The following is a 223,267-nucleotide window of genomic DNA, read 5'->3' on the forward strand; positions in this document are numbered from 1 at the left end:
CCGTGTTTTACAGTGTATTTCGCGTCTCCCTTGCCGACGGGAGCAATCATGGCTTCAAAAAGGCGCCGGATTTCTCTCGGAAAAAATTGCTCGACCCTCGGAAAATATTGCTGGGCCCGGCATGCCGTCGCACTAGGCAATAATTGCCGAGCGGGATATTGATTAACGCAATGGAAATTTTACGTGTGTGGCGCGTTGAGCTTTCGCGCTCTTGCGCGCCGACCACGCTGACGAAACTGACGAAGCTGAATCAGGGACCCCGAGGGGAAAGCCGCCATGCGCTACGATGATTTCCGCCGCAGCGACGACATCGAGGATCGTCGCGACGATGGTGGCGGTGGCGGCGGAGGCGGCGGGTTCGGCCTGCCGATGGGCGGCGGCGGGCTTGGCATCGGCACCATCATCGTGCTCGGCCTGGTCGGCTATGCCTTCGGCATCGATCCGCGCATCCTGATCGGCGGCGCGGAGATCCTCACCGGCGGCGGCCAGGCGCCGTCCTACCAGACCGATCGCCAGTCCTCCAACGCCAAGCGCGGCGCGCCGACCGACGAGATGGGCAGCATGATCTCTGGCATCCTCGGCGAGATCGACGATCGCTGGAGCGAGATCTTCCAGGCCTCGGGCCAATCCTACACCGGTCCGAAGGTCGTGCTGTTCCGCAACGTCACCAATGGCGGCCGCTGCGGCCGCGCAGAGTCGGCGATGGGGCCGTTCTATTGTCCGCCCGACAGGACCATCTTCCTCGACACGGCGTTCTTCCGCGAGGTCGAGACGCGCTTTCGCGGCTGTTCCGGCAAGTCCGCCTGTAACTTCACCACCGCCTACATCATCGCGCACGAGGCCGGTCATCATATCCAGAATCTGCTCGGCATCATTCCGCGCGTGACGCGGCTGCAGCAGCAGGCCGGCAGCAAGGCCGAAGCCAACGCGCTCCAGGTCAAGGTCGAGTTGCAGGCCGACTGCCTGTCCGGCGTCTGGGTCAATCGAGAGGCGAAGAAGCGTCCGAACTTCCTCGAGCCCGGCGACATCGACGCCGCGCTGACCACGGCGAGCGCGATCGGCGACGACACGCTGCAGCGCCAGGCCACGGGCCGTGTGGTACCCGACTCCTTCACGCACGGCTCCGCGGCGCAACGCAAGCAATGGTTCATGACCGGCTACCAGCAGGGCACGGTCCAGGCCTGCAACACGTTCGGCGGCGGGCAGATGTAGTCTTTCTCTCCGGAATGCGCGTAGCGTGAACTATGATGCGCAATTGCGCATCGGGTCATCCAGGAGTAGTGGCGTCATCCTGAGGTGCTCGCCTCTTGGCGAGCCTCGAAGGATGGCGGAGCCCGCGGCCCATCCTTCGAGGCGCGTAAGGACGCGCACCTCAAGATGACGGCGGCGGGTGCGAAGCAGGAGTGAAGTCGTGGCCTCGACCGACGAAGCAAAACAGTTCATCCCGCTCAACATCGCGGTGCTCACCGTCTCCGACACGCGTGTGCTTGCGGATGACAAATCCGGTCAGACGCTCGTCGACCGTCTCGCCGAGGCGGGCCATCATCTCGCCGCGCGCGAGATCGTCGCCGACGACGTCGAGGCGATCCGCGCCGTGATCCGCCGCTGGATTGAAGATGCCGGTATTGACGTCGTCATCACCACCGGCGGCACCGGTTTTACCGGACGCGACGTCACGCCGGAGGCGATCGAGCCGCTGTTCGAGAAGCGCATGGACGGTTTCTCGATCGCCTTCCACATGCTGAGCCACGCCAAGATCGGCACGTCGACGATCCAGAGCCGCGCCACCGCGGGCGTCACCGGTGCGACCTACATCTTCTGCCTGCCCGGCTCGCCCGGCGCCTGCCGCGACGGCTGGGACGGCATCCTCAAAGCCCAGCTCGATTACCGCACGCGGCCGTGCAATTTCGTCGAGATCATGCCAAGGCTGGACGAGCATCTGCGCAGGCCAAAGGCGCAGGGCGCGACGGTGTAAAGCGCGGATAGCTCTACAACGTCTTTGCACACATCAGTCTCGTAGGGTGGGCAAAGCGAAGCGTACCCACGACTTCTGTCGCAATTCTGGATCGGTGGGCACGGCGCTAACGCGCCTTTGCCCACCCTACGATTCCAGACTCGCGAAGAGATATCCCTCACCCAAGTGAGCCCGTGTCTGCCAGCAGTGCTGCCCTCTCCCACAAGGGGCGAGGGCACATTCACGCGCATCTCGCTCGTTGCGTGATTGTTACAGATCGCGCTCCCACGTCTCACCCACCAGATCGGCACCGAAGCTGTGGTGCTTCTCTTCCTTTACGAGCTTGAAGCCCGCGCTCTGATAGATGCCGCGGGCGGCGACCAGGATGCTCTGGGTCCACAGCGTCATCCTGCTGTAGCCCCGCTCGCGTGCGCCCTGGATGCATTGCTCGACCAGCGCGCGGCCGACGCCGAGTCCCCGTGCTTGCTTCTCCACCTGCAACAGGCGGAGTTTCGCGATCTCGTCCGTGGCCTTGACCAGAAAGATCGAGCCGACCGGCTCGCCGCCGACTTCCGCGATCCAGCAGTGCTCGCGCGCGGCGTCGTAATTCCTGATGAACTGCGCGCAGATCTCGGCGACCAACGCCTCGTAGCTGATGTCCCAGTTGTAGTCGGCGGCATAGGCGCCAGCTTGCTTGGAGATGACCCAGCCCATGTCACCGACGCGATGGCTGCGCAGCATGAAAGAAGCGGGCTTGCTTCGAGGCGGCTCCAGCACGGCCTCGATGGTCGCCATGGCCTGCGTGAGCCGCGTTGCATCGCCGGCCGAAAGCCGAGCCAGCATTGCCGCGACCTCGCTTTGCGAGCCGAGGTTCAGCTTGGCGAAGGCCTGGCGGCCCTTGGCGGTGAGGCTGAGTTGGTATTGCCTGCGATCTGAGGGCAGGGGCGTTCGCGTGATCAGCCCTTTTTCGTCGAAGTTTTGGACGATGCGGCTGAGATAGCCGGCGTCGAGGCCAAGCTCGTTTCCGATCTCTTTTGCCGCTAGGTCGTCGCGATGCGCGAGTTCATAGAGCACGCGGGCCTCGCTGAGCGAGAACGGGCTCTGTCCAAGATGCTGGTCGAGCACACCGAGCTTGCGGGTATAGAAGCGGTTGAAGGCGCGAACGGCTGCGATCTGGTCGTCGGGACTGTCGATTGGCATGGCTCACCTCGATACTTGCCATTGTCAAATAATTATTTGACTTTGGCAAGTATTGGGGGTTCAGCCGACCATGACGATCCGGCTGCGCATCATGGTCCGCGACGAGCGGCCGAGCCGTCGCAGCAGCCGCGCCTCGGAACGGCGGGCCTCGGGCGGGTAGCCGCCGATCCGGTCGTAATGATCACGCGCGATCAAAAGTCCCTGATCGCCGAAGGGGCCGACGAGCTTGCGCGTCACAGCGCGGAGGAGATCGCGGAATCCGGTATCGGCGTAAGGTGAGCGGGCATAGCGGAAGACCGCCGCACGATCCCGGCCGCTGGTGGCGACGGTGTGGATGAACTGGGTGGTTTCGTCGATCCAGCCGGTTTCCAGCACGGCGCCGGCGGGGAGGAACATGAGCCAGGGCGAACGGGCCTGGAGCGCGCCGGCGGCGAGCGCCGCGCCCTGCGAGGATCCCTCGAAGCCAATGAAGCGGCAGCCGGCGACGTCGGCAACGCGCTCGATGACGCCGTTGCGGGTGCCGTCGACCAGGAGCACTTCCTTGATGACGCCCGCGGCGGCACCGGGTACCAGCGCGGCGAGAGTTGCGACCGCGGTCTGCTCGACGCCTTCGGTCGGAATGATGACGCTCAGCATGATTGAGGCTTCAGTGTCGGCGCTTCGGGAGAAGCGTAGCTTGTTATGATGTTGTCATAAACACGCGGCGCCGCCGAGTGCAACTTTTCGGCGGCGCCCCGGCATGCGATGGTGAACTGCTGGAGCCGTCGCATCCAAATATGTCCCGCATGGGGTGGCGATATTGCCGAATATTTCGGCGCAGGCGCGCCTTGCCGGTACTAATCCGGGGTCCGGCCGCGATATTGCGTGGAGCGCGGGCCGTCCGCAATCCTGCATCCGGAGGATGCGACAGCGGGCGGGCGCGGAAACAGGAAAAACGCGCAGTCCACGATGCTGACGAGGGTCTTGCATGAACGCCGATCAACTTGCCGTTAACGCGCCGGCAGCGTCTCCCAGGCCGGACGCTGCGCCGACCTTGCGGATTCGCGCCGTGATGCTGGGCGAACGCATCAATCCCTCCGGGCTCGAATTGGGTGCGCCGGTCTCATCGACGCCGGCGGCCTTCCGCGTCCACGCCGGCCTTGCCGTGATCTTCCGCTATGGCGTCGTGGTGCTGATCGGCCTGCTTCCTTCGGAGGAGAAGGTGCTGATCGACAGCCTGAAGTCCCGCGTCACCGGCGAGTTCAGCCCCTTCGAGGAGGAGATCGCGCAGGCGCAGCTCTGCAAGGATGAAAGCGCCGAAGCGATCCAGCCGGGCGGGCCGATCTGCCTCGCCAAATTCTCCGACGACCGGCTGCTGCTGATCGCGGACGCGCTCGCCAAGAGCACCTCACTCGCCCGCGACGAGCGCCGAGTCGCCGCGGTCTTCGACGTGATCGAGCCCTTTGCGCGCAAGCTCGCCGAGCAGGGCCGCACGCCGCCGAGGCGCAGGAGCATTCTGCAACTGATCGGCAATGCGCTTCTCGTGCAGCAACGCGTGGCTGGCCGTGTCGCGGTCGCCGAGAAGCCCGACGTGCTCTGGGAGAAGCCCGAGCTCGACCGGCTCTATGCGCGTCTCGAGGACGAGTACGAATTGAAGGAGCGCCTCGACACGCTCGAGCGCAAGCTCACCGCCGTGTCGGAGACCGCCAATGCGCTGACCGACATCATCGACACCCAGCGCTCGCTCCGCCTCGAAATCGCGGTGGTGGTGCTGATCGTGATCGAGGTCGCGATCGGCTGTTTTCAGATATGGTCGGGGACGCATTGAGCGGTGGCGGCGCACCGGTCGTGCCGGCCGGTCTGCGATTGCCATGCGGCGATCTCGGCAAGCTCGGCTTCAGGCCGCGTCCGTATCGTCTCGCCGCGCCCGAGATAAAGCTCTCCCGCGTCGCCCTCGATCGTGATCCATTCGCCTTCGGAGAGTACGGCATCGGCGAGCTCGGCTCGCCCCGCGACCGGATCGATCTTCAGCGCGTGGCAGCCGACCACGCAGGGCTTGCCCATTTGCCGCGCCACCAGGGCCGCGTGCGAAGTGCGCGCGCCGATCGACGTGACGATGCCGGCGGCTAGCGCGAAGCCGGCGATATCGGCCGTGCTGGTATCGGGGCGCAGCAGGATGACCGGCTCGCCCGCCGCCGAAAGCCGTTGGGCGCTTTCGGAAGAGAAGGCTGCACGTCCGATGCCGATGCCGCCGGAGGCGCCGATGCCGGTCGTTGCAGGCCTGCCGGGAGAGGCCAGCCTGGTTTCGGTGAGCGAGTCGAGATCGATCTCGGCAATCCGCGCCAGGGCCTCGTCCTTCGGGATCACGCCTTCATGGACGAGATCGATCGCGATCCGGGCCGCGGCGCGCGGCGTGCGCTTGGCGGTGCGGGTCTGGAGGACCCAGAGCTTGCCGTCCTCGACCGTGAATTCGACGTCCTGGACGTCGGTGAATTCGCGTTCGAGCCGTTTCAGGACCTCGCCGAGCTCCGCTTCGATCCTCGGCAGCTCGCGCGCGATCGCCTCGGCGGAGTCGGGCGTGCGGCGTCCCGAAACGACGTCTTCGCCCTGCGCATCGAGCACGAGATCGATCATCGGGCGGGGCGCACCCGTCGAAGGGTCGCGCGAGAAGGCCACGCCGGCACCGGAGGCAAGCCCGCCATTGCCGAAGACCATCGTCTGCACGGTCACGGCAGTGCCTTCGAGCGCTTCGAGATCCTGGAGCGCCCGATAGGTCTGTGCGCGCTCGCTCGTCCAGGAGCGGTAAACTGCCTCGGCTGCGGCTTCCAACTGCGCGAAGGCGTCCTCGAGCCGGCCGTCGGCGCGGTCCTCGATCAGCGCCTGCTCATCGCCGGCAAGCCGCTCCAGCGCTTCGCTGTCGAGCTCGCGGTCGTTGCCGGCGCATTCGGCGCCGACGAGCTCGGAGATGCGGGCGGCGAATGAGGCGGGCGCGAGCTCGAGCACGGTCTCGCCGAAGCTTTCGAGGAAACGGCGCCGGCAATCCCACGCGAGCCGCGACCGCCCGGTGGCCCGGATCAGGCCGTGCACGGCATCGGGAGTGCAGCCGACATTGAGAACGGTTTCCAGCATGCCGGGCATCGAGCGCGCCGCGCCGGACCGCACGGACACCAGGAGCGGCTGCCTGCGGTCGCCGAAGCGTTTTCCGCTTGCGCTCTCCAGGAAGGCAATTCCTTCCCTCAACCCGTCACGCAAATGCTGCGCGGCGTGGGCGTGGCCGGCGATGATGGCGGCGCAGAGCTTGACTGGCAGCACGAAGGCGGGCGGCACCGGCAGGCCGAGCGCCGCCATCCGGGCGAGGTTGGCCGCCTTGGCGCCGATCTCTTCGGCAGGCCGCAATTCGGTCGCCTCAGCGCCGATACGCACGATATGCATGGAGGCCTCCCTAGGCTGCGAGATCGATCATGATGTGACGGCGGAGCAGATGGCCGAAGGCGGCGAAGCGGTCGGTGGCGCGTTCGATGGCGCGGGCAAGCTCGATCACCGACAGCGCAGTCGCGACGTCGAGGCCGCTGCGAAAGACCAGCGCGGTCGTGGCACGCTCGCAGGTGTCGCCGGCGTGTTCGGCATCGATCAGGCGGGTCACGGCGGCCAGCGCGTCCTCGGAATCGGCGCGCCGTCCTTCCGGCACGTCCATCGCCGCGGCGACGCCGCTTGCGGCGGCTTCGGTCGCAGTCGCAGCCACCGCGCAAAGCTCGGTCAATGATGCCAGCAACGACGGATCGGTTCGCTCCGGCATCAGCGAGGCGATGAATGCGGCCTGCTCCAGTTCGTCGACGGCTTCCTCGGCGCGATCGATCAACTGCCCGATCAGCGGGCGGGCATTGAGGCGGTCGACCTCCTTGCGGCTCTCGAGCGCGATGCGGTCGGCCTTCTGCTCGATCGCGCCACAGCGTTGCGCCAGCCGCTTGCCGTCGCCGGGCTGGCCGGCGCGGAGCACGGCGATATGGCGCGCGATCGCGGCGACGAGATCATGGGCAAGGCCGATCTGACGCAGCACGGCCGCGAGCAGAGCCCCATCGACACGGTCGAGGTGCCGCATCAGATCGGCTTCGATCTGGTCGCGGACCGTCCGGACCGAGCGGCCTGCGAGCAGCGCTTCGGTGGAGGCGCGGAGCGCCGTCTTGAGGAAATCGGCGGCGGCGGCGCGGCCCAGCGCCTGGTCGAGGCGCTCGCCGAAGCCGATCCGCGAGGGCGCGGCGTTGCGGACGGCGGATCCCAGCAGATCGTTGCCGCCGAGCTCGAGGAAGCCGCGATGGCCGATCCGCTGACGCGCCGCCCATTCCAGGATGCGGGCCGCATCGTCCTTGGCGACCCAGGTCCGGAGCAGCTTGCGGGCCTTGTTCCAGTCGATCAGAAAAACCAGCGCGGCGCCGAGGGCCGCGAGGAAGTCGTTGCGATCGGCGGCGTGCCCGGCCTGGTACTGCCCGGTGACGAGATAGAAGGAGTTGTCTTCGCCGAGGCCAGCGGCGGTGTGACGATCGAGCCCGCTCCATGTCGCGTTGAACTCGTCAAACAGCGAGATGAAGAATTTCGCGCGCGCCAGATGCACGTCGGTGTAGGTGACGGTGACGGCATTCTTCTTCACCGCGATCACGACGACGTGGGCGTCCGTTGTGCCGATGTCGTTCTGGATCAGCAGCCGGCCGCCGGCGCGTGTCGCCAGGGTGTCGAGACCGGGATGATTGAACTTGAGGCCGCGTGTCGTATTCAGCCCCTTCATGAAGGCCGTGACTGCGCCGCGGTCTTCGTGGTGCAGGCCGAAGGCATGGGCGCCGTCGAGCGCTTCCTCCGAACAGCTTGCCGCGAGCCTGTTGAGTTGCTTGTGCAGGTCCATGACCAGCCGATGCAGGCTGTCACCGGCCGCCTCGGCCACTCCGGTGAGGCGCACGATGCGCGAGATCTCGATCTCGCTGGTCTCGTCGAGCAGGCCAGCCGCGCGGATCGCGCCGAGCCGCCCGTTCGCCTTTTCGCCGTCACTCGGCGCGCCGGAGCCGACGGCGCGGATCATGGTCGCCGCGTCGTCCGCGATCTCCTGCATCAGCTTCGCAAGATTGGGGGCCGCCAGCCGCCCCTGTCCGGTCAGACGGGCGCCGCCGATCAGCGTTGCGATTCCGGCAGGCGCGATGCCGGCAGTCTGACTTTCGACGGCAAGGTCGCTGGTGGATCGATTGGGATCCTGCGCGTGCTGGGCTGCTGCCTGGAGCGCGCTCATCCGCACCTTGATGCGGTCATTGGCGGCGAGCCCTTCCGCCACCAGCGTCGGCAACAGGATGTCGCCTTGTCCGAGCTCTTCGATGATCTGGGTTTTCATGGTCTGTCCGCACAAGGATTGACGACGTCTCTATGCCGCGAAGTCGCAGCGGCGTCCTTGCGCCAGATCATTCATAAAAATGTCACGCGATATGCGGCGCGCGAAGCAGCGCGGCGCAATGGCGAGCGATCGTGATCTCTTCATTGGTGGGGATGACGAAGGTCTCGACGGCGCCGCCGCCGATCCGCTCGCGTCCCTCATCATTCGCCGCCGCATCGATGCGCAGGCCGAGCCACGCGAGCCGCTCACCGATCGCGCCACGGATCTTCTTCGCATGCTCGCCGATGCCGCCGGTGAAGACCAGACAGTCCAGCCCGCCAAGCGAGTTCGCCATCATCGCGACCTGCTGTGCCGCGCGGAAGGTGAAGAGATCGACTGCGTCGCGCGCCGCAGTCTCGTGGCTCGCGAGCAGTGTGCGCATGTCGGCGGAGAGGCCGGAAACACCGAGCAGGCCCGACTGGTGGTAGAGCAGGTGCTGGACGTCCTCGACCGGCATCTTCTCGTGCTGCTGCAGATAGAGCAGCACGCCGGGATCGATCATGCCGCAGCGCGTGCCCATCACGAGGCCGTCGAGCGGCGTCAGGCCCATCGTGGTGTCGATGCTGCGGCCATCACGCAATGCGCACAGGCTCGCGCCGTTGCCGAGATGGGCGATCACGGTGCGCTTGGCCGCAAGCTCGGGTGCGATCCCGGCGAGGCGGCCCGCGACATATTCGAACGAGAGCCCGTGGAAGCCGTAGCGGCGGATGCCGCGCGCCTCGAAGCGCCTCGGAATGGCGAAGCGGTTCGCCGGCGGCGCCATGCTGTGATGGAAGGCGGTGTCGAAGCAGGCGATCTGCATCAGGTCGGGCTTGATCGTCCTGATGGTGCGGACAGGCACCAGGCAACGCGGCTGGTGCAGCGGTGCCAGCGGTGCGAGTGCTTCCAGCTTTGCAGTGACGTCATCCGTCAATTCGACCGGACCTGAATAGTCCGGACCGCCGTGGACGATGCGGTGGCCGATCACGCGCTGGCGATGGTCGCCAAAACGGTTCTCGATGAAGCCGAGCACCTCAGTGAAGAGATGAACGCTGTCCGCATCCGCCGCCTCCCTCTGCGTCTCGAACAAATGCTCGCCCGCGGGACTCTTCACGACGAGCCGCGGCTTGGCCTCGTGCTCGTCGAGCAGGCCCGTGCAGAGCAGGGCAGGCTCGGCCGCGGAAATATCGAACAGGCCGAACTTGATGCTCGACGATCCCGAATTGAGAACGAGGACCGACGCCGCCATGACGTCAATCCGTCTTGCCCGGCCAGACCCAGTCACGGATCTCCGGCATGTCCTCGCCGTGCTCGCGCACGTAACGCGAATGTTCGATGAGCTTGTCGCGGAACTGCTGCTTCACTTGCGCCGCCTTGATCGCGAGCCCCGGCACGCGCTCGATCGCCTCGATGGCGAGGTGATAGCGATCGAGCCCGTTGAGCACGACCATGTCGAACGGCGTCGTCGTGGTGCCTTCCTCGGCGAAGCCGCGCACATGCAGGCCGGCATGGTTGGTGCGGTTATAGGTGAGACGGTGGATCAGATAGGGATAGCCGTGATAGGCGAAGATGACGGGCTTGCCCGATGTGAACAGGCTGTCGAAGTCGCGATCCGAAAGCCCGTGAGGGTGCTGCTCATTCGGTTGCAGCGTCATCAGGTCGACGACGTTGACGACGCGGATCTTCAGATCCGGCAGCGCCTTGCGCAAGAGATCGACGGCGGCGAGCGTCTCCAGTGTCGGCACGTCGCCGGCGCAGGCCATCACCACATCGGGCTCGCCATCGGTGTCCTCGTTGCCGGCCCAGGTCCAGATCCCGATGCCGGCATCGCAATGCGTGGCCGCGTCCTGCATCGACAGCCATTGCGGCGCCGGCTGCTTGCCGGCGACGATGACGTTGATCCTGTTGTAGGTGCGCAGGCAATGATCGGCGATCCACAGCAGCGTGTTGGCATCCGGCGGGAAGTAGATGCGGACGATGTCGGCCTTCTTGTTGGCGACGAGATCGACGAAGCCGGGATCCTGATGGCTGAAGCCGTTATGGTCCTGGCGCCAGACATGCGAGGTCAGGAGATAATTGAGCGAGGCGATCGGCCGCCGCCACGGCAGATGCCGCGTCACCTTCAGCCATTTGGCATGCTGGTTGAACATGGAATCCACGATGTGGATGAAGGCCTCGTAGCAGGAGAAGAATCCGTGGCGTCCCGTGAGCAGATAGCCTTCGAGCCAGCCCTGGCAGAGATGCTCACTCAGCACCTCCATGACGCGGCCATCCTGCGCGAGATGCACGTCGTAAGGCTCCGTCGGCTCCATCCAGACCCGTTCGGTCGCCTCGAACACGGCGTCCAGCCGGTTTGACGCGGTCTCGTCCGGGCCCATGATGCGGAAATTGCGCTCTTGCGCGTTGAGGCGGATGACGTCGCGCAGGAATTTGCCGAGCTCGCGGGTCGCCTCGCCGGTGACGCTGCCGGGCTCTCGCACGTCCACGGCGAAGCTGCGGAAGTCCGGCAGCTTCAGCTCCTTCTTCAACAGACCGCCATTGGCATGCGGATTGGCGCCCATGCGCCTGACGCCATCGGGCGCCAGCGCCTGAAGCTCGGGGATGAGTGCGCCGCTCCTGTCGAACAGCTTTTCCGGCTCGTAGCTGCGCATCCAGTCTTCGAGAATCTTTAAGTGAGCCGGATTCTCGCGGCAGCCCGCGACGGGCACCTGATGCGCGCGCCAAAAACCTTCGACTTTCTTGCCGTCCACGTCCTTCGGGCCGGTCCAACCCTTCGGGCTGCGCAGCACGATCATCGGCCAGCGCGGCCGCTCGACCATCTTTTGTCCGCCGCGGGCGTGCTGCTGGATCGAGCGGATGCTGGCGAACGCGACGTCGAACGCGTCCGCCATGGTCTGGTGCATCAATTTGGGATCGTCGCCGGCGACGAACAGCGGCTCGTGGCCGAAGCCGCGGAAGAGATCGCGGATCTCGCTGTCAGGCATCCGCCCGAGCACGGTCGGGTTGGCGATCTTGTAGCCATTGAGATGCAGGATCGGCAGCACCGCGCCGTCATGCGCGGGATTGAGGAACTTGTTCGAGTGCCAGGACGCGGCAAGCGGGCCGGTTTCCGCCTCGCCGTCGCCGACGACGCAGGCGACGATCAGGTCGGGGTTGTCGAATGCCGCGCCATAGGCGTGCACCAGCGCGTAGCCGAGCTCGCCGCCTTCGTGGATCGAGCCAGGCGTTTCCGGCGCCGCATGGCTCGGAATGCCGCCGGGAAAGGAGAACTGCCTGAACAGCTTGCGCAATCCGTCCGCATTGCGCGCGATATCGGGATAGATCTCGCTGTAGCTGCCTTCAAGATAGGTGTTGGCCACCATGCCCGGCCCGCCATGGCCGGGTCCGCAAACATAAAGCACGCTGACATCAAGCGCGCGGATGACGCGGTTGAGATGGGCATAGATGAAGTTCAGCCCAGGCGTCGTGCCCCAATGTCCGAGCAGGCGCGGCTTGATGTGCTCGGGCCGCAAGGGCTCGCGCAGCAGCGGATTGTCGAGCAGGTAGATCTGCCCGACGGAGAGGTAGTTCGCGGCGCGCCAGTAGCGGTCGAGGAGGTCGAGGTCGCTGTTCCCCAGAGCCGATTGTTGTTGATTTGTCATGTTGTGCCGACCCTTCACGCAACGATCGTCACCAACCCTGCTCTGGCGGGATCGATCCTTCGGCGCCACCAAACGAAATCGCGAAGTCGGTGATGTTGCGTGAGGTCAAGAACGCCCGCGCAAAGTTTGGGCAGCTCTACTGTGCATGGGGTTGTTTTCACGTTTTTTGTTTGCGTTCTTGATTTGTTCCTATCTCATGCTATCTTGGCTTCATGAGTCCAGCAGCATCCTCTCATGCTCTCAAGCACCCGCCGGTCAAGGCGCCCTCCGAGCCGGCGGGTGCGGACTCTGATTTTCCAGAACTTGGCGTCGCCATCGACCGCGCGCGCAGGCGAGGGCGCGGCGCGCAGTCCAATGCCAGCGGCCGCTATGAGGCGGAGGCACGAATCGCCTTCGACGACGGCTGGCAGAGCCTGGAAGAGCTGCCGCCGTTCAAGACCAGTGTGGCGGTCGACACCTCCCGCAAGGTGATCACCCGGAACGATTCCCCCGATATCGGCTTCGATCGCTCGATCAATCCCTATCGCGGCTGCGAGCACGGCTGCGTCTACTGCTTCGCGCGGCCGACGCACGCCTATCTCGGGCTGTCGCCGGGGCTCGACTTCGAGTCGAAGCTGTTCGTGAAGCCCGAGGCGCCGTCGCTGCTCGAGAAGGAGCTCGCCGCGACCGGCTACGAGCCGCGGATGATCGCGATCGGCACCAACACCGATCCCTATCAGCCGATCGAGCGCGAGCGGAAGATCATGCGCGGCATTCTCGAAGTGCTGGAGCGCGCTGGCCATCCCGTCGGCATCGTTACCAAGTCGGCGCTGGTGGTGCGCGACATCGACATTCTTTCGCGGATGGCCAAGCGCAACCTCGCCAAGGTCGCGATCTCGGTCACCTCGCTCGATCCGAAGCTGGCACGCACCATGGAGCCTAGGGCCTCGACGCCGCCGAAGCGGCTGGAGGCGCTGAAGCAGCTTTCGGAGGTCGGCATTCCCACAACCGTGATGGTCGCGCCCGTCATTCCCGCGCTGAACGATTCCGAGATCGAGCGCATCCTCGATGCCGCCGCCCATGCCGGCGTCAAGGAAGCCTCCTACGTGCTGCTGCGGCTGCCGCTGGAGGTCCGCGATCTCTTCCGCGAATGGCTGATGGCCAACTATCCGGACCGCTATCGCCACGTCTTCACGCTGATCCGCGACATGCGCGGCGGCCGCGACTACGATGCCAAATGGGGCGAGCGGATGAAGGGCACCGGCCCGATGGCCTGGACCATCGGCCGCCGCTTCGAGATCGCCTGCGACAGGCTCGGGCTGAACAAGCGGCGCTCCAAGCTGACCACGGATCATTTTGCCAGGCCGAAGCGGAACGGCGAGCAGCTCGACCTGTTCTGATCGTGAATGGAAGAGGCGCAACATGAGTCAGGAACTCACCGTGCCGGTGCCGCGGCTCACCGTCATCACGCTGGGCGTCAGCGACATCCGCGCCAGCATCGCCTTCTACGACGCGCTCGGCTTTTCGCGCCGGCTGAAGGTCACAGGCGAGGCCGTCGCGTTCTACGATACCGGCGGTCCGGTGCTCGCGCTGTATCCCTGGGACCAGCTCGCGGCTGACGCTGCCTTGCCTGACCAGCCGAGGCCGACGACCTTCCGCGGCGTCACGCTCGCCTGGAACTGTCGCGCGCGTGAGGAGGTCGACGCGGTGCTCGCTTTCGCTGTCGACAAGGGTGCAGCGCTGCTGAAAGCGCCGCACAAGACCCATTACGGCGGCTATTCCGGTTATTTCACTGATCCCGACGGCCATCCCTGGGAAGTCGTGGTTGCACCCGGCATCGAGGTCGGCGAGGACCGGCGGGTGCATCTGGCGGAGTAGGGCGGCGGGCCTGAATAACGGGAATTGTGCGAGGTTCCCGGTTGCGCAGGCGAGGCCTCTTGCGCACGATCCCGGCCATGATTCGGGACAAGTCCGCCAAGAAACCGGCCAAAGACGCGTCGAAAAGCGACGCTGCGGAGAAGCGGGCGCCTGCGAGCGTGGCTAAAGCGTCTGTGGCCAAGGTTGCGAAGGCTCCGGCCGGCAAGAAGGGCGTCATCGCCATCGCTCCACCGAGCTTCCGCCGCGAGCGCGCGCTGATCAAGCGCGGCATCTGGCCGATCGCGGGCTGCGACGAGGCCGGCCGTGGGCCGCTGGCGGGGCCCGTGGTGGCGGCTGCGGTGATCCTCGACCCCGACCGCATTCCGCGCGGCATCGACGATTCCAAGCGCCTGACGGCCGAGGAGCGCGAAAGACTGTTCGACAAGATCTGCGCTACCGCGCAGGTCTCGGTCGCCGTCGCCTCGCGCTCTCGCATCGACCGCGACAATATCCTGCGTGCCTCGCTCTGGGCGCTGAAGCGCGCCGTGGTGGCACTGCCCGAGCAGCCCAGGCATGTCTTCGTCGACGGCCGCGACCGGCTCGACACGGCTTGCGACTGCGAGGCCGTGATCGGCGGCGACGGCATCGTGCTGTCGATCGCCGCGGCCTCGATCGTCGCCAAAGTGACGCGCGACCGCCTGATGTGCGCGCTGGCGCAGGACTGCCCCGGCTACGGCTTCGAGCAGCACAAGGGCTATGCCGTCCCCGAGCATCTCGATGCGCTGAACCGCCTCGGCCCCACAATCCACCACCGCAGCTTCTTCGCCCCCGTCGCCGCCGCCCGCGCCAAGCACATGCCCTGGACCGTCGAGCCGGTGCAGGACCTGTTTGCGGTCACCGAGGTCGAGGTGCAGGTGGAAGCCAGCGTGGAAGCCGGCGCCGCCACCGGTCTCTAGGACTCCGTTCTCGCTGTGGCCTCTTCTCCCGTTCCCCGCAAGCGGCGAGAGGGAGAAGAGAAGTGGACGGGGAGAGAGGGCAGACCGAAGTTGCCACAACGCGCAGCGCGCTTTATCAAAACAAGTGTGAGCGAATAGGGCCGGCTGGACGGGTTGGCTGCATCTTTCGGACGTTGCATGCGGTTTACCTCCCTGGTCATCGAGCTAATTCGCGCCCGGCCGCGGCTGATCGTGTGGATCGCCGTGCTGCTCCAGGCCGCGATGTGGCTGTTCGTGGCGCTGGCGTTCTACCGCAGCCCGCCCGGCACGCTGGCGACGCTGCTGGCGTTCGGCCGCGAATACCAGGTCGGCACTGATCTGGGCCCGCCTTTGCCGGTCTGGCTCGCCGACATCGCCTATCGCGCCGCCGGCGGCCACGTGTTCGGCGTCTATGTGCTCGCCGAGCTCTGCGAGATCGCGACCTTCGTCGCGCTCTATCATCTCTCTCGCGCCGTGGTCGGCTCGCAGCAGGCGGTGCTCGCCGTGCTCCTGACCATGACCGTGCTGGCGTTCTCCTCGTCCGCACTCGACTTCGGCCCGCTGGTGTTGGCGCGGCCGCTCTGGGCGCTACTGCTGCTGCATTCCTGGCAGATCATCGGCCAACGCCGCGGCAATGCCTGGTTCGCCTGGTCGATCGAGGCAGGCCTGCTGCTCCTGACCACGCCCGCAGCGATCTTCCTCCTCCTGCTGCTCGTGGTCTTCGCGATCGCGACCGCCGGCGGCCGCCGCACGCTGCGCGCGCTCGATCCGCTGTTCGCGCTGATCGTCGTTGCCGTGCTGGCGCTGCCCTATGCGGTCTGGCTGATGCGCGCCGAGACGCTGGTCCTGCCGACCTTGCCGCAAGTCGCAGAGCTGAACGCCCGCGCGCTGCACGCGGCCTGGCTGCTCGGCGGGCTCGTGCTCGGGGCGGCGGCGATCCCGGCGCTGAGCTTCCTGAATGCGGGCCTGTTCGTCGCCAAGGGCGAGGATGCGCCGATCATCTACCGTCCGCCGGTCGAGCCGCTCGGGCGCAATTTCGTCTACTTCTTTGCGCTGGCGCCGCCGCTCGGCGCGGTGCTGATCTCGGGCCTGCTCGGGCTCGATGCCGTCGCCGGCGGCGCCGGCGTCGTGCTGGTCATGTCCGGGCTTGCCGTGGTCGTCGTGGCCGGCGATCTCATCGCGATGCGCCGTGCGCGCATGCTGCGCATGGTGTGGGCCGCTGCGGTCGTCGCGCCCGCGATCGGTGTTGTGCTCGCAGTGCTGTTTCTGCCCTGGACGGGCACGGCCGAGATCGCGACCTCGATGCCGGCGCGCGCGATCTCGGATTTCTTCGACGAGAGCTTTGCCCGCCGCACCAATCATCGCCTGCGCGCGGTGGCGGGCGAGACCCAGATTGCGAGCCTGATCACGCTGCATTCGGGACGGCCGCATCTGTTCATCGACGCCCAGCCTGCACGCACGCCGTGGATGAGCCAGGCCAAATTCAGCGAGACCGGCGGCGTCGTGGTCTGGCGCGCCTCCGATACCGCCGGCACCCCGCCGCCGGAAATCCTCGCGCGCTTCCCCGGCATCGTTCCGGAAGTGCCGCGCGCCTTCGAATGGCTGGTGACCGGACGCCAGCAACTGCTGCGCATCGGCTGGGCCATCGTGCGGCCGAAAGGGACGTGAGTTAGGGACGGACTCTTTCCGTCGTCATTGCGAGCGCAGCGAAGCAATCCAGACTTCTGCCGCGGAAAGACTCTGGATTGCTTCGCTGCGCTCGCAATGACGGGGAGGGAGTGTTCCGTCCCTCGCTACCCCGCCAGCACCTTCGCGATCGTGCGCAGGTCCTGCCAGGCCAGCCGCTTGTACGACGGCGAGCGAAGCAGGTACGCCGGATGGAAGGTCGGCAGCGCGCGGATGGTGCGCGCGCCCGTCTCATACTCGAACCAGCGCCCGCGGGTGCGCATGATGCCTTCGCGCGTTCCAAGCAGCGTCTGTGTCGAGGGATTGCCGAGCGTCACTAGCAAGTCGGGATTCACCAGCTCGATCTGGCGCTGAATGAAGGGCAGGCAGATTTGCGTTTCCTGCGGCGTCGGCGTGCGGTTGCCGGGCGGCCGCCAGGGAATGACGTTGGCGATGTAGGCCGTGGTGCGGTTGAGGCCGATCGCGCCGATCATGAGATCCAGCAGCTTGCCGCTGCGCCCGACAAACGGCAGTCCCTCGATGTCCTCGTCGCGGCCCGGCGCCTCGCCGACGAACATGATGCGCGCCTGCGGATTGCCGTCGGCGAACACCAGCCGCGTCGCGGTGTGCTTGAGCGCGCAGCCCTCGAAACCCTGCATCAGCTCGCGCAGCGCCTCGAGCGTCGGCGCGGTGCGCGCGGCGTCCCGGGCCGACGCGATTGCGACGTCGGGCGCAGGCGCGGCCTCGCCACGCATCACCGCCGGCGCGGAGACGGGCCGCGGTGCCTCGACCGGAGGTGCCGCACGCGGGGCCGGCGGCGGAGCATCCAATTCCGCCAGGCGGTCGATCGGTTCCTCCGTGAGCGCGCAATCAACCCCGGCCTCCAGATAGAAGGCGAGAAGCTCTCGGACGGTGGGTGCGGGCTCGGGGATCATTTGGAAAGTCAGGCTTTATATCAGTTTCGGCCGCCTTGCATCCCAGCGGAACGCATTTCCGTGGTTGTCCTGCCCGGAAAAATCGGAAACAAGGGAGCGCAAATGACGAGGAACCGCCTCAAGGGCTGAGATCAGATGAGCACCGAAGAACTTCCCCCGCGCGAATCCATGGAATTCGACGTCGTCATCGTCGGCGCCGGCCCCTCGGGCCTGGCCGCGGCGATCCGGCTGAAGCAGCTCAACGCCGATCTCAACGTTGTCGTGGTGGAGAAGGGCTCCGAGGTCGGTGCGCACATTCTTTCCGGCGCCGTGATCGACCCGGCCGGGCTCGACAAGCTCGTTCCGGACTGGCGCGAGGATGCCGACTGCCCGCTGAAGACGCAGGTCAAGGATGACCGCTTCTACTGGATGACGGCCGGCGGCGCGATCAAGCTGCCGAACTTCATGATGCCGCCGCTGATGCACAACCATCATTGCTATATCGGCTCGCTCGGCAATGTCTGCCGCTGGCTGGCGCGCAAGGCCGAGGCGCTCGGCGTCGAGATCTATCCGGGCTTTGCCGCAGCCGAAGTGCTCTATGACGAACAGGGCGCGGTGAAGGGCATCGCCACCGGCGACATGGGAATCGGCCGCGACGGCAAGCCGAAGGACTCCTTCACCCGCGGCATGGAATTGCTCGGCAAGTACACGCTGTTCGCCGAAGGCGCGCGCGGCAGTCTGACCAAGCAGCTCATCGCCAAGTTCGCGCTGGATTCCAACAGCGAACCCGCGAAGTTCGGCATCGGCCTCAAGGAAGTCTGGCAGATCAATCCGGCCAAGCATCAGAAGGGTTTGATCCAGCATTCGTTCGGCTGGCCGCTCGACCTGCAGACCGGCGGCGGCTCGTTCCTCTATCACTACGACGACAACCTCGTCGCCGTCGGCTTCGTCGTGCATCTCAACTACGACGATCCGTATCTGTCGCCGTTCGACGAGTTCCAACGCTTCAAGACGCATCCCTCGATCCGCGGCACTTTTGAAGGCGCCAAGCGGCTCGCCTATGGCGCGCGCGCCATCACGGAAGGCGGCTATCAGTCGGTGCCGAAGCTCACCTTCCCCGGCGGCGCGCTGGTCGGCTGCGCCGCGGGCTTCGTCAACGTGCCCCGCATCAAGGGTGTGCACAACGCGATGGGTACCGGCATGCTCGCCGCCGAGCATGTCGCGGCCGCGCTCGCCGCCGACCGCGCCAATGACGAGATCGTCGAGTACGAGAACGCGTGGCGGTCCTCGCCGGTCGGCAAGGATCTGTTCCTAGTCCGCAACGTCAAGCCGCTGTGGTCGAAGTTCGGCACCGTGCTCGGTGTCGCGCTCGGCGGCTTCGACATGTGGTGCAACACGCTGTTCGGCACTTCGCTGTTCGGCACGCAGTCGCACGCCAAGCCCGATCGCGCCACGCTCGATCCGGCGAAGCAGCACACCCCGAAGAACTATCCGAAGCCGGACGGCAAGATTTCCTTCGACAAGCTGTCCTCGGTGTTCCTGTCCAACACCAACCATGAGGAGGACCAGCCGGTCCATCTCAAGGTCACGGACATGAATCTCCAAAAGACCTCGGAGCACGATGTGTTCGCCGGTCCCTCGAATCGCTATTGCCCGGCCGGTGTCTACGAATGGGTCGAGGAAGGTTCGAGCCCGCGCTTCCAGATCAACGCCCAGAATTGCGTCCACTGCAAAACCTGCGACGTGAAGGACCCCAACGGTAACATCACCTGGGTTCCCCCCGAGGGCGGCGGCGGCCCGAACTACGAGGCGATGTAAGGGCCCTGAGTCGCAAAGCGTGATCTGGCGCACGTTCACGTGAGAACCGGGCCATGATGGCGGTCCCCGGCCACGATAAGGCCATACTGGCAGCGTCTTGGGGCGCTGGTGGCCGGTCTGGGGCGTGCGGAGGGGATCGCATGCCCGAATCCTTGCGGTGAAGCGCCAAAAGCGGCATTGTCGGCCCGACGGTTCCGGGTCCCGATGCCACCGGCCGCGTTCGCGTGCGATACGGCCTTCTGCTGCAAACCCAGGCACTACCAACTCAAGGCGAGCCCTGATGTTCTCAAATCGTTTCAACCGCTGGACTGTTGCCGCCATCGCCTTCATGGGCACAGCGATCGCGACGGTCCCCGGCGCGGTCCTGGCGCAGACGCCGGACCATCCGTCCGACACGGCGGCGCAATTTCCGACCCGAAACGATCTGAAGTCGCTGACGACCTCCGGCAGCTATCTCGCCGCCCGCCACGCCAGCGTCGAGCGCGACGCGGCCTCGGCCGCCGCATTCTACCGCTCGGCTCTGCGCACTGACCCGAAGAACAACGAGCTGCTCGACCGCGCCTTCATCTCGTCGGTCGCCGACGGCGACATCGACGAGGCGGTCAAGCTCGCCGAACGCATCCTCACCATCGACAAGACCAACCGCGTCGCGCGTCTCGTCGTCGGCGTGCACGATCTCAAGACGAAGAAATACGCGACCGCGCAGACCAACATCAATCAGTCGATCCGCGGGCCGATCACCGATCTCGTCGCCACGCTGCTGTCGGGCTGGGCTGCCTATGGCGCCGGCGATGCCAAGGGCGGTGTCGCCACCATCGACAAGCTGGCAGGTCCGGAATGGTATCCGCTGTTCAAGGATCTCCATGCCGGCATGATCCTCGAGCTCTCCGGCAAGGAGAAGGACGCCGGCACCCGCTTCGAGCGCGCCTACAAGCTCGACGATTCCATGCTGCGCGTCACCGAAGCCTATGCGCGCTGGCTGTCGCGCAACAAGGATTCGGCCGCCGCGACCAATGTCTACCAGGCGTTCGACAAGAAGCTCGCCCGTCATCCGCTGATCCTGGAAGGCCTGCGCGACACCAAGGCGGGCAAGAAGATGCCGCCGCTGGCCGATTCCGCGCAAGCGGGCGCTGCCGAAGCGCTCTACGGCATCGGCGCCACGCTGACCCGCCGCGGCGGCGAGGATCTGGCGCTGGTCTATCTCCAGCTCGCGCTCTATCTCCAGCCGACCCATCCGCTGGCGCTGCTCTCGCTCGCCGATCTCTATGAATCGGTGAAGCGGCCGCAGATGGCGATCAAGGTCTACGAGCGCGTGCCGGCGACCTCGCCGCTCAAGCGCAACGCGCAAATCCAGCTCGCGATCGATCTCGACTCCGCCGACCGCACCGAGGAGGCGATCAAGATCCTCAAGGGCGTCACCACCGACGATGCCAAGGATCTCGAAGCCATCATGGCGCTCGGCAACATCGAGCGCGGCCGCAAGAAGTTCGGCGATTGCGGCGCGACCTATTCGCGGGGCATCGACGTGCTGCCGCCCGGCAACGACAAGGCCAACAGCGTCTGGTATTATTATCGCGGCATTTGCGAGGAGCGCTCCAAGGAGTGGGCCAAGGCCGAAGCCGACATGAAGAAGGCGCTTGAGCTGCAGCCCGACCAGCCGCACGTCCTCAACTATCTCGGCTATTCCTGGATCGACCAGGGTGTGAATCTCGACGAAGGCATGAAGATGATCAAGCGCGCCGTCGAGCAGCGCCCCGACGACGGCTACATCGTCGACTCCCTCGGCTGGGCCTATTACCGCATCGGCAATTACGAAGAGGCGGTGAAGAACCTCGAGCGCGCGATCGACCTCAAGCCCGAGGATCCCACCATCAACGATCACCTCGGCGATGCCTATTGGCGCGTCGGCCGCACGCTGGAAGCCAAGTTCCAGTGGGCGCATGCGCGCGATCTCAAGCCCGAGGCGGAGGAGCTGCCGAAGATCGAGGCCAAGATCGCCAACGGCATGACCGACGACAATTCGAACTCCTCGGCTGCGCAGGCGGAGAAGAAGAAGGACGACGGCAGGGGCGGCTAAGAGTGCGTTTGGGGGCTGATCGCCAATGTCGGCGTTGATTGAAGAGGGGCGCGCGAAGGTCAATTTGAGCCTTCGCGTCGTCGGCCGTCGTGCCGACGGCTATCATGATCTCGAAAGCGTGGTCGCGTTTGCCGACTGCGCCGACCGGCTGACGCTGGAGCCGGGCGGCGAGCTGAAGCTCGCCACCACGGGACCGTTGGCTGCGGCCTGCGGCGATATGGCCGACAATCTCGTGTTCAAGGCGGCCAAGCTTCTGGCCGAAGCCGTGCCGAACCTGAAGCTGGGCGCCTTCGCGCTCGACAAGGTGCTCCCCGTTGCGGCCGGCATCGGTGGCGGCTCGGCCGATGCCGCGGCGGCGCTGCGGCTGCTGGCACGTCTCAACAATCTGTCGCTCGACGATCCGCGCCTTCAGAAGGTCGCGCTCGCGACCGGCGCCGACGTGCCGGTGTGCCTGTTCTCGCGCGCCTGCGACATGACCGGCGTCGGCGAGCAACTGTTGCCGCTGGCGCTGCCGAGCATGCCCTGCGTCATGGTCAATCCGCGCGTGCCTGTTGCGACCAAGGACGTGTTTAAGGAGTTGGGTCTGCGCAACGGCGAGTTGCTGGTCGGTGCCACCTCCGTGCTTGACGCCCCTGCCTGGCCGGACGAGGGCGGATCGATTGCCGATTGGGTCGAAGTGCTCGAAAGCGTCCCCAACGATCTCGAGGCGCCTGCGCTACGTATCGAGCCGGTGATCGGTGAGGTGCTGGAAGCCCTGCGCGACTCCGCCGGCGTCAAGCTCGCCCGCATGTCCGGCTCCGGCGCGACCTGCTTTGCGATCTACGGCGCGCCCGCTGACGCGCATGCCGCCGCCGAAAGGATCCGCAGGGATCACTCCGGCTGGTGGGTGCACGCGGGGACGTTGAGCTAGGCGCTTCTCGGAAGACGGTGCTGTAGTGCCGTAGGGTGGGCAAAGCGAAGCGTGCCCACCATTTCTATCCAACGCAGACAGATGGTGGGCACGGCGCTGTCGCGCCTTTGCCCACCCTGCGGCAGCTAAGCTAGCCGCTGCCGTCCTCGGTCAGCCCCAGAAACCGCCGGATCTCCCCCAGCACCTCGTGCGGCTTGTCATGCTGCAGCCAGTGTCCGGCCCCGGCGATGGTCTCGACGCGCGCGTTCGGAAAATAGCGCTCCAGGCCCGCAGCCCTCGCGCCGGCCAGAAAGCTCTCGCCGGCATTGAGCAGCAGTGTCGGGCAGGCGATGCGCGACCACAGCGCGACGTGATCGTCCGGCCAGAGCCGGTGCGGCGCGCTGGCACGCTGATAGGGATCGAACTTCCAGCTATAGGTGCCGTCCTCGTTTCGCCGCGCGCCGTGGGTGGCAAGATGCAGCGCAAGGTCGCGCGACAGGCGCTTGTTGTGCAGCACCATTTGCGCGGCGGCGTCATCGAGGGTCGCATAGCGGCGCGGCGTGCGGTCGTGCAGCCTGTCGAGCTGGCCGACCCATTTGCCGATGCGCTCATGCGTCGGTGCCTTCGGCGTATCCGGCAACATCGTCACGCCGTCGAGCACGACGAGCTTCGAGACCAGCTCGGGGAATGATCCCGTGAAGATCAGGCTGACCATGCCGCCCATGGAATGGCCGATGAGCGTCACTTGAGGCGCTGCGATGGTGCGGACGAGCTGGGCAAGATCGTAGACATACTCCGTCAGCGCGTAGCTGCCGCCTCTGGTCCAGTCGGAATCGCCGTGACCGCGCAAATCGGGCGCGATCACGTGGAAATGCGGCTGCAGCGACCGGGCGATGACGTCCCAGCTCCGGCAGTGATCGCGGCCGCCATGGACGAGGATGGCGATCGGCGCGTTCCCATTGCCCCAATCGGCATAATGCAGCCGCAGGCCGTGCGATTCATAGAAGCGGCTTTGCGGTGCGCTATCCATTTGCCGGTCGCCGCATCAGTGCGAGGGAGAGACCGAGGCCCGCGATGAAGACGCCGGAGCCCTGGGTCAAACGCCGCACCAGATGCGGCCGTCCGATCAATTGCGTGCGTGTCGCGGAGGCCATCAACACCACGACGACGTCGGCGAGCGTGTTCAACGCCACCGAGATCGCACCGAGCGCGATGAATTGCAGCGTGGGGTTCGATCCCGCGGGATCGAGGAACTGCGGAATGAAGGCGAGGAAGAACGCGGCGGTCTTCGGATTCAGCGCCTCGACCAGCACGCCGTCACGAAACGCGCGCCTGTCGCCGACAGGCTCGCTCTCCAGCGACAACGCGCGGCCCGCGCTGCGGAACGTCTTGATGCCGAGCCAGACCAGATAGAGCGCACCGACAAATTTGACCGCAGCAAACAGCTCGGCGCTGGCAAGGATGATCGCGGAGATGCCGAGGCTGCCCGCCACCACATGAACCATCCCGCCCAGCGCCGTGCCCGCGGTCGACGCAAAGCCGCTGGCGCGCCCCTCCGACAAGGTTCGTGCCGCGACGTAGAAGATGCCAGGGCCGGGAACGGCGGCGATGAGGCAGGCAGCAGTCAGGAACAGCCAGAAATTCGTTTCGATCATGCTGTTTTCGTAACGAAGCCCGTCGCGATTGCAAGGCCTCTGGTTTAGCCCGTCCGGCGGAAGATCACGCTGGCATTGACCCCGCCGAAGCCGAATCCGTTGGAGATGGCATGCTGCATCGGCATCGGCCGCGCGCTGCCGGCGATGATGTCGATGCCGTCTGCGCCCGCATCTGGGTTTTCGAGATTGAGCGTCGGCGGCGCGACCTGGTCGCGCAGGGCGAGGATTGTGAAGATCGCTTCCAGCCCGCCGGCCGCGCCGAGCAGATGGCCGGTGGCCGATTTGGTTGCGCTCACGGCGATGTTCCGGTTGCGGCCGAACAGCGCGGCGATCGCGCCAAGCTCGCTCTCGTCGCCGGCCGGCGTCGAGGTCGCGTGCGCGTTGAGATGCTGCAAATCGGCGGGCGCAAGCTTGGCCTGCCGCAGCGCGATCTCCATGGCGCGGCGGGCGCCGTCGCCATCGGGCGGTCCCGACGTCATGTGGTAGGCATCCGCCGTGGTGCCGTAGCCGACGATCTCGGCGATCGGCGTCGCGCCGCGCGCCAACGCATGCTCGAGATCTTCGATCACCAGGATGCCGGCGCCTTCGCCCATGACAAAGCCGTCGCGGTCGCGATCGAACGGGCGCGAGGCGCGTGCGGGCTCGTCGTTGAAGGAGCTCGACAGCGCGCGGGCCGCGGCGAAGCCGCCGAGGCTGACGATATCGATGCAGGCCTCCGCGCCGCCGCAGATCGCGACGTCGATCTCGCCTGCGCGGATCATGCGGGCGGCATCGCCGATCGCCTGCACGCCGGCGGCGCACGCCGTAACCGGCGTGCCCAGCGCGCCCTTGTAGCCGTATTTGATCGAGACGTGGCCGGCGGCGAGATTGGCGAGAAACGAGGGGATGGTGAATGGCGAGAGCCGCCGTGCGCCGCGATGCTCGGTGATGCGCACCGCCTCCGCCATGGCCGGAAAACCGCCGACGCCGGAGGCAATGATCGTTGCGGTTCTCTCCTGTGCGACTGCGTCCTGCGGCGTCCATTTGGCCTGCGCGACCGCCTCCGCGGTGGCGAGCAGCGCGAACAGGATGAAGCGGTCCATCTTGCGCTGGTCTTTTGGCGCGGCGGCCTGCGCCGGGTCGAAACCGCCCTCGGCGTCATTGGCCTTGTCGGGCACGCGCCCGGCGATGCGCGCCGGCAGCGCCTGCGCCCACTCGGGCAGCGGACGCAGCCCGCTTTGACCGGCCAGCAGCCGGCGCCATGAGAGTTCGACCCCGCAGCCGAGCGGCGACACCGCGCCCATTCCCGTCACGACGATACGACGCATGTCAGTCTCCCACCGGCGCGACGGCCGGGTTCATGGCCTTGAGCGAGGCGAGCCGCGCGCGCATCCCGCGGCTGGCGCGGGGACCCGCGATGACGACCGCATTGGCGAGCGTGATCGGTTGCATATCGGCGGCGTCGACCACGACCGGATCGAACGGGCGAACGTCGCTCCGGTTCGCCAGTAAAATGGCTTCGCCTTTTGGTGCGAGATGCTTGTTGCCCCAGGTGAGCAGCGTAGCGATCACGGGGAAGAAATCCCGCGCCTTCTCCGTCAGCACATATTCGTCGCGCGGCGGCCGTTCCTGATAGCGGCGGCGTACGAACATGCCGCTCGCGGTGAGATGGGCCAGCCGCCGCGACAGGATGTTCGGCGCGATGCCGAGGCTCTGCGAAAACTCGTCGAACTTCGTCGCGCCCTGGAACGCATCGCGCAGGATCAGGATGCTCCACCATTCGCCGACCGTCTCCACGGCGCGGCCGACTGGGCATTCCAGGACGGAAGGGGATTTGGGCTGCATGGCGGGAAGGTAGGTGAGTGACTTGCAAAAAGCAAGTGACTGAGCAACGGCTTCGGTACGAGGGCAGCGGCGGGCCACGTTATGGTAAGGGTGGTGACTACGAGCGTGAATGCGCGTTGGAGAGCGGTGCTCGCGCAGCTTGCTCCGTCATTGCGAGCGCAGCGAAGCAATCCAGATTGTTGGCGCGGAGGGACTCTGGATTGCTTCGCTACGCTCGCAATGACGAGGTGGGAGCCGCGCGCGCAAATCTATCGCCGTCACCCTGAGGTGCTCGCCGCTTCGGCGAGTCTCGAAGGGCGACGGCCGGCTGCAGCTCGGCCGTACATCCTTCGAGGCTCCCCATGGGACGCGTTTGCGTCCCATGCCTCGTGCCTCAGGATGACGGAGCCAGTAACGGTGCGAAAATCAGGAAGAACGTCAGGCGCTCTCGCTCAATGCGACCTTGCCAGGCAGAATGCCACCACCTGCTCCAGCGCGCTCTTCATCGGCGAGGACGGGAACAGCGCGAGTGCGTCGACGGCCATGGCGCCGTAGTGGTGGGCGCGGCTGATCGTGTCCTCCAGCGCGCGGTGCTTGTTCATCAGGCCAATGGCGTGGTCGAGGTCGGAATCGCCGATCTCGCCGCGCTCGAGTGCGCGGATCCAGAAGGCGCGCTCAGTGTCGTTGCCGCGGCGGAAGGCGAGCACGACGGGCAGGGTGATCTTGCCCTCGCGAAAGTCGTCGCCGGTGTTCTTGCCGAGCTTTGCACTTTTGCCGCCATAGTCGAGCACGTCGTCGACGAGCTGGAAGGCGATGCCGAGATTCATGCCGACCGAGCGGCAGGCGGTCTGCTCCGCCTTCGGGCGGTTGGCGATCACGGGGCCGACCTCGCAGGCCGCCGCGAACAGCTCGGCGGTCTTGCCGCGGATCACGGCGAGATATTCGTCCTCGGTGGTCGCGGTGTTCTTGGCGGCGGCGAGCTGCATCACCTCGCCCTCGGCGATGGTGGCGGCGGCGGCGGAGAGGATGTCTAGCGCGCGGAGCGAGCCGACCTCGACCATCATGCGGAAGGCCTGGCCGAGCAGGAAGTCGCCGACCAAGACGCTCGCTTCATTGCCCCAGAGCATGCGCGCCGACAGCTTGCCGCGCCGCATCTCGCTCTCGTCGACGACGTCGTCGTGGAGCAGCGTGGCGGTGTGCATGAACTCGACGGACGCAGCGAGCTTGATGTGGCCGTCGCCGGTGTAGCCGGCGAGGTTGGCCATGGCCAGCGTCAGCATCGGGCGCAGCCGCTTGCCGCCGGAGGAGATGAGGTGGTTGGCGACCTCCGGGATCATGGTGACGTCCGACCCGGTCCTCGACAGGATCGTGGCGTTGACGCGCTCCATATCAGGGGCGACAAGGGCAACCAGCTCTTCGATCGACGCGCCGGGAGTTTCGAAAGGTACGATGACGGCCACGCCGGTCTCCAATATTTGCCCCGGAAGGGCTATTCTGACGGAAAGACAATAGAAACTGGCGGCGGATGCGGCAAGTGCTGCGGAACCATTGACATTTGCCGCTTTTGGCCCCCTTCGGGCAGGAGACCTGCGTTTTGCGTGAACTGGTTCGAACCAACGATATGGTGCTGGTGTCGGCGATCGGCGCGCTGCTCGACGGCGCCAACATCCATCATCTGGTGCTGGACCAGAACATGAGCATCATCGAGGGCTCGCTCGGCATCCTGCCGCGGCGGATCCTGGTCCACGAGGACGATGCCCAGGAGGCCAGGGAACTCCTCACCGAGGCCGGCCTCAGCCACGAACTGCGCGGCGATGATTGAGGTTTTAACAGACATCACCGAGGACGCCTTTCTCGGCGGGCGGCTGCGCTTGATGCAGAAGCGGTCCGGCCATCGCGCCGGCCACGATGCCATCCTGCTCGCGGCGGCGACGGAGGCGCGGGCGGGCAACCGCGTGGTCGATCTCGGCGCCGGCATCGGCGCGGCCGGGCTCGCGCTCGCCCGGCGCGTGCCCGGCATCGGGCTGAGCCTGGTCGAGATCGATCCGGAGCTGGCCGAGCTTGCGCGCGCCAATGCGGCGGCGAATGCGATTGTCGCCGAGACGGTCGTGCTCGACGTCACGGCCGATGCGCAGGCGTTTGCGGCCCATGGCCTCGGGCCCGACAGCGTCGACGTGGTGTTGATGAACCCGCCCTTCAACGATCCGGCGCGACATCGCGGCTCGCCCGATCAGGCGCGCCACACCGCGCATGTCGCAACCGACGAGACTCTGAATGCATGGATACATGCAGCGCGGCGCATCCTCCGATCGAATGGCGCGCTGACCTTGATCTGGCGTGCAGATGGGATCGGCGAGGTTCTGGCAGCGCTGTCACGCGGCTTCGGGAGCCTCGCGATCCTGCCGGTTCACGGTGAAGCGGGCAGGCCCGCGATCCGCGTGCTGGTGCGCGCGGTCAAAGGCGGGCGGGCGCCGACGCGATTGCTGCCGGGCCTCATGCTCAACGACGAGACGAGCGTGCCGAAAAACGGAGTGAAGGATATTCTGGAGGGGCGGGCGGTGTTGCCGCTGGCGGAGTCGTGAAAGCTTACTGGGGAAGCGATTCCGACTGCTGTTCCTGTGGCGTGGTCAGGCGGATCGCCATGAACAGCGCACCGATCAGCAGCATCAGCAGGTAGATTTTCATGGTGTTCTCCGCTGCCCCATTGCAGCCTCTCAACGGAGTTTCTGCAAAACACGTTCCGGGCACTTCCAATGACAGTCGCGTGATAAGAAATGGTTAATCAGAGGTAATGGCATGGCCGAACAATTGAACGATCGTGAGGGTTCCGGCCTGGCCGACAAGCTCATGAAATTTTTGCCGGCCCGCTTCCGGCCCGGCACGGCCGTGGTGCCGGTGGTGCGGCTCTCGGGTGTGATTGGCGCGGTGACACCGCTGCGCCCGGGCATGTCGCTCGCGGGCGTCGCGCGGGTGCTGGAGCGGGCGTTTTCGTACCGGAACGCCAAGGCGGTGGCGCTGGTGATCAATTCGCCCGGCGGCTCGCCGGTGCAGTCGCGCCAGATCTATCTGCGCATCAAGCAGCTCGCGGCGGAGAAGAAACTGCCGGTGCTTGTATTCGTCGAGGACGTCGCGGCCTCAGGCGGCTACATGATCGCCTGCGCCGGCGACGAGATCATCTGCGATCCGTCCTCGATCCTCGGCTCGATCGGTGTGGTCGGCGGCAGCTTCGGCTTCCAGGAGGCGATCAAGCGGCTCGGCATCGAGCGGCGGCTCTACACCGCCGGCGCGCACAAGGCGATGCTTGACCCGTTCCTGCCGGAGAACCCTGACGACGTCGCCAAGCTCAAAGCGCTCCAGCGCGAGATCCACCAGATCTTCATTTCGCTGGTGAAGGAGAGTCGCGGCACGCGGCTGAAGGGCAGCGACGACACGCTGTTCACGGGCGAATACTGGGCCGGCGAGAGTTCGATCGCGCTGGGGCTCGCAGACAGCATCGGCGATCTCCGCTCAACTCTTCGTGCCCGCTATGGCGAGAAGGTTCTCACCCCCGTGATTGCCCAGCCGACCGGGCTGCTGTCCGGCCTTCTCGGGCGGAAATCGCCCGGTGCGGGGCAGCTTTCGGCCATGGAATCAATGGCCGGCCTGCCGGATGAGCTGATCTCGGCGGTCGAAACCCGCGCGATTTGGGCGAAATTCGGGTTCTAGGCGGCACCCTCCCGCGCCATTTCGTCCGGGCGACGCCAATTGCGGCGCAGCCCGGTCTGCGCAAGAATGTGCGTGGGGGCTGAGCACTAGACAAGGATCGACAGATGCCGCCGTTCGTCGCTTTCGCGGGCGTCCTGGGCGGGCTTGCCGTGGTCCGCTGGGCCTACAAGACCGCACTCCGCGTCAATCAGGAGCTGGAGGAGATGCGCCTGTCGCGCGTCGCTGAAGGCGCCCATATGGGGGATATCCAGACGCTGAAACGTGACCCCGTGACCGGAGCTTACCGGCCGGGTTAACTCTCGCCGCGCGCAAGGTGCCGTAGGGTGGGCAAAGCGAAGCGTGCCCACGCATCCTCGCTGTATCGGAAAGATGGTGGGCACGGCGCCAGTACGCCTTTGCCCACCCTACGCCAGTCCCCCAAGCCCCCGAACCCGCCCCCTTTGCCTTGATTCCCACTCCCGCCGTCGATACGGTCCCGCGCGATTCAAAACCCCCGCGAGAGCCTGATCTGACGATGGACGCCTCATTGCCCGCCCATATGCGCCCGGAACGCTCGTTCCAGGGCTTCATCCTCGCGCTCCAGCGGTTCTGGGCCGAGCAGGGCTGCGTGATCCTGCAGCCCTACGACATGGAGATGGGCGCAGGCACCTTCCATCCGGCGACCACGCTGCGCGCGCTCGGGCCCAAGCCGTGGAACGCGGCCTATGTGCAGCCCTCGCGCCGGCCGAAGGATGGCCGCTACGGCGAGAACCCGAACCGGATGCAGCACTACTACCAGTTCCAGGTCATCATGAAGCCGTCGCCGCCGAACCTTCAGGAGCTGTACCTGAAGTCGCTCGCCGCGATCGGCATCGATTCCGCCGTGCACGACATCCGCTTCGTCGAGGACGATTGGGAGAGCCCGACGCTCGGCGCCTGGGGCCTGGGGTGGGAGTGCTGGTGCGACGGCATGGAAGTCAGCCAGTTCACCTATTTCCAGCAGGTCGCGGGCGTTGAATGCGCGCCGGTCGCGGGCGAGCTCACCTACGGGCTCGAGCGCCTCGCGATGTATGTGCAGGGCGTCGATCGCGTCTACGACCTCAATTTTAATGGCCGCGACGGCGATGCCAAGGTCACCTATGGCGACGTCTTCCTGCAGGCCGAGCGGGAATATTCGAAGCACAATTTCGAAGTCGCCGACACCGCGATGCTGTTCGAGCAGTTCAAGATGGCGGAAGCGGCCTGCAAGAAATATCTCGACGCCGGATGGCGCGAAGGCGGCAACCGGAGGCAGCACCTGATGGCGCTGCCGGCCTATGACCAGTGCATCAAGGCGAGCCACGTCTTCAACCTGCTCGATGCGCGCGGCGTGATCTCGGTGACGGAGCGCCAGAGCTACATTTTGCGCGTCCGCGAATTGGCAAAAGCCTGCGGCGAGGCCTGGATCCATACTGAAGCGGGCGGAGCGGCCTGATGCCCGATCTTTTGCTTGAACTGTTCTCGGAAGAAATTCCCGCGCGCATGCAGGCCAAGGCGGCCGACGATCTGCGCCGTCTGGTCACCGACAAGCTCGTCGCCGAAGGCCTCGTCTACGAAGGCGCGAAGGCCTTCGCGACGCCGCGCCGCCTCGCGCTCACCGTGCACGGCATCCCCGCGCGCCAGCCTGACCTCAAGACCGAACGCCGCGGCCCGAAAGTCGGCGCGCCCGATGCGGCCGTACAGGGCTTTCTGAAGGCGACGGGTCTGAAGACGCTGGACGAGGCCAAGATCCAGCGCGACCCCAAGGGTGATTTCTACATCGGCTTGATCGAGAAGCCCGGCCGTGACGCGATCGACGTGCTCGCGGAAATCCTGCCCGTCATCATCCGCACCTTCCCCTGGCCGAAATCGATGCGCTGGGGCGCGCGCTCCGGCAAGCCGGGCTCGCTGAGCTGGGTGCGCCCGCTGCACGCGATCACCGCGACCTTCGGGCTCGAGACGGAAGCGCCCGATGTCGTGAAATTCGAGGTCGACGGCATCGCGACCGGCCAGACCACCTACGGCCATCGCTTCATGGCACCGGATGCGATCAACGTGCGCCGCTTCGAGGACTACGAAGCGAAGCTGAAGGCTGCAAAAGTCATCCTCGATCCGCAGGCGCGCAAGGACATCATCTTCGCCGACGCCAAGGAGCTGACCTTCGCGCAAGGCTTCGAGCTGGTCGAGGATCAGGTGCTGCTCGACGAGGTCTCGGGCCTGGTCGAATGGCCCGTCGTCATGATGGGTTCGTTCGAGCCGGAGTATCTCGCGATCCCCGAAGAGGTGATCCGCGCCACCATCCGCAACAACCAGAAGTGCTTCGTCGTTAGGGATGCCAAGACGGGCAAGCTGACCAACAAGTTCGTCCTCACCGCCAATATCGAGGCACCGGACGGCGGCAAGACCATCGTCGCCGGCAACGAGCGCGTGATCCGTCCGCGTCTGTCGGACGCGAAGTTCTTCTACGAGACGGATCTGAAGACGAAGCTTGAGGATCGTCTGCCGAAGTTCGAGCAGATCGTGTTTCACGAGAAGCTCGGCACGCAGGCTGAGCGCATCGCGCGTATCGAACGTCTCGCTGCCGAGATCGCGCCGCTGGTTGGCGCTGACGTCGCGAAAGCCAAGCGCGCCGCGCAACTTGCAAAGGCGGATCTGCTGACTGAAGTCGTCGGCGAATTCCCCGAGGTTCAGGGTTTGATGGGGAAATACTACGCACTGGCCCAAGGCGAGGATGCTTCCGTCGCTGCCGCCTGCGAGGAACACTATAAGCCTCAGGGACCGAACGATCGAGTGCCGACCGATCCGGTGAGCATTGCGGTGGCGCTCGCCGACAAGATCGATATGCTCGTCGGCTTCTGGGCCATCGACGAGAAGCCGACGGGCAGCAAAGATCCTTATGCCCTTCGTCGGGCAGCGCTGGGTGTGATCCGCATTATCGTGGAGAACGGACTGCGGTTAGAATTGCATGACCTTTTTACGTTGGCTGATATCGAGGTCCTGCTGGATGTCAAAGGGGTGAAGGTCGGTCGGCAACAGGTATCTCTGGACGAACTGGAAAAGGAGGGTTTCCTCTCTCATGAAAGTGCTGTCCGCATGCGTATGAAGTTGGTCGACAAGCTATTTTCTGATGAAGCTTCAGAAAAGGAGGCCGATGAGGCAGTCGGCCGACTGTTCAACCTTCTCGATTTCCACGTGGATCGATTGGAAGCGCAATTCCGCACCACCGTTCGCTCTGACCTAGTGCGAGCCGCTTTGGCGATCCAACTTGAAGATGATTTGGTCCGGATGTCGCGTCGCGTCGAGGCACTCGGAAAATTCCTCGAGTCCGATGACGGCAAGAACCTGCTGGCCGGCACTAAGCGCGCCAGCAACATCCTCTCGATCGAAGAGAAGAAGGACAAGCGCACATTCGACGGCGCGCCGGATGCTGCGCTCTACAGCCTCATTGAGGAGAAGGCGCTGGCCAAGGCAATCGGCGAGGTGAAGGCGGAAGCCAGCGCCGCCGTTGCCAAGGAAGATTTTGCCGCCGCGATGAGCGCGATGGCAAAGCTGCGTCCGCCGGTCGATGCGTTCTTCGACAAGGTTCGCGTCAATGACGACGATGCGAAGGTGCGCGAGAACCGCCTGAAGCTGCTGGGCGAGATCCGCAGTGCCACGCGTGCGGTGGCGGATTTCTCGAAGATCCAGGATTGAGGCGGGATAAAAATGCCCCGCCCGGCGGGGGGAGACCGGGCGGGGCCTGATGTCCGACTACGCGATGCGCGTCAGCCTGATTGATGTGACGCGCCGGACATCGAGTTGAACTCGTATTGAACTAGTCCATCACCTCGACGATCCGCCGCGAGCGCGGCTCGACCAGCACGGTCTCGCCGTTCACGACGGTGTAGCGGTAGGTGGTGGCGCCGAAACGCTGCGGCACGTCATAATAGGTGACGCCGCTTTCGGGTAAGGTGGCGCCGACCACCACGCGATCCGGAATACGGAAGGCCGGCACACGTTGTTCGACGACATAGTCGCGGAAGGCCGGCCGCTGCTCGACCGTGATGGTCGGGCCGCTGTCGACCACGGCGGGTGCGCGTCCCACCGTGACATCGCTTTGCGCCTGCGCCGCAAGGGGCGAGCCGATCGCAACGCAGAGCGCGGCTAGGGCAAGAATCCTGTTCCGCATGGGCAACTCCTTCGAGACGTTTTTCGGGAAGCGCCAGTGGCGCGACCCGTTGCCAATGCTGCGACGCGTGCGATGTTCCGGAAAACAGCCGCCGCATTCGCGGCATTTTCGGGCAGTTTTCGCGAAGCCGGGAACTCGCTCGCCTCTTGGACGTCTCTACCCGCGGAACCCCCTCCGCTATGATCCGCCAGCGATTCGCCTCACCTCCACGGAAAGATAGTTCATGCACATCACCGTCGCCCACATCTCGCCGCTTCTGTCGCTGCTTGCGGGCGTGCTCATTCTGATCATGCCGCGCCTGCTCAACCTGATCGTCGCGATCTTTCTCATCATAAATGGTGCGATCGGACTCGGTTTGTTGAAGTGGCTCCATCTCTAGGCCTTCATTTTCCGGAACTCTTCGACTTGCGCGGGCCTGCTCAAAGTGGTGTAAGGCGCGCGATTTCCCATTCCTCTCGCAGGTTGTGTGCAAGCTATGGCCAAAGCCGCCTCGAAGCCTTCTAAAACTGCAGCGAAATCAAAGCCCTCCGCAAAGGCGAAGGCCGCGCCGGCGGCCCGCAAGGCACTCGCCAAGAGCGCTCCCAAGCCGGTCGTCAAGGCCCCGGCGAAGGCCGCTGCCAAGCCGGTCTCAAAGCCGGCTGCCAAGCCCGCCGCGAAGGCTGCGACCAAGCCGGCTGCGCCGAAGGTTGCCGCCAAGGTCGCTGTGAAGGCTGCACCGGCCAAAGCGGCGCCAGCCGCGGCCAAGGCCGGCAAGTGGGTCTACACATTCGGTGACGGCAAGGCCGAGGGCCGCTCGGAAATGCGCGACCTGCTTGGCGGCAAGGGCGCCAACCTCGCCGAGATGGCCAATCTCGGCCTGCCGGTGCCTCCGGGCTTCACCATCCCGACCTCGGTCTGCACCTATTTCTACGCGCACGACAAGTCCTACCCCAAGGAATTGCAGTCGCAGGTTGAGAAAGCGCTCGACTATGTCGGCAAGTTGACCGGCAAGGTGTTCGGCGATTCGAAGAACCCGCTGCTCGTCTCGGTGCGCTCCGGCGCGCGGGCCTCGATGCCGGGCATGATGGACACCGTGCTCAACCTCGGCCTCAACGACGAGACCGTGGAAGCGCTGTCGGAACTGTCGGGCGACCGCCGCTTCGCCTATGACAGCTATCGCCGCTTCATCACCATGTATTCGGATGTCGTGCTCGGCTTCGAGCATCACCACTTCGAGGAAATCCTCGACACCTTCAAGGACAGCCAGGGCTACACGCTCGACACCGACCTCACCGCCGAGGACTGGGTCGAACTGGTCGGCAAGTACAAGGACGCGGTTGCACGCGAGACCGGCAAGGACTTTCCGCAGGATCCGCACGACCAGCTCTGGGGCGCGATCGGCGCGGTGTTCTCATCCTGGATGAACGCGCGCGCGGTGACCTACCGCAAGCTGCACGACATTCCGGCCGACTGGGGCACCGCGGTCAACGTGCAGGCCATGGTGTTCGGCAACATGGGCGAGACGTCGGCGACCGGCGTTGCGTTCACCCGCAATCCCTCGACCGGGGAGAGCAAGCTCTACGGCGAATTCCTGATCAACGCGCAGGGCGAGGACGTGGTGGCGGGCATCCGCACGCCGCAGGACATCACCGAGGAAGCGCGCAAGGAGTCGGGCTCCGACAAGGCGTCGATGGAATCGGCGATGCCGGAGGCCTTCAAGGAGCTGACGCGGATCTACACGCTGCTCGAGAAGCACTACCGCGACATGCAGGACATGGAGTTCACGGTCGAGCAGGGCAAGCTGTGGATGCTCCAGACCCGCGGCGGCAAGCGCACCGCGAAAGCGGCGCTGCGCATCGCGGTCGAGCTCGCCAATGAAGGCCTGATCACCAAGAAGGAAGCGGTGACGCGGATCGATCCCGCCTCGCTCGACCAGCTCCTGCATCCGACCATCGATCCCGAAGCCAAGCGCGACGTGATCGCGACCGGCCTGCCGGCCTCGCCGGGCGCTGCCTCCGGTGAGATCGTGTTCTCCTCGGACGAAGCGGCCAAGCTTCAGGCCGACGGACGCAAGGTCATCCTGGTCCGCATCGAGACCAGCCCGGAAGACATCCACGGCATGCACGCCGCCGAAGGCATCTTGACCACCCGCGGCGGCATGACCTCGCATGCTGCGGTGGTCGCGCGCGGCATGGGCAAGCCCTGCGTCTCCGGCTGCGGCACCATCCGCGTCGATTACGGCCGCGGCACCATGAGCATCGGCTCGCGCACCTTCAAGACCGGCGACGTCATCACCATCGACGGCTCGCTCGGCCAGGTGCTGGCCGGCCGCATGCCGATGATCGAGCCGGAGCTCTCCGGCGAGTTCGGCACGCTGATGAACTGGGCCGACCAGGTCCGCAAGATCGGCGTGCGCGTCAACGGTGATACGCCCGATGACGCGCGCACCGCGATCAAGTTCGGCGCGGAGGGCATCGGCCTCTGCCGCACCGAGCACATGTTCTTCGAGGAGACGCGCATCCGCACGGTGCGCGAGATGATCCTCTCCGAGGACGAGCAGTCGCGTCGCGCCGCACTCGCAAAATTGCTGCCGATGCAGCGCGCCGACTTCGTCGAGCTGTTCGAGATCATGAAGGGCCTGCCCGTCACGATCCGTCTGCTCGATCCGCCGCTGCACGAGTTCCTGCCGCACACCCATGCCGAGGTCGAGGAAGTGGCGCGTGCCATGAACACCGATCCGCGGCGCCTGGCTGACCGCGCGCGCGAGCTGTCGGAGTTCAATCCGATGCTCGGCTTCCGCGGCTGCCGTATCGCGATCGCCTATCCTGAAATCGCCGAGATGCAGGCGCGTGCGATCTTCGAGGCCGCCGTCGAGGCCGAGAAGCGCACCGGCAAGGCCGTCGGCCTCGAGGTGATGGTCCCGCTGATCGCCACCAAGATGGAGCTCGATCTCGTCAAGGCGCGCATCGATACCACCGCGAAAGCCGTGATGCGCGATACCAACACCAAGCTGACCTATCAGGTCGGCACCATGATCGAGCTGCCGCGCGCCTGCCTGCTCGCGGCCGAGATCGCGGAGAGCGCGGAGTTCTTCTCGTTCGGCACCAACGACCTCACGCAGACCACCTACGGCATCAGCCGCGACGACGCGGCGAGCTTCCTTGGTCCCTACGTGTCGAAGGGTATCCTGTCGGTCGATCCCTTCGTCGCGCTCGACCAGGAAGGCGTCGGCGAGCTGGTCAAGATCGGCGTCGCCCGCGGCCGCAAGACGCGCCCGAAGCTCAAGGTCGGTATCTGCGGCGAGCACGGCGGCGATCCCGCCTCCGTCGCCTTCTGCCACAACATCGGCCTCGACTATGTGTCGTGCTCGCCCTATCGCGTGCCGATCGCACGCCTGGCAGCGGCGCAAGCCGCGCTCGGCAAGGCGATCGCGAGCCAGGCGTAGGCCGAAGTGAAATGTTGAACGCGAAGAGGCGGGGCCAAACCCCGCCTCTTTTCATTTGCACACCGCTCGCGCCGCACCGTCATTGCGAGCGCCACACACTCGCTGTCATCGCCCGGCTTGACCGGGCGATCCAGTACTCCGAGGCGGGAGTGATTGAATCGAGAAGCCGCGGCGTACTGGATTCCCCGCCTTCGCGGGGAATGATAGCGATGATGGGGAAGCGCATCGTGCAGCACCGGGAACCAAACACGCGTCCCGTAGTGGTACGCGCCGTCAAGAGTTCCTTCACCATTCGCATTGACCGATTGTTTACCGCTTCAAATGAGGCGGTATTTACCAATGCGCATCATCGCCCCGTGAAAACACCTGCAATCGCTTGAGTGTGCCGCGCGCGCAACGCCGATTAACGCCCCGGCAACCTAAATTAGATACTTACGATAAAGATCGAATTGCACGGATGTACTGCGGCTCGATCCTTCGAGTGTAAGCGTAGCGTGAGCGTATCGATGTCTGTGTTGCGTAACCATCCGAAGGGCGCGCGGTTCGCGTCCTTCGGAATCGGTCTCTGCATCTTCGCATTGATGCCGAGAGAGACCGGCTATCAGGACATTTCGTCGTTGCTGGCGCGTCAGCCCGGCGTCGCCGAGCGTTGGCAGAAGCAGGTCTTCTCCGCAGCGTCCTCGATCCAGCTCGCCACCTACAGCTTTTCCCGGCCGATCGGCACCTCGGTTCCGCAGAGCGCGATGGTCCGCCTCGCGAGCCTCGACGGCCGCGACATCACCGGTGCGATCGGCCGCAATCCGGCGCTGCAGGCGCCGCCGCGTTACCAGGCCGCCGATTTTCCCAAGGTCGATCGCTCCATGAAGGGTGATCGCCTCGCAAGCGTCACACCCACGCAGGCTCCCGAAACGACCGCGCCATCCGTAGCACCGGAGAATCCCGCGACATCGAACAGCTCGGTGTTCGGCGCCAAGACTGCCGCGCTGCCACAAGCCATGTCGCCGGAGTCCGCGGCCGCGCTCGATCCCGAGCTTGCGGAAGCATTGCGCGCGCCGCCGCTGCCACAATATGCCAATCCGCCGCAAGCCAGTGACGCCGCGCGCGCGTTCGCGGTCGAGCCGCTTGAAGCGCTGAAGCAGGCGACCATTCCGGCCGCGCCGCCGCGCGATCCGTTCCGCGTCAAGACCTCGAGCCTGTTCTTCGGCAGCTCCTCGCTCGGCGGCAGCCTCGAGAGCATCGAAAGCTGGCAGCCCGGCGCCGAGCCGCTGATCGTGACGCCCGACCCTGATCTGAAGGTGACGGCCTCGCTGACGCCGCCGACGGAGGCGATCGCCAAGGACATCGAAAGCGGCGAGAGCGTCGCGCCGAAGGGCGAGGTCAACGCCGACAACCAGCGCGCCAGATCGCCGGCCGAGCGGCTCGCGCTCGACGACAAGTCGCGCGCGAAGTCCGAGAAGTGCCTCGCTGAAGCCGTCTATTTCGAATCGCGCGGCGAGGCCGTGCGCGGCCAGATGGCGGTCGCGCAGGTCGTGATGAACCGCGTGTTCTCCGGCAAATATCCCGACACCGTGTGCGGTGCGGTCTATCAGAACAAGCACCGCCATTTGGCCTGCCAGTTCACCTTCGCCTGCGACAACAATGCCGACGTCATCCGCGAGCCGGAGATGTGGGAGCGCGCCAAGAAGATTTCGAAGGCGATGCTCGACGGCCAGATCTGGTTGCCCGAGGTCGGCAAGTCCACGCACTATCACGCCTACTGGGTCCGCCCGTCCTGGGTCGCCGAGATGAAGAAGATGTACAAGACCGGCGTGCACACCTTCTATCGTCCGCGCGCCTGGGGCGACGGCAGCGAAGAACCGAGCTGGGGCACCCCGGCCCAGACCGCAGCCCTCTCCGCCGAGCTCGCGCAGGAAGCCAAGAGCTCCGCCGAGATGGGTGCGAGCGAGCGAAGGTAGGACTCTTGCCTCACCCCGCAAGAGCGGGGCGAGGGGGGCGACCGCCTCACGTCTCGATATCCAGCGCGCAGTCGAAATTCGGCGCCGAGTGCGTCAATGCGCCCGATGACGCATAGTCGACGCCGGTCGCTGCGATCGCGGCGATCGAGTCCAGCGCGACACCGCCCGACGCCTCCAGCGCAACGCGGCCCTCGTTGATCCTCACCGCCTCGCGCAGCGTTGCAAAGTCCATGTTGTCGAGCAGCACGGCATCGGCGAGCCCGGTGTCGAGCACCTCGCGCAACTGCGCCAGCGTATCGACCTCGATCTCGATCTTGACGAGATGACCGGCATGGGCGCGGGCGCGCTCCAGCACGGGGCGGATACCGCCGGCGACGGCGATGTGATTGTCTTTGATCAGGATCGCATCGTCGAGCCCGAAGCGGTGATTGAAGCCGCCGCCGCAGCGCACCGCGTATTTCTCCAGCGCCCGCAATCCCGGCGTGGTCTTTCGCGTGCAGCAGATCCGCATCTTGGTGCCTTCAGTCCGCGCGACATAGTCGGCCGTGAGCGTCGCGACGCCCGACAGGCGGCCGACGAAATTCAGCGAGGTCCGCTCCGCCGTCAGAATGCCGCGCGCAGGGCCGGAGATCGTCAGCACGTGCTGCCCACGGGCCACGCGCGCGGCGTCGCGGACATGTGCGCGCACCTCGATCTCGGGCGAGAGCTTTTGCAGCGTCGCCAGTGCCAGCGGCAGGCCGGCGATCACGCCGGACTGGCGCGCGACGAGGACGGCCTGCGCCCTGGTCGCTTCCGGGATCGTGGCCAGCGAGGTGATGTCGCCGGCGCGGCCGAGATCCTCGGCAAGCGCGCGCTGCACCGCCTCCTCGATCGCGAGCGGCGACAGGAATGCGTCGGGATGGAGCAGTGAGGTCGGGGTGATCATGGGGTTTCCTTCAGGCGATCATGGGTTGGGCGATGCGGGTGAGCGGACGCTCGCTCAGGCCTGCCGCGACCTCGCGCATTGCGGCGAGTGTGGTCATGGTTCTCTGCCTCAGCGCGGATACATCCGAGGGATGGTCGATGCGGAAATGTGCGCCGCGGCTCTCGCGCCGGCTCCACGCCGCGGCGGCGACGAGCAGGGCCGTCGTTGCCATGTTGCGAAGCGTGATGTTGTCGGCCTCGCGTTCGAGAGCGGCAAAGCTGCGCACGGCTTCCGCGAGCCCGTCGCCGTCGCGGATCACACCGACATGCGCGCTCATCATCGTGCGCAGCCGCTTCACCGCCGCAGCATCCGGTTCGCCGCCGCGCGAGGTCGCCGGCGCGTCGGCAAGCCGGGCAGGCGATGGCATTTCACGTCCGGCGATGTCGTCGGCGATGCGCGCGGCGTAGACCACGGCCTCCAGCAGCGAATTCGAGGCGAGGCGGTTGGCGCCGTGCGCCCCCGTCGACGACACCTCGCCGCCGGCCCAGAGCCCGTCGATCGAGCTGCGGCCGCGCCTGTCCACCGCGATGCCGCCCATGTGGTAATGCGCGGCCGGCGCGATCGGGATCGCCTGCGTTGCGGGATCGAGGCCGGCGGCGATGCAGCTCGCATGCACGGTCGGAAATTTCTCGGCAAAGCGCGCACCCACCGCCTGCCGTGCATCGAGGAAGGCGCCGCGGCCGGCCGCGATCTCGGCGAACACGCCGCGGGCCACGATGTCGCGCGGGGCGAGTTCGGCGAGCGGATGGCGTGCCGTCATGAAGCGCTCGCCATGGCCGTTGATCAGCGTCGCGCCTTCGCCGCGCAGGGCTTCGGTCGCGAGTGGCGCCGGATCGCGCCCGACCATGATGGCGGTCGGATGAAACTGCACGAATTCCGGGTCGGCGATGACGGCGCCGGCGCGCGCGGCGATCGCCAGGCCCGATCCGCTCGCCTCGTGCGGATTGGTCGTGACGGCGTAGAGATGGCCGATGCCGCCGGTCGCGAGCACCACCGCGCGCGCGGCGATCGTCACGGGCTTCGCTGCAAAGTTGCCGGCCTCGCGCAATTGAAGGCCGGTGACGGCGCCGTCCTCGGTGAGCAGCGCCTCGGCGACAAAACCTTCGAGCAGGCGGATCGACGGCGTCCGGCGCACGGCATCGCTCAACGCCGCGATGATCGCGGCACCCGCGCCGTCGCCGCGCACGTGCACGATGCGGCGCGCCGAATGCGCAGCTTCCCGCCCGACGGCGAGCCGGCCTTCGAGGTCGCGATCGAACGGCACGCCATAGGCGAGAAGGTCGTGGATGCGCGGCGCGGCCTCGCGTGCGATGCCAAGCGCAATGGCCTCGTCGACGATGCCGCCGCCGACCTCGATCGTATCCGCGGCATGCGCCTCCGGCGTATCGCCCTCGGCCACGGCGGCTGCGATGCCGCCCTGCGCCCAGGCGGATGAGGCGCCCTGTCCCAGCGGCGCGGCCGAGATCAGCGTCACCGGCCGCGGCGCAAGTTTCAGCGCACAAAACAGTCCGGCGAGACCGCCGCCGACGATGACGACATCGTTGGTCGCGCGGGCGAGGTTGTGGATGTTGTTTGCCATGGCTCGCTCTCAATTCTTCAGATTGATCATCCGCTCGACCGACCGCCTTGCACGTTCGGCCAGTGCAGGATCGATCGTCACTTCCTCGCGAAGCGTCAGCAGGCTCTCCAAGATGTTGGCGAGCGTGATGCGCTTCATGTGCGGGCAGAGATTGCAGGGGCGCAGCATCTCGACGTCGGGGAGTTCGGCCCGTACATTGTCGGCCATCGAGCATTCCGTGATCATCACCAGCCGTCGTGGCCTCCGCTCGCGCACCCAGTTGATCATGTGCGCGGTCGAGCCTGTGAAGTCGGCTTCCGCCAGCACGTCCGGCGGGCATTCGGGATGCGCGATGATCTGCACGGACGGATCCGCCTCGCGAAATTCGCGCAGCTCTGCGCCCGTAAAGCGCTCGTGCACCTCGCAGGCGCCTTTCCAGGCGATGATCTTCACGGCGGTCTTCGAGGCCACGTAGGTCGCCAGATAACGGTCGGGCAAGAAGATCACGCTTGGCGCGTTCAGGCTCTCGACCACCTGCACCGCGTTCGACGAGGTGCAGCAGATGTCGACCTCGGCCTTCACTTCGGCTGAGGTGTTGACGTAGGCGACCACGGGCACGCCGGGAAATTTTTCGCGGAGCAGCCGGACGTCCGCGCCGGTGATGCTGGCGGCGAGCGAGCAGCCGGCGCGCGAGTCGGGGATCAGCACCGTCTTGTCCGGGTTGAGCAGCTTGGAGGTCTCGGCCATGAAGTGCACGCCGCACTGGACGATGATGCCGGCCTTCACCTTGGTGGCCTCGACGGCGAGCTGGAGCGAGTCGCCGCCGATGTCGGCGACACAGTGGAAGATCTCCGGCGCCTGGTAATTGTGCGCGAGGATCACAGCGCCTCGCGCCTGCTTCAGCTCGTTGATCGCGTGAATCGTCGGCGCCATCAGCGGCCACTCGATCGCTGGGATCACGTGCTTGACGCGCTCGTAGAGCGGCGCAGTGGCCTTTGCGACGTCCTCCGTCCATTCCAGCGAGGGCATCGGCAGCGCGGCGGCCGTTAGCGCCGGCGCGGTGCGGGGAGAGGTGGTGATTGGGCCATGCGGCCGGTCCGTAAAGTCGTCGGGGCCGTAAATTCCAGAAATCGGCATCTAAGCCTCCCGTGAATGCTAATTATGCTCTATATGAGTATATATAGAGCCCGAGAAATCCGGCCGAGGAGGGCCGGTGGGTCTTCGCCAAGGCTTATATATACTCAATCTGAGTAAATCAAATATAACATGCCGCGCGGCAAGTCGCCAGCTCCAGTCGCACACATTCCCGTCAAGTCGCGTCTGGCGAGGCTGTGAAGCAATGCAATGCTCCCGTGCCAGCCCTTCGTGGAACGCAGTCATTTTCGGCTTGGGATTTTCATGCAATTGCATTAAACGGCTGGTCTGCGGCTGCCTATTCCGGATCCGCCAACGAGTGATGAGGAGCCCCATGTCGACTCAAGCGTGCGAGCTCGGTCCGGTTTCGCGTTCCTCCACCTGGCGGACGCCGGCGATCATCATTCTCTGCGGCTGCGCGATCGGCATGCTCGGCTTCGGCCCCCGTTCCGCGCTGGGCTTCTTCGTGCAGCCGATGAGCCACGAATTCGCCTGGGGCCGTGACGTGTTCGGTCTCGCCATCGCCGTGCAGAACCTGTTGTGGGGATTGGGCCAGCCGTTCGCCGGCGCGATTGCCGATCGCTTCGGCCTGTTCCGTGTGATGTGCGTCGGCGCTCTGCTCTATGCCGGCGGTCTCTTGCTGATGCGCTATTCCTCGACGCCGCTGTCGCTGAACTTAGGTGCGGGCGTCATGGTCGGCTTTGGTCTTGCCGGCTGCTCGTTCAATCTGGTGCTGTCGGCCTTCACCAAGCTCTTGCCGGCCGAGAAGCGCGGGCTAGCGCTCGGCGCCGGCACCGCGGCGGGCTCGTTCGGGCAATTCCTGTTCGCACCCATTGGGGTGGCGCTGATCGACAATTTCGGCTGGCAGCAAGCGCTCACCGTGTTCGGCTTCCTGATGTTGCTGATCATCCCGCTGTCGCTGGCGCTCTCGACGCCACGGGTCGCAAGCACGGCCGACGTTGCGCCTGCGGATGAGCAAACCATCACCAGGGCGCTCGCCGAAGCCTTCGGCCATCGCTCCTACGTGCTGCTGGTGCTCGGCTTCTTCACCTGCGGCTTCCAGCTCGCCTTCATCACCGTGCATCTGCCGGCGTTCCTGGTCGATCGCGGCATCTCGACGCAAACCGGCGGCTGGGTCATCGCGGCGATCGGCCTGTTCAACATCATCGGTTCCTTGAGCGTCGGCTATCTCCAGAACTCGCTGCCCAAGCGCTACATTCTCTCGACCATCTATTTCACACGCGCGCTTGCGACACTCGCCTTCATCTCGTTCCCGATCACGCCGTTCTCGGCGATCGCGTTCGGTGCGGTCTCCGGCCTGACCTGGCTGTCGACGGTGCCGCCGACCTCCGCGCTGGTGGCGCTGATGTTCGGCACGCGCTGGCTTGCGACGCTGTATGGCTTCGCCTTCGTCAGCCATCAGGTCGGCGGCTTCCTCGGCGTCTTTCTCGGCGGCATCGTGTTCGAAAAGTTCGGTTCCTATACGCCGATCTGGTGGCTCTCGATCCTGTTCGGCGTGCTTTCGGCGCTGATCAATCTTCCGATCGTGGAAAAGCCCGTGGCAAGGGCGGTTGCGCAGCCTGCCTGATCGGCTAAACATCCCCGTCAAACAAGTCAGGGAGTTCAGTCGTGGCCACATTCAAGGCGATCCGGATCGACAAGGCGGACAAGGGCACCACCGCGCAACTGGTGCAGTTCGACGACGCCGAGCTGATGGACGGCGACGTCACCGTCCGCGTGGAATGGTCGACGCTGAACTACAAGGACGGCCTTGCACTGACCGGCAAGGCGCCGGTGGTGCGCCGTTTCCCGATGATCGCCGGCATCGATTTCGCCGGAACCGTCGAATCCTCCGCGCATCCGCAATGGAAGGCGGGCGACAAGGTCGTCTGCACCGGCTGGGGCATGGGCGAGACCCATCTCGGCGCCTACGCGGAAAAGGCGCGGGTGAAGGGCGACTGGCTGGTCGCGCTGCCGCAGGGCCTGTCGGCGCGTGACGCGATGGCGATCGGCACTGCCGGCTTCACCGCAATGCTGTCGGTGCTGGCGCTGGAGAAGCACGGCATCTCACCGAAGAGCGGCCCCGTGGTGGTGACGGGCGCGGCCGGCGGCGTCGGCTCGGTCGCGACCGCCGTGCTGTCGAAGCTCGGCTACCACGTCATCGCCTCGACCGGCCGCGCCTCGGAAGCCGACTATCTGAAGGGGATCGGTGCCGCCGAGGTGATCGATCGCAACGAATTGTCGGCGGCGGCCAAGCCCATTGCCAAGGAGCGCTGGGCGGGCGGCGTCGACAGCGTCGGCTCGACCACGCTGGCGAATCTCCTGTCGATGACGAAGTACGGCGGTGCGATCGCGGCGTGCGGCCTGGCGGCCGGCTTGGACCTGCCGGCTTCTGTCGCACCCTTCATTTTGCGCGGGGTGTGCCTTCTCGGCATCGATTCCGTGATGTGCCCGATCGAGCCGCGGAAGGCTGCCTGGCAGCGCCTCACGTCGGATCTCGATCGGACAAAACTAACTGAAATCACTCATGAAATTTCGCTCGATCAGGTTTCGGAATGGGGCACGAAAATCCTGGCCGGCCAGGTCCGCGGTCGCATCGTGGTAAAAATTGTCTAACGGCGTTCAGACTTTACCAACCAAGCTGCTTCAATGTCGCCATGGTTAGTATGGTAAGCAGCGGGTAAAGAGATAAGGCATAGCCCGCTGCGGGGTTTGGTTCGGAGTAGAGCATGCTTGCGCGTATTGTGTTGGGGGCTGTCACGGCGGCAGTGACGTTTGCGCCGGCCATTGCTGGAAGCATGAACGCCGACGAGGCGCGCCGCTTCGTGGCCGGGAAGGTGTTCGCCTTCACCTGTTTCGACGGCACCCGCGGCGCAGGCCGCATCCTGGACGACCTCGGTGCCGCCGGTGCCGTGCAGTTCTCGGGCGCAGGCCCGGTGAAACATCTCCGCCTGCCCGGCAACACGCTCCAGATCCGCGGCCAGAACGTCTGCGCCTCGATCAAGGGCATTCCGTTCGAGCCCTGCTTCAACCTGGAAAAGACCGACGATCGCAGCTTCCGCGGCTCGGTCTCGGGCATGGGCTTCGCCTATTGCGACTTCCACCATCAGGGCGGCAATCAGATGCTGATGGCGCGCGCCGTCGCGCGTCCGCGTTCGCTGCGCTCCTCGGAGCACACCGGCTCGGTCGCTGCGCCCAACACCGAAGTCGCCGCGCGCGTCGAGACCCCGCGTGTCGAGAGCAGCCGGCTCGAGCCGGTGAAGTCGGAAGCGAAATCGGAACCTGCCAGGACCGAGGCTCCGCTGGAGCTGCGCCGCTCGACCCAGTGAGTTGGCTGCGCCGGACCGCCCGCGCACCTTGTCGTTGAAAGCCCCCGTCGAACGCGAAGCTGCTGTGCCGTAGTCATACGGACGGCGGCCTTCATGCGTTGGTAGCTGTTCGCCTCCAGTTTGCATGACGGCCGGGGGGCGCAAGGGTTTTACGATGTCGTTGTATTTCTTTCGCATCAGTACCGGTCGCTATTCCGGTGCCGCGGACCACCCCTACGAATTCGAGGATCGTGCCGCCGCCTGGACCGAGATGACCGAGGTCTGCGCCAATCTGCTCGGCGGCATCGCGCGCGGCCTGAAGCCGAATGCCGAGTGGCGCATGGAGCTGCTCGACGAAAACAAGAACCCGGTCTTCCGCGTCAGCCTCCTCGGCGAGAGCATTGCGCAACAGGGCGGGGCTCCTATCGCTGCGTGTGATTAACCTGTTAAGCGCGCATTCCGAGCTGGAATCCAAGGGATTTTCGAACGGATCCAGTATTTGCCCGGGAGCCGTGTTAACCAAATCGGAATGGCGAGCGCATATTTTTTGGGCAAGGGCGATCAACGCCGCGGGCGGCCGGCAATGACTCGGTTGCGCAATCCCCAGGGAAGACATGCCCATGTTGAGCCTCGTTCAGAATTTGCGGATCGGAACCAAGCTGGCGATCGCGTCGGCGTTCGGCATCGTCCTGGTCCTCGCCATGATTGCAAGTCAGCTGGTCGGAAACGGCACCGTGCGCCGGTCCAGCCAGGCGGCGTCCGAGCAGCAGGAATTGGCGCGCGACGCAATTGAATCCAAGCTCGCGGCGCGCGGCATGCAGCTTGCCGCGCGCGACATCCGCCTGGCCAACAACACAGCTGACTTGCAGAAAGCGGGCGACGCGCTGGTCGAACGCTCCGGTGACTTGGTGAAGATTGCCGACGCAATGCTCAAGGTCTCGCACGTGCCGGAAAATCGGACGAGGATAGAGAAACTCAAGAGTCTCGCGGCCGACTATCTCAAGGGCGCACAGCAGCTCGCATCCGTGCGCGGCGCAGCTCTGGCCGTCACGGGCGAGGATGCCGCTGCTCGTATCGCCAAGTTCACCGAAGAGGGAGCGCGTCTCGCCCGCGAGGTCACGCTGCCGGTCGCGCGTGAGATGGACCAGGTCGCCAATCAGGTTGCTGATGTGGCCAGGCACAGGAGCGAGGAAGAAATCGCCATCTCCGTTCAGGAGATGGCATCGAGCGAGCGTGTCGGAATGGTGGTCGGTGCGTTCGCCGCATTCGTCCTCGCCGGCTCCTGGCTGATGTCGTTCCTGACCATCGCGCGGCCGATCCGCGCGCTCACGGTGGCGATGGAAAAGCTCGCCGGCGGCGACTTTTCCGTGGTTCTGCCCGGGCTCGGCCGCAAGGACGAGGTCGGCGGCGTCGCTGCGGCGGTCGAGAAATTCAAGGTCGTGTCCGAGCAGAAGGCGCGCGAGGAGGCGGAGGTCAAGAACAGGCAGGATCAGCTTGCCGCTGCGCAGCGCAAGGCCGAGATGCGAAAGCTGGCCGACGGCTTCGAAGCCGCGATCGGTGAGATCGTCGATACCGTGTCATCGGCGGCGACCGAGCTGGAAGCTTCGGCGTCGACGCTTACATCGACTGCGGAGCGCGGGCAGGAGCTCACGACCATGGTTGCGGCCGCCTCCGAAGAGGCGTCCACCAATGTCCAGTCGGTGGCGTCCGCGACCGAGGAGCTATCCTCGTCGATCACCGAGATCAGCCGCCAGGTGCAGCAGTCGGCGCGTGTCGCCAACGAGGCGGTCGGCCAGGCGCGCGTCACGACCGAGCGCATGAGCGAACTCTCGGCAGCGGCAACGCGGATCGGCGACGTGGTCGAGCTGATCAACACCATCGCGGGCCAGACCAACCTTCTCGCACTCAACGCCACGATCGAGGCCGCGCGCGCCGGCGAGGCCGGTCGCGGCTTCGCCGTCGTCGCCTCCGAGGTCAAGGCGCTGGCCGAGCAGACGGCGAAGGCGACCGGCGAGATCGGCCAGCAGATCTCCGGCATTCAGGCGGCGACCAAGGAATCGGTGGGTGCCATTAGCACCATCAGCGATACCATCGAAAAGCTGTCGGAGATTTCTTCCACCATCGCCGCCGCCGTCGAGGAGCAGGGCGCAGCGACGCAGGAGATCTCCCGCAACGTGCAGCAGGCGGCGGAGGGCACCCATCAGGTGTCGTCCAACATCACCGACGTGCAGCGCGGCGCCAGCGAGACCGGCTCGGCGTCCTCGCAGGTGTTGGCCGCGGCGCAGTCGCTGTCCGGCGACAGCAACCGCCTCAAGCTCGAGGTTGGCAAATTCCTCGGTACCGTGCGCGCCGCCTGACGGCGGCCGATCTCACCGCACATCGACCGGCTGCAACCGCCGCGCGAGGACGCACGGCGGTTCGCATGCGTCCGCTGATATCGCGGTGCGAAGGGGTACACGGTTAACTTTCCGGAAAAGCGACGCAGTCATGATCTCCGCGATATTCCGGGTGTCCTGTCACCCTCCCTGTATTGCGTATCGATCCTGTTGGAGCACATTCAATGAGCGGCCCTTCCATTCGCCTCACTCACAAGGTCATGGCGATCGGACTGTTCGGACTGTTGGGTCTCGTCGCCTTCGGCGCGATCTACGAGATCGGCAGCCTTTCACAGGACGCCTCCCGCAGCGTAGCCAACCGGGCGCGTGCGATCGCCGACCTCAACAAGCAGCTGTCGATCGAGATGCTGGAGGCCCGGCGCAACGAGAAGAATTTCCAGCAGCGCCGCAACGAAAGCTACGCCAAGGCGCATGCCGAGCTGATCGGGCCGATCAACCGCGATTTCGACGAGGTGGAGCGGCTGATGGTGGCGGGCGGCATGAGCGCGCTGGCTGACAGGATGAAGCAGGCCCAGGAGGGCTTCAAGCGCTACGCGTCGGATTTCGGCGCATTGGTGGCGGCCGAAACCAGGCTCGGGTTGAATGAGAAGCTCGGGCTGTCCGGCTCGCTCCGCGGCGCCGTGCACGACATCGAATCCAAGCTGAAGGAGATCGACGATCCCAGATCGACGACCTGGATGCTGATGATGCGCCGGCACGAGAAGGACTTCATGCTGCGGCGCGATCCAAAATACATAGCCGAGGTGAAGAAGGCGGGGGTGGAATTCTCCAATGCGATCGAGGTCGTCGCAGTCCCGGAGGCGGTGATGAACGACATCACGGCCAAGCTCCGGAAATACCAGTCCGAGTTCGCGGCCTGGGCCGAGGCCGCACAGCAGATTGCGGCTCTCGACGCTGCCATGATGCGGACGTTCCGCGACATCGAGCCTGTGATGGTCGAGGTGCGGACCGCCGTCGACGCGATGTATGGGCAGGCCGACGCTGCGGAAGCTGCAACGCGCGACGCCGTCCGCTTCCGGATGATGGCTGCCTTCGGCATCACCGTCGTTGTGCTCTCGGTGGTCGGCTTTCTCCTCGGGCGTTCGATCTCGAAGGCGCTGTCCGGCATGGTGGGTGCGATGACGCGGCTCGCGCGCGGCGAGCTCTCGATCTCCATTCCCGGCGTCGGACGTAGGGACGAGATCGGCGAGATGGCCGGTGCGGTCGAGGTGTTCAGGGCCAACATGACCGAGGCCGAGCGGCTGCGCGCGGAGCAGGCTGAGGCGGACGCGCACGGGCGCGAACGGCGCAAGGCCGACATGCAGCGCCTCGCCGACGGCTTTGAAGGTGCGGTCGGCGAGATCATCGACACCGTCTCGTCGGCGGCAACCGAGCTCGAGGCGTCCTCCAACACGCTGACGCTGGCCGCCGAGCGCGGCAACGGGCTCGCCGGCGCGGTGGCGGCGGCCTCGGAGGAGGCGTCCGCGAACGTGCAGTCGGTGTCGTCCGCGAGCGAGGAGATGACGACGTCGATCTCCGAGATCAGCCGCCAGGTGCAGGAATCGGCGCGCGTCGCCGACGTCGCGGTGGAGCAGGCCCAGCGCACCAATGCGCGCGTTGCCGAACTGACCAAGGCGGCGGGCCGCATCGGCGACGTCGTCGAGCTGATCAACACCATCGCCAGCCAGACCAATCTGCTGGCGCTGAATGCCACGATCGAGGCGGCACGGGCGGGCGAGGCCGGCAAGGGCTTTGCGGTGGTTGCAACCGAAGTGAAGGCACTCGCCGAGCAGACCGCGAAGGCGACGGGAGAGATCAGCCAGCACATCGCCGCGATCCAGACGGCGACGCAGGACTCGGTCGGCGCGATCAAGGAGATCGGCGACACCATCGCGCGGATGTCGGAGATTTCATCGACCATCGCGGCGGCGGTGGAAGAGCAGGGCGCCGCGACCCAGGAAATCTCGCGCAACATCCAGCACGCCGCGCACGGTACCTCGGAGGTCTCCGCCAACATCGGCGACGTCCAGCGCGGCGCCGGCGAGACCGGGGCCGCCTCGGCGCAGGTGCATTCGGCCGCGCAATCGCTGTCGCGGGAAAGCACCCGGCTGAAGAGCGAGGTCGCGCGCTTTCTGGAGTCGGTGCGGGCGGCCTGAGGCCGTCAGGCGTCGGGTTCGGACCGCCGTATCGCGGTGCGCCGGTGTGGCGTTGCGCGATGTCTGGTGCATTGCAACGCGTGATTGCAAGGGGATGAGACGGCGGCGACGGCGCGTTCCGCAATTTCACGTAGGCTCCTGTTAACGCCTGTTTGCAATTATGCATCCAATCTTACGGGATAAGAACCAGCCAGCATTGTTGGAATGACTTCCGCCCTGTCGTCCGTCGTGACGATTGCGGCGCGGGTGACTTGTGCGTTGTTAGGTATCAGTGGGATCTGTTGTGATGTCGAAGTTGTCGATCGTCTTCAAGCTTCTGACCGTGTTGTCGATCCTCGTGCTGTCGCTCGCAGGCGTCGGCGTGACGGCAATCGGCACCATGCAGAACATCAATTCTCACACCGTCGAGATCGCGGAGAGCTGGCTGCCGAGCGTGCGTGCGCTCGGTTCGCTGCGTGCCGATATCAACGAGCTGCGCGTCGCGCTGCGCCTGCACCTGATGCAGGAAACCATCGAAGGCAAGGACGCGGCCGAGAAGCGCCTGGCATCGCTGCGCGACCGCATCGAGAAGACCCGCAAGGTCTACGAGCCGCTGATCACCGCTGCCGAGGAGCGGTCGCTCTACGAGCAATGGACCAAGGCGTGGGCCGAGTATCTGAACGGCGTGCAGGACGTGATGGCGCTGTCGCGCAAAAGCGTCGGCAAATTCCCGGCCGATGCCAACGAATTGTTGCAGACCAAGGTCGCGAAGATGGCCCAGGCGGCCGATCCGCTGCTCCAGAAGGGCATCGAGATGAACAATCGCGGCGCTGAAATCGAGACCAAGCAGGCGGCCGACAGCTATGCCATGATCTTCCGCGTGCTGGTCGGCATCATCGTGCTTTCGGTCGTGATCGCGATCGGCGCCGCCTACTATCTCGTGCGCGACGTTTCCCGCGGCATTGCCTCGATCATCCGCCCGATGCAGTCGCTCGGCGAGGGTGACCTTTCGGCCGAGGTGCCGCATCGCGGCGAGAAGACCGAGATCGGTTCGATGGCCGATGCGCTCCAGATCTTCAAGGAAGCGCTGATCGCCAAGAAGGCCGCCGACGAAGCCGCTGCGGCCGACGCCGAGGCCAAGATCGAGCGCGGTCGCCGCGTCGATGCCATCACCCGCAAGTTCGAAGCCATGATCGGCGAGGTCGTCGGGACCGTGTCGTCGGCCTCGACCGAGCTCGAAGCGTCGGCGTCGACGCTGACCAATACGGCGCAGCGCGGTCAGGAGCTCGCGACCGTCGTTGCCGCAGCCTCCGAGGAAGCCTCCACCAACGTGCAGGCGGTTGCGTCCGCCTCGGAGGAGCTGTCGTCCTCGATCACCGAGATCAGCCGTCGCGTGCAGGATTCCGCACGGATGGCCGCCGAGGCTGTCGAGCAGGCCACGCGGACCAATGACCGCGTCAACGCGCTGTCGCAGGCGGCGTCCCGCATCGGCGACGTCGTCGAGCTCATCAACACCATCGCCGGCCAGACCAATTTGCTGGCGCTGAACGCCACCATCGAGGCGGCGCGCGCCGGTGAAGCCGGCCGCGGCTTCGCGGTGGTCGCCTCCGAGGTCAAGGCGTTGGCCGAGCAGACTGCGAAAGCAACCGGCGAGATCGGGGCGCAGGTCGCGGGCATCCAGGCCGCGACGCAGGAATCCGTCAGCGCCATCCAGGAGATCGGCGGCACCATCGAGCGGCTGTCCGAAGTGTCGGCGGCGATCGCGGCTGCCGTCGAGGAACAGGGCGCGGCCACGCAGGAGATCTCGCGCAACGTGCAGCAGGCTTCGGTCGGCACGCAGGAGGTCTCGTCGAACATCACCGACGTGCAGCGCGGTGCGATCGAGACCGGCGAGGCCTCGACCGAGGTCCTGTCGGCGGCGAAATCGCTCGCGACCGACAGCACCCGCCTCAAGGTCGAGGTCGCGCAGTTCCTGGACTCGGTCCGCGCGGCCTGAGCTTTATCCGCCCGTCTGCGGAGCCGGCGGCGGCGTAACCTGCCGCCGGAACAGGATGCGCTGGTAGAGCCAGCCGATCGCGACCAGCACGATGCCGAGGCACATGAAGGACAGTGCGCGGTAGACGCCTGTCAGCGTCGACATGTCGATCACGAAGGCCTTCAGGATCGTCAGCGCGATCACCGCGGCCGACGCCAGCCGTGCCCGCTCGGAATTGACGAGGATGCCGACGCCGAGCAGCACGACGCCGAAGCCGAGCCAGCCGATCGAATAGGTGTATTGCTCCGCGCCCGTGGTGGCGCCGTAGAGCAGGACCGGGCCGTGATAGAAGTGGCGGATCTCCAGCGTCAAATAGGTGAGCGCGAACACCAGTGCACCGCCGGCGATCGTATTCGCGTAGGCGACGGGGCGATGTCCGGCCACCGCATAGGACAGCAGCAGCATCAGCACGGCCGGGAGAGCGTAGCCGAGCAGCAGCAGGTTGAACACGAGACCGCCGACATTGACGCTGGAGAGCAGCCACGGGTTCTCCAGGATCAGGAGGCCGAACACGCTGATCAGCCCGGCAATCGCGGTGAGCGCGACCGCGCCGACATTGTGCACGATGCTGCGGCTGCGCAGCCGCAGCCGCTCCAGCCCGATTGCCATCGCGAGCGTGACGCAGACTTGCAGGGCGAATTCGAGCAGCGAGGGCGGCGACGTCATGCGGCCGCCGGTCGCAAGGTGCCGGATTTCCATGAAGGCGAGCAACGCGGTGAACAGGATCGCGGCGGCCTCGACGACGCGCAGCGGCGGGTCGTCTGCGCGGCGGCGCAGGAAGATGCTCGCTCCCCAGAACGAGGCGGCCGGCAACCCGTAGCCCCACAGCAGCCAGTTGAAGATCGGCGTGGTGCCGACGGCCTCGCCGACGATGCGCGGATCATAGCCGATGCGCGCAGTGACGATTGCGGCGAAGATGGCCGAGAGACGGCGCAGGACCGGGATTGGCCGCTGCAACGAGATCCAGGCGGTGCCGAGTGACATCAGCGCGAGCGCAATGGTGAGCCAGCCTTTTTCGAGCGCAAAGGTCAGCGCCAGCGCCAGTGCGCCGAGCGTGCCGGTCGCGAACAGGGCGGTGGACGTCGCAACGCCCGGCCGGGTCTCGCGGCGCGTGAGCGCTTCGGTCGCAACACCAAAGGCGGCGGCGAGCAGCACGGCAAGGATCGCGAACGGGATCGAGCGGTCGAGATGGGCGATGCGCGCGTAGAGCGCAACGAGGATCGCGATCGGGGTCACGACCGCCGCCGCCGACCACACCACCGGAATGACCGTCGAATTCGAGCGGCCCTGCGCGAGGAAGCCCGCGATGCCGAAGCCCAGGGCGAAGATCGCGGCCAACACCAGATGCAGCGTGACTGAACTGTCGGTCGCGACCGGGCCGACGCCGGGCATCGGGCCGCCCGGCAACACCAGCATATCCGGATTGGCGCTCACGGCCCATTCGGCGAACACGATGAAGACGGTCGCAGCAGCCGCGCCCAGTGCGCCGGTTGCCGCCGGCGCACGCCATGCGACCAGCAGCGTCCCACCGACCAGAAGCGTGAAGGCGATCAGCGCCAGATCCGCATGCGCGCTCGACAGCACGATCAGCATGGCGCCGAACAGATAGGCGCCGAGCGCGCTCGACGACACCGGCTCGATCTCGCCGTCCTCGATGGTCGGGCCGAACATGAAGCCGCAGACGACGAGCAGCGCGGCCAGCACGAAGCCCGCGATGACGTGGAAGGCGTGCGGCGCGACCTGTATCGCCTCGGTATCGAGACCCGGGAAAACCCACAGCACGGCGAAGGCGATGGTGGTGACCGCAAGCCACCGCCACAGCCGGATGCGGGCGAGACCAAAACTCGCGGCCGTGACGATGGCAAGATAAATGTAGAGGGCCCAATAATCCGGCTTGCCGCTGGAGACGAGGATCGGCGTCACGAACGCGCCGACCACGCCGAGGCCGGCGAGTGCGGGGCCGTGCAGCAGTGCGGCGGCCAGCGTGCCCATCGCGACGATGCCGAGCAGCACGAAGGCGGTGGCAGGCACGAGGAAGCCGTAGAGCGCGTAGGCCGCGTAGATGGTCGCGAACGCCACGGCCGTGCCGGCCGCGGTGAGGATCGCGGGGATGTTGGCGATCGGCAGCGCCTGGATGTTGGAGATGCTTTCCTTGCGCCGCGACCATTCGCCGGCCCCCAGCAGCGCGGCTGCGAACAGGCCGCCGAGGAACACGCGCACGCCGGGGCCGACGAGGCCGGCCTCGATCGAATAGCGCACCATGAAGAAGCCGCCGAGCGCGAGCGCAAGGCCGCCGATCCACACCACCCAGCGGGTGCCGAGCCGCTCCTCGAAGCCGGGCTCTCTTAAATCAGCTGCCGGTGCGGGCAGCGGCGGCGGCGCATCGGCCGCGATGCTCGCTGCGAGCGGGGGCGGCGACGCTTCTTCGGTGACGAGCGGAGGCGGCACTGGCGTGGCCTCGGGCGCGAGCGGCGGCGGTTCTGCGGGAGCTGTTGCGGGCGCTTCAGCCTGCAGTTGCGCGGGCAGCAGCGGCGGCGGCTGCACCCGCCGCTGTGCGTGAAACATCTCTTCGAGCGTGTTCAGCTTGCGGCGCAGATCGGCCGCCTGGTTGGAAGCCTTGATCGCGATCAGGAAGGCGATGATCGCAATGATCAACGCAAAGACGTCAAACGGGCCGTCGAACATGAAGCCTCCAGGCAACCGGCGGGCAGGGGCCGGTCGCACAAATCTCAGGATCTAGCGCCGGGAGCGAACGCGCAAGCCCGGCGCGGGTCGTTCCTGGAGCACGTCGCGGCGGAAGCGGTAGAGCGCCGCCGGCCGTCCGCCCGTCTGTGTCGACATCACCCCGGTCGGTTCGACCAGGGCTTCGGTTTCGACCAGGCGGCGGAAATTCTGTTTGTGCAGGTGCCGGCCGGAGATCGCCTCCACCGTATACTGCAATTCGGTGAGTGTGAATTCGGCGGGCAAAAGTTCAAACACCACAGGACGATACTTCAGTTTCGCGCGTAGCCGCGCGATCGCGGTGGCAAGGATCCGCCGGTGGTCGAAGCGCATGGAGGTGCCGAGCGCGGGCAGCGCCTTGCGCGCCAATGCCGCAGGCCGGCCGTCGCGCCGGGCCTCCTCGATCAGCCCGGCCTCGTAGAGCAACTCGTAGCGGTCAAGCACGCGCTCCTCGTCCCAGGGCGCACCGTCGAGGCCGAAATAGAACCGCACGCGATCCTTTCGCGGCAATGCGCGCGTGGTCTCCGGCGTCTCCTGCTCGGCCCAATCGGCCAACGCGGGGATGATGTCGCGGGCGATGATCGCGGGCGGCTCCTCACGCCGATCTTCCCAGGGCAGGAAGCGATACCATGGCTCGAAGCTCGCACCGGTCGCTGCGAGTTCGCCATCGACGGCGCGCGTCAGTGCGAGATAGCCGATCGACACCATGTGCGCGCCGGTGTCGTCGGCCTCGGCATGTCGGCCGCGATCGCCAAAGGTGTAGAGCTGCTCGACATAGCCGAGCCGCAGGCCGGCCTGTTCCTCGACCCAGGCGCGCAGGCCGATCTCGAAGGTGCGATGGCTGAGCGCATCGAACGGGCCGAACGGCAGGCCGGCCAGCCCGTCGCTGCCGCGCGCGGTGAGGATCAGCGGCTCATGATCCTCGATCGCGACGATCGCCGCGGTCAGGCCGATCTCGATCGGCGTCAGCAGCTTGTCGCTCATGCGATGTGGCGCGCAGCGGTCATTCGAGCTCGATCACGAAAGGACGCCCCTCGACCATCATCGCACCCGGGCCCATCTCGTCGAGCGCGCGCAGCATGCGGCCGTTGCGCCCGAGCGCGCGGTCGGCGAGACCGACGATGCGCCGGTTCGGCGAAGCGATGGGAGAGGCGGCGCGGATCTTCCTGGCGATCTCGAACTCGTCGCGATCCGGATTGAGCGCGCATACGGCCGCGAACGCGCTTGCGGTCGAACGGCTGATGCCGGCATAGCAATGCACCACCAGCGGTGCGCTGCGGTCCCAGCCGCGCACGAAATTCAGCACCTGGTCGATATGCGTTTCGGAGGGCGCGACGAAACCGTCCATCTCTTCGGTGATGTCGTCCATCGACACCTTGAGATGGTTGGCCGGCAGCACGGACACCGGCCGCGCCACCTGCTCGACATTGGCCATCACGGTCAGCACATGGCTGGCCCCGGTGAGGCGGACGGTTTCGGGAAGGGCTGCGAGGGAACAGACGTGGATCATGGCGGACCTTTTTGCCGCTGAGTATAGCCGGTGCGATAGGGTGGGCAAAGCGAAGCGTGCCCACCACTTTTGTCGCAGACGCGAGAAGATGGTGGGTACGGCGCAAGAGCGCCTTTGCCCACCCTACGAGACCTACGCAAACACGGCGCCAAACCGTTCGAGAAACTGCTTCTCGGCCCGCGCCGCTGTCCAGGGCGTCAGATAATCGCGCCGGACGCTGTCGGAGAGGCCGGGGTCCTTGCCGAACAGGCGCTTCGCCTCGCTTTCGCTGAAGCCGGCGAGCTCGGTTGCCTCAAGGTAAGCCGCGCCGCGATCGGCGGCCTTGATGGCCTGCGTGATCTCGTCGGAGAGCACCGGCGGCAGGCCGAAGCGGATGTGGATGGCGCCGAGCAGGCGCTTCTCGACCGCCTTGTAGTGGCCGTCGAGCACCGCCTTGAACGGCGAGATCATGTCGCCGATCACATATTCGGGCGCATCGTGCAGCAGCGCGGCGAGCCGCATGCGCTGGTCGACGCGCGGCATCTCGTGCCGCATCACCGTTTCCACCAGCAGCGTGTGCTGCGCGACCGAGAAGATGTGCGCGCCAATGGTCTGTCCGTTCCAGCGCGCCACGCGCGCTAGCCCATGGGCGATGTCGGCGATCTCGATATCGAGCGGGGAGGGATCGAGCAGATCGAGCCGCCGGCCCGACAGCATGCGCTGCCAGGCGCGGGAGGCCGCATCGCGTGCCGTTTTCTTCGCAGTCATTTGGCCTTGAGACGCAGCTTGCGCTGCGTCTTGCCGCAGCTCGCGTGGCAATGGCAGTCGACGAGATGGTCGTTGACCATGCCGGTCGCCTCCATGAAGGCATAGACGATGGTCGGGCCGACGAACTTGAAGCCGCGTGACGACAGATCCTTGGAGATCTGCGCCGACAAGGGCGTCGAGGCGGGCACGCTCGCGGTGGTCTTGAAATGGTTGACCCTGGGCTTTCCGTCCATGAAGTCCCACAGCAGCTTCGAGAAGCCCGGGCCCTTCTCCATGATATCGAGATACGACTTCGCGCTCAGGATCGCGCCGTCGATCTTGGCCTTGTTGCGCACGATGCCGGCATCGTTCATCAGCGCGTGGACTTTCTTGTCGTTGTAGCGCGCGATCTTCTCCGGCTGGAAATCGTCGAAGGCTTTGCGGAAATTGTCGCGCTTGCGCAGGATCGTGATCCAGGACAGGCCGGCCTGGAAGCCGTCGAGGATCAGCTTTTCGTACAGCGCGCGGTCGTCATACTCAGGCACGCCCCATTCGGTGTCGTGATAGGCGACATAGAGCGGATCTTCGCCGGGCCAGGGGCAGCGGGTCTTTCCGTCGGGATGCAGGCGGGGAGCACGGCTCATGCGGTGGGCTGCTTCAAGGGAATGCGGACGACGTCAGGTTCGGCAAGCGTCACGGTGAGGCCGCCGGCGGTGAGCGGCTGGCCGGCATCGAGCGCATCGGCGACGCGGTCGATGCGCACCAGCGCGATGCCCTTGCCTTTCGCCGACGAGCCCATCGTGCCGACCGACTTGTCACCGGCCATGACGCTCACGCCGAGTTCCGGAGAGAGGTCATCGAGCAGCACCTTGACGCTGCGGGTGCGCGCAGTGCCGCGATGCTGCATCCGCGAGACGACCTCCTGGCCGACATAGCAGCCCTTGTCGAAATCGACGCCGGCAAGGCGGTCCATATTGGTCTCGTGCGGGAAGGCATCGCTGTACATGAAATCGAGCCCGCCACGCGGCACGCCGAGCGCGATGCGGTGCGCCTCGTAGTCGGTCACATCGACCAGCTCGGCGCCGATCAGGTCGGTCAGCTTCTGCTTGAGATCTTCGGGGATCAGGATGCGGGTGCCGAGCTCGCCATTGCGCGGGTCAGTGAAGGCGAGGTCCGGTTGCGCCGCAGGCTGGCCGTCCCAGGCCGCGAGCACGCCGAGATCGAGGTTTTCCACCGTGACCTTGGCGCGCAGCTTGTAGAATTTCAGCTTGGTGGCGAGGCCGTCGGCCAGCGCCTTCGGACAGTCGATCAGGAACCCGCCGCCATGGCCGGCGGGCGCTTCCGTGATCAGGAAATCCACGATGATCTTGCCCTGCGGCGTCAGCAGCGCGCCGAATCGCCCCAGGCCCGGCTTGAGCTTGTCGACATCGGTCGTGACGAGGCCGTTGAGGAAGTTGCGCGCATCCTCGCCCGCGACCTTGATCACGCCCCGGTCGGGAAGAAACGCTGATTTCATGCGAAAATCTCTTGCGACATGGTGCTCCGGAACGTAAGCCCGCGAGGCATAAACGACAAGACCTCGAGCCCTGCGCTTGGGGATGAGAGAGGCCTCTAGCCATGACCCAGCGTTTCGATGTGATCCTCAAGGGCGGCACCGTTGTCAACCAGGACGGCGAGGGTGTTCGCGATGTGGGCATCACCAACGGCCGGATCGCCGAGCTGGGCCCGCTGTCGCAAGCTAGCGCCGCGGAAGTGATCGACTGCAAGGGCCTGCACATCCTGCCCGGCGTGATGGACACGCAGGTGCATTTCCGTGAGCCCGGGCTGGAGCAGAAGGAAGACCTCGAGACCGGTTCGCGCAGCGCCGTAATGGGCGGCGTCACGGCGGTGTTCGAGATGCCGAACACCTCGCCGCTCACGGTGACGGAGGCCACTTTCACCGACAAGGTGAAGCGGGCCCATCACCGCATGCATTGCGATTTCGCCTTCTTCATCGGCGGCACCCGCGAGAACGTGCAGGACCTGCCGGTACTCGAACGCGCGCCGGGCTGCGCCGGCGTCAAGGTGTTCATCGGCTCCTCGACTGGCGCGCTCCTGGTGGAGGACGACGAAAGCCTGCGCCGCATTTTTCAAGTGATCCGCCGCCGCGCGGCCTTCCACGCTGAGGACGAGTACCGCCTCAACGAGCGCAAGCCGCTGCGCATCGAAGGTGACACGCGCTCGCATCCGGTCTGGCGCGACGAGACCGCGGCGCTGATGGCGACGCAGCGTCTGGTCAAGCTCGCGCACGAGACCGGCAAGCGCATCCACGTGCTGCACATCTCGACCAAGGAAGAGATCGAGTTCCTGCGCGACCACAAGGGCGTCGCCTCCTGCGAGGCGACGCCGCACCATCTCACGCTGGTCGCGCCCGAATGCTACGAGCGGCTCGGCACGCTCGCGCAGATGAACCCGCCAGTGCGCGGCGCCGATCACCGCGCCGGCATCTGGCGCGGCATCGAGCAAGGCATCATTGACGTGCTCGGCTCCGACCACGCTCCGCACACGCTGGAAGAGAAACAGAAGACCTATCCGGCCTCGCCCTCCGGCATGACCGGCGTGCAGACGCTGGTGCCGCTGATGCTCGACCACGTCAATGCCGGCCGCTTGTCGCTGGCAAGGTTCGTAGATCTCACCAGCGCTGGTCCCGCCCGCCTCTACAACATGGCCTGCAAGGGCCGCATCGCCGCCGGCTACGATGCCGACTTCACCATCGTCGATCTCAAGCGCAGCGAGACCATCACCAACAAATGGGTGGCGTCCAAGGCCGGCTGGACACCCTATGATGGTGTCCGCGTGACGGGCTGGCCCGTCGGTACCTTCATCCGCGGCCGCCGCGTGATGTGGCAGGGCGAGCTGGTGACGGCCTCGCAAGGCGAGCCGGTGCGGTTTCTGGAGACGCTGAAGCAGTAGGGCGGGCGAGTCCAGCTTCTCGCTCCGCTGTCATGCCCCCGCGCAGGCGGGCGCATCCAGTACGCCGCGGCTTCGCGGCTCTATCACCGCCGCTGGTGGAATACTGGATTGCCCGCCTTCGCGGGCAATGACAGTGTGCCACGGTGCGCGAGCTAAAATTGGGAGTGCAGTCAATGTCCCAACCATCACCCCTCATCACCACCGAGCAACTCGCCGCTATCCTCGGCGATCCCAACCTTCGCCTTTACGACTGCACGACCTATAACGAGCCGGTCCCACCCGGCAGCGACGTGCCCTATCGCGCCGTGCCCGGCGACAAGACCTTCGCCGCCGGCCACATCCCGGGCGCCGATTTCCTCGATCTGCAAGGCGAGTTCTCCGACACGTCCGCGCAACAGTTCTTCATGATGCCCGACGTGGCCCAGCTGGAAGCCGCGTTCGGCCGCCACGGCCTCGATGCGGACAAGACGATCGTGCTCTACAGCATCGGCACGATGATGTGGTCGACGCGGTTCTGGTGGATGCTGCGCTCGCTCGGCGTCGATGCACAGGTGCTCGACGGCGGCTTCGACAAATGGAAAGCCGAGGGGCGCTCGATTGAGACCGGAGCACCGAAAGGCTATCCGGCCACGGCCTTCAAGGCCGCGCCGCGCGCGGGCTTCTTCGTCGACAAGACCATCGTGAAGGCGCGGATCGGTGATCCCTCGGCGGTGATCGTCAACGCGCTCGGTCCGCAGTTTCACCAGGGCCTCGAGCCGAGCCGTTACGGCCGGCCCGGCCGCGTGCCCGGCAGCGTCAATGTTCCCGCGGCCACGCTCGCCAAGGCCGACAAGACGCTGACGACGCTTGCGGATGCCGAAGCGAAATTCGCCGCGGCAGGCGTCACGCGCGACAAGAGCGTGATTCTCTATTGCGGCGGCGGCATCTCGGCGACGATCGACCTGCTCATGCTGACGCAGCTCGGCTACGACAAGCTGACGCTGTACGATGCCTCCATGGGCGAGTGGGCGAGGGATCCGGCGCTGCCGATCGAGACGGATTAGGGCCTTTCTTACCTGCCCCTTTCCAGGGGAGAGTAAGAAAGTCGGGAACCTTTTCCCTTGGCCTGCATCCAATGTCCGAACGACGTGAAACGAGCAGGTAACCGCCATGCAACGGACCGCAGCCGGCCTGTCCCCCGGCGCCAAGACCTCTGAAATCCGGACATCGGAAGCCGAGTTGATCGACCGCGCGCGGGGCCGTGACGAGGCCGCGCTGCGCGAGATCATGCAGGCCAACAACCGCAGGCTCTACCGTCTTGCCCGCGGTATCCTGCGCAGCGACACTGAGGCCGAGGACGTGGTGCAGGAAACCTACGTCCGCGCCTTCACCCATCTCGATGGCTTCAGGGGCGAGTCGGGATTGTCGACCTGGCTATCGCGCATCGCCATCAACGAGGCTCTTGGCCGGGCGCGAGGCGCCAGGCCGCATGTCGAGCTCGGCTTGGTGTCCGAAGCGACGCTCGAGGCGCAGATCATTAAATTTCCCGCTTCTCCCGCAGGCGATCCGGAAAGGACCATGGCCCAACGTGAAATCCAGCGCGTCGTCGAGCGCGCCATCGACGAGTTGCCGGATGTCTTCCGCATGGTCTTCGTCGCACGCGTCATGGAGGGGATGAACATCGAGGAGACCGCCGATCTGCTCGGCGTCAAGCCGGAGACTGTGAAGACCCGGCTGCACCGGGCTCGTACCATGCTGCGTGAGAACGTCGAGAAGGAGATCGGCCCGGTGGTGATGGATGCGTTCCCGTTCGCCGGGTGGCGCTGCGAGCGGTTGACCGAAGCCGTGCTGAAACGGCTCGGCGTCGGCGGTTGAATCTTTTCGGGAACGTTTGCGCGAGGATTCCATCCAACACCTGTGAAAGCAACGCCGGCGAACCGTCCGGCAGCACAGGAGTGTCAAACATGTCCACCCGATGGAGCGCGGCGATCGCCGCAGCAATTCTTTTGTCAGGCCCCGCGGTGCTTGGGGGCGCCAGCGGAGCCGACAAGCCCACCGATCCGCAGATCGCGCACACCGCCTACACCGCTGGTGTGATCGACATCAACGCGGCCAAGCAGGCGCAGAAGAAGGCCAAGAGCAAGGACGTGAAGGCGTTTGCCGAGGATATGCTGCGCGACCACGAGGCGGTCAACAAGCAGGCGCTCGCGCTGGTCAAGAAGCTGAACGTCACGCCTGAAGACAACGACACCAGCCGCGCGCTGTCGAAGCAGGCGAGTGACAAGCTGGCCGAGCTCGACAAGCTGAGTGGCGCAGCGTTCGACAAGGCTTATGTCGCCAACGAGGTCGCCTATCACAAGGCGGTCAACGGCGCGCTGGAGACCCAGCTCATTCCGTCCGCCAGTAATGCCGAGCTGAAGAGCCTGCTGCAGACCGGCCTGAAGATTTTCCAGGGCCATCAGCAGCACGCCGAGCATGTCGCGGCCGAACTGAAATAGGGAGCATGCGATGAAGCCGGGACGCCTCGCTTCGATCGCGCCTGCGGTCGTCTTCCTGTCGGTGGTCGTCCCGGTGCGCGCGGCGACCATCGAGATCTCGATGGACAATCTCGTGGTGTCTCCGGCCGAACTATCGGCGAAGGTGGGCGATACCATCGAATGGATCAACAAGGACGTCTTCGCCCACACCGCCACGGCGAAGAACGGCGATTTCGACGTGACGCTGCCGCCGAAGAAGTCGGCCATTTTCGTTCTGAAGAAGGCGGGAACCGTCGATTATTACTGCCGCTTTCATCCCAACATGAGAGCGACGCTCAAGGTCGAACCGTGAGGGAGAAGGGTGTATTCCCGATCGCAACGGGAACATCTCCCGGCCATCGCGAGACTAATGCTTGTCAGCGGGATGCGGCTTCCGTGCGATAAACGCGGCAGACTTCGCGAATTGTTTTCGCCAAGTCATTCATCCGTCAACTGGCCCCGCCTGCGTGGCGGGGTCATTTTCGGAAAAGAGCTTACTGCCTCGAAATGTCGACCGAGAATTCGCCGTTGCGGATACGGCCGGGAAAACCCTCGACGAACTTCGCCACCGCGTCCTCGCCATAGGTGCCGACGAGCTCGGCGAACGCCGCGAACAGGCTCGCCTGCGCCAGGCAGTCGCCGTCGACGCCCTCATGGCGTGCTTCGGCCCAGGCCTCGTTGAGATAGCTCAGTGCGGCCTGTTTCTGCTCGTGATCGGGCAGCGGCGCGCGGTCGGGGGCATAGGAAATCGGCTGGCTCATGAAACTCGATCAGGGCTGGGGCGCGATCCACGGCGATGCGCTGTGCAAGAGGTGTAGCACGCGCATTAACGCCCGCTAGGCCACATCTTTAGGAACGGTTAACGGCTGTGAACAAAGTCGATGACAGAGTTCCAGCGAGCTCAGTTCGCGTAGCGCGCCGTGAGATCGCGCGAGATCTTCGAGCCTTCCTCGATATAGCGGCGGATCGCGACGGTGGCGGCCGGCGTGCAGCTCCGGTAGGTCTGCTGAAAGCCGTTATAGCCGCGGTTGAAGCCGGCGATCATGCGGGTGCGGCGTTCGCCGGAAGGGGTTTCGGCATCGATCAGCGCCTGCATCTCGCTGCGCCATTTGTTGCCCTCGTTGGCCCCGCAGATGCCGCGCAGATAGTGCAGGCCGCCCAAAATCTCCGCCAGCCGCTGCAAATCGGCGTCGAAAGGCGCCGCCACGTCCTGGGCCCTCGTGGGCACGGAGGCGCAGGCGAGAATCAGGGCAAAAATGGCCAGAAATCGCGTGGACATCGGCGGGGTGTATGCCCCGTCGAGGCTGATGACGCAAGGCGGGCGGGTCAGGGGCCAATCAGGCGCGCGGCGGACTGGATGACGTCCTCCAGCCCCCCGGTCAGCTTGAGGTCGCCGAGGCTGCCCAAGGCATCCGGGGCGATCCAGCGGTAATCGTCGAGTTCGTCGTTCAGAACGGGCTCCCTGGCCACCCAGCGAGCGGCAAAGGACATGATCAGATAGTGACCGGCGCCGGCCGTGGCCGGCAGCACCTCGCGCCAGCCGGCAAGGTCCACGATCTCGATGCTGAGGCCGGTTTCCTCGTCGACCTCACGGCTCAGGGCCTGATGCAGCGATTCGCCGAACTCGACCCGGCCGCCCGGCAGCGAATAGAAGCCCTTGGCGGGCGAGCGGGCGCGGCGGGTCAGCAGCACCTTGCCATCGCGAAAAATCGCCGCGCTGACCGCGATCTGGGGACGGGTGGGCTGGACGACCGCAGACATGGCTTCAACGACCCTGGCTCAGTTCGCCATGATGGTGTCGATGTCGGCTTCCGAGCCGCCATTGATGATGCCGCCGCATGCCGCGATCAGCGGCTTGACCCATGCCGTGGCCTGCTCGGCGAGGCGGACGCGGGTGGTGTCTTTCTCGACCTCGCGCATCGCCGATCCGACCGCTGTCAGGATCGAGGTCATGGTGTCGGTGATGTGGTCGAACTGGGCGCGCACATTGGGATCGGCCTTCTCATAGGCCTCGATTGCCAGATCCCGTGCCTTGAAATTCGACGCCGTGAAATGTTCGGCATAGGACAGCGGCGACCAGGTCAAAAAATCTTCCGCGCATTCGGGCATATCAGGAACCATTTCCAGCAGCATCACGGCTTCATTGAAATGGTTGAGATAGTCGGTGGCAAGCCCGGTTCGCGGGTTGATGTTGGCCACGCGCAGCCGTTCGGCCCAGGCTTGCGCCTCGGGGGCCGTCTGTACATGCGTCCGCGCGGATTGCGAGGCCATTGAGCTCATCCGCCGCAGTGTTAACGTTCGGGGTTAAAAGGACCTGAACGGACCCTATATAGACGCCCAAGGATGTGTGGACGCTTTGTCATAACTTCGGCCCCCGCGGCTTTACGGCAACTGTTCGGCTACATCGAGCAGCCGAATTTCCCGTCTCGGTACAATGTCGCCCCGACGCAACCGATTCCGGTCGTATGGAGCGAGAACGGTGCGCGCCATTTCCGCCTGATGCGTTGGGGCCTGCTGCCGGGCTGGGTCAAGGATCCCCGCGGATTTACGTTGTTGATCAACGCCCGCTCGGAGACGGTGCTGGAGAAGCCCGCTTTCAAAAACGCGATTCGCCGGCGCCGCGGCCTGATCCCGGCCGACGGGTATTACGAATGGAAGGCGGAGGGCGGCCGCAAGCAGCCGTTCTTCATCCACCGCGCCGACGGCGAGCCGCTCGGCTTTGCCGCTTTGTTCGAGACCTGGATCGGGCCGAACGGCGAGGAGCTCGATACCGTCGCGATCGTCACCGCGGCGGCTAGCGAGGATCTCGCCGCGCTGCATGACCGCGTGCCGGTCACCATCAGCCCGCGCGATTTCGAACGTTGGCTCGATTGCCGCGGCGACGATGTCGAGGGCGTGCTTTCGCTGATGGCCGCCCCGCGCATCGGCGAATTCGCCTGGCATCCGGTCTCCACCCGCGTCAACCGCGTCGCCAACGACGACGACCAATTGCTGCTGCCGATCAGCGCGGAGGAGATGGAGGCGGAGGCAGAAGCGGCGAAGCCGAAGAAGGTCGCGCGGAAGGTTGCGGCTGGCCCGGCGGATGACGGGCAGGGGTCGTTGTTCTGATCACCGGCGCCGTAGCTGCCGTAGGGTGGGCAAAGCGAAGCGTGCCCACCATTACGCGCCGAAGAAGCGGATGGGTGGTGGGCACGGCGCGTTGCGCCTTTGCCCACCCTACGGCAGCGGGAGTTCTACACAACCTCCCTTGCCCTCAGCGCCGCAATCTCCGCCGCATCGAAACCCAGCTCCCCCAGCACCGCGTCGGTATCTGCGCCCAGCTCCGGCGCCATGCGATCGAGCTTCCCCCCACCATGCGCGAGCTTGAAGCCGCTGCCGGCAAAGCGCAGGCGGCCGTATTGCGTATCCAGCTCCTGGATCGCACCACGTGCCTTCACTTGCGGATGGTCGATCACCTCCTCGACCTTCCAGATGCTGGCGCAGGGCGCGCCGGCGTCCTCCAGGATCGTCTCCCATTCGCGCGCGGGTTTTGCCGCGAGCGCCTCCTCGATGATGGCGCGCAGGGCCGGCTCGTTCTCGTTGCGCGCGAACCAGTCGGCAAAGCGCGGATCTGACAGCGTGTCCTCGCGGCCGAGCGCAGCCATCAGCGCGCGATACTGCTTCTCGTTGTTGACCGCGAGCAGGATGTGGCCGTCGCCGCATTTGAAAAGGTTTGCCGTGGTTCTGCGGCTGACGGCCTGGTTGCCCGAGAGCTGCTGGCGATGGCCGGCGACCGACCAGTCCGCGATCTGGCCGGAGAGAAACGCCATCGTCGCCTCCAGCATGGAGACGTCGATGAGCTGTCCCTTGCCGGTGCGGTCGCGCTGGTACAGTGCGCTCGACACGCCGAACGCAGCCGTCGCGCCGGAGAGCACGTCGCACACTGCAAAGCCCGCGCGTGTCGGTCCCGTTTCGGGATGGCCGGTGATCGCCATGATGCCTGACAGCGCCTGCATCTTGCCGTCATAGCCGGGCCGCAGGCGGTCCGGGCCGGTCTGGCCGAAGCCTGAGACCGCGCAATAGATCAGCTTGGGATTGATCGCGGACAGCACCTGGTAGCCGATGCCGAGCTTGTCCATCACGCCGGGGCGGAAATTCTCCATGACGACGTCGACTTGCGCCGCCAGCTTCTTCACGATCGCGATCGCCTCCGGCTTTTGCAGGTCCATCGTCAGGCTGCGCTTGTTGCCGTTGACGGCCTGGAAGGCCGGCGCGAGGCCACGCTCGGCCCATTCGCGGCTGAGCGGCGTGCGGCGCATGTCCTCGCCCTCGCGCCGCTCGACCTTGATGACGTCCGCGCCGAGCAGCGCGAGCTGGTAGCTCGCATAGGGCCCGGCCAGCACTTGCGTGAAGTCCAGGATCTTCACGCCCTCGAACGGTCGCGTCACGTCGCTCTCCCTCTTGATTATCGTTATTGGAGGACGTCAGGCGGCGCGGTTGCCGCGCGCGATCTCCTTCTGCTTGTCGAATTCGGCGCGGCGGCGCGCCAGCTCGTCCGGCGAGAGCTGCGCGACGTTGTTGTAGTCGAGCTTCCAGGAGGCGTCCTCGCTCCAGCGCAGCGGCGACTGCATCGTGGTCTGCGGCCCGCTAGCGCTCTCAAGCAACCGAAGCGCCAGTTCGAGCGTCTGCGCCTGCGAGGCGACGTCGTGCGGCTTGCCGGCGGAATTGCCGAGCGGGAAGTCGCTGAACAAAAAGCGCGGCACGGCGGCGTGCTCGATGATGTCCTTGGCGCAGCCCATCACCACGGTCGGAATGCCGTTGGCCTCGAGGTGCCGCGCCACCAGCGCGGTGGTCTGGTGGCAGACCGGGCAGTTCGGCACCAACACGGCGGCATCGACCATGTCAGCGACGGCCCGCGCCAGAATCTCCGGCGCGTCGGTGTCGAGCGTGACGCGATGGCTGCGGTTGGTCGGCGCGCCGAAGAAGCGCTGGCTCACCTCGCCGATGCGCCCGGCGGCGCTCGCTTGCAAAAGCTGCGGCAGCGGAAACCAGGTGCCGTTGTCGGTGGCCGTGGTGTGCTTGCGATCGTAGCCGATATGCGAGATGCGCAAATCGTGCGCTTTCGACGTGTCGCCGTCATAGACCTGGTAGAACTTCGCACTGCCGTTATACGCCGCGCCCGGCCCCTGGTCGCCCTTGGTGGGATCGTACGGCGCGGCCGTCGTGATGATCGTCACCCGCGACTGCGCCAGCGTTTTCTTCAGCGGCTGGAACGGCGCCGCGGTGTAGTGCGCCCAGCGATACGCCGTGGTGTAGCCGATCGCCGCGTAATAATCGCGCGTGCGCTGCATGTAGGGGACGGGGGCATCGTAGTCGGGCGCAAAGCCGAATTCGTCGTCGCGCGAAGCGGACATGGGCGCGTCTCCTGGTTCTTGGTTGGGACCAGACTAGAGGTAGTTTTCGCGTTGCTCAACGGGGGGTGGGAAGATGCAGGTCAGAATTGCAGTTGAAGATGGTGCCGCGCGCACGCTGCCACTTACCCTCCCCTGGAGGGCCCTGGAGGGGGAGGGTCGGCTCACATTGAGCGCAGCGAAATGTGAGACGGGGTGGGGTGATTGCTCCACTCGGGCACTGTTCGTTGCGGAGAGACCATCACCCCACCCCGCTCGCGCTTCGCGCGATCGACCCTCCCCCTCCAGGGCAGGGCTATCGCATGTGGCCGAGGAGTTCGAAGAAGAAGGCATCGTTCCAGCCGGCCCGCTTGAGCTTGAGACGCAAGGAGATGGTGCTGTCGGGGTGAGCTCTGGCGACGTTGAGGGCAAGTCGCCTGAGGACGGCAAGGTTGGCAGGACCGTTGTCCTTGCGGTTGCGGGCCAGATCCTCGTCGAGGATGACGTCGAGCGGCCAGTGCAGGCCGTTTTCGATGGTCCAATGGGTGCGAACGATGCGCAAAACCTGTGTGCGACTGTAGTTTTGGCTCATCAGGAAGTAGCGCTCGACAGCTTTGTCCTTGCCGCGCTTGCTGGTGATCCGGGCGACAGCTTTGAGGGCGGGAAAGTTATGTTTCTCGGCCATGTCTTTGACGGGCACGACAAGCGCGCTGCGTCTTTCCTTACGCCCATGGTCTGCATCGGCGGTAGCAACCGGCTTCTTCCCCTTGCGCGCCGCTGCGGCAATCGCGGCCTTGGCGTCAGCCAGCAGGGCGGGCTGGTTCTCCTTCACCGCCAGCACGTAGTCGCCGCCCTGCGTCACGATCTGCTTGGCCATCCCTCGGTGACAATGCAGTGCATCGGCCGTCACGACGCAGCCTTTGAGTTGCAAGAGTTCGAGCAGTTGCAAAGCGCCGGCGGCTTCGTTGTTGTTCGGCGCCAGAACGTTGGCCAGCGCCATGCGCGTCTGCGCTGCCCACGCCGTCACCATCACCGGCGGCATGTGGCTTTTGCCGCTCTCGTAGCCACGCCGCAGCGCCTTGCCGTCCAACGCGATCACGCCTTGCGGCCGTGCAATCTGCGCGCCTTGAGCGAAGGCTTCCATAAAGCGGCGGAATGCCGCCTCGAATGCTTTTGGATCGAGCATGCGGAACACTCGGCTGAACGTGTCATGGCTCGGCAAGCCATGCTTGAGCACCAGCACGTCCTGCCAAAGATAAGCCTTCAGCCGCGCAAACAGCGCCATGTCGGTGCAACTCGTCGCTCCGCACAACGTCGCCATCAGCGCGATGAACAAAAGCTCCGTCAGGTCGTGCAGCGCATTGTCCGCACGCGGGTCGGGCAGGTCTTCGAAGCACTCCGAAAATCGATCCATCGGTCGCCCTCTCCAACTCCGGGAGCCACCTTCAGAATCGATTTCTCTCCAAATCGCAATGCCTTAGAGCCACATGCGATTCCCCTGCCCTCCAGGGGAGGGTGAAGAGCGTCACCTACCTGAACACATGCAGCGCCGCGTATTGCAGCAGCATGATCGCCTTGGCGTCGATGATGCGGCCGTCGGCGATCATCGCCAGCGCCTCGTCGATGGACAGTTCCAGCACCTCGATGTCCTCGCCCTCGTGTTCGAGGCCGCCGCCGTCGCTGACCCGCATGGAAGGCTCGTACTCGGCGACGAAGAAATGCAGCTTCTCGGTCACGGCACCGGGGCTCATGAACGCCTCGAACACTTTCTCGACGTGGTGCAGGCGATAGCCGGTTTCCTCCTCGGCCTCGGCGCGGATGCGGACCTCGGGGGCAGCGTCGTCCAGCACGCCCGCGGCCGCTTCGATCAGCAGATCGTCGTAGCCGCGGATGAACGCCGGCAGGCGGAATTGCTTCACCAGGATCACGCTGCGCCGTGCGCGGTTGTACGGCAGCACGGCGGCGGCGTTGTCGCGCTCATAGGTTTCGCGGTGCTGCGTCTGCCACTCGCCATTGCCGCGCTTGTACTCGAACGTGGTGGTCTTCAGGGGCGTCCAGTTGTCCGAGAGCACGCGGACGTCCTTGATGCGGACGCGGTCGGAAATCGTCATTGCTGTCTTCCGTCGAGCCATTTCTGGAACATCACCGATGTCGATTCCTCGAAACCCAGCGACCCGTAGAACGCGTTGGCCTGCGCATTCCCGCGCCGGACCAGGAGCTGGAGCTTCAGAATGCCCGCCGCGCGCAGCCAGTCCTCGGCTGCCGCCATGACCATCCGGCCATAGCCTCGCTTCTGGCAGTTGGGATCGACGGCGACGTAATAGACCCAGCCGCGATGGCCGTCATGGCCGACCATGATGGTGGCGACGATGGCGCCGCCATCGCGGCCGATCAGGATGGTGGAATTGTCGCGCCGCCGCGCGAGCGCGATGTCGGCATGCGGATCGTTCCAGGGCCGCGTCAGGCCGCAGCGCTGCCACAGTGCGACGACGTTCTCGACGTCGGAATCATTGATCGCGTCGACCTCGAGAGTCTTCACAGCACCTTCCCCGGATTCATGATGCCCTGCGGATCGAGCATCGCCTTGATCGATCGCATCAGCTCGATCGCGGTCTTGTCCTTCACCTCGGGCAGCTCGTCGCGCTTGAGCACGCCGATGCCGTGCTCGGCCGAGATCGAGCCGCCCATGCGCAGCACGATCTCGAACACGACCGCGTTCATCTCGTGCCAGCGTGCCAGAAAGTCCGCGGTGTCGGCGCCGATCGGCTGGCTGACATTGTAGTGCAGATTGCCGTCGCCGAGATGGCCGAACGGCACCGGCCGCGCGCCCGGAATCAGCTTCACCACGGCGGCATCGGCCTCGGCGATGAAGGCGGGCACGGCTGCAACGGGTACGGAGATGTCGTGCTTGATCGAGCCGCCCTCCGGCTTCTGCGCCGCCGACATTTCTTCGCGCAACTTCCAGAAATTATTGCGCTGGGTGAGGTTGGCCGCGATCACGGCATCGTCGACGATCTCCTCTTCCATGGCGCGGGCCAGGATCGTCTCCAGCGGCGTGCGGGCGTCGTCGCTCGGAGAGGACAATTCCATCAGCACGTACCAGGGATGTTTCTGTTGAAGCGGATCGCGCACGTCGATGCCGTGGCGGACCGAGAAATCGACCGCCATCTCCGACAGCAGCTCGAAGCTCGTCAGCGCGTTCGCCGCCTCGCTCTGCGCGATCGTCAGCAGCTTGAGCGCAGCCGCCGGCGAGTTTAGTCCGACGAAGGCGGTCTCGACCGCCCGCGGCTTCGGAAACAGTTTTAGCGTCGCCGCCGTGATGATGCCGAGCGTGCCTTCTGCGCCGATGAAGAGGTTGTGCAGATTGTAGCCGGTGTTGTCCTTCTTCAGCTTCGAGAGAGAATTGAGCACGCGGCCGTCGGCCAGCACCACCTCCAAGCCCAGCGCCATCTCGCGCGCGACGCCATAGGCGAGCGCGGCGGTGCCGCCGGCATTGGTCGAGAGATTCCCCCCGATGGTGCAGCTTCCTTCGGCACCCAGCGAGAGCGGAAACAGCCTGTCCGCGTCGGATGCCTTCGCCTGCGCGATCTGCAGCACCACGCCGGCTTCGACCGTCATGGTGTTCGACGCCGTGTCGACCTCGCGGATCTTGTCCAGCCGCCGCAGCGACACCACGACTTCGCCATTATGCGGCGTCTGCCCGCCGACCAGCCCGGTATTGCCGCCCTGCGGCACCAGCGCGATGTTGTGTGCAGAGGCGAGCTTGCAGATCGCGGAAACTTCGGTCGTCGATCCCGGGCGCAGCACCAGCGGCGAGCGGCCGTGGAACAGGTTGCGCTCCTCGGTGACGTAGGCCTCGATGTCGGCCGCATCGGTGATCGCGTGGCGGTCGCCGACGATCTTGCGGAATTGGTCGAACAGCTCGGGCGCTAGCGGAGGGGTGGCAGGCTTGTCGATGTTCATTCTCGTCTCTACTTCGCTCTTATTCGCTTGCGCATGATCTTGTCGGAAAACCGCGACACACTTTTCGCTAGCGCGGCCTGCCGGGTCCGGATCATGCGCTATCTTGCCACGGCAGCCCGGCGCAGCCGGTCGTTGATCGCTTCGCCCAGGCCTTCCTCGGGAATTGTCATCACAGCAATCGTGCGCGGGCTCTTCGCATCGAGGGCGCGAAGATAGCCGAACAGATTGGCGGCGGCTTCATCGAGATCAGCGGCGAGCGACAAATTCATGACAGCGGCGGCGGCATCCACGCCGGGCAGGCGCGCGGGGCCGAACGCCAGCAGCGCTTCGTCCGGCGCCACCTCGCGCGCGTTGAGCCGCACATGAGCGCGCGGCGCGTAATGCGAGGCCAGCATGCCCGGCGCCAGCGGCTGGCTGTCGTCGCTCTCGGCCTCCACCGGCGGCCGCGCCAGGGGCGCGCCGAGCACGGCCTCGATCCGCTCCCGCGACAGCCCGCCGGGGCGGAGCAGCATCGGCGCGTCGAAGCAGCCGACGATGGTCGATTCGACGCCGACCGTAACAGGCCCGCCGTCGACGATCAGGTCGATCCGCCCGGCAAGGTCGCTTGCGACATGGGCGGCCAGCGTCGGCGAGACATGGCCGGAAATGTTGGCGGACGGCGCCACCACGGCCCCGCCGAAGGCGCGCAGGATGTCTTGCGCCACCGGATGGGCGGGAATGCGGATCGCGACCGTGTCGAGGCCCGCGGTGGCGAGATCGGCCACCGGGCAGCCCTCCGTCTTCGGCACCACCAGCGTCAGCGGCCCCGGCCAGAACGCCTCCGCAAGCCTCTTGGCGCGCGCATCGAACCGGCCGATCGCCTGGGCGGCCGCGAGGCCGGCGACATGGGCGATCAGCGGATTGAAGGCCGGCCGCCCCTTGGCGGCATAGAGATGGGCGATCGCGGCGGCATTGGCGGCGTCCGCGCCGAGCCCGTAGACCGTCTCGGTCGGAAACGCGACCAGCCCCCCGACGGCCAAGGTCCGGGCGGCGGCGTCCGCGCCGGCCTCGCCGGCCGGTAAAATCAGCGTTTCAAGTCCCGTTTTCACAGGGATAAAATTCCTCATGCCGGCCGCTTGCAGTGCGCCGAACCCGCCGCTATAAGCCGCCTTCTTGTCGGAGTGTGGCTCAGCCCGGTAGAGCACTGCGTTCGGGACGCAGGGGTCGCAGGTTCGAATCCTGCCACTCCGACCAATCTTCCAAAAGTCGACGTTTTCCAGAGGCTTGGCGGACCGGCCGCCGGGGCCTCGGGAGCCCTTTCTGCAACGATTTTCGGGGCGGGTCCACGGCCGATTTGGCCGGGCAGGGGCGCTTGCTGCGGCGGCATGGCTGCGATTTCCGGGGGGCTGTCAGTTCAGGCCCTCGATAGAAGAGACCCCTGTTTGGCTCCGGATCCTGCAACCTGTAGCCGACCGGAGTAAGCGGTTAATGCAGGCGGCCATTCAACGCCTTGTTCAAATCGGTTCATTGCCCAGCTCAAATGTCGCCACCACGCCGGCGCTGCGGGAACTGGAAGCTTTGCTCGCCGAGGTGCAGACACCCATTACGGATGATGAGGCAAGGGCACTGGTACGATTGTTTGGGCCAGACGACTGCTTCGGGCTCGCGTGGGCGCTGCTTCATCTAATTGAGACATCTCCCGACTGGCCAATCGAAGATGCACTCGATGGTCTAAACGGAGAATGGATCGACAGGCTAAGAGAGCGCGGCACGAAGTCGCCGCAGTAGAGACACTGGCCGCATTCCAGGCCTTGACGACTACGTCGCCTATCTTCGCGCCACCAGCACGCCCACCAGAAACGCCACCATCAGCGACGGCAGCGGCGCCTCGCGGACCATGTCGCGAACGATGTCCTGCCAGTGCTGTTCCGGGACGAGCTTTGGCGACCTGACCTCCGCCATCGGCGTCATGCCCCACTCCGAGGCGAGCTCGGCAACCTCGCTCGAGGCAAGCCGTACACCATCGCGGACGCGGAAGATGGCGGCGTCGGATCGCTCGCGCGGCGCGAGCGCCATCAGGGTCGCGACGGCCGTGCGCAGCGTCATCTCGCCGTAGCCTTGCAGCCTCACCGATTCCTCGGGGTCGGACGTCATGTGAAATTCCTCACAGCGCCAAATTCTTCAAAGCGCCAAATCCTTCAAAGTGCAAAGTGGCGCGCGATGGTGAAGGCCGCCGTCGCGCACAGGACCAGCGTGGACACCGCGCCGGCCACACCGCGTGCGAGATCGGCTCGCGTCAGGTGCCTGGTCATGATTTTGCTCCATGCTTCCATGGAAATGGCGGTGCGCGGCGTTGGTTCCTCCGCGCGAAGTCGAATCGCTAGGTTCGTAGGATGGGTAGAGCCCTTGCGAAACCCATCACCTTCGTCCCGAATTTGATGGGTTTCGCTTCGCTCTACCCATCCTACAGGCTGTCGAATTGCCAGGACCGGACTACTTCCGCAGCAGTTCGCTCAATGCCGCCGTCGCCTCGGCGCAGCGGATGTCGTCGATCTCGCGTGACAGGCTGAGCGCGCTCGATCTCAGTTCTTCGACCTTCCAGCTCTCCGGATGTTGGCTTTCGAGCTGACCGAGCCGCTTGTTCAGATCGTCCAGTCTCGACTGGAGCTGCGAGACGCTGGCGGTCCCATTCACTTTCCAAACGCGCTGTGCACGCATCGTAGTTCCCTTGGCTTATCTCACGGCGTTGTGAGAGCGGTTCGTGGCCGGAATGGGAGTTTGTTTTGTCCGTCTTCAGTCCGTGGGGAACCGTTGCAGATTGGCAACGAAAGTTCCCGGACATTTGGCGCGCGGTCGGGCGAAAAGGCTTCGGCGAGATCATCGCGTTGCCCGACGGGCAAAACACCTGCAAGGCTGTCAATCCGCACGCGTGAAAATATTCCGCTTTACCGAAATTCGGTTTTGTCGTATGTGTCGCCCATCCCGGCTCATCCTTGAGGGGCGATCTTGTGGTCGTCATTTTCGCGAGCCGGGCTTGCGGTGGACGCGGCAGCGTCGGCACGAGATGGAGCGGGCAGGGCGGGTAGTCCCTGTGAGCCCGAAACCGTGTGCGGACGAACGGCGCTGTCAGGCTTCGTCTCGTCTGTAAGTTTCCGGCTCCGTCGACAGGGCCGGGAAAACTGCGGCGAAATGGCGGGCCGTGCGTACGGCAAAACCGTGTGGTCCTGGCCGTCGTTGCTACGGTCAAGCTTTCGCGGAGGTGTGTGCGAGCCCAACCGGGCGGACAGCATCATCCAATTCGCGAAGGCGAGGGAGGCCAGAGGGAAAGTTCGGCTCCCGGGAGAGCACGGCATAAGCCGTCCGACCATCGCGCAGGGAAGGCCGAGTGATTGGCACCACCTGTATGCTGCTGTGCGGTTTCCTGCGCTACATCTTCGCGCAGCGGACCGCGGGTGCGAGGTCAGCACCCGGCCTTCCCTGCGCCCTCTTGGCTCAAGAGGGGAGAGATGAAGCAAAGCTCGGGCGGAATGCGTCGCGAGGATGCGAAAGCATGTCTGCAAATTCAAATGCGAGCTGGAAGAGCGACGCTGCTGCCTCATACGCCGTCATTGCGAGCGAAGCGAAGCAATCCAGAGTCTTTCTGCAGAGGGATTCTGGATTGCTTCGTCGCAAGGGCTCCTCGCAATGACGATGTGGAGAGGGCGTGGCCCACACGCCGCTCTCGTGCCCCGGACGCAGCGCCGCACCACTACATGCCGCAGCGCGTCCGGGACACGAGACCTGATGACGCCGCTGCCGAACCTTATCCCCATTCACAACTCCGTGTCTTTATTCGGAAACGATCATTCCCTATTATCCCGCAATGCAAAAAACCGCCCGCCGCTCCCCGCCTGCTGCCCAGCCACCCGGCCGTCCCCGGGAGTTCGACATGGACACCGCCCTCGACGGGGCGGTGCGGGTGTTCTGCGAGCGCGGCTATCATGCCACCTCGATCGGAGATCTCACCGCGGCGATGCGGCTTGCCACCGGCAGCGTCTACAAGGCGTTTCGCGACAAGCACGCCGTGTTCGTCGCCGCCTTCGAGCGCTATGCCATGGTGCGCGGGGAGCAGACCCGCAGCGCGGCCGCGCGCGGTGCCAATGGCCGCGAACGCTTGCGTCTGGTGCTCGAGTCCTATGTCGAGCACTCGCAGGGCAACGAAGGGCGCCGCGGCTGCATCGTGGTCGGCAGCGCCGTCGAGCTGTCGGCGGTCGATCCGGTGATCCGCGCCCGCGTCAGCGCCCAGCTCAAGAGCAACGAGAGCTTCATCGCCGGCCTCATCCGCGAAGGCCAGGCCGACGGTTCGATTCCGGACCATGTCGCGGCCGACGACACGGCGCGTCTGATGATCTGCATCACGCAGGGCCTGCGCGTCGTCGGCAAGGCGCGCCTGCCGCTCGACGGGATGCGCCTGGTCGGTGTCGCGATGAAACTGCTCACCTGATTTCTTGCCATATTAGGGAATGATCGTTCCCGATCTTCCAGGAGGCCGCACGTCATGACGATGAATGCCACGATCGAGACCGCGCCCGGGCCGGATGCGGTGTCGCAGCGACTGACCTTCGTGCTGGCCGCGGCCTGTGGCATGGTCGCCGCCAACATCTACTATGCCCAGCCGCTGATCGCCCCGATCAGCGCCGCGCTCGGCCTGTCGCACGCAGCCAGCGGGCTGATCGTCACCATGACGCAGATCGGCTACGGCGTGGGGCTTCTGTTCATCGTGCCGCTCGGCGACCTCGTCGAGAACCGCGCGCTGATCTGCTCCGTCATCATGCTCGGCGCGGCAGCCCTGCTCGCCGCCGCGTTCGCGACGCACGCGCTGCCGTTCCTGATCGCCGCGCTGTTCATCGGGCTCGGCTCGGTCGCGGTGCAGATCATCATTCCCTACGCCGCGCATCTCGCACCTGACGCCATCCGCGGCCGCGTGGTCGGCAACGTCTCGACCGGGTTGATGCTCGGCATCATGCTGGCGCGGCCGGTGTCGAGCTTCGTCACCGCAGCGCTGTCTTGGCACGCGGTGTTCTTCGTCTCGGCCGCGCTGATGATCGTGCTCGCCGCCGTGCTGTGGATGACGCTGCCGAAGCGCAAGCCGGTCGCGCGCATGCATTACGGCACGCTGCTGCTGTCGATGCCGCATCTGGCCCGGACCACGCCGCTGCTGCGGCGCCGTGCGCTCTATCAGGCGAGCCTGTTCGGCGCCTTCACCCTGTTCTGGACGGTGGCGCCGCTTCAGCTCGCGGGCGAATTCGGCTTCTCCCAGCGCGGCATCGCGCTGTTCGCACTGGCCGGTGTCGCCGGCGTGTTCGCAGCCCCGATCGCGGGACGGCTCGCGGACAGTGGCCATAGCCGAATCACGACGCTGGTCGCGATGCTGCTCACCGCCGGCGGATTCCTCGTGACCTATGTCGGCGCGCCCGGCACGATGCTGAACCTCGCTTGCCTGGTCGTCGCCGCGATCGCGATCGATATCGGCGTGCATGGCAATGTCGTGCTCGGCTTCCGCGCCATCTTCGTGCTCGGGCACGAGCACCGCAGCCGCCTCAACGGCCTCTATATGGCGACGTTCTTCGCGGCCGGCGCGGCCGGCTCCGCAATCGGCGCCTTCGCCTTCGCGCTGGGCGGCTGGATGCTGGCATCGGCCATTGGCCTTGCGCTGCCCGTTGCGGGCCTGATCTATGCGGCAACAGAGTAGTGGTACGATTGTGTGCTCTCGCCCGTTTACCAAGCCCTGGATACGAGGCCCCGGACCGTAAGATTTCCGTCTCGCGGTTTCGCGGCGGCTGTAGTACTTTGGTCGCAAGCGGGCCCGGTTAACGGGCGGCAGGGGGAGGCTGATGAGGCGTGCGGGACTGGTTGGCGTACCGCGAGTACGGCCATGGTCGTGGCAGGCATTTCTGCTGGGATTTGTCGTCATCGCGGCGTCGGCCGCGCTTGAAGGCGTCTGCGTCGCGTTCGGCGCAAAGCTCTATTTCGCGGCGTTCCTGCCCGGCCTGTTCGTGCTCGGCCTCGTCGCGGGCGCACCGGCGGCGGCGTTCGCCGCGTTGCTCACCATTCCGCTGGTGTGGTGGGCTTTCATCCCGCCTTTCTTCGAGTTCAATTCCCTGACCAGCGCCAACACGGATTCCATCAACCTGTTCTGCCTGCTCGCCGTGCTGCTGATCGGCCTCGCCGATCTCTGCCGCGAGACGATGGCCATGATCAGCCGCGGCGGGCTGAAGCGGTCGGGCGAGAGCGCGGCAACGAATTCGCAATAAACCGGCCGCGCGCGGGAAGCTGCGTTGCGCCCGCGCAACAGTCCGGCAACCATTCGACAGCTTGCCGCGCGGCGCTAACTTTTCGAAAAAGATTTGGCCGCAGTTTCTCCCCCGGGAATACGAGGGAGTTTTCGACATGAACGGCCAAATCAACGGTCATGCCATCTTTGAGAACGTGCGCCGCTATCGCGGCATCGCATCGCTCTATCGCCAGACCGCTGCATTCCGCCCCGGCCAGCGCTGGTCGCTGCTGGAGCAGGCGAGCGAGTGGGAAGCGCGGGCGCTGTCGGAGCTGGAAGCCTATTTCGCGACGCGCGCGGATTACGCCGGCCCGCTCGCGGCCTGATCGTTAACCATCACGGCACGATGGTGAGATCGGGCGCAGGCACCACGAACTGCCCGCCCCACGTGCGGACCTCCGCCAGCTGGGCGATGACCTCGTCCCTCAGATTCCAGGGCAGGATGAAGACGTAATCGGGCCTCGCCGCGACCAGCGCTGCGGGATCGCGGACCGGCAGATGCGTCCCCGGCAGCAGCAGGCCCTGCTTGTGCGGATTGCGATCCACGGTGAACGGAATCATCTCGCGCGTGACGCCGCAATAATTGAGCAGCGTGTTGCCCTTCGCGGGCGCGCCATAGGCCAGCACCGACTTGCCCGCGCGCCGCGCCGCGCGAAGAAAGTCGCGGATCATCGCGCGCTTCGTCGCAACGCGCTGCTGAAAATCAAGATAGGTCTCGGGCTCGCCAAGCCGCGCCATCGCCTCGCGCCGGCGCAACGTATCGAGCGCGGATGAAGACTTGCGATGCGCAGCGTCCGTGCAGACGTGCAGGCGCAGCGAGCCGCCATGCGTCGGCAACTCCTCCGCATCGAAGACGTGCAGGCCATGCGCGCGAAAAACCGTCTCGAGGGTCGCGAGCGAGAAGTACGACAGATGCTCGTGATAGATCGTGTCGAACTGCACCTGCTCGATCAGCTGTAGCAGATGCGGGAGCTCCAGCGTGATGCGCCCGGTGTCGGGCAGGAGAATGCGCAGGCCCGCGACGAAGTCGTTGATGTCAGGGACGTGCGGCAGCACGTTGTTGGCGACGATCAGGTCGGGGCTGTGGCCTTCGGCGCGGAGGGCTGCGGCGGTATCGCGGCCGAAATAGCAGGTTTGGGTCGTAATGCCCCGGGCGCGTGCAGCGGCCGCAGGTCCGCCGGCTGGCTCGACGCCGAGCACGCGGAGGCCGGCGCGCAGAAAATATTGCAGGAGATAGCCGTCGTTGCTGGCGATCTCGATCACCTCCGATGCCGCGTTGAGGTTGGTACGAACGATCATCTCATTGGCGTAGGCCTCCGCGTGCCGCAGCCAGCTCTCGGAATAGGAGGAGTAGTAGAGATACCGGTCGAAGATGTTCGCCGCCGGCTCGAACTGCGGGAGCTGGACCAGTCCGCAGCCGCGGCAGGCATAGGCGTGCAGCGGATAGGCGGGCTCGAGGGCGTCCGCGCGCTCGGGCGGCACGAAGGAATTCGCCAAAGGCGACAGGCCGAGATCGACGAAGGTTTCGTCGAGCCTCTCGACGCAGAAGCGGCATCGATGCCTGGCCATGGGGGGCGCCTTGTTGTGCCGCTCTGCGTCGGCTGCTAGTGATTCCTCCGGAACCACAGACGTTCCGACATCGCCGTGCGCGATGCAACGAAAAAGCAAATTGCGTTCGGGGAAGGATGGGCGCGAACGGCGCCGCAACGAGGGGGCGCCTGACATGAAGTTCACCCCGTTGAAACTGCCGGGGGTGTTGGAAATCGGGATCGAACCGGAGATCGATGCGCGCGGATTCTTCGCGCGGCTGTTCGACCTTGAGGCCTTCGCGGCGCACGGCCTGCCGACGCATTTCGCGCAGCACAGCCTGTCTCACAACGAACGCGCCGGCACCTTGCGCGGCCTGCACTACCAGGCGGGAGGGCTGGAGGCCAAGCTGGTGCGCTGCGTTGCCGGCCGCGCCTTCGACGTGATCGTCGACCTGCGCCGATCGGGGCCGACCTATGGACAATGGTGTTCGGTCGAGCTCGCTGCCATCAGCCACAATGCCGTGTTCATTCCCGCCGGATGCGCGCACGGCTTCCAGACGCTCGTCGACGGCACCGAGCTGATGTACCAGATCGACGTGGCTTACGACGCGCAAGCCGCGGCCGGCATTCGCTGGGACGATCCGTCGCTGGCGATCGCCTGGCCGCTTGCCGATCCCATTCTGTCCGCGCGCGACCGTGCGCTGCCCTATCTCACATGAAGCGGGTGCTGGTCACAGGCGCGTCCGGATTCATTGGCCGTGCGCTGGTGCCTGTGCTGCTCGATTACGGCTACGAGGTCCACGGCGTTGCGCGCGCGCCGCAGCCGCAGACGGCCGGTGTTGACATGGCACGCGGCCGACCTGCTGACCGATGACGGCCGTGCTCACGTGCTGTCCGCCGCGACGCCGACGCATCTGGTTCATCTCGCCTGGGAAGCGCGGCCAGGGCGTTATCGCGACGACCCCGTCAACCGGCTCTGGGCGGAGGCGAGCATCGACCTGCTTGCACATACGCAAGCAGGCGGTGTCGTCCGGATCCTCGGGATCGGAAGCTGCCTCGAATACGGGCCGCAAACCGGCTTGTGCGATGAAGGCACCAGCGTATGCCGGCCCACGACCCTGTACGGACAAGCCAAGTTCGCTACCGCCGAAGCCTACATCGCGGCCCGGGCGGCCTGGGGCCGCGTGTTTTTCCCGTTCGGCCCGCACGAGCCGGACGCGCGTCTCATCCCATCGCTGATCCGGAGCCTCCGCGCAGGACAGGACTTCGCCTGCTCGCATGGCGCGCAGCTTCGCGACGTCGTCTATGTCGAGGACCTCGCGCAGATGATCGCCGCCGTCCTCGACAGCGAGCTGATCGGCGCAGTCAATCTCGCCAGCGGGGAGCCGCGCAGCCTGCGCAGCGTGGTCGAGCATTTCGCCGATCGCGTGGGTGCACAGCACCTGGTCAGGTTCGGCACCGTCGATGCAACGGGCGTCGACGCCGCGCCGATCATTGCCGCCGATGTTGGCCGCCTCCGCAGCGTGACTGCGGGCGTGCCGGTCATTGGATTTGCGGAGGGCGCTGACCGCGCTCTCGCATGGTGGCTCGATCGCCTGCCGGGGAGGGGGTGACGTGCCGTTGCCTCGCCGTGAGCGCACGGCAAAACAGCACCCGTGGCAATTACGGTGTTGTCTCGCTGCCCGCGTGTGCTAGCAACGCGCCCAGATTTCCTTCAATTGGGCCGGGGCAAGCGATGATCACCTTCAACCGCATCTTCACGACGGAGCGTCTGCTCCAGATCATCGTGATCCTTGCCGCGACCATCGCCATGAAGCTGATGGGGTGAGTATTAGCGGGCTATAGCCCGCTGAACTCGGGCACTTCGGGCAGATAGTTCGAGCCCTCGGAGCCCAGGAAATCGAACATCGCCTGCGCCGGCGGCAGCAGCACCTTGTCGCTGCGGCGGATCACGTACCATTGCCGGACGATCGGCAGGCCGGCAACGTCGAGCACGATGAGGCGGCCCTCTGCGAGCTCATGCGCGACGGTGTGGGCCGAGATGAAGGCGATGCCGAGCCCTGCGATGACCGCCTGCTTGATCGTCTCGTTGCTGCTCATCTCCATGCCGATGATCGGCTCCAGATCCGACTTCTGGAACATGCCCTCCATCAGCGTCCGCGTGCCCGATCCCGGCTCGCGGGTGAGGAAGGTCTCGTGGACGAGGTCGGTGAGGCTGAGGCCTGAATCCTTCTCCAGCCAGTGGCCCTTGCGGGCGACGATGATGTGCGGATTGCGCCCGAGCTGACGGACGTCGACGCTGACGTCGGCCGGTGGCCGACCCATCACCGCGAAATCGAGGTCGTAGCCGTGCATGGCCTCGCGGATGTCCTCGCGGTTGCCGACGGTGAGCTTGATCTCGATCTTCGGATAGCGCTTGGAGAACGCCGCGATCGCATGCGGCACGAAGTACTTCGCGGTCGAGACCGCGCCGAGATGCACCGTGCCGCCGGTCCGCCCTGCGAGCAGGTCGAGCGCGCCCTGGCAGTCCATGATCGCGGCCTCGACGCGCTCGGCCAGGGCCAGAACTTCCCGGCCGGCCTCCGTCAGCAGCATGCCGTCGCCGGTCCGCTGCACCAGCGGCAAGCCTGCAAGGTCCTGAAGTTGGCGGAGCTGCTGGGTCACGGCCGGCTGGGTCAGGCCGAGCTGGCTCGAGGCCGCCGTGACGCTGCCCTTGGCCGAGAGTGCCGCGAGCGAACGAAGCTGCCGGATCGTCAGATGCCGGAGCTGGGCTGCCGCATGGCCGGGGCCATTATAAGAAAATTCTTTGGCGACCATTATGAATAGAAATTTTCCTTATTAAGCCGCCGCTGTCAATCTCCTCGTGCCGGGACCGACCGCACCGACCTCCAGAGGGGAGGGAACTGGATGCGGCGACCGCAAGGGGATGGACGCAGATGACCGGGCAACTCAGGCTGGACGACCACCTTCAACGGTATTCCGAGACGGCGCCGCATGCGCTGGCCGTGGCGGCGGCAGTCGACGCGATTGCGGCAGCGGCGATCGAGATCGCCGACCTCGTCGCCACCGGCGATCTCGCGGACGCCTCCGGCCTGACCACCGGCCGCAACAGCGACGGCGATATCCAGCGCGATCTCGACGTGCAGGCCGACGCCATCCTGCGCCGCTGCCTCGGCAAGCTGCCGATCGCGGCGCTGGCGTCAGAGGAGATGCGCGAGCCGCAGATCGGCGACCGTGCGGCGAAGATCTGCGTTGCGATCGACCCGCTCGACGGCTCGTCCAACATCGACATCAACATGACCGTCGGCACGATCTTCTCGATCCTGCCCGCGCCTGATGATCTCGCTCTCGCCTTCCATCAGCGCGGATCGGTGCAGCTTGCGGCGGGGTTCGTCACCTACGGCCCGCAGACCTCGCTGGTGCTGACGCTCGGCGACGGCGTCGACATCTTCACGCTCGACCGCAAGTCCGGCTGCTTCCGTCTCGCGCGCAGCGGTGCGCAGATCGCCGAGGCGTGCGAGGAATTCGCGATCAATGCGTCGAACCGCCGGCACTGGGAATCCCCGGTGCGTGCCTTCGTCGACGAATGTCTTGCCGGCGTCGAAGGACCGGCCAACCACAATTTCAACATGCGCTGGGTTGGTTCGCTGGTTGCGGAAGCCTATCGCATCCTCACCCGCGGCGGCGTGTTCCTCTATCCCTCGGACGCGCGTCCCGGCTATGGCGACGGCCGCCTGCGCCTCGTCTACGAGGCGCACCCGATGGCTTACATCATCGAGCAGGCCGGCGGCTCCGCCACGACCGGGCGCGACCGCATCCTCGACCTGTCGGCGCAAAGCCTGCATCAGCGCGTGCCGCTCATCATGGGATCGAGCAACGAGGTGCGGCGGGTCGAGGAACTGCACTGCGATCCGCTGCTGGTCGCCAGCGTCTCTGCGCCGCTGTTCGCGCGGCGCGGCTTCTTCCGGTTGTGAGCGAGGCATCCCATGTCCAGGAAGCATCCGATCATCTCCATCACCGGCTCCTCCGGCGCCGGCACCACGTCGGTGAAGAAGACGTTCGAGCAGATATTCTTCCGCGAGAAGGTCAACGCCGCCTATATCGAGGGTGACGCCTTCCATCGCTACGACCGCGCGGAGATGCGCACGCAGATGGCAAAGGAGGCCGAGCGCGGCAACAGGCATTTCAGCCATTTCAGCCCTGAAACGAACCTGTTCGAGGAACTGGAGCGCGCTTTCCGCGACTATGGCGAGACTGGTACCGCGACGACGCGTCATTACGTGCACGACGCCGAGGAATCGGCGCTCCACGGCGTCGCCCCCGGCACCTTTACCGAATGGCAGCGGCTGCCGGAGAATTCGGACCTGCTGTTCTACGAAGGCCTGCACGGCGCCGTCGTCACGGACAAGGTGAATGTCGCGCGCTACGCCGACCTCAAGATCGGTGTCGTGCCCGTCATCAATCTCGAATGGATCCAGAAGCTGCACCGCGACCGCAGCGCGCGGGGCTATTCGACCGAGGCCGTGACCGACACCATCCTGCGGCGAATGCCTGACTACATCCACTACATCTGTCCGCAATTCACCGAGACCGACATCAACTTCCAGCGCGTGCCGACGGTGGACACCTCCAATCCGTTCATCGCGCGCTGGATCCCGACGCCGGACGAATCGATGGTCGTGATCCGCTTCAAGAACCCGCGCGGCATCGATTTTCCCTATCTGCTCTCGATGCTGCCGCACAGCTGGATGTCGCGCGCCAATTCGATCGTGTGTCCCGGTGCGAAGCTCGACCTCGCGATGCAGCTGATCCTGACGCCGCTGATCATGCAGCTCATCGAGCGCAAGCGAAATCTGAAGTGAACAAGGGGAGAAGCCGATGAACATCTCCGTCCACGCCGAAGCCGACCTTACCGCGGTCGCGCACAGCGATCTCGCCAACGCCGTCCGCTTCCTCGCGGTCGATGCCATCGAGACCTCGCAGTCCGGTCATCCCGGCCTGCCCATGGGCATGGCCGACGTCGCGACGGTGCTGTTCTCGCGCTTTCTGAAATTCGACTCGGCTCATCCCAATTGGCCGGACCGCGACCGCTTCGTGCTGTCGGCGGGCCACGGCTCGATGCTGCTCTATGCGCTGCTCCACCTCACCGGCGGTGACGTCAGCCTCGACGACATCAAGGCGTTCCGGCAGTGGGGTTCGAAGACGCCGGGCCACCCCGAATATGGCCACACGCCGGGTGTCGAGACCACGACGGGACCGCTGGGGCAGGGAATTGCGACGGCCGTCGGCATGGCGCTCGCCGAGCGCATGGCCAATGCGCGGCACGGCGACGGCCTCGTCGATCACTTCACCTATGTGATCGCAGGCGACGGCTGCCTGATGGAGGGCATCAGCCAGGAGGCGATCTCGCTCGCCGGCCATCTCGGGCTCGGCCGCCTAATCGTGCTGTTCGACGACAACGGCATCTCGATCGACGGGCCGACGTCGCTTGCGACCTCTGATGACCAGCTCGCGCGATTCGCCGCATCCGGCTGGTCGGTGCGCCGTGTCGACGGACACGATCCCGAAGCAGTCGCGCAGGCGATTGCTGAAGAGCGGGCGAGTACAAAGCCCTCGCTGATTGCCTGTCGCACCATCATCGGCTACGGCGCGCCGGACCGGCAGGGCACCGAGAAGGCGCATGGTGCACCGCTCGGCACTGAGCAGACGGCGGCGGCGCGCCGGACGCTCGGCTGGGACTATCAACCCTTCGTGGTGCCTGTCACGGTCCTGAAGGCGTGGCGGATGATCGGACAGCGCGGACAGGTCGCCCGTCTCGCCTGGCTCGATCGCTACGAATGCGCGACGGCCGCGCAACGCGAGCTGTTCATCGAGGGCAAGGCCGTTGCCCTGCCGGAGGCCTATGCCCAGGCCTCGGCGAAATTGCGCGAGCGCTTTGCCACGGAGCGTCCGAAGCTCGCGACGCGGCAGGCCTCGCAACAGGTGCTCGACGGAATCGCGGGCGCGATTCCTGGATTGATCGGCGGCTCGGCCGACTTGACGCATTCGAACCTGACACACGCCAAGGCGCAGGCTCCGGTCTCACGCGATGCGTTCGCCGGTGACTACATCCACTACGGCATCCGCGAGCACGGCATGGCCGCCGCGATGAATGGCCTCGCGCTGCATGGCGGCTTCATTCCCTATGGCGGCACCTTCCTCGCCTTCTCCGACTACAGCCGGCCGGCGATCCGCCTTGCCGCCTTGATGCGGTTGCGGGTCATCCATGTGATGACGCACGACTCCATCGGTCTCGGCGAGGACGGCCCGACGCACCAGCCGGTCGAGCATCTTGCGGCGCTGCGTGTGATTCCGAATCTGCTCGTGTTCCGCCCCGCAGATGCAGTGGAGACGCTGGAAGCCTGGGACTGCGCGCTGGAGGCCGGAGATCGTCCTTCCGTGCTCTGCCTGTCGCGTCAGGCGCTCCCGACCTTCCGCAGCGACGTGCGCGGCAGGAACCGCGTTGCGCGCGGCGCCTATCTGATCGTCTCGCCCGACGGCGGCCGCGACGTCACGCTGATGGCGACCGGCTCGGAAGTGTCGATTGCGCTGGAAGCGGCCCGGCTGCTTGCGACCGAGCACGTCCGCGCCGCCGTGGTGTCGGCGCCATGCTTCGAACTGTTCGAAGAGCAGCCGGAAGACTATCGCACGGCCGTGCTCGGCACCGCGCCCCGCGTGGGTGTTGAGGCCGCAGTCGCCGGCGATTGGCATCGCTGGATCGGGACCGAGGGCGAGTTCGTCGGCATGCGCGGCTTCGGCGCCTCGGCGCCGGCCCCCGTGCTCTACCGCGAATTCGGCATCACGCCGCAAAGCATTGCGGAAGCCGCCCGCCGGGCGATTGCCCGCGCCGGCAAGCAATAACAGGAGGATTTGTCGTGGCCCGTATCACCCTTCGTCAGCTGCTCGATCACGCCGCCAGTCACGGCTACGCGGTGCCGGCGTTCAACATCAACAACATGGAGCAGGGCATCGCCATCATGCAGGCGGCGGCCGAGGTCGACGCGCCCGTCATCATCCAGGCCTCGCGCGGTGCGCGCAGCTATGCCGGCGATGTCATGCTCTCGCACATGATCGATGCGCTGGAGCGAACCTATCCGGACATTCCGCTCTGCATGCACCAGGACCACGGCAATGACGAGGCGACTTGCGCCTCCGCCATCGCCCATGGCTTCACCTCGGTGATGATGGACGGCTCGCTCAAGGCCGACGCCAAGACCGCGGCCGATTACGATTACAACGTCGCGATCACCCGCCGTGTCGTCGATCTCGCCCATTGGGTCGGTGCTTCCGTGGAAGGCGAGCTCGGCGTGCTCGGCTCGCTCGAACATGGCGGCGGCGAGCAGGAGGACGGCCACGGCGTCGAGGGCAAGGTCAGTCACGACCAGCTCCTCACCGATCCCGACCAGGCGGTCGACTTCGTCCGGGCCACCCAGGTGGACGCACTCGCGATCGCGATGGGGACCTCGCACGGCGCCTACAAGTTCAGCCGCAAGCCGGATGGCGACATCCTGGCGATGCGGGTGGTCGAGGAGATCCATCGCCGGCTGCCGAACACGCATCTGGTCATGCACGGTTCCTCCTCGGTGCCGCAGCCGCTCCAGGATATGTTCAATCAGTTCGGCGGCGAGATGCCGCAGACCTGGGGCGTTCCGGTCGAGGAGATCGTGCGCGGCATCAAGAGCGGCGTGCGCAAGGTCAATATCGACACCGACTGCCGGCTCGCGATGACGGCGGTGTTCCGCAAGGTCGCCGCGCAAACACGCTCCGAGTTCGATCCGCGCAAATTCCTCAAGCCCGCGATGGACGCGATGCGCGACCTCTGCCGCGATCGTTTCGAGCAGTTCGGCACCGCAGGCCACGCCAGCAAGATCAAGGTCGTTCCCTTGAGCGAGATGGCGCGGCGCTACCGCGCCGGCGATCTCGATCCGCGCATCGACGCCCGCGAGCCGGTCGCCGCCTAGTCATTCAGAGAGAGAAGAGCAGGAGAGAGCCATGAATGCACATGCAGGAACCGTCCGCGGCAAGGAACGCTATCGCTCGGGTGTGATGGAATACAAGCGCATGGGCTATTGGGAGCCCGACTACACGCCGAAGGACACCGACGTGATCGCGCTGTTCCGCGTCACGCCACAGGAGGGCGTCGACCCGATCGAGGCTTCGGCCGCGGTCGCCGGCGAATCCTCGACCGCGACCTGGACGGTGGTGTGGACCGATCGTCTGACGGCGGCCGAAAAATATCGCGCCAAGTGCTATCGTGTCGATCCGGTGCCGGGCACGCCAGGCTCGTACTTCGCCTATATCGCCTATGACTTGGACCTGTTCGAGCCGGGCTCGATCGCCAATTTGTCGGCTTCGATCATCGGCAACGTGTTCGGCTTCAAGCCACTGAAGGCGCTCCGTCTGGAGGACATGCGCTTCCCGGTCGCCTATGTGAAGACGTTCCAGGGCCCGGCGACCGGCATCGTGGTCGAGCGCGAGCGCCTCGACAAGTTCGGCCGGCCGCTGCTGGGCGCGACCGTGAAGCCGAAGCTCGGACTTTCGGGGCGTAACTACGGCCGCGTGGTCTACGAGGCGCTGAAGGGCGGACTCGATTTCACCAAGGACGATGAGAACATCAACTCGCAGCCCTTCATGCACTGGCGCGACCGCTTCCTCTACTGCATGGAGGCGGTGAACCGCGCGCAGGCGGCTTCCGGTGAGGTGAAGGGCACATACCTGAACATCACCGCGGGCACGATGGAGGACATGTACGAGCGCGCGGAGTTCGCGAAAGAGCTCGGGTCGTGCATCGTCATGATCGACCTCGTGATCGGCTACACCGCGATCCAGTCCATGGCGAAATGGGCGCGGCGCAACGACATGATCCTGCATCTGCATCGCGCCGGCCACTCGACCTATACGCGGCAGAAGAGCCACGGTGTCTCGTTCCGCGTCATCGCCAAATGGATGCGGCTCGCCGGCGTCGACCACATCCATGCCGGCACCGTGGTCGGCAAGCTCGAGGGCGATCCCAACACCACGCGCGGCTACTACGATGTCTGCCGCGAAGACTTCAACCCCACCAAGCTCGAGCACGGCCTGTTCTTCGACCAGAACTGGGCGAGCCTGAACAAGATGATGCCGGTCGCCTCAGGCGGCATCCATGCCGGCCAGATGCACCAGCTGCTCGATCTGCTCGGCGAGGACGTCGTGTTGCAATTCGGCGGCGGCACCATCGGCCATCCCATGGGGATCGCAGCCGGTGCAATCGCCAACCGCGTCGCGCTGGAGGCGATGATCCTGGCCCGCAACGAGGGCCGCGATTACGTCCATGAAGGCCCGGAGATCCTGGCCAGGGCCGCCGAGACCTGCACGCCGCTGAAGGCAGCGCTCGAGGTCTGGAAGGACGTCACCTTCAACTATGAGTCCACCGACACGCCGGACTTCGTGCCGACCGCGCTGGAAACCGTTTGAGGAGACATGAGATGAAACTGACCCAGGGCTGCTTCTCGTTCCTGCCGGATCTGACCGACGACCAGATCACGAAACAGGTGCAGTATTGCCTCACCAATGGCTGGGCGGTGAACATCGAGTTCACCGACGATCCGCATCCCCGCAACACCTATTGGGAGATGTGGGGCCTGCCGATGTTCGACCTCCAGGACGCCGCCGGCGTCATGATGGAGCTCGCCGAATGCCGCAGGGTGTACGGCGACCGCTACATCCGCATCAGCGGTTTCGATTCCAGCCATGGCTGGGAGTCGGTGCGGATCTCCTTCATCGTCAACCGTCCGCCGCAGGAGGCCGAGTTCGAGTTGGTGCGCCAGGAGGTCGGTGGCCGTGCCATCCGCTACACCACTATGCGCAAGCCGGTCGCGCACGCATCGACCTAAGCCATTCTCCTCCGCGCGGAGCACTCCCTGCTCCGTTTCCTTGGCGGACCACTGCTTCGCCGCATCCCCCCGCGGCGAAGCTCTTTTCTTCGAGGTGCCCATGCTGGATGTTCCCCACGCGATGACCTCTGAAAGCAGCGAGCCCCATTTCGACCTCCGCAAGGAGGCCGAGGCGGCCGGGATCACCGATACGCTGCAACAGCTCGAGCAGGAGCTGATTGGCCTGAAGCCGGTCAAGAACCGCGTGCGCCAGATCGCCTCGCTGCTGCTGATCGAGCGCATCCGGCAGCGTGCGGGACTGGCATCGGCGCCGCCGACGCTGCACATGTCGTTCACCGGCAACCCCGGCACCGGCAAGACCACGGTGGCGTTGCGCATGGCAAAAATCCTGCACGGGCTCGGCTTCGTTCGGCGCGGGCAGGTGATCTCGGTGACGCGCGACGATCTCGTCGGCCAGTATATCGGCCACACTGCGCCGAAGACCAAAGAGATATTGAAGAAGGCAATGGGCGGCGTGCTGTTCATCGATGAGGCCTATTACCTGCACCGGCCCGACAACGAGCGCGACTACGGCCAGGAGGCGATCGAGATCCTGCTCCAGGTGATGGAGAACCAGCGCGAGGACCTCGTCGTGATCCTCGCCGGCTACGGCGAGCGGATGACGAGCTTCTTCGCCTCCAATCCCGGCTTCCGCTCGCGCATCGCCCACCACATTGAATTTCCCGATTATGCGGAAGCCGAGTTGCTCGTCATCGCCGAGCTGATGCTGAAGGAGCGGGGCTATCGCTTCTCGGCGACGGCGCGGGAGGCCTTCGAGAAATACATCGCGCTACGCCGGACCCAGCCGTTCTTCTCCAATGCGCGCTCGATCCGCAACGCCGTCGACCGCATCCGTTTGCGGCAGGCCGATCGTCTGGTGTCGGATCTCAACCGCATGCTCGATGTCGCCGACCTCGAAACCATTGATCCAGCAGACGTACTCGCCAGCCGCGTCTTCAGCGGCGGGGCCGATGCGCGGAGTGCAAAGCCATGAGCAGAGAGATCATCATTGCCCCGTCGATCCTGGCGGCGGATTTTTCGCGGCTCGGCGAGGAGATCGCGGGGATCGATGCGGCCGGCGCCGACTGGATCCATTGTGACGTCATGGACGGGCATTTCGTGCCGAACATCAGCTTCGGCGCCGACGTCATCAAGGCGATCCGGCCGGTGACGTCGAAGATATTTGACGTGCATCTGATGATCGCGCCTGTTGATCCCTACCTGGAGGCGTTCGCGAAGGCGGGCGCCGACGTCATCACCGTCCATGCCGAAGCAGGCCCGCATCTCGATCGTTCGCTCCAGGCCATCCGCGCGCTCGGCAAGAAGGCCGGCGTCAGCCTGTGCCCGGCGACTCCGGAAGCCGCCATCGAATACGTGCTCGATCGTCTCGATCTCGTTCTGGTAATGACCGTCAACCCCGGGTTCGGCGGCCAGTCGTTCCTCGAGTCCCAGATCGAGAAGATCAGGAGCATTCGAAAAATGATCGGCGACCGGCCGATCCGGCTCGAGGTCGATGGCGGTGTCACGCGCGACAATGCCGCCGCCGTGGCCGCCGCGGGCGCCGATACGCTCGTTGCGGGGTCTGCCGTGTTCCGCGGCAAGAGCACCGCCGACTATGCAGACAACATCGCGGCCATTCGCGCCGCTGCGGCGGTCGGCCGGGTTCCAGAGTTGCAGCACGGTTCCGCACAGGCGATGCGGAGCAGCGGAACCGCGCGTCTCCGGTAGATTACGGCATGCGGGCGAGGAAGAGCCGGGCGTCAGGCCCCTGGTGCCAAGGCATGCCACTTTTCTCCGGGGTACTACGGAGGATGCTTCACAAGCCGATCAGCTCCTTCAGGCCGGGGTAACCAACGTGCTTGAGTCGAAAGTCCGATTAACGCCCGTGCAATGCTATGCGTCTCAATCTGCGGTTTAGGAACGCTGAGAGAGCGTGGGATGCGGATCGAAGATATCTGCGGGCATGAGGCCCGCACGCGGCGTAAAGCGATGGCGTGAGCATGCATCGCTTGTTCGCCGAGCAGCTTCGCTGCGCCACCAATGCGACCGGACAGATCGACGTCGTCAGGCTGGGCGAACTCGTCAGCGCGGCCTATGATGCGAGCGACCGCGACCGCCAGCGGATGATCGACGCACGCGCTCATACGCACGATGAGGTCGAGCAGGATTTGCTGCGGACCCAGGAATTCCTCGACACTATCGTCGAAAACATCCCGATCGCCGTCTTCGCGAAATGCGCGAAGGATTCGCGCTACATCCTGCTCAACCGGGCCGGCGAGGACTATTACGGCATTCCGCGCGACCAGATGCTGGGCCGAACACCCGAGGAGATATTCCCGGACCACGTCGCTCGTGTGGTCAACGACCAGGACCGTCGCGTCGTGGCCAGCGGCATGCCGATGTTCCTCGAGGAGCACCTGCTCGAAGTCGGCGTCAAGGGCAACGACCGGGTGGTCAACTCGCGCAAGATGCTGATCACCGACGATGCCGGCAATCCGCAATATCTGGTCGGTGTGATCGAGGACGTCACTGAGCGCGTCGCGACCCAGGAGCGGATCAGCCACCTTGCCCATCATGATGCGCTGACCGACCTGCCGAACCGCAGCGCGTTCAATGCGGCGCTGGGCGAGCGGCTGGAACGGGCGCAGGAGGCGTCGACCAGCTTTGCGGTGCTCAGCCTCGATCTCGACCGCTTCAAGGAGGTCAACGACGTCTTCGGCCATCCCGTCGGCGACATGCTGATGCGGGCGGCGGCCGAGCGGCTTGCCGCGGAGGCTGACGGTGCCTTCGTCGCCCGGATCGGCGGCGACGAGTTCATGATCCTGATGCCGGACGGTGTCTGTCGCGACGAGGTGCTGGTGCTCGGCGAACGCCTTGTCGAGGCGATCGGTCGCGAGCTCGAGGTCGACGATTATCTCTCTCATGTCGGCCTCAGCATCGGCATCGCCCTCTACCCGGATGACGGCGTCGACGCTGCCACGCTGCTCGCGAATGCGGATTCCGCGCTCTACCGCGCCAAGCGCGAGGGCCGCGGCAGGGTGTGCTTCTTCGAATCCGAGATGGACCGCGAGCTGCGCGATCGCCGGTTGCTCTTGCACGATCTGCGGCAGGCGGTGGAGCAGAACCAGCTCCTGGTCTATTTCCAGCCGCAGGCGCGGATGGACGGCGAGGTCATCGGTTTCGAGGCGCTGGTGCGCTGGGATCATCCGACGCGCGGTTTCGTGCCGCCCGACCAGTTCATTCCGCTGGCCGAGGAGAACGGGCTGATCATCCAGATCGGCGAATGGGTCTTGCGCGAAACCTGCCGCGAAGCCGCGTCCTGGCCGCGGCCGTTGCAGGTCGCGGTCAATTTGTCGCCGGTCCAGTTCCAGGCCGGCGACCTCGAACGGTCCATCCACCAGATCTTGCTGGAGACGGGGCTGGCGCCAACCCGGCTCGAGGTCGAGATCACCGAGGGCGTGCTGATCGGCGATTTCGCCCGCGCGCTCACTTTGCTGCGGCGGCTGAAGGCGCTCGGCATCCGCATCGCGATGGACGATTTCGGTACCGGCTATTCTTCGCTGTCCTATCTCCAGTCGTTCCCGTTCGACAAGATCAAGATCGACCGCAGCTTCATCTCCAATCTCGAAGCGACGCCGCAATCGGCCGAGATCGTGCGGGCAGTCCTGAGCCTTGCCCACGCCCTGAACATCCCGGTTGTCGCGGAAGGGGTGGAGACGGAGGCCCAGCGTGCCTTCCTGGCGTGCGAGGCCTGCGAGGAGATACAGGGCTATCTCATCGGCCGGCCCGAACCGATCGAACGGTATCTGGATCTGATCGGCATCAGCGTCGAATGCCGCCGCTACGCCTAGTCAGCCATCAGAAATGAAATGAGCCGCCGGTTCCATACCCGCGCGGCTCCGAAGTCGCGGGCTGCGCTGACCGCGGAGCCCCAGTGTACCGCCGTTACCTTGTTTGCGGCCATACGCCCAAATTAATATAGGCGCTCGCGGGATCCGGCTGTGCTTTGCCTCACACATGCCGCAACTTTGTGGCATGGTCGGCATTGTGCTGTTGGCTGCCGAGAACAACCGCCAAACAATTGTAAAGTTTGCGCCGAAACAAAGCGGCCGCGTTGCAACACATTTTAACGTTCCCAAAAGTTATCGGCTTGCGCAGCAAATGTTTCGCACCAGTGCAATGTCGCTGACGCAAACCGGAGGAATAAGCCGGACGTGAGCGAGAGGGAGATTCTCATGGAGAACGTACGTCGCTACCGGGCACTGGCGTCCCTCTGTCGTCAGCAGGCGGCCTACCGGCCGTTGCAGAACTGGCAGCTCCTTGGCCAGGCCGAACATTTCGAATATCTCGCCGAGATCGCGCTGAAGGCGCATTTCGACGCGTGCAACGCGCAACGCGAGGAGGACGCCATCGCCGCCGCGGCCTGGGAGGCCCCCGTCGCGGCGTGAGGGCGAGCGTTGGTCTCGCTAAAGCATGATCCGGAAAAGCGCGAAGCGGTTTTCCGAAAACATCATGCGCAAACAAGAACCTAAAGCGCGATGACGATTCTTCCAAATCTCATCGCGCTTTAGTGCGACATCAGCGTCGGAACCGTCATGGCCTCCAGCATGGCGCGGGTGACGCCGCCGAGGAAACGTTCCTGCAAGCGGGAATGGCCATAGCCGCCCATCACCAGCAAATCGAGGTTCTCGTCCGCCGTAAGCGACAGGATGGTCGGCTGAATGTCGGCGCGCGCGGCCGACAGGCTGACCGCGCGGGTCGAAAGCCCGCGGCGGCCGAGATGTCTGGCCAGATTGCTCGCGGATGCTTCGTCGGGAACGGCGTCGGCCTCGTTGATCGTGATGATCACGATCTCCTCGGCGCGGGCCAGGAAGGGAGCTGCGTCGCGCATGGCGCGGGCGGCGAGGCGGCTGCCGTCCCAGCAGATGCCGATCCGGCTCGCCTTGAACGCCCCACGGAAGGTGTAGGGCAGGAACAGCACCGGGCCGCCTGCCTGGAACAGGACTTCGCCGGGCACGTCGTTGTCGAATGAGGCTTGTGCCGGATCCGGCTGGAGCACGATGCTGAGGTCGTGGAGCCGCGCCATCTCGCCGAGCGCGCCGGCTGCATCAGCCGGGATCGTACCGAGCGCATGGCACGCGCAGGAAATGCCGGCATTCGCCGCCCCGCTCCTGAACACCGCGAGCGCCGCCTCGGCCCGCTCCATCGCGCGCTCGCGCTCCATTTCGAACACGGCCGCGACGGCGGCGCCGCCCTCCATGATGTAGACCGCACTGCTGGCGACATAGCCGACCGCGACTGCGTCGACATGGGCGTTGAGCCTGGCCGCGAGCGAGATCGAGCCGTCGATCACGGCGCGCATCGGGCGCTCGGTCGGGATGTGGACGAGAATGTCTTTGTACATGGCGCGCCTCCGATGGACAGCCTCCGATGGCGGCAGTCTTTCACTGCGCGAGCGGCTCGCGTTGAGCTGCATCAAACGTGCAGCCGCGATGTCCGGCCGTGCCGCAGCGACTTTGCCAAGATTTAATCGAACGGACGGGACGCCGTAAGGTGACGATGTCCATGTTGGGTGCAAGGCGACTTACCCAACATGGACATTTCGACATGAACGATCGCGTCAATTCCGACACCACGACGTCCCGCACGATCTTGAAGCCGCGCCGGCTGGCGCTGCTCGGCACCGTGGCCGCGCTTGGCTTGGCCGTGCTGGCTGCGTCTCCCGGCTCCTCGCCGCTCGGCATGACTTCCTTCATCGCCCCGGCGCAGGCTGCGGAGGCGACCGCCACGCCGCCGGGCTTCGGCGATCTCGTCAGCAAGGTCAAACCCGCCGTCATTTCGGTGCGGGTCAAGATCGACCAGGACAACGACAAGAGTGCGATGCTGCAACAGAACCGGATGGATCAGGACGAGGATTCGCCGTTCGACCAGTTCTCGCGGCAGTTCGGCTTCCGTGGTCCGGGCGGCATGAACGGCATGCCGCGCCAGCGCCACCAGATGATCACCGGCGAGGGCTCCGGCTTCTTCATCTCCGCCGACGGCTATGCCGTGACCAACAATCACGTCGTCGACCACGCCGAGTCGGTTCAGGTGACGATGGATGACGGTTCGGTCTACACGGCCAAGGTGGTCGGCACCGATCCGAAGACCGATCTTGCGCTGATCAAGGTCGACGGCAAGAAGGATTTTCCGTTCGTCAAATTCGCCGACCAGAAACCGCGCATCGGTGACTGGGTGGTCGCGGTCGGAAATCCCTTCGGCCTCGGCGGCACCGTGACCGCCGGCATCGTCTCCGCCAGCGGCCGCGATATCGGCAATGGTCCCTATGACGACTTCATCCAGATCGATGCGCCGATCAACAAGGGCAATTCCGGCGGTCCGGCCTTCGATATGAGCGGCAACGTGATCGGTGTGAACACCGCGATTTACTCACCTTCCGGCGGCTCGGTCGGTATCGGCTTCGACATTCCGGCCTCGACGGCAAAGCTTGTCGTCGCGCAATTGAAGGACAAGGGTGCGGTCACCCGCGGCTGGCTCGGCGTGCAGGTGCAGCCGGTCACCGCCGAGATCGCCGACAGCCTCGGCCTGAAGGAGCCGCGCGGCGCGATCGTCGACAATCCGCAAGGTGGCAGCCCGGCCGCGAAGGCCGGCATCGAGGCCGGCGACGTCATTACCGCCGTCAACGGCACGGCGGTCAAGGACTCCCGCGATCTCGCCCGCACCATTGCCACCCTGGCGCCGGGCACGTCCGTGAAGCTCGATGTCATTCACAAGGGCGACAGCAAGACGATCACGATGGCGCTCGGCGAGGTGCCGAGCGAGCGGCAGGCTAGGGCCGATGTCGGCAAGGCACAGCCCGGTCCCGGCACGCCGCGGCTCGGCCTCAGCCTCGCACCGGCCGGCGACGTCCAGGGCGCGGGCCGGAAGGGCGTCGTCGTCACCGAGGTCGATCCGCAGGGACCGGCCGCGCAGCGCGGCATCCAGACCGGCGACGTCATCCTCAATGTCGCCGGCAAGGCCGTCGCCAATGTCGACGACGTCCGCTCGGAGCTGGCGCAGGCGAAGTCGTCCGGCAAGAACAGCGTGCTGTTGCAGGTCAGAGGCGCGGAAGCGACCCGGTTCGTCGCGGTGCCGCTGGCATAAGGCACGCGTTCAACGACGAATTCGGAAGGCGGCCGGGCAGGCCGCCTTTTTCGTGCGCGTCTGGAAGATACCCACAGGCCGCCGATAACATTCTCGTTAACGGCAGTCATGGTGACGGGTTCGTCCGAAAAAGCCGCGTTCGCTGGTCACAGTTCGGACTCGCGTGTTGCGCCTGGGCGGCAATGAAGCCACCGGGACGAATTGCAGGCGTGGAACTTCGAGCGTCCGGCCGTCTTGTGGAACCGGTCGTTCGCATTTGATCGGTGCCGACATGGATCGATTGAAGCTCTCGCTGAGATGTGCGCTGCTGGTAGCGCCAATCGTGCTGACGACCGGAAGTGCGCTGGGGCGCGACGATGGCCGTTATGCCAACTCGCCCCTGAAACCCTGGTTCGACAGTTTGCGCAGCCATCTCGGGCCGTGCTGTTCGGATGCGGATGGCTTTGCCGTATCCGATCCCGATTGGGAATCCCACGACGGACACTATCGCGTGCGGCTCGACGGGCAGTGGGTCGAGGTGCCGGACGAAGCCGTCATCACCGAGCCCAATCGCGCCGGCCGCACCATGGTGTGGCCGGTCAAAACCGCGTTCGGGATTTCCATTCGCTGCTTCATGCCGGGCAGCATGATCTGACGCAGGTCAGCGTCACCGCTTGCTGGATTTGCGCTTCGCGCTCTTTCTCGTTTTTTTGGTTGTCTTCTTGGTTGTCTTCTTCTTGGCTGTCTTCCGCTTCGACGCCTTCTTCGGGACCTTCTTGCCCTTCTTGCGGGCCTCGGACAGGCCGATCGCGATCGCCTGCTTGCGGCTCTTCACGCGACCGCCGCGACCGCCGGGCCCCTTCTTCGCAGTGCCCTTCTTGTAACGGCGCATCTCGCGCTCGACGTCACTGCCGGAGCTGCGTGAGTAGCGGCGCTTCTTTGCCTTGCGTGCCATCGACTCTCTCCCTTGGCCCGGGGAAAGAACCGTATTGCTGACGCAGCGTTCCAAACGCGCGGCGCGCGTCTCAGAACGAGTTCGCCAGCTCGATCTCCGCCTCGAGCACCTGGATGCGCCGCGCGGCCTCGGCGAACGACAGGTCCCGATCGTATTGTGCGGGCTGATACGCCTCGTCACTCAGCCGCTTCAGCTTGAGCCCCTGCGTCCGCGTCATCTGCTCGCTGAGAAAAGCCCTGGCGTCGTATTTACCCTGAACCTGCATCTGTCCTCTCCATTCTGAAATCGTGACTTGACTATATGTTCTTATTTTGTTCTAACAAGCCATGGACAACAGAATTAATGAAATTCGACGTAAAATCAGCGCCTTGAGGCTGGAAATGGCCGATATCGAGGTGTCCGTGCGCGACCTCGTCAATCGCGATCGTGACTGCACAGAAAAGGCCCTGGCGCAGATGGATCTGCGCCGGAAGATCAACCTGCTGATCGGCGAATGGAAGGCAGCTGGCGGCGGCGACGTCCTGCCAAATGTCCGCGACCGGGTGCACCTTCGCACGGCGAAGACATCAGGCATTCCGCTGCGCCTGAGCGCGCGCCGCTAAGAGTCTTGGGAGCGCGCGGTGGAGGAAGACCCGGACGCGTACCGGATTCTAAAACTGCGCGCCGAGATTCTCGAACTTGGCTCCGCCATCCGGCAGTTGCAGCGCGAAGGCCTCGACCATGCTGCGGCCCAGCTCCTGATCGCACGCAAGCGCGCGCAGCTCGAGCATCTCGTGAAAGCGAATGCCGTGGGGCGACAACAAGATGGCCCCGCCTTGTCGCGGGGCCATTAATTGTCTCGTCGGCCGAGCTTACTTGGGGCCGCGCTTACTTGGGCCGAGCTTACTTGCTGTTGCTCATGCCCTTGCTGTTGTTGTTCGTCATGGTGCCGCCCTGATCGGAGCCGGGACCGGACCCCCCTTGGCTGGAGGGATCAGCACTCTTGGATTTCGTGTTCGCGCCAGTCGTCTGCGAGGACGAGGTCGAGGATTCGTGTTTCGCCTTGTGCGATTTGGCCTGCGCGGCGAACGGGGCGGCGGCAAGGCCGGTTGCCAACATCATGGCGAGAGCGAGCTTGGTGGTTTTCATGCGCGGGAACTCCCTGAGTTAAATTGACGCAGGCAGCCAACCGTCATTCGCGGCAGGAGTTCCGAATGAAATCGCGCCGTGTGTTCACGCGCGCTTCAAAATTCCTTGTCTTCGGTAATGATGAACACGACGCCCGTGAGTGTCGCGCCGATCGCGAACGTCGTCACCAGCGTGACGACGAAGACGGCAGCGATCGAATCTCCGCCATGGTTCAGTAGATTGGCGACCGCCGGATTCGACAGGACGAGCGCGAGTCCGAAGACAAGGCCGAGGGCTGCGCCCATCATCGCATGCGTCATCAACTTGATGACGCCGGTCGGAGAGATGAGGCTCGGCGATTTTTTCGCGCGCATGGAACCACCTCACGGTGCGGCATGCAAACGCGCCCGACGACCGCGAGTTCCCTTCCCATGAAGGATTTGTCATCCCCGGCTTCATCCGGCGTTCATGCCGGTCTTGCGAGGATGAGCGCCATCAACACGGGAACATTCGATATGGGTAAGGTGGTCTTTCTCTATCGCTCACTGGCCTATCGCAACGCGGCCGCGGACATGCTGCGCAAGGCGCGCAAGTTGCCGCGCGGCGCCGAACGCAGCGCGGCCCGCCGCTATGCCAGGGCGCTACGCGATCTCTCGCAGACGGAAGCCTGGCTGGAAGGACGCGTCGCTGACGAACTGCAGCCGATGCCGCGCATCAGGGTCGCCGCGTCGCGCTAGGTTCTGATTGAATCAGAACCGAAGCTCCAGATTCTTGTTTCGACGCGTTTTCTTTCCGCGAACCGGAGACCACTTCGCTCGAAAACGCTTCTAACCTGAAGCCCGCTGAAGGGCTTCAGAGGGAGCCGCGTCGAATTTGCTTGCGGCCGCCGGCGCTGCTGCGGTCTTCCGGGTCAGCGGCACCTCGAGGCGGCACAACAGGCCTTCGGCGCGCCAATCGAACAGCGCCTGCCCGCCAAGCTGGGACTCGACGCTCGCCAGCAGGCTCCTTGTGCCGAAGCCGCGAGATTTCGGTATCCCGACGAGCGGGCCGCCGGATTCCTCCCAGATCAGTGTGAGGAGATCGTCCTCGGCCTGCCAACCGATCGTGAGCCTTCCCGACCGCGTCGAGAGCGCACCATACTTTGCCGAGTTGGTGAAAAGCTCGTGCAGCGCCAGCGCCAGCGTTTGAGCAGTCGCCGGCAGCAATTGAACTTCGGGACCGGCCAGCCTGATCTGGCCTCCGAGCGAATAGGGCGCAAGCTCCTCGTCGATCAGCTTGGAGAGCTCCGCGCCCTGCCAGCTCGACAGCGACAGGATGGTGTGCACGCGCGCCAGCGCATTGATGCGCCCCTCGACCGCGTTGACATAGGCCTTGACCTCGTCGGCACGGGTGAGGCGCACGATCGACTGCGCCAGCGCCAGCGCGTTCTTGGCGCGATGATCGACTTCCCGCGCCAGCAGATTCTGCCGCTCCTCGGCGCGCTTGCGCTCCGTGATGTCGACGGTGACCCCGCTGACACGCACGACGCGGCCGTTTTCGTCCACTGTTGCGGCCGCGGTGCCAACGCACCAGCGCACCTCGCCGTCAGGCCGCACCGTGCGGAACTCCGTCTCGTAGGCGCGGGTGCCCTTGTTGAATTCGGCGATGGCCTTGCGCAGCTGATCGACGTCATCGGGGTGCAACAGCGCCTGCACGTTCGCCGGGTTGACCTCGAAGCGCTCCGGGGTCACGCCGAAGATACGATATTGTCCCTCGTCCCACATCCAGTCGCCGCTGATCCAGTCCCAGTCCCAGGATCCCATCTTGCCGGCGGCGATCGCAAGGCTGCGCCGCTCTTCGCTCTCGCGCAGCTTCGCGGTGGAGTTCTCCAGTTCCGCTGTTCGTGCACGAACGCGGTCCTCGAGCTCCTGGTTCAGCCGTTCCAGCTCGCGGGTCTTGCGGTAGAGCTCGGAAAACACCCTGATCTTGGCGCGCAGCACCTCCGGCACGACCGGCACCGGCACGTAGTCGACCGCACCCATCTCGTAGCCGCGCAGGCGGTCGATGTCGCTGACCTGGATGGCCGAGATGAAGATCATCGCGGTCTTCTGGAAGCGCGGATGCTCGCGGATCATCGCGGCAAGCTCGAAGCCGTCGAGCTCGGGCATGCAGACGTCGACCAGGATCACCGCGATCTCGGTCTTGAGCAGCACCTCCAGCGCCTCGCGGCCGGACGAGGCGATCACGAGGTTCTCGCCGAGATCCTTCAGGATCACCTCGTAAGCGAGCAGCTTGGCCGGCTGATCGTCGACGAGCAGGATGTTGACCTTTTCGTGGTCCATTCGAGGATCCAACTCAGCGGTGCAGCCACATGCGGATCGCAAGCAGCAATTGATCGGTGTTGACGGGTTTGGCGAGGTAGTCGGACGCGCCGGCCTCCAGGCATTTCTCGCGGTCGCCCTTCATCGCCTTGGCGGTCAGCGCGATGATCGGAAGGCGGGCGAAGGCCGGGTTTTCGCGAATGACGCCGATGGTCTGATAGCCATCCATCTGCGGCATCATGATGTCCATCAGCACGATGGCGATCTCCGGATTGGATTCGACCAGGGTCACCGCCTCGCGGCCGGTCGTCGCCGTCAGCACCTTCATGCCGCGTCGTTCCAGCACGCTCGACAATGCGAAGATGTTACGGGCGTCGTCGTCGACGAGCAGGGCGGTCTTGCCGATCAGGTCCTCGTCGGAACTGTTCAGCTTCTCCAGCATGCGCTGCTTCTCGACCGGCAGTTCCGTGATCACGCGATGCAGGAACAGCGCGGTCTCGTCGAGCAGGCGCTCCGGCGATTCCACGCCCTTGACCACGATGCTGCGCGCCATGGTGTGGAGTTCCGCGTCTTCCTCCGCCGACAGCTCACGGCCGGTGAAGACCACGACCGGAATGTTCGACAGCGTCTCGTCGTTGCGGATCTGGTCCAGCACCTCGAAGCCGCTCATGTCGGGCAGCCGCAGGTCGAGCACCACGCAATCGCAAGGCGCCTCGCGCAGTGTCGAGAGCGCGCCCGCGCCGGTATCGGTCGTCACGATCTCGATGTCGTCGTGATGCAGCAGCTCGCGGATCGAGAGCTGCTCGGCCTCGTTGTCCTCGACGATCAGGAGCCGCTTGCGCCGCGGCCGCGCATATTCCTTGATCTGCGTCAGCGCGGCCGCCACCCCTTCGGTCGTGGTCGGCTTGTTGACGAATGAGAACGCGCCGCGCGCCAGCGCATGCTGGCGGTCCTCGTCGAGCGTGATGATCTGCACGGGGATGTGGCGCGTCAGCGGATTGTGCTTGAGCTGGCTCAGCACCGTCCAGCCGAGCATGTCAGGCAGGAACACGTCGAGCGAGACGGCCCGCGGCTGGTACTGCTTCGCAAGCTCCAGCGCCTCCGCGCCGCGCGCAGCGACCAGAACCTTGAAGCCCTTGTCGCGGGCGAGATCGACCAGCACGCGCGCATAATGCGGATCGTCCTCGACGATGAGCAGGATGGTGTCGCCGGGCTCGAGACTGAGCCTGTCGTCGGGAATCTGCTCGATGACACGTGGCTGCTCGGGCGCGGTCGGCTGCAGCGCCGGCGGCTGGCCGTGTTGCTGCGGCGCAGGCGCAGGGCGCGGCGCGAGCGTCGGGCCGGAATATTTCAGAGGCAGATAGAGCGTGAAGGACGAACCCTTGCCGGGCGCGCTCCGCAGATGGATTTCACCGCCGAGCAGGCTCGCGAGTTCGCGGCTGATGGCAAGGCCGAGGCCGGTGCCGCCATATTTGCGGCTGGTGCCGGCATCCGCCTGCTGGAACGCCTCGAAGATCAGCTTCTGCTTCTCCAGGGGAATGCCGATGCCGGTGTCGGACACTTCGAACGCGATCACCGCCGGCGCGGAGTTCAGCACCGGGTGATCCGTTCCCCAGCCGCCGACCACTGCGGCAACCTTCAGGCGCACTTCGCCTTCGGCGGTGAACTTGAAGGCGTTGGAAAGCAGGTTCTTGAGGACCTGCTGCAGACGCTTGGAGTCAGTGACGATGCTGCGCGCGAGGTTCGGGTCGACGTCGATCTTGAACGACAGGCCGCGGTTCTCGGCCTCGTGCCGGAATGGCCGTCCGACGGTCTCGAGCAGGTTCGCGGTCAGAATCTCCTCGGCATCGACCGTCACCGTGCCGGATTCGATCTTGGAGAGATCGAGGATGTCGCTGATGAGGTTGAGCAGGTCGGTGCCGGCGCCGTGGATGGTGCGGGCGAATTCGACCTGCTTGCCCGTGAGGTTGCCGTCCGGATTGTCGGTGAGCTGCTGTCCGAGGATCAGGATCGAGTTCAGCGGCGTGCGCAGCTCGTGGCTCATATTGGCGAGGAACTCGGACTTGTACTTCGAGGTCAGCGCGAGCTCGGTCGCCTTTTCCTCCAGCGCGCGGCGGGCCTGCTCGATTTCCTGGTTCTTGCGCTCGACCTCGACGTTGCGCTCGGCGAGCTGCTGCGCCTTCTGCTCGAGCTGGTCGTTGGTCTGCTGCAGTTCGCGCTGCTGGGTCTGGAGCTCGCCGGCGAGCTGCTGCGACTGCTTGAGCAGGCCTTCGGTCTGCATCGTCGCCTCGATCGAGTTGAGCACGATGCCGATGGAATCGGTGAGCTGCTCCAGGAACGTCATTTGCGAGGTCGTGAACGAGGTGAGTGAGGCAAGCTCGATCACCGCCTTGACCTGGCCTTCGAACAGCACCGGCAGCACGACGAGATTCTTCGGCGCGACGCGGAACAGCGCGGAGTTGATCGGCACCACGTCGGGCGGAATGTCGGCGATGACGCGCGGCCGTCTGTCGAGGGCGCACTGGCCGATCAGGCCGTCGCCGAGCGGCAGCACGCGCTGGTAGGGATAGACGCCGTCGCCGGCATAGGAGGCGAGCAGCAGGAGCTGCGGACTGTCCTCGTTGTCGACCTGGTAGATCACGCCGGTATGCGCGTTCACCAGCGGCGACAATTCGGTCAGCAGCAGCCGGCCGACCGTGGCGAGGTCGCGCTGGCCCTGGAGCATGTTGGTGAATTTGGCGAGGTTGGTCTTCAGCCAGTCCTGCTCGGTGTTCACGTCCGTCGTCAGACGGAGGTTCGTGATCATCGTGTTGATGTTGTCTTTCAGCTCGGCGACTTCGCCGCGGGCATCGACCTGGATCGACCGCGTCAAATCGCCCTTGGTCACCGCGGTCGCGACTTCCGCGATCGCGCGCACCTGCGAGGTGAGGTTGGCCGCCAGCAGGTTGACGTTGCCGGTGAGGTCCTTCCAGGTGCCGGCCGCGCCGGGCACGTCGGCCTGGCCGCCCAGCCGTCCCTCGACGCCGACCTCGCGCGCCACCGACGTCACCTGCTCGGCGAAGGTCGCGAGCGTCGCGGTCATGTTGTTGATGGTGTCGGCGAGGGCTGCGACCTCGCCCTTCGATTTCACGGTGAGGTTCTGCTTGAGGTCGCCGTTGGCGACCGCGGTCACCACCTTGACGATGCCGCGCACCTGCTCGGTCAGGTTCACCGCCATGACGTTCACGGTGTCGGTGAGGTCCTTCCAGGTGCCGGCGACACCGGGCACCTGGGCCTGGCCGCCGAGCTCGCCTTCGGTGCCGACCTCGCGGGCCACGCGCGTGACTTCGCCGGCGAAGGCGTTGAGCTGGTCCACCATGGTGTTGATGGTGTTCTTGAGCTCGAGGATTTCGCCCTTCACGTCGACGGTGATCTTGCGGGACAAGTCGCCGCGCGCCACGGCGGTGGTGACTTCGGCGATGTTGCGGACCTGCGTGGTGAGGTTCGCGGCCAGCAGGTTGACGTTGTCGGTGAGATCCTTCCAGGTGCCGCCGACGCCGGGCACGACGGCCTGACCGCCGAGCCGGCCTTCGGTGCCGACCTCGCGGGCCACGCGCGTCACTTCGGCGGCGAAGGAGCGGAGCTGCTCCACCATCGTGTTCAGGGTGTCCTTGAGCAGCAGGATCTCGCCGCGCACGTCCACCGTGATCTTCTTCGACAGGTCGCCGCCGGCGATCGCGGTTGCGACCTCGGCGATGTTGCGGACCTGCGCGGTCAGGTTCGAGGCCATGAAGTTGACGTTGTCGGTGAGGTCCTTCCAGGTGCCGGCGACGCCGGACACCTCGGCCTGTCCGCCCAGCTTGCCTTCGGTGCCAACCTCGCGCGCGACGCGCGTGACTTCGCCGGCAAAGGCGTTGAGCTGGTCCACCATGGTGTTGATGGTGTTCTTGAGCTCGAGGATTTCGCCCTTCACGTCCACGGTGATCTTGCGCGACAGGTCGCCGCGCGCCACCGCGGTGGTGACTTCGGCGATGTTGCGGACCTGGGCGGTGAGGTTGCCCGCCATCGAGTTCACGCTGTCGGTGAGGTCCTTCCAGGTGCCGGCAACGCCGGGCACGTTGGCCTGGCCGCCGAGGCGGCCTTCGGTGCCGACCTCGCGCGCCACGCGCGTCACCTCGCCCGCGAAGCGGTTGAGCTGGTCGACCATCGTGTTCAGCGTGTCCTTGAGCTGAAGGATCTCGCCGCGCACGTCCACCGTGATCTTGCGCGACAGGTCGCCGCCGGCGATGGCGGTCGCCACCTCGGCGATGTTGCGGACCTGGGCGGTGAGGTTGCCCGCCATCGAGTTCACGCTGTCGGTCAAGTCCTTCCAGGTGCCGGCGACGCCGGGCACGTCGGCCTGGCCGCCGAGCTTGCCGTCGGTGCCGACTTCGCGCGCGACGCGCGTCACTTCGCCGGCGAAGGCGTTGAGCTGGTCGACCATGGTGTTGAGCGTCTCCTTCAGCTGAAGGATTTCGCCGGACACGTTGACGGTGATCTTCTTCGACAAGTCGCCCTTGGCGACCGCGGTCGCGACTTCGGCGATGTTACGGACCTGGCCGGTCAGGTTCGAGGCCATCGAGTTGACGGAGTCCGTCAGGTCCTTCCAGGTGCCGCCGACGCCGCGCACGACGGCCTGACCGCCGAGCTTGCCTTCGGTGCCGACCTCGCGGGCCACGCGCGTGACCTCGCCGGCGAAGGCGTTGAGCTGGTCCACCATGGTGTTGATGGTGTCCTTCAGCTCCAGGATTTCGCCGCGCACGTCCACCGTGATCTTCTTCGACAAGTCGCCGCCGGCGACCGCCGTCGTCACCTCGGCGATGTTGCGGACCTGCGCCGTCAGGTTCGACGCCATCGAGTTGACGCTTTCCGTCAAATCCTTCCAGGTGCCGGCGACGCCGAGCACGTTGGCCTGGCCGCCGAGCCGGCCCTCGGTGCCGACCTCGCGGGCGACGCGCGTCACTTCGCCGGCGAAGGCGTTGAGCTGGTCCACGCAGGTGTTCAGCGTTTCCTTCAGCTGAAGGATCTCGCCCGACACGTTGACCGTGATCTTCTTGGAAAGGTCGCCGCCGGCGATCGCGGTTGCGACGTCGGCGATGTTGCGGACCTGCGCGGTCAGGTTCGACGCCATGAAGTTGACGTTGTCGGTGAGGTCTTTCCAGGTGCCGGCGACACCGGGCACCTGGGCCTGGCCGCCGAGCTTGCCCTCGGTGCCGACCTCGCGCGCCACGCGCGTCACTTCGGAAGCGAAGGCGTTGAGCTGGTCCACCATGGTGTTGATGGTGTCCTTCAGCTCCAGAATTTCGCCGCGCACGTCCACGGTGATCTTGCGCGAGAGGTCGCCGCGCGCCACGGCGGTCGTCACGTTGGCGATGTTGCGGACCTGGGCGGTGAGGTTGCCACACATCGCGTTGACGGAGTCGGTCAGGTCCTTCCAGGTGCCGGCGACGCCGGGCACGATGGCCTGGCCGCCCAGCTTGCCGTCGGTACCGACCTCGCGCGCGACGCGCGTCACTTCGGAGGCGAAGGAGCGGAGCTGGTCCACCATCGTGTTGATGGCTTCCTTGAGCTGAAGGATCTCGCCGCGGACGTCGACGGTGATCTTCTTGGACAAATCGCCGTTGGCGACCGCGATGGTCACCTCGGCGATGTTGCGAACCTGGTTGGTCAGGTTGTTCGCCATCGAGTTGACGCTCTCGGTCAAATCCTTCCAGACGCCGGTCACTTCCGGCACCTGGGCCTGGCCGCCGAGCTTGCCTTCGGTGCCGACCTCGCGCGCGACGCGCGTCACCTCGGAGGTGAACACGCCGAGCTGCTTGATCATGGTGTTGACGATGGTCGCCGATTGCAGGAATTCGCCGCGGAGCGGGCGGCCCTCGACGTCGAGCTTGACGGTCTGGAGCAGGTCGCCTTGCGCCACCGCCGCGACCGCGCGAGTGACTTCGCGTGTGGGCCAGAGCAGGTCGTCGATCAGCGTGTTGACGGAGCCTTCCATCTCGGCCCAGGAGCCGGAGGCGAGGCCGAACTTCACGCGCTGGCGGGTCTTGCCTTCGCGTCCCACCACCTGGCCGACCAGCTCGAGCTGCTGCGCCATGCGCTGGTTGGCAGCGATGATTTCGTTAAAAGTGTCGGCAATCTTGCCGTCGATGCCGAGATAGTCGCCGCTCATCCGCACCGAGAAATCGCCGCTGCGCATCGCCTGGAGCGCCAGCAGCAATTCCTGCCGGGAATCCGGCTCCGACGTACCATTGGGTTGTGGCTTTGGGACGCGACGACCGGAGCGTGATGCCGTTCCGGAATCGAGGTCGCTCATACTAATTCCCCCGCAGGCGCCGGCCCGAATCCCAGGCGTGACGCGACTATCAAAATAGAGCGTCAGCCAAATTCGAAATCAAGCGCCAAGGTTGCGGCGCGAGGAATTGGAACCTGCTTTGCTCAGCCCGATGCAGATAACGACGAAGATCTCTAATGGTTCCATCCGGGTCCGGGGGAAATCTGCGGCTCTGGGCAGGGCCAGTCCGGCCCGCGGCCCTAGGAACGGAGGATAGGCCCTGCGGTTAGCCCAGCGGAGACCCTGGGAGATTGCCTATGAGAGCCGGATGTGCCGTCTTTGTCCTGACGTTGCTTGCTGCCGGATCGGCCTTCGCACAGGCCGGTGCGCCTAGCGGACGTGGAGCCGTGACAGGCGATCCGGCCGCAAGCTCGGCCACCCCGCATGCGGATTCGCCGACCACGGGCGCCGCGTCCAGGTCGAACCCGAGCGGCAGCGGCACCTCGACCTCGGGCGGCAAGGATGACAATGGCGATGCCGGCCGAGACAGGATGCCCGAGAGCAATCGCACGGTGCGCCCGGAGAGCCAGCAGCATCATCCAGAAGACAAAAAATAACGCGGCTACTTGTCCGCCATGGTGCGCTCCGCTTCCTTCACCTGCGAGCGCAGCATCGGGAGCTGTTCACGCGCGAAGGCGGCGAGCGCGGCATTGTCAGGCGCCTTCAGATAATGCTCGAGCAGACTGATGGCCGCTTCATATTCGGGAATCTGAGCAGCATAGAAACTCTTCACGTAAATCGGCCCGTCCGAGTTTTCAGGTTCGACGAGACCTGCACTCGCAGACGTTGTCTTGGCCGCGCGTGGCTCCGTCCCGATCGCGACCTGGATCTGCTTCAAAGCCTTGTCGCGCTTGGTGGCCTCTTCGGCGCGCAGGGCCGCGAGGTTCTTCACTTCCGCATTGCCCTTCAGGTCGGTGCTCTCCAGCAGGCCCTGCTGGAAGCGGCTGAAGGCGTAGAGGCCGGTCACGACATCGGCTGCCGTCGGCGCGCGAGCGCCGGCCGTTCGCTCGCCAACGCTGTCCGCGAATGCCGCGGTGCTGATGAACGCCAGGACGATCGCGACAAGAATCCTCATGGCTCTTCAATGACCGATGGCGTGCGAAGTTCCCTGAGCGTTACGATCCGGTAAGGGCGGTTGCGGGGCGTGAGTTCCGTCCCCAAATCATGGGGATGAAACAGTCTGACATTTTCAGGGACAACGCCGACAACTGCCTTCAGCTCGCCGAGCGCGCGGAAGGGCAACCGGCTCATAAGCGCTATTCGCGTATGGCAAATGCCTGGATGGCCTTGGCGAACGAGCAGGACTGGCTGGACGGTGAGATTCCGCCCGTGAAGGTCGGCGTCCTCCAAACGCAGGATGCATGAGCGTTCTCGTTTTCGTGAATCTGCGTGTGAGACGGCTCACGGAATGCAGGCGACCAATTCAGGATTATCCACGAACAGTCGATCGCGTTGATTTTGCCGCTTTCCAGAAGGAGGTTTTGCGATGGCTCCACGTCTGGTTCTTCTTTCACTCATTCTCGCCTTTGGCGTCTCGGTTGCGTTCGCGACAGTGACGACGGTGCGGCAGGTGCATCTCGAGAATGCATCGGCTGCAACCCACGCCGTGCATAGCTAGCGCTGCGGGCCTCTCGCGCTGGAACATTCGTTGTGCCAGCGCGTAGCCGCTTCGAGACATCACGAGAGGCGAGAGGTCATCATGGCGCATTCCGACCACGGCATCGTCAAGGACAAGCGCGCTGAGGAGCAGCCGCGCGACAAGCAGCGCGCGCAGACCGTGCACAAGACGGATCCAAAGGATTCTGCGTCGCGAGAGGCGACGCGCGATCCGAAGCTGAACGACAACGGCAAGACGCCAGGCTCCGGCACGACGCCGGATGATTCCGGCGCTGCCCCCAGCGGATAGTCACGCGAGGAACGAATCCCTGCGCGAAGAGTCGACAGGTTGCTTCCGGCTGTCATGCCCCCGGTGCGCCGGACGCAATCTTCAAGGACGGCCCTGGCACCCACCGTGCCGGGGCCGTTTGCTTATCGACGGCTTCTACAGGTTATCTTCGGAATCGCCCTGGGTATGTCCATCGGGACCGCGGCCGAACACGCCGAAGCTGCTCGACTTCACGCCGGCTTTTGCGTCCACGCCTGCGGCCGCCAATCCGAGCTTGAGAAGCTCGCGGACCGCTGCCGCCCGCGTCGGCATACGATGTCTGAACCGGAAATCGTCAATAGCGGCCAGCTCTTCCGGCGAAAGCATGACTTGAAGGCGCTCGGCGCGAAGGTCGTTCATGGTTGATCACGCAGATTGAGCAAGTTGAGTAGTTTACTCAATGAACGAATCTGGCTTGAGTTCCCCAAGAGTCCGCAAAATCGCCAATTGAGTAAAAATATATAGCAAAATCAATAAGTTAATATGAAACCATTCGCGCAATGGCGCATTCATTTGGGGAGGGAGACAGGCCATGACGGACGAAGTCAGGTTACCCCGCAAGCTTTCCGAGGAGTCCGGAGCGCCGAGGCCGGTGCGTCCGAGCCACCAGAAGATCATCGAGCAGGTCGAGCGCTGGGCCAACAGCCCGGGCCTGCAACCACCGAGGGCGGAAGATGCGAAGACGATCTGAACCACATACGTTCGAACAGCGTCTCGATGCGCAGAAGCTGCGGCTCGAGCACGCGATGGCGAATCTGCCGCGCGGCATCGAGCGCGATGCCCTCGCGACCCGTATCGAGCAGCTTCAGACTGCCGCGGAGATGTACGGATTCCTGATGCTACGGGAAGAGGCTACGGCTCCTCGCTGATCGCGCCCAGCCTTCGGTCCTCTTGTGACCGGAGGTCATACGAAGCTTCCGCCTGAGCCACCACGCGGCGACGGAAACCATCGCCCAAGCGATAATCGCGGTGGCGAACGCGCCGACGATGCTGGTCGTAACCACGAGATAGAACGTGGCCGCGAACGCTGCGAGCCCGATGCTTCCAAGCCCGGCGCCCGCGGCGTCCAGCGCCGCTGCCTGCCGCCCGCGTTTCCGTCCACTGAAGCCGACCTTCTCCTTGGCGCGGCGCTGATGGCTCTCGATCAGGGTTGCGCTGGCGCAGAAGATGGCGGGCAGGGCAAGGAAGAGCCCGCCGGTGGCGACGCCGAAGCGCGCGCCCACGAATCCCGCGAAGACTGTCGCGAGGCCCCCGAGCAGGAAGCGAACGCCGTATTCGTACCAGCGCGTTTGCGTGAGCACTGACGATGACAGTTTGACCAGCATCAGGCCGCACCTCCAAGACCCGCGAGCAGGCCGAAGGCGACTGCAAGCCATACGGCAAAAGCGATGATGGTGGCGGGCAGCGCGGCGAGCCGAAACCTCATCAGGAGATGGCAGACAGCGAGGCTGTAGCAGGCGAGGGCGATCGCGCCGTAGATCATGGTCCAGCTTTCGGCCGCGGCATATTGCGGGCCGTGCCGAAAGATGGCGATGCCGAGCGTGGCGAGCGCGACCGACGGCGCGGCGCCGAGGAGGCCGCCAAAACTCTTGGGCCGCAGCATGTCGCCCAGAATTGCGAAGGCCGATACGATCACGCCGCCGGCGATGAAGCGCAGGATGTATTCGGTCATGGCGGCGCCCTCCTGTCCGAGGGCTTGCACACCAGGGTCCACGGCCTCAGCATCCGCTCGACAGCCACGCCGAGAACGAAGCCTGCGACGACGTCGCTGGCCCAGTGGGCGAGCAACACCACGCGCGTCAGCGACAGCGCCGCCGCGATGGAGCGCACGAGGCGGCGCTGCGATCGCGGCAGCAGGCCGGCAGCGGATGCCAGCGCGCCCATGTGCACGGCATGTCCGGACGGGAAGGCGTCGCGCGGCCGCCCGGAGAAGGGAATGCCGCGGCGATGCCCTCGCACCGTCAGCCGGTCCGGCCTGATCTGGTCAAAGGCTGATTTCAGGATATGCGGCAGCACGGCCGTTGCCAGCGAAACGGCCAGGAGGTGATTGCCCGTGCGGCGTTCTGCGTCAGGGCGAAGCCGGGTGTAGAGCCAGCCCGCCGCGGCGAGGGCGAGCAACACATGCTCGTCCGCGCCCCAGGTCAGCGCCTCGGCCGTGTGCTCGAGCTTCGAGTTGGTATGATCCGCGATCTCGTCCGCGATCGCGATGTCGATCCGGGTGGGTTTGACTGTTACGAACGCCATCGGTCTGCAGTCAGCGAAACGAGCTTTATGACGGTTTTGTAAAGCTCAGCCGCCGATGATTGTTCCTGCGCCGAAGCCTTACGGCTGCCTCGATCCGCCGGCGGCGCCGTACACCTGTCCGGTCGCATAGCTGGCGTCGGCCGCCGGAGACCTGGAGCGATGCGCCACGATGGGCTCCGCAACTTCGAGGTTTCAGCGAGCGGAGAGGAGCGTCGTTGCTGAAGAGGGGACGCCGGCTTGGCCGGCGCCCCCGGAAGATGTCTACTTGGACTGCCCGACGCTCGGTGCCTTGCCGAGCTCCTTGGCCATGTCGAGATGGTGCTTCAGCGCCGGCAGCGTCTTGCCGGCCCAGTCCTTCAGCGCGGAATTGTCGCCGCCCTTGGCGTAGCGTTCGAACAGTGACACGGCGTCCTCATGGGCGCTGACCTGGTAGGAATTGTAGTCCGATGTGAAATCCTTGCCCGAGGCGTTCTTGAGCTTGTCGAGCTTGCTCTGGTGCGAGCTGTCGAGCGCGGTCGGCAGCGTGGCTTCGACCTTTCCGTCGCCGACGAGGGCCTTGAGCTCGCCGCTGGTCTTGGTGTGGTCGGTCACCATCCGCTGCGCGAAGGTCTTTTCCTGCGCATTGCCCTTCTGCTCGGCGAGCTTGCTCGATTCGATCTCGAACAGGTCGCTGATGGCGACCTCCTTGACGAAATCGGCGGTCGCAGGCGCAACGCCAAGCACAGAATTGACGCCGGTCTTTTCGCCGAGCGACTGGGCGAGCGCGGGGCCCGCGAAAAGCACGCAGGCAAGAGCAACAACGGTACGTTTCATGATTCGGTCCTCTGGATTGGCGGCGCGGCGCTTGCCGCGTGGATCTTTGCGCCGACTAACACGGCGGCGGGACCTGTGTTCCTAATTCGTGGGGTTGCGACCGGTGCGCGGATTGATCGGATCGGTTGGCTTGCGCCGCAGCCTCTCAGGCAGGAATGGCTCTGCCGGCGAGGCCGACGGATCAGCCCGCACGTCGGCGTGTCGCTGCGCCCGCTCATGCGGGGTCTGATTGGTATTGATCTGTCGCTTGACGTCGACCCCGTCGACGGGATCGTTGACGCCGTGCTGGATATCGCGGAAATCGCCCATGGTTCACCTCACGCCTGGTTTGCTGATGTGAACATTGAGAACGGCGCGTTTTCAGTGATGTTCCTGTTTGGTCGCGAGATGCCGCACCTGCACGCAGGAACGATCACCCCGTTACGCAAGTTGATTCACACATTGGCTGAGTGGAGAATTGAGATGTTGAATCAAGGCGAAATGGATCGCGCCGAGATGGGCCGCCTGATCGGCAGCGACAAGGTCGAGGGAACATCGGTCTATGGCGCCGATCGCAGCAAGATCGGCTCGATCGAACGCGTGATGATCGACAAGGTCAGCGGCAAGGTGTCCTACGCCGTACTGGGTTTCGGCGGATTTCTGGGGCTCGGCAATGATCACTATCCGTTGCCGTGGCAGTCACTGAAATATGACACGGAGCTCGGCGGCTATGTCACCGGGATCACCGCCAAGGCACTCGAAGGTGCGCCGAGATACAGCGAACGCAGCGACTGGAACTGGGGCGATGACGCCGCGGTTCGCGGCATCAATTCCTATTACGGCGTTCCCTTCGCCTAGGCGGCTGAGAGAAAGGGAGATCGATGAGCAAGGAACGGCCGACCGACGATCCCCGGCGTCAGAACGATTGGGGATCGCATGCCCAGACGGGCAAGCCCTGGAAGGGCAATCCGGAGAAGGAGCAAAAGTCGGGCGAGGCAAAGCCCGACCTCGAGAAGTGGCAAGAGACCAAGACGCACTAAACCAAGTGCGCCGATAGTGGCATTCGAGACCAGCGCGGCACACACGGTGCCGCGCTTCCTTTTTGCGCGGCACGGTCACGAACGGCAGTGATGCTTCGCAGGTCCGGAACCATGCTCCAGCGACGTTGTTGGGCCCGCGACGCGCGAGTTGGCCTCGGCGGCTGCCGCCCGTTTCGTCTCGAGAAAGGTGTTCACCGTGGATGCTCAGACACGGGAGCGTGATCCGTCCGCGGAGCAACCGCAAAGGGCGAAGGAAGCTCCAAAGACCTCTCCTGATCAGACCCGCGACGCCAGCGACCAGAAGGCGACGACGCCATCGCTGCGCGAACGGCTTCGCGAGCATTGGCTGCTCGCAACGGTCGGCGCCGTCGTGTTGATTGCGGCGCTCGTTGGCGGGCTGCTCTACTGGCTCGACGTGCGTCACTATGAATCCACCGACGATGCCTTCGTCGCCGCGCGCAGCTTTTCGGTGGCGTCGAAGGTCGGCGGCTACGTGACCGACATCCCAGTCACCGACAACCAGCACGTCAAGGCCGGCGATCTCCTCGCCAGGATCGACGAACGCGACTATCGCATTGCCATCGATCAGGCGGACGCGCAGGTCGCTGTTGCCAAGGCGAACATCGCCAATGTCGAGGCGCAGATCGACTCGCAGCAGGAGCAGATCAAGCAGGCCCAGGCCCAGCTCGAACAGGCGCAAGCGCAGCTCCAGTTCTCGCAGGAGGAGTTCAAGCGCGCGGAAGATCTCGTCGAGAAGGGGGCTGGCACCGTGCAGCGCCAGCAGCAGACCCGTTCTGATCTTCAGGCGCAGCAGGCCAACACCGAGCGTGCCAAGACCGCGGTGGCAGCCGCGGAAGTCGGCATCAAGACGCTGCAAGCGCAGCTCGAAGGCGCCAGGGCGCAGCTCCAGCAATCTCAGGCGCAGCTCGACCAGGCCAGGCTGAATTTGCAATACACCAGCGTCGTCGCCGCGCAAGCCGGCCGCGTCGTCAAGCTCTCGGGCGCCAGGGGCACCTTCGTCACGGCAGGGCAGAGCCTCATGATGTTCGTGCCTGACGAGGTCTGGATCGTCGCCAATTACAAGGAGACGCAGCTCAACGACATGCGACCGGGCCAGCCGGTCGAAATCCGCATCGATGCCTATCCCGGCCGCAAGCTCACCGGACACATCGATTCCGTGCAGCCGGGTTCGGGCACTGCCTTCAGCCTGCTGCCGGCGGAGAACGCCACCGGCAATTACGTCAAGGTGGTGCAGCGCGTGCCGGTCAAGATCGTGGTCGACAACTGGCCGGCCGATCTGCCGGTCGGACCCGGCATGTCGGTCGTGCCCTGGGCCAGGGTGCGATGACGGATGCGACGCAAGGCGGCGCGTCCGCGGGAGGCTGGTCGCCGGAGCGCTCGGCGGCCGGCGGGCATAATCCCTATCTGATCGCCTTCGTGGTCTCGATCGCGACCTTCATGGAGGTGCTCGACACCACAATCGCCAACGTCGCGCTGCGCCACATCGCCGGCGGGCTCGCGGTCGGCATCGACGAGAGCACCTACGTCATCACCAGCTATCTCGTCGCCAACGCCATCGTGCTGTCGATTTCGGGTTGGCTGGCGACCATGATCGGCCGCAAGCGCTTCTACATGATGTGTGTGGCGACGTTCTCGGTCGCCTCGCTGCTGTGCGGCTTCGCCTGGAATCTGGAGTCGCTGGTGCTGTTCCGCATTCTTCAGGGGCTCGGCGGCGGCGGCATGGCCACCAGCGAGCAGGCGATCCTCGCCGACTCCTTCCCGCCGCACAAGCGCGGCCAGGCCTTCGCGATCTATGGCGTTGCGGTGGTGGTCGCGCCGGTGGTCGGTCCGACGCTCGGTGGCTGGATCACCGACACCTATTCCTGGCACTGGGTGTTCCTGATCAACGTGCCGATGGGGCTGCTCTCGCTGTTCCTGGTCGGCACGCTGGTCAGGGAGCCGTCGGGTGCGGAGGAGGAGAGGGCGAAGCTGCTGCGCAAGGGCCTGCGCGTCGACTATGTCGGCTTTGCGCTGGTCGCGATCGGGCTCGGCTCGCTGGAATACGTGCTCGACGAAGGCCAGCGCAATGACTGGTTCGGCTCGAACATGATCGTGGTCTTCGCGGTGCTCGCGGCGGTCTCGCTGCTCGCACTGATCCCCTGGGAGCTGACGCGCGAGGATCCCATCGTCGACCTCCGGCTGCTTGGCCGCCGCCAGTTCGCTGCCTGCTTCCTAGTCATGCTCGGCACCGGCGCGGTGCTGATCTCGACCACGCAGATTTTGCCGCAACTGCTCCAGACCGAGCTGAACTACACGGCGATGTTGGCCGGGCTCGCGCTGTCGCCCGGCGGCATCGCGACGCTGGTGCTCATGCCCGTCGTCGGCCGCCTCGTCAGCACGGTGCAGCCGAAATATCTGATCATGTTCGGTGCCGCCATCGTCGCGTTCTCGATGTGGCATCTCACCGGGCTCACCGGCGACATCACCTACGGCTATGCCGCGCTATCGCGCATCTTCCTCGCGATGGGCCTGCCGTTCCTGTTTCTGCCGGTGACGACCGCATCCTATGACGGCGTGCCGCCCGACAAGACCAACCAGGCGTCCGCGCTGATCAACGTCGCCCGCAACATCGGGGGATCCATGGGCGTGGCGCTGGCCCAGACGATTCTGGCACAGCGCCAGCAATTCCATCAGAGCCGCCTGATCGAGCACGCCGCGCCGTCCGACCTCGGCTACCAGCAGACCATCGAGACGATGACGCGCTATTTCCAGGCGCAGGGCTCGAATGCGAGCGATGCGGCCTCGCAGGCAGTCGCATGGGTCGGAAAGACCTTGCAGCAGCAGGTCGATTTTCTCGCCTATATCGACGTGTTCTGGACGCTCGCGATCGTCGCGGTGCTGATGATCCCGACGGCGGCGGCGCTGCGGCCGATCAAGCTGGGTGCGCCGGCGCGGGGGCATTGAGGAGGCAGCACACTCGGTGTCATCGCCCGCGAAGGCGGGAGATCCAGTATTCCAGAGGCGCCTGAGAGATACGGAGAAGCTGCGGCGCACACTGGATGCCCCGGTCAAGCCGGGGCATGACAGCTGTGTCCGGGATTGCTTATGCGATCATCTTTGGCCGCCCCGGCCCCGCATGCACATGCACCTGCTTGGCATGCAGCACCTCGCCGCATTCCGAGCACACCATCACGGGGTCGAATTGCTTGCCGCAGATCTTGTGCTCGTGCAGCAGCGGGCGGCCGCGCTCGTCGCCCATGTGGGTGTCGCCCCAATGCACCATCGCCATGATGATCGGGTAGAGGTCGAGGCCCTTCTGCGTCAGGATGTATTCGTAGCGCTTGGGCGCCTCGGAATAGGGGACGCGGCGCAGGATGCCGAAGCGGACCAGCTTCTTCAGCCGCTCCGAGAGCAGATGTCGCGTGATCTGGAGCGAGGACTGAAACGCCTCGAACCGGCGCACCCGCAAGAAGCAGTCGCGCAGGATCAGCAGCGTCCAGCGGTCGCCGACCACGGCGACGGTGCGGGACAGCGAGCAGGGCTCCTCGTCCAGCGTGTCCCATTTCATGCTGCGGTCTCCGAGTCCTCGATTTGTCAGTCAGAAAAAGGAACTGACTTGAATGATCAGGGCTATTTGCAGTGAAATGTAGCATTTCGCCGCGCGGTTTGACAGTTCTATTTTAGAACTATAGCTTCTCCATCCAATGATGCGCTCTCACCGGAGGAGGCGACCTTGCCCAAGCGAAACGCGACAGCCGCTGTGATCGGGGCCGGCGATTTCATCGGCTCCGAGATCGCCAGGAAATTCGCCGCGGAAGGCTTCACGGTCTTCGCCGGCCGCCGCAACGGCGACAAGCTCGCGCCGCTGGTGAAGGACATCGAGGCCGCCGGCGGCGAGATCCATGCGCGCTCGCTGGATGCGCGCAAGGAGGAAGAGGTTATCTCCTTCCTCAATGACGCCGACAAGCACGCGCCGCTGGAGGTCTGCATCTTCAACGTCGGCGCCAACGTCAATTTCCCTGTTCTCGACACCACCGAGCGTGTCTTCCGCAAAGTCTGGGAGATGGCCTGCTATTCCGGCTTCCTCGCGGGGCGCGAAGCGGCGCGGCTGATGCTGCCGCGCGGCGGCGGCAACATCTTCTTCACCGGCGCGACTGCCTCCTTGCGCGGCGGCAGCGGCTTTGCCGCTTTCGCCAGCGCCAAGTTCGGACTGCGCGCCGTCGCACAGGCGATGGCGCGCGAGCTCGGGCCGAAGAACATCCACGTCGCCCATCTCATCATCGATTCCGGCGTCGATACCGAATGGGTGCGGCAGCGCCGGCTCGAAGCTCTCGGCCCCAACGCACTCGACAATCCCGATCTGCTGATGCCGCCGTCGGCCGTGGCTGACTCCTATTGGCAGCTCTACCAGCAGCCGAAGAGCGCCTGGACCTTCGAGATGGAGATCCGCCCCTTCGGAGAGAAATGGTGACCGCGGCGCAAAAGTCCGGCTAGACTGAACCCAACCCAAGCAAAATTCCGGGAGGTACTTTAAGTGAAGACCGCGATCACCGAACTGTTCGGCATCGAGCACCCGATCATCCAGGGCGGCATGCATTTCGTCGGCTTTGCCGAGCTGGCCGCGGCCGTCTCCAATGCCGGCGGGCTCGGCATCATCACGGGCCTCACGCAGAAGACGCCGGAATTGCTCGCCAAGGAGATCGCGCGCTGCCGCGACATGACCGACAAGCCGTTCGGTGTGAACCTCACCTTCCTGCCGACATTCGCGGCGCCGCCCTATCCGGAATACATCGCGGCCATCGTCGAAGGCGGCATCAAGGCGGTGGAGACCGCGGGCCGCAGCCCGGAAGTCTACATGCCCGCGCTGAAAGCCGCCGGCATCAAGGTCATCCATAAGTGCACCTCGGTGCGTCATTCGCTGAAGGCCGAGCGTATCGGCTGCGACGCCGTCAGCGTCGATGGCTTCGAGTGCGGCGGCCATCCCGGCGAAGACGACATTCCCAACATGATCCTGCTGCCGCGCGCCGCGGAGGAGTTGAAGATCCCGTTCGTCGCCTCCGGCGGCATGGCTGATGGGCGCAGCCTCGTCGCGGCGCTGTCGTTGGGCGCGGCCGGCATGAACATGGGCACGCGCTTCATCGCCACCAAGGAAGCGCCCGTCCATCAGAATGTGAAGAACGCACTGGTCGCGGCGACCGAGCTCGACACCCGCCTGATCATGCGCAGCCTGCGCAACACCGAGCGCGTGCTGAAGAACGCCAATGTCGATCGCCTCATCGAGATCGAACGCGAGAAGGGCGACAAGCTGAAGATCGACGACATCCACGACCAGGTCGCAGGCGTCTATCCCAGGATCATGCTGGAGGGGCAGATGGACGCGGGCGCCTGGAGCTGCGGCATGGTCGCCGGCCTCATCCACGATATCCCCTCCTGCAAGGAACTCGTCGATCGCATCATGTCCGAGGCGGACCAGATCATCCGAAGCCGGTTGATGGGGTTCCTGGATGGAACGGCGATGGCGAAAAAGGTCGCCTGACACCGCCAAACTTCTTAACCAATGCGGCACTTGACCGCTGGAATTGCGCCCGACGCCTCCTAAATAGGGATAAATTACTCCTTAAATAATCAATTTCAGGAGGCGTCCGTGGTCCTGAAGAGCGTTCATTTTGCTGTTGCTGCCGTCCTCGTTCTCGCATGGGGCGGCATCGCGCGCGCCGACGACTACAAGCCTGACGAATATCTCAGTCTCGATCTGTCCAAGGCGGTGCTGTCGCCGAAGCGGCTCGGGCCCGAGACGCAATTCGCGCCGGTGGCTTTGGAGGCGAAGGGCGGCAACGAGGCGCAGGCCCGCGCCGAGCCGGTCGACGTGCCGAAGAAGGTCGCCGCCGAACGCGTCCACGCGGCCGAGCCGAAGGTTGCGCGTGCGAAGAGCACGCAGCCGCGCGGTGCAGCGCGCACCAAGCTCACCCATCGCCATGGCAATCCGCTCGACGCGCAGGCGAGAGATACCCGCATCCAGACCTGGCCCTGCCGCTCCGGCGGCATCTGCAACTGGCAGCGCTAGAGGCGCAGCACTCTCTTCGCCTCTCCCCGCAAGCGGGGCGAGGTGGTGCACCGTTCGCATCCGCTGCAGCCGCGCACGTCATCCGCACGTCGTAAAACCGTAGACCCGGGGTCAAGAAACCGTAAGCCGGGAGTCAAACGACGCAGGCACCTTCCGTCGCGATTCGACGAAGGTTTCCTGAATGGCATCGCCCCGCGCCTCGCGCGCATGGACCCGGCGGCAGTTCCTGGTCCGCTCGACCTCCAGCCTCGCTGTTGCCGCGCTAGCAAAGCCATCGCTCAGCCGTGCCGCCGATCGTCCGCAGATCGCGGGCGGCATCCAGTCCGGTGACGTCTCAGACGGCTCTGCCGTGATCTGGGCCCGCGCCGACCGGCCCGCACGGATGCAGGTGGAGTATTCGACCGTCGAGAGCTTCAAGACCATCGTTGCGTCGGCTTCGCGCGACGCCTTGCCCGATGCCGACTTCACCGCAAAACTGCTGCTGAACGATCTGCCGGCTGGGCAGGACATCTTCTATCGCGTGCGCTTCGACGACATCGCCACGGGCATTGCCGGCGAAAGCCGCACCGGTCATTTCCGCACCCCACCGGCCGCGGGCCGATCGATCTCGTTCGTGTGGTCCGGCGACGTCGCAGGGCAGGGCTGGGGCATCGACATCGCGCGCGGTGGCTATCGCAGCTATCGCACCATGCTCGACAATCGCCCGGATTTCTTCATCCACTCCGGCGATCACATCTACGCCGACTGCACCATCCCTTCCGAACAGAAGCTGCCGAACGGCGAGACCTGGCGCAATCTGGTGACCGAGGAAAAAGCCGAGGTCGCGCACACGCTGGCGCAATTCCGCGGCAACTACAAATACAATCATCTCGACGAGCATTTTCGCGCCTTCCACGCCGAGGTGCCGATGCTCGCGCAGTGGGACGACCACGAGGTCACCAACGATTGGTCGCCGACCGGCAGCTATGACGCGGCCGGTTATGAGGACGACGGCACCCCGCGCCTGGTCGCGCGCGCCCGCCGCGCCTTCTTCGACTTCATGCCGATCCGCGATCTCGGCGCGCGCCAGGGCCGGGTCTATCGCAAGATCGCCTACGGTCCGCTGCTCGACGTCTTCATGATCGACATGCGCAGTTTTCGCGATGACAGTTGGAACAAGGGCGACGATCACCGCGGCTGGATTCTCGGCGCCGAGCAGCTCGCCTGGCTAAAGCGCGAGCTTGCAGCGTCGCGCGCGACCTGGAAGGTGATCGCGGCCGACCTGCCGATCGGCCTCGTCAGTCTCGATGCCGTCGCGCTCGGCAATGGCGCGCCCGACCGGCGCGAGCATGAGATCGCCGATCTCCTGGCCTCCATCAAGCGCGCCGGCATCCGCAACATCGTCTGGCTCACCGCAGATATGCACTACACCGCCGCGCACTATTATGATCCGAGCAAGGCGCAGTTTCAGGATTTCGAGCCGTTCTGGGAGTTCGTCTCCGGCCCGCTGCATGCCGGCAGCTGGGGGCCGGGCGAGCTCGACAATACCTTTGGCCCGGTCGCGATGTACCAGAGCGGCTGCAGTGAGGCGCAGGGCGAGAATCTGGCGCCGTGCTTCGGCCTTCAGTTCTTCGGCCGCGTCGACATCGACGGCGCCAGCGGTGTGATGACCGTGACCCTGAAAGACGTCGACAACCGGGACCTCTGGTCGGTCGATATCGTGCCGCAGCCGCAAGTGCGTCCGGCCGTGGTGGCGCAGCATTCATAGGATGCTAACCCGATCTTGATTGGCCGGACTGCGGGTTCCCGCGCTATAATGGCCATCCTCGTCACCTTTTCCCATCACCGAAGAGTCTGCTTGCGCGGCATCGCCGCGCATCCGGCGGGCTGAAATATCCTGGGAGCCAGTTTCATGGATCATCTGAAGACACAGGGCATCAGCATGCCCAAGCTCGGCCTCGGCACCTTCCGCATGCAAGGCGATGCCTGCCGCGCCGCGGTCGAGAGTGCGCTGTCGATCGGCTATCGCCACATCGATACCGCTGAGATGTACGGCAACGAAGAACCCATCGGCGCGGCGCTCGCCGCCGCCCGTCTGCCGCGCGCCGAGCTGCATGTCACGACCAAAGTCTGGCATGAGAACCTCAGTCCCGATGCGATCCGCCGTGCCTTCGATGCGAGCCTGAACAAGCTGCGGCTCGACCATGTCGACCTCTATCTCGTGCATTGGCCGTCGAAAGCCGCGAACTGGGGCGCTGTGTTCGAGACCCTGATGAAGCTGAAGGAGGAGGGGCGCACGCGGGCAATTGGCGTTGCCAATTTCACCACGGCGCTGCTCAAGGTCGCGGTCGAGGACGTCAAGGCGCCGATCGCCTGCAACCAGATCGAATATCATGCGATGCTCGATCAATCGAAGGTGCTGGCCTATCTCAACGCCAAATCGATCCCGCTGGTCGCCTATTGCCCGCTCGCGCAGGGGCGTATCGCCTCGGATCCGGTGCTGGCCGAGATCGGCGCCAGGCACAATGCGACCGCAGCGCAGGTCGCCTTGAAATGGCTGCTCGATCAGGACGGCGTTGCCGCGATCCCGAAGGCCTCACGCCGCGAGAGCCAGCAGGCCAATCTCGACGCGCTGAAGATCACGCTCGACGATGCCGACCGCAACAAGATCGCCGCGCTGCCGAAGGACAGGCGCTGCGTCAATCCTGGCTTCGCGCCTGCGTGGGATTAGCCTGACGCGCTTTCAATACACAAAAGAAATGGCCCCGCGAGGGGCCATTTCCATTCCACGTTGCGTTGCGCATTAGTCCCAATGGTGACGGTGGCTGCGCTTGATCACCACGACCCTGTCGCCGCGATGGTGCCAGCCCCGATGCCAGCCGTGGTCGCGATGCTCGCGGAATTCGGCGCGGGCGCCGTACGGGCCGTGATCATGACCACGCTTGATCACCACCGTCTCCGCACTGGCCAGCGTCGGCGCCGCGATCGCGAGCGCACCGAGAGCCGCAACCACATAACCAAGCTTCTTCATGATGTCCTCCTCCAATCCAATGCAAATCTAAACCGCGCATTCGATCGAACGTTCCGGAGGAACGGGAAGAGAATTCTGAATGGATGTTCAGGATCGAAACCAGCGTTAGTCGCAGCGTTGCTGCGCTGGTGTCGGCGCGCCGGTCACGACGTATTTGCCGTCCCTGATCGTGTACTCGCCGCGCTCGCTGCGATTGTAGATCGCGCGCAAGCTGCCCTGCCTCGACAGCAGCAGGCCGAACTCGCGTGTCTGCCGTAGCGAGGGGAAGTAGACCATCACATTGAGCAGGCCCTCGGCGTTGGCGGTCGCGGACACCACCTCGTTCTCGTCCCTGGCCTCCCCGAAATTGCGCCGGTACATGACCCTTCCGTCCTTCCGGATCTCGTACGTCAGGAGCGCGCCCTTGTCGCGGTCGGGCCGGGCGGTGCAATCGACCGCCCATGAGCCGAGCAGCCCCCATTGCTCGACCGTCGCCGCGAGCGTCTCGGCTCGCGCCAGGGACGTGAATGCAAGCCAAAGCACCGCCGCAATGGTCCAGCGGCTCAAACAACGCGTCATGTCCTGAAAAGCCCCGCTTCGAACAATTCCAGATTTTAGCATCCCGCGCACGACCGTCCACGGGAGCTGCCATTCGCGCGCGAATTTGATCCGCGTCAATGAGACCGTGCGTTTCGGGGGTAGGATGGCGCTCCCGAAGGCGATGCGTGGATAAACCGATGCTGAATCAAGTCATGGATTTCGCGGGCGAGGTACTGCCGGGGAGCTGTGCCGTGCCGCCTTATTCCGAGACCGCGTTTCTGGCCGAGCTGGGCGAGCGCTTGAGATCCTCGCGCGCGCGATGCGAACTGTCGCGCCGGGAGCTGGCCCGCAGGTCCGGGATTTCCGAGCGCTACATCGCCCAGATCGAGGCCGGCAAGGGCAACGTGTCGATCGTGCTGCTGCTGCGGCTGGCCTCCGCGATCCACAGCAGCCAGCCTCAGGCGGCGTAGTCGATCACTGGCCTCGCTTATCCACATTGGCGCTGCGGGCCGGCACGCCGAACTCCTTGCGGCAGACTTCGGCCAGCACGGCGACGCCCTCGCGGATCTGCTGATGCGAAGGGCTCGCAAAGCACAGCCGAAGGCGCGAGCTGGAATGACCCTTGTTGGTCGACCATTCCGGCCCTGGGTTGATCGAGACGCCGGCGGCGAGCGCGGCCTGATACAGCTTTAGCGTATCGACCTGGTCGGGCAGCTTGACCCAGAGGAAGATGCCGCCTTTGGGCTCCTCGAACTCGGCCGCGGTGCCGAATTGCTCGTTGAGGGACTCCATCAGCGTGTCGAGCTTGGTGCGCAGCGCCTTCGTCAGTGCCGGCACGTGTGTCGAGAAATGCGGCTTGCAATAGGTGGCGAGCACCATCTGCTCCAGCGCGCCGGAGCCCGCATCCGTCTTCAGCGCCAGCATCCGCGACATCACATCCCAGGGCGCCACGATGAAGCCGACGCGCAGCGCCGGCGCGATCGACTTGGAGAATGAGCCGATATGGATCACGCCGCCGTTCGGGCTCATCGCGTAGATCGCCGGCGGCCGCTGTCCCGACCAGACGAGGTCGGCATAGCAATCATCCTCGAAGATGGGCACGCCGTATTCGGTTGCGAGCCGAACCAGTTCAGCGCGGCGGCTCTCCGGCATGATGCTGCCGGTCGGGTTCTGAACGGTCGGGATGGTGTAGATGTATTTGGGACGGATGCCGCGGCTCTTGAGGTCGGCGAGCGTCGCGGCCAGCGCATCCATGCGCATGCCGTCCTTGTCCAGCGGGATGCCGACGACGTTGACGCCGAGGCGTGCCAGGCGGGTCAGCGAGCCCTGGTAGCTGTCCTGCTCGAAAATCACGGTGTCGCCGCGCGCCAGCAGCGTCGCGTTGACGAGGTCGAGCGCCTGCAGCGAGCCCGAGACGATCAGGAGATCGTCGACCGTGCAATTGATGCCCGCATCGCGCTTCAGCTTTGTCACCAGGAATTCGCGCAAGGGCAAATAGCCCTGGGGACCATGGGCCAGCCCGTAAGTGGCGAGCGAGCGGCCTTCGCGTTGCAGGGCGAGGTTGGCCGCCTCGATCAGCTCATCGAGCGGCAGCTGCTCGGAGTCGTTATTGCCGCCGACAAAACTGTATTTGGCAAGGCCCGTCCAGCGCGCGGAAGGAGCCGGCAGCCCTGCCGGAAACAGGGGCGCGAAATCGAAGCTGGACGTCATGGGGGCGTTCCTCGTTTCTGTTCTTGTTGAGCCAGCCGGCGTTGCGCCGGCCAGCCTTATTTTTCTTGCCTGCCGTCCGGGCGGACGGGTCTTACTTTTTGCCGGCCGTCCGGGTCGGACGGCCCTGGCTGATGAAAGCGTAATGCGCATTGGCGACGCCGCCAACCATCAAGGCCTCGACCACCGGCTCGGCGATCTCGCTTGTTGCGGCCCAGTCGACGAGGAAATTGGCCCCGGTCCCGCCGCGCACGTCGTCGGTCGGGACGAAGATCGAGACGGTGGCCAGCGGCTTCAGGGCTACCTGACCCTTCAGGTAGGTCTCGACCTGCTTGCCTGCGGTGTCGAAATAGGCGATGCGTTTGACCACCAGTGCTTGCGTCTCGGAGGCGTTGTGCACGCTCAGTGTCACCGAGAAGTCGACACGCAGCTTGCCCTGGCTCATCGCGACGCTGGAATAGGCAGGCACGTAGAACCCGCCGGAGACGGCAAGTTCCTCCTTCGGCAGTGCGGTGAGCGAATCGGCGTAGTTTTGTTCGATATTGACCTTGGATTGAGCAGCTGCGGGCGCGGCGCAGGCGAGGGGGCCTAGCAGCATGGCTGCGAACAGCCCGTTTCGCATGTGACGAATTGCTCGCTTGCCGCGCCGCAACCCGTCTCTAGGGTGCGGCAAAACGGACCCATTTGGTATGCACGAGCTCATTCGCGACATCACTCTCTGTATTCTGTTTGCCTGGATGCTGGGCCTTCTCGCCCATTTCTCTCGGCAGCCGCTGATCCTGGCCTACCTTATCGCCGGCTTCTGCATAGGTCCATTCGGCGCCGGCTGGGTCAAGTCGCAGGAATCGATCAGCGTCATCTCCGAGCTCGGCCTGATCTTCATGCTGTTCATGATCGGGCTCGAGATCGACCTGAAGAAGATCGTGCGGGCGGGCAAGGTGATCCTGTTCGCGGCGGGCGGCCAGCTCCTCGGTGGCTGCCTGCTCGGGGTGCTGTTCTTCGTCGGCATCGGGCTATCGCTCGGCGGCGGGAAGTTCGATGCGGTCTATCTCTGTGTCGCCTGCGCGCTGTCGAGCACCGTCATCATCGTCAAGGTGCTCTACGAGAAGCGCGAACTCGACACGCTACCGGGCCGCATCACCCTCGGCGTGCTGGTGCTCCAGGACATCTTTGCCATCCTGTTCCTGGCGGTGCAGCCGAGCCTTGCCAATCTGGAAGTCAGCGTCATCCTGCTCTCGATCGGCCGCGTCGCCGTGCTGGTCGCAGCGGCCCTGCTGGTCAGCCGTTACGTGCTGCCGCGCCTGTTCCACCAGATCGCCCGCCGCCCCGAGCTGATCCTGCTCGGCGCGCTGGCCTGGTGCTTCCTCGTCGCCGAGACCGCCGAGCGGTTGTCGCTGTCGCGCGAGATGGGTGCCCTGATCGCCGGCGTCTCGCTTTCGACCTTTCCCTACGCGCTCGACGTCACCGCCAAGGTCACCACGCTGCGGGATTTCTTCATCACGCTGTTCTTCGTCGCCCTCGGCATGACCATTCCCGTGCCGGGCCTGTCCGTGATCGGGCTGGCCCTGATGATCGCGGCGTTCACCGTGGTGAGCCGCCTCGTCACCACCTTCACGCCGCTCTACCTGATGAAGCAGGGCCTGCGCGCCAGCCTGTTGCCGGCCCTCAATCTCGCGCAGATCTCGGAGTTCTCGCTGGTGGTGATCCAGACCGGCGTCGCCGACCACCACATCGCAGCCGAGACGGCGAACGCGGCCTCCTTCGCCTTCGTGGTGCTCGCCGTGCTCTCGACCTTCGCGATGAGCCGCAGCGACGAGATCACCCGCTGGGCGATCGGCCCCCTGAAGCGGATCGGCTTGAAGGACCTCGATCACGGCAACGGCCATGGTGAGGAGGGGCACGAGGGCGGCCATGGCGAGGCCCGCCGTATCGTCATCCTCGGCTTTTTCCGTGCGGCGAGCGCGCTGCTGGCGGAGATCGAGCGGCAGGCCCCGGTTCTGCTCGAGCAGATCACCGTGGTCGACTTCAACCCCAATGTGTACCAGACCCTGCTGTCACGCGGTCTGCACGTGATCTATGGCGACATCAGCAGCGCCGATACGCTGCTCCACGCCGGCGTCGGCAAGTCCGAGATGATCATTCTCAGCGTGCCGGATGCGCTGCTGAAGGGGGCCAGCAACGAGAAGCTGGTCCGTCACGTCCGTACCCTCAACCCGACCGCCCTGATCGTGGCCACTGCCGATCTTTTGTCGGACGTGGACGAACTCTATGCGGCCGGCGCCAGCTACGTCACGGTGACCCGGCTCAGCGATGCTCATGAGCTGTTTACCGTGATCGAGGCCGCCCAGGCCGGACTTCTGGCCGACAAGCGCGCCGAGCTCGATCAGCGGCTCGGCGAGCGGCGCGAAGTGCTGCCCTGAGACGGTGCGGCCCGCCTTCCTCCCCGGCGATCTGCGCCTATATCCCTGGTATCTTCGGTGCAAGCCTGCCGCCGCCAGGTCCGCCGCCCGGAATATGTGGTTGCGTCCAGGACACTAGCGCCCCGGCCCAAGTCGGGCTAAGGCGTCCGGCTAAGCCTCCGGCTCATCATCGACAGAGATTGGGAAATGCCCGATAGCATCCAGGAAGTCTTGCAGGCCTTTGCCCGGGGTGAGCTCGTGGTCGTCACCGACGACGAGGACCGCGAGGGCGAGGGCGATCTGATCGTCGCCGCCTCGCTCTGCACCGCCGAGAAGATGGCGTTCATCATCCGTCACACCTCCGGTATCGTCTGCGCGCCTGTGACGACCGAGGACGCGCGCCGGCTGCGGCTCGATCCGATGGTGGCCCACAATGATTCCGCGCACACCACGGCGTTCACGGTCTCGATCGACTACAAGCCCGATGGCGGCACCGGCATCTCGGCCGAAGAGCGCGCCTCGTGTTGCCGCGCGCTGTCCAATCCCAATGCCGGCGCCAACGATTTTGCCCGCCCCGGCCACATCTTCCCGCTGATCGCCAAGGACGGCGGCGTGCTCTTGCGCTCCGGCCATACCGAGGCTGCCGTGGACCTGTGCAAGCTCTCCGGCCTGCCGCCGGTCGGCGTCATCAGCGAGCTGATGAACGACGACGGCAGCGTGATGAAGGGCGAGCAGGTCGCGCAGTTCGCGGCAAAGCATAAGCTGAAGCACGTCACCATCGCCGACATGATCGCCTACCGCCAGGCGCGCGAAAAACTGATCGAGCGGGTCTCGACCTTCACGACCGAAAGCCCGATCGGGCCCTTGCAGGGCTATGCCTACCGCTCGCCGTTCGATTCCATCGCCCACGTCGCCTTCGTCTATAACGGCGTCGGTGACGGCAAGAACGTGCTGACGCGCTTCCACAAGCCGAATATCGTCAAGGACATCTTCACCGGCCACAAGCGCATGGCGGCCGTGCTCGAGCATTTCAAGAAATCCGGCCGTGGCGTGCTGGTCTATCTGCGCGATGGTGCGGCCGGCGTCCCGGTGTCGGCACTCCCGGACGAGACGGCGACGGAAGCCGACCGCAACCGCCAGTGGCGCGAGGTCGGCGTCGGCGCGCAGATCCTGCGCGATCTCGGCGTCACCTCGATCCGCCATCTCACCTCCTCGGTGCACGACTACAAGGGCCTGTCCGGCTTCGGCATCGAGATCGTCGCCAACGAGCAGCTCGAGAGTTAGCGCTGTCATCTCCGGGTGCGCGAGCATCCCCGCGCCACCTGCGTCCCCGGGATTCACGCAGACCCATCCATCTGCAATGCAATTGCACTTGTTGCCGCGGCGCTTTACCTTGTCGGGCAAATTTTGACGGAACCAGACGAAAGGACGTTTCATGAGCGTGCGCCCTCAGGCCAAGGACAAGCCGGCTGCGGCTTCTTTCCAGTGGGACGATCCGTTCCTGCTCGATGAGCAGCTCACCGAAGACGAGCGCATGGTGCGCGACACCGCGCGCGCTTACGCCCAGGACAAGCTGCTGCCGCGCGTCACCAAGGCCTATCTCGAAGAGAAGACCGATCGCGAGATCTTCAACGAGATGGGCGAGCTCGGCCTGATCGGCATCACGCTGCCTGAGGAATATGGCTGCGCCAACGCCAGCTACGTCGCCTACGGCCTCGTCGCGCGCGAGATCGAGCGGGTGGACTCAGGGTACCGCTCGATGAACTCGGTCCAGTCCTCGCTGGTGATGTATCCGATCTACGCCTATGGCGACGAGAACCAGCGCAAGAAATACCTGCCGAAGCTCGCCAGCGGCGAGTGGGTCGGCTGCTTCGGGCTCACCGAGCCCGACGCCGGCTCCGATCCGGCCGGCATGAAGACCCGCGCGGAAAAGGTCTCGGACGGCTATCGCCTCACCGGCAGCAAGATGTGGATCTCGAACGCGCCGATCGCCGACGTGTTCGTGGTCTGGGCCAAGTCGGCCGCGCATGACAACCAGATCCGCGGCTTCGTGCTGGAAAAGGGCATGAAGGGCCTGTCCGCGCCGAAGATCGGCGGCAAGCTGTCGCTCCGCGCCTCGATCACCGGCGAGGTCGTGATGGACGGCGTCGTGGTCCCCGAAGACGCGCTGCTGCCCAACGTCTCCGGCCTCAAGGGCCCGTTCGGCTGCCTCAACCGCGCCCGCTACGGCATCTCCTGGGGCGCGCTTGGCGCCGCCGAGGACTGCATGCATCGCGCCCGCCAGTACACGCTCGACCGCAAGCAGTTCGGCAAGCCGCTCGCCGCGACCCAGCTGGTGCAGAAGAAGCTCGCCGACATGGAGACCGAGATCGCGCTCGGCCTCCAGGGCTCGCTTCGCGTCGGCCGCCTGATGGACGAGGGCAAGTTCGCGCCCGAGATGATCTCGATCATGAAGCGCAACAATTGCGGCAAGGCTCTCGACATCGCCCGCGTCGCGCGCGACATGCACGGCGGCAACGGCATCTCGGCCGAGTATCACGTGATGCGCCACGTCCATAACCTCGAGACGGTCAACACCTACGAGGGCACCCACGACGTCCACGCGCTCATTCTCGGCCGCGCGATCACGGGCATTCAGGCGTTTTTCTGAACTGGCGTGGAATGCGGCGAGAACTCTCCAATTGCGTCATGGCCGGGCTTGTCCCGGCCATCCACGTTCTAGTCGGAGAGAAGAACGTGGATGCCCGGCACAAGGCCGGGCATGACGAAGTCAGTAAGGTATGAGCAAGCCATGTCCGACAACGACGACGTCCCGTTCAACCGCAACTTTCCGCTTAAAGCTGGTGTCGTCGAGGAAGTCCGTCCCGGCGTGCGGCGCGTGCTCTGCAACAATCCGAGTCCGTTCACCTTCACCGGCACGGTCAGCTACATCGTAGGCACCGGCAACGTCGCGATCATCGATCCGGGCCCGGACGATGAGGCGCATGCGAAGGCGCTGCTCGATGCTGTCAGCGGCGAGACGGTGAGCCATATCTTCGTCACCCACACCCACCGCGACCATTCGCCGAACACCGCGCGGATCAAGCAGGCGACCGGCGCGCCTGTGTATGCCGAAGGCTCGCACCGTGCCTCGCGTCCGCGCTTCGAGAGCGAGAAGTACAATCCGGAGTCGGGCGCCGATCGCGACTTCGTTCCCGACATCAGGATCGCCCATGGCGACGTCGTCGAGGGCGATGGCTGGCGGCTCGAGGCCGTGGCGACGCCCGGCCACACCGCCAATCATCTCGCCTTCGCCTGGCCTGAGCGGAAATTCAACTTCGTCGGCGACCACGTGATGGGCTGGTCGACCTCGATCGTGGCCCCGCCCGACGGCTCGATGATCGACTACATGGACTCGCTCGATCGTCTCGCTGCGCGCGAGGAGGATCTGTATTTCTCCGGCCACGGCCCGGAGATTCCGGACGGCCCGCGCTTCGTGCGCTTCCTGATCCGCCACCGCAAGGCGCGCGAGGCCTCGATCCTGCACCGTCTCGCCAAGGGCGAGACCGACATCCCGACCATGGTCCGCGCGATCTATATCGGCATCGACCCGCGCCTGACGACGGCCGCCGGCTATTCCGTGCTGGCGCATCTGGAAGACCTGGTCGCGCGCGGCGTGGTGGCGACGGATGGCGATCCCGTGATCACGGGATCGTACAGGATGGCTTGAGGCGAATGGCGAATGGGGAGTAGCGAATAGGCGGTCTTCCACGCGCTATTCGCCACTCTCCATTCGCCATCTCATTTCTTCACCGTCTTCGCCGGCGCCTTGGGCGGCGCGACCGGCGTTTTCTTTACCGGCTTCAGCGCGTCTGCATCCGCGGCGGTGTTGAGATCGTCGATGAATTTTTTTACGCGCGCGGCGTTGCTGCCGAGATCGCTCTCGAAATAGCGCGAGGCGGAGCGGATATCGACGCGGGAATCCTCGCCGTCGGGCACGACCCGGATCGAGATGTCCTCGCGGAAACCCATGATCGGCGAGCGCGCCACCGCCTCGATGCGGCCGACGCGGCGCGGCGGCTGCGGCGCGCGCTCGTCGATGACGAGCCATTTGCGCTTGTTGACGAGCTGGAGCGCGATCGCATAGGCGCGGTCGACCGAAATCTCGAGCTCGATCGGCTCGATATCGGGATAGAATTGCCGCTGCTGCTCGGCCGAATAGAGGCCGGCGTAAACGGCCGGATTGGTGCCGTCACCGGTGCGCAGGCGCGCCAGCGCGTCGAAGCGCGGCGGGTCGATCGGATCGGTGGTGATGTCGTGGATCGCCGGCAGCTTGCCGTATTGCAGGCCGAGATAGGCGGGGTAGGCGAGGATCGCCCCGTCGATCAGGAAGGCGAGCAGGATGCGCGCCATGCCGCGCGAGCCGTTCTGCCAGATCGCGGCAAAGCCGGCGAGCCCGAACAGGATCGAGAGCGCGGCGATCGCAAGCCCGCCAAAGAAGGTCGCGAGCGCCGGCTTCATCTCTAGGAAGCCGAACCGGAGGATGAGGATCGACACCACAACCGCCACCACCGCGAACACGGCCAGATTGCGTGCCCAGTTCGCGAGGCTGGATACGGGTTCCGTCTGATAGGGAGCGGAAAACCTGCGGGCCATCGGGTGAGCTCTGCCGGGGGTTGGGAGGCCGGCCGATTTGGCGCGACGATGGGCCGTTGAGACCACGGCCCGGGGGCAAATTCAAGGGACTTACCCTGCCCTTATCCTCCCCTGGAGGGCGAGGGTCGATCGCGCGAAGCGCGAGCGGGGTGGGGTGACAGTCTTCCATTGAGGCGCTGCCCGTGTGGAGAGATCACCCCACCCCGTCTCACATTTTCGCTGCGCTCAAATGCGAGCCGACCCTCCCCTTCCAGGGGAGGGTGGCACCGAGCCTTACGCCGCCGCGTTCGGGAATCGGTAATCCTTGAATTGATCGCGCAGCGCGGTCTTCAGGATCTTGCCCGTGGCCGTGTGCGGAATGCCGTCGACGAAGGCGACGTCGTCGGGCATCCACCATTTGGCGATCTTGCCGTCCATGAACTTCAGGATGTCCTCGCGGCTGGCCTGCTGGCCCTGCTTGAGCTGCACGATCAGCAGCGGCCGCTCGTCCCATTTGGGGTGGAATACGCCGATCACGGCGGCTTCCGCCACGGCCGGGTGGCCGACCGCGAGATTTTCGAGGTCGATCGAGGAGATCCATTCGCCGCCGGACTTGATCACGTCCTTGGAGCGGTCGGTGATCCGCATGTAGCCGGCCTCGTCGATGGTCGCGACGTCACCGGTGTCGAAGAAGCCCTCCTCGTCGAGGATGTTGCTGTCGATCCGGAAATAGGCCTTGGCGACGGCGGGGCCCGAGACTTTCAGGCGGCCGAAGGTCGTGCCGTCCCATGGCAGCTCCTTGCCGGCATCGTCGGTAATCTTCATCTCCACCGCGAACGGCGCATAGCCCTGCATCTGGAGCACGTCGAGCTTGGCTTCGCCGGTCGCGTTCTGGAACGGCGGCTTCAGTGCCGCGACGCTGCCGATCGGGCTCATCTCGGTCATGCCCCAGGCGTGGCGCACGTTCGAGCCCATGTCGAGGAAGGCCTTGATCATCGAGCGCGGCATCGCCGAGCCGCCGCAGATCACCATCTTCAGATCCGGCAGCTTCAGATTGTTGGCGGCCATGTGCTGGAGCAGCATCAGCCACACCGTGGGCACGCCCGCGGTATGCGTCACCTTCTCGGTCGAGAGCAGCTCGTAGACCGAGGCGCCGTCGAGCTTGGCGCCGGGCATCACCAGCTTGGTGCCCTGCGAGGGCGCGGAGAAGGCGATGCCCCAGCTGTTGGCATGGAACAGCGGAACCACCGGCAGCATTGTCTCGGAGGCACTGGTGCCGAGCGCGTCGACATTGTTGGCCATCAGCGCGTGCAGCACGTTGGAGCGATGCGAATACAACACACCCTTCGGATCGCCGGTGGTGCCGGACGTGTAGCACATCGCGGCCGCCGTGTTCTCGTCAAAGTCCTTCCATTTGAATTTGCCGTCGGCCTCCGCGATCCAGTCCTCGTAGGCGACGACGTTCTTGAGCGTGGTCTCAGGCATGTGCGCCTTGTCGGTGAGCACGACGTAGCGTTCCACGCTTGGCAGCTTGTCGGCGATCTTCTCCAGGACCGGAACGAAGGTGATGTCGGTCATCACGATGCGGTCCTGCGCATGGTTGATGATCCAGGCGATCTGCTCCGGGAAAAGGCGGGGATTGACGGTATGGCAGATGGCGCCGATCCCCATGATGCCGTACCAGACTTCGAGGTGGCGCCAGGTGTTCCAGGCGATCGTTGCGACACGGTCGCCGAGCTTGATGCCGTCGCGCTCCAGCACTTGCGAGACCTTGAGCGCGCGCTTGTGGATTTCGCCATAGGTGGTGCGGTGGATCGGTCCCTCGACCGATCGCGTAACGACCTCCTGCTTGCCATGAATCCTGGCGGCGTGTTCGATGATCCGGTGGCAGAGCAGGGGCCAGTCTTGCATCAAACCAAGCATTCCGTCGTTCCTCCGAGAATTCGCTGGGCGGGTTGTCGCTCTCAGCGTTGGGCCAAAGAATTGTCATGAGTTTTAGCCTGCCGGACTTTCGCCGCAAATGGTCTTGTCGCGGCTATATGTCCGCCGGCGCGGCAATGGTTACCGTTGCGCTGGGGCTATCGCTCGTGCTCCCCGGCAGGGCGGAGGCGCGAAAATTTGCTGCGCCGCTCGATATCTTCGGCCTTGGTACACCACGGCCGCGCGCCGCGGTTCATTCCGCCAAGACCCCTCCCAAGAACCCCGCCAACAACCCGGCCAAGATCCCGCTTCCGAAACCCCGCCCGGAAGGGGCCCCCAAAGCCTCGGACGAGGCTGCTCTGGAGACCGAAGGAAAACCCGGCAAGCCTGATGGCACCAAGCCCGCCGAGGCCGCGCCGCCGCCCGAGAAGCAGCTCTCGGCCTGCCGGCTCGCGCTGACCGAGGAGATCGCAGTCGCACCGTCCATTCCGGATATCCGCGGCCCCGGCGCCTGCGGCGGCGAGGATCTGGTGCGGCTCGAAGCCATCGTATTGCCGGACAAGCGCAAGGTGGCGGTCAAGCCGGCGGCAATTCTCCGCTGCACCATGGCCTCCGCGATCGCCGAGTGGATTCGGAAGGACATGGTGCCGCTGGCCGCCAGCCTCGGCTCGACCATCAGCGACCTCGACAATTTCGACAGCTTCGAATGCCGCGGTCGCAACCGCGTCGTGGGAGCGATGCTGTCCGAGCACGGCAAGGCCAACGCGCTCGACGTCCGTGCGATCAAGCTCGCCAACGGGCAGTCGATCGGCCTGACCGACCGCAGCATGCCGCGCGACGTCCGCGAGCGCGTGCTGCATTCGGTCTGCGGGCGCTTTTCCACCGTGCTCGGCCCGGGCTCGGACTGGTACCACGAAGACCATATCCATCTCGACCTGGCGCAGCGGCGCAACGATTACCGGATCTGCCAGTGGAACGTCTGGGATCCCCTGCCGCAGGTCGCGCCGCTGCTGCCGGCCGAACGTCCCGAGGAGGCGCCGCCGCGCGAGGTCGCGGCCAAGCCTGAAGCCAGGCCGGAAGCCAAGCCTGAGGCAAAGGATGGAGCCGATGACGAGGCGGAGAAATCCCCTGCGCCTGCGGACAAGTCGGCCGGCGATGGCAACAAGGCCCCGCCGCACAAGCCGGCAACAAAAAAGCGCCGGTAAACCGGCGCTTTTGCAATGTCCTCGGGGAAGACCCGTTCGCTTAGAAGGACGAGCCCGAGCCGCCGCCCTGGAGCGCGAGGCGCGAATTGTAGGGCGAGTCGCCGTGCTTCGGCTCGAGCACCACGACAATGGTGCCGACCTTGACGCGGTTGTAGAGGTCGATGGCGTCCTCGTTGGTCAGGCGGATGCAGCCCGACGAGATCGAGGCGCCGATATATTCCGGCTGATTGGTGCCGTGGATGCGGAACAGCGTGTCCTTGCCGCCCGAGTAGAGATACATCGCACGGGAGCCCATCGGATTGTCCGGACCTGGCGCAACGAAGGTCGGCACGCCCAGGCGGGAAATCTCGCCGGGGGTCGGATGCCAGGCCGGCCACTCGGTCATGCTGCCAACCTTGGCGATGCCGGACCAGGCCATGGCTTCTTCGCCGACAGTGATGCCGTAGCGGATCGCCTTGCCGCCATCCATCACCCAGTAGAGGTAATGGTTGTCGGAATCGACCACGATCGAGCCCGGCGCTTCCTTGCGGTGGTAGTCGACGATAGCGCGGCGGAACGGCTCGGCGACCGGGGTGTTCTCGTACCGGACCTTCGCGAGAAGTTCCTTGTCCTTCGGCTTGAAGGCCTTGGTGTCGGTCGCTTCAAAACGCGTGGCCTGCATACAGCCCGACAGCGCCAGGCCAGCGGCCAAAACACCCAGCATAACTTTCAGCGACGACATGATTTGGTTCCAATCGACAATAACAAGCTTTCGCGGAGCTTGAGCCAGGCTCAAAATCTCGACTCCGTTGAGCGCATTATCGTTGAAATCTGCCACAATTCCAGCTTTTCGGAGCTTTTCCCGCGCTGCAAGACCCAAGCTGTGGCTTTTTTGCCGCAAGTTTTGCGGCTTTGCGCTGGTTTCTGGGCGTGGGACGCCGAACTGTCGATTCCGTGCCACGGTTGGGCCGCGGCGTCGCCACAAATGCAAACGCCCCGTTAATATGCTTGTCATCTTCAACTTGTCAGAATCGCGCTAAGGGCTGTCAGTCTGTCGCAGGCCCCTGCTGGAGTTGTGCATGTTTTCTGTGTTCGTTCCCTCCGACTCCTCCCTCAAGAAGGCCATCGTCGAGGACCTCTCAGCGGTTCCGGAGCATGCGGTGTGGATCGACCTGGTCAACCCGACCGCGGCCGAGGACAAGGCGGTGGAGCGGCTCTCGGGCATCGCGATCCCGACCCGGGAGGACATGCAGGAGATCGAAATCTCCAGCCGGCTCTATATCGAGAACAGCGCGCGCTACATGACGGCGACGCTGATGTGCCAGTCCGACACCGACATGCCCCGGACCACGGCCGTCACCTTCATTCTCGGCGACCACCGCCTGGTGACGGTGCGCTATGACCAGCCCAAGCCGTTCGCGCTGGTCGAGGCCAAGCTGGCCCGTTCCTGCGCGCCCGGGATCACCGGCGAGATGGTGCTGATGGAGCTTCTGGACGCCGTGATCGACCGCTGCGCCGACATTCTGGAGCGCTGCGGCGCCGAGATCGACCAGGTCAGCCACGACATCTTCGAGCCCGAGAGCGAGCGCCACGGCCACGCCAAGCAATATTCCCAGATACTGATCTCGATCGGCCGCAAGGGTGACCTGACCTCGAAGGTCCGCGAGAGCCTGGTCTCGATCGGCCGCGTCGTGACGTTCCTGTCCGCGGTGGTGGAAGGCGTGAAATGGTCGAAGGACATGCGCGAGCAGCTCAAGACCATGCAGCGCGACGTCGCCTCGCTGACCGACCACGCCTCCTATCTCTCCAGCAAGATCACCTTCGTGCTCGACGCCATGCTCGGCGTCGTCAATCTGGAGCAGAACAACATCATCAAGCTGTTTTCGGTCATGGCCGTTGTCCTGATGCCGCCGACGCTGATCGCCTCGATCTACGGCATGAACTTCAAGGCGATGCCGGAACTCGAATGGGCGCACGGCTATCCGATGGCACTGGTGATGATGCTGATCGCCGCGATCCTTCCGTATTGGCTCTTCAAGTGGAAGAAGTGGCTGTAATACCTACCGAGATATTACGCCGTTCGTAGAGACACCGTGGTTGGTGTCGCAGAATAGAGCGGGATTGCGGCCGCGCGGTGATGTGTGCGCTATGCCCCAATTCCTCCGGTAAAATTTGAGCGGTGGGCTGAACGTTTGCGCGAAACTTGTCTGCGATAAGCAGCATGTTAGCCGCGAGGAACAGCCATGGTTGAAAAACACATAACGTCGCTCCGCAACGTCATCGATCTGGCGAACTATCGTCTGGCGATGACGAGCGGCAAGGCGGCGGCGATGTCGGCACGCCTGTGCCGGCACTGTGGTGCTCCGATGCTCGACGGCGAGAACGACGACGACTGCTCCACTGCAATCGACGCGGCCCCTCTACGGCTGCGCGACCGGTCGCGTCGGATTCGAGTCGATTGAGGCACGGAAGGAAGGGCGGGCGATCCAGGTCTTGCGGCGGCGTTGTCTGGATCGCCTTGCTTCCTTGAACAGCTACCAGTTCAGTCATTGCTAGGAGCAAAGCGACGAAGCAATCCAGACTGTCTCGGTGCAGGCAGTCTGGATTTCTTCGCTTCGCTCGCAATGACGAAGGTCGCCTACACGTGCTGGCCGCCGCCGTTGATGTGGATCGAGGACCTGGTGTCTGTGCACAGCACGCACATGATCTTTGCTGACCTCGTCGGGCGTGCGGAGTTTTACGGCGACAATTTACTTAATCCACGGCGAGGAAAGCGGCGATCGGCTGGATCAGCCGCTCGCCAGGCCTCTCGATCGAGCCAGGATGGTTCTCGGGCGGCGTCTATACCAAGTCATTCTAGTCGACACGGAGCGACGATGAGATGCGCTCCAGGGCTTCGGCCGCTTTCTTGCGCCAGCCGTCGCTAAGCATGTCGTAGGTCGTGCCATGTTCAGGTCCAAAGCCGGCATGCTCAAGCCGGAGATCGGCGCCGCCGGTCGATGATGGCTGGAGCGTCCAAGTCACGGTCGTGTCGAGAGGCCCTCCGCGCCAGGAATATACAAATCGCGAGTTCGGCTCGACCTTCAAGACTTCACACTGGACAATGCCGTTAAATCCCGGTGCTGGCGTCGTTCGGAACGTGAAGCGGTGGCCCACCTCGGGTTTGATGTCGTTGGGCATCAGCCAAGTTGCGAGCAACTGCGGCTCCGTCAAGGCGCGCCAAACCTTGCGCGGCGGCGCGGACAGTCGATAGTCGACAATGATCGCGCGCATGTCTTCGCGCTTGTCCTCATCACGCATCATAAGGCTCCTTCAGGGGGCTATCGAGCCGTGCAAGCGCCAGCCGGCGACCTTGATCGCTGCGCTGTACGCCGACCCCACGGCACGGAAACAACTCTGGATCATTGGCCGGGTTTGAGCTGGACGTTCGACCGGTCGGATCGCTCGTGAGGGCTTGAAGGGGGCGGCGCCCGCTTGCGTCCAGGCCAGGTCTGAACGCCCGGCAGAAACCGTTCGAAAGTAATGAAATGAAGCACCAGCCACACGAGTATGCTTCGCAACACGCGAGCAGCGCGTCCGCCCATCACAAACAAGATCTGGTGATCGTTGGCGTCGAGAGGGAAGAGTGCTGCGAACCGACCGACGGCGATCGCTTGCGCAAAGGTCGAGAAGCTAAACGGCCGGATGGGACGGCCCTCGTGCTGGGCGATGACCTGCTCCGCTGCGTAGACACCGGAAACGGCCGCCGCCAGCGCAGATGCGCGAAACGGCGCCCCCGTCGGCCCATTGGGATGAGCGCTGTCGCCGACGGCGAGGATCGCGGGATGAGAGACCGACCTCAAGTCGGTCCCGACGACCACGCGATGCTGAGCATCGACCGCGAGCCCCGCCTGCTTGGCAAGCGCGGGAGCGCGCATGCCGGCCGACCAGATGCATACATCGAAAGGAAAGTGCCGCCCGCTGCTGCTGATCACCTCATCGTTCTTGACCTCCGTTATGCGTTCGTTGTCGACGAGCTCGACGCCTAATCTCGTCAGGTCGCGTCTGAGAACGGATTGAACCTTCGCGCTGCTGAAATCTCCGGCGCGTGTGGCGCTTATCAGCGTCACGGTCATGTCCGGCCATCTCGATTTGGCTTCACCCGCTGCTTCGACGGAAAGTGGTCCGCCGCCGACGGCAACCACGCGAGCGGGCCGTCCAGCAACTTGGTGAAGGGCGGATCGTAGCGCGGCGGCGGAACGCGGGCCTTCGCCAGGGTCGAGCCGGAAGGCGTGCTGCAATGCGCCAGGTACATGATCGGTGTCGACGTGCGAACCCAGCGCGTAAATGAGCTGTGTGAAGGCGATGACGCGCGGTGAACCATCCTCCTCGACTGTGACCTGGTTCTGTGCGGGATCGAGCGACAGCACGCGAGCACGTATGAACTTGACGTTCGTGCGGCGCAGGTATCCCGAAAGAGACGCGATGCGCGGTTTGACTGGTGCGACCATCGACTCCTGCAGCCGCACCCGCTCGACGAACTGCTCATCACGGTTCACCAAGAGGACGCGAAGTCCAAGTCGGCGTCGCCCCACTCGAAGAGCCGCCATCATTCCCGCGTAGCCGGCACCCAGGACGACGACGTCGTAGCTTTCCTGACTTGAACCGAGCGATGGCGTCATAGATTGCTTCCTTTGCGATCACTCGTGTTCGAACGTCAGGCCAGTGGGATGCCGCCATGGCGGGCACTGCGGCCGTGAGCAGAATGGCTGCGCCGCGATAGCCCATGGCCATCCGCGATCGACCTCTCCATACGATCTAATTAACTATACATATTGTATATTGAAATTCAAGAGGTGGAGCATGGCGACGTGGAGGGGTGGATGCCGATCACATGCCTATCGCCCCTGGATCGCTTTGCTTCCGCTTTTCGTGGCAAATGCTCTAGTGCTTCACGATCTGCGCTGTCGAGATGATGGTCTCGGGGATCGCGCCGTCGCGGCTGAACGACACGAGATGATTTCCGACATCGCGCAGCATGGCCTCGACATTTTCGCCCAAGGCATCCGGTGATGATGACGAATAGGTCAGCGTGCGTTTCGCCAAGTCGTGCAGGCCGACCAGATGGCTGGTCTCGACTGTGACGAGCTTGGTGAGCTGAAACGAGCTTCCGCGAAAGAATGCGGGAAGGTCCCGATGAGTCCGCGTGCCCCGGCCGGCCTCCTCCCAGAGCTGCGCTGGCGACCAGCGGCGGCGGATTTCGTTGTAGCCATCAAGCCAGGGGTTGCGGCCGTCGGTGGCAGAAAATGAGGCGCAAATCGCGAGCGCCCCGTCTGGCGCGACCAACCGTTCGAGTAGTGCAAGCGTTAGGTCACGATCCATCCAATGCAACGCGCGGCCGATTGTCACGACATCGAAGCTGCCGATGTCAGCGGCAAGTGTTTCGGCCTTGCCTTCGATCAGCGTGAGATATCGCCCTGCGCCCGCTGCGGCGTGTCGCGCCGCATCGAGCATCGCGGGCTCGGGATCGACACCGACGACGCGGCCGACATAGGGGCCGAAGCCGAGCGCCAAGAGCCCAGGTCCGGTGCCGAGGTCTATCAAGCTGCTCTGTTTGTTGAGACCGAGCTTGTGCGCGACGCAGCGAAAGAATTCGCTCGGGTAGGGCGGCCGCAAATGCTCGTAGAGTGACGCCGTGCTCGCGAACCGGCCCATGCTTCGCCTACACGTGCTGGCCGCCGTTGATGTGGATCTCGGCGCCGTTGACGTAAGAGCTGGTGTCCGTGCACAGCACGTAGATGATTTTTGCCACCTCGTCGGGCGTGCCGAGGCGGTGCATCGGGATCTGCTGGTCGACGATCTTCTCGGTGCCCGGCGACAGGATCGAGGTGTCGATCTCGCCCGGCGCGATGGCGTTGACGCGCACGCCGACGCGGCCGAAGTCGGAGGCCATTTCGCGTGTGAGCGAAGCCAACGCGGCCTTGGAGGTGGCGTAGGCGGCGCCCGCAAAGGGATGCACGCGCGAGCCCGCGATCGAGGTGACGTTGACGACCGAGCCCTTGGCCGCCTTCAACTCCTCGATCAGTCCGCGCGCGATCATGATTGGCGCGAAGAAGTTGACGTGGAAGACATGCGTCCAGGTGTCGAGGTCGGTCTCGATCGAGCCGAGCCTGGAGCCGCCCGGGCCTTTCGGCGAGATCGCGGCGTTGTTGACGAGCGCATGCAGCATGCCGCCTTCGAGGCGGTTGCGGATGTCGGAGATCGCGCGCGTGGTATCCGCGGGATTGCCGAGATCGACCTGGATGTGATCCTCGGGGCCTGCGTCCCACGGACAGTCCTCGGGGAAGGGATGCCGCGAGCAGGTGATGACACGCCAGCCCGCCGACGAGAAGCGGATCACGGTGGCGTGGCCGATACCGCGGCTGGCTCCGGTCAGGAGCAGCGTGCGGCGCGGCGCATTGGACGAATGCGGCATGGACATCTTTCAGGTCGGCCCAAAGCTCGAGACGAGGTTCAAGGGGAGGCTCAGGGATACATTCGCGTCTTGGACCACTTCTGGCCGGCCGCGTCACGGCGAAATTCGATGCGGTCGTGCAGGCGGAATGGGCGGTCATGCCAGAACTCGATACGCGAGGGCGTGATGCGCCAGCCGCTCCAGCCCGGTGGGCGCGGCACCTCGCCGATGATGTGCTTGGCCGCGACTTTTGCGATCGCCTGCTCGAAGGCAAAGCGGCTTTCCAGCTCCTGCGACTGCTTGCTCGCCCAGGCGCCGATCTGCGCCTGCTTGGGCCGGGTGGCGAAATAGGCATCGGCTTCAGTGTCGGTCACCGGCGTCACGTTGCCGCGGATGCGGACCTGACGGCGCAGCGACTTCCAGTGAAAAAGTAACGCTGCCTTAGGATTTGCGGCGAGTTCGCGGCCCTTCTGGCTGGCGATGTGGCTGTAGAAGACAAAACCTTCGGTATCGAAGCCCTTCATCAGCACCATGCGCACGTCCGGCAGCCCGTCGGGATCGACGGTTGCGAGCGCCATGGCGTTCGGATCGTTCGGTTCGCTCTTGATCGCCTCGTTCAGCCAGGCCTCGAACAACGCAAAAGGCTCGTCGGCGGCGGTGAAATCACCGGATGTTAAGGGTGTCTGGTGTTTCATCGAGGTCGTGTCGGTCATGTCTGGAGTCCGAGTTGCGTCCCGCGGCCCAAAACGCGTTGTTGTCCGCTACCGCCCTATATAGGGCATGGGGGCGCGTTGGCCTATCGGCGATCGGGCCGTCCGGCTTCGTCATGACGATGATTCTGATCGGGCTCGGCAGCGGCGGCTGCAGCTTTTCCCGCAACGACACCAGCGCCTATGCCAGGGCCGACGACAGCGACCTGACCGGCTCGATCGCGCGGCCGGCCAAGGAGGCCCCGCCCACCGAGACGGATCTTGCCTTCGCCCGTAACGCCGCCTCCGACGTCCTCAGCAAGGGCGACAAGGATTCCAGCCAGCACTGGGAGAATCCGGAAACCGGCGCGCGCGGCTCGGTGACGCCGATCGCGCAGTCCTATGCCGCCGAGGACGGCCGCAAGTGCCGCGATTTCCTGGCGAGCTACGTCAACGGGGCGACCGAAAGCTGGCTCCAGGGCGCCGGTTGCCAAAGCAGCCGTGGCCGTTGGGAGATTCATACGCTAAAGCCGTGGCGGAGCTGAGCATGATCCGGAGAAGTGGAAACCGGTTTTCCGATCAGATCATGCTCCAAACTTAGAGATTCGGCGCGCGCCGCTAGTTGCAAAAATGCCACTCTCTTCCCACATGACGTGCAGACGGGGCGGGGAGCCCTTTGGACAATTCAATTTCTTGAAGGAGACGTGACGGATGCGCGACCCCTATGAGGTCTTGGGGGTGCCGCGGAGCGCCAACGCTGCCGCGATCAAGAGCGCCTATCGCAAGCTTGCCAAGAAGCATCATCCCGACAGCAACAAGGACGACCCGAAGGCCGCCGAGCGCTTCTCCGAGATCAATTCGGCGAACGAGATCATCGGTGACGAGGACAAGCGCAAGCAGTTCGACCGCGGCGAGATCGACGCCGACGGCAAGCCGCGCTTCCAGGGCTTTCCGGGCGGCGGCGGGCCGCGCGGTCGCGCCGGTCCCGGCGGGTTCGAGAGCTATACGTTCCGGAGCGGCGGTGCGGGTGGTGGCGGCCCGGGCGGCGGCGCGTTCGAGGACATCCTCAACAGCATGTTCGGCGGCGGGATGCGCGGTGCGCGGCCCGGGGCCGGCGGCGGCGCCCAGTTCGAGTTCGACACTGGCGGGATCGGGCTCGATCTCGACGTCAACGTCGCCATGTCCGTCTCGCTGGAAGAGTCGGTCAAGGGCGGCGACAAGCGCGTCCGGCTGCCGAACGGCAAGGAGCTCAACGTCAAGGTTCCGCCCGGCGTCGTCGAAGGCCAGCAGATCCGGCTGCGGGGGCAGGGCGAGAGCGCCCAGGGCCATCCGCCGGGCGATCTGCTGATCACCATTGGCATCGCGCCGCACCCGTTCTTCAAAATCGAGGGCGCCGACCTCAGGATCGACCTGCCGGTGACGCTCTACGAGGCGGTGCTCGGGGCTAAGGTCCGCGTGCCGACCCTCGGCAATGCCGTGGAGCTGTCGGTCCCGAAAAACACCTCCAGCGGGCGGACCTTCCGCCTCAAAGGCAAGGGATTACCAAAAGCCGGCGGAACCGGGGATCTCTTCGTCACCATCAGGATTATGCTACCGGACGGGAACGACGCCGAGCTTGAAGCATTGATGGAGAAGTGGCGGGACCAACACCCCTACAATCCACGTAGCGGGCTTGGTTAGGGCGAGATCGGTAGCTGAAGGGGTTTCTCCTAAAGGCCTAGAGCATCTCTCGACGGATGATGCTCATCATATGCCTGAGGCGTGGTAGCGCTTCATGTACTCGACGTGTCGGCTGTCCGGCGGGGCAGGCGATAAAAAGGTGCGGCCTCGAGAGGGGGACCAGCGCGGTACCAAAAACCCCAATCGAGGCCGCCCGCGTCGATCGGCGGATCGAACGCTGCTCAGTTTCGCGTCATCATCCGGTGCGATAATGAGACGCGCCCATGTCTTGATTCCAAATTTTCAATGTCGGAATCGAGGCACCGCATTCAAGCGGTTGCTCAAGTGCCGTTTTTCTCTGCCTGGTCGTAGACAGCCTGCGCCACCTTGGTCAGGCGATCGCGGTCGCCGCCGCCGGTGACGACGTAGCCGACGCCGCGCTCGGCCCAGAACAGCGCCCCGTCCTTGTCCGTTCTGGCGTAGCGCATCTGCGTCGCTCCGTTCTCGGTCTTGGCGGTGTAGATCGTGTACCGCTCGCCCGAGGCGCCCTCATACATCAGGAACGAGGCCGGGCCGTTCGGTCCCGGCAGGAGCCGGCCGCCGACGAGCTTCAGCCCGCTCGCCTCCAGGTTCGGCGCGAACACGGTCCAGCCGCAGCGCCGAGTCAGCCAGGCCTGGAGGTGGTCGCGCTCGTTGCCGCCGACCTCGACGGGGTGGCGGACCTCGACGACATAGAGGCGGTGGGCGTCGAGCGCGTCTGCCGTGAAGCTCTGGAAGGTCGAGGGGGCGTTGGCGGCGCCATGCGCGAGCCAGCCGGCGGTGCCGCCGGCGACGAAGGCGATCAGCACGGCCGCCGCGGCGCCATAGAACCATTGCCGCGGGCGGCGCTCCAGCCGCTCGAGCTCCAGCCGGGCCGGCACCGGCTCCTGGGCGACCGAATCGTAGCGGGCGTGCAGCATCTCGGCCATGGTCCGCCAGGATTGCACGCGCCCGGCATCCTCGGGGTTTGCGGCAAGCCAGGCCTCGACGTCGGCGCGGCGCTCGGCAGGCAACTCGCCGTCGACATAGGCGTGCAGTTCGTCCTCGGTCACTGAGATCCTGTGGTCGTTCATGTCGATCGTCTCTGGCTCTGCGGCCCAAAATGTTCTTCGTGGCTCAACTGCGCTGCTTCCCGCGTCGTGCAGGGGAGGCGACATGCGCGATGCATCAACCCTGCCATCATTTCACCCGCTTGAGCGCCGGGCGCTCACCTTCCAGCGACGCTTTAACGTGGGCACGGGCGCGCGCCAGGCGGGACATGACGGTGCCGATCGGCACGCCCTGGATGTCCGCGACCTCGCGGTAGCTCATGCCCTCCAGCATCACCAAAAGAAGCACCGAGCGCTGCTCCTCGACCAGCATCGCCAGCGCCTTCTCGATGTCGCGCCCTTCGGCTTCGGTCCCGCTGGCATCCGGGTTGTTCTCCGTCAGTTGCGTGAATTGCGGACGCCTTGCCAGCGAACGCCGCCGGTTCTTGTTGAGGTTGGTCAGGATCGTATAGAGCCAGCTCCTGACGTCGCCTCCGAGAAACAGGCGCTCAGAGCGCAGCGCCCGCACCAGCGTGTCCTGCACCAGATCGTCGGCCGCATCCGCATCGCGCGTGAGCGCGCGGGCGTAGCGGCGCAACGCCGGGATCATGGCTTCCACACTCTGGCGAAACGCACTCATGCCGTCTTTGATGTCCTGCCGTTCGGCGCAAGCGCCACAATGATCATAACACCCGAACGGAACAGCTATTCCGGCGCTCGAAACAGCGTTAACGCCGCGTATTAGGACTGTACCGCAAGAGAGGGCTGGTGTACCTCCAAACCCTGAATCCGCTCGATGGGACGTTGAGAAAATGGCGCAAAATTCAGGTCTGATGCAGGGTAAGCGCGGGGTGATCCTCGGCGTTGCCAACAACCGCTCGATCGCCTGGGGCATCGCCAAGGCATGCCACGCGGCCGGCGCCGAGCTTGCCTTCACCTATCAGGGCGACGCACTGAAAAAGCGCGTCGAGCCGCTCGCCGCCGAGATCGGCGGGCTCGTGCTCGGCCATTGCGACGTCACCGATGCCGCGAGCATCGATGCCGCGTTCGCAGTGCTGCAGGAGAAGTGGGGCAAGATCGACTTCCTGGTGCACGCGATCGCCTATGGCGAGCAGCTCGACGGCCGCTACGTCGACACCACGCAGGAGAATTTTTCCAAGTCGATGCTGATCTCCTGCTACTCGTTCACGGCCGTGGCGCAGCGCGCCGAGAAGCTGATGACGGACGGCGGCTCGCTCATCACGCTCTCCTATTACGGCGCCGAGAAGTGGATGCCGCATTACAACGTGATGGGTGTCGCCAAGGCGGCGCTCGAAGCGAGCGTGCGCTACCTCGCCGCCGACCTCGGCGAGAAGAACATCCGCGTCAACGCGATCTCCGCGGGGCCGATCAAGACGCTCGCGGCGTCCGGCATCGGCGACTTCCGCTATATCCTGAAGTGGAACGAGGCCAACGCGCCGATGCGGCGCAACGTCACGACTGAAGACGTCGGCGGCAGCGCGCTGTATCTTCTCTCCGACCTGTCGCGCGGCGTCACCGGCGAAGTGCACCACGTCGATTCCGGGTATCACGTGCTGGGCATGAAGCGCCCGGATGCGCCGGATATCTCGTTCGGTGGCAAGGACTAGCTTTCAAGCCGGAATGCCCGTGCCCACGATCTATTACCTTCGCCACGGCGAGACCGAGTGGAATGCGCTCGGCAGGCTTCAGGGCACCAAGGATATCGCGCTGAACGCGCGCGGGTGCGGACAGGCCGTGCAAGCCGGTGGTGTGCTGGCGGACCTCTTCAAGCGGGACGGCAAGGACAAGACTGCGCTGCCTTACGTGTCGAGCCCGCTGGGCCGCGCGCGCCAGACGATGGAGCTCGCGCGCGGCAAGCTCGAATTGCCGCCGGCCGATTATGCGCTCGACGATCGCCTGCGCGAAATCGGCTACGGCAGCTGGGAAGGGCTGACGCTGGCCGAAAGCGAGGCGGCCGATCCCGACATCTATGCAAGGCGCCTCGCCGACAAATGGACGGTCGGCCCGGCGGGCGGGGAGACCTATGCCGATGTGCAGGTCCGCGTGCGGGCCTGGTACGACCAGCTCCGGACCGACACCGTCGCGGTCGCCCATGGCGGGACCTGCCGGGCCCTGATGGTCTCGCTCGGCCTGGAGACGCCGGCCAGTGCCGCCGAGCTCTATATCGAGCAGGGCGCCGTCTACGTGTTCCGCGACGGCCGGCTGGAGAAGTTCAGTTAACCCGTTGGGCCGCTATTCCGGGCTGCCGCGGGTTTGACCCCCGGGCCCCCGCGCGTTACCACACGCCGGAACCGAGCCAGCGAGCAGCAATGTCCTTCAACACCTTCGGCCACATGTTCCGCGTCACCACCTTCGGCGAGAGCCACGGAGTGGCGATCGGCTGCGTGGTCGACGGCTGTCCGCCCATGATCCCGCTCACCGAGGCCGACATCCAGACCGACCTCGACCGCCGGCGGCCGGGCCAGTCGCGCTTCACCACCCAGCGCCAGGAGCCGGACCAGGTGAAAATCCTCTCCGGCGTGATGGCGCATCCGGAGACCGGGGTGCAGGTGACGACGGGCACGCCGATCGGGCTCCTGATCGAGAACACCGACCAGCGCTCGAAGGACTATTCCGAGATCAAGGACAAGTTTCGGCCCGGCCACGCCGACTTCACCTATGAGGCCAAATACGGCCTGCGCGACTATCGCGGCGGCGGCCGCTCCTCGGCGCGCGAGACCGCGATGCGCGTCGCCGCCGGCGCGATCGCGCGAAAAGTGTTGCCGGACGTGAAGGTGCGCGGCGCGCTGGTGCAGATCGGCCCGCACAAGATCGATCGCGCGAAGTGGGACTGGGACGAGATTGCGAAAAATCCGTTCTTCTGTCCCGACAAGGACAAGGCGGCGTTCTTCGAGACCTACCTCGACGGCATCCGCAAGAGCGGCTCCTCGATCGGCGCTGTCATTGAGGTCGTCGCCGAAGGCGTGCCGGCAGGCCTCGGCGCGCCGATCTACGCAAAACTCGATTCTGATCTGGCGGGCGCGATGATGACCATCAACGCGGTGAAGGGTGTCGAGATCGGCGCCGGCTTCGGCGCGGCGGAGCTCACCGGCGAGGAGAACGCCGACGAGATGCGTACCGGCAATGACGGCACGCGCTTTCTGTCCAACCATGCCGGCGGCGTGCTGGGCGGCATCTCCACCGGACAGCCTGTGGTGGTGCGCTTCGCCGTGAAGCCGACCTCGTCGATCCTCCAGCCGCGTCTCACCGTCGATCGCAAGGGCGCTGATACCGAGATCTTCACCAAGGGCCGCCATGACCCCTGCGTCGGCATCCGCGCCGTTCCCGTCGGCGAGGCCATGATGGCCTGCGTGCTGGCCGATCATTTCCTGCGCGATCGCGGGCAGGTCGGACGCTAGGGCAGGGCGAGCGTTCGTGCCGCGGTACTAGCCCACCGCGCAGCTTGACGATCCCACAACTTCGTCCGCAAATGCGGACATGGAAAGATCCGGGCTCCAGCGTGTCATTAACTGGCTGATCGACGGCGCGAGGTCGTCGGGGAGCCCGGCTGAAATGATTGCCGAGGTCTGCGAGCATCTGGTCGAGGCCGGCTTGCCGCTGTGGCGGTTCGGCATCTTCATCCGCACGCTGCATCCGGAAATCTTCGGCCGCAACTTCATCTGGCGGCAGGGGCAGGAGGTCGAGATCGGCAGCGTCGATTTCGAGGTCCTGGACTCGCCCGAATTCGCCCAGAGCCCGCTTCGCATCGTGTTCGAGCAGGGCGTGGAGGTCCGCGGGCGCACCGACGATCCCGACAGCGCGCGGTTTCCGATCGTCAACGACATGCGCGCCGAAGGCGTGACCGACTATATCGCGGTGCCGATGCCGTATCTCGACGGCTCGATCCATGCGACGAGCTGGATGACGCGGCGTCCCGGCGGATTCAGCGACGACGACATCGCGGCGATCCGGATCATCATGGCGCCGCTCGCGCGCGTCAGCGAGATCATCAGCCTGCGCCGTACCGCCGAGATGCTGCTCGACACCTATGTCGGCAACCGCGCCGGTGCGCGTATCCTCGGCGGCCAGATCCGCCGCGGCCACAACGACACCATGCAGGCCGCGATCTGGCTTTCGGACCTGCGCGGCTTCACCGCGCTGTCGGACCGGCTGCCGGCCGAAACGGTGGTCGAGATCCTCAACCGATATTTCGATTGCCAGGTCACCGCGATCCGCGGTCATGGCGGCGAGGTGCTGAAATTCATGGGCGATGGCCTGCTCGCGGTGTTTCCGATCGACGAATATGTCGGCGATGCCGCCCATGTCTGCACGCGCGTGCTGGAAGCCGCGCGCGAATCCCGCGCCAGCGTCGAGGCGCTCGCCTTTCCGGTCGGCGAAATCGTCGAGCGCTTCCGCTTCGGCGTCGCGCTCCATGTCGGCAACATCCTCTACGGCAATATCGGCGGCGGCAACCGGCTCGACTTCACCTGCATCGGCCCCGCCGTCAATCTCGCCGCAAGGCTGGAGAAGATCACGGGGCGCCTGGGGCGGACTGTCGTCGCCTCGGAAAGCTTTGCCAATGTCTGCCGCGAAGGCTGGCACGAGCTCGGCGAATTCCCGATCGCTGGATTTTCCAAGGCGCAGCGTGTGTACGGGCTGGCGGAGGAGACGCCGGTGGTGATGGCGTGATGCGCGATGAATTGAAATGATTCATCGTCGCGCGGACGCAGCGCCGCTATTCCTCCGGCTCGGTCGTGAACAGCAGCGGATAGCCCTTGGCGCGGCCGGCGTCGGTGGCGCGGGTGGCCTTGGTTTCGGCGACGTCCCTGGTGAACACGGCGACCACGCAGGCGCCCAGCTTGTGCGCGGTGATCATCACCTTGTAGGCCTGATCCTCGGTCATTCGGAACTCGGCCTTGAGGATCATCGTGACGAATTCACGCGGCGTGTAGTCGTCGTTGATCAGGATGACCTTGTGCAGCTTCGGCCGCTCGACCTTGGTTCTGGTCCGCGTTTTCGGCGTGGTGACGGTGTCGTTCATTCCGCCTCCTGGATACGGCGGGCTCGGGTTCCCGCCGGGGCGATCAGCTCGTGGCCTTCGCACCATATTGCAGGACCTGCACCTTCTCCAAGGTGATCAGGCCGCTCGACATCATGCCGTCCAGGATGGGCAGGAATGCGTTGATGTTGTCCTCGCTGTCGACGATCTCGATCAGCAGCGGCAAGTCCTCCGACAGCCGCAGAATCTTCGAGGTGTGCAGCCGGCTCGACTTGCCGAAGCCCATGGGTCCGCGCAGCACGGTGGCGCCCGCAAGGTGCCTTTCGCGCGCGGTCATCACGATCGCTTCATAGAGCGGCTTGCCGTCGAAATGGTCGCTCTCGCCGATGAAGATCCGGAGCGAAACTGCCTGATCGGGGACTTGCATGGTCAGCTCCTTGTCAAACGGTTGGTGCGACTTGCCATCATATGACCGAGCCAGACCGACGCCAGCCAGCAGACGACGGATGCCGCAATATAGGCGAGCGCGGTGTATTTCATGCCGCTGTGGAACAGGCGGAAAGTCTCCAGGCTGAAGGTCGAGAAGGTGGTGTAGCCGCCGCAAAACCCGGTCATGATGAACTGCCGATGTTCGGGCCGCGCCAGTATGCGGCCGTCGGGGCCGGTCAGTGTCGCGTAGAAGCCGATGATCAGCGAGCCCGTGGCGTTGATGAACAGCGTCGCGACGGGAAAGCCCGGCCCGGTGTCGAGCGCGAGGCCGACCAGATAGCGCGTCAGCCCGCCGACGACGCTGCCGGCGGCAACCCAGGCATAGAGCATCGCGCTGCGCCAGCGATCGGCAGAAGAAGAGTTCATTTGGCTCTAGCCCCCAAGACTGTCGGCGAGGAGGAAGCCGCAACTGACGCTGGCAAGGCACAGCCCGACCGAGCCCACGACATTGCCGAGCGCGTGCATCGGCTCACCGCTCCGCGCCAGGGTCAGCGTTTGTAGGCTGAACGAGGATACCGTGGTGTAGCAGCCGAGGAAGCCGGTCACTGCGAACAGCCAGGGATTGGGCGCGGCGAACATCGAGCCGGGATGGGTCGCGAGCGCGCCAAAAATGCCGATCAGGAAGGCCCCGGTGACGTTGATGGTCATGGTGCCCCAGGGAAAGGTCTCGCCCAGCCGCCGCGCGACCGCGCCGGAGACGAAATAGCGCGCGCAGCCGCCGAGCATGCTGCCGACCACGATTGCGATGACTCCGCTCAGCACGGCGAACGCTCCTCCATCATCCTTTATCCTCCGCGGCCAGGCCATTGCCGACGGCGAGCAGCCCGGCGAGCGCGACCAGCGCAAAGCCGAGCCCGGCGAGGAACGTTACTGCCGGGCCATAGGCGTCCCACAATGCGCCCGCGATCACGCTCGCGGCGAGCAAGGCAAGCCCCGTGAACAGGTTGAAATAGCCGAATGCGGTGCCGCGCAGGCTCGGCGGTGCGGCATCGGCGACGAGGGCCGAGAGCAGGCCCTGGGTCAATCCCATGTGCAGCCCCCACAACACGACGCCGAGTGCAAGGCCCGCGAGATTCGGCAGCAAAGCGAGCGCGAGATCGGCACCGGCGAGGAAGACGAGGCCGAGCGCGAGCAGGCCGGTGCGGTTGATCCGGTCCGACAGCACGCCGGCCGGATAGGCCGACAGGGCATAGACGACGTTCATCAGCACCAGCACCGCCGGCACCCACATCGCATTGAGCCCGATGTTCTGTGCGCGCAGGATCAGGAAGGCCTCGCTGAAGCGCGCTAGCGTGAAGACGATTCCGACCGCGACGACACGCCAGTACACGGCTCCGAGTTGCCGCATCGCGGCCGTGTTCAGCGGATTCTTCGACGGCTCCCGGCCAGGGTCGGGCTCCGGCTCGTTCACCGCGAACGCGATCAGGCCGAACGACAGGAATGCCGGCAGCACCGCCACCCAGAACACCGCGGTAAAATTGTCTGCCGTCCAGCACATCAGGCCGATTGCCACCAGCGGTCCGACGAAGGCGCCGATGGTGTCGAGCGATTGCCGCAGGCCGAAGCTCGCGCCACGCAGGCCCGCAGGCGCGATATCGGCGATCAGCGCGTCGCGCGGCGCGCCGCGAATACCCTTGCCGACGCGGTCGATGAAGCGCGCCGCGACCAGCCATCCGACGCTCGGGGCGAGCGGGAATAGCGGCTTTGTCAGCGCGGCGAGCCCGTAGCCGAGCGCGGCGAGCAGCTTGCGCCGTCCGAGCCAGTCCGACAGCGCGCCGGAGAAGATCTTCGTGATCGAGGCCGTCGCCTCCGCGATGCCCTCGATGAAGCCGACGGTGAGCGTGGAGGCGCCGAGCACGGTGACGAGATAGACGGGCAGCAGCGCATGGATCATCTCGGAGGAGATGTCCATCAGCATCGAGACGAAGCCGAGCACCCAGATTCCCCTGGGCAGCTTGGCGCGCGCGGCATTCGGTGTCGTCGTCGTCACGTCCAGGACTTCTCCTTGGTCTTCGTTTCCAGACAACAAAAAACCCGCCATCGGCGGGTTTGTCCATGCTCCCGCCAAAGGCAGAGGCTCATCGATTGCCCCACCTCGAGCAGGAGTCATCAGCCCACTACGGTTACAGTCCGACGGGCGGTTGTCGGGGGACTCCATCCCCATCTGTGCGTTCAGCCTAGCATGGAAATGGCGCGGAACAAGTGGGCGGGCCAGTTCTGTCCCGTGGTCGTCATTTCGGGTTCTCGCGTCGCGAGCCCCGGAATGACGGCGAGCGGGATGGCGTCTGTTCCAGCGGCGCAAGCGCGGCAACACGGCGGCAGCTTTGCGCAAAGCGCGCAAACGCCCCAATGCGTAGCTGCTTGGCTCGCAGATTCCTAACTCGAATGTGAAGCGCAAGCGATCTTCGTCCTTTGCGGCAAGGCGATTGCATGTCACCATCGCGTCATACGACGGGAGACTGCGATGCGCTTGCTGTTCTCGATCGGGGCTGTGCTTGTGGCCGGCATGTTTGCCGGAGGGGACGTCGCGGGCATCGCGGCACCAGGACCAAAATTCGAGCCGCCCAAAAATCAGCCGCAGCGGCTGGCGGCCGACAAGGATCAGACCGTCGATGTCGAGCTGATCCTCGCGGTGGATGTCTCCTACTCCATGGACATGGACGAGCTCGCGATCCAGCGCGAAGGCTATGCGCAGGCGATCCAGTCGAAGGAATTTCTGCAGGCGCTGAAGCTCGGTCCGAACGGCCGGATCGCTGTGACCTATTTCGAATGGGCCGCTTCGACCGACCAGAAGATCATCATTCCCTGGCGCCTGGTCGACGGACCCGAGACCGCGGACGCCGTCGCCGCCGAGATCATGAAGACACCGATCCGGCGCGCCTCGCGCACCTCGATTTCCGGCGCGATCAATTTCGCGATGCCGCTGTTCGACGAGGATCCCTATCGCGGCCTGCGCCGCGTCATCGACATCTCCGGCGATGGTCCCAACAACAATGGCGGCCCGGTCACTGCGGCGCGCGACGCCGCGCTCGAGAAGGGCATCGTCATCAACGGCCTGCCGATCATGGTCAAGGAGCCGTCCTATTCGACGATGGATATCGACAATCTCGATTACTATTACGAGGACTGCGTCATCGGCGGTCCCGGCTCCTTCGTCATCTCGATCAAGGATCGCGACAAGTTCAAGGAAGCGATCCGGACAAAACTTCTGATGGAGGTTGCGAGCCGCGTGCCGGAGCGGCCCGTGATGCGCACTGCGGACAAGGAGCCGCGCGTCAATTGCATGATCGGGGAGAAGATCTGGTCCGACCGCTGGGGGCGCTAGGAGCGCCCCGGACGGCTGGGCGGGCTCACCAGTTCGGCGCCCGCTTCTCGACGAACGCCCTCAAACCCTCCTGCGCCTCGTCCGATGTCGCGACGTTGCAGAAGTCGTCCACGGCGCTTGCGATGCTGCGCCGATAGTCGAGATCGATCTGGCGCATGAAGGCGGCGCGGCCCATCCGCAGCACGGCGGCCGATTTGCCGGCGAATTGCGTCGCAAGCCTCCCGACCTCGGCGTCGAGCTCGGCATCGCCGACCACACGGTTCACCACACCGAGCTCGCGCGCCTCCGCGGCGCTGAAGACGCGGCCGGTGAACAGCAGCTCGAAAGCGCGGTGACGTCCCACGATGCGCGGCAGATGCGCATAGTGGATCGCGGGGATGACGCCGACGTCGATCTCGGGATAGCCGAACGTCGCGCTCTCGGCCGCCAGCACCACGTCGCAGGACACCGCCATGGTCATGCCGCCACCGCGCGCCGCACCGCCGACCGCGGCGATCGACGGTTTTCCGAGCCCGTATTGGGCATCGTAAAGGTCGATATAGAGCGCCTGGAGGAATTCGCGGATCTGGGCGCCGGATTTGCCGAGCAGGATGTCGAGGTCGAGCCCCGCCGAAAAGCGTTTGGGAATCGCACTCGCCAGCACGACCACGCGCGCGTCCGCATCATCCGCGGCGCGGCGGAGCGCCGCGACCACCGCGCGGATGACATCGAGGCTCAGCGCGTTGACCGGCGGGCGGCGCAGCGTGATGCGGGCGATGTTGTCGGCGCATTCGTAAGCGACGGGATCGTCAGATGTCACCGGGGTCTCCATGTTTTCAAGGCGTCAGCGTCTTCAACTGACGGTCGATCTGTCGCAAGACGTCGCAGGCTGGCGCGAAGGCGCCGTCGCCGATCAGCCGCCAAATGTCGTTGGTCTGCTCCGTCAGATGCGGAATTGTCAACGGGAGCCAGGGAGCGCCAGGCCAAGATTCGGGCCAGGATATTTCATCGTCATCCTCCCATTCCGATGGACGCCCGCCGCCTTGCTCGGTCGCTAGCTTACGTTGCGACGCAAGCCGTGCAAGACCTCGGGCGCGCATGCCAGGCTGGGCGCTGGCATGCGCGACTTCGACGCGGTCGATGCCGACGGCAATCAGGTCACGTTCGGGATGGGTATCCCTGGAACCGAATGAGGCCGCGCCCGGCACCGGCTGGCATTCGCGATATCGGTCGCGTATAATTTGCGCGTTTCTTGACGGTCACCCGAATGTCCAGCCTCGCGCGTCCTTGCGGTCTTGCAACTCTCCTCGCGGTGCTCTGCGTTGGCGGAGCGCCGGCGCATGCGCAAGTCGCGCCCGTGCAATACTGGATCCCGGGCGGACCATTCGGCTTTGGCGGCAGTGCCGTCCAGAGCGCTGACGGTTACGGCAATTTTCCGAGCTTCAATGCCGGCGATGCCAACGGAGGCTACGGTTTTCGTCCCGGTTTCTTCGTCGGAAGCCAACGCGGCAATTTGAATTGGAGCGGTCTCGGCCAGACGGGACCGACCGGTAATTTCAGCGCGCTCTCCTATGACAGCACGCAGTTCGGCTACAACACCAAGACCGCGGGCGGCATGCCGGTCACATTCTTTGCCGGTTTCAACTCGCAGAAATACGGCGACGGCATCGGCAGCTCGCTCGCCCCGCTCACCTCCGGCGCCTCGCCCGGCTACGGCGCATTCGCGGGTGTCGAGTTCAAGCCGACGTCCAATCTCAGCCTGTCATTCGGCGCCGGCGTGATCCAGCCGCAATCGGGGCGCATGGACAGCGACATCAACTCGTCGATGCTGCCCGGCGAGTCGCCGGCGCTGGGCGGTCTCCGGCGTTAGGATTGCATCACCAGTTCCGGAGGACGCCGCAGCGATTTCGGCAGATCCGGCCCGGCTCCGAAGCGCATCACGACATCGGGACGCCGATCGCCGAGGCCGAGCAAGGTCGCGAATTGCGGCCGCAATGCCGCCACCTCGACCGGCTGGTTGACGAAGGAATATTTGAGTCCCAGCGCGGTCGCCTGCAGACCGAAGCGCTGGCAGGCGCGGCCAACCGCGACCCAGTGCGATCTGTCGCTGCGATCGGCGGCGAGCACCACGACGCCCGAGGAGCTGACGAGCTCATCGCGGTATTTTCTGTTTTCTCCGCCTTCGGTGAAGAAGAATCTCAGGAGCGGCCGCGCGACCCAGGCGGGCAGGGACGGGTTTCCCGAGGCGGGCGCGAACAGCCCGTCCATGGTCGCGAGCGCGTCCCGCTCGTTGAAGCGCATCCAGCTCACGAGCTCGCGCATGAAGGCCTTGTCGCGCATTTGCGCCGAATTGCCTTCGAGCACATAGTCGGTGACGCCAGCGATCGCGGCGCGTTCGGTCATCAGGATCGCCGTGACGTTCGGTTCGCGACAGGCGTTCTCGAGCTGGCGCAAGATTTCGGGCGTGGCAGGCCTGCCGTCGAAGATCGAGCGGGTGCATTGCCTGACGGGAATCGCGCCGGCCAGCGCCGACGTTGCCGGGCGGGCTTCCTCGAGTGCGATCACGATCCGGTCGCCGTCGACGACCGGGTTGGCGCGCCAGCCCAACGCGGCGGCTGCGAGGATAAGATTTTCGGCGGCACAGCCGAGACTGACGAAGAGGTGATGATCGTCCGGATCGACGGCCGGACAGCGGCGCGTGAAGTCGGGCGCAATCGCGATTTCGTTGTCGTGGGCGGAGAAAATCCACGGCTGTGTGTTGTGGCTGTTGGCCGCAAGCGTCGCAAAGCGCACGAGTTCGCGATTCCGCGGCGCAGCTTGCAGAGGGCCCCGCGACGTGCTCACGGCTTCGCCGTAGGTCATCGTCGCTGCTTCGGCCGGGAGGCCGCTGACGGCAGCCGCGGAAAACCCAAGCGCGGCCGCGATGAACTGTCGTCGGTCAACCACAAATATCCGCTCCTGCCCACGGCACAGGACGCTTTTAGTGCCGACGGACACCGGAGCGATTGACCGGAATCAAGGCTGGATCAATTCAGGACTCGCGGTCGAGGCGGCCCTGGGGACGCCGAGAGCCTATCGGGTAAACCGCGCCACCAATTCCACATGCGGCGTGTGGCGGAACTGGTCGACCGGCACGACGCTGTCGATCTTGTAGCCGCCATCGATCAGCAGGCGCGCATCGCGCGCAAACGTCGCGACGTTGCAGGACACCGCGATCACCACGGGCACTTTGCTCGCGGCGAGCTTCAGCGCCTGCGCCTGTGCGCCTTGGCGTGGGGGATCGAACACGACGGCGTCGAAATCGCGCAGCTCCGGCGGCACCAGGGGACGGCGGAACAGATCGCGCGGCTCGGCCTTGATTGGTTTGAGTCCCGGCGTGCGCGCAGCTTTCGCAAGCGCCGCGACCGCGCCAGAATCGTTGTCATAAGCAGTGACGCGAGCCTTCTCCGCAAGCCGTAGCGCAAACGGGCCGACGCCGCAGAAGAGGTCGAGCACCTCCTTGGCCTTGCCGACGCGTTCGGCGACGAGCGCGGCAAGCGTCTCTTCGCCCGCCACCGTCGCCTGCAGGAACGAGCCCGGCGGCAGCGTCACTTCGGTGCGGCCCATCTTCACCGTCGGCGACAGGCGTTGCAGCACCAGCTCGCCATGCCGCGTCAGCCGTGCGAGGCGATGCTGCTCGGCGACGCGCGACAGCGCCGTGACCAGCGGCGTCGGCAGCGGGCCGGAGCCGCGCACGTCGACGTCGAGGCCGTTGGCGGTGGCGGTGACCTGAATGTCGAGCGGCTTCGTCACCGGCATCTTGGACGTCAGCGGCTCGGCCAGCGCCCAGGCGGCATCGAGCGCGCCCTCGAGCGCGGGATCGAGGATCGGGCAGCGATGGATCGGGATCACGTCGTGCGAGCTCGCCGCCGAGAAGCCGACCTTGAGGATGTCATGCGTGCCGAACCGGCCGTGCAGCGTGACGCGCCTTCGGCCGGCGCCATGGGCGTCGACCAGCGGCGCCACCTCGCACTCGATGCCGGCCTGCGCCAGCGTCTCGACCACGATGCCGCGCTTCCAGGCATGATACGGCTCCGCCGCCCAGTGCTGGATCGCGCAGCCGCCACAGACGCCGAAATGCGGACAGAACGGTTCGACGCGCTCCGGGCTGGCGACATCGACCGCGAGCAGCTTGCGCCGATCGGGATGATGGCCGGCGACGTGATCGACCTCGACGGTCTCGCCGCCAAGCGTGTAGGGCACGTAGATCGCCTCGCCTGTCGTGAGCGAGACGCCGTCGCCGCGATGGCCGACGTGATCGATGGTCACGCGCTCAACCACGATGCGCGCCCAGGAAGAATTCGATATTGCCGTCGCCGCCGGCAATCGAGGAGGGAAACACCGCGATATCGGTGCAGCCGAGTGACGTCGCGAAGGCTGCGATGTCGTCGCAGATCTCCTTGTGCACGGCGGCGTCGCGGATGATGCCCTTCTTGTTGTGCTTCCGATCCGCCTCGAATTGCGGCTTGATCAGCGCCAGCAGGCTCATCGGCGCCGCGGCCAGCGACAGCGCCACGGGCAGCACTGTCTTGAGCGAGATGAAGCTGACGTCGATGACGACGACGTCGGGCCGCGCCGGCAGCCGCTTGCCGTCGTAGCTGCGGATATCTGTCTCCTCCATCGACACGATCCTGGCATGCCCGCGCAGCGAGGGATGCAGCTGGCTGGTGCCGACATCGATCGCGAACACCAGGCTCGCGCCGTTCGCCAGCAGCACCTCGGTGAAGCCGCCGGTGGAGGCGCCGACGTCGAGGCAGACATGGTCCTCGATCTCGATCGGGTAGCGTTCCAGCGCGCCGGCGAGCTTGACGCCGCCGCGCGAGACGTAGGGGTGCGCGGGCTCAGCCTGGATCACCGCGTCCTCGGCGATCGTCTCCGACGGTTTGGCGACCTGCTTGTCGTCGGCCGTGACGAGGCCGGCCTCGATGGCCGCGCGCGCCCGCGCCCGGCTCTCGAACAGGCCGCGCTCGACCAGCAGAACATCCGCGCGCTTGCGGGCAGGGGGCATCATCTCTCCGGAAGCTACCGATCGCGCTTATGTAGCGATCAATCGCGCGGCTGCCATCCGGACGCAAGCCTCGAACGCAGCCAGATCGTGCCAGACGTCGATCGGCATCGTGGCCGGCGTCACCAGCGGGCAGCCGTGCAGCTCCAGCGCATGGATCATCATGAGGTTGTCGACGAGGCCGAAATCCTCGACCGTCAGCCCCTGCGCATCGACCAGCCGTCCGCCTTCGGACGTCACGTCCATGAAGCGACCGAGGCGGTCGGCATAGGCGGCGCCGTCGTTGGAATAAGCGAGGCAGAACTTGCGTCGCCCGGCCATGTAGCCGAGTTCGTAGACCGTGCCGGGATCGGCGCCGGCGCCGCGGAACGGGGTGAGGTTCGCGATGATCGCGTCGGCCGCATCCATCATCGCCTCGTTGCCGCAGAAGATCTGCCGCGAGGCATCGGGCGCGGTGAGGTCGATCGCGTTGTCGAGGGGATAGAGGCCGGTGAGTCCGTGCGCGGTGCAGATATCGACCTTGCGCCGGCCGATCTCAACCGCATCCGGCAGGAACACGTCGGGACCTGCCAGATAGATTTTCATGGATGACCACTTCGGAGATCTTGGGCGAGCTGCGAGCCGCGGCGAGAGCTGCTCTCCCTCCCCGCTTGCGGGGGAGGGTTGGGAAGAGGGTATCCCGGCGACGAAGAGCCCCCCAGAGAGGAGAGAGCCCTCACCCGCGCCTTCGGCGCGACCTCTCCCGCAAGCGGGAGAGGTGAACAGCTCAGGCGAGCTTGACCGTCTCGGCCTTCACGTCCTTGCCGAGGGCCTCGAACACCTTGGCGACGATGCCCTTGGCGTCGAGACCGGCGCGGGCGTACATCGCGGCCGGGGTGTCGTGGTCCTGGAACACGTCGGGCAGCACCATGGTGCGGAACTTGAGCATGCCGGTGTCGAGCGCGCCCTGATCGGTCAGGAACTGCGCGACATGCGAGCCGAAACCGCCGACCGAGCCTTCCTCGACCGTGATCAGGACGTCGTGGTCACGGGCGAGCTTGAGCACCAGCTCGGTGTCGAGCGGCTTCATGAAGCGCGCGTCCGCGATCGAGGTCGAGAGGCCGTGGGCGGCGAGCTCGTCGGCCGCCTTCTCGCATTCGGCGAGGCGGGTGCCGAAGGAGAGCAGGGCGATCTTGCTGCCCTGGCGGATCATGCGGCCCTTGCCGACCTCGAGCGGAATGCCGACCTCGGGCATCTCGATGCCGCGGCCTTCGCCGCGCGGATAGCGCAGCGAGCTCGGACGGTCGTTGATCGCGACCTGGGTTGCCACCATGTGCACGAGCTCGGCCTCATCCGCCGCCGCCATGATCACCATGTTCGGCAGACAGCCGAGATAGGCGTTGTCGAACGAGCCGGCGTGGGTCGCACCGTCTGCGCCGACGAGGCCGGCGCGGTCGATGGCGAAGCGCACGGGCAGGTTCTGGATCGCGACGTCATGGACGATCTGGTCGTAGCCGCGCTGCAGGAAGGTCGAGTAGATCGCGCAGAACGGCTTGTAGCCTTCGGTCGCAAGACCGGCGGCGAAGGTCACCGCGTGCTGCTCGGCGATGCCGACGTCGAAGGTGCGGTCCGGGAAGGCCTTGTTGAAGATGTCGACGCCGGTGCCCGACGGCATCGCCGCGGTGATGGCGACGATCTTGTCGTCCTTCTCGGCTTCCTTGACGAGGCTCTGGCCGAACACGTTCTGGTAGGCCGGCGCGTTCGGCTTTGCCTTCGCCTGGGTGCCGGTGGCGACGTCGAACTTGACGACGGCGTGGTACTTGTCGGCGGAAGCTTCCGCCGGGCCGTAGCCTTTGCCCTTCTGCGTCACGACGTGGACCAGGATCGGGCCGGTCTCCATGTCACGGACGTTCTTCAGCACGGGCAGCAGATGGTCGAGATTGTGGCCGTCGATCGGGCCGACGTAATAGAAGCCGAGCTCCTCGAACAGCGTGCCGCCGTCCATCATGAAGCCGCGGGAATATTCCTCGACGCGGTTGGCGCGGTTGGCGATGATCTTGGGCAGGCGCTTGTTGATCTGCTTGGCCGCATCGCGCAGCGTACGATAGGTCTTGCCGGAGTAGAGGCGCGACAGATAGGCGCTCATGGCGCCGACGGGCGGCGCGATCGACATGTCGTTGTCGTTGAGGATGACGATCAGGCGCGAGTTCATCGCGCCGGCGTTGTTCATGGCTTCATAGGCCATGCCCGCCGACATCGCGCCGTCACCGATCACGGCGATAACGTTGTTCTTGCCGCCGGAGAGGTCGCGCGCGACGGCCATGCCGAGGCCGGCGGAGATCGAGGTCGAGGAATGCGCCGCGCCGAACGGATCGTAATCGCTCTCGCTGCGCTTGGTGAAGCCGGACAGGCCGCCGCCGGTGCGCAGCGTGCGGATGCGGTCGCGCCGGCCGGTGAGGATCTTGTGCGGATAGGCCTGATGGCCGACGTCCCAGATCAGCCGGTCGCGCGGCGTGTCGAAGACGTAATGGATCGCGGTGGTGAGCTCGACCACGCCGAGACCCGCGCCGAAGTGACCGCCGGTCACCGAGACGGCATCGATGGTCTCCTGCCGCAGCTCGTCGGCGACCTGGCGAACTTGCTCGATCTTGAGCTTGCGTAGGTCATCCGGTGTCCGAATGGTGTCGAGAAGCGGCGTTTTACTGTATGCGTTCACGGCGATTTCCAATTTGTCAGCGCCGGAAGGTCGTTCCGGTGCGCGATGGGTTTGCACAATATCGGCGCAGCGCGAGTCCTTAAACCGTCGGAGCCACCTGCATGGGGCAAAGCCCCGTCTTCAAGCTTAGGTGAGCTTAAGTGCGCTCCGGTTCAGTCTCTGTGATCCCTGTCACGTAGATCGGCTTCGTCCGTCCCAGCCAATTTCATTAGCAGTTTGAAGCGCTTGCCGTCGGCAATCGGTGCCCACGCAAGGCTTACAAAAAGCCACACTCCGCGCAGCTTTACACCAAAGCTTGGGCCAAAGCCAACCCGCCGGGCCGATGACGGCCATGCACATGCACCCCGCGGGCCAGAGTGGTTAACCGTGGCGCCGGGGTGCGGGTTCCACCCTTGCCCGGTTCCTCGGCGGGATTTTGGGCGAGAGGAGGGCCATTTCGCACGGATTCGGAGGGGTGAGATCCGCGCGAGCCGAGTTCCGCGCTCTTGACCGCGGGCCATCTGGTCCCATCAGTGGGAAGCGCGGCGTGCGATCATGAAAAAATGCAGGCGCCTGAAGCTTGAGGCGGGGGCTTTGCCGGCCGGCCTACTGCACGTCGAGCGGGGCGGTGCCGGTGGGCTGCCCGCTGGCATCGGTGGTGATCTTGTCGACGCGCGCCTCGGCCTGGCGCAGCAGTTCCTCGCAGCGGCGCTTCAACGCCTCGCCGCGCTCGTAGATCGTCACGGATTCCTCGAGCGGCACCTTGCCGTCCTCGAGCCGCTTCACGATCGTTTCGAGCTCCTCGATCGCGCGTTCGAAGGTGAGCCTGGTGACGTCGACTTGGGTATTTTCGGCCATATCCGTTTCCGATTGCCCGATTCGCATTCCCTGGAGAGAAGGCGCGTTTTGCGGGCTTAATGTGGCGAGATCCTCAGGCGCCCATCAGGGCGCCGACATGCGCCGTAACAGATTCTTTCAGTCCTTGCAGGTCATAGCCGCCCTCGAGCACAGAAACAACGCGGCCTCCGGCGGTCTTGTCGGCGAGGTCCATCAGCTTGCGCGTCACCCAGGTATAATCCTCCGCGCGCAAATTCAGCGAGGCCAGCGGATCGCGGTAATGTGCATCGAAGCCCGCGGAGATGATGAGCAGCTCGGGGCTGAATTTTTCGAGCTGCGGCAGGATCAGATTCTCGAACGCGGAGCGGAATTCCGGGCCGCCGTCTTCGGAGGCGAGCGGCGCGTTGACGATGGTGTCGTGGTCGCCGCGCTCGCCCTTCGCGCCGGTGCCCGGAAACAGCGGCATCTGGTGTGTCGAGCAGTACATCACGGTCGGGTCCGACCAGAAGATGTCCTGCGTGCCGTTGCCGTGATGGACGTCGAAATCGACGATGGCCGCACGATTGATGCCGTATTTGCGCTGCGCGTGGCGCGCGGCGATCGCGACATTGTCGAAGAAGCAGAAGCCCATCGGCTTGCCGATCTCGGCGTGATGGCCGGGCGGGCGCACCGCGACGAAGGCGTTGCGGTGCTCGCCGTTCATCACCGCTTCGGCCGCTGCCACCGCGCCGCCGACGCCGCGCATCACCGCTTCCCACGTGCCCGGAGACATCGAGGTGTCGCCGTCGATATAAACCTGACCGCTGGCCGGCGCGATGTGGCGCAGCTCGGTGACGTAATGCTCGTTGTGGCACAGCGTGACGAGATCGAGGTCGCCCTCCGGCGCCAGGTCGCGCGCCAGGAACTGGAAGCGCTCATGCGACAGCGCTTCTTCCACCGCGCGCAGGCGGTCCGGTCGTTCAGGGTGTCCCGGCGGCGTGACGTGGTCGAGGCAGGCCTTGTGGGAGAGGAGAAGCGTGCTCATCAGGTCGGCCTCACAGGATACGGGCTCTCGACGTCGTTGGCGCATCCGGCGTCAAAACGCAATGCAAAACCCAATCTATGCGTTCCCACGGGAATGGCAAAGGGTGGCCCGGCGCGGCCCGTTTGATCCAGATCAATTCACGCGCAGGATGCGGGTCAGCGGTAGCGGACCGATCGGCCCGTGCGCCCGGAAGAACGCGAACAGTGCATCCGCGTCGTAGCCGCCATATTGCGGCGCCGTGCCCTGCTTGGCGACCGTGAAGCCGTCGCCGCCGACGGCGAGGTAATCGTTGACGGTGATGCGGTAGCCGCTTCCAGGCTCGATCGGCCTGCCGTTGAGCGTCATCTTGTCGGGCATGACGCGCTCGCCGAATGGCTTCGTCGCATCCCAGGTGTAGCTGAATCCATTCGAGACCTGGAGAATCCGCGGGCGCTTCGGATCGAGCCATTGCTGCTCCAGCATGTCCTTGAGCTGGCGGCCCGTCAGCGTCATCGTGACGAGGCGGTTGCGGAACGGCTGGCTCGCGAACAACTCGCCGAACGACACCGCGCCGTTCTCCTTCGGGATGACGTCGGTGCGGATGCCGCCTGGATTGGTGAGCGCGATGACAGCGCTGCCATCCTTGGCGTCCCTGGTCGCGGCGAGCTGCGCGTCGGCGATGACGTCGCCGAGCGCGCTTTCGCCGGCCTCGTTCGGCACGCGCGACAGCGTCTGCGTCACCGATCCGGCCGGGCGATTGGCGATCGGCGCCGACAGCTTGTCATAGGCGTCGATCAATGCCGTCTGCTCGGGGTCTTTCGCCAGCGAGGCATTGGCGACGATGACGTTCTCGGCCCTGGCGCCGACGATGTCGCGTGTCACAGGATCGAGCTTGAGGTCGATCGCGGTGACCAGCGTGCCGTATTTGTCGCCGCTGGTGACGAGCCGCCCGTCGATATCGCAGACATAGGCGCGGTGGGTGTGGCCGCTGACGACGACGTCGACGGCGCGGTCGAATTTTTTGACGATATCGACGATCGGCCCGGTAATGGCCGGGCAGTCGTTGTAGTCGCCGGCGGGTTCGCCGCCCTGGTGGATCAGCACGACGATCGCCTCGACGCCGCGCGCCTTCAGCTGCGGCACCAGCGCGTTCACCGTTTCGGCTTCGTCGCGGAATTCGAGCCCGGCGATACCAGCGGGTGAGACGATGCCCGCGGTCTCTTTCAAGGTCAGCCCGATGAAGGCGACGGGAATGCCCTCGAACTCCCTGATCTCGTAGGGCGGCAGCACGCTCTTGCCCGTCGCGGTCTCCACGGTGGAGGCTGCGAGATAGCGGAATTTCGCGCCCGTGAAAGGATGCGGCCCCTGGCAGCCGTCGACCGGGTGGCAGCCGCCGTTCTGCATCCGCAGGAGCTCGGTCTTGCCCTCGTCGAACTCGTGATTGCCGACCGAGGTGATCGCGAGCCCCATCATCGAGAGCGCCTCGACCGACGGCTCGTCGTGAAACATCGCCGACAAAAACGGGCTCGCGCCGATCAGGTCGCCGGCGGCGACGAAGATCGTGTTCTTGTGCCCCTCGCGCAGCTGCTTCACCAGCGTCGCCATGTATTCGGCGCCGCCCGCCGCCACCATCACCTTCTTGGTCTTGTCCTCGGGGTCGTTGATCCGGATGCCGCCCGGCGGCGGTCGCAGATTGCCGTGGAAATCGTTGATCGCCAGAATGCGCAGCTCGACCGGCGCTGTGGTCTGGGCTGAGGCGGGGAGGGTGCAGGTCAGCGCGAGTGCGGCAAGGATGGATCGGTATCGCATGGAACAACATTAGTCGTTCCGCGCGAAGATTTCACGAAGCATTGTCGTGAACCTGCCGCGGTAGGACGAGGATTCTATCCCCGACCACAGTATCGTAGGGTGGGCAAAGCGAAGCGTGCCCACGCAGTTTTTGCGGTCGAGAGAGATCGTGGGCACGGCGCAAGTGCGCCTTTGCCCACCCTACGATACCGGGCTCGCAGACAGAGCTTGCTACCGCTTCTTCCGGTTCGCGAACGCGTTGAACGCCGCAATCGCTTCGTCCGATTTCAGACGCTCGCCGAACAGATGGCCTTCCTGGTCGATGCGGCGGGTGAGCTCTTCGGGCGGGGCGCGCAGCAGCTTGCGCGAGGCCGCGACCGCATCGGCCGGAAGCCGGCAGATGTCGCGCGCCACCTTGCGCGCCTCGACCTCGGTATGTCCCGGCGAGACCACGGTGTTGACGAAGCCGGCCGCGTGGGCCTCCGCGGCGGTAAAGGTCCGCCCCATCACCAGCATCGCGAAGGCGCGCTGATACCCCATCGTGTTCGGCATCAGCAGGCTGGCTGCGCCGACCGGAACGAGCCCGAGGTGGATATAGGGCGCCGAGAATGTCGCAGCGTTCGAGGCGAGCACATAGTCGCAGTGGAACAGCATCACGGTGCCCATGCCGATCGATGCGCCGTCCACGGCCGCGATGATCGGCTTGACGTTGAGGGCGAGCGAGTAGAGGAATCTTGCGCCGTCCGACAGCGTCTCGGAATTCGAATCGGCCTGCATGAAGTCGTCGATGTCGTCGCCGGCGGTGAACACGCCGGAGCCGCCGGTGATGATCATGCAGCGGATATCGGGATTGTTCTGCGCGGTGTCGATCGCGCGGCTCATCTCGCGATACATGTCCTGCGTGATCGCGTTCTTCTTGCTCGGGCGGCGCAGGGTGATGACGCGCGTTCCGCGCTCCTCGGTCACGACGATATTGCCATTCGGCATGAAAACCCCCTGCGCTCGCCGCGGCGCTGCTGGCGAGTCCTTGAAACTTCAGCCTACATCATCTTTCAGGCATGCCAATCCGTCCGACCGGTCTTTTCGAGAGCCCGTCGCATGGCGTCACAGTCTCTTCCGTTCGGGAATCGTGCCGCGCCGGATCATTCCGGTTGTATCGCTTCGCACATGCAGTTGCGCATTGCAACAAATGGCTACAATGTTTCATTTGAAAAACCGGTGGTTGTGGGGCACGATTGCCGCATGCCGTTTCCCTTGGCCGATTGCTTCATTGATGATTGCCGCAGCGGGCGTTGACGAATCCTCGCTGCATTATCGCGGCTGGCGCGTCGTGCTGGCCTGTTTCCTGATGGCCTTCTTCATGTTCGGCTTCGGCCTTTACGGCCAGGGCGTCTATCTCGCCGAGCTGCAGCGCGTCCATGGCTGGCCGGGCACGCTGGTCTCCGCGGCCAGCACCTGCTCGTTTCTCCTGACCTCCGTGCTCGTCATCTTCACCGACGATCTGCTCGCCCGCATCGGGCTGCGGTCGCTGATCCTGTGCGGCCTGTCGGCGCTCGGCGCGTCGACGGTGCTGTTGGCGCTGATGCAGACGCCCTGGCAGCTCTATCTCGCCTATGCGCTGATGTCGGTCGGCTGGACCGGCATGGGCACCGTGGTGATCGCAACCGTGCTGAACTCCTGGTTCGACCGGCGCCGCGGGCTCGCGCTCAGCCTCGCCTATAACGGCGCGACCTGCGGCGGCATCGTCCTCGTCCCGCTGTTGTTGTCGCTGACCGGCAGCATCGGCTTCCGGTCCGCCATGCTAGCCGCCACCATGGCGATGGTGGTGCTGGTATTGCCGGTGGTTGTCTTCTTCATCGGCTGGCCGACGCAAATGTCGGCTGCAGCGGGTGGCCGTTCCTCCTCCGGCGTCGCCCGCAAGACGCTGCTCGCCAATGCGGCATTCTGGACCATGGTGCTGCCGATCGCGATCGCGCTGCTGGCGCAGATGGGATTCATCATCCATCAGGTGACGTTTCTCGAACCGCTGATCGGGCGTGCCAGCGCCGGTCTCGCCGTCACCATCATGGCGGCGATGGCGGTGGCCGGCCGCCTGTCGCTCGGCCTGTTCGTCGACCGGCTCGATCCGCGGCTCGCCTGTGCGGCGTCGATGACGAGCCAGGCCGCGGCTCTCTTCGTGCTTCTCCAAAGCACGAGCCCGACGGTGCTGCTCGCATCCTGCGCCGTCTACGGCTTCTCGATCGGCAACATGATCACGTTCCCGCCCTTGATCATCCAGCGCGAGATCGGGGCCGCCGCCTTCGCCGCCGCGATGGGATTGGGCACGTCGATCAGCGGCATCGTCAGCGCCTTCGGCCCCGGCATCGTCGGCCTGGCGCGCAGTTTCACCGGCAACTACACGAGCGCGTTTGCGATGTGCGTGGTGCTCGATCTCGTCGCGGCGGGAATCGTGCTGTGGCGGCCGGGGCGAAGCGGACAGACGACGCGCGAAGGCGTGTCGGCGGGCTGAGAGTCGGGAGGAGCGTGCCCCGGATTCGGTGTCATCGTCCGCGAAGGCGGACGATCCAGTAATCCGAGACGTCAGTGATTTATCGAGAAGCCGCAGCGTACTGGATTCCCCGCCTTCGCGGGGAATGACAGTGATGGGGAGGGGAGACCTCCCGTTACAACGCAGCAGTGCGCAGTCTACAACAGCACCGCATCCGCCGCCGCGACCGACTCCGCGCTCTCCGTCACGGTGCGCTCCAGCGCGCCGGCCTGTACAGCGATGTTCTCGGCGAAGAAGCGCACCAGCGAGACGTAGCGCGCGGCGTCCGTGTTGCCGTCGGCCTTGGCGGCGAGCGCTTCGGAGGCCAGCATGCAGCCGCCGAGCGTCGCGCCGAACTGCTGGAGGTACGGCGTCGCGCCGGCCAGCGCCTCGTTCGGCGCGGACGCGACGCGCTCCAGCAGCCATTTGCTGGTACGGGTCAGCGCCTGCAGCGCCTCGCGCAGTTTCACGCCCGTGGTGCCGAAAGCGGGGTCGTTGGAGGCTTCGACCTGGCTGACGGTCGCGGCGAGCTCGTCGAGCAGCGTCCACACCGCAGCGCCGCCGTTGGCCGCGAGCTTGCGCGTGACGAGGTCGATCGCCTGGATGCCGTTGGTGCCTTCGTAGATCGCGGTGATGCGCGCATCACGATAATGCTGCGCGGCGCCGGTCTCCTCGATGAAGCCCATGCCGCCATGGATCTGAACGCCGAGATAGGCGACCTCGTTGCCGATGTCGGTGGAATAGCCCTTGGCCATCGGCGTCAACAGCGCTGCGCGCGAGGCCGCATCGGCGCGAACTTTGGGATCCTTGGCGCGCGTCGAGACGTCGATCGCGACCGCGGTCGCATAGCAGATGGTGCGCGCGGCCGCGGTCTGCGCCCGCATCCGCATCAGCATGCGCTTGACGTCGGGATGCACGAAGATCGCGTCCGAGCCGTCGCCGGTCTTGCCGACCGCGCGGCCCTGCTTGCGTTCCTGCGCATAGGCGAGGGCCTGCTGATAAGCGCGATCGGCGACGCCGACGCCTTCGAGGCCGACGCCGAGGCGGGCCTGGTTCATCATCGTGAACATGCAGCGCATGCCCTGGTTCTCTTCGCCGACCAGGAAGCCGATCGCGCCGCCATGGTCGCCCATGGTCATGGTGCAGGTCGGCGAGGCGTGCATGCCGAGCTTGTGCTCGACGCCGCTGGCAAAAATGTCGTTACGCGCGCCAAGCGAGCCGTCTTCATTGACCATGAATTTCGGCACGAGGAACAGCGAGATTCCCTTGGTGCCGGCGGGCGCGTCGGGCAGGCGTGCCAGCACGAAATGCACGATGTTGTCGGTCATGTCGTGCTCGCCATAGGTGATGAAGATCTTCGTCCCCTTGATGCGATAGGTGCCGTCGGCCTGCTTCTCGGCGCGGGTGCGCAGCGCGCCGACGTCGGAGCCGGCCTGCGGCTCGGTGAGCTGCATCGTACCGGTCCATTCGCCGGAGACGAGCTTTTCGAGATAGATCTTTTTCAGCTCGTCACTGCCATGCGCGTCCAGCGCCTCCATCGCCGACGCCGTCAACAGCGGGCAGAGCCCGAAGGCGACATTGGAGGCGCTCCATATCTCGGTGCAGGCCGCGTTGATCGCGACCGGCAGGCCCTGGCCGCCGAAACCTTCCGGGCCCGACACTGCATTCCAGCCGCCCTCGGTCCAGCGCTTGTAGGCATCCGGCCAGCCCGGTGCGGTCGTGACCTTGCCGTCATCGAGCTTGATGCCGTGCTCGTCGCCGACCTTGTTGAGCGGTGCCAGCACGTCCGAAGCGAACTTGCCGGCTTCCTCCAGCACGGCGGCCACGATGTCGCCGTCGAAATCGCCGTAATGACCGGCTTCCACGGCGGCCTTGAGGCCCGCACCATGGTTGAGCGACAGCAGCATGTCAGAGATCGGCGCGCGGTAGGTCATGGCTCACTCCCGTGGACAATATTGGCGCCGTATTCCCATGAAACGGGGGAGGTCTCAATGGCCGCGATACGGGACCGCACCGGCCCCCTGCCGGGGCCTATAATAAGGAGTGGCGCGTCCCGGGCCGGCGCCCGTGGTATTTTGGCCCTCCAGGCGGTTGAAATGCCGCTGCTCTCCCTATAGACCGGCTGCGACCTGAGGGAATCTGCGGTAGCCAGTTCTTCCGCCCCGTTCCCTGGTCGCCTGTTGGGGCGTAGCCAAGCGGTAAGGCAGCGGATTTTGATTCCGCCATTCGGAGGTTCGATCCCTCCCGCCCCAGCCAGACCCGACGCGCTGATTTTGTTGCGAAAGCAGCTTTGCTCAAGGCGGAATTTCCAGCGCATTTGGAAATTCTTGTTTGCCTCGCATTTGGAGATTCTGTGCTGGTTTCGCTTTTGGTCGGAGGAAGACGAAAGTCGTTGCGCGTTGAACGTCGCTCGACTTATCAAAATGCGAATTGAGCGGATGAACGCTGTCTGCGTTGCAAGCTTTCGACCATGCCGTTGACGTTGCGGGCGGGATCGACTTTCCGTGGAATTCGACCACGTTCGTTACGCTTCGTGCGCGTTGTCCCGGCCACCGATGGCAAGCGAATTGGGTCATCGTGCAACGCGCTATCGGTAGCGAGCCAACGGCGTTCACGGGAAAGCAAGCCAGGCGAAAAAGATCGTGAGTTTCTTCGAGCGTCTAAAGACAGAAGCATCCGCTGAGTGGCGGGCCTACACCGAGCATCCCTTCACGGACGGGTAGATGGTTCGCTCCCGAAGCGGCGTTTCGTCATTACCTTGCTAGGACTACCTGTTCCTCATCGAGTTTGCTGGCGCCTACGCGCTCTCGGTCTACAAATCGCCGAAGCTTGCCGACATGCGTGAAGGGGCGGCCGTCCTCGCGGCCATCCTCGACGTCGAGCTGAACCATCGCCCCCACCTACACCATTCCGACAAAGCGAAAACCTATTGCGGGTTCAATCCAGGTTGAACGGGTACGTTTGTTGGAATGACCTTTGATTTTCCCGCGAAATCACACGCCTTGGGCAAGGCCATCGTCGCAAAGGACTCATGGAATTGGCGCTGTCGGTATGATGTTCCCTGCAATGTTCCTGTGCTACAACTTGGGTTGGCATAGGGGATTGAGCGATGCCGATCAGACGCTTGCTGCAAGACACCAAGCTGGAGACGGACGAAATAGAGATCTTGACCCGCGCATTCGACCACGCACTGCATTCGCTGAGCTTGATTGATCGCCGGGATGATCCCCTTGCTGACCTGGTCGCAAGAAAGGTAATTGAGATTGGCGCCAAGGGTGTTCGCGATCCGGCAGAGATATCCAGGATGGCCGTCAAGCAACTTGGACTAACTGCTGAATAGGCTCGCGCGCGCCTGATGTCCGACCCCGATTTCTGTCGAGGCCGATATCAGGCCGATCAATCGACAGATCCGCTTGACTCGTGCCGCCAGTGTTCTCATTATGTTCTGGGTCCTCGAACGTCATGGGCGAATGGTCGGATGGCAGCGACAGCCACCATTCTTCATGCTGACCTTGATGCCTTCTATGCTTCGGTAGAGCAGCTGCTTGATCCGTCGTTGCGCGGCAAACCCATCGCCGTCGGTGGTGGCGTCGTGCTTGCGGCTTCCTACGAAGCGAGGGCCTTCGGAGTCCGCGGAGGGATGCCGGGACGGCGAGCGCGCGAGCTCTGTCCGCAACTCACTTTTGTGAGCGGGCATTACAAGGAGTACCAACGATTGGGCGATGCCGCCATCAAGGTGATCGGCGATTTCACACCACTCGTGGAGCGTATTTCCATCGACGAGGCCTTCGCCGACGTTGCCGGCTGTACCCATCTCTTCGGCCCACCTGATGAAATTGCGAGGACAATCCGTCAACGCGTGCGGGCCGAGATCGGCCTTCCGATTTCGGTCGGCGTGGCTCGCACCAAGCATCTTGCAAAGATTGCGTCGCAAGTGGCCAAGCCCGATGGGCTGGTGATTGTCGATCCTGACACCGAGCTGCAATTCCTTCACCATCTGCCCGTCGAACTGATGTGGGGAGTGGGACCCGTCACGAAGGCACGGCTGGCCGAGATGCAGGTGCTGACGATCGGGCAGTTGGCGACGACGCCGGGGCGGTCGCTCGAGCGGTTACTCGGTCCCGCCGCGGGGGAGAAACTTGCAGCGCTGGCGTGGAATCGTGATCCACGGCAAATCAAAGCTCACCGCCGAGCCCAATCGGCAGGAGCGCAATCGGCGCTCGGCAGGAAGCCTGCCCAAGAGCAATTTTTTCGCCCGACCCTGCTTCATCTTGCGGATCGGATCAGCACCCGGCTGCGGGCCAAGGCGAGGCCGGGCCGAACCGTGACGGTCCGTGTTCGCTTCGCCAATCTGAAGTCCGCTACGCGCTCGGTAACACTCGACGCACCAATCTCGGCGACTGTGACCCTTGCCGCGCTTGCCGAGGACCTGGTGCGTGCCGTCCTCGCAGATCACCCTGATGAGAAGACCATTTCGCTCCTCGCCATCTCCGTCTCGCACCTCGAGGAGGACTGGGATCTGGAGCTGGAACTTCCGCTTGGGCTTCCCGACGAACCCTGTCGCCCCGGCAGCAGGATAGGCTTGGCGCGTTGGGCGGCCGACCGTGCCGTTGACAAGATCCGTGATCGCTTTGGATGGGACGCCATTGGGTATGGCTCGGTGGCGCTCGGTATCTTTCGTTCGGTTCCTGACGAGTTTCGCGAACTCGCCGAAAAGGACCTGTGACCGTCATCGGTCCATGCCCACGAAGCCGCCGCCACGCATTGTCAGTCATAGCAGGAGCGCTCAGTAAGCGAGTTTTGGATACCAGTCAGTGCCGCGCCCTTCTGGCGTGGTGTCGAGAATGGTCCAGAGCGGATCCATGTCGGGCGCGCCGCGCGGATCCTGGTGGGGGTCGGCCATCGTGCCGCTCATCTCGCCGGACCAAAAATGCCGGATCGAGCCGTCGCGCTGCGTGAACACGCTGTAGCCGGGCACGTCGGCATCCTCCGCGCTGACGTAGTCGCGCGTGTAGTCGCCGGAGACGTCAGAGAAGACCTTGTGCCGTGTCCAGCCGCGCGCTTTCTTTGCCTCGATCAATCGCGCGATCGGCGACCGCGCGATGAAGACGAATCCGATGCGCTGCTCGATGTCAGGCAATTTGTGCTCCCATGTGCTCATGAAGGAGGTGCACATTGGACATGGCGTCTGCCGCTGCGGCCCGAACATGTAGCTGTAGATCGCGAGCGTCTGCTTGCCGTCGAACAAATCAGCGAAATTGGCTTTGCCGTTCTCGCCTTCGAACACGTAGTTTTTCTTCACCTCGCCGCCGAGCGGCAGCGCCCGGCGCTGCTCAGCGACACGCTCAATGTGACGACGCAGCTCGATTTCCTCCGTCAGGAGGTCTTGCCGCGCGCGGCGATAATCGGCGGTTTCGTTGGGAAAATGCGCCTTGTTCGTACGAGCAAGTTCGGATGCAGCCTTCAGGATGGAACTATCCATGGGGTGACCTCTGGTTAGAGCCGATATCCGTGAAGACGTCCGGCGCCGCCTCGTTCCGACACCTCAAAAGATTAACTTCGCCGAGACCGTCCTCTCGTTCGCGCAAACTGCGGAAAGGTTGAGGACTGGCTCAAGTCGCGCAGGCCGCCCTTCATTTGGAAACAACTGCCAAGCTATTGATCTTGCTGGGGCGCAATTGCGCGCATTTTCCAACGCGCCGTGAAATCATAGAATAATCAAGCTGATTTGATTCCGCCATTCGGAGGTTCGATCCCTCCCGCCCCAGCCAGCGCCTATCCCTCGTATTGATCCGGACCCATCGCCCACAGCGACTGGTCGTGGCCGGCCGCGTAATTGCGGTTGTTGACCGCCGGGTTGCGATTGACCATCGGGCGCATGAACATCGGGTGGGTGGCGCTGCGGACCTCGTGCTCGACGGTGAAGAGCGGCCTGCCGCTGTCGAGGTCGACGATGTCGCAGAACCGGTACTGGTATTGATTGTCCTCGCGGGAGATCAGGTTGCGCGCCAGGAGCTTTTTGTACGGGCCGGAGAAATCGGTGATGTACATCTGCACATGGTGGCCGTCGTAGTCGCCCTGGGGCCGGTCGGTCTCGCGGAACAGCAGAACCTGGTCGCGGCCCGTCTTCACGGCGGCAACAGTGCCGTCGCCGTTCCGCAGGCTCGCGGGCATGTTCATGATTTCAGGATAGAAGGCGCAGATGGCCTTGGCAGTGCCGATGGGCACGTCGAACTCGACATAGGGAATGCCGAGTGCGATCCGCCCGAAGCGCGCGGCATCCGGTTCAAAGCAGCGCAGGCGGTTGCCCCACGGACAAATCGCCTCGACATGGTCATTGTGCTCGGTGAACGCGAACGCCGTGCCCTCGAGCTTTTTCGCCACTGACGCGAGCCGCGCCAGCAGCGCCTCGCGCCCCTCGATCACCAATCCGGTATGGCCGCGCAGCACCTGCGGCTTGCCATCAGGCAGATGAAACTGGCTCCGTCCGGCGTTGATCCACATGTTGGTGTCGGACACCATCAGGTAGGGATCGCGCGTGAGCCCGAGCCCGGTGACGTAGAACAGCGTGGCGAGGCGCTGGTCCGGGACCTGGATGTTGACGTGCTCGAAATGGATGGCGTTGCCGAGATCTTCTGCGGATCGGTCGAATTGTTGCGGCATGGATGAGCCCTGGCTTGAGGACGGACGGGTGCATACTAGAGCGTTTTCAAGCGAAGTGGACACCGGTTCGCGTAAAGAAAACGCGTCAAAATAAGACTCTAGAGCACAATTTCCGCCCGCCGAAACTGCTCGCCGATCACATCTTGAGAGCAGGGCAGCATGCCCGCCCCCGCCTTGCCGTGGCAGCCAGTCCCTGTAATCTGGCAGAAACGAGAAGGGAAGGGATCGATGGGAGGAGTCTTGGAGGGCGTGCGCGTCCTCGATTTCGGGCGCTATATCGCGGGGCCCTATTGCGCGACCCTGCTAGCCGAATTCGGCGCCGAGGTGATCCGCGTGGAAAAGCGCGACGGCAGCGAGGACCGCTTCGTGGCGCCGGTCGGCGAGGGCGGCGAAGGCGCGCTGTTCCTCCAGGTCAACCGCAACAAGAAGTGCATCACGCTCGATCCGATGAAGCCGGAGGGGCAGGAGGTGATGCGCCGGCTGATCGCGACCGCGGATGTCGTCGTCGCCAATCTGCCGCCGCAGACCCTGCGCGCGATGAAGCTCGATTACGACTCTCTGAAGGTGATCAAGCCCGACATCATCCTGACGACGGCGACCGCATTCGGCGGACCGGGTCCCTGGTCCGACCGCGTCGGCTTCGACGGTGTCGGCCAGGTCATGTCGGGCTCGGTCTACATGACCGGCACCGGCGATCCGCCATACCGTGCCGCGGTGAACTGGGTCGATTTCGGCACCGCGCTGCATTGCGCGTTCGGCACGCTCGCAGCCCTGATCGAGCGCGGCAAGTCCGGACGCGGGCAAATCGTCGAAGGCGCACTGCTCGCCACCGCCTTGTCCTTCACCAACGCCACGCTGATCGAGCAGGCCGTCATCAACGTCAATCGTGTGCCGACGGGCAATCTCGGCCAGACCGCGGCGCCCGCCGACATCTACCGCACCAGGGACGGCTGGGTGCTGTGCCAGGTCACGGGGCATCCGCTGTTCAAGCGCTGGGCGAGGCTGATGGGCGAGGAGGAGCAGTGGCTGAACGATCCGCGTTTTGCCGACGACATCAGCCGCGGTAACAACGGCCCCATCATCAGCGAACGGATGGCGCGCTGGTGCGCCGAGCGCACCACGCAGGAAGCCGTCGATACGCTGGGGAGTGCGATGATTCCGACCGGGCCTGTGCTGAGCCCGCAACAGGCGCTCGATCATCCGCACATCCGTGCCGCTGGCTTCATGCAGGACATCGACTATCCGGGCTTGCCGAAGCCCGCCCCGGTGACGCGCGCCGCCGTCCGGCTGTCGGAAACGCCGGGCGAGATCGCGAGCCGCCCGCCGATGCTCGGCGAGCACACCGACCTCGTGCTGGGCGAGCTCGGCTATGACGCGACCGCGATCGCGGCGCTCCGGCAGAGCGGGGTGATTTAACGGAGATGTCTCGCAGGCCCGGCGGCCCCGCCGCTTTGCGGAGCCGCGCGGTGTCGCATCCGTCTAGGCGGCGTTGGACGCCTTGGCGTTGACGCCCTTGCGCAAGGCCACCGTGTTCAGCTTGGTGTTGGCGGCCTTCTCTTCGTTGAGGTTCGTCGTCAGGAAGCGCACGATTTCGTCGTGCCCGAGCTCCTCGGCCCATGCGATCAGCGTGCCGTAGCGGCACATCTCGTAGTGTTCGACGGCCTGCGCATTCGCAACGATGGCGGCGTCCAGCACGGCCTTGTGCTCGATCTCGCCGGCGGTCTCGTCCGCTTCCTTGATGATGCCGTCGATGGCCGGACATTGCGTCCCGCTCGGCTCCTTGCCGAGCTTCGCGAAGGCCTTCTGGAGCCGCTCGACCTGCTTGTTGGTTTCTTCGAGGTGATTCTTGAGGCCGGTCACTAGGTCCCGATTGGTCGCCTTGTCGATCATCTTCGGCAGAGCTTTCAGGATCTGCTGCTCCGCGTAATAGATGTCCTGGAGGCCGTGGATCAGCAAATCGTCCATCGATTTTATGTCCTTGGTGAAAAGACCCATCTTCATTGTCTCCCTTTTTGAAATGGCGACCTTGGAACGCTGGCACGCGTACGTTGTTCCTACCCCGGGCTCGCTGGTGGGCCGGACAGGGAGCATCGACATGGTCGACGAACGCTTTGCCAGATTGCTGGGCCAAGCCGCCATGGACGTATGGGGCGACATGCCGCGTGACATCCAGGAGGCGCTGTTCGAGACGGCGATGAAGGACCACGCCGGCGACCGCGAAGCTCTGGCGCGGCTGCTGCACGACCGCCATCCGCGCACGGCGCATCCTGCCAAGCCCAACTGACAGGCAAGTCCAACTGACAGGAGAGAGTTCAGATGGCGAAGCCGATGGAAGAGGAGATCCGGAGCCGGGCGCATGCGCTCTGGGAATTGGCCGGCAAGCCCGAAGGGCGGCAGGACGAGTTTTGGCGCGAGGCCGAGCGAGAGCTTTCGTCCGATCCAGCCAACAATGCCGAAGAAGCATCCGACACGTTCACGGAATAGCCGATCGGTTCCGCGGCGGCGGCTTACCGGCCCGCGCCATTCCTCATCGAAGCCATATCCTCGAAGCCAGACCGGGCCTTCAAGTTCCTATCGCTGGAGGAACGGCCGATGCCCTGCGCGATTAGGCCAACGAGCCCGCGACACATCGCAAAGTGGCGGAACCCGGCTCCGTCAAGCATTAGCCGGCAGTTCAGGAAGGAGATTGTCATGCTTAGGAGATCAATGCTGGTCGGCGCCATGCTGGCCGTCAGCTCGACCATCGCTCTGGCGGGTCCCTGCAACACCGCCAACCGCGACGCCGGCTCGGGACCGGCCACCACCGGTCAGGCGACGGGAACGACAGGCATCGCCTCGCCAAATGCCAAGGAGCACCCGCCGACGTCAGCCATGAACAAGGCGAGCGAGAGCACGGCGACCTCCTCGCAGGACGCCCAGCGTCAGATGCAGGGACAGCCGACGGCTGCCGAACAGCCGAAGACGGCGACGGCTCCCAGCGACAAGGATTGCTGAGTCATCGGGTTTCCTGACGGGGCGCGGGAAGGAGCTCTGCTGTTTCTCGCGCCCGGCCGTTTGCGGTTGCCGAAGTTCGGGCGCGCCTTGTGATGGGAGACACGAGCCGATGATCCACCACGTCTCCGTCGGAACGAACGACGTGCATCGGGCGCGCGCGTTCTACGATCCGCTGATGGCGTTGATCGGCTTTCGCGTTCTCAAATCCTCGGACCGCGCCGTCCACTACGGCGCATCCGATATCGTCTTCAGCCTCGAGACGCCGGTGGATGGCGAACCCGCCAGCGCAGGCAACGGCGTGCATATCGCCTTCCAAGCCCCCGACCGGGAGACTGTGAGGCGCTTCCACAGCGCGGCCATGGCGAATGGCGGCCGTGACGAGGGGGCGCCGGGCATCCGCGCACAATACAACGCCAATTACTACGGCGCCTTCGTGCGCGATCCCGACGGCAACAAGATCGAGGCCGTGACTTACACGGCGCGGGACAGTTTCGGTCTCTGGACGGAACGCTGATGAGCGAGGCGAAGTCGCCGGACGGCGAAATCCGGCACGCCGTTCATCTCTGCATCGACATGCAGAACATCTTTGCGCCCGGAGGTCTCTGGGAAACACCATGGATGGAGAAGGTGTTGCCGGCGATCGCGTCGATCGTCTCGCGCCACCAGGACAGAACCATCTTCACGCGCTTCATCACGCCGCAGAAGCCGGAAGATCGCCCCGGACGGTGGCGGGCTTATTTCCAGCACTGGCGCCAGGCAACCCGCGATCATCTTCCGCCGTCCGCGCTCGATCTCGTGCCGGCGCTGGCGCGCTATGTTCCGCCGGCCCGCATCGTCGACAAGCCGGCCTACTCCGCCTTCAGCAATCCGCGCCTGGCGGCCCTGCTGGTTGAAAAGGACATCGGTTCGGTGGTGATCACGGGCGCGGAGACCGATGTCTGCGTTCTCTCGACGGTGCTGAGCGCCGTCGATCTCGGCTTCAGGGTCGTGATCGTCGAGGACGCGCTGTGCAGCTCGTCCGACATCGGCCACGACGCGCTGATGACGATGTATCGCACCCGCTTTCACGGTCAGGTCGATCTCGTGACCGCGGAAGAGCTCGCGGAGTTCTGGCGAGAATAGGGATTTCCTCGATCGGCCCGCGCCTGCTTTGGGAACCGCGCACAGCGCCTCGGGGTTGGTCGATTGCACAGATCGATCGAGGAGCCAGCATGACGGACGTGGACGTTCGCAAGGGGATGCCGCCCGTCAGGCTGTCGCGCGAGGCGTTCGAACGGCGCTACAAGAGTCAGTTCGTCGATCCGGTCTTTGCGCCGCTCCAGCGCGAGCTCGACACCATCGTCGGCGCCGCCTGGGATGCCTATAGCCATTCGCGCAAGGCGCCGGTGACGCGGAAGGGGGCGGGCTTCGCCGATCCCGATTACGATCTGGCCGTGGACTGGCTCGCCGCGCGCGCCGCAATTCTGGAGGCGCAGCGGCAGCATGACGACGCCGACGTGACGCCGCGCATCCTCATCATCAACGGCTCGGCGCGCAGCGAGCACACCTGTCCCGGCGAGATGTCCAAGACCTGGCGCATGGTCAAGCTGGCCGAGCCGGTTTTCGCGGAGATGGGCTATGAAGTCGACATCCTCGATCTCTCCCGCCTGACGTCTGAATTCGGCAGGACCATCCATCCCTGCAAGTCGTGCGTGTCGACCGCCATGCCGCTCTGCCATTGGCCGTGCAGCTGCTATCCGAACTATTCGCTGGGCCAGACCGGCGACTGGATGAACGAGATCTACCCGCTCTGGGTCGTGGCCCACGGCATCCTGATCGTGACGCCGGTGAACTGGTATCACGTCCCGGGCGGTCTCAAGGCGATGATGGATCGTCTGGTCTGTGCCGACGGCGGCAATCCCGATCCGACATCGACGCACGGCAAGAAGGCGGACGAAGCCAAGGCGATGGAGCTGAAGGGATGGCCCTATCCGCGTCATCTCGCCGGCCGGCATTTCGGCCTCGTCGTTCACGGCGACAGTGTCGGTGCGGAGAGCGTGCGGCGAACCTTGTCCGACTGGCTGACCGACATGCACCTGATCTCCGCGGGCCGCTTCGGCGAGCTCGACGGTTACGTCGGCTACATGGAGCAATATGCGAATTCGCACCGCGACCTGGACGAGGACCGGGCGTTTCAGCAGGAGGTGCTGAATGTGGCGCGCGCGCTCGGCAATGCGGTCCGGCTGGCACGAAGCGGCCGGTTCGACGAGCCCGGCGACGGCCTCGAAGACCAAAATCCCAAATGACTGCGAGCGCGGGGCCGCTTGATTGCCTGATCGTCGGCGGCGGCCCGGCCGGGCTGATGGCCGCGATCTATCTTGCGCGATTTCGCCGCCGCGTCTGCGTCGTGGACACAGGTGCGAGCCGGGCGGCTCTGATCCCGCGCAGTCACAACGTCCCGGGCTTCGTCCATGGTCTGTCCGGCGTCGAGCTGATCGCGCGAATGTCGGCCCAACTGGACGAGCTCGCCGTTGCACGGGTGGAAGCCGAGGTGACGACGCTGCAGCGGCACGGAGATGGTTTTCGGGCGGCATGGAACGGGGGCGCGCTCGAGGCGGCCACCGTCGTCCTTGCCTGCGGCATCGTCGATGTCCATCCCCCGTTCGACCGATGGCGCGCCGCGGTCGCCGACGGATTGTTGCGCTATTGCCCGGTCTGCGATGCCTTCGAGGCGATCGGCCGTCGCATCGGCGTCATTGGCCCGCTCGATCGCGCCGCAGGCAAGGCCATGTTCCTGCGCGGCTACGCGCGGGATGTGACGCTGCTCGCAACCGAAGGTGAGGATGATCAGGCCGCCATGTCGCGGCTGGCCGAGGCGGGGGTCGAGGTCGTGTTCGCGCCCGGTCTGCATCTGCGGCGCCGGGACGACCGTATCGAAGCGGCCTTCGCCACGGACCGGACCGCGCTGTTCGATGTGGTTTATCCTGCGATGGGCGCGGAGGTGCGTTCGGGCCTCGCGGTGTCGCTGGGCGCGGAGCATACGGGCGAAGGCTATCTGAGGGTCGATGACCACCAGCGCACGTCGGTCGCTGGGCTCTACGGCATCGGCGACCTCGTCACCGATCTGCATCAGATTTCGGTCGCCTTTGGTCACGCGGCAGTTGCGGCCTGCTCGATCCACAGCAGCCTGCCGCGGTGCCTGGCCTGAACCGGCACCCGCGGCCGATCGCACCGGGGGAACGAAGGGCATCGCCCGGCTTTGGTTCGGCTTGAAGAAAAATAGCCGCTAACGGAGAAGCACATGCTCGAAGAGAAACTCAAGGAAGCCATCGTCGGCGAGCTCAAGCGTCAGGCCGCCAACCGGCCGCAATCGCTGAAGGTCGAAGGCTCCTCCGAAGAGTTGGTCGTCAACGGAAAGATCGATCTTGCCGATCTGGCCATGGTGATCGCCGGTTCGGTTGCGGGCGGACCGTAGCCCTCCCGTCACAGCAGGGCCTTGAGCTTCAACGCATCGGCCGGTGCCGCACTCTTCTGGTCGTTGTCGAAATAGACGTAGACGTCGCAACCCTGACGCTTCCACGATTTGATCCGCCGTGCCTATTGCGCCAGCGCCGCCGCCGAATAGTGGCCGTGATAGCGGCCGCCGGGGCCATGTCCGCGCACATAGACGAAGTCCGCGGTGCGCTTCCATGGCGCCGGTGCATCGTGATGGTCCGACAGGCAGAGCGAGATGTTCTCATCTGAGAGCATCCGGAGAATGCGCGGCTGATACCAGCTCGGATGACGGAATTCGAAACTGTAGCGCCGCTTGCGCGACAGAAGTTTGAGGAAGGAAGCCAGCCGGTCGGCGTCTGCCGCGAATTGCGGCGGGAGCTGGAACAGGACCGGTCCGACCTTGCCGCGCAGCAGGGAAATACGATCCTCCAGCAGCTCGAGGCTGTTGACCGAGCGTTCGGACAGGCGCTTCCAATGCGTGATGAATTTTGACGCCTTCCATGCGAAGACGAAGTCTCGGCCGGTCTGCTCGCGCCACGCTTTCACCGCTTCCGGCGTCGGCGTGCGGTAGAACACGCCGTTCAGCTCCGTCGTCTCGAACTGCCCGGCGTAGTAGCGAAGCTGCTGCTTCAGCGGCAGGCCTTCGGGAAAGAACGGGCCTCGCCAGGAGTCGTAGTGCCAGCCGGAGGTTCCGATCAGAACGCGCGCCATGTGTCTTCCGCCACTGCGTGCGCGGAGAGAAGGGCCGCGCCGGTCGGGAGGAACGTCCGTGCAGGGGATACGTTGCTGTCGCATGACGGAGGTTCGATCTCCGTATCGTCCAGCAGGACCGGAACTCATGTACGCGCTGTTCGAAGGCAACAAGCAGATCGGCGATCCCTTTCCGACCGAGAAAGAGGTGTGGGAAGCCGCGTTGATCGAGGGACTGGTGACCGATGTTCCGGTCGCGGACGGGGAGGGCGGCCAGCTTCTGCCGGCCGGATATCACGTCGCGCGGGTGGAAGAGACCTGCGAGCCGCGACCGGACTGGAAGCTGCCGCGCGAGATCTCCTGAGCGGGCTTGTGTTGCCGGGACGCGGCGGCCGATGGCCGCCGCAATCGCATCGCGGTGCCGCCGCGGGGCGGCGGGTCGTCGTCGTCGAGTTTGCGCAGGGCGGCGAGAATGTCCACGAGCCTGATCGGGTGATCCATGCCGGGGATTTCGCGTAGCGCAGGCTGGGATTCGACGGCGTACATGTCCGAAGCCCAGGAGGACAATATGATCCGCTTCTCCGGTGTCGAAAGGCTGCGATCGTCGAGAACGGCGCTCGGAGATGCATGATGTGCTGCGGGACGAAACAGCGGGTTGAGACCTCTTACGGTCGCGTTGACATTGCTCATCGGTCGTCTCCCTCTACACTCCTTTCATGGCTTTGATTGGCGGACGGCGATCCGGTCGCCATCCGCCATGTTTGTCAGGCAGGCTCGAAGCGTCCGACGCTCACGCTGCCTTCTTCTGCTCGATCTGCGGTGTTGGGGCGCTCGCGATCTGGATGCGGCGCGGCTTCATGGCTTCCGGAATCTCGCGCAGTAGATCGATGATCAGGAGACCGTCCTGGAAGGCGGCCTGCTTGACCTGGACGTAGTCGGCGAGATTGAAGACACGGCGGAAGGGGCGCGCCGCGATGCCCTGGTACAGATATTCGCGCGAGGCGGTTTCGGGTTTCCTGCCCTCGACGGTCAGCGCGTTCTGTTCGGCGGTCACCGTGACGTCGTTGATGCCGAAGCCCGCCACGGCGAGCGTGATCCGGTACTGGTCTTCGCCCGAGCGCTCGATGTTGTAGGGCGGATAATTGTCTTCGCTCGCCTGACGGGTCGTGCTGTCGACGAGGTCGGCCAGATGGTCGAAGCCGATGGTGGAGCGCCAGAGGGGCGCGAAGTCAAAGGTGGTCCTCATACCAAGTCCTCCAAAGAGCAAGATGGTTACGAAGGAGCGCAAAGCAGGGATCGGAACGCGTCCGAAGACCCGGCCCGGCGCCCGCACCGGACCCGAACGGGCATCCGGCACACCGCTCTCGCGGCGAAAAACGACTTAGAGCGGCGGAAGGACCTTGCAAGAGGGGGATGAGAAAAATTTTTGCCGGCGTCCAAAAGGGCGTGACCCCGGCATCCGAGGCCTCGAAGACGCGGCGAGAGAACGTCTTGACAGCGCAACAAGCTTGAATATTTTTTGCGCCGGAAGATTGTTCTTCCGATCTCTGAATAACCGAAAAGGACTCTGAAGGCCGTCAGGAGTGACGACGATGCTCGATGCATATCAGGCCCGCATTCGCGCCCACCGAAACAACCTCTCCCGCTACCGACGCTTGCTGAAGACCAGGCTGTCCGACCTCGAGCGCCAGTTCATCGAACGACGCCTCGCCGAGGAGCAGGCCGCCCTCGAGGCGCTTGCCGCCGATGCTCTTCCCGCGTTTACGCTTCCAGGACAGCCACCGGCCCTCGCGACGCTGGGAGCCGAGCGATGAGCGACGTCCGCAACCTCCTGATCCGCGGCAGCGAGAAGGTGATCGGGCACTATCGCCTGTTGCTGGCCAGCGCCAGGACCGATCGCGAGCGCGAGCTCTATCGGACCCGGATCGAGCGCGAGCAGCGTCTGCTCGATACGTTGCGAGGCGCCCTCCCGGATCGATCGGCAGCATGGAACGCAGCGCGAGCCGTCCAGCTCGGCGCGGCCGCGCAATGCGCCGTTGCTGAGCCAGACGACGGTGCCGAAGCTCACGCGCCGAGATTTCCGTTGAGGACTGCGGCGGTCGTCAATACCATGAAGGCATTGATCGAACGAACATTCGACCGAAATGGCGGGGATGGTGGCAGGTTCAAAGAGGGCGCGCGGAGGCAGCGGCCGCGTCAAGCTCGAGGAGGTTGCCCGCAAGGCCAACGTCTCGACCGCGACCGTATCGCGCGCCTTCAACGAGCCCGACAAGGTCTCCGAAGAGGTCAGGCAGCGGGTCAAGGACGCCGCCCGCGCGCTGAACTGGATTCCGAACGCCGCCGGACGAGCGCTCGCCTCGCGCAGGACGCATATCGCCGGCGCCATCATTCCGACCCTGGACGACGAGATCTTTGCCCACCAGATCGGCGGTATGCAGACCGTGTTCAGCGAACGCGGCTTCACGCTGTTCCTGGGCTGCTCGAACTATGATCCGGACGAGGGCTTGAGGCAGGCCGAAGCGATGCTGGCGCGCGGCGTGGAAGCGCTGGCCGTGGTCGGCGAAAATCATCCTCCCGAACTGTTCGACGCGCTCAATTCGCGCGGCATTCCCTATGTCGTGACATACTCCTACAGCAAGCTGTCGCCGCATCCGTGCATCGGCTTCGACAATCGCGCCGCCTTCAGCCGCATGACGGAGCATCTGCTCGCGCTGGGTCATCGCCGGTTTGCCGCCATCTTCCAGCCGGACACCAACAACGACCGCGTCAAGGAAAGACTTCGCGGCATCGGCGAAGCGCTCACGGCCGCGGGTTTGGAAATTGCAGCGCAGGATCTGATGATGGGCCCTTCGACCCTGGAATTCGGCGCGTCCAGTCTTGCAAGATTGATGACGCAAGCAATCGACGCCCGGCCGACCGCGATCGTTTGCGGCAATGACAATCTCGCGCTCGGCGCGTTGATGGCCGCGCGGGAGCTTGGCCTGGATGCGCCCGGGGATTTTTCGATCACCGGCTTCGATGATCTTGCAATTTCGTCGCGCCTGTCTCCGCGGCTCACGACGATGAAGGTCGACAATCAGCAGATCGGCGTGTTGGCGGCCAACGAGCTTCTCGCTGTGATCGCGGGGCGGCAAGAGCGGGCGCAGTCTCGGGAAGTCGTACCCGATCTGAAAATCCGCGAGAGCGCCGGCGCGGCCAGGAGCCGCTGATCCCTCACTGCAGATCGGTCGTTTCGACAGCGCGCATAGCCTGAAAGAGGGCTGCTTGACTCCAGTTATGTAAGCGCTTACATGAACCCGTTTTAGATGCCATGAGAGCAACCGGCGGACCCCATCGCCGGGATGGGACGGAGAGGAAACAACGATGCGCGATCAAATTTTGCGATGGGCGAGAAGCTGCTCGATGGCGGCTTCGCTGCTCCTGCCGCTGATGGCAACGGCGAGCCCCGCTGCCGCCGAGGAGAAGCTCGTCGTCTGGTGGAACAAGGGCTACTACAAGGCCGAGGAAGACGCGCTGCTCGACGTCATCAAGAAGTTCGAGGCCAAGACCGGGGTCAAGGTCGAGCTGTCGCAGTATGCGACGCAAGACATGATGCCGAAGCTGGTGGCGGCGCTCGATGCCGGCAGTCCGCCCGACGTCAGCTATGCGGACACCTATCATTTCCAGGGCGCCGGCAAGTGGGCCTCCGAAGGCAAGCTGGTCGATCTCGGCTCGGTCCTCGCGCCGATCAAGGGCGAATTCTCCCCGCAGTCGCTCGACACGGTCATGCTGTACAACGACAAGACCAAGGCGAAGGCCTACTACGCCTTCCCGCTCAAGCAGGCGACGCTGCATCTGCATTATTGGAAGGACATGCTGGAGGAGGGCGGTCTCAAGGAGACCGACATCCCGAAGGACTGGAAGGGTTTCTGGTCGTTCTGGTGCGACAAGGCGCAGCCGGCCGTGCGCAAGGCGAGCGGCAAGCGCATTTACGGCATCGGCCATCCGATGGGCGTCGACGCCACCGACAGCTTCATCTCGTTCCTGGTGTTCATGGACGCCTATAACGTCGTGCTGGTCGACGACAACGGCAAGCTGCTGGTCGACGATCCCAAGGTGAAGGCGGGTCTCGTCGCCGCCATGAAGGACTATGTCGAGATCGCCGCGAAGGGCTGCACGCCGCAATCGGCGACGAGCTGGAAGGATCCCGACAACAACGTCGCCTTCCACAACAAGACGACCATCATGACGCACAATTCGACGATCTCCGTGCCCGGCAAATGGCTCGACGACGCCGGCAACGAGACGCTCACCGCCGAGCAGCGCGAGGAAGCGAAGAAGAACTATTACGACCGCATCCGCACCGTGGTCTGGCCCAACAAGCCGGATGGCACGCCGGTCCACACCCGCGCCTCCGTGGTGGTCGGCTTGATCTTCGAGCAGGCCAAGAACAAGGAGCGCGCCAAGGAGTTCGTCTCGTTCCTGCTGCGCGATGAGAACCTTCAGCCCTACGTCGAAGGCGCGCTCGGCCGCTGGTTCCCGGTCAAGACATCGGCCCAGAAGTCCGCCTTCTGGGATGGCGACGTTCATCGCCGCGCCGAGCGTGACCAGTTCTTCGCCGGCGTCGGCGGCTACGAGATGAGCAGGAACTACAAGTTCACCACGCTCAACAACGAGAACGTCTGGATGAAGGCCGTCAACGCCATCGTCACCAACAAGGTGCCGGTCGAAAAGGCCGTCGACGACATGATCGCGCGGATCAAGGACGTGGCCGGCAACTGATCGCCAGCTGAACCCGTTACGCTCACGCGTTGAAAGACGCGTGAGCGGCAGGCTCCTGCCTGTCAATGATTTCAACGCCTGGGAGCCGAATTGTGACTGCAACCATCAAGGGCATCATTCCGGTGATGCTGACGCCGTTCACCGAAGCCGACGCGATCGACTATGCCGGCCTCGAAAAACTGATCGAGTGGTACATTGCCAATGGTGCGGATGCGCTGTTCGCCGTGGCCCAGTCGAGCGAGATGCAATTCCTCAGTCTGGAGGAGCGCGTCGCGCTGGCGCGCTTCGTCGTGCGGCAGGCGGCAGGCCGGGTGCCTGTCATCGCATCGGGCCATGTCAGCGAATCCCGCGAGGATCAGGTGACCGAGCTGACCGCCATCGCCGCAACCGGCGTCGACGGATTGGTGCTGGTGACGAACCGGTTCGATCCGAAGGGGCAGGGCGGCCCCGTCTTCATGGACAATCTGCGCGGCATGCTCGCTGCACTGCCCGCCGGGCTTCCGCTCGGTCTCTACGAATGCCCCGCGCCGTTCCGCCGGCTCCTGTCCGACGACGAGCTTCGGTTTTGCGCCGACAGCGGACGCTTCGCGATCCTCAAGGACGTGTCCTGCGACCTCGACACCGTGAAGCGCCGTGTGGCGCTGACGAAAGGCACCTCGCTTGCGATCGTCAACGCCAATGCGGCGATCGCCTTCGACGCCATGAGGTGCGGATCGGCCGGCTTCACCGGCGTGTTCACCAACTTCCATCCCGACCTCTACAAATGGCTGCTCACCGAGAGCTCCAGGCATCCGGCGCTGGCGGACGAGCTCTCCGTCTATCTCGCGCTCGCCGCGATGGCCGAGCCGATGGGATATCCCAAGCTGGCGAAGCTGTACCATCAGAGGCTCGGCACGTTCGCGTCCATCCGCAGCCGTGCCGTCGACTTCGACATCGTCGAGCGCTTCTGGGCGCTCGACGCGCTGCTCGACAAGATCATGCAGGGGCAGGCGAGCTTCCGCGCCAGGATCGCGACCGCGCGCTGATCGCCGCAATTACCAAATCTCGATGATGTGAGGGCAGCCGCCGCGCGAGGGCTGTCTCTCAAGCAATTGCGGGCCAACCGTGATTGCGGCCATGCGCCTAGAGCGAGCTGCCGCCGCAGATGACGAGCTGCTGTCCGGTGATGGCCGCAGCCTCTGGCGAAAGCAGGAACGCCGCTGCGTGCGCGACCTCCTCCGGGCGAATGAAGCGGCCGATCGGTGGCAGTTTTGGCGCGACATTGGCGCGCGCCGGGTCATTCAGCATCGGTGTCTCGGTTGCGGCGGGCGCAACGACGTTGACCGTGACGCCGCGCGGGGCGAGCTCGATCGCCCAGGATCTCGCGAGCGCCACCAGCGCCGCTTTGGTCGCGGCATATTGACCGCGGCCGGCCGCGCCTGAGGCGGTTCGGCTGCCGATGAGGACGATGCGTCCTCCTTTCGGCAAGCGCGGCGCCAGCGCGTTGGCGAGACGCGCGGCGACATCGACATGCAGTCGCCACATCGCGGTGCCGTCGTCATGGTCGAGCGATCCGAGCTCGCCGACCTTGAGCATGCCGGCCGCGTGAACGAGTGCGGTCGGCGCGATGCCTGCGACCGCCTTCGCGATGCCATCGACCTCGCCGAGATCGAGCGAGAGGTGATCGAAGGCCGGATGGTTGAACGACGCGGGACGGCGGCTGATGCCGGTGACGCGCCAGCCATCGCGCAGCAGACGCTCGACGATCGCAGCGCCGATCCCTGAGCTGGCGCCCGTGACGAGCGCATGCGGCCTCTTGTCCATGCTCTCAGTCCCGGATGGCGCGCTTCACCCATGGCTCGGTCACGCGCACATATTTGATCGCGCGGCGATGGAAGGTGAAGGCCATGTGGATCGCTCCGTCGGCGGTCTCCTTGACCGAAGGATAGGACAATTCGCGATTGGTCTGATCGCGGGAATTGTTGGTCATGCAATATCCGTCGCCGGTCTCGACATTGCGCTTGCTCCATGTCCGTCCACCGTCGGCGGAGACGGCCAGCGTCATCGGCGCCCGCGGTGCGCCCCAGAACGCGGTGCGTTCATCCGTTCTTTTGCCGTCGTCGGCGAGCACGGGCGGCAAATCGTCCTCGATCTCGTCATAGAGCGAGAGGCGGCGCCCGGTCGCATCCTTGGCGCTGGAATCGTTGAAGACCAGAGCGAGATGACCGTTGCCAAGTCGCGTGACCTGGATCGAGGAGTTGTTGTTGGGCAGCACGGTCTGGACCGGCGCCGACCAGATGCGGCCGTGATCGGTGGATCGGCTCTGATAGATGTTGTCCGCCCAGCGGCTGCGGTAGAGGGCGATCAGCGAACCGTCGTCGAGGCCCGCGATGCACATATGCACGCAGCCGCGGCTGCCAGGGACGTCGATGTTGCGCCATGTCTCGCCCGAATCGGACGAGATCTTCACCGCGCTGGTGTCCTCGTCGCCGTTCCATTTCCGACCCGGGGTGCTGTGGCAATAGAACACGGGCAGCAGCCAGTCACCATTGTCGAGCACGACGATCGGCTGGCGAATGAAGGTGCCGCGGCCGCGCTGCTCGGGAAACAGCGTCTCGATCGGGCCCCAGCTCTTGCCGTTGTCGCGGGAGAGGCGACGGCGGATCAGCGCGGTGTCCTGGTTTCCCGCCAGCTGCGCCGTCCACATCAGCCATAGCGTGCCGTCAGGTGCGGGAAACAGCACCGGGTTCTGCTCCGAACGTCCCTTGTCGTCGGACAGCTTTTCGGCCGGAGACCACTGCGTCGCGCCGCGGGCGAGGCGCGAAAAATAGACCGAGATGTCCGACATGCCCTCCTGCGTGCCGCCGAACCAGACGCAAGCCAGATCGCCGTTCGCGAGCGGCATCAGATTGGCGGCGTGGTTCTGCACGCAAGGCGAGGGAATGAAAGCGTCGAACCGGTCGGGATCGCCGGCGGCCGGGCGAACGACGCCATCGGCGGCGATCCCGATGTCGGTGGTCACGATCTCGGTATCGATGATCACGTCGAAGTCCTTTCCATCAATGCATTCGGCTGCGGCGTCGTGGCGGCGGCCGGAGCGCGGCCCATCACCAGGCGCTCGACCGCCATCACCACCAGCGGTGTCGCGGCCGCGACATACATGTTGTCGATGCCGAAGGGGTTTCCGAGCATGTACCAGGCCGTCGTCGAGATCGCGGCGCCGATCAGGCCCGCGGTGGCGCCGCGGTTGCTGGCAAACAGCGGCAGATAGAAGCCCATCATCGCGATGATGGTGATCGACAGGCGCAGCGCGCGCGTGAAGAACGACAGCTTGAGGATTTCCGGGATGAAGAAGACGAAGACCAGCGGTGCAATACCGATCGCCACCGAGAACAGGCGGGTCATCTTCAGCTCCCGCTCCGGCGTCGGCTTCCAGTAAGGGACGTAGAAGTCGCGGACCACCAGCGAGGCGATCGCGAGCGCAACCGTGCAGACGCTGACGAAGATCGAGGCGACGAGCGAGGTGGTCACGAAAGCCGAGGCCAGCGGGGGCATCTTCTCCAAAAACACCGGCAGCGCGTAGAGGCTGTTCATGTCGGGATAGAGGAATTTCGCCGCGACGCCGATCAAGGCGAGCAGGAATCCGAGCGGCAGGCAGAACGCCGCCGCATAGAAGGTGGCCTTGCGCGCGTCATCGGCGCTCGGCGTCGAGGAGATCGCCTGCACGATGAACTGGGTCGAGAAGATCGCGCCGACGGTGCCAAAGGTCCAGGCGAAGATGGTCGCAAAGCCGATCTTGCCGTCCCAGCTGAAGTAATAGGCGGGCAGCTTGGCCTGGATCGGCGCGATGCCGCCGGTCAGCGACATCGCAACCGAAAATATGACGACGATACCGACGACCTTGATGGCGCTGTGCAGGATCGTCACCCAGGCGACGCCCTTCAGTCCGCCGAACACGTAGTAGAAGGTGCTGACCACGGCGATGATGCACATCGCAACGGGCATGCTGACATGCAGTGCGGTGGCGATTGCGGCCGCGCCGCTCACATAGTTGCCGACGTTCACGAGCAGCAGCGCGTAGATCATGATTACCGACACCGTGAGCATGGTCGACTTGCCGTATTTCTGCGCGATCGCCGCCGAGATGGTGTATTCGCCGGAACTGTAGAGCTTCTTCACCATCAGGAACCCGAACAGCAGGAAGCCGATCGAGGCGCCGAGCACGGCCCACCCCGCCGCCATGCCCGACTGGAACGCTTCCTGCGCCGTGCCGACGGTCGATTTGGCGCCGACGAATTCGGACATCATCAGCACGCCGACGACCACCGCCGGCATCGCGCGTGCGCCCGTCATGAACTGATCGCTGGTCCTGCTGCGCAGTTTGAGGGTGAGCCAGGACGTGAAGGCGATGTAGGCGACGATCATCGCGACGATGAGCGTGCTGTCGCCATTGAGGATGGCTTGCATCGATGACGTTTCCTCTGGTGATGCGGATGCGGTGTTTTGAGCCCGCTTGGTCCCGCTGCAGATTGTTCGGAATGCGAACAATTGTTCTTTCGTTTCATTAGACCTGCCCGCACGTCCCGCGTCAAGCACGCGCGACGGTGCGGTGCTGCAACGCGCCCGATCGGGCAGTCATCGCCGCTGCATGTTCAAAGGGTTGCAGGCCAAAGAAAAAGTGTCGGTGGGACAGCGCGGCGGGACGGTCGGCTCACGGCCGATGTCATGCGCAGGGAGTCCGAGGCCCTGTCGTTCCGGGGTCAGTTCGACGCCAGCGCCGCCTTGGCGACCTCGGCCATCCAGGTCGAGGCGACCGGCAGGATCGCGTCGTTGAAATCGTAGCGCGGGCCGTGCAGCTCGGCGCCGTCGCGCAATTCACCGTTGCCGATCCACACGAAGGCGCCGGGGCGCTGCTTGAGATAGTGGGCGAAATCCTCACCGGCCATGCTGGGCGCGAGATCGCGCCGCACCTCGGCCCGCACCTTTTCCGCGGCGAGGCGCGCGAGGCCCGCCTCCTCGGGCGTATTGATCACCACGCCGACGCCCATCACGATCTCGGGCGTGACCTTCACGCCGAAGCTCGTCGCGATGCCGGCGCAGACTCGCTCGATGCCGTCGAGAATGACGTCCTTGATCCCTTCGCGATGAAACCGCAGCGTGCCGCGGATCGTCACGCGCCCGGCGATCTGGTTCGGTGCCGTGCCGCCCTCGATCGTGCACAACGAGAGAACGGCGGTGTCGAGCGGATCGACGCTGCGCGACACGATCGATTGCATCGCCACGATGAGGTGGCCGGCCGCCATCACCGGATCGCGCGTCAGATGCGGCATGCCGGCATGCCCCGCATGGCCGTCGATGGTGATGGTCACGCGGGCGCCGGAGGCCATGACGACGCCGTCATGGACCGCGATCGTGCCGGCTTGCAGTCCCGGCCAGTTGTGGAAACCGAACACCCGATCCATCGGGAAGCGCTCGAACAATCCGGCCGCGACCATCGCGCGCGAGCCGCCATAGCCTTCTTCGGCGGGCTGGAAGATGAAATCGACGGTGCCGCTCCAGTCGGTGTCGGCGACCAGCAGCGCGGCGGCGCCGAGCAGCGAGGTCGTGTGCCCGTCGTGGCCGCAGGCGTGCATCACGCCGGGATTTTTCGACGTGTAGGCAAGACCCGTATCCTCGGTGATCGGCAGCGCATCCATGTCGGCGCGCAGGCCGACGCGCCCTTGCGCGGATCCGCGCGTGAGCGTCGCGACGATGCCATGGCCGCCGATGCCCGCCTTGAAGGGAATGCCGAGCTCGGTGAGCTTGTCCTGCACGAAGGCGGCGGTGGCCTTCTCCTGGAGGGAGAGCTCGGGATGCGCATGCAGATGCCGGCGCCACTGGGTCAGTTTCTGGTGCAGCTCGGGTGTCAAGGCGGGGGGACTCTCGGATGGTGGCGGCTGCCGCCACCATAGCCGATTATTCGTCCGCTGCACCCAGGCCCTCGGAATGCCTCGCGTGCAGCAAAGCTACGTCGACAGCTTCGCCAGCCCGGTCCAGTCGAAGCTGATGCCGTGGCCCGGGCGGTCCGGCGCCAGCGCCTTGCCGTCCTCGAGCACCAGCGGATGCTCGATATACTTGTCCAGCCCGAAGCCGTGCGCCTCCAGATACGAGCGGTTCGGGCAGGCCGCGAGCAGATGCACGGTGATGTCGTGCGCGCCGTGGCTGGTGACGGGAAGGTTGAACGCTTCCGCCAGCCGCGCGATCTTCATGAACGCACTCACGCCGCCGCAATTGGTCACGTCCGGCTCGGGATAGGACACCGCGCCACTGGCGATGTAGTTCTTGAACTCCCACAGCGAGCGCAAATTCTCGCCCGCCGCGATCGGCACGCCGCCGGCCTGCATGATGCGGGCGTGACCGGCGACGTCGTCGGGGATGATCGGCTCCTCGAGCCAGGTGAGGTCGTAGGGAACAAACGCGCGGGCGGCGCGGATCGCGTCCTCGACCGTCCACTTCATGTTGGCGTCCGCCATCAGCGGAAAGCCGTCGCCGAGATGCTTCCGCATCGCGGAGACCTTCGCGACGTCGGATTTCAGGTCGGGCCGGCCGACCTTCATCTTGATGGCGCGAAAGCCCTTGGCGAGATTGCCGTCGGTCTGCTTGAGCAGCGCCTCGACGGAGAGATCGAGGTCGATGCCGCCGGCATAGCACGGCACGCGCGCGTCGAAGCCGCCGAGCAGGCGGAACAGTGGCAGCTTGGCGCGCCGCGCTTTCAAATCCCACAACGCAATGTCGAGCGCGGACAGCGCCAGCACCGCCGGCCCGCCGCGGCCGCCATAATGCAGGCCCCACCAGACGTGATGCCAGATCGCCTCGGTGTCGTCGGCCTCGCGTCCCTCGACCAGCGGCGGGATCTCGCGCTTGAGGATGTCGGCGACAGCGCCGCCATTGCGGCCCACCGTGTAGGTGTAGCCGACGCCCTCGGCGCCATCGACATCGCGGATGCGGCAGGTGATCAGCTCGAACGCCGCGATCTCGCCATGGGTGGAGTCGGAGAGCGTGACGGGGAGGGGGATGCGGTAGAGGCCGGTCTCGATCGTCGAAATGTGCGGCATGTTTCCCACCCGAATTTTTCTTTTTGTTCGTAGGATGGGTAGAGCGCAGCGAAACCCATCATCTTCATCTTCGCAAGTAGCGATGGGTTTCGCTAACGCTCGACCCATCCTACAAGCTGCATCTATCTCACCGCATCGTCGCGATCTGCACGGCGAGCGCGCACGCGCGGTCGTATTCGTCGAGATTGATCCACTCGTCGATCGTGTGCGCCTCGTTCTGGCCGGCACCGAAGGTCACGGTCGGGACGCCGTGGCGGACCATCCAGTTGGCGTCGAGACCGCCATTGGCGGTGCGGACGTTCGGCGTGCCGCCGACCGCGGACACGGCTTCGACCGCGCGCTTCACGACGGGCAGATTGTCCTTCATGCGGAACGGGAAATAGTCGGTCTCGGCCTTGAACTTGACCTTGCCGGACTTGCCTTGCGCGTTCGTGACCTTCTTGGCCGCCTTCTCGAATGCCGCCTTGTAGGCCTTGGTGATCTCCTTGAAGAATTTTCCGTCATGGCTGCGGCTTTCGCCGCGCACATGCACGTAGTCGGTGACGACGTTGGTGGCATCGCCCGCGGGGCGGCCTTCGCCGCCGGTGACGGGGCCGACATTGCTGGTGCCCGTCCGCGCGCTCGCGCCCTTGCCCTTCACCACCTTGCCGAACCAGCCGCCGGCCTTCACCTCTGCGAGCGCCAGCGCCATGATCATGGTCGAGGAGATGCCGCGCTCCGGCGCGACGCCGGCATGCGAGGCGCGGCCGAAGATCTCGACGGTCCAGCGGTCCGCACCGACGGCGCCGATGATGACGTTGGAGGCGGAGCCGCCGTCATAATTGAAAGCCATCACCGGCGAGCCGAGTTCGTCCAGCTTGACGTGGCGCGCGCCATAGAGCCCGCTCTCCTCGCGCACGCAGAACAGCAGCGTGATCGGCGGATGATCGAGCTTCTGCTTTTCGAGCTCGGCGGCCAGCGTCACCAGCACGCCGCAGCCGCAGCGGTTGTCGCCGCCGAGCGCGGTCCTGGCCTCGTTGACGATCTTGCGGCCCGACTTCTTCGGCTTGGCGCCGGCGCACAGCGGCACGGTGTCCATGTGGGTCATGAACATGATGCGCGGCTGGTTGTGCAGCGCGCCGCGGCCGGGCAGGTCGACGATGAGGTTGCCGGTCTCGGTCGGCACGGGAATGCGGGTGTTGGCATCGTCGAGCCGGATCGCCTTGGCCGGCACGCCGCTCTCCTTCAGCGCGGCGGTGAGCTCACGCCCGATCGCCGCCTCCTGTCCGGTGACGCCTTCCACTGAAAGGAAGCGCATGAGGCGGTCGGTGGCGGCTTTGGTGTCGACAGGCATGGAGTTCATTCCCTTGATGCACGATGCTCGTCAGCATCTCCTGCGGTATCCCGTTGTGCAAGGCGGCCTCGACGCATGAACGGCGGCGCTGCATTGCCGAGCGCGCATGGTCATGCCGGATCACGAGATCGCGGCCGGGGTCGCCGGGAAAGGCTGCTTCGCGCCAACATAATGTGTCCGGATGTTGCTGTCCGGTGACAGCCCTGGCTGCGATTCGCCCCTAACCTGAGGTTGTTTCTGGCGGGGCGGCACGCCGAAAGATGCCGCAAGATATTGGGGACGACGATGCGGATCGCGGCCATTGCGGGAAGTGCCTTGCTCTTCGGTGTCGTGGCGGCGAATGCCGCCGATATTGCGGTCAAGGCGAGACCGATGCCGGTCGCCGCCCAGGTCTTCAGCTGGACCGGCTTCTATGTCGGCGCGAATGTCGGCGGCGCCTGGAGTCCCAGCAGTGGCAGCAGCGATTTTGGACCCGTGATTCCCGCTTTCCTTGTGTTGCCCCCGGTCGCAGCCATACCGACGCTCGTTCCGGGAGGGCTTGGCACCCTTGCCGGTGACGGCGGCCGCAGCGGTGTCATCGGCGGCGGCCAGATCGGCTACAATTGGCAGGTCAATCAGTTCGTGCTCGGCGTGGAAGCCGACGCCGTCGGCAGCGGATTGAAAGGCGGCAGCGCCAGCGCTTCGCGCACCTCCGGCGCCCCGCTGTTTGCCCCGGCGGTGACGCAGACGGTGACGGTCGATTTCGGTCAGATCGACTGGATGGCCACCTTCCGCGGCCGTGCCGGCGTCACGGTGGACCGGGCGTTGTTCTACGTCACCGGCGGCGCCGCCGTCGCCGAGATCGGTGGTTCCACGACCACTGTCGTCCATAGCCCGGGCATCGCCGTCCCGGCGGGAACATTCACGGCAACGAACGGTGGCTCGACGACGCGCTGGGGCTGGACCGTCGGTGGCGGCATCGAATGGGCGTTCAACCCGAACTGGAGCCTGGCCGGCGAATATCGCTACACCGATTTCGGCAGCCGCAGCGTCGCCTTCACCATTCCCGACGGGCTCGGCGGCGTGTTCGCGACGGGGACCTCGAGCTCCCATCTGACCGTCCAGCAGGCGACCGTCAGGGTCAATTATCGCTTCGGCGGACCGGTGGTCGCGAAGTACTGATCTGCTTTCCTGACTTGGAGACGGGTTTCGCAGAACGGCTCAACCTGTCTCACGAAGTGGGCCGCGTATAGGCCAGGAAGGTCAGCACGCCGATCGCCAGCATGGCCGCCATGAACAGCAGCACCGCCGGCAATCCCGCGAAGGCCGCCACCGCGCCGGTCACCGACTGCATCAGCGCCGCGCCGAGGAAGAAGGCGAGGTTGATCGCGGCGAGCGCCTTGCCGGCGGTGTGCGCATCGACGAGCTGGCGCGACATGCCGAACAGCAGCGGCTGGGCGGAGGTGGCAAGGCCGATCAGTACGAACAGCACGAGATCGTAGTGCGGCGGCATCACGGGCACCCCGCACAGCAGCGAGACCGCATAATGCGGCGCCCCTAGCGCCATCATCGCCAGCAGCAGCGCCCCGACCATATGCGTGCTCGCCACCAGCGCGCGGCGGCGACCGAGCCTGCGGTCGATCATGCCGATGCACAGGGGCCCCGCGATCATCGCCAGCGTGAACGCGCCGAGCTGGTTGCCGGCCTCGACCCGCGACAATCCCTTGATCTCCATCAGCCACGGCCCGCCCCAGAGGCCGCGCAGCACCAGCGTGGTCGCGAGCGACACCAGCGCCAGCGCGATCAGGCCGCGCAGCGGGCGCGAGAAGCCGAGCCTGAGCACCTCGATCATCTGCGACAGCGGCGAAGACTCGTCCTTGTGCTCCGCCGCCTGGTTCGGCACCAGCAGGAACACGGCAAGCGCGACAACAACACCGCCGAGTGCGGCGATCCAGAAGCCGGCGCGCCAGCCGTAAGTGTCGACCACGAAGGCGAGCGGGCTCGACGACAGCAGCATGCCGATATTGCCGATCGAGAGGATCGCGCCCGACCACAGGCCGAACCGCGCCGCCGACAATTGCTTGGCCGCCAGCGTCATCGGGCACATCAGCATGCCTGACGTCGCGACGCCGAGCATGACCTGCCCGACCGCAAAGCTCGAAGGTCCCGTGGCAAAGCCCGACGCGATGGCGCCGATCACGGTTCCCGCAAGCAGGCTGAGCGACACCGGCCGCACGCCGAAGCGATCCATCGCAGCTCCAACCGGAATTTGCGCGGCGGCAAAGGCGAACGGATAGACCGAGGTGAGGCTCGCCAGCGCCTGCGGCTCCATGTGGAAATCGGCGGCCATCAGGTCGAGACTGACGGCGGGAATGGTGCGCAGCAAGGTCGAGAGCATGTGCCCGCAGGCCAGCGCAAACAGCGCAAAGATCAGCGCGCGGGTGCCATCGCCCGCTTCTTCCGTTGCAACCGCAGTCATCAGCGTCCCGTCCCGGCAAGGGTTTTCGTGCCGTTACACGATTGAACGGCCTGTGCCAACAGCTTGAGGGGAGAGGTTGGCGCAGGGCGGATCAGATCCGAGGACAGATCACTCCCGGCAAAGGCCCGAGCCTCGCTCCACGACGGCGGCACCCCGGGGCGGTCCGTTTCAGGCGTCAGGCCGATGAACCGGGTCGGCCGTCAAGACGTTGTTCCCGGGAAACTGTGGTATGCGGGAAGCAGGCGCTCCTGATCCGCGGTTGGTGGTTGCGATGTCTTTGTCCGAGAGTACGAACCAGACGACCAGTGACGCGGCCCGCCGAGAGCGGAGAAGAAGCAATTCCTTGTTGTTGGCTCTCGGGATCGGATTTCTCGTTTTCGGTGCCGCATCGGGTGCTCTCTATTACGCGCTGCGGCCGGACACGCTCCGGATCGCCGTTGGACCCTCGGGCAGCGACGATGACAAGGTTATTCAGGCGATGGCCGATGCTTTCGCCGCCGAGAGCCGAACGATCAGGCTGGCGCCGGTCAAGACCGCGGGGGCGGCGGAGTCCCTCAGCCTCCTTGGAGCTGGCAAGGCCGACCTGGCCGTTGGTCGCGGCGACCTGGACATGCCGGCCGAGGCGCAGACCGTTGCGGTGGTGCGCAAGAACTTCGTCGTGCTGTGGACGCCCTCCGGTCCTGCAACCAAGAGCTCGAAAAGAAAGCAGACGCCGAAGATCAAGGAGGTTGCCGATCTCGCGGGGCGTCATGTCGGTATCATCGGGAGGACCCCGGCGAATGCCGCCCTGCTGCGCGTCATCCTGAGCGCCGTCGGGGTGGAGGCGGACAAGGTCGCGGTGAAGCACTTTGGCACGGACCAGATCGAGGAGCTGGCGAGCGATCCGCGCCTCGATGCCTTCATGGCGGTCGGGCCGCTCGACAGCAAAATCACATCGGAGGCGATTGCTGCGACGGCGCGCACACGAGGCGCGCCGAAATTTCTCGCCGTCGAGACGTCGGAAGCGATCGCCTTGAAGCACCCCCGGTATGAATCCGAGGAAATTCCGCCCAGCGTCTTCAATGCGGATCCGGCTTGGCCGGAAGATAAAGTCGAGACCGTAAGCGTCAGCCACCTCATCGTGGCGAGGAAGACGCTGGCCGAGACCACGGTGGCCGCGTTCTTTCGGCAGCTCTTTGCCGTTCGCCAGGCGATCGCGAGGCAGGTCCCCGGCGCCGCTCACATCACCAAGCCGGACCTCGAGAAGGACACCGAGCTCCCGGTCCATCGGGGAGCGGCAGCCGTCATTGACGGCAACGAACGTACGTTTCTCGACCGCTACGGCGATTACTTCTGGTTCGGCCTCCTGCTGCTCTCCGGCATCGGCTCGGCCGCAGCCTGGCTGCGTCGCTATTTGAACCGCGACGAAAGGGAGGAAAACACCAGCCATCGCAAGAGAATCCTGGACATGGTTTCCAGTGCGCGGAGCGCAGAGTCCAACCAGCAGCTTCTCTGTCTCCAGCGCGAGGCCGATGCGATCATCCGTGAAACACTCGAGTGCTACGACGACGGTGTCATCGAGCAGGAGGAGCTCGCGGCATTCGGACTGGTGCTCGAGCTGTTGAGCAACGCCATCGCCGAGAGGCGGACCGCGTTGCAACGTGCCAATGTCGAACCCGTTCGGGGAGCAGCCACAATAGCGCGCGGATCGGGCGGCACGTAAAGCTGCCTTTTGGAGCGCGTCGTCGGCGCCAGGCAAGTTGTCGGTGAGGGCATGTACGGGCGGACGGAGGCCGAGTGCTACGTCCGCTCGAAGGTGTCGACGTTGGTCGTCACGGCGCGCCACCAGTTCAGCGGCTGGAGCTTGGCCGGATCACCTTCGCTGGCGGCACTCAGCGCCTGGTCGGCGACCACGAACCAGGTGGTCTCCATCTTGCCGTGACGCAACAATCCCGCATATGTCACGACGCGGTCGCCGCTCGCCGACGAGCCCACTGCGGTAAAGCCGATGCAATTGCCCCGATGAAACCCGGTGACCTGCACTGTCTGCCCGTAAAAGCCGCTGTCTTCGAGCGCGGTCTCGAACGTGCCTTCGATGCGCCCCTCGACTTCGCTGATGATGCGCAAGACGGAGCCGAACTGGTTTCGCCAACTGCCGACCCATGACATGCCGGTTCTCCACGGTCACTTCTATTCCAACGTCATTTGCCCGGCGCGACGCGCAGCCGCCGCAATCGATGCAGTTCCTTCGAGGCATCGCTCATCAGCTCGCGAGCCGCCTCGCGTTCCTGGCCGACGATGACCCCGGATGCGAAAGCCTGGGCGCGGCGGTTCGCAGGAGGCGCCGCCAATGCAGCCTCCGTTGCCATCTCGCGGTGCGTCATGAAGTCGTTGAGCGATCCCAGAGCGGATTGAATCTGCTTCAGCCGGTCGGCAAGTCCTGCGAGCTCCTTCTGGTTGCGATCGCTGTAGAGGCTCTTGAAGAAGTCGACGGCATAGCGAATCTTCTTGATCCTGATCCGCAGCTTGTGGCGCTGCATCGGATCGAGATCGTTCAGGCGCTTGCCCTGCTTTCGCGCTTTCCGGATGCGCCGGTCGAGCATATCAGCGGCGTAGGCGGCGATCGCGCGGTCATCGTCGGCGTGAGGCCGCGCGGCTTCGATCCATTCGATCACGTCGATCAGCAGGCGGCGGTAACGCGCCGACGCAACGGCGTCGCGAGCACGCCGGAATGCCGCCTGCCGTTCCGCGGAGAATTTCGCGCGGATCGCGCGCGCGCCGCGTCGCGGAACGTCCCGTTCGGTGATCGGCTGAATGCTCTCCTTCAGAAACACGTCGATTTCACGCGCCGGCGCCAGCTCGCCCGTGAGCCATTTCAGCTCGGTCTTGATCCGTGCCGTGCTCGCCTGCGGCAGGATGTCGGCGAACAGCGAGATCGCCGCGCGCAGGCGCCGCAGGCCGACCCGCATCTGGTGAACGCCCTCGGCGTCCATGTCACGCACCGGATCGGCATTCGCCGTGACGTGACGCAGCGTCGAGTGAGCGATGACGCGGAACGCCTCGCGCGGCGCGAGCTCGGGCTTCAGTTCGATCGGCTCGGCGCGTTGCGCACCGCCGCCGCTTCCCGCGACAAGCTGGTAGCCTCGCTCGGCCTTCGAGCGCAGATCAAGCTCCGCACCCGTTTTGCGTTCGATGTCGCGGGCCAGGCGGAACAGGTCTGCGACACGCCCGGACTTCAATTCCAGCTCCAGCTCGGCAACAGGTCGTGAACGGCGGCCGGCGCTGATGCGGCCGCGGTCGACCGCAAGTTCGATCTTGCTGTTCCGGACCCGTCGCTCCAGCGCGGTGCGATGAACGTCGGTCTCGAAGACGCGCTTCAGCTTACGAGGAAGTTTCCGGCTGGCGAGGTCCTCGAGAGGCGTATTCCTTGTCTTCTTGAGATCGGGATTTGCACCCGAGACCTCGTGCTCCCATTCGCCGCGTGTCACGCCTCCCGTGCCGCCCGCCTTGACGGTTTGCACGTAGCGGCCCTCGACCTTGCGGACCCGCAGCGTCACGCCGTGACGCCTGAGTTTGTGCTTGCTCGTATCAAAATAAGTCGACACGAGCGTCTGCTCGGACCGCTCGCGGCGGCGCCCGCTCGAGCCGTTGTCTCGCAGGATTGAGGATAATCTTCGCGGCGCAATCCGGAATTTCAGTTCCGTCTCTGCGTTCATGGGAAGCTCTTTCCGTTACCGAACCAAAGTGGCGCGGGCGCGGGAAGTTCCCTCCTGCGAGCATTTCAATCCGGGCAAGAGGAGATTGCCGACCGTCTCAACGAGCAGGCCTATCGCGAGGAGCACGACAAATGGTCGCCATGAGGCCGGCGGGCCGGCCTCGTTCCATATGGACCCAGCGCTGTCCTGGCTACGCGAGATCACCACCGACGTTGCTGCCGAGGTCGAGCGGACACCAGCGGCGCAGATGAGGGTTGGATAGAGAGCCTGCTGACGCCGTGATCTAATGCGTTCCCAACACCGCCGCGACGGGCTTGCCTTCCGGCGGGATCTCGCTCTTGAGCTTCTTCACGATCGAGAGGAACGTCGGGGCTGCTCCCGTCGCCGCGTCGACCGCAAGCCCTCCGCCGGTTTTGAATGCGCGTTCCGCGATCTCGTATCCGAGCGCGCGGTAGCTCTCGAATTGCGATTCCGAGAAGAACTGGTTCAGCGTCGTCTCGTGCGGAAAGGTCGCGTGGGCGATCGCATAGCTCAGGACGCCCATGGGCTCGGTGCCGTGCAGGCCCGACTTGAAATACAGCAGCAGTCCGTCCTGCGATTGGCCGCCATCGGCCTCGCTATATCTGATATCGCCGATTGCCCAGTAGGGCCCGTCCTGCGCCGGGCTCGGTCGCTCGGTGAAGCGCTTCTTCAGCAGGTCGAGGCCCCGCAGGTCGATACGCACGCCGAGATCGATCCAGATCTTGCGAAGCGCGTTGCCGAGGTCCTCGAAGGTGTAATCGGGATCGCAGCCGGCGTCGCTGACCACGATCACCCGGCAGCGCCGGCGAACCATCTCGTAGAGGCCGAGATTTTCGAAGTGCCCGCCGTCCGTGAGGTAGACCCAGCGTTCGGTCTCGCTGGTCAGGCCGAACATCTCCATGAAGAACGGCCGGAGCGCAAAGGGAGGCTTGGCCTTCGCGTAATCGGGATTGTCGCCGCGCGGGTTGGCCAGCCACCAGCCAAGGCGAACGTTGAACAGCGCCATCAGGAAGGCGACCCCCGGCGATGAATTGTAGCCCATGCTCGGGCTCACGGCCGCGCCGGAAATTGCCATGGCGGTCCCGAGCGTAAGGCCAAGCGGCGGCCCGCCGTAGGGATGCGGCTGCTTGGTCGTGGCGTAGGTCGTGCGGTAGGCCCCATCCGAGAACGCCGCGCTGCCGCTGCCGCAATGCAGCGGCGAGAACGTGAACGGCGCCGCCATCCGTTCCTGCCACGCCAGGTTCTTGGACGACACGAGATTGAGCGCTCCGCTGATGACGTGGAACGGCTTCCAGTTGGTCCCGCGTGGTTGAACGCCGTGTTCCCAGAGCTCGTGCAGATACGGGCTATCGCTGCTGTCGAAATCCGTGAAGGCATTCTTCGTCTTGTCGCGATCCTTCTCGTGGCGTGACGCGCCGAGAAAGGCACGCACCAGGCGGTTCCGATAGATGCTGTGGAGCGAGTAGCGGTTGATGCTGAGGACACGGGAGGCTGCGGTGATCAACAGCACAAGCAAGAGACCTGCAACGATCACGACCATCCAGGGCAGATGATCGGCGCCGGCCTCGAAAGACTTGAAGGCGGCGTCCCAACCGATCGACAGCAGGGCGACCAGCGCTGCCGCGAAAATTGCGGCCGCAATCGCCGCGATCGTGTTGAGCCCGAGATATTGGCGAAAGCCCGATACCTGCTCGGCGGCGGCCCTGGTCTTCGAGCTCGCGCCCAGGATGACCGAAACCAGGCCCGAAATACCTCCCCCTGTTGCAAGCGAGGGGACGGTCGCGATGCCCAGCATGCCCTCGATCCATGTTGCGGCCGGTGGCGCGCCAAGCACGAGTCCGAACCAGAGCAGCCAGCCAATATAGGCCAGCGTAAAGAGCCCGCTCGACCGGGCCTGAAATTCGAGGCCTACGTCCACCTCGGACAGGGATTCGGCAAACGAGATATAGATCACGTCGGCGACGATGCGCGCCATCACGATCCAGGGCAGCCCGAGCACGCAGGCAAAGCGCGCTGCCGCGGTATCGGCCCCCGGGGGGCTGTAATACCAAAGCAGAGCGAGTCCTGCGGCGCTCAGCAGGCCGAAAGCCGCGCCGGCGACGCACCACGCGAAAAGGTCGATCCAGGGATGCTTGGGACGTTTCGCGAGCGATTGCTGGGCTGACCTTCCGAAAACCAATGGCCATGCACGCGCCAGCACCCAGGACAAGAAGAAAAACAAAACGCCGAGGATGGCGCCGCGCATGATCACGTTGAAGTAGAATCGAGCTCCTTTGACCTGCGCGTCGAATTTGAATCCAAGGGTATCGGTCACCTTCGTGAGCGTCGACAGGCCGTATTGGCTTTGCAATACGAAAACCAGCAACGCGGCTCCGATGAGGAAGGGTGCGAGATCGCACAGGAGAAACCGCGGTTGCGGGACATTGATGCATCCGCGCGCGGGACGGTTCGCGGCGGAGAATGACAAGGACATCAGGAAACAGATCGTCGGTACGATCATCAGACCCAGAAACCACCCCGATGTATTGTCGGTCGTGATCTTGTGGGCGTCGATGACGGCAAAGGAGAGAGCCTTGGTGATGAGCACCGCGAGGATCATCGGCGGGACGAGCAGAATCCAGTTCAGGAACAGATTGCGCAGGACGCCGGCGACGTCGCTCCACAGGTCGGGAGAGATCGACGAAAAGCTCGGAGCGAGAAAGTGGGAATTGCGTCGGAGATTGGAAACCGGCTCTGCTTCCTCGTGATCCCTGGTTTGATCGACGGTGTATCGCTGATTGAGTGCGGAAACCACCGGATTGGGAGCACCGAGCTTGCGCTCCCGACAGAGCCAGGCCGACAGCCAACTGCCGATATAGCCGCCTCCCGACACGGTCGACAGATACTCGAACTGCGTCAGGGCCGGGCCGGCCTCCTTCTCGTCTTTGCGTTTCGACGTGACCTCCAGCGCCGCCATCCTTTGCAGGATGCCGAGCGCGAACGCCGCGCTGCGAATCCCGCCGCCGGAAAGGCACAGCGCCCATCGGTCGTCCGTGTTGAGCTGTCGGTAGATGTCGAGAAGTTTCTCGGGGACCGGGTCCATCGGCGGCGGCAACGACCCTGGCGAGGCTTCGGATCCTGGCCGATTTGAAATCGACAAGTCGTAGGTTGGTATTGGCGAGACCTCGGTCCCCGGCTGTGTCGGTACCGACGCAGGACCGGGTTCCGGATCTTTCTCGTCTTTTGGCCGGAATGCCAGAGGAGCGCCCGCGAGCGCCCGTCGCTCTTCCCAAAGGACTTGCGAAAGGTTCAATGCCCCCATGACACCAGCCCCGTTTCATCGCGATGGCCCAGGCGGTTCATTCAGCGCTGCCGTCAGGATTCCTCCTGGTCGGCGGGCAAGCGTGGCCTCGGCGGGTACAGGCTAGCGATATGGGCGGCGGCAAGCGTGTGAAGTACTTCACAATGGTGGGTATATTATCAACGTTGGGTTGTCGCAGGGGCAGAGCAAAGAGACGTCGCCCAAGTCGAGAGAGCGACGGCGGCGTCTTAGGGGAAATCACTCCAGCTGGCGCAGCAGCTCTTGCGCTTCGTCAAGCAGTCGCCGCACTTGTCCCCGCTCGGCCGCGGCTTCCCGCGAAAACAGTCCGTGTTTCCGCGCATTCCCGTTTCCTTTCGGTGCGCCGCATCGTCGGCCGCCGCCATGCATGCGGCAGCGCATCTTGCCCCGCGCCGCCGGCGCGCAGCAGGGAGCGCCGTGGCGCGTCGTGGCGCCGCAGCGCGGGCTCGCCCGCATCGGGCCGGTGTCGCGGGCATGATCGCTGGTCACAGGTTGGCGCCTTTTGCGTCCCTCGGCTCCGCCTCCGCGGCAAGCACGTTCGCATGCTGGGTGACGTTGCCGACGATCGCCCGTCCGCCGTCCTGCACCGACAGGTTCTGCACCGTGATCGCGCGTTCGTCGCTGTTGCGGTGGCGGCCCAGCGCCTCGACCTGAGCGGCGAAGGTGCGGCAGAGCCGGGTCATTGCGCGGGTGACGCTTTCCTGTTGCGGAAGATCGTCGGTGCAGGCGAGCCGGCATGCGCAGCGCATCGCGGCCACGTGAACCGAGACCATCTGGGGCACCAGCATGGCTTCGATGGAATCCTTCGGTGCAATGCTCTTGATCGTCGAGATCATGAAGGCGAGATTGGCCTCGTCGGGCTTCTGTCCGGTCGCGCTGGCCTTGACCAACTGCCTCAGCATGCCGTGCAGCGCGTCACGGTCGACGGCGCCGAGCGCCTCGGCCAGCAACCGCTCGCCGGCTTGCGGGTCCGGATGGTGGATCGCAATGCGCCGCTTGTAGAGTTTGACGCGCGGGCTCGCGGTGGGGCCGCTGCGATGGTCCGCCGCAAGCGGCGAGGTGATGTGGCGTTCGAGAGCTGTCGTCATGTGCGATGTCCTTTGCTGACGCAGGCACGCGCGAGCGAGCATTCGCTCGCTGCGCGCGGATGCGAATTTCGGGATGTTGATGAAGGGCTTACGCGCAACAGCATCGGCGTGGCCTCGGCCATTCCGGTGGGGACGCAGACGATGGTTGCGATGATGGCATTCTGCCAGTGTTTTGCCCGACGAGTCAAAACCGCGTTGCGAGGCCAGTAAGTCCTTGTTCTCGCTGGCGCCGCCTACTGTGCATGGGGTTGTTTTCGCATTTTTTGTTTGGAAGCCGGCCTCTCGTGCCGCGCGGCGGAATGCCGGCGCGCAAACGCGATTGCGAAAACCGGTGCGACCGCTAATCATGAACCAGGATGCGCCGCGTCATGCAAAAGCGGCAGCGAGCGTCCGGGGAGAGAACGAATGCAACGAACGCTTCGCCTGCTGGCGATCGTCGCCGGATTGTGCGTGACGACCGAGGCTCTCGCGCAAAAATATCCGGTGCGGCCGGTCAAGATCGTGGTCGGCTTCAGCGCCGGCGGCCCGGTCGACGTGGTCGCGCGCATCGTCGCCGACCGCTTGAGCAACAAGCTCGGACAGCCCTTCGTGGTCGAGAACCGCGCCGGCGCCAACGGCATGATCGCGGCCGAAGGCGTCGCGCGTGCGGAGGCGGACGGCTACACCATCCTCGCCTGCAACTCGTCCACGATCACGCTCAACAGGACGCTGTTCAGGGATATCCGCTACGATCCGGAAAAGGACTTCGCGCCGCTCACCACCGTCGTATCGGCGCCGCTCGTCCTCGTCGTCAATCCCGAGAATCCCAGGACGGCTGATATCAACACCGTGGCCGATCTCGTCGCAGCCGCAAAGGCGGCGCCCGGCGCGCTCGCTTACGGCTCGGGCGGCAACGGCAATCTCGCCCATCTCGCCATGGAGCTGCTCAGCCAGAAGGCCGGCGTCAAGCTGATCCACGTGCCCTATCGCGGCGGCGCGGCGTCCGAGGTCGGCATCCTCGCGCAGGAGGTCCTGGCGGTGTTCGATCCGCTCTCCGCCGTGCCGCTGGTGAAGGCCGGAAAGCTGCGCGCGCTCGCGGTGTCGTCGGCCGCGCGGCTGCCGGCGCTGCCGGATGTTCCGACAGTCGCGGAAGCAGGCTATCCCGGCTTCGACATCTCGTTCTGGGTCGGCTTCTTCATGCCGAAGACGACGCCCGCGCCGATCCTGGAGACGCTGCACCGGGAGATCGTCACGGCGGCCAAGGATCCAGCGGCCGCAGAGAAGCTCGGCTCACAAGGCGTCGTCAGCCTGCTCAGCCCGGCTGAGTACGCGGCAAAGATCGCGAAGGAGACGAAGGAGCTTGCCGAGGTCGTGGTCGCCGCGAACATCAAGGCGGAGTAGGGCGCGTCACAGCCACAAGATCTGCTTGCGATAGCCGAGATCGTTCAGCAGCGGCGCTGCCGGTCCCTGGTGGAACACGGCGCCGCGCTCCAGCGCGAAGACGCGGTCGGCCAGCGCCAGCACGAGGTCGAGATTGTGCTCGACGATCACGATCGACATGTGCCGGCGGAGCTGGTCGAACACCCCAAACAGCTCCAGCGTCACGGCCGGCGCGAGTCCTTCGAAGGGCTCGTCGAGCAGCAGCAGGCGGACATTGCCGGACATCGCGCGGGCGACCGCCACCATCTGCTGCTCGCCGCCGGAGAGATAGTCGGCGGCGATGTTCATGCGCTCCTTCAGGCGGGGGAAATAGCTGAGGATCTGCTCCTCGTTCCAGACCACGCCATCGCTGCCGTCGGTCTTGCGGGCAAGGCGGCCGAGCGCGAGGTTTTCGCGCACGGTCATGCCGGCGAACAGCCCGCGCCCCTGCGGCACATATCCGACGCCGCGGCGTGCGATGTCGGCGGCGGGCAGGTGCGCAATATCGGTGCCGCGATAGTCGATGCTGCCTGACGCCGCCGGCACGAGGCCGGCGATGGATTTGAGCAGCGTCGACTTGCCGGCGCCGTTGCGCCCGAGCAGGGCGACGATTTCGCCTTCGCGCACGTCGAGCGCGGCGTCGTTGAGGATGTGGCTCTTGCCGTAGAACGTGTTGACGCGGTCGAGCCGCAGCACGGTCTCGCGCTCGCCGGCTTCCTCGAGGCTGCGCCGATGCTCGATCGGAGGAATGCCCTTGCCGGTATAGATCTCCTGGACCCGCAGATCGGCCCGCACCGCGCTGGGGCAGTCGGACATCAGCACCTCGCCCTGGTTCATCACGGTCACGACCTGCGAGAAGCCGAGCACGCGGTCGATGTCGTGCTCGACGATCAGCACGGGGATGTTGGCCGCGATGTTCCTGACGAGGTTGGAGACGCGCTCGCGCTCGGCGGCGGCGAGGCCCGCGAGCGGCTCGTCGAGCAGCAGCACCTGCGGCTTCGAGCCGAGCGCGATGCCGAGATCGACCAGCCGCTGCCCGCCATAGGAGAGTTCGCCGCCCTCGATCTCCTCGATGCCTTCGAGCCCGAGGAATTTTGTCAGTGCGGCCGTCTCGGCGTGGATCTCGTCGTACGCGTCGATGTCGTTCCAGATGTTGAAGCGCATCGGCCGCTGCGCCTGCAGCGACAGGCGCAAATTCTCGTAGATCGTCAGCCCGCGAAACAGATTGGTGATCTGGAACGAGCGCGCCAGCCCCTGATGGCAGATCAGGTTCGCCGGCACGCCGGCGATGTCGCGGCCCTGAAGGCGGATGATGCCATGGTCGGGCGTGTAGAGCCCGGAAACCAGATTGAACAGCGTGGTCTTGCCCGCGCCGTTCGGACCGATCAGCGCGTGGATCTCGCCGGCGGCAACCTTGATGCTGGCGTTCTCGACCGCGCGGATGCCGCCGAATTTCTTGGAGACGCCGCTGACTTCCAGCACGGTGCCCTTCAGTGCCTCCGGCCGCAGGAAGTCCGGGAGCGGCAGGCCGTCATAGATCTTGCGCCGGCTCATGGCCGCCGTTTCTTCCGCCGGCGGACGGAGCCGCCGCATGATCAGCGAACCGATGCCGACGAGGCCGCCGGGCGAATACATCACGAAGGCCACGAAGGTCAGGCCGAACCAGAACAGCCAGTCCGACGTCCAGATCGAGAACAGCTCGCGGAACAGGATGAAGAACAGCGCGCCGAGTGCGGGGCCCAGGAGGCTGCGCATGCCGCCGATCACCACCATCGCCAGCAGCTCGCCGGCGAACGGCACCGAGACGGCTTCGGCCGAGACCAGATAGTTCAGGAACGCGATCAGCGCGCCGGCGAGCCCGGTGACGACGGCGGAGATCACGAACACCGCAAGCTTGTAGCGCTCGACCGGATAGCCCTGGAAGCTCGCCCGCAACTGGTTCTCGCGGATCGCGACCAGCACATGTCCGAATGGCGAGCGCACGAGGCGCATCAGCACGTAGAGCACGACGAGGCCGATCGCCGCGACCACGATGTAATAGGTGAGCGCATTGTCGAAGCTGACGGGGCCGATGCCGCCGCGCTTGAGCCCGCCAAGCCCGTCCTCGCCGCCGGTGAGGCTCGTCCAGCGGAAGGCGGTGGTGTAGACGAGCGCGGCGAGGGCCAAGGTCAACAGCGAGAAATAGACGCCCCGCCGGCGCAGGATCAGCATGCCGATCAGGCTCGAGGCGACTCCGACGACGACCATTGATCCGAGCAGCGGCAGCCAGATCTCGCCGGGGAAGTAGCGAAGCTGGATCAGGCCGGCGGCATAGGCGCCGATGCCGAACCAGGCGCTGTGGCCGAACGAGACGAGGCCGGTATAGCCGATGCAAAGATTGAGGCCCATGGTCGCGATCGCGAGTCCGGCGATCCAGGTGCCGGTGTTGAGCGACAGGCCGAATGCCTTCAGCAGGAACGGAAGCGCGATGACCGCGACAGCCGCGATCATCAGCGGCCGAAGTCTCTCGATGGCGGAGGCGCTTCTCATTCGAACTTCTCGATGCGTTCGCCGAGCAGGCCGCGCGGGCGCACCAGCAGCACCAGGAACATCAGGATGTAGATCGAGGCCTCGCCGGCGGCAGGCTCGAAATGAATGGCAATGCCGCGCACCACGCCGACGAGGAGGGCGGCGATGACGACGCCCCAGAAGCTGCCGAGCCCGCCGATCACGACAACGACAAAGGCCACCGTCATGATCTCGGCGCCCATCGCCGGATGCACGGTGGTGATCGGCGCGAAGAAAGCACCGCCGAGCGCGGCCATGCCGACGCCGAGCATCACGATCCCTGTCATGTAGGGCTGCAGGCGGATGCCGAGGGCGGCGACCATGTCGGGCCGCTGGATGCCGGCGCGTACCACGCGGCCAAACGAGGTCTTTTGCAGCAGGAGCCAGATGCCGAGCAGGATGGCGGCGACCACGGCCAGGATCAGCAGGCGATAGCGCGAGAACAGGAAATCGCCGACGATCACCGAGCCGCGAAAGCTCTGCGGGATCTCGGTGGAGACAGGCGCGGCGCCCCAGATCATGCGGATCGCCTGCTCGGCGACCATCGCAAGCCCGAAGGTCACGAGCAGGCTGAGAATGGGATCGGCGGTGTAGAAGCGGCACAGGATGAAGCGCTCGAACAGGATGCCGAGCAGGGCGACCGCGAACGGCGAGATCACCACGGAGGCGCCGAAGCCGAGGCGCCTGGTCAGCTCGACGCAGACATAGGCGCCGAGCGCATAGAAGGCGCCATGCGCGAGATTGACGATGCCTCCGACCGAGAAGATCAGCGACAGCCCGAGCGCGATGAGCAGGTAATAGCCTCCGAGCACGAGACCATTGACCACCTGTTCCAGCAAGAACTCGAACTGCATGTTGCGTCCTTGCCGCGTGGTCGCCTCAGGCCTTCATCTCGCAGGGGTTCTGTTCTTTGGTCGGATAGATCGTCTCCAGCGGATCGTTCGCCGCCGGCACCACGTCGCCGAGCACCAGCATGTCCCACTGGTCCTTCATCTGGTCCTTCGGCCTGACGGTGAACGGATAGGCCTCCTGCACCAGCTGGTGATCCCAGCTGCGGAAGTAAGCCTTGCGCGCTTTGCCGATGTCGAACTGGGCCTGCTTCTCGAAATAGGCGATCAGCTCGCCGCTATCGGTCGACTTCGTCGTGTTGATCGCCTCCGCGAGCAGCTTCAGCGTGATGTAGTCGATCCAGGCGTGGTTCTCCGGCGGCTTGCCGTACTTCTTGGTGAAGGACGCGACGAAAGCCTGTGACGTCGGATTGTTCAGCGTATGATACCAGACCGTCGGCCAGGTGCCGCTGAGATTGCCCGCGCCGGCGGCCCAGGCATCGCCGGTGTTGAGGTTGAAGCCCACCAGCGGATAAGGGAAGCCGAACTCGGCATATTGCTTGACGAGATTGGTCACCTGGTTGCCGGCGAGGTTGCAGCAGACCACATCGGGCTTGGCCTGCCGCACCTTCAGCAGATACGGGCTGAAATCGGTGACGTCGGTGGCGATCAGCTCGTCGCCGATCAGGTTGGCCTCATGCGCACCGAAGAAGGTCTTGGCCGCTTTCAGCAGGTCGTGGCCGAAAATGTAGTCGGCGGTGAGCGTGAAGAACTTCTTGCCCTTCACCATGCCCTTCTGTGACAGCGCGGTGCCGACGGCGTTGACCATCACGGTGTTCGGGATGTCGCAGTGGAACGAGTACTTGTTGCAGTTCTTGCCGCGCAGCGCATCCGAGCGCGCGCCGGTCGAGAAGAACACCTTCTTGTTGCGCTCGGCGACCTGCATGAGGGTGAGCGAGGACGCGGACGAGATTTCGCCGAGCAGCACCACCGCGCCGTCCTGCTCCAGCATGCGCTGCGCCTTGGTGGCGGCGGTGGCCGGATTGATCGAGTCTTCCGAGAGCAGGTCGATTGGCTTGCCGAGCACGCCGCCGGACTGGTTGATCTCCTCGGCCGCGAGCTTCACCCCGAGCTGCGCGTAGCTGCCGATCACGCCGAGAAAGCCGGTGAGCGGCGTCAGGTGCCCGATCCGGATCTTCTCGGCCTGGGCCCTCACGATTGCGGGAAACCCAAGTGCGGACGCGCCGACGAAGGCTGCGCCCGCCCGTAACACCGTCCGTCGCGGGTAGCGGATCATGTCTGTCTCCTCCCGGTGCATCGCGTGCCTCCCTTCAAGATCGGGTATCCGATATTGTGAGAGACCTTGTTTTAATGCTGGAGGATAATCACGAACGCCATTGCCGGTGTCAACCGGCAAAATCGACGCCTGCCTGCAGGTCTCAGGCTTTTTGCGAGAGCGCCTTGTGCGCCCGGTCCTTGGCGCCGAACTCGGCCGACAGCCGGTCGGCGGCGGCCTGCACCACCTGCGCGCCAGCGTGCAGCGCCTGGTTGGAGAGCCGCCAGATCGGCCCGGAAATGCCGAGCGCGCCGATCACCTGCCCCGTGAAATCGGTCACCGGCACGGCGACGCAGCGCACTTCCGGATTGAACTCGCCGTCGTCGAAGGCGACGCCGGTGCGCTGCACCTCGGCGATCTCGCGCATCAGCGCGGCGGCATTGCTGATGGATTTGGGCGTCGAGGGTTTGAGCTCCACGCGATCGATGAACCGCGCGAGCTGCTCGGGGCGGAGCGAGGCCAGGATGATCTTGCCGAGCGCGGTGCAATGGGCGGGCCGCACCACGCCGACACGGTCGGTGAGCTGAAACGCGCCGGGGCCGCTGGTGCGGGCGATGACGATCACCGCATCGCCCATTCGCACGGCAAAATGGCCGCTTTCGCCGGTCTGGCGCGACAGCTCCTCCAGCACCGGCGTTGCGACATTCACCATCTCGATCTCGTCGAGCGCGCTTGCGGCGAGCGCAAACAAGGGACGGCCGATGCGGTAGCGCTTGTTGTCCTTTTCCTGGCGGAGGTAGCCGAGCGAGACCAGCGTCTTTGCGAGATGAAAGGTGGTCGAGTTGTGCAGGCCGACCAGCTTGCTCAGTTCCGCAAGCCCGATGCCCTCGCGATGGCGTGCGACTTCTTCGAGGATCGAGAAGGCGCGGCCGAGCGACTGAACGCCGCCGCCGCGCTGCTTGTCCTCGGCGTCGTCGTCGCTCTCGGGTTTGGGGCCAGGGACCAGTTTCGCAACCGCAGCCTTGCGCGGGCTTGCGGGCTTGTCGCCGGTCGTCGGCTTGGTGCGCGATCTCAAGGACAAGGCCCCCTTCTTGCAAATCCGTCGTGACTCGATGCTGCGACAGTAGCACGCAACCACGCAGCCGTCGGAGTCGAGCCCGCGTTTCCTCAGGTCAATAGACTATCACAATATAAATTGACGTACAGCATTATGAGAAATAGGGTGCCCGCGGCTCAGCGACGACCGCCATGTTCTCTGCATCGGTCCATAAGAAGTCGTGGGCCGAGAGGAGGCTGGTTGATGTCGAAAAACATGCTCAATGGCGCCCAGGTCATTGTCGACTATCTGATCCAGGAAAAGGTGCCGCAGGTGTTCGGGCTCTGCGGCCACGGCAACATCCAGTTCATCGACGCGCTGTACGAACGCTCCCAGGAGATCAAGACGATCTCCGTGCACCATGAGAGCGTCGCGGGCTTCATGGCCGACGTCTATTACCGCGTCTCGGGCCGGCCGACGGCGACCTTCACCTCGTGCGGGCCGGGCTCGGCGAATTTGCCGATCTCGCTCGCCAACGCCTTCCTCGACTCTGTGCCGTTCATGGCGATCACCGGCAACGTGCCGACCAGTCAGTTCAATCGCGGCGCGTTCCAGGAGATGTACCGGCACTATCAGGCGGACTTCCCGTCCACCGTGCGCACGATGTGCAAGAAGGTGTTTCAGCCGACACGCGGCGAAATGGTGCCGCTCGCAGTGCGGCAGGCCTGGAAGACCATGATCACGGGGCGGCCGGGCCCTGTCGTGGTCGACGTGCCTTTCGACGTCTTCATGGAATCGGCCGCGGAAGAAGCGCCGAAGGCGATCGAGTGGAGTGCCAACATCTCCAGCCGCTGCGGCGCCGATCCTGAAGGCGTCGAGAAGGCGGTCGACATGCTGCTCTCGGCGGAGCGGCCGGTGATGCTGGTCGGGCAGGGCGTGCGCTATGGCGGCGCGGCGGATGAATTGCGCAAGCTGGCCGAGCGGCTTCAGATTCCGGTTGCGGCATCCGCTAGCGGTCTCGGCGCGATCGATGTCAATCACCCGCTCGCGCTCGGCCTCGTCGCGCGCGCCGGGCATTACCAGGCCAACCACGCGGCTCGCCAGGCCGACGTGCTGCTCGCGCTAGGGGTCCGCTTCGACGACCGCACCTCGAGCTCATGGATTCCCGGCTATTCCTTCACGATCCCGCCGACGCGGCTGATCCACGTCGACATCGACCCTGAGGAGATCGGCCGCAACTACCCTGTCGCGCTCGGGCTGATGGCCGACGTGCGCACCTTCCTGCGCCAGGTCCATGCCGAGCTCGATCGCCGCGACAACCTCTTCAAGAAATCCGACGCGCGCAAGAGGTGGCTGGCGCAGATCGACGGCTATCGCAAGGAGTGGGACAAGTTCGTCGCGCCCGGCTTCTCCGACGACACCACGCCGATCAATCCGCAGCGCGCCGCCGCCGAGATCGACAAGGCTCTGCCCGAAGACGCGATCCTCGTCTCCGACATCGGCGTGCACCACAATTGGCTGCTCGGCTTCTGCAAGCCGAAGCGGCCGGATTCGCTCATCGGCTCGATGGGGTTCGGCCCGATGGGCTTTGGCGTCGCCGGCGTGATGGGCGCGAAATTCGCCGCGCCTGACCGCCCCTGCGTGTCCGTGTGCGGCGACGGCGCGTTCTTCATGCACGCCAACGTGCTCGGCACGGCGGTCGAGTACAATCTGCCCGTGGTTTGGGTGGTCTGGAACAACTACGCCTATGCCTCGATCCGCGGGCTTCAGCGCGGCTATCTCGGTGGGCGTGAGCTTGCGACCGACTTCAAGCACCCTGAAACGGGCGAGCGCTACAATCCGGATTTCGCGGCGATGGCGCGTGCTTGCGGCGTCGAGGGCGTGCGTGTCGATCGCGCCGGCGATCTCGGCGAAGCGATCCGCAAGGGCATCGCCGCCAACAGGCCCTATCTGATCGACGTGGACATTGCTGCCGACGTCAATCCGTCCGGCGCCGGTGTCTGGGAATTGCCGGGCCTCGGCCAGAGCAAGGCCGGTATCGGCACGCGCTTTCAGCCGGGCTGATCGCAGTCCGCAAATCACCAATCAGAAACATACCGGGAGATGGCAATGACGCTCGCAGGCAAGAAGATCGTCGTGATCGGCGGCTCCTCAGGCATCGGCCTTGCCACCGCGGAACTTGCGAAGGGGCAGGGCGCGGAGGTCATCATCGCCTCGCGTAGCGCAGCAAAGCTCGATCCCGTCGCGGAGCGGTTGAAAGTGACGGCAATCCCTGCGGACGTCACCAGCGACCAGAGCGTTGCCGAGCTGTTTCGCCGCACCGGCCCCGTCGATCATGTCGTGCTCACGGCAGCGCAGCTTCGCACCGGGCCGTTCAAGACGGTGCCGATGGACGACGTGCGCACCACAATGGAAGGAAAATTCTGGGGCGCCTGGCGTGTCGCGCGCGTAGCCGAGATCCGGCCGGGTGGTTCGCTGACGCTCGTGACCGGTTTCCTCAGCGTCCGGCCGCGGCCGAACTCGGCGATCATCAGCGCGGCCAACGGCGCGCTGGAATCGCTCGCCCGTGCGCTCGCGCTGGAGCTTGCGCCGGTGCGGGTCAACGCGGTGTCGCCCGGCGTGATCGACACGCCGATCCGGGCCGCGATGCCGGAAGCGGCACGGAAGGAAATGCTAGCGAAGGCGGCGGCTGCGCTGCCGGTCGGCCGCGTCGGCATGGCCGAAGACATCGCCCGGCAGATCGCGAGCTTCATGGCGAACGGTTTTGCCACGGGCTCGATCGTTTATATCGACGGCGGAGCGTTGGTGAATTAGGGAGAACGACCATGGCCGAGGAGACTGGCGGCGCCTTCATTCGCAACATTGCCGAGGTGCCCTGGCGCGAATTCCCCAACCATTTCGGCGGTGCGCTGTCGAAGCCGCTGGTGATGCCGGAGACCGCGGGCTCGCGCCGCATCGACTACCGCATCTCGATGTACCAGCCGATGGCCTACGTCGCGCGGCATCACCACAAGGTGCAGGAGCAGGTCTATCACGTGCTCGACGGCGAGGGACTGATGGAGATCGCGGGCAAGAACCATGTCGTGCGCAAGCACGACGTGATCTTCCTGCCGCCCGGCGTCGAGCACGCGATCTCGAATTCCGGCCTCACCGATCTCGTCTTCCTGGTGGTGACGTCGCCGGTGACGGACGACGACAAGCCGGTGTGAGCTAACCGGCGGAACGTTCGCGCGCTGCGATGCGGATGGCGCGCATCTTCGCGCTCTTCCCGGCCGCGCGCGCCGCGATCATGCTGCGCGCCTTGCCGTGGGCTGAAGCGTTCTTCCGCAGCAGGGACGCGAACCGTTTGCGCGCGCGGTTGGCCGAGAGTCGTGTGGCCAGTTGCTCGGCCTTGCGCATGATGGTGGTGACCGAGGACGTCAGGTTCACCGGAACCCAGGCGACGTCTTTCGTCTTGGACAGGCTGCCGATGCCTTCGCATGGGGCTTCGCGCGGCAGGTCGATCCGGATCGCGAGGGCCTCCGCGCGCTCGGTCCAGTCTTCCGCCTTGGTGCCGGTGATGATGCGGACATAGTCGCGCGTCTCGCGCGGCAGTTCGCTCTCCCTGGCGAGCCATTTCTGGATGCGGCCGGGGCCGGCGTTATAGGCGGCTGCGGCAAGGCCGAGATTTCCGAAATCGTCGCGCAGCTTACGCAGGAATTTGGCCGATGCCGGCAGCGCCTTCATCGGATCGAACGGATCATCGAGCCCGACCTCGGCGGCCGTCTCCGGCATGAACTGCGCAACGCCTTGCGCGCCGGCCTGGCTCACCTCGTTGGACTTGAAGCGGCTCTCCTGCCAGATCAGGCGCGCAAAGAACGGCACCGGAATGCCGCTCGTCTCGGCAGCTTCCCGAAGCGCGTGACAGAATTGCTCGGTCGGCGATCTCTGCACCTGCGCGACCGGCTGAGGCTCTTGCGGCGGTTCGATCACCGGTTCATAGGCGGCGCGCGCATTGGCGAGCTCGATGGCCTGAACGCTTGCGAGGAAGAGTTCGACCAGGGGAACCAGTGGCGAGGCTTGCGTGTTTTGAAGAGTGGCACGATCGAAATTTGATGTTTGCCGGGACGCCGACAGATCGAGGTCGCACATCAGAATCAAGAACGCGGCGCAAGCCGCGACGACAAATCGCATTGCGTGGACAACCTCGAACTGTGGGATGAACGGCCGGCGTTGCGCCGGTGACAAGAAGCTCTTAACCGTCCGATTGCGGCAAAGCTGCGGTCTCGCCGGTTCCGTCGGTGTTACTACGGTGTTCCCGAAGAGGAGGTTCCGCAATCCTGCGGATCATCTACGGATTGGGACGAAGCGATCATGATGCGATGGATACTTGGCGCGGTAATGTCGCTGTGGTTCATCTGCCCGGCGCCCGCAGCAAACCTCGATGCGGCAGTGGTGAATGATGCAGTGCGTCCCGCAAAGCAACCTTCGTCCGACAAGCTCAACGCATCGGTGGTGAAGCTTCAAATTCTGCTCGACCGTGCGCAGTTCTCACCCGGCGAGATCGACGGCAAGCTCGGTGAGAACGCGCAGAAGGCGCTGAAGGCATTTGCCGGGCAGAACAGCATTTCATCCGACAAGACAATAGCGCCCGAGCTCTGGGACAAGCTGACGGCAGCGAGCGAGGGTCCCGTCATCGTCGACTACAAGATCGCCGACGCCGACGTGAAGGGACCATTCCTGAAGGAGCTGCCGGCCAGGCTCGACGACATGAAATCGCTGAAGGCGCTGAGCTACACCAGTCCTCTCGAGGGGCTCGCCGAGAAATTCCACATGAGTGCGGATCTGCTCAGGACGCTCAACCCGGGCAGGGCGTTCGACAAGGCCGGCGAGACGATCGTCGTGGCAAACGTGCCGGCCCGGCGAGAGCTGCCGCGCATTGCGCGGCTCGAGATCGACAAGAAGAATGGCGCACTGAAGGCTTTCGACGGGAGTGGTGCTCTGCTCGCGTTCTATCCGGCATCGATCGGCAGTCCGGATCGTCCGACGCCGAGCGGCACGCTCAAGGTCACCAGCACGAACGAGAAGCCGACCTATCACTACAATCCCGATTACAAGTTCAGCAGCGTCAAATCGAAACAGGCGTTCGATATCCAGCCGGGCCCGAACAATCCTGTCGGAGCGTACTGGATCGGCCTGTCCGCGCCGGGCTACGGCATTCATGGAACGGCGGAGCCCGACAGGGTCAGCAAATCCGCCTCTCACGGCTGCGTCAGGCTCACCAATTGGGACGCTCGTACGCTCGGGGACAACGTCAAGCGCGGCACGCCTGTCGTCTTCCTCGATGCGCCGACGGAGTCCTCGTCGAAACAGGTGAAGCCGGCCGCGACGCGCGCCGCGAACTAAGTTCTGAATTAGTCTTTGGGAAAGTCCTTGCGCATCGCGATCTCGGCGGCATCGCCGGGCGACAGCACGGTCTGGTCGAACGCCGCTTGCGGCCTCGTCATGATGTCGTAGAGCGAGATGCCCTTGATGGGTTTGCCCATGAGCTCGCGGACGCAGTCGGCGAGCGTGCCGTTGTAGACGAGATAGGGCGGACCTCTGTGCTTCTGCCTCTCGCCCTTCAGCGACGGCCACTTCTTCAGTTCGGCCGGCGCGTCATAGGCGATCGGCGATCCCTCTTTGAACATGCGCATGGCCTCAGGCAGCGTGAAATGCCTGAAAATCCTAAGCCTGCCGGGTAAACGCTTGTTAAAGAATTAGTTCAAATCAGGCGGCAACGAAGACGAGCAGGGTGCCGTTGGCCTTGGCCGGCGGCACGCAGATCGCAGCACCGCTGCGCGCCGCTGCCGAACCCAGCGCCTTCTCGGTCGCCGCAAGATCGCCGCTGACGAGAACCAGCGCCGCGCCGCCACGCTCGGAGAGACCTGCAAGCGAGACGCCGGGATAGCGTTTGCCGAGCTGGTCCAGCGTCAGATAGACGAAGTCGGCACGATCGCCGCCGGAGGGCACGGTCACCGCGCCGTCGTTCTCAGTCTTCGGTTCGCGGTCGATCAGCCGGCCCAGATGCGCAGCTTCCTTCGCGGGCTCGGGCGTTGCGATCAATGTCTGCTTGATGCGCTTCGCCGCATTGGCATGCGTCATCAGCTCGGGGATCCACACGGTCTCGCGGGTCTTGTGCTGGCAGGCGAAGATGCGCACGCCGCCGGGCGCTTCCGCGGTCGGCCACATGAAGGTGCGGAATTTTGCGGCCGAGACCGTGCCATCGGGCAGCGTCACCGGCCGCTCGAAATCGGTCGGACCGATCGGTATCAAGCCCCGTGCGCGGATCTCCTCCGCGCCCGCGGCGGAATCGACTGCGGTGAAGGCGATACGCTCGATGCCTTCGCCACGCTTGTCGAGGAAGGCGCGCGCCGGTGCATTGGCCTCGGTTGGGGCGAGCACGCCGAGCAGCTCCATATAGTCGGGGTCGAACATGATGGTGTAGTTGCCGGTGCCCATATGCGCGCTGTGGGTGCCGCGCGGGGAGATGGTGAAGCCGAGCTGCCGGTAATTCTCGGCGGCCTTGTCGAGATCCTGAACCATGACCACGGCGTGGTCGATACCGATGACGTTCTTGAGGGCCACTTTTCTTCCCCGCAACAATTGCAAACTGACTTCAGGCCGCATGAGCGGCCGCCGGTCCTGTCTACGCCGGATAGGCGATCAAGTCATTTTCAAATCAGCGGGAGAGGCGGAATTTCGTTCCGCGAAACGCGGCATCGACGCATGAGAGGCGATGGCTCAGCGCGCCTGCTCGATATAGGCGGCGAGGATGGCGCGCTCTTCGCTGGTCATGTCGGTGATGTTGCCGGGCGGCATCGCATTGGACCAGGCCGCGACGCGGCCGATCAGGCGGATGTTGCGATGGATGTGCTCGGGCGCATCGAGGAGGATGCCTTTCGGTGCGGTCACGATGCCGGCCCAGACCGGTTCAGTCGCGTGGCACATGCTGCAGCGGGACATCACGATCTCCTCGACGTTGGCGAGCGTCGGCTGCGCCGACAGGGCGCTGGTCCTGGCCTCGCGCGGGCCTGCTGCGGAGAGAAAGAGGATCGCGATCACGCCGACCGCTGCCACGCCCCACACCCACCACGGCGATTTGCGCCCGGCATGGCGCGCATTGAAGAAGTGGCGAATCACGGGGCCGAGCGCCAGAATGATCGCGACGATGATCCAGTTGAAGCGCGTGGCGTAGAGCAGGGGGTAGTGGTTGCTGATCATCAGCACGACGACCGGCAAGGTCAGGTAGTTGTTGTGGACCGAGCGCTCCTTGCTGGCTTTGCCGAGTTTGGGATCGGGCGCTTGGCCCGCGATCAGGGCGGCCACGATTGTCTTCTGGTTCGGGATGATCAGCGCGAACACGTTGGCCACCATGATGGTGCCGATGATCGCGCCGATCTGGTTGAAGGCGCCGCGGCCGCTCAGCACATGGGTGAAGGCGTAGGTCAGCGCGACCAGGAACAGATAGCCGCCGATGGCAAAGGGCAGCTCGCGTTGCGCGAGCCCGGTGCGGCAGGCGGCCTCATAGAGCAACCACGCCAGCGCAAGGCTGAAGAAGCTGAACAGTCCGGCCTGGAATGGCGTGAGGTCGAGGATCGACTTGTCGACCAGGAACAAATCGGCCTCGAGATAATACACCACCACCATCAGCGCGAAGCCGGACAGCCAGGTGGTGTAGGCCTCCCATTTGAACCAGGTCAGCTCATCCGGCATCTGGCTGGGGGCGACCAAATATTTCATGATCCGGTAGAAGCCGCCGCCATGGACCTGCCAGGCCTCGCCCTGCACGCCATCGGGCAGGTCACGCCGCGGCTTCAGGCTGAGGTCGAGGGCGATGAAATAAAACGAGCTACCGATCCAGGCGATCGCGGCGACCACATGCAGCCAGCGCAGCAGCAGGCTCGCCCATTCCGATATGATGGATCCCCACATGATCACCCCATCATTGCGACAGAAATGCCGCAGCTTTGATGACCGCAACCGGCGGCCCAGCCCTTACAATGTGTCGCACCGATCTGCCCCATTTTCCAGTACGATGGGCTGCGGCTGATGCACATCGTGCGGGCATGAGCTGACGTGGGATTCGGCAGGCGATTTGCCTTTTGCAGAACGTCTGTGGTCAATCGGCGTTGCCGCCTGAGACGTGCAGGCCGGGAGGAAGACGACGTGAAAAACAGGATATCGACCGCGGCGTTGGCTGCGGGGATGCTGGCCGCGGCTGCGACATTGGTGCAGGCCGAGCCCGTGCTGCAGGGCAAGGACGCCTACGGCGATTGGCAGTCCGACAAGCCCGGCACGGTCAGGCTGATCCGGCCGCAGGATCTGGTCAGGCCCGGCGCCTCGCGGTCGGTTGCGAGTTCCGCACGCGTGGTGCCGCGTCCGTCGGAAGCTGCACCCCAGGTGCCGGCCGGCTTCAAGATCGAGCTGTTCGCGGAAGGCCTGCGCGCGCCGCGCATCATTAGGGTTGCGCCGAACGGCGATGTCTTCGTCGCGGAAACGCGGGGTGGTACCATCCGCGTGCTGCGCACGGGGGAGGGCGGCAAGATCGCGACCAACGAGGTCTTTGCCAGCGGGCTGAGGCAGCCGTTCGGCATCGCCTTCTTCCCGAACGGCGACAATCCGCAATGGGTCTATGTCGCCAACACCGACAGCGTCGTCCGCTTTCCCTATCAGGCCGGCGATCTCAAGGCGCGCGGCAAGGCGGAGACGATCGTGGCAAGCCTGCCGCATGACGGCGGCCATTCCACCCGCGACATCGTCTTCACGCCGGACAACAAGCGCATGCTGATCTCGGTCGGCTCGCTCAGCAACGTCGCCGAGGGCATGGGCACGCCGCCGGGCGGGTTGGAGGCGTGGGCGAAAGCGCAGCCGCTCGGCGCGGCCTGGGCCAGTGAGACCGAGCGCGCCGCTGTGTTGGCGTTCAATCCTGACGGCAAGGAGCGGAAGATCTATGCCACCGGCATCCGCAACTGCGTCGGTCTCGCGATCCAGCCGCAGACGGGCTTGCCCTGGTGCTCGACCAACGAGCGCGATGGCCTCGGCGACGACCTCGTGCCCGACTATGTGACCAGCGTGAAGGAAGGCGCGTTCTACGGCTGGCCATGGTTCTATATCGGCGGCAATGAAGACCCGCGCCACGCCGGCGCGCGGCCTGATTTGAAGGACAAGGTGACGGTGCCTGATGTGCTCATACAGCCGCATTCGGCCTCGCTCGGCATGACCTTCTATCAGGGTGCGCAGTTTCCATCCGGCTATCAGGGCGATGCCTTCGCCGCCGAGCACGGCTCGTGGAATAGGTCGAAGCGCACCGGCTACAAGGTGATCCGCATCCGGATGAAGGACGGCAAGCCGACCGGGGAGTACGAGGATTTCGTCACGGGGTTCGTGGTGAGCGACACGGAGGTGTGGGGGCGGCCGGTCGGTGTTGCCGCGGCGAAGGATGGCGCGCTGCTGGTGTCGGAGGATGGCAACGGCACGATCTGGCGGGTGACGCATTAGACTCGCGCCGCGGTGAAGGCGCACCCTCGCCCCTTGTGGGAGAGGGTGGCTCGCCGCGTAGCGCCGGGACGGGTGAGGGGTCTCTCTCCGCGAATGACCTGTGAGTTCGTAGATACAACCCCTCATCCAGCGCTTCGCGTCACCTTCTCCCACAAGGGAGAAGGAAGAACGTGTGCTCGCTTTCTCCTACCCCCGTCTCACACTCGCGCCACCGTCCACCGGCAGCGTCACGCCCGTGATGAAATTCGCCTCGTCCGACGCCAAAAACAGCGCGGCGTTCGCGACGTCCCAGCCCGTGCCCATCTTCTTGCGCAGCGGCACCTTGCTGTCGCGTTCGGCTTCGACTTCGGCTCGGGTCTTGGACCATTCGCGGGCGCGGGTGTCGACCGCCATCGGCGTGTTCATCAGGCCGGGCAGGATGACGTTGGCGCGGATGCCGTATTCGGCGTTCTGGTAGGCGAGCTGCTCGGTGAAGGCGATCATCGCCGACTTCGTCGCCTTGTAGGCGACGTAAGGATAGGTCGTGATCGCGGCCATCGAGGAGATGTTGATGATGGCGCCGCTGTTCTGCGCGCGCATGATCGGGATGACTTCCTTCGCCGCCAGGATGCAGCTTTTCAGGTTGATGGCGACGACGCGGTCGAACGCCTCCTCGGTCAACTGAAGCAGCTCGGCATCGCCGCCGGACAGGCTGACGCCGACATTATTGTGCAGCACGTCGATGCGGCCCCATCGCGTCTGCGCGTCCGCCACCATCGCTTTGATGTCCGCGGCTTTGGTCACGTCGGCCTTGAAGGCTGCGGCGGTGCCTTGCTTCGCGGCGATCATCGCCACCGTCTCTTGCGCCGACTCCAGGTGATGGTCCACGCACAGCACTTTCGCGCCCTCGCGCGCGAAGGTGAGCGCGGTGGCGCGGCCATTGCCCATGCCTTCTCCGGGGCTCTGGCCCGCGCCGACGACGATCGCAACCTTGTCCTTCAAGCGCATCTCGGTTCACTCCCGGGGGCTGTTCAGCCAATATTTTCGTGCAGATTAGCAATCGCCTCAATCGGAGAGAAGAGCGTGCTCCTGCGTTCATGTCATTGACATCGCATGGAATTGCATGTTGCGCCCGACCCATTGCGCATGGCTGGCCCTTGCGGTTCAGGAACCGTTCTCGGGCGACCGCGTTTGTTGCGGAGCCTTCCCGCGCTATGCTCTCTCTTGGGGCTTCCAACCGCCAGTGGCTTGCCGATGAATCTGCTTGATCCACAAGGGCCCGTGGCTGCGGCCA

Annotated in this window: 217 protein-coding genes, 2 tRNA genes, 3 pseudogenes and 1 riboswitch; of the genes and pseudogenes, 114 read left to right on the top strand and 108 right to left on the bottom strand. The window is 65.1% G+C overall.

Annotated elements, in window-relative coordinates; translation table 11 throughout:
- Positions 1–276: 276 nt before the first annotated feature.
- Positions 277–1,212, top strand: coding sequence for a KPN_02809 family neutral zinc metallopeptidase (gene ypfJ, locus I3J27_RS08790; RefSeq protein WP_270167819.1), 936 nt, complete (start codon positions 277–279; stop codon positions 1,210–1,212).
- Between the two features lie 199 nt (positions 1,213–1,411).
- The gene (gene moaB, locus I3J27_RS08795; RefSeq protein ID WP_270167821.1) at positions 1,412–1,975 is read left to right on the top strand and encodes a molybdenum cofactor biosynthesis protein B; all 564 of its coding nucleotides are present in this window, start codon (positions 1,412–1,414) and stop codon (positions 1,973–1,975) included.
- Positions 1,976–2,224: 249 nt separating this feature from the next.
- Here moaB and I3J27_RS08800 read toward each other — a convergent pair whose 3' ends face one another.
- Both I3J27_RS08800 and I3J27_RS08805 read right to left on the bottom strand, forming a co-directional pair.
- Entirely contained in the window at positions 2,225–3,154 is a 930-nt protein-coding gene (locus tag I3J27_RS08800) for a bifunctional helix-turn-helix transcriptional regulator/GNAT family N-acetyltransferase (RefSeq protein WP_270167824.1), read from the bottom strand.
- Between the two features lie 60 nt (positions 3,155–3,214).
- Positions 3,215–3,790 carry a glycosyltransferase family protein gene (locus I3J27_RS08805; protein WP_270167826.1) on the bottom strand — a complete coding sequence of 192 codons (576 nt, stop codon included), beginning with the start codon at positions 3,788–3,790 and terminating at the stop codon, positions 3,215–3,217.
- A 331-nt stretch (positions 3,791–4,121) separates the two neighbouring features.
- Here I3J27_RS08805 and I3J27_RS08810 point away from each other — a divergent pair, with 331 nt between their 5' ends.
- The gene (locus I3J27_RS08810; protein WP_270167828.1) at positions 4,122–4,961 is read left to right on the top strand and encodes an RMD1 family protein; all 840 of its coding nucleotides are present in this window, start codon (positions 4,122–4,124) and stop codon (positions 4,959–4,961) included.
- Here the strand turns inward: I3J27_RS08810 and I3J27_RS08815 are convergent.
- The 4 genes from I3J27_RS08815 to I3J27_RS08830 form a co-directional block, all read right to left on the bottom strand.
- Positions 4,937–6,565, bottom strand: coding sequence for a PEP/pyruvate-binding domain-containing protein (locus I3J27_RS08815; RefSeq protein WP_270167830.1), 1,629 nt, complete (start codon positions 6,563–6,565; stop codon positions 4,937–4,939). The genes I3J27_RS08810 and I3J27_RS08815 overlap by 25 nt on opposite strands.
- A gap of 10 nt (positions 6,566–6,575) precedes the next feature.
- Entirely contained in the window at positions 6,576–8,504 is a 1,929-nt protein-coding gene (locus tag I3J27_RS08820) for a hypothetical protein (RefSeq protein WP_270167832.1), read from the bottom strand.
- 82 nt (positions 8,505–8,586) lie between these two features.
- Positions 8,587–9,771 (bottom strand): acetate/propionate family kinase, encoded by a 1,185-nt coding sequence (locus I3J27_RS08825; RefSeq protein WP_270167834.1) that lies wholly within the window; start codon positions 9,769–9,771, stop codon positions 8,587–8,589.
- A 4-nt stretch (positions 9,772–9,775) separates the two neighbouring features.
- Complete coding sequence (locus I3J27_RS08830; protein WP_270167836.1) at positions 9,776–12,163, bottom strand: phosphoketolase family protein; 2,388 nt, start codon at positions 12,161–12,163, stop codon at positions 9,776–9,778.
- A gap of 212 nt (positions 12,164–12,375) precedes the next feature.
- Here I3J27_RS08830 and I3J27_RS08835 point away from each other — a divergent pair, with 212 nt between their 5' ends.
- The 4 genes from I3J27_RS08835 (at position 12,376) to I3J27_RS08850 (ending at position 16,641) form a co-directional block, all read left to right on the top strand.
- Positions 12,376–13,542: a PA0069 family radical SAM protein gene (locus tag I3J27_RS08835; RefSeq protein ID WP_270167838.1), complete on the top strand. Its 1,167-nt coding sequence runs from the start codon at positions 12,376–12,378 to the stop codon at positions 13,540–13,542.
- Positions 13,543–13,564: 22 nt separating this feature from the next.
- The gene (locus tag I3J27_RS08840) at positions 13,565–14,020 is read left to right on the top strand and encodes a VOC family protein (RefSeq protein ID WP_270167840.1); all 456 of its coding nucleotides are present in this window, start codon (positions 13,565–13,567) and stop codon (positions 14,018–14,020) included.
- Between the two features lie 41 nt (positions 14,021–14,061).
- A complete protein-coding gene (rnhB, locus tag I3J27_RS08845; RefSeq protein WP_370691946.1) occupies positions 14,062–14,955 on the top strand; it encodes a ribonuclease HII in 894 nt (297 codons plus the stop codon).
- Between the two features lie 177 nt (positions 14,956–15,132).
- A complete protein-coding gene (locus I3J27_RS08850; protein ID WP_270167844.1) occupies positions 15,133–16,641 on the top strand; it encodes a glycosyltransferase family 39 protein in 1,509 nt (502 codons plus the stop codon).
- A 125-nt stretch (positions 16,642–16,766) separates the two neighbouring features.
- Here the strand turns inward: I3J27_RS08850 and I3J27_RS08855 are convergent, their stop codons facing one another.
- Positions 16,767–17,573 (bottom strand): uracil-DNA glycosylase, encoded by an 807-nt coding sequence (locus I3J27_RS08855; RefSeq protein ID WP_270167846.1) that lies wholly within the window; start codon positions 17,571–17,573, stop codon positions 16,767–16,769.
- A 135-nt stretch (positions 17,574–17,708) separates the two neighbouring features.
- Here I3J27_RS08855 and I3J27_RS08860 point away from each other — a divergent pair, with 135 nt between their 5' ends.
- From I3J27_RS08860 to I3J27_RS08870, 3 genes are all read left to right on the top strand, one after another.
- Entirely contained in the window at positions 17,709–19,370 is a 1,662-nt protein-coding gene (locus I3J27_RS08860; RefSeq protein WP_270167848.1) for an electron transfer flavoprotein-ubiquinone oxidoreductase, read from the top strand.
- A 280-nt stretch (positions 19,371–19,650) separates the two neighbouring features.
- Positions 19,651–21,447, top strand: a complete 1,797-nt coding sequence (locus I3J27_RS08865) for a tetratricopeptide repeat protein (protein WP_270167850.1) — start codon at positions 19,651–19,653, stop codon at positions 21,445–21,447.
- A gap of 25 nt (positions 21,448–21,472) precedes the next feature.
- On the top strand, positions 21,473–22,357 hold the full coding sequence (locus tag I3J27_RS08870; protein ID WP_270167852.1) for a 4-(cytidine 5'-diphospho)-2-C-methyl-D-erythritol kinase: 885 nt from the start codon (positions 21,473–21,475) through the stop codon (positions 22,355–22,357).
- Positions 22,358–22,487: 130 nt separating this feature from the next.
- On the opposite strand, the gene I3J27_RS08875 is transcribed toward I3J27_RS08870, so the two are convergent.
- The 5 genes from I3J27_RS08875 to I3J27_RS08895 all read right to left on the bottom strand — a co-directional run bounded on the left by I3J27_RS08875 (position 22,488) and on the right by I3J27_RS08895 (position 27,254).
- On the bottom strand, positions 22,488–23,366 hold the full coding sequence (locus I3J27_RS08875) for an alpha/beta fold hydrolase (protein ID WP_270167855.1): 879 nt from the start codon (positions 23,364–23,366) through the stop codon (positions 22,488–22,490).
- Positions 23,359–23,991: a LysE family translocator gene (locus I3J27_RS08880; RefSeq protein WP_270167859.1), complete on the bottom strand. Its 633-nt coding sequence runs from the start codon at positions 23,989–23,991 to the stop codon at positions 23,359–23,361. The genes I3J27_RS08875 and I3J27_RS08880 overlap by 8 nt, the downstream gene beginning before the upstream one ends.
- A 44-nt stretch (positions 23,992–24,035) precedes the next feature.
- On the bottom strand, positions 24,036–25,298 hold the full coding sequence (gene fabF, locus I3J27_RS08885; RefSeq protein WP_270167860.1) for a beta-ketoacyl-ACP synthase II: 1,263 nt from the start codon (positions 25,296–25,298) through the stop codon (positions 24,036–24,038).
- Between the two features lies 1 nt (position 25,299).
- Complete coding sequence (locus I3J27_RS08890; RefSeq protein ID WP_270167863.1) at positions 25,300–25,815, bottom strand: winged helix-turn-helix transcriptional regulator; 516 nt, start codon at positions 25,813–25,815, stop codon at positions 25,300–25,302.
- A 431-nt stretch (positions 25,816–26,246) separates the two neighbouring features.
- The gene (locus tag I3J27_RS08895; protein ID WP_008131473.1) at positions 26,247–27,254 is read right to left on the bottom strand and encodes a polyprenyl synthetase family protein; all 1,008 of its coding nucleotides are present in this window, start codon (positions 27,252–27,254) and stop codon (positions 26,247–26,249) included.
- A gap of 134 nt (positions 27,255–27,388) precedes the next feature.
- On the opposite strand from I3J27_RS08895, the gene I3J27_RS08900 reads away from it, so the two are divergent.
- From I3J27_RS08900 to glyS, 6 genes are all read left to right on the top strand, one after another.
- A complete protein-coding gene (locus tag I3J27_RS08900) occupies positions 27,389–27,616 on the top strand; it encodes a putative signal transducing protein (protein ID WP_014497336.1) in 228 nt (75 codons plus the stop codon).
- A complete protein-coding gene (locus I3J27_RS08905) occupies positions 27,609–28,376 on the top strand; it encodes a tRNA1(Val) (adenine(37)-N6)-methyltransferase (RefSeq protein ID WP_270167871.1) in 768 nt (255 codons plus the stop codon). Before I3J27_RS08900 ends, I3J27_RS08905 begins: the two co-directional genes overlap by 8 nt.
- Before the next feature lie 214 nt (positions 28,377–28,590).
- The gene (locus I3J27_RS08910) at positions 28,591–29,499 is read left to right on the top strand and encodes a S49 family peptidase (RefSeq protein WP_270167873.1); all 909 of its coding nucleotides are present in this window, start codon (positions 28,591–28,593) and stop codon (positions 29,497–29,499) included.
- Between the two features lie 104 nt (positions 29,500–29,603).
- Positions 29,604–29,795 (top strand): hypothetical protein, encoded by a 192-nt coding sequence (locus I3J27_RS08915; RefSeq protein ID WP_270167875.1) that lies wholly within the window; start codon positions 29,604–29,606, stop codon positions 29,793–29,795.
- Between the two features lie 218 nt (positions 29,796–30,013).
- Positions 30,014–30,952 (top strand): glycine--tRNA ligase subunit alpha, encoded by a 939-nt coding sequence (locus I3J27_RS08920; protein ID WP_270167877.1) that lies wholly within the window; start codon positions 30,014–30,016, stop codon positions 30,950–30,952.
- On the top strand, positions 30,952–33,189 hold the full coding sequence (glyS, locus tag I3J27_RS08925) for a glycine--tRNA ligase subunit beta (RefSeq protein ID WP_270167879.1): 2,238 nt from the start codon (positions 30,952–30,954) through the stop codon (positions 33,187–33,189). The genes I3J27_RS08920 and glyS overlap by 1 nt, the downstream gene beginning before the upstream one ends.
- Positions 33,190–33,310: 121 nt before the next feature.
- Here the strand turns inward: glyS and I3J27_RS08930 are convergent, their stop codons facing one another.
- The gene (locus tag I3J27_RS08930; RefSeq protein WP_270167881.1) at positions 33,311–33,664 is read right to left on the bottom strand and encodes a DUF1236 domain-containing protein; all 354 of its coding nucleotides are present in this window, start codon (positions 33,662–33,664) and stop codon (positions 33,311–33,313) included.
- Between the two features lie 223 nt (positions 33,665–33,887).
- On the opposite strand from I3J27_RS08930, the gene I3J27_RS08935 reads away from it, so the two are divergent.
- From I3J27_RS08935 to I3J27_RS08945, 3 genes are all read left to right on the top strand, one after another.
- Positions 33,888–34,043, top strand: a complete 156-nt coding sequence (locus I3J27_RS08935) for a DUF3096 domain-containing protein (RefSeq protein WP_014497329.1) — start codon at positions 33,888–33,890, stop codon at positions 34,041–34,043.
- A 96-nt stretch (positions 34,044–34,139) separates the two neighbouring features.
- On the top strand, positions 34,140–37,088 hold the full coding sequence (ppdK, locus tag I3J27_RS08940) for a pyruvate, phosphate dikinase (RefSeq protein ID WP_270167884.1): 2,949 nt from the start codon (positions 34,140–34,142) through the stop codon (positions 37,086–37,088).
- A 506-nt stretch (positions 37,089–37,594) separates the two neighbouring features.
- Positions 37,595–39,043 carry a cell wall hydrolase gene (locus I3J27_RS08945; RefSeq protein ID WP_270167885.1) on the top strand — a complete coding sequence of 483 codons (1,449 nt, stop codon included), beginning with the start codon at positions 37,595–37,597 and terminating at the stop codon, positions 39,041–39,043.
- Positions 39,044–39,089: 46 nt separating this feature from the next.
- Here the strand turns inward: I3J27_RS08945 and nadC are convergent, their stop codons facing one another.
- Genes nadC through nadA form a run of 3 tightly spaced genes read right to left on the bottom strand, consistent with a single transcriptional unit; the run spans position 39,090 to position 42,702 of the window.
- Positions 39,090–39,968, bottom strand: a complete 879-nt coding sequence (gene nadC, locus I3J27_RS08950) for a carboxylating nicotinate-nucleotide diphosphorylase (protein WP_270167886.1) — start codon at positions 39,966–39,968, stop codon at positions 39,090–39,092.
- A gap of 10 nt (positions 39,969–39,978) precedes the next feature.
- The gene (locus tag I3J27_RS08955; protein WP_270167887.1) at positions 39,979–41,586 is read right to left on the bottom strand and encodes an L-aspartate oxidase; all 1,608 of its coding nucleotides are present in this window, start codon (positions 41,584–41,586) and stop codon (positions 39,979–39,981) included.
- A gap of 9 nt (positions 41,587–41,595) precedes the next feature.
- Positions 41,596–42,702 (bottom strand): quinolinate synthase NadA, encoded by a 1,107-nt coding sequence (nadA, locus tag I3J27_RS08960; protein ID WP_270167888.1) that lies wholly within the window; start codon positions 42,700–42,702, stop codon positions 41,596–41,598.
- Positions 42,703–43,033: 331 nt separating this feature from the next.
- Between nadA and I3J27_RS08965 the strand changes: the two genes are divergently transcribed.
- The 7 genes from I3J27_RS08965 (at position 43,034) to I3J27_RS08995 (ending at position 52,513) form a co-directional block, all read left to right on the top strand.
- Positions 43,034–44,287 carry an MFS transporter gene (locus tag I3J27_RS08965; protein WP_270167889.1) on the top strand — a complete coding sequence of 418 codons (1,254 nt, stop codon included), beginning with the start codon at positions 43,034–43,036 and terminating at the stop codon, positions 44,285–44,287.
- Between the two features lie 41 nt (positions 44,288–44,328).
- Complete coding sequence (gene acuI / locus I3J27_RS08970) at positions 44,329–45,315, top strand: acrylyl-CoA reductase (NADPH) (protein WP_270167890.1); 987 nt, start codon at positions 44,329–44,331, stop codon at positions 45,313–45,315.
- A 113-nt stretch (positions 45,316–45,428) separates the two neighbouring features.
- The gene (locus tag I3J27_RS08975; RefSeq protein ID WP_270167891.1) at positions 45,429–46,028 is read left to right on the top strand and encodes a hypothetical protein; all 600 of its coding nucleotides are present in this window, start codon (positions 45,429–45,431) and stop codon (positions 46,026–46,028) included.
- Positions 46,029–46,182: 154 nt separating this feature from the next.
- Complete coding sequence (locus I3J27_RS08980) at positions 46,183–46,449, top strand: DUF6894 family protein (protein ID WP_270167892.1); 267 nt, start codon at positions 46,183–46,185, stop codon at positions 46,447–46,449.
- 178 nt (positions 46,450–46,627) lie between these two features.
- Positions 46,628–48,364, top strand: a complete 1,737-nt coding sequence (locus I3J27_RS08985; protein ID WP_270167893.1) for a methyl-accepting chemotaxis protein — start codon at positions 46,628–46,630, stop codon at positions 48,362–48,364.
- Between the two features lie 203 nt (positions 48,365–48,567).
- The gene (locus I3J27_RS08990) at positions 48,568–50,538 is read left to right on the top strand and encodes a methyl-accepting chemotaxis protein (RefSeq protein ID WP_270167894.1); all 1,971 of its coding nucleotides are present in this window, start codon (positions 48,568–48,570) and stop codon (positions 50,536–50,538) included.
- Positions 50,539–50,824: 286 nt separating this feature from the next.
- Positions 50,825–52,513: a methyl-accepting chemotaxis protein gene (locus I3J27_RS08995; RefSeq protein WP_270167895.1), complete on the top strand. Its 1,689-nt coding sequence runs from the start codon at positions 50,825–50,827 to the stop codon at positions 52,511–52,513.
- A 3-nt stretch (positions 52,514–52,516) separates the two neighbouring features.
- Here I3J27_RS08995 and I3J27_RS09000 read toward each other — a convergent pair whose 3' ends face one another.
- From I3J27_RS09000 to ygfZ, 6 genes are all read right to left on the bottom strand, one after another.
- Entirely contained in the window at positions 52,517–55,237 is a 2,721-nt protein-coding gene (locus I3J27_RS09000; RefSeq protein WP_270167896.1) for a DUF2339 domain-containing protein, read from the bottom strand.
- A 51-nt stretch (positions 55,238–55,288) separates the two neighbouring features.
- Entirely contained in the window at positions 55,289–56,257 is a 969-nt protein-coding gene (locus I3J27_RS09005) for an NUDIX hydrolase (protein WP_270167897.1), read from the bottom strand.
- Positions 56,258–56,276: 19 nt separating this feature from the next.
- A complete protein-coding gene (locus tag I3J27_RS09010; RefSeq protein ID WP_270167898.1) occupies positions 56,277–56,783 on the bottom strand; it encodes a tyrosine phosphatase family protein in 507 nt (168 codons plus the stop codon).
- Between the two features lie 132 nt (positions 56,784–56,915).
- A complete protein-coding gene (locus I3J27_RS09015; RefSeq protein ID WP_270167899.1) occupies positions 56,916–57,530 on the bottom strand; it encodes a YfbR-like 5'-deoxynucleotidase in 615 nt (204 codons plus the stop codon).
- Positions 57,527–58,153, bottom strand: a complete 627-nt coding sequence (locus I3J27_RS09020; RefSeq protein ID WP_270167900.1) for a DNA-3-methyladenine glycosylase I — start codon at positions 58,151–58,153, stop codon at positions 57,527–57,529. The genes I3J27_RS09015 and I3J27_RS09020 overlap by 4 nt, the downstream gene beginning before the upstream one ends.
- Positions 58,150–59,025, bottom strand: coding sequence for a CAF17-like 4Fe-4S cluster assembly/insertion protein YgfZ (gene ygfZ / locus I3J27_RS09025; RefSeq protein ID WP_270167901.1), 876 nt, complete (start codon positions 59,023–59,025; stop codon positions 58,150–58,152). Before ygfZ ends, I3J27_RS09020 begins: the two co-directional genes overlap by 4 nt.
- A 101-nt stretch (positions 59,026–59,126) precedes the next feature.
- Here ygfZ and I3J27_RS09030 point away from each other — a divergent pair, with 101 nt between their 5' ends.
- The 5 genes from I3J27_RS09030 (at position 59,127) to I3J27_RS09050 (ending at position 63,269) form a co-directional block, all read left to right on the top strand.
- Complete coding sequence (locus I3J27_RS09030; RefSeq protein ID WP_270167902.1) at positions 59,127–60,461, top strand: dihydroorotase; 1,335 nt, start codon at positions 59,127–59,129, stop codon at positions 60,459–60,461.
- 173 nt (positions 60,462–60,634) lie between these two features.
- Positions 60,635–61,504, top strand: coding sequence for a sulfurtransferase (locus I3J27_RS09035; RefSeq protein ID WP_270167903.1), 870 nt, complete (start codon positions 60,635–60,637; stop codon positions 61,502–61,504).
- A 106-nt stretch (positions 61,505–61,610) separates the two neighbouring features.
- Complete coding sequence (locus tag I3J27_RS09040) at positions 61,611–62,315, top strand: RNA polymerase sigma factor (RefSeq protein WP_270167904.1); 705 nt, start codon at positions 61,611–61,613, stop codon at positions 62,313–62,315.
- Between the two features lie 89 nt (positions 62,316–62,404).
- On the top strand, positions 62,405–62,938 hold the full coding sequence (locus tag I3J27_RS09045; protein ID WP_270167905.1) for a DUF4142 domain-containing protein: 534 nt from the start codon (positions 62,405–62,407) through the stop codon (positions 62,936–62,938).
- Positions 62,939–62,948: 10 nt separating this feature from the next.
- Complete coding sequence (locus I3J27_RS09050; protein WP_270167906.1) at positions 62,949–63,269, top strand: cupredoxin domain-containing protein; 321 nt, start codon at positions 62,949–62,951, stop codon at positions 63,267–63,269.
- Between the two features lie 181 nt (positions 63,270–63,450).
- On the opposite strand, the gene I3J27_RS09055 is transcribed toward I3J27_RS09050, so the two are convergent.
- The 4 genes from I3J27_RS09055 to I3J27_RS09070 all read right to left on the bottom strand — a co-directional run bounded on the left by I3J27_RS09055 (position 63,451) and on the right by I3J27_RS09070 (position 65,236).
- Positions 63,451–63,717: a hypothetical protein gene (locus I3J27_RS09055; protein WP_270167907.1), complete on the bottom strand. Its 267-nt coding sequence runs from the start codon at positions 63,715–63,717 to the stop codon at positions 63,451–63,453.
- A gap of 140 nt (positions 63,718–63,857) precedes the next feature.
- A complete protein-coding gene (locus I3J27_RS09060; protein WP_270167908.1) occupies positions 63,858–64,235 on the bottom strand; it encodes a TIGR02301 family protein in 378 nt (125 codons plus the stop codon).
- A 47-nt stretch (positions 64,236–64,282) separates the two neighbouring features.
- Positions 64,283–64,717, bottom strand: a complete 435-nt coding sequence (locus I3J27_RS09065) for an NUDIX hydrolase (RefSeq protein ID WP_270167909.1) — start codon at positions 64,715–64,717, stop codon at positions 64,283–64,285.
- An 18-nt stretch (positions 64,718–64,735) separates the two neighbouring features.
- Complete coding sequence (locus I3J27_RS09070; RefSeq protein WP_270167910.1) at positions 64,736–65,236, bottom strand: hypothetical protein; 501 nt, start codon at positions 65,234–65,236, stop codon at positions 64,736–64,738.
- A gap of 63 nt (positions 65,237–65,299) precedes the next feature.
- Here I3J27_RS09070 and I3J27_RS09075 point away from each other — a divergent pair, with 63 nt between their 5' ends.
- Positions 65,300–66,064, top strand: a complete 765-nt coding sequence (locus tag I3J27_RS09075; protein ID WP_270167911.1) for an SOS response-associated peptidase — start codon at positions 65,300–65,302, stop codon at positions 66,062–66,064.
- A 125-nt stretch (positions 66,065–66,189) separates the two neighbouring features.
- Here I3J27_RS09075 and I3J27_RS09080 read toward each other — a convergent pair whose 3' ends face one another.
- The 7 genes from I3J27_RS09080 to I3J27_RS09110 all read right to left on the bottom strand — a co-directional run bounded on the left by I3J27_RS09080 (position 66,190) and on the right by I3J27_RS09110 (position 73,394).
- A complete protein-coding gene (locus I3J27_RS09080) occupies positions 66,190–67,383 on the bottom strand; it encodes a CaiB/BaiF CoA transferase family protein (protein WP_270167912.1) in 1,194 nt (397 codons plus the stop codon).
- A 36-nt stretch (positions 67,384–67,419) separates the two neighbouring features.
- Positions 67,420–68,349, bottom strand: coding sequence for a glycine/sarcosine/betaine reductase selenoprotein B family protein (locus tag I3J27_RS09085; RefSeq protein WP_270167914.1), 930 nt, complete (start codon positions 68,347–68,349; stop codon positions 67,420–67,422).
- Between the two features lie 292 nt (positions 68,350–68,641).
- On the bottom strand, positions 68,642–69,739 hold the full coding sequence (locus I3J27_RS09090; protein WP_270161936.1) for an ISAs1 family transposase: 1,098 nt from the start codon (positions 69,737–69,739) through the stop codon (positions 68,642–68,644).
- Positions 69,740–69,854: 115 nt separating this feature from the next.
- Positions 69,855–70,436, bottom strand: a complete 582-nt coding sequence (locus I3J27_RS09095; protein ID WP_270167916.1) for an NUDIX hydrolase — start codon at positions 70,434–70,436, stop codon at positions 69,855–69,857.
- Positions 70,433–70,864, bottom strand: coding sequence for a GNAT family acetyltransferase (locus tag I3J27_RS09100; RefSeq protein ID WP_270167918.1), 432 nt, complete (start codon positions 70,862–70,864; stop codon positions 70,433–70,435). The genes I3J27_RS09095 and I3J27_RS09100 overlap by 4 nt, the downstream gene beginning before the upstream one ends.
- On the bottom strand, positions 70,861–72,288 hold the full coding sequence (locus tag I3J27_RS09105) for an FAD-binding oxidoreductase (RefSeq protein ID WP_270167920.1): 1,428 nt from the start codon (positions 72,286–72,288) through the stop codon (positions 70,861–70,863). Before I3J27_RS09105 ends, I3J27_RS09100 begins: the two co-directional genes overlap by 4 nt.
- A gap of 98 nt (positions 72,289–72,386) precedes the next feature.
- Positions 72,387–73,394 (bottom strand): L-threonylcarbamoyladenylate synthase, encoded by a 1,008-nt coding sequence (locus I3J27_RS09110; protein ID WP_270167922.1) that lies wholly within the window; start codon positions 73,392–73,394, stop codon positions 72,387–72,389.
- A gap of 50 nt (positions 73,395–73,444) precedes the next feature.
- On the opposite strand from I3J27_RS09110, the gene I3J27_RS09115 reads away from it, so the two are divergent.
- Together I3J27_RS09115 and I3J27_RS09120 are read left to right on the top strand one after the other, a co-directional pair.
- Positions 73,445–73,521, top strand: a tRNA-Pro gene (locus tag I3J27_RS09115).
- 234 nt (positions 73,522–73,755) lie between these two features.
- The gene (locus I3J27_RS09120; protein WP_270167924.1) at positions 73,756–74,055 is read left to right on the top strand and encodes a hypothetical protein; all 300 of its coding nucleotides are present in this window, start codon (positions 73,756–73,758) and stop codon (positions 74,053–74,055) included.
- A 39-nt stretch (positions 74,056–74,094) separates the two neighbouring features.
- Here the strand turns inward: I3J27_RS09120 and I3J27_RS09125 are convergent, their stop codons facing one another.
- Positions 74,095–74,421 carry a hypothetical protein gene (locus tag I3J27_RS09125; protein ID WP_270167926.1) on the bottom strand — a complete coding sequence of 109 codons (327 nt, stop codon included), beginning with the start codon at positions 74,419–74,421 and terminating at the stop codon, positions 74,095–74,097.
- Between the two features lie 339 nt (positions 74,422–74,760).
- Positions 74,761–74,985 (bottom strand): hypothetical protein, encoded by a 225-nt coding sequence (locus tag I3J27_RS09130; RefSeq protein WP_270167928.1) that lies wholly within the window; start codon positions 74,983–74,985, stop codon positions 74,761–74,763.
- Between the two features lie 1,144 nt (positions 74,986–76,129).
- On the opposite strand from I3J27_RS09130, the gene I3J27_RS09135 reads away from it, so the two are divergent.
- The 4 genes from I3J27_RS09135 to I3J27_RS09150 all read left to right on the top strand — a co-directional run bounded on the left by I3J27_RS09135 (position 76,130) and on the right by I3J27_RS09150 (position 78,906).
- Positions 76,130–76,750, top strand: a complete 621-nt coding sequence (locus tag I3J27_RS09135; protein WP_370691947.1) for a TetR/AcrR family transcriptional regulator — start codon at positions 76,130–76,132, stop codon at positions 76,748–76,750.
- A 54-nt stretch (positions 76,751–76,804) separates the two neighbouring features.
- Positions 76,805–77,998 (top strand): MFS transporter, encoded by a 1,194-nt coding sequence (locus tag I3J27_RS09140; protein WP_270167933.1) that lies wholly within the window; start codon positions 76,805–76,807, stop codon positions 77,996–77,998.
- 142 nt (positions 77,999–78,140) lie between these two features.
- Positions 78,141–78,560: a DUF4118 domain-containing protein gene (locus tag I3J27_RS09145; protein ID WP_270167934.1), complete on the top strand. Its 420-nt coding sequence runs from the start codon at positions 78,141–78,143 to the stop codon at positions 78,558–78,560.
- Positions 78,561–78,696: 136 nt separating this feature from the next.
- Positions 78,697–78,906, top strand: coding sequence for a hypothetical protein (locus tag I3J27_RS09150; protein ID WP_270167935.1), 210 nt, complete (start codon positions 78,697–78,699; stop codon positions 78,904–78,906).
- A 10-nt stretch (positions 78,907–78,916) separates the two neighbouring features.
- Here I3J27_RS09150 and I3J27_RS09155 read toward each other — a convergent pair whose 3' ends face one another.
- Positions 78,917–80,149 (bottom strand): class I SAM-dependent methyltransferase, encoded by a 1,233-nt coding sequence (locus I3J27_RS09155; RefSeq protein ID WP_270167936.1) that lies wholly within the window; start codon positions 80,147–80,149, stop codon positions 78,917–78,919.
- Positions 80,150–80,303: 154 nt separating this feature from the next.
- Here I3J27_RS09155 and rfbC point away from each other — a divergent pair, with 154 nt between their 5' ends.
- Both rfbC and I3J27_RS09165 read left to right on the top strand, forming a co-directional pair.
- Positions 80,304–80,828: a dTDP-4-dehydrorhamnose 3,5-epimerase gene (rfbC, locus tag I3J27_RS09160; protein ID WP_270167937.1), complete on the top strand. Its 525-nt coding sequence runs from the start codon at positions 80,304–80,306 to the stop codon at positions 80,826–80,828.
- A pseudogene (locus I3J27_RS09165) lies at positions 80,825–81,722 on the top strand (NAD-dependent epimerase/dehydratase family protein). The gene rfbC and the pseudogene I3J27_RS09165 overlap by 4 nt, the downstream one beginning before the upstream one ends.
- A 226-nt stretch (positions 81,723–81,948) precedes the next feature.
- Here I3J27_RS09165 and I3J27_RS09170 read toward each other — a convergent pair.
- Positions 81,949–82,926 (bottom strand): LysR family transcriptional regulator, encoded by a 978-nt coding sequence (locus I3J27_RS09170; RefSeq protein ID WP_270167938.1) that lies wholly within the window; start codon positions 82,924–82,926, stop codon positions 81,949–81,951.
- Between the two features lie 119 nt (positions 82,927–83,045).
- Here I3J27_RS09170 and I3J27_RS09175 point away from each other — a divergent pair, with 119 nt between their 5' ends.
- From I3J27_RS09175 to I3J27_RS09220, 10 genes are all read left to right on the top strand, one after another.
- Positions 83,046–84,083, top strand: a complete 1,038-nt coding sequence (locus I3J27_RS09175; RefSeq protein WP_270167939.1) for a class 1 fructose-bisphosphatase — start codon at positions 83,046–83,048, stop codon at positions 84,081–84,083.
- Positions 84,084–84,095: 12 nt separating this feature from the next.
- Positions 84,096–84,971, top strand: a complete 876-nt coding sequence (locus I3J27_RS09180) for a phosphoribulokinase (protein ID WP_270167940.1) — start codon at positions 84,096–84,098, stop codon at positions 84,969–84,971.
- Positions 84,972–84,987: 16 nt separating this feature from the next.
- A complete protein-coding gene (gene tkt, locus I3J27_RS09185) occupies positions 84,988–87,009 on the top strand; it encodes a transketolase (protein WP_270167941.1) in 2,022 nt (673 codons plus the stop codon).
- A 14-nt stretch (positions 87,010–87,023) separates the two neighbouring features.
- Positions 87,024–88,109 carry a class II fructose-bisphosphate aldolase gene (gene fba, locus I3J27_RS09190; protein ID WP_270167942.1) on the top strand — a complete coding sequence of 362 codons (1,086 nt, stop codon included), beginning with the start codon at positions 87,024–87,026 and terminating at the stop codon, positions 88,107–88,109.
- 31 nt (positions 88,110–88,140) lie between these two features.
- The gene (locus tag I3J27_RS09195) at positions 88,141–89,601 is read left to right on the top strand and encodes a form I ribulose bisphosphate carboxylase large subunit (protein WP_270167943.1); all 1,461 of its coding nucleotides are present in this window, start codon (positions 88,141–88,143) and stop codon (positions 89,599–89,601) included.
- An 11-nt stretch (positions 89,602–89,612) separates the two neighbouring features.
- Entirely contained in the window at positions 89,613–90,020 is a 408-nt protein-coding gene (locus tag I3J27_RS09200) for a ribulose bisphosphate carboxylase small subunit (protein WP_270167944.1), read from the top strand.
- Between the two features lie 100 nt (positions 90,021–90,120).
- Positions 90,121–91,053, top strand: a complete 933-nt coding sequence (gene cbbX / locus I3J27_RS09205; RefSeq protein ID WP_270167945.1) for a CbbX protein — start codon at positions 90,121–90,123, stop codon at positions 91,051–91,053.
- Positions 91,050–91,787, top strand: coding sequence for a ribulose-phosphate 3-epimerase (gene rpe, locus I3J27_RS09210; RefSeq protein WP_270167946.1), 738 nt, complete (start codon positions 91,050–91,052; stop codon positions 91,785–91,787). Before cbbX ends, rpe begins: the two co-directional genes overlap by 4 nt.
- A 272-nt stretch (positions 91,788–92,059) precedes the next feature.
- Positions 92,060–93,910 (top strand): putative bifunctional diguanylate cyclase/phosphodiesterase, encoded by a 1,851-nt coding sequence (locus I3J27_RS09215; RefSeq protein WP_270167947.1) that lies wholly within the window; start codon positions 92,060–92,062, stop codon positions 93,908–93,910.
- 384 nt (positions 93,911–94,294) lie between these two features.
- A complete protein-coding gene (locus tag I3J27_RS09220) occupies positions 94,295–94,507 on the top strand; it encodes a hypothetical protein (RefSeq protein WP_270167948.1) in 213 nt (70 codons plus the stop codon).
- 119 nt (positions 94,508–94,626) lie between these two features.
- On the opposite strand, the gene I3J27_RS09225 is transcribed toward I3J27_RS09220, so the two are convergent.
- Positions 94,627–95,463, bottom strand: a complete 837-nt coding sequence (locus tag I3J27_RS09225) for a universal stress protein (RefSeq protein WP_270167950.1) — start codon at positions 95,461–95,463, stop codon at positions 94,627–94,629.
- A gap of 203 nt (positions 95,464–95,666) precedes the next feature.
- On the opposite strand from I3J27_RS09225, the gene I3J27_RS09230 reads away from it, so the two are divergent.
- On the top strand, positions 95,667–97,202 hold the full coding sequence (locus I3J27_RS09230; protein ID WP_270167952.1) for a Do family serine endopeptidase: 1,536 nt from the start codon (positions 95,667–95,669) through the stop codon (positions 97,200–97,202).
- Positions 97,203–97,473: 271 nt separating this feature from the next.
- Positions 97,474–97,836: a hypothetical protein gene (locus tag I3J27_RS09235; protein WP_270167954.1), complete on the top strand. Its 363-nt coding sequence runs from the start codon at positions 97,474–97,476 to the stop codon at positions 97,834–97,836.
- Between the two features lie 12 nt (positions 97,837–97,848).
- Here I3J27_RS09235 and I3J27_RS09240 read toward each other — a convergent pair whose 3' ends face one another.
- Together I3J27_RS09240 and I3J27_RS09245 are read right to left on the bottom strand one after the other, a co-directional pair.
- Positions 97,849–98,136 carry a DUF6496 domain-containing protein gene (locus I3J27_RS09240; RefSeq protein WP_270167956.1) on the bottom strand — a complete coding sequence of 96 codons (288 nt, stop codon included), beginning with the start codon at positions 98,134–98,136 and terminating at the stop codon, positions 97,849–97,851.
- A gap of 70 nt (positions 98,137–98,206) precedes the next feature.
- Positions 98,207–98,401 (bottom strand): DUF3072 domain-containing protein, encoded by a 195-nt coding sequence (locus tag I3J27_RS09245; protein ID WP_270167959.1) that lies wholly within the window; start codon positions 98,399–98,401, stop codon positions 98,207–98,209.
- Between the two features lie 115 nt (positions 98,402–98,516).
- Between I3J27_RS09245 and I3J27_RS09250 the strand changes: the two genes are divergently transcribed.
- Together I3J27_RS09250 and I3J27_RS09255 are read left to right on the top strand one after the other, a co-directional pair.
- Positions 98,517–98,738, top strand: coding sequence for a hypothetical protein (locus tag I3J27_RS09250; RefSeq protein ID WP_270167961.1), 222 nt, complete (start codon positions 98,517–98,519; stop codon positions 98,736–98,738).
- Between the two features lie 18 nt (positions 98,739–98,756).
- Positions 98,757–98,969 (top strand): hypothetical protein, encoded by a 213-nt coding sequence (locus I3J27_RS09255; RefSeq protein WP_270167963.1) that lies wholly within the window; start codon positions 98,757–98,759, stop codon positions 98,967–98,969.
- A gap of 49 nt (positions 98,970–99,018) precedes the next feature.
- On the opposite strand, the gene I3J27_RS09260 is transcribed toward I3J27_RS09255, so the two are convergent.
- Together I3J27_RS09260 and I3J27_RS09265 are read right to left on the bottom strand one after the other, a co-directional pair.
- A complete protein-coding gene (locus tag I3J27_RS09260; protein WP_270167965.1) occupies positions 99,019–99,264 on the bottom strand; it encodes a hypothetical protein in 246 nt (81 codons plus the stop codon).
- A 95-nt stretch (positions 99,265–99,359) separates the two neighbouring features.
- Positions 99,360–99,617: a hypothetical protein gene (locus I3J27_RS09265; protein ID WP_270167967.1), complete on the bottom strand. Its 258-nt coding sequence runs from the start codon at positions 99,615–99,617 to the stop codon at positions 99,360–99,362.
- Between the two features lie 111 nt (positions 99,618–99,728).
- Between I3J27_RS09265 and I3J27_RS09270 the strand changes: the two genes are divergently transcribed.
- A complete protein-coding gene (locus tag I3J27_RS09270) occupies positions 99,729–99,980 on the top strand; it encodes a hypothetical protein (protein ID WP_270167968.1) in 252 nt (83 codons plus the stop codon).
- A 90-nt stretch (positions 99,981–100,070) separates the two neighbouring features.
- Here I3J27_RS09270 and I3J27_RS09275 read toward each other — a convergent pair whose 3' ends face one another.
- Together I3J27_RS09275 and I3J27_RS09280 are read right to left on the bottom strand one after the other, a co-directional pair.
- Positions 100,071–101,564, bottom strand: a complete 1,494-nt coding sequence (locus tag I3J27_RS09275; protein WP_270167969.1) for an HWE histidine kinase domain-containing protein — start codon at positions 101,562–101,564, stop codon at positions 100,071–100,073.
- A 13-nt stretch (positions 101,565–101,577) separates the two neighbouring features.
- Positions 101,578–107,874 (bottom strand): HAMP domain-containing protein, encoded by a 6,297-nt coding sequence (locus I3J27_RS09280; RefSeq protein ID WP_270167970.1) that lies wholly within the window; start codon positions 107,872–107,874, stop codon positions 101,578–101,580.
- Positions 107,875–108,239: 365 nt separating this feature from the next.
- Between I3J27_RS09280 and I3J27_RS09285 the strand changes: the two genes are divergently transcribed.
- Positions 108,240–108,449: a hypothetical protein gene (locus tag I3J27_RS09285; protein ID WP_270167971.1), complete on the top strand. Its 210-nt coding sequence runs from the start codon at positions 108,240–108,242 to the stop codon at positions 108,447–108,449.
- 5 nt (positions 108,450–108,454) lie between these two features.
- Here the strand turns inward: I3J27_RS09285 and I3J27_RS09290 are convergent, their stop codons facing one another.
- A complete protein-coding gene (locus I3J27_RS09290; protein WP_270167972.1) occupies positions 108,455–108,967 on the bottom strand; it encodes a DUF4142 domain-containing protein in 513 nt (170 codons plus the stop codon).
- 95 nt (positions 108,968–109,062) lie between these two features.
- Between I3J27_RS09290 and I3J27_RS09295 the strand changes: the two genes are divergently transcribed.
- From I3J27_RS09295 to I3J27_RS09305, 3 genes are all read left to right on the top strand, one after another.
- The gene (locus I3J27_RS09295; protein WP_270167973.1) at positions 109,063–109,257 is read left to right on the top strand and encodes a hypothetical protein; all 195 of its coding nucleotides are present in this window, start codon (positions 109,063–109,065) and stop codon (positions 109,255–109,257) included.
- A gap of 121 nt (positions 109,258–109,378) precedes the next feature.
- A complete protein-coding gene (locus tag I3J27_RS09300) occupies positions 109,379–109,510 on the top strand; it encodes a hypothetical protein (protein WP_270167974.1) in 132 nt (43 codons plus the stop codon).
- Between the two features lie 81 nt (positions 109,511–109,591).
- The gene (locus tag I3J27_RS09305) at positions 109,592–109,798 is read left to right on the top strand and encodes a hypothetical protein (protein ID WP_270167975.1); all 207 of its coding nucleotides are present in this window, start codon (positions 109,592–109,594) and stop codon (positions 109,796–109,798) included.
- Positions 109,799–109,933: 135 nt separating this feature from the next.
- Here the strand turns inward: I3J27_RS09305 and I3J27_RS09310 are convergent, their stop codons facing one another.
- Complete coding sequence (locus I3J27_RS09310; RefSeq protein WP_270167976.1) at positions 109,934–110,176, bottom strand: hypothetical protein; 243 nt, start codon at positions 110,174–110,176, stop codon at positions 109,934–109,936.
- Positions 110,177–110,348: 172 nt separating this feature from the next.
- Here I3J27_RS09310 and I3J27_RS09315 point away from each other — a divergent pair, with 172 nt between their 5' ends.
- Both I3J27_RS09315 and I3J27_RS09320 read left to right on the top strand, forming a co-directional pair.
- Entirely contained in the window at positions 110,349–110,507 is a 159-nt protein-coding gene (locus I3J27_RS09315; protein WP_270167977.1) for a hypothetical protein, read from the top strand.
- Positions 110,491–110,685: a hypothetical protein gene (locus I3J27_RS09320; RefSeq protein ID WP_270167978.1), complete on the top strand. Its 195-nt coding sequence runs from the start codon at positions 110,491–110,493 to the stop codon at positions 110,683–110,685. The genes I3J27_RS09315 and I3J27_RS09320 overlap by 17 nt, the downstream gene beginning before the upstream one ends.
- On the opposite strand, the gene I3J27_RS09325 is transcribed toward I3J27_RS09320, so the two are convergent.
- The 4 genes from I3J27_RS09325 to I3J27_RS09340 all read right to left on the bottom strand — a co-directional run bounded on the left by I3J27_RS09325 (position 110,656) and on the right by I3J27_RS09340 (position 112,873).
- Positions 110,656–111,141, bottom strand: a complete 486-nt coding sequence (locus I3J27_RS09325) for a DUF3147 family protein (RefSeq protein WP_270167979.1) — start codon at positions 111,139–111,141, stop codon at positions 110,656–110,658. The two genes, I3J27_RS09320 and I3J27_RS09325, sit on opposite strands and share 30 nt — an antisense overlap.
- The gene (locus I3J27_RS09330) at positions 111,141–111,488 is read right to left on the bottom strand and encodes a DUF3147 family protein (protein WP_270167980.1); all 348 of its coding nucleotides are present in this window, start codon (positions 111,486–111,488) and stop codon (positions 111,141–111,143) included. Before I3J27_RS09330 ends, I3J27_RS09325 begins: the two co-directional genes overlap by 1 nt.
- Positions 111,485–112,060: a phosphatase PAP2 family protein gene (locus tag I3J27_RS09335; protein ID WP_270167981.1), complete on the bottom strand. Its 576-nt coding sequence runs from the start codon at positions 112,058–112,060 to the stop codon at positions 111,485–111,487. Before I3J27_RS09335 ends, I3J27_RS09330 begins: the two co-directional genes overlap by 4 nt.
- 261 nt (positions 112,061–112,321) lie before the next feature.
- Positions 112,322–112,873 (bottom strand): DUF4142 domain-containing protein, encoded by a 552-nt coding sequence (locus I3J27_RS09340; RefSeq protein WP_270167982.1) that lies wholly within the window; start codon positions 112,871–112,873, stop codon positions 112,322–112,324.
- A gap of 462 nt (positions 112,874–113,335) precedes the next feature.
- On the opposite strand from I3J27_RS09340, the gene I3J27_RS09345 reads away from it, so the two are divergent.
- The 4 genes from I3J27_RS09345 to I3J27_RS09360 all read left to right on the top strand — a co-directional run bounded on the left by I3J27_RS09345 (position 113,336) and on the right by I3J27_RS09360 (position 116,856).
- Entirely contained in the window at positions 113,336–113,710 is a 375-nt protein-coding gene (locus I3J27_RS09345; protein WP_270172638.1) for a PRC-barrel domain-containing protein, read from the top strand.
- A 23-nt stretch (positions 113,711–113,733) separates the two neighbouring features.
- Positions 113,734–113,892: a hypothetical protein gene (locus I3J27_RS09350; RefSeq protein ID WP_270167983.1), complete on the top strand. Its 159-nt coding sequence runs from the start codon at positions 113,734–113,736 to the stop codon at positions 113,890–113,892.
- Positions 113,893–114,088: 196 nt separating this feature from the next.
- Positions 114,089–115,240 (top strand): HlyD family secretion protein, encoded by a 1,152-nt coding sequence (locus tag I3J27_RS09355; RefSeq protein WP_270167984.1) that lies wholly within the window; start codon positions 114,089–114,091, stop codon positions 115,238–115,240.
- Positions 115,237–116,856 carry a DHA2 family efflux MFS transporter permease subunit gene (locus I3J27_RS09360; RefSeq protein WP_270167985.1) on the top strand — a complete coding sequence of 540 codons (1,620 nt, stop codon included), beginning with the start codon at positions 115,237–115,239 and terminating at the stop codon, positions 116,854–116,856. The genes I3J27_RS09355 and I3J27_RS09360 overlap by 4 nt, the downstream gene beginning before the upstream one ends.
- A gap of 139 nt (positions 116,857–116,995) precedes the next feature.
- Here the strand turns inward: I3J27_RS09360 and I3J27_RS09365 are convergent, their stop codons facing one another.
- Positions 116,996–117,460, bottom strand: coding sequence for a winged helix-turn-helix transcriptional regulator (locus tag I3J27_RS09365; RefSeq protein WP_270167986.1), 465 nt, complete (start codon positions 117,458–117,460; stop codon positions 116,996–116,998).
- A 165-nt stretch (positions 117,461–117,625) separates the two neighbouring features.
- Between I3J27_RS09365 and I3J27_RS09370 the strand changes: the two genes are divergently transcribed.
- From I3J27_RS09370 to I3J27_RS09390, 5 genes are all read left to right on the top strand, one after another.
- Positions 117,626–118,363: an SDR family oxidoreductase gene (locus tag I3J27_RS09370; RefSeq protein ID WP_270167987.1), complete on the top strand. Its 738-nt coding sequence runs from the start codon at positions 117,626–117,628 to the stop codon at positions 118,361–118,363.
- 63 nt (positions 118,364–118,426) lie between these two features.
- Positions 118,427–119,428 (top strand): NAD(P)H-dependent flavin oxidoreductase, encoded by a 1,002-nt coding sequence (locus I3J27_RS09375; RefSeq protein ID WP_270167988.1) that lies wholly within the window; start codon positions 118,427–118,429, stop codon positions 119,426–119,428.
- Positions 119,429–119,536: 108 nt separating this feature from the next.
- Entirely contained in the window at positions 119,537–119,956 is a 420-nt protein-coding gene (locus I3J27_RS09380; protein WP_270167989.1) for a hypothetical protein, read from the top strand.
- A 181-nt stretch (positions 119,957–120,137) separates the two neighbouring features.
- Positions 120,138–121,703 carry an alkaline phosphatase D family protein gene (locus I3J27_RS09385; RefSeq protein WP_270167990.1) on the top strand — a complete coding sequence of 522 codons (1,566 nt, stop codon included), beginning with the start codon at positions 120,138–120,140 and terminating at the stop codon, positions 121,701–121,703.
- A gap of 144 nt (positions 121,704–121,847) precedes the next feature.
- On the top strand, positions 121,848–122,666 hold the full coding sequence (locus I3J27_RS09390; protein WP_270167991.1) for an aldo/keto reductase: 819 nt from the start codon (positions 121,848–121,850) through the stop codon (positions 122,664–122,666).
- 72 nt (positions 122,667–122,738) lie between these two features.
- Here I3J27_RS09390 and I3J27_RS09395 read toward each other — a convergent pair whose 3' ends face one another.
- Together I3J27_RS09395 and I3J27_RS09400 are read right to left on the bottom strand one after the other, a co-directional pair.
- Complete coding sequence (locus I3J27_RS09395) at positions 122,739–122,966, bottom strand: hypothetical protein (protein ID WP_270167992.1); 228 nt, start codon at positions 122,964–122,966, stop codon at positions 122,739–122,741.
- 105 nt (positions 122,967–123,071) lie between these two features.
- Entirely contained in the window at positions 123,072–123,524 is a 453-nt protein-coding gene (locus I3J27_RS09400; protein WP_270167993.1) for a hypothetical protein, read from the bottom strand.
- A gap of 158 nt (positions 123,525–123,682) precedes the next feature.
- On the opposite strand from I3J27_RS09400, the gene I3J27_RS09405 reads away from it, so the two are divergent.
- The gene (locus I3J27_RS09405; protein WP_270167994.1) at positions 123,683–123,955 is read left to right on the top strand and encodes a helix-turn-helix domain-containing protein; all 273 of its coding nucleotides are present in this window, start codon (positions 123,683–123,685) and stop codon (positions 123,953–123,955) included.
- A 4-nt stretch (positions 123,956–123,959) separates the two neighbouring features.
- On the opposite strand, the gene I3J27_RS09410 is transcribed toward I3J27_RS09405, so the two are convergent.
- Positions 123,960–125,195, bottom strand: coding sequence for an aminotransferase-like domain-containing protein (locus tag I3J27_RS09410; RefSeq protein ID WP_270167995.1), 1,236 nt, complete (start codon positions 125,193–125,195; stop codon positions 123,960–123,962).
- Between the two features lie 91 nt (positions 125,196–125,286).
- Entirely contained in the window at positions 125,287–125,814 is a 528-nt protein-coding gene (locus I3J27_RS09415) for a DUF3124 domain-containing protein (RefSeq protein WP_270172640.1), read from the bottom strand.
- Between the two features lie 67 nt (positions 125,815–125,881).
- Between I3J27_RS09415 and I3J27_RS09420 the strand changes: the two genes are divergently transcribed.
- The 4 genes from I3J27_RS09420 (at position 125,882) to I3J27_RS09435 (ending at position 131,300) form a co-directional block, all read left to right on the top strand.
- Complete coding sequence (locus I3J27_RS09420; protein ID WP_270167996.1) at positions 125,882–127,612, top strand: cation:proton antiporter domain-containing protein; 1,731 nt, start codon at positions 125,882–125,884, stop codon at positions 127,610–127,612.
- Positions 127,613–127,798: 186 nt separating this feature from the next.
- Positions 127,799–128,875, top strand: a complete 1,077-nt coding sequence (ribB, locus tag I3J27_RS09425; RefSeq protein ID WP_270167997.1) for a 3,4-dihydroxy-2-butanone-4-phosphate synthase — start codon at positions 127,799–127,801, stop codon at positions 128,873–128,875.
- A 151-nt stretch (positions 128,876–129,026) separates the two neighbouring features.
- Positions 129,027–130,241 (top strand): acyl-CoA dehydrogenase, encoded by a 1,215-nt coding sequence (locus I3J27_RS09430; RefSeq protein WP_270167998.1) that lies wholly within the window; start codon positions 129,027–129,029, stop codon positions 130,239–130,241.
- 141 nt (positions 130,242–130,382) lie between these two features.
- Entirely contained in the window at positions 130,383–131,300 is a 918-nt protein-coding gene (locus tag I3J27_RS09435) for an MBL fold metallo-hydrolase (RefSeq protein WP_270167999.1), read from the top strand.
- A gap of 71 nt (positions 131,301–131,371) precedes the next feature.
- Here the strand turns inward: I3J27_RS09435 and I3J27_RS09440 are convergent, their stop codons facing one another.
- Together I3J27_RS09440 and I3J27_RS09445 are read right to left on the bottom strand one after the other, a co-directional pair.
- Entirely contained in the window at positions 131,372–132,226 is an 855-nt protein-coding gene (locus I3J27_RS09440; RefSeq protein WP_270168000.1) for a DUF1499 domain-containing protein, read from the bottom strand.
- 273 nt (positions 132,227–132,499) lie between these two features.
- Positions 132,500–134,128: a fatty-acid--CoA ligase gene (locus I3J27_RS09445; RefSeq protein WP_270168001.1), complete on the bottom strand. Its 1,629-nt coding sequence runs from the start codon at positions 134,126–134,128 to the stop codon at positions 132,500–132,502.
- A 65-nt stretch (positions 134,129–134,193) separates the two neighbouring features.
- On the opposite strand from I3J27_RS09445, the gene I3J27_RS09450 reads away from it, so the two are divergent.
- The gene (locus tag I3J27_RS09450) at positions 134,194–135,330 is read left to right on the top strand and encodes an extensin family protein (protein ID WP_270168002.1); all 1,137 of its coding nucleotides are present in this window, start codon (positions 134,194–134,196) and stop codon (positions 135,328–135,330) included.
- 40 nt (positions 135,331–135,370) lie between these two features.
- Here the strand turns inward: I3J27_RS09450 and I3J27_RS09455 are convergent, their stop codons facing one another.
- Positions 135,371–136,051 (bottom strand): L,D-transpeptidase, encoded by a 681-nt coding sequence (locus tag I3J27_RS09455; protein ID WP_270168003.1) that lies wholly within the window; start codon positions 136,049–136,051, stop codon positions 135,371–135,373.
- A gap of 337 nt (positions 136,052–136,388) precedes the next feature.
- Between I3J27_RS09455 and I3J27_RS09460 the strand changes: the two genes are divergently transcribed.
- Together I3J27_RS09460 and I3J27_RS09465 are read left to right on the top strand one after the other, a co-directional pair.
- The gene (locus I3J27_RS09460; protein WP_270168004.1) at positions 136,389–137,366 is read left to right on the top strand and encodes a magnesium transporter CorA family protein; all 978 of its coding nucleotides are present in this window, start codon (positions 136,389–136,391) and stop codon (positions 137,364–137,366) included.
- 186 nt (positions 137,367–137,552) lie between these two features.
- Positions 137,553–137,771, top strand: coding sequence for a hypothetical protein (locus tag I3J27_RS09465; protein ID WP_270168005.1), 219 nt, complete (start codon positions 137,553–137,555; stop codon positions 137,769–137,771).
- 394 nt (positions 137,772–138,165) lie between these two features.
- Here I3J27_RS09465 and I3J27_RS09470 read toward each other — a convergent pair whose 3' ends face one another.
- The 5 genes from I3J27_RS09470 to pdxH all read right to left on the bottom strand — a co-directional run bounded on the left by I3J27_RS09470 (position 138,166) and on the right by pdxH (position 142,455).
- Positions 138,166–138,609: an SRPBCC family protein gene (locus I3J27_RS09470; protein ID WP_270168006.1), complete on the bottom strand. Its 444-nt coding sequence runs from the start codon at positions 138,607–138,609 to the stop codon at positions 138,166–138,168.
- A gap of 101 nt (positions 138,610–138,710) precedes the next feature.
- Positions 138,711–139,970 carry an NAD(P)/FAD-dependent oxidoreductase gene (locus I3J27_RS09475; RefSeq protein WP_270168007.1) on the bottom strand — a complete coding sequence of 420 codons (1,260 nt, stop codon included), beginning with the start codon at positions 139,968–139,970 and terminating at the stop codon, positions 138,711–138,713.
- Between the two features lie 262 nt (positions 139,971–140,232).
- Positions 140,233–141,003 (bottom strand): class I SAM-dependent methyltransferase, encoded by a 771-nt coding sequence (locus I3J27_RS09480; RefSeq protein WP_270168008.1) that lies wholly within the window; start codon positions 141,001–141,003, stop codon positions 140,233–140,235.
- 7 nt (positions 141,004–141,010) lie between these two features.
- Positions 141,011–141,763: an SDR family NAD(P)-dependent oxidoreductase gene (locus I3J27_RS09485; protein ID WP_270168010.1), complete on the bottom strand. Its 753-nt coding sequence runs from the start codon at positions 141,761–141,763 to the stop codon at positions 141,011–141,013.
- A 50-nt stretch (positions 141,764–141,813) separates the two neighbouring features.
- Positions 141,814–142,455, bottom strand: coding sequence for a pyridoxamine 5'-phosphate oxidase (gene pdxH / locus I3J27_RS09490; protein WP_270168011.1), 642 nt, complete (start codon positions 142,453–142,455; stop codon positions 141,814–141,816).
- A gap of 113 nt (positions 142,456–142,568) precedes the next feature.
- Here pdxH and I3J27_RS09495 point away from each other — a divergent pair, with 113 nt between their 5' ends.
- Together I3J27_RS09495 and I3J27_RS09500 are read left to right on the top strand one after the other, a co-directional pair.
- Positions 142,569–142,976, top strand: a complete 408-nt coding sequence (locus I3J27_RS09495) for an RT0821/Lpp0805 family surface protein (protein WP_270168012.1) — start codon at positions 142,569–142,571, stop codon at positions 142,974–142,976.
- Between the two features lie 166 nt (positions 142,977–143,142).
- Positions 143,143–144,111, top strand: coding sequence for a DnaJ C-terminal domain-containing protein (locus I3J27_RS09500; RefSeq protein WP_270168014.1), 969 nt, complete (start codon positions 143,143–143,145; stop codon positions 144,109–144,111).
- A gap of 320 nt (positions 144,112–144,431) precedes the next feature.
- On the opposite strand, the gene I3J27_RS09505 is transcribed toward I3J27_RS09500, so the two are convergent.
- Both I3J27_RS09505 and I3J27_RS09510 read right to left on the bottom strand, forming a co-directional pair.
- Positions 144,432–145,202 (bottom strand): anti-sigma factor family protein, encoded by a 771-nt coding sequence (locus I3J27_RS09505; protein WP_270168016.1) that lies wholly within the window; start codon positions 145,200–145,202, stop codon positions 144,432–144,434.
- Between the two features lie 106 nt (positions 145,203–145,308).
- A complete protein-coding gene (locus tag I3J27_RS09510) occupies positions 145,309–145,797 on the bottom strand; it encodes a sigma-70 family RNA polymerase sigma factor (protein ID WP_270168018.1) in 489 nt (162 codons plus the stop codon).
- Between the two features lie 172 nt (positions 145,798–145,969).
- Here I3J27_RS09510 and fabI point away from each other — a divergent pair, with 172 nt between their 5' ends.
- The 4 genes from fabI (at position 145,970) to I3J27_RS09530 (ending at position 149,846) form a co-directional block, all read left to right on the top strand.
- Positions 145,970–146,785, top strand: a complete 816-nt coding sequence (gene fabI / locus I3J27_RS09515; protein WP_270168020.1) for an enoyl-ACP reductase FabI — start codon at positions 145,970–145,972, stop codon at positions 146,783–146,785.
- 13 nt (positions 146,786–146,798) lie between these two features.
- On the top strand, positions 146,799–147,398 hold the full coding sequence (locus tag I3J27_RS09520; RefSeq protein WP_270168021.1) for a histidine phosphatase family protein: 600 nt from the start codon (positions 146,799–146,801) through the stop codon (positions 147,396–147,398).
- An 89-nt stretch (positions 147,399–147,487) separates the two neighbouring features.
- On the top strand, positions 147,488–148,576 hold the full coding sequence (gene aroC, locus I3J27_RS09525; protein WP_270168024.1) for a chorismate synthase: 1,089 nt from the start codon (positions 147,488–147,490) through the stop codon (positions 148,574–148,576).
- 79 nt (positions 148,577–148,655) lie between these two features.
- A complete protein-coding gene (locus I3J27_RS09530; RefSeq protein ID WP_270168026.1) occupies positions 148,656–149,846 on the top strand; it encodes an adenylate/guanylate cyclase domain-containing protein in 1,191 nt (396 codons plus the stop codon).
- A gap of 46 nt (positions 149,847–149,892) precedes the next feature.
- Here the strand turns inward: I3J27_RS09530 and clpS are convergent, their stop codons facing one another.
- From clpS to I3J27_RS09555, 5 genes are read right to left on the bottom strand one after another with little or no spacing between them, the layout of a single operon-like run.
- Entirely contained in the window at positions 149,893–150,198 is a 306-nt protein-coding gene (gene clpS / locus I3J27_RS09535; protein WP_270168028.1) for an ATP-dependent Clp protease adapter ClpS, read from the bottom strand.
- Between the two features lie 43 nt (positions 150,199–150,241).
- On the bottom strand, positions 150,242–150,583 hold the full coding sequence (locus I3J27_RS09540; RefSeq protein ID WP_270168030.1) for a DUF190 domain-containing protein: 342 nt from the start codon (positions 150,581–150,583) through the stop codon (positions 150,242–150,244).
- 2 nt (positions 150,584–150,585) lie between these two features.
- Entirely contained in the window at positions 150,586–151,011 is a 426-nt protein-coding gene (gene crcB, locus I3J27_RS09545) for a fluoride efflux transporter CrcB (protein WP_270168032.1), read from the bottom strand.
- A gap of 6 nt (positions 151,012–151,017) precedes the next feature.
- On the bottom strand, positions 151,018–151,452 hold the full coding sequence (crcB, locus tag I3J27_RS09550; protein WP_270168034.1) for a fluoride efflux transporter CrcB: 435 nt from the start codon (positions 151,450–151,452) through the stop codon (positions 151,018–151,020).
- Positions 151,424–152,635 (bottom strand): MFS transporter, encoded by a 1,212-nt coding sequence (locus I3J27_RS09555; protein WP_270168036.1) that lies wholly within the window; start codon positions 152,633–152,635, stop codon positions 151,424–151,426. The genes crcB (I3J27_RS09550) and I3J27_RS09555 overlap by 29 nt, the downstream gene beginning before the upstream one ends.
- 103 nt (positions 152,636–152,738) lie before the next feature.
- Positions 152,739–152,816, bottom strand: a riboswitch (Fluoride riboswitch).
- 293 nt (positions 152,817–153,109) lie between these two features.
- Between I3J27_RS09555 and I3J27_RS09560 the strand changes: the two genes are divergently transcribed.
- On the top strand, positions 153,110–153,970 hold the full coding sequence (locus I3J27_RS09560; RefSeq protein ID WP_270168038.1) for a DUF1194 domain-containing protein: 861 nt from the start codon (positions 153,110–153,112) through the stop codon (positions 153,968–153,970).
- A 25-nt stretch (positions 153,971–153,995) separates the two neighbouring features.
- Here I3J27_RS09560 and I3J27_RS09565 read toward each other — a convergent pair whose 3' ends face one another.
- The gene (locus tag I3J27_RS09565) at positions 153,996–154,769 is read right to left on the bottom strand and encodes an enoyl-CoA hydratase/isomerase family protein (protein ID WP_270168040.1); all 774 of its coding nucleotides are present in this window, start codon (positions 154,767–154,769) and stop codon (positions 153,996–153,998) included.
- Between the two features lie 16 nt (positions 154,770–154,785).
- Positions 154,786–155,157, bottom strand: coding sequence for a hypothetical protein (locus I3J27_RS09570; RefSeq protein ID WP_270168042.1), 372 nt, complete (start codon positions 155,155–155,157; stop codon positions 154,786–154,788).
- Positions 155,158–155,216: 59 nt separating this feature from the next.
- On the opposite strand from I3J27_RS09570, the gene I3J27_RS09575 reads away from it, so the two are divergent.
- Positions 155,217–155,819, top strand: a complete 603-nt coding sequence (locus tag I3J27_RS09575; protein ID WP_270168044.1) for a hypothetical protein — start codon at positions 155,217–155,219, stop codon at positions 155,817–155,819.
- On the opposite strand, the gene I3J27_RS09580 is transcribed toward I3J27_RS09575, so the two are convergent.
- The 9 genes from I3J27_RS09580 to I3J27_RS09620 all read right to left on the bottom strand — a co-directional run bounded on the left by I3J27_RS09580 (position 155,816) and on the right by I3J27_RS09620 (position 166,282).
- A complete protein-coding gene (locus tag I3J27_RS09580) occupies positions 155,816–156,895 on the bottom strand; it encodes an Acg family FMN-binding oxidoreductase (protein ID WP_306417059.1) in 1,080 nt (359 codons plus the stop codon). The genes I3J27_RS09575 and I3J27_RS09580 overlap by 4 nt on opposite strands.
- A 126-nt stretch (positions 156,896–157,021) precedes the next feature.
- A complete protein-coding gene (locus I3J27_RS09585) occupies positions 157,022–158,269 on the bottom strand; it encodes a class I SAM-dependent RNA methyltransferase (RefSeq protein ID WP_270168046.1) in 1,248 nt (415 codons plus the stop codon).
- On the bottom strand, positions 158,262–158,996 hold the full coding sequence (locus tag I3J27_RS09590; RefSeq protein WP_270172644.1) for a TlyA family RNA methyltransferase: 735 nt from the start codon (positions 158,994–158,996) through the stop codon (positions 158,262–158,264). The genes I3J27_RS09585 and I3J27_RS09590 overlap by 8 nt, the downstream gene beginning before the upstream one ends.
- Before the next feature lie 27 nt (positions 158,997–159,023).
- A complete protein-coding gene (locus tag I3J27_RS09595; protein WP_270168048.1) occupies positions 159,024–159,578 on the bottom strand; it encodes a nucleoside 2-deoxyribosyltransferase in 555 nt (184 codons plus the stop codon).
- A gap of 181 nt (positions 159,579–159,759) precedes the next feature.
- Positions 159,760–161,688, bottom strand: a complete 1,929-nt coding sequence (gene dxs / locus I3J27_RS09600; protein WP_270168050.1) for a 1-deoxy-D-xylulose-5-phosphate synthase — start codon at positions 161,686–161,688, stop codon at positions 159,760–159,762.
- 585 nt (positions 161,689–162,273) lie between these two features.
- Positions 162,274–162,525 carry an exodeoxyribonuclease VII small subunit gene (locus I3J27_RS09605; protein WP_270168052.1) on the bottom strand — a complete coding sequence of 84 codons (252 nt, stop codon included), beginning with the start codon at positions 162,523–162,525 and terminating at the stop codon, positions 162,274–162,276.
- Between the two features lie 73 nt (positions 162,526–162,598).
- Positions 162,599–163,528, bottom strand: coding sequence for a histone deacetylase family protein (locus tag I3J27_RS09610; RefSeq protein WP_270168054.1), 930 nt, complete (start codon positions 163,526–163,528; stop codon positions 162,599–162,601).
- Between the two features lie 132 nt (positions 163,529–163,660).
- Positions 163,661–165,316, bottom strand: a complete 1,656-nt coding sequence (locus I3J27_RS09615; RefSeq protein WP_270168056.1) for a bifunctional metallophosphatase/5'-nucleotidase — start codon at positions 165,314–165,316, stop codon at positions 163,661–163,663.
- A 210-nt stretch (positions 165,317–165,526) separates the two neighbouring features.
- Positions 165,527–166,282, bottom strand: a complete 756-nt coding sequence (locus I3J27_RS09620; RefSeq protein WP_270168058.1) for an enoyl-CoA hydratase-related protein — start codon at positions 166,280–166,282, stop codon at positions 165,527–165,529.
- A 111-nt stretch (positions 166,283–166,393) separates the two neighbouring features.
- On the opposite strand from I3J27_RS09620, the gene I3J27_RS09625 reads away from it, so the two are divergent.
- Together I3J27_RS09625 and I3J27_RS09630 are read left to right on the top strand one after the other, a co-directional pair.
- Positions 166,394–166,591, top strand: a complete 198-nt coding sequence (locus I3J27_RS09625; protein WP_270168064.1) for a hypothetical protein — start codon at positions 166,394–166,396, stop codon at positions 166,589–166,591.
- The gene (locus I3J27_RS09630) at positions 166,569–167,804 is read left to right on the top strand and encodes an MFS transporter (RefSeq protein WP_270168066.1); all 1,236 of its coding nucleotides are present in this window, start codon (positions 166,569–166,571) and stop codon (positions 167,802–167,804) included. Before I3J27_RS09625 ends, I3J27_RS09630 begins: the two co-directional genes overlap by 23 nt.
- 176 nt (positions 167,805–167,980) lie before the next feature.
- Here I3J27_RS09630 and I3J27_RS09635 read toward each other — a convergent pair whose 3' ends face one another.
- A complete protein-coding gene (locus I3J27_RS09635; RefSeq protein WP_270168072.1) occupies positions 167,981–169,756 on the bottom strand; it encodes an acyl-CoA dehydrogenase family protein in 1,776 nt (591 codons plus the stop codon).
- A gap of 247 nt (positions 169,757–170,003) precedes the next feature.
- Between I3J27_RS09635 and I3J27_RS09640 the strand changes: the two genes are divergently transcribed.
- From I3J27_RS09640 to dinB, 4 genes and pseudogenes are all read left to right on the top strand, one after another.
- A tRNA-Gln gene (locus I3J27_RS09640) sits at positions 170,004–170,078 on the top strand.
- Positions 170,079–170,464: 386 nt separating this feature from the next.
- Positions 170,465–170,710 (top strand): annotated as a pseudogene (locus I3J27_RS09645) (thiaminase II/PqqC family protein); the annotation flags it as partial.
- Between the two features lie 221 nt (positions 170,711–170,931).
- Positions 170,932–171,162 carry a hypothetical protein gene (locus I3J27_RS09650; RefSeq protein WP_270168073.1) on the top strand — a complete coding sequence of 77 codons (231 nt, stop codon included), beginning with the start codon at positions 170,932–170,934 and terminating at the stop codon, positions 171,160–171,162.
- A gap of 138 nt (positions 171,163–171,300) precedes the next feature.
- Entirely contained in the window at positions 171,301–172,548 is a 1,248-nt protein-coding gene (dinB, locus tag I3J27_RS09655; protein ID WP_270168076.1) for a DNA polymerase IV, read from the top strand.
- Between the two features lie 60 nt (positions 172,549–172,608).
- Here dinB and I3J27_RS09660 read toward each other — a convergent pair whose 3' ends face one another.
- Both I3J27_RS09660 and I3J27_RS09665 read right to left on the bottom strand, forming a co-directional pair.
- Positions 172,609–173,304, bottom strand: a complete 696-nt coding sequence (locus I3J27_RS09660; protein ID WP_270168080.1) for a DUF899 family protein — start codon at positions 173,302–173,304, stop codon at positions 172,609–172,611.
- A 293-nt stretch (positions 173,305–173,597) separates the two neighbouring features.
- Positions 173,598–174,485 carry a VOC family protein gene (locus I3J27_RS09665; RefSeq protein ID WP_270168083.1) on the bottom strand — a complete coding sequence of 296 codons (888 nt, stop codon included), beginning with the start codon at positions 174,483–174,485 and terminating at the stop codon, positions 173,598–173,600.
- A gap of 228 nt (positions 174,486–174,713) precedes the next feature.
- Between I3J27_RS09665 and I3J27_RS09670 the strand changes: the two genes are divergently transcribed.
- Positions 174,714–175,901, top strand: a complete 1,188-nt coding sequence (locus I3J27_RS09670) for a CaiB/BaiF CoA transferase family protein (protein ID WP_270168085.1) — start codon at positions 174,714–174,716, stop codon at positions 175,899–175,901.
- A gap of 63 nt (positions 175,902–175,964) precedes the next feature.
- Here the strand turns inward: I3J27_RS09670 and I3J27_RS09675 are convergent, their stop codons facing one another.
- On the bottom strand, positions 175,965–176,480 hold the full coding sequence (locus I3J27_RS09675) for a YciE/YciF ferroxidase family protein (RefSeq protein ID WP_270168087.1): 516 nt from the start codon (positions 176,478–176,480) through the stop codon (positions 175,965–175,967).
- A gap of 100 nt (positions 176,481–176,580) precedes the next feature.
- Here I3J27_RS09675 and I3J27_RS09680 point away from each other — a divergent pair, with 100 nt between their 5' ends.
- The 8 genes from I3J27_RS09680 to I3J27_RS09715 all read left to right on the top strand — a co-directional run bounded on the left by I3J27_RS09680 (position 176,581) and on the right by I3J27_RS09715 (position 180,933).
- A complete protein-coding gene (locus I3J27_RS09680; protein WP_270168089.1) occupies positions 176,581–176,769 on the top strand; it encodes a hypothetical protein in 189 nt (62 codons plus the stop codon).
- 32 nt (positions 176,770–176,801) lie between these two features.
- Positions 176,802–176,969: a DUF2934 domain-containing protein gene (locus I3J27_RS09685; RefSeq protein WP_270168091.1), complete on the top strand. Its 168-nt coding sequence runs from the start codon at positions 176,802–176,804 to the stop codon at positions 176,967–176,969.
- Positions 176,970–177,176: 207 nt separating this feature from the next.
- A complete protein-coding gene (locus I3J27_RS09690; RefSeq protein WP_270168093.1) occupies positions 177,177–177,479 on the top strand; it encodes a hypothetical protein in 303 nt (100 codons plus the stop codon).
- A gap of 109 nt (positions 177,480–177,588) precedes the next feature.
- Positions 177,589–177,993: a VOC family protein gene (locus I3J27_RS09695; RefSeq protein WP_270168095.1), complete on the top strand. Its 405-nt coding sequence runs from the start codon at positions 177,589–177,591 to the stop codon at positions 177,991–177,993.
- Complete coding sequence (locus I3J27_RS09700; protein ID WP_270168097.1) at positions 177,993–178,601, top strand: cysteine hydrolase family protein; 609 nt, start codon at positions 177,993–177,995, stop codon at positions 178,599–178,601. Before I3J27_RS09695 ends, I3J27_RS09700 begins: the two co-directional genes overlap by 1 nt.
- Positions 178,602–178,690: 89 nt before the next feature.
- Positions 178,691–179,764, top strand: a complete 1,074-nt coding sequence (locus I3J27_RS09705; protein WP_270168099.1) for a flavodoxin family protein — start codon at positions 178,691–178,693, stop codon at positions 179,762–179,764.
- A complete protein-coding gene (locus tag I3J27_RS09710) occupies positions 179,761–180,666 on the top strand; it encodes an NAD(P)/FAD-dependent oxidoreductase (RefSeq protein ID WP_270168101.1) in 906 nt (301 codons plus the stop codon). Before I3J27_RS09705 ends, I3J27_RS09710 begins: the two co-directional genes overlap by 4 nt.
- 93 nt (positions 180,667–180,759) lie before the next feature.
- Complete coding sequence (locus tag I3J27_RS09715; RefSeq protein WP_270168102.1) at positions 180,760–180,933, top strand: hypothetical protein; 174 nt, start codon at positions 180,760–180,762, stop codon at positions 180,931–180,933.
- A gap of 8 nt (positions 180,934–180,941) precedes the next feature.
- Here the strand turns inward: I3J27_RS09715 and I3J27_RS09720 are convergent.
- Positions 180,942–181,664: pseudogene (locus I3J27_RS09720) on the bottom strand (DUF72 domain-containing protein).
- Between the two features lie 127 nt (positions 181,665–181,791).
- Here I3J27_RS09720 and I3J27_RS09725 point away from each other — a divergent pair.
- Positions 181,792–182,007: a hypothetical protein gene (locus tag I3J27_RS09725; protein WP_270168104.1), complete on the top strand. Its 216-nt coding sequence runs from the start codon at positions 181,792–181,794 to the stop codon at positions 182,005–182,007.
- 426 nt (positions 182,008–182,433) lie between these two features.
- On the opposite strand, the gene I3J27_RS09735 is transcribed toward I3J27_RS09725, so the two are convergent.
- Complete coding sequence (locus tag I3J27_RS09735; RefSeq protein WP_270168107.1) at positions 182,434–182,889, bottom strand: Hsp20 family protein; 456 nt, start codon at positions 182,887–182,889, stop codon at positions 182,434–182,436.
- Between the two features lie 346 nt (positions 182,890–183,235).
- On the opposite strand from I3J27_RS09735, the gene I3J27_RS09740 reads away from it, so the two are divergent.
- The 4 genes from I3J27_RS09740 (at position 183,236) to I3J27_RS09755 (ending at position 187,429) form a co-directional block, all read left to right on the top strand.
- Positions 183,236–183,457 (top strand): hypothetical protein, encoded by a 222-nt coding sequence (locus I3J27_RS09740; protein WP_270168109.1) that lies wholly within the window; start codon positions 183,236–183,238, stop codon positions 183,455–183,457.
- A gap of 339 nt (positions 183,458–183,796) precedes the next feature.
- The gene (locus I3J27_RS09745; RefSeq protein ID WP_270168111.1) at positions 183,797–184,852 is read left to right on the top strand and encodes a LacI family DNA-binding transcriptional regulator; all 1,056 of its coding nucleotides are present in this window, start codon (positions 183,797–183,799) and stop codon (positions 184,850–184,852) included.
- A gap of 193 nt (positions 184,853–185,045) precedes the next feature.
- A complete protein-coding gene (locus tag I3J27_RS09750) occupies positions 185,046–186,404 on the top strand; it encodes an ABC transporter substrate-binding protein (protein ID WP_370691969.1) in 1,359 nt (452 codons plus the stop codon).
- A gap of 92 nt (positions 186,405–186,496) precedes the next feature.
- Complete coding sequence (locus tag I3J27_RS09755; protein WP_270168115.1) at positions 186,497–187,429, top strand: dihydrodipicolinate synthase family protein; 933 nt, start codon at positions 186,497–186,499, stop codon at positions 187,427–187,429.
- A 97-nt stretch (positions 187,430–187,526) separates the two neighbouring features.
- Here the strand turns inward: I3J27_RS09755 and I3J27_RS09760 are convergent, their stop codons facing one another.
- The 6 genes from I3J27_RS09760 to I3J27_RS09785 form a co-directional block, all read right to left on the bottom strand.
- Positions 187,527–188,207: an SDR family NAD(P)-dependent oxidoreductase gene (locus I3J27_RS09760; RefSeq protein ID WP_270168117.1), complete on the bottom strand. Its 681-nt coding sequence runs from the start codon at positions 188,205–188,207 to the stop codon at positions 187,527–187,529.
- 4 nt (positions 188,208–188,211) lie between these two features.
- Positions 188,212–189,426 carry a sialidase family protein gene (locus I3J27_RS09765; RefSeq protein WP_270168119.1) on the bottom strand — a complete coding sequence of 405 codons (1,215 nt, stop codon included), beginning with the start codon at positions 189,424–189,426 and terminating at the stop codon, positions 188,212–188,214.
- Positions 189,423–190,850 (bottom strand): sodium:solute symporter family protein, encoded by a 1,428-nt coding sequence (locus tag I3J27_RS09770; protein ID WP_270168121.1) that lies wholly within the window; start codon positions 190,848–190,850, stop codon positions 189,423–189,425. The genes I3J27_RS09765 and I3J27_RS09770 overlap by 4 nt, the downstream gene beginning before the upstream one ends.
- Before the next feature lie 293 nt (positions 190,851–191,143).
- Complete coding sequence (locus I3J27_RS09775; RefSeq protein ID WP_270168123.1) at positions 191,144–192,292, bottom strand: amidohydrolase; 1,149 nt, start codon at positions 192,290–192,292, stop codon at positions 191,144–191,146.
- A gap of 96 nt (positions 192,293–192,388) precedes the next feature.
- Positions 192,389–193,477, bottom strand: a complete 1,089-nt coding sequence (locus I3J27_RS09780) for a mandelate racemase/muconate lactonizing enzyme family protein (RefSeq protein WP_270168125.1) — start codon at positions 193,475–193,477, stop codon at positions 192,389–192,391.
- 127 nt (positions 193,478–193,604) lie between these two features.
- Positions 193,605–194,810 carry a M20/M25/M40 family metallo-hydrolase gene (locus I3J27_RS09785; RefSeq protein WP_270168127.1) on the bottom strand — a complete coding sequence of 402 codons (1,206 nt, stop codon included), beginning with the start codon at positions 194,808–194,810 and terminating at the stop codon, positions 193,605–193,607.
- Between the two features lie 285 nt (positions 194,811–195,095).
- Between I3J27_RS09785 and I3J27_RS09790 the strand changes: the two genes are divergently transcribed.
- Entirely contained in the window at positions 195,096–195,971 is an 876-nt protein-coding gene (locus tag I3J27_RS09790; RefSeq protein ID WP_270168129.1) for an outer membrane protein, read from the top strand.
- A 49-nt stretch (positions 195,972–196,020) separates the two neighbouring features.
- Here the strand turns inward: I3J27_RS09790 and I3J27_RS09795 are convergent, their stop codons facing one another.
- Positions 196,021–197,268: an MFS transporter gene (locus tag I3J27_RS09795; protein ID WP_270168131.1), complete on the bottom strand. Its 1,248-nt coding sequence runs from the start codon at positions 197,266–197,268 to the stop codon at positions 196,021–196,023.
- Positions 197,269–197,539: 271 nt separating this feature from the next.
- Here I3J27_RS09795 and I3J27_RS09800 point away from each other — a divergent pair, with 271 nt between their 5' ends.
- Positions 197,540–198,970 (top strand): TAXI family TRAP transporter solute-binding subunit, encoded by a 1,431-nt coding sequence (locus I3J27_RS09800; protein ID WP_270168133.1) that lies wholly within the window; start codon positions 197,540–197,542, stop codon positions 198,968–198,970.
- A 77-nt stretch (positions 198,971–199,047) separates the two neighbouring features.
- Here I3J27_RS09800 and I3J27_RS09805 read toward each other — a convergent pair whose 3' ends face one another.
- From I3J27_RS09805 to I3J27_RS09820, 5 genes are all read right to left on the bottom strand, one after another.
- A complete protein-coding gene (locus tag I3J27_RS09805; protein ID WP_270168135.1) occupies positions 199,048–199,416 on the bottom strand; it encodes an avidin/streptavidin family protein in 369 nt (122 codons plus the stop codon).
- Positions 199,417–199,448: 32 nt separating this feature from the next.
- The gene (locus I3J27_RS09810) at positions 199,449–200,963 is read right to left on the bottom strand and encodes a CYTH and CHAD domain-containing protein (protein ID WP_270168137.1); all 1,515 of its coding nucleotides are present in this window, start codon (positions 200,961–200,963) and stop codon (positions 199,449–199,451) included.
- A gap of 283 nt (positions 200,964–201,246) precedes the next feature.
- Positions 201,247–204,066: a patatin-like phospholipase family protein gene (locus tag I3J27_RS09815; protein ID WP_270168139.1), complete on the bottom strand. Its 2,820-nt coding sequence runs from the start codon at positions 204,064–204,066 to the stop codon at positions 201,247–201,249.
- A 456-nt stretch (positions 204,067–204,522) separates the two neighbouring features.
- Entirely contained in the window at positions 204,523–204,759 is a 237-nt protein-coding gene (locus I3J27_RS39180) for an HGGxSTG domain-containing protein (protein ID WP_370691970.1), read from the bottom strand.
- Positions 204,760–204,788: 29 nt separating this feature from the next.
- Positions 204,789–205,391 (bottom strand): hypothetical protein, encoded by a 603-nt coding sequence (locus tag I3J27_RS09820; protein WP_270172646.1) that lies wholly within the window; start codon positions 205,389–205,391, stop codon positions 204,789–204,791.
- A gap of 405 nt (positions 205,392–205,796) precedes the next feature.
- Here I3J27_RS09820 and I3J27_RS09825 point away from each other — a divergent pair, with 405 nt between their 5' ends.
- Positions 205,797–206,771 (top strand): Bug family tripartite tricarboxylate transporter substrate binding protein, encoded by a 975-nt coding sequence (locus I3J27_RS09825; protein ID WP_270168141.1) that lies wholly within the window; start codon positions 205,797–205,799, stop codon positions 206,769–206,771.
- A gap of 6 nt (positions 206,772–206,777) precedes the next feature.
- Here the strand turns inward: I3J27_RS09825 and I3J27_RS09830 are convergent, their stop codons facing one another.
- The 4 genes from I3J27_RS09830 to I3J27_RS09845 form a co-directional block, all read right to left on the bottom strand.
- Entirely contained in the window at positions 206,778–209,318 is a 2,541-nt protein-coding gene (locus I3J27_RS09830) for a branched-chain amino acid ABC transporter ATP-binding protein/permease (protein WP_270168143.1), read from the bottom strand.
- The gene (locus I3J27_RS09835) at positions 209,315–210,190 is read right to left on the bottom strand and encodes a branched-chain amino acid ABC transporter permease (RefSeq protein ID WP_270168145.1); all 876 of its coding nucleotides are present in this window, start codon (positions 210,188–210,190) and stop codon (positions 209,315–209,317) included. Before I3J27_RS09835 ends, I3J27_RS09830 begins: the two co-directional genes overlap by 4 nt.
- A gap of 25 nt (positions 210,191–210,215) precedes the next feature.
- Complete coding sequence (locus tag I3J27_RS09840; RefSeq protein ID WP_270168147.1) at positions 210,216–211,460, bottom strand: ABC transporter substrate-binding protein; 1,245 nt, start codon at positions 211,458–211,460, stop codon at positions 210,216–210,218.
- Positions 211,461–211,602: 142 nt separating this feature from the next.
- Positions 211,603–212,520, bottom strand: a complete 918-nt coding sequence (locus I3J27_RS09845; RefSeq protein ID WP_270168152.1) for an IclR family transcriptional regulator — start codon at positions 212,518–212,520, stop codon at positions 211,603–211,605.
- A 219-nt stretch (positions 212,521–212,739) separates the two neighbouring features.
- Between I3J27_RS09845 and I3J27_RS09850 the strand changes: the two genes are divergently transcribed.
- From I3J27_RS09850 to I3J27_RS09860, 3 genes are read left to right on the top strand one after another with little or no spacing between them, the layout of a single operon-like run.
- Positions 212,740–214,539, top strand: a complete 1,800-nt coding sequence (locus I3J27_RS09850) for a thiamine pyrophosphate-binding protein (protein WP_270168155.1) — start codon at positions 212,740–212,742, stop codon at positions 214,537–214,539.
- A 45-nt stretch (positions 214,540–214,584) separates the two neighbouring features.
- On the top strand, positions 214,585–215,289 hold the full coding sequence (locus I3J27_RS09855; protein ID WP_270168157.1) for an SDR family oxidoreductase: 705 nt from the start codon (positions 214,585–214,587) through the stop codon (positions 215,287–215,289).
- Positions 215,290–215,300: 11 nt separating this feature from the next.
- Positions 215,301–215,684 carry a cupin domain-containing protein gene (locus tag I3J27_RS09860; RefSeq protein WP_270168159.1) on the top strand — a complete coding sequence of 128 codons (384 nt, stop codon included), beginning with the start codon at positions 215,301–215,303 and terminating at the stop codon, positions 215,682–215,684.
- Between the two features lies 1 nt (position 215,685).
- Here the strand turns inward: I3J27_RS09860 and I3J27_RS09865 are convergent, their stop codons facing one another.
- Positions 215,686–216,648: a lytic transglycosylase domain-containing protein gene (locus I3J27_RS09865; protein ID WP_270172647.1), complete on the bottom strand. Its 963-nt coding sequence runs from the start codon at positions 216,646–216,648 to the stop codon at positions 215,686–215,688.
- 180 nt (positions 216,649–216,828) lie between these two features.
- Here I3J27_RS09865 and I3J27_RS09870 point away from each other — a divergent pair, with 180 nt between their 5' ends.
- Positions 216,829–217,860, top strand: a complete 1,032-nt coding sequence (locus I3J27_RS09870; protein ID WP_270168161.1) for a L,D-transpeptidase family protein — start codon at positions 216,829–216,831, stop codon at positions 217,858–217,860.
- A gap of 8 nt (positions 217,861–217,868) precedes the next feature.
- Here the strand turns inward: I3J27_RS09870 and I3J27_RS09875 are convergent, their stop codons facing one another.
- The 3 genes from I3J27_RS09875 to I3J27_RS09885 all read right to left on the bottom strand — a co-directional run bounded on the left by I3J27_RS09875 (position 217,869) and on the right by I3J27_RS09885 (position 220,428).
- On the bottom strand, positions 217,869–218,150 hold the full coding sequence (locus I3J27_RS09875) for a hypothetical protein (protein ID WP_270168163.1): 282 nt from the start codon (positions 218,148–218,150) through the stop codon (positions 217,869–217,871).
- A gap of 73 nt (positions 218,151–218,223) precedes the next feature.
- The gene (locus I3J27_RS09880) at positions 218,224–219,081 is read right to left on the bottom strand and encodes a VOC family protein (protein ID WP_270168165.1); all 858 of its coding nucleotides are present in this window, start codon (positions 219,079–219,081) and stop codon (positions 218,224–218,226) included.
- Positions 219,082–219,237: 156 nt separating this feature from the next.
- Positions 219,238–220,428 (bottom strand): urate hydroxylase PuuD, encoded by a 1,191-nt coding sequence (locus tag I3J27_RS09885; RefSeq protein ID WP_270168166.1) that lies wholly within the window; start codon positions 220,426–220,428, stop codon positions 219,238–219,240.
- Positions 220,429–220,662: 234 nt separating this feature from the next.
- Here I3J27_RS09885 and I3J27_RS09890 point away from each other — a divergent pair, with 234 nt between their 5' ends.
- Positions 220,663–221,994 (top strand): PQQ-dependent sugar dehydrogenase, encoded by a 1,332-nt coding sequence (locus I3J27_RS09890; protein WP_270168168.1) that lies wholly within the window; start codon positions 220,663–220,665, stop codon positions 221,992–221,994.
- A gap of 186 nt (positions 221,995–222,180) precedes the next feature.
- Here the strand turns inward: I3J27_RS09890 and I3J27_RS09895 are convergent, their stop codons facing one another.
- A complete protein-coding gene (locus tag I3J27_RS09895; RefSeq protein ID WP_270168170.1) occupies positions 222,181–222,981 on the bottom strand; it encodes an SDR family NAD(P)-dependent oxidoreductase in 801 nt (266 codons plus the stop codon).
- Between the last annotated feature and the right edge of the window lie 286 nt (positions 222,982–223,267).

Source organism: Bradyrhizobium xenonodulans (genome assembly GCF_027594865.1).
In the GTDB taxonomy this organism is placed as follows: Bacteria; Pseudomonadota; Alphaproteobacteria; order Rhizobiales; family Xanthobacteraceae; genus Bradyrhizobium; species Bradyrhizobium xenonodulans.

Coding starts and splice junctions, on each gene's coding strand:
- ypfJ (WP_270167819.1), top strand. CDS start 277: ATGCGCTACGATGATTTCCGCCGCAGCGACGACATCGAGGATCGTCGC.
- I3J27_RS08800 (WP_270167824.1), bottom strand. CDS start 3,154: ATGCCAATCGACAGTCCCGACGACCAGATCGCAGCCGTTCGCGCCTTC.
- I3J27_RS08805 (WP_270167826.1), bottom strand. CDS start 3,790: ATGCTGAGCGTCATCATTCCGACCGAAGGCGTCGAGCAGACCGCGGTC.
- I3J27_RS08810 (WP_270167828.1), top strand. CDS start 4,122: ATGAACGCCGATCAACTTGCCGTTAACGCGCCGGCAGCGTCTCCCAGG.
- I3J27_RS08815 (WP_270167830.1), bottom strand. CDS start 6,565: ATGCATATCGTGCGTATCGGCGCTGAGGCGACCGAATTGCGGCCTGCC.
- I3J27_RS08820 (WP_270167832.1), bottom strand. CDS start 8,504: ATGAAAACCCAGATCATCGAAGAGCTCGGACAAGGCGACATCCTGTTG.
- I3J27_RS08825 (WP_270167834.1), bottom strand. CDS start 9,771: ATGGCGGCGTCGGTCCTCGTTCTCAATTCGGGATCGTCGAGCATCAAG.
- I3J27_RS08830 (WP_270167836.1), bottom strand. CDS start 12,163: ATGACAAATCAACAACAATCGGCTCTGGGGAACAGCGACCTCGACCTC.
- I3J27_RS08835 (WP_270167838.1), top strand. CDS start 12,376: ATGAGTCCAGCAGCATCCTCTCATGCTCTCAAGCACCCGCCGGTCAAG.
- I3J27_RS08840 (WP_270167840.1), top strand. CDS start 13,565: ATGAGTCAGGAACTCACCGTGCCGGTGCCGCGGCTCACCGTCATCACG.
- I3J27_RS08850 (WP_270167844.1), top strand. CDS start 15,133: ATGCGGTTTACCTCCCTGGTCATCGAGCTAATTCGCGCCCGGCCGCGG.
- I3J27_RS08855 (WP_270167846.1), bottom strand. CDS start 17,573: ATGATCCCCGAGCCCGCACCCACCGTCCGAGAGCTTCTCGCCTTCTAT.
- I3J27_RS08860 (WP_270167848.1), top strand. CDS start 17,709: ATGAGCACCGAAGAACTTCCCCCGCGCGAATCCATGGAATTCGACGTC.
- I3J27_RS08865 (WP_270167850.1), top strand. CDS start 19,651: ATGTTCTCAAATCGTTTCAACCGCTGGACTGTTGCCGCCATCGCCTTC.
- I3J27_RS08870 (WP_270167852.1), top strand. CDS start 21,473: ATGTCGGCGTTGATTGAAGAGGGGCGCGCGAAGGTCAATTTGAGCCTT.
- I3J27_RS08875 (WP_270167855.1), bottom strand. CDS start 23,366: ATGGATAGCGCACCGCAAAGCCGCTTCTATGAATCGCACGGCCTGCGG.
- I3J27_RS08880 (WP_270167859.1), bottom strand. CDS start 23,991: ATGATCGAAACGAATTTCTGGCTGTTCCTGACTGCTGCCTGCCTCATC.
- fabF (WP_270167860.1), bottom strand. CDS start 25,298: ATGCGTCGTATCGTCGTGACGGGAATGGGCGCGGTGTCGCCGCTCGGC.
- I3J27_RS08890 (WP_270167863.1), bottom strand. CDS start 25,815: ATGCAGCCCAAATCCCCTTCCGTCCTGGAATGCCCAGTCGGCCGCGCC.
- I3J27_RS08905 (WP_270167871.1), top strand. CDS start 27,609: ATGATTGAGGTTTTAACAGACATCACCGAGGACGCCTTTCTCGGCGGG.
- I3J27_RS08910 (WP_270167873.1), top strand. CDS start 28,591: ATGGCCGAACAATTGAACGATCGTGAGGGTTCCGGCCTGGCCGACAAG.
- I3J27_RS08915 (WP_270167875.1), top strand. CDS start 29,604: ATGCCGCCGTTCGTCGCTTTCGCGGGCGTCCTGGGCGGGCTTGCCGTG.
- I3J27_RS08920 (WP_270167877.1), top strand. CDS start 30,014: ATGGACGCCTCATTGCCCGCCCATATGCGCCCGGAACGCTCGTTCCAG.
- glyS (WP_270167879.1), top strand. CDS start 30,952: ATGCCCGATCTTTTGCTTGAACTGTTCTCGGAAGAAATTCCCGCGCGC.
- I3J27_RS08930 (WP_270167881.1), bottom strand. CDS start 33,664: ATGCGGAACAGGATTCTTGCCCTAGCCGCGCTCTGCGTTGCGATCGGC.
- I3J27_RS08935 (WP_014497329.1), top strand. CDS start 33,888: ATGCACATCACCGTCGCCCACATCTCGCCGCTTCTGTCGCTGCTTGCG.
- ppdK (WP_270167884.1), top strand. CDS start 34,140: ATGGCCAAAGCCGCCTCGAAGCCTTCTAAAACTGCAGCGAAATCAAAG.
- I3J27_RS08945 (WP_270167885.1), top strand. CDS start 37,595: ATGTCTGTGTTGCGTAACCATCCGAAGGGCGCGCGGTTCGCGTCCTTC.
- nadC (WP_270167886.1), bottom strand. CDS start 39,968: ATGATCACCCCGACCTCACTGCTCCATCCCGACGCATTCCTGTCGCCG.
- I3J27_RS08955 (WP_270167887.1), bottom strand. CDS start 41,586: ATGGCAAACAACATCCACAACCTCGCCCGCGCGACCAACGATGTCGTC.
- nadA (WP_270167888.1), bottom strand. CDS start 42,702: ATGCCGATTTCTGGAATTTACGGCCCCGACGACTTTACGGACCGGCCG.
- I3J27_RS08965 (WP_270167889.1), top strand. CDS start 43,034: ATGTCGACTCAAGCGTGCGAGCTCGGTCCGGTTTCGCGTTCCTCCACC.
- I3J27_RS08975 (WP_270167891.1), top strand. CDS start 45,429: ATGCTTGCGCGTATTGTGTTGGGGGCTGTCACGGCGGCAGTGACGTTT.
- I3J27_RS08980 (WP_270167892.1), top strand. CDS start 46,183: ATGTCGTTGTATTTCTTTCGCATCAGTACCGGTCGCTATTCCGGTGCC.
- I3J27_RS08985 (WP_270167893.1), top strand. CDS start 46,628: ATGTTGAGCCTCGTTCAGAATTTGCGGATCGGAACCAAGCTGGCGATC.
- I3J27_RS08990 (WP_270167894.1), top strand. CDS start 48,568: ATGAGCGGCCCTTCCATTCGCCTCACTCACAAGGTCATGGCGATCGGA.
- I3J27_RS08995 (WP_270167895.1), top strand. CDS start 50,825: ATGTCGAAGTTGTCGATCGTCTTCAAGCTTCTGACCGTGTTGTCGATC.
- I3J27_RS09000 (WP_270167896.1), bottom strand. CDS start 55,237: ATGTTCGACGGCCCGTTTGACGTCTTTGCGTTGATCATTGCGATCATC.
- I3J27_RS09005 (WP_270167897.1), bottom strand. CDS start 56,257: ATGAGCGACAAGCTGCTGACGCCGATCGAGATCGGCCTGACCGCGGCG.
- I3J27_RS09010 (WP_270167898.1), bottom strand. CDS start 56,783: ATGATCCACGTCTGTTCCCTCGCAGCCCTTCCCGAAACCGTCCGCCTC.
- I3J27_RS09015 (WP_270167899.1), bottom strand. CDS start 57,530: ATGACTGCGAAGAAAACGGCACGCGATGCGGCCTCCCGCGCCTGGCAG.
- I3J27_RS09020 (WP_270167900.1), bottom strand. CDS start 58,153: ATGAGCCGTGCTCCCCGCCTGCATCCCGACGGAAAGACCCGCTGCCCC.
- ygfZ (WP_270167901.1), bottom strand. CDS start 59,025: ATGAAATCAGCGTTTCTTCCCGACCGGGGCGTGATCAAGGTCGCGGGC.
- I3J27_RS09030 (WP_270167902.1), top strand. CDS start 59,127: ATGACCCAGCGTTTCGATGTGATCCTCAAGGGCGGCACCGTTGTCAAC.
- I3J27_RS09035 (WP_270167903.1), top strand. CDS start 60,635: ATGTCCCAACCATCACCCCTCATCACCACCGAGCAACTCGCCGCTATC.
- I3J27_RS09040 (WP_270167904.1), top strand. CDS start 61,611: ATGCAACGGACCGCAGCCGGCCTGTCCCCCGGCGCCAAGACCTCTGAA.
- I3J27_RS09045 (WP_270167905.1), top strand. CDS start 62,405: ATGTCCACCCGATGGAGCGCGGCGATCGCCGCAGCAATTCTTTTGTCA.
- I3J27_RS09050 (WP_270167906.1), top strand. CDS start 62,949: ATGAAGCCGGGACGCCTCGCTTCGATCGCGCCTGCGGTCGTCTTCCTG.
- I3J27_RS09055 (WP_270167907.1), bottom strand. CDS start 63,717: ATGAGCCAGCCGATTTCCTATGCCCCCGACCGCGCGCCGCTGCCCGAT.
- I3J27_RS09060 (WP_270167908.1), bottom strand. CDS start 64,235: ATGTCCACGCGATTTCTGGCCATTTTTGCCCTGATTCTCGCCTGCGCC.
- I3J27_RS09065 (WP_270167909.1), bottom strand. CDS start 64,717: ATGTCTGCGGTCGTCCAGCCCACCCGTCCCCAGATCGCGGTCAGCGCG.
- I3J27_RS09070 (WP_270167910.1), bottom strand. CDS start 65,236: ATGAGCTCAATGGCCTCGCAATCCGCGCGGACGCATGTACAGACGGCC.
- I3J27_RS09075 (WP_270167911.1), top strand. CDS start 65,300: ATGTGTGGACGCTTTGTCATAACTTCGGCCCCCGCGGCTTTACGGCAA.
- I3J27_RS09085 (WP_270167914.1), bottom strand. CDS start 68,349: ATGTCCGCTTCGCGCGACGACGAATTCGGCTTTGCGCCCGACTACGAT.
- I3J27_RS09090 (WP_270161936.1), bottom strand. CDS start 69,739: ATGGATCGATTTTCGGAGTGCTTCGAAGACCTGCCCGACCCGCGTGCG.
- I3J27_RS09095 (WP_270167916.1), bottom strand. CDS start 70,436: ATGACGATTTCCGACCGCGTCCGCATCAAGGACGTCCGCGTGCTCTCG.
- I3J27_RS09105 (WP_270167920.1), bottom strand. CDS start 72,288: ATGAACATCGACAAGCCTGCCACCCCTCCGCTAGCGCCCGAGCTGTTC.
- I3J27_RS09110 (WP_270167922.1), bottom strand. CDS start 73,394: ATGAGGAATTTTATCCCTGTGAAAACGGGACTTGAAACGCTGATTTTA.
- I3J27_RS09120 (WP_270167924.1), top strand. CDS start 73,756: ATGCAGGCGGCCATTCAACGCCTTGTTCAAATCGGTTCATTGCCCAGC.
- I3J27_RS09125 (WP_270167926.1), bottom strand. CDS start 74,421: ATGACGTCCGACCCCGAGGAATCGGTGAGGCTGCAAGGCTACGGCGAG.
- I3J27_RS09130 (WP_270167928.1), bottom strand. CDS start 74,985: ATGCGTGCACAGCGCGTTTGGAAAGTGAATGGGACCGCCAGCGTCTCG.
- I3J27_RS09135 (WP_370691947.1), top strand. CDS start 76,130: ATGCAAAAAACCGCCCGCCGCTCCCCGCCTGCTGCCCAGCCACCCGGC.
- I3J27_RS09140 (WP_270167933.1), top strand. CDS start 76,805: ATGACGATGAATGCCACGATCGAGACCGCGCCCGGGCCGGATGCGGTG.
- I3J27_RS09145 (WP_270167934.1), top strand. CDS start 78,141: ATGAGGCGTGCGGGACTGGTTGGCGTACCGCGAGTACGGCCATGGTCG.
- I3J27_RS09150 (WP_270167935.1), top strand. CDS start 78,697: ATGAACGGCCAAATCAACGGTCATGCCATCTTTGAGAACGTGCGCCGC.
- I3J27_RS09155 (WP_270167936.1), bottom strand. CDS start 80,149: ATGGCCAGGCATCGATGCCGCTTCTGCGTCGAGAGGCTCGACGAAACC.
- rfbC (WP_270167937.1), top strand. CDS start 80,304: ATGAAGTTCACCCCGTTGAAACTGCCGGGGGTGTTGGAAATCGGGATC.
- I3J27_RS09170 (WP_270167938.1), bottom strand. CDS start 82,926: ATGGTCGCCAAAGAATTTTCTTATAATGGCCCCGGCCATGCGGCAGCC.
- I3J27_RS09175 (WP_270167939.1), top strand. CDS start 83,046: ATGACCGGGCAACTCAGGCTGGACGACCACCTTCAACGGTATTCCGAG.
- I3J27_RS09180 (WP_270167940.1), top strand. CDS start 84,096: ATGTCCAGGAAGCATCCGATCATCTCCATCACCGGCTCCTCCGGCGCC.
- tkt (WP_270167941.1), top strand. CDS start 84,988: ATGAACATCTCCGTCCACGCCGAAGCCGACCTTACCGCGGTCGCGCAC.
- I3J27_RS09195 (WP_270167943.1), top strand. CDS start 88,141: ATGAATGCACATGCAGGAACCGTCCGCGGCAAGGAACGCTATCGCTCG.
- I3J27_RS09200 (WP_270167944.1), top strand. CDS start 89,613: ATGAAACTGACCCAGGGCTGCTTCTCGTTCCTGCCGGATCTGACCGAC.
- cbbX (WP_270167945.1), top strand. CDS start 90,121: ATGCTGGATGTTCCCCACGCGATGACCTCTGAAAGCAGCGAGCCCCAT.
- rpe (WP_270167946.1), top strand. CDS start 91,050: ATGAGCAGAGAGATCATCATTGCCCCGTCGATCCTGGCGGCGGATTTT.
- I3J27_RS09215 (WP_270167947.1), top strand. CDS start 92,060: ATGCATCGCTTGTTCGCCGAGCAGCTTCGCTGCGCCACCAATGCGACC.
- I3J27_RS09220 (WP_270167948.1), top strand. CDS start 94,295: ATGGAGAACGTACGTCGCTACCGGGCACTGGCGTCCCTCTGTCGTCAG.
- I3J27_RS09225 (WP_270167950.1), bottom strand. CDS start 95,463: ATGTACAAAGACATTCTCGTCCACATCCCGACCGAGCGCCCGATGCGC.
- I3J27_RS09230 (WP_270167952.1), top strand. CDS start 95,667: ATGAACGATCGCGTCAATTCCGACACCACGACGTCCCGCACGATCTTG.
- I3J27_RS09235 (WP_270167954.1), top strand. CDS start 97,474: ATGGATCGATTGAAGCTCTCGCTGAGATGTGCGCTGCTGGTAGCGCCA.
- I3J27_RS09240 (WP_270167956.1), bottom strand. CDS start 98,136: ATGGCACGCAAGGCAAAGAAGCGCCGCTACTCACGCAGCTCCGGCAGT.
- I3J27_RS09245 (WP_270167959.1), bottom strand. CDS start 98,401: ATGCAGGTTCAGGGTAAATACGACGCCAGGGCTTTTCTCAGCGAGCAG.
- I3J27_RS09250 (WP_270167961.1), top strand. CDS start 98,517: ATGGCCGATATCGAGGTGTCCGTGCGCGACCTCGTCAATCGCGATCGT.
- I3J27_RS09260 (WP_270167965.1), bottom strand. CDS start 99,264: ATGAAAACCACCAAGCTCGCTCTCGCCATGATGTTGGCAACCGGCCTT.
- I3J27_RS09265 (WP_270167967.1), bottom strand. CDS start 99,617: ATGCGCGCGAAAAAATCGCCGAGCCTCATCTCTCCGACCGGCGTCATC.
- I3J27_RS09270 (WP_270167968.1), top strand. CDS start 99,729: ATGAGCGCCATCAACACGGGAACATTCGATATGGGTAAGGTGGTCTTT.
- I3J27_RS09275 (WP_270167969.1), bottom strand. CDS start 101,564: ATGGACCACGAAAAGGTCAACATCCTGCTCGTCGACGATCAGCCGGCC.
- I3J27_RS09280 (WP_270167970.1), bottom strand. CDS start 107,874: ATGAGCGACCTCGATTCCGGAACGGCATCACGCTCCGGTCGTCGCGTC.
- I3J27_RS09290 (WP_270167972.1), bottom strand. CDS start 108,967: ATGAGGATTCTTGTCGCGATCGTCCTGGCGTTCATCAGCACCGCGGCA.
- I3J27_RS09295 (WP_270167973.1), top strand. CDS start 109,063: ATGAAACAGTCTGACATTTTCAGGGACAACGCCGACAACTGCCTTCAG.
- I3J27_RS09300 (WP_270167974.1), top strand. CDS start 109,379: ATGGCTCCACGTCTGGTTCTTCTTTCACTCATTCTCGCCTTTGGCGTC.
- I3J27_RS09305 (WP_270167975.1), top strand. CDS start 109,592: ATGGCGCATTCCGACCACGGCATCGTCAAGGACAAGCGCGCTGAGGAG.
- I3J27_RS09310 (WP_270167976.1), bottom strand. CDS start 110,176: ATGAACGACCTTCGCGCCGAGCGCCTTCAAGTCATGCTTTCGCCGGAA.
- I3J27_RS09315 (WP_270167977.1), top strand. CDS start 110,349: ATGACGGACGAAGTCAGGTTACCCCGCAAGCTTTCCGAGGAGTCCGGA.
- I3J27_RS09320 (WP_270167978.1), top strand. CDS start 110,491: ATGCGAAGACGATCTGAACCACATACGTTCGAACAGCGTCTCGATGCG.
- I3J27_RS09325 (WP_270167979.1), bottom strand. CDS start 111,141: ATGCTGGTCAAACTGTCATCGTCAGTGCTCACGCAAACGCGCTGGTAC.
- I3J27_RS09330 (WP_270167980.1), bottom strand. CDS start 111,488: ATGACCGAATACATCCTGCGCTTCATCGCCGGCGGCGTGATCGTATCG.
- I3J27_RS09335 (WP_270167981.1), bottom strand. CDS start 112,060: ATGGCGTTCGTAACAGTCAAACCCACCCGGATCGACATCGCGATCGCG.
- I3J27_RS09340 (WP_270167982.1), bottom strand. CDS start 112,873: ATGAAACGTACCGTTGTTGCTCTTGCCTGCGTGCTTTTCGCGGGCCCC.
- I3J27_RS09345 (WP_270172638.1), top strand. CDS start 113,336: ATGTTGAATCAAGGCGAAATGGATCGCGCCGAGATGGGCCGCCTGATC.
- I3J27_RS09350 (WP_270167983.1), top strand. CDS start 113,734: ATGAGCAAGGAACGGCCGACCGACGATCCCCGGCGTCAGAACGATTGG.
- I3J27_RS09360 (WP_270167985.1), top strand. CDS start 115,237: ATGACGGATGCGACGCAAGGCGGCGCGTCCGCGGGAGGCTGGTCGCCG.
- I3J27_RS09365 (WP_270167986.1), bottom strand. CDS start 117,460: ATGAAATGGGACACGCTGGACGAGGAGCCCTGCTCGCTGTCCCGCACC.
- I3J27_RS09385 (WP_270167990.1), top strand. CDS start 120,138: ATGGCATCGCCCCGCGCCTCGCGCGCATGGACCCGGCGGCAGTTCCTG.
- I3J27_RS09390 (WP_270167991.1), top strand. CDS start 121,848: ATGGATCATCTGAAGACACAGGGCATCAGCATGCCCAAGCTCGGCCTC.
- I3J27_RS09395 (WP_270167992.1), bottom strand. CDS start 122,966: ATGAAGAAGCTTGGTTATGTGGTTGCGGCTCTCGGTGCGCTCGCGATC.
- I3J27_RS09400 (WP_270167993.1), bottom strand. CDS start 123,524: ATGACGCGTTGTTTGAGCCGCTGGACCATTGCGGCGGTGCTTTGGCTT.
- I3J27_RS09405 (WP_270167994.1), top strand. CDS start 123,683: ATGCTGAATCAAGTCATGGATTTCGCGGGCGAGGTACTGCCGGGGAGC.
- I3J27_RS09410 (WP_270167995.1), bottom strand. CDS start 125,195: ATGACGTCCAGCTTCGATTTCGCGCCCCTGTTTCCGGCAGGGCTGCCG.
- I3J27_RS09415 (WP_270172640.1), bottom strand. CDS start 125,814: ATGCGAAACGGGCTGTTCGCAGCCATGCTGCTAGGCCCCCTCGCCTGC.
- I3J27_RS09420 (WP_270167996.1), top strand. CDS start 125,882: ATGCACGAGCTCATTCGCGACATCACTCTCTGTATTCTGTTTGCCTGG.
- ribB (WP_270167997.1), top strand. CDS start 127,799: ATGCCCGATAGCATCCAGGAAGTCTTGCAGGCCTTTGCCCGGGGTGAG.
- I3J27_RS09430 (WP_270167998.1), top strand. CDS start 129,027: ATGAGCGTGCGCCCTCAGGCCAAGGACAAGCCGGCTGCGGCTTCTTTC.
- I3J27_RS09435 (WP_270167999.1), top strand. CDS start 130,383: ATGTCCGACAACGACGACGTCCCGTTCAACCGCAACTTTCCGCTTAAA.
- I3J27_RS09440 (WP_270168000.1), bottom strand. CDS start 132,226: ATGGCCCGCAGGTTTTCCGCTCCCTATCAGACGGAACCCGTATCCAGC.
- I3J27_RS09445 (WP_270168001.1), bottom strand. CDS start 134,128: ATGCTTGGTTTGATGCAAGACTGGCCCCTGCTCTGCCACCGGATCATC.
- I3J27_RS09450 (WP_270168002.1), top strand. CDS start 134,194: ATGAGTTTTAGCCTGCCGGACTTTCGCCGCAAATGGTCTTGTCGCGGC.
- I3J27_RS09455 (WP_270168003.1), bottom strand. CDS start 136,051: ATGTCGTCGCTGAAAGTTATGCTGGGTGTTTTGGCCGCTGGCCTGGCG.
- I3J27_RS09460 (WP_270168004.1), top strand. CDS start 136,389: ATGTTTTCTGTGTTCGTTCCCTCCGACTCCTCCCTCAAGAAGGCCATC.
- I3J27_RS09465 (WP_270168005.1), top strand. CDS start 137,553: ATGGTTGAAAAACACATAACGTCGCTCCGCAACGTCATCGATCTGGCG.
- I3J27_RS09470 (WP_270168006.1), bottom strand. CDS start 138,609: ATGCGTGATGAGGACAAGCGCGAAGACATGCGCGCGATCATTGTCGAC.
- I3J27_RS09475 (WP_270168007.1), bottom strand. CDS start 139,970: ATGACGCCATCGCTCGGTTCAAGTCAGGAAAGCTACGACGTCGTCGTC.
- I3J27_RS09480 (WP_270168008.1), bottom strand. CDS start 141,003: ATGGGCCGGTTCGCGAGCACGGCGTCACTCTACGAGCATTTGCGGCCG.
- I3J27_RS09485 (WP_270168010.1), bottom strand. CDS start 141,763: ATGCCGCATTCGTCCAATGCGCCGCGCCGCACGCTGCTCCTGACCGGA.
- pdxH (WP_270168011.1), bottom strand. CDS start 142,455: ATGACCGACACGACCTCGATGAAACACCAGACACCCTTAACATCCGGT.
- I3J27_RS09495 (WP_270168012.1), top strand. CDS start 142,569: ATGACGATGATTCTGATCGGGCTCGGCAGCGGCGGCTGCAGCTTTTCC.
- I3J27_RS09500 (WP_270168014.1), top strand. CDS start 143,143: ATGCGCGACCCCTATGAGGTCTTGGGGGTGCCGCGGAGCGCCAACGCT.
- I3J27_RS09505 (WP_270168016.1), bottom strand. CDS start 145,202: ATGAACGACCACAGGATCTCAGTGACCGAGGACGAACTGCACGCCTAT.
- I3J27_RS09510 (WP_270168018.1), bottom strand. CDS start 145,797: ATGAGTGCGTTTCGCCAGAGTGTGGAAGCCATGATCCCGGCGTTGCGC.
- fabI (WP_270168020.1), top strand. CDS start 145,970: ATGGCGCAAAATTCAGGTCTGATGCAGGGTAAGCGCGGGGTGATCCTC.
- I3J27_RS09520 (WP_270168021.1), top strand. CDS start 146,799: ATGCCCGTGCCCACGATCTATTACCTTCGCCACGGCGAGACCGAGTGG.
- aroC (WP_270168024.1), top strand. CDS start 147,488: ATGTCCTTCAACACCTTCGGCCACATGTTCCGCGTCACCACCTTCGGC.
- I3J27_RS09530 (WP_270168026.1), top strand. CDS start 148,656: ATGGAAAGATCCGGGCTCCAGCGTGTCATTAACTGGCTGATCGACGGC.
- clpS (WP_270168028.1), bottom strand. CDS start 150,198: ATGAACGACACCGTCACCACGCCGAAAACGCGGACCAGAACCAAGGTC.
- I3J27_RS09540 (WP_270168030.1), bottom strand. CDS start 150,583: ATGCAAGTCCCCGATCAGGCAGTTTCGCTCCGGATCTTCATCGGCGAG.
- crcB (WP_270168032.1), bottom strand. CDS start 151,011: ATGAACTCTTCTTCTGCCGATCGCTGGCGCAGCGCGATGCTCTATGCC.
- crcB (WP_270168034.1), bottom strand. CDS start 151,452: ATGGCCTGGCCGCGGAGGATAAAGGATGATGGAGGAGCGTTCGCCGTG.
- I3J27_RS09560 (WP_270168038.1), top strand. CDS start 153,110: ATGCGCTTGCTGTTCTCGATCGGGGCTGTGCTTGTGGCCGGCATGTTT.
- I3J27_RS09575 (WP_270168044.1), top strand. CDS start 155,217: ATGTCCAGCCTCGCGCGTCCTTGCGGTCTTGCAACTCTCCTCGCGGTG.
- I3J27_RS09590 (WP_270172644.1), bottom strand. CDS start 158,996: ATGCCCCCTGCCCGCAAGCGCGCGGATGTTCTGCTGGTCGAGCGCGGC.
- I3J27_RS09595 (WP_270168048.1), bottom strand. CDS start 159,578: ATGAAAATCTATCTGGCAGGTCCCGACGTGTTCCTGCCGGATGCGGTT.
- I3J27_RS09605 (WP_270168052.1), bottom strand. CDS start 162,525: ATGGCCGAAAATACCCAAGTCGACGTCACCAGGCTCACCTTCGAACGC.
- I3J27_RS09610 (WP_270168054.1), bottom strand. CDS start 163,528: ATGAGCACGCTTCTCCTCTCCCACAAGGCCTGCCTCGACCACGTCACG.
- I3J27_RS09615 (WP_270168056.1), bottom strand. CDS start 165,316: ATGCGATACCGATCCATCCTTGCCGCACTCGCGCTGACCTGCACCCTC.
- I3J27_RS09620 (WP_270168058.1), bottom strand. CDS start 166,282: ATGCCGAATGGCAATATCGTCGTGACCGAGGAGCGCGGAACGCGCGTC.
- I3J27_RS09625 (WP_270168064.1), top strand. CDS start 166,394: ATGGCGTCACAGTCTCTTCCGTTCGGGAATCGTGCCGCGCCGGATCAT.
- I3J27_RS09630 (WP_270168066.1), top strand. CDS start 166,569: ATGATTGCCGCAGCGGGCGTTGACGAATCCTCGCTGCATTATCGCGGC.
- I3J27_RS09635 (WP_270168072.1), bottom strand. CDS start 169,756: ATGACCTACCGCGCGCCGATCTCTGACATGCTGCTGTCGCTCAACCAT.
- I3J27_RS09650 (WP_270168073.1), top strand. CDS start 170,932: ATGCCGATCAGACGCTTGCTGCAAGACACCAAGCTGGAGACGGACGAA.
- dinB (WP_270168076.1), top strand. CDS start 171,301: ATGGCAGCGACAGCCACCATTCTTCATGCTGACCTTGATGCCTTCTAT.
- I3J27_RS09660 (WP_270168080.1), bottom strand. CDS start 173,304: ATGGATAGTTCCATCCTGAAGGCTGCATCCGAACTTGCTCGTACGAAC.
- I3J27_RS09665 (WP_270168083.1), bottom strand. CDS start 174,485: ATGCCGCAACAATTCGACCGATCCGCAGAAGATCTCGGCAACGCCATC.
- I3J27_RS09670 (WP_270168085.1), top strand. CDS start 174,714: ATGGGAGGAGTCTTGGAGGGCGTGCGCGTCCTCGATTTCGGGCGCTAT.
- I3J27_RS09675 (WP_270168087.1), bottom strand. CDS start 176,480: ATGGGTCTTTTCACCAAGGACATAAAATCGATGGACGATTTGCTGATC.
- I3J27_RS09680 (WP_270168089.1), top strand. CDS start 176,581: ATGGTCGACGAACGCTTTGCCAGATTGCTGGGCCAAGCCGCCATGGAC.
- I3J27_RS09685 (WP_270168091.1), top strand. CDS start 176,802: ATGGCGAAGCCGATGGAAGAGGAGATCCGGAGCCGGGCGCATGCGCTC.
- I3J27_RS09690 (WP_270168093.1), top strand. CDS start 177,177: ATGCTTAGGAGATCAATGCTGGTCGGCGCCATGCTGGCCGTCAGCTCG.
- I3J27_RS09695 (WP_270168095.1), top strand. CDS start 177,589: ATGATCCACCACGTCTCCGTCGGAACGAACGACGTGCATCGGGCGCGC.
- I3J27_RS09700 (WP_270168097.1), top strand. CDS start 177,993: ATGAGCGAGGCGAAGTCGCCGGACGGCGAAATCCGGCACGCCGTTCAT.
- I3J27_RS09705 (WP_270168099.1), top strand. CDS start 178,691: ATGACGGACGTGGACGTTCGCAAGGGGATGCCGCCCGTCAGGCTGTCG.
- I3J27_RS09710 (WP_270168101.1), top strand. CDS start 179,761: ATGACTGCGAGCGCGGGGCCGCTTGATTGCCTGATCGTCGGCGGCGGC.
- I3J27_RS09715 (WP_270168102.1), top strand. CDS start 180,760: ATGCTCGAAGAGAAACTCAAGGAAGCCATCGTCGGCGAGCTCAAGCGT.
- I3J27_RS09725 (WP_270168104.1), top strand. CDS start 181,792: ATGTACGCGCTGTTCGAAGGCAACAAGCAGATCGGCGATCCCTTTCCG.
- I3J27_RS09735 (WP_270168107.1), bottom strand. CDS start 182,889: ATGAGGACCACCTTTGACTTCGCGCCCCTCTGGCGCTCCACCATCGGC.
- I3J27_RS09740 (WP_270168109.1), top strand. CDS start 183,236: ATGCTCGATGCATATCAGGCCCGCATTCGCGCCCACCGAAACAACCTC.
- I3J27_RS09745 (WP_270168111.1), top strand. CDS start 183,797: ATGGTGGCAGGTTCAAAGAGGGCGCGCGGAGGCAGCGGCCGCGTCAAG.
- I3J27_RS09750 (WP_370691969.1), top strand. CDS start 185,046: ATGGCGGCTTCGCTGCTCCTGCCGCTGATGGCAACGGCGAGCCCCGCT.
- I3J27_RS09760 (WP_270168117.1), bottom strand. CDS start 188,207: ATGGACAAGAGGCCGCATGCGCTCGTCACGGGCGCCAGCTCAGGGATC.
- I3J27_RS09770 (WP_270168121.1), bottom strand. CDS start 190,850: ATGCAAGCCATCCTCAATGGCGACAGCACGCTCATCGTCGCGATGATC.
- I3J27_RS09780 (WP_270168125.1), bottom strand. CDS start 193,477: ATGCCGCACATTTCGACGATCGAGACCGGCCTCTACCGCATCCCCCTC.
- I3J27_RS09785 (WP_270168127.1), bottom strand. CDS start 194,810: ATGCCTGTCGACACCAAAGCCGCCACCGACCGCCTCATGCGCTTCCTT.
- I3J27_RS09790 (WP_270168129.1), top strand. CDS start 195,096: ATGCGGATCGCGGCCATTGCGGGAAGTGCCTTGCTCTTCGGTGTCGTG.
- I3J27_RS09795 (WP_270168131.1), bottom strand. CDS start 197,268: ATGACTGCGGTTGCAACGGAAGAAGCGGGCGATGGCACCCGCGCGCTG.
- I3J27_RS09800 (WP_270168133.1), top strand. CDS start 197,540: ATGTCTTTGTCCGAGAGTACGAACCAGACGACCAGTGACGCGGCCCGC.
- I3J27_RS09805 (WP_270168135.1), bottom strand. CDS start 199,416: ATGTCATGGGTCGGCAGTTGGCGAAACCAGTTCGGCTCCGTCTTGCGC.
- I3J27_RS09810 (WP_270168137.1), bottom strand. CDS start 200,963: ATGAACGCAGAGACGGAACTGAAATTCCGGATTGCGCCGCGAAGATTA.
- I3J27_RS09815 (WP_270168139.1), bottom strand. CDS start 204,066: ATGGACCCGGTCCCCGAGAAACTTCTCGACATCTACCGACAGCTCAAC.
- I3J27_RS39180 (WP_370691970.1), bottom strand. CDS start 204,759: ATGCGGGCGAGCCCGCGCTGCGGCGCCACGACGCGCCACGGCGCTCCC.
- I3J27_RS09820 (WP_270172646.1), bottom strand. CDS start 205,391: ATGACGACAGCTCTCGAACGCCACATCACCTCGCCGCTTGCGGCGGAC.
- I3J27_RS09825 (WP_270168141.1), top strand. CDS start 205,797: ATGCAACGAACGCTTCGCCTGCTGGCGATCGTCGCCGGATTGTGCGTG.
- I3J27_RS09830 (WP_270168143.1), bottom strand. CDS start 209,318: ATGAGAAGCGCCTCCGCCATCGAGAGACTTCGGCCGCTGATGATCGCG.
- I3J27_RS09835 (WP_270168145.1), bottom strand. CDS start 210,190: ATGCAGTTCGAGTTCTTGCTGGAACAGGTGGTCAATGGTCTCGTGCTC.
- I3J27_RS09840 (WP_270168147.1), bottom strand. CDS start 211,460: ATGATCCGCTACCCGCGACGGACGGTGTTACGGGCGGGCGCAGCCTTC.
- I3J27_RS09850 (WP_270168155.1), top strand. CDS start 212,740: ATGTCGAAAAACATGCTCAATGGCGCCCAGGTCATTGTCGACTATCTG.
- I3J27_RS09855 (WP_270168157.1), top strand. CDS start 214,585: ATGACGCTCGCAGGCAAGAAGATCGTCGTGATCGGCGGCTCCTCAGGC.
- I3J27_RS09860 (WP_270168159.1), top strand. CDS start 215,301: ATGGCCGAGGAGACTGGCGGCGCCTTCATTCGCAACATTGCCGAGGTG.
- I3J27_RS09865 (WP_270172647.1), bottom strand. CDS start 216,648: ATGCGATTTGTCGTCGCGGCTTGCGCCGCGTTCTTGATTCTGATGTGC.
- I3J27_RS09870 (WP_270168161.1), top strand. CDS start 216,829: ATGATGCGATGGATACTTGGCGCGGTAATGTCGCTGTGGTTCATCTGC.
- I3J27_RS09875 (WP_270168163.1), bottom strand. CDS start 218,150: ATGCGCATGTTCAAAGAGGGATCGCCGATCGCCTATGACGCGCCGGCC.
- I3J27_RS09885 (WP_270168166.1), bottom strand. CDS start 220,428: ATGTGGGGATCCATCATATCGGAATGGGCGAGCCTGCTGCTGCGCTGG.
- I3J27_RS09895 (WP_270168170.1), bottom strand. CDS start 222,981: ATGCGCTTGAAGGACAAGGTTGCGATCGTCGTCGGCGCGGGCCAGAGC.